Here is a 226833-nt window from a genome sequence, read left to right as displayed (position 1 = left end):
TGCCGCGGAGTCCGCGCTGGCGCAAGGCCAGCTTGCCGCGGCGCAGGCACAGGCCACGGCGTTGCAGCTGGCCGCGTTGCAGGAACGCGCGCGGCAGCTTGACCGTCATCAGCAAGCTGCGCGGTCGCTGGATACGGCGAACGCGCAGGCCGTCACCGCGGCCGCGGCTGAACAGCAAGCCCTGCGCCAGCGCGAGCAGTGCCGCGCCGCGCTGGCCGAAGCTGAAGCCGCCTGGCGCGCCGGGCAGGCCGCGCGGCTGGCCGCAAGCCTGGCGGCGGGCGATGCCTGCCCGGTCTGCGGCAGCACCGCGCACCCGGCACCGGCGCAGCACGTGGCGGCGCCGCTGTCGGACCAGGCGCTGGAGCAGGCCCGCCACGCCGCGCTCGAGGCCGAGTCCCATGTGGTGCGCTGCACCGGCCAGCACCAGGCGGCACAAGGCGCCATTGCCCAGGCGCGCGAGCGGCTGGACGAACTGGCGCAGGCGCTGGGCGAGGTCGGCGACGAGTCCGCCCGCAAGTTGAAAGCCGAGATCACGGGACTGGAAGCGGCACTGGCCGAAGGCCGGCAGGCGGCGGCAAGCCTTGCGCAACGCGAAGCCGCCATCGTCAGCTGCCGCACGGCGCTCGCAGCGGCGGAAGCCGCCAGCCGCGATGCCGTCGCCGCCGCCGATGCCGCTGCCCAGGCGCTGGCCCACTGCCGTGGCGAATGGCAGGCCAACAGTGCGCAGGTTCCCGAGGATTCACGCGACCCCGTGGCGCTGGGCGAGGCCCTGCGGCAGGCGCAGGCCATGCTCGCCGCGCTGGACCAGGCGCTGGCCGGTGCGCAGGCGGCAGAGCGCCAGGCAGCGGCGGACGCGGCCGGGGCACAGGCCGGACTGGTCTCGGCACAGCAGGCACAGGCCCAGGCGTCTAACCGCCTGGCCGAGGCCGAATCCGTGCTTGTGCAGGCGCTCGCGCAGCAAGGCTTTGCCGATGTGCAGGCCCACGCCGCCGCCTGTCTGGGCGACGATGCCATGCAAACGCTCGACGCGACGCTGCGCGCGTTCGATACCCAGCTGGCCACAGCCGCCGACCGGCGCGAACGCGCCGAGGCCGCCGCGCAAGCGCTGGACGCGCCAGACCTGGACGGCCTGCGCGCAGCGCGCGATGCGTCGGCAGCCGCGGTGGAAGCCCTGGTCCGGCAACAGGCCGAGCGCGGCCGTTCGCGCGACACGCTGCTGCAGTGCCAGCTGCGCCTGCAGCAGCTTGACGCGCAGGGGCGCGACATCGAGGCACGCTATGCGGTGCTGGGCCGGCTGGCCGAAGTCGCCAACGGCAACAACCCGCGCCGCATGACCTTCCAGCGCTTCGTGCTGGCCACGCTGCTCGATGAGGTGCTGGAAGCCGCGTCGGCGCGTTTGCTGGCGATGAGCCGCGGCCGCTATGTGCTGCAGCGCGTGCGCGAGCAGGCCGACCAGCGCAGTGCGGGCGGACTGGATATCGAAGTGTTCGACCACGATACCGGCGCGGCGCGGCCGGCCAATACGCTGTCAGGCGGCGAGGGCTTTCTCGCGTCGTTGTCGCTGGCGCTGGGGCTGGCCGACGTGGTGCAGTCGCGCGCGGGCGGCATCCAGCTCGACACGCTGTTTGTCGATGAAGGCTTTGGCACGCTCGATCCCGAGAGCCTGGACTTTGCCATCCGTACGCTGCTGGACCTGCAGCAGGCAGGGCGGCTGGTGGGGATCATCTCGCACGTCACCGAACTGCGTGAGCGCATCGACGTGCGGTTGGAGGTGCGCCCCGGGGTTGGCGGCAGCCGGGTACTGATGTCGGGCGTGGCGACACCCGCGTAGTGCGGCGAGGCTTCCCCGTCAGCCGACAAATACCTGGCGGCAACGAATCGCCATCACTTGCGCTTCAAACGCGCGGGCGGCTGCCCGCGCCAAGCGCGCACGGCGCGACAGCGGGGGCGCGCGGGATTGCACGCCGGCGCCTCCCGGGGCAGGCGCGGGGGATTGCAGTCGATCCTTGCAGGGTGTCAGTCCCCACGCCTGCTGCGTGACATGCAGGATGCGCGCAAGCGCCGCTGCATGGGGCGTGGATAAAAACGGGACGTGGACGGTGGCCATGACGGGCTCCTCGTTCTTGCTTGTTGCCAGGGCCGCCCTGCGCAGCCGGGTGGTCCGGTGGCTGCTGTGCGGGTGTTGCCTCGCCTGATTCCACAATAGCCCGCGCGGCCCCCGAGTCATATCGAGTGCGTGCCGATTGTGATGTCGGCCCCGTCCTACACACGGGGTGTGCGCGTCACCCGCGCGCGCTAATCGCACAATCTGGTTTGCCGACCGCCCGGTCGGCTTGACCGTCGCCGACGCGCAGGTGTAATCTGTTCATTCTGCGAATTCAAGTTCGTATATCGAACAACTTGGTAAGCGAACAACCGGTCCACACCCAAAGACTCACGCAGACTGCTGGACTCGTTCAAATGGGTGGCGCCCCGCGCAGCCCGCCGCGACGAAACTCCTTCCGGCAGGATTACCGGAGACAGCCTTTCATGCGCCGCGTCTTGCGGCCCGCTCCGGTAGCCTGGCGGATCTTCCGACCTGGAACGCAAGTGATCAACAAGCTATACGACTCGGTGGAAGCGGCGGTCGCCGGCATCCACGACGGCGCCACCATCCTGACCGGCGGCTTTGGCATGGCGGGCATGCCGGCAGAGCTGATCGACGCCCTCATCGCGCAAGGCGCGCGCGACCTCACCATCGTCAACAACAACGCCGGCAACGGCGACACCGGGCTGGCCGCGCTGCTCAAGACCAAGCGCGTGCGCAAGATCATCTGCTCGTTCCCGCGCCAGGCGGATTCCTACGTCTTCGATTCTCTTTACCACGCGGGCGAGATCGAGCTGGAACTGGTGCCCCAGGGCAACCTGGCCGAGCGCATCCGCGCCGCCGGTGCCGGCATCGGCGGCTTCTTCACGCGCACCGCCTACGGCACGCCGCTGGCCGAGGGCAAGGAAACGCGCATCATCGACGGCCAGGGCTATGTGTTCGAGACCCCGATCCACGCCGACTTCGCGCTGATCAAGGCCGACACCGCCGACCGCTGGGGCAACCTTACCTATCGCAAGACCGCGCGCAATTTCGGCCCGATCATGGCGATGGCCGCCAAATGCGCCATCGTGCAAGTCAGCCACGTGGTCGAGCTGGGCGAGATGGACCCCGAACACATCGTGACGCCGGGCCTCTTCGTCAAGCGCGTCGTCAAGGTCGCCTGAGCGACAGGTAACAGGAGAATCCAGATGCAACGCCTGACCCGCGATCAGATGGCCGCCCGCGTGGCCAAAGACATTCCCGACGGTGCCGTGGTCAACCTCGGCATCGGCCTGCCGACACTGGTCGGCAACCACCTGCCCGCAGACAAGGAAATCCTGCTGCACAGCGAGAACGGCCTGCTTGGCATGGGCCCCGCGCCCGCGCCCGGCGAGGAAGACGGCGACCTGATCAATGCCGGCAAGCAGCCGGTGACGGTCAAGCCGGGCGGCTCGTTCTTCCATCACGCCGATTCGTTCGCGATGATGCGTGGCGGCCACCTGGACTTCTGCGTGCTGGGTGCGTTCCAGGTCTCAGAGAAGGGCGACCTGGCCAACTGGCATACCGGCGCGCCCGGCGCCATCCCCGCCGTGGGCGGTGCGATGGACCTGGCCATCGGCGCCAAGCAGGTGTTCGTGATGATGGAGCACCAGACCAAGCAGGGCGAGAGCAAGATCGTGCCGCAGTGCACCTATCCGCTGACCGGCATCGGCTGCGTGACCCGCATCTACACTGACCTTGCGACCATCGACGTGACCGCCGACGGGCTGGTCGCGCGCGACCTGGTCGAAGGGCTGAGCTTTGAAGAGCTGCAGCGCCTGACCGGCGTGCCGCTCAAGCAGGCCGCATAACCAGCAGACCCGACACACACCAAGAGAGAGAGACACACCATGACCGAAGCCTTTATCTGCGACGCCATCCGCACCCCCATCGGCCGCTACGGCGGCAGCCTGTCCGCGGTGCGCGCGGACGACCTTGGCGCGGTGCCGCTGAAGGCGCTGATGGCCCGCAATCCGAACCTGGACTGGAAGGCCATCGATGACGTGATCTACGGCAACGCCAACCAGGCCGGCGAGGACAACCGCAACGTGGCACGCATGTCGGCGCTGCTGGCGGGCCTGCCGCAAGAGGTGCCGGGTGCAACCCTCAACCGCCTGTGCGGCTCCGGCATGGACGCCACCGGCACCGCCGCGCGCGCCATCAAGGCCGGCGAAGCCACCCTGATGATCGCCGGCGGCGTGGAAAGCATGAGCCGCGCCCCGTTCGTGATGGGCAAGGCCACCAGCGCCTTCTCGCGCGATGCGCAGATCTTCGACACCACCATCGGCTGGCGCTTTATCAACCCGGCCATGCGCGCGGCCTACGGCGTGGACTCGATGCCCGAGACCGCCGAGAACGTCGCCAGCGACTACAAGATCAGCCGCGAAGACCAGGACCTGATGGCGCTGCGCAGCCAGGAAAAGGCCTCGCGCGCGCAGGCCGACGGCACGCTGGCGCAGGAAATCACCCCGGTCACCATCGCGCAGAAGAAGGGCGACCCGATCGTGGTCGAGCGCGACGAGCACCCGCGCGCCACCAGCATGGAAGCGCTGGCCAAGCTGCGCGGCGTGGTCCGTCCTGACGGCACCGTGACCGCCGGCAATGCCTCGGGCGTGAATGACGGCGCCTGCGCGCTGCTGCTGGCCAGCGAAGCCGGCCTCAAGCAGCACGGCCTGACCCCGCGCGCCCGCATCGTCGGCATGGCCACCGCCGGTGTGGCGCCGCGCGTGATGGGCATCGGCCCGGCACCGGCGTCGCAGAAGCTGCTCAAGCAGCTCGGCATGACCATGGACCAGATCGACGTGATCGAGCTGAACGAGGCGTTCGCCGCGCAAGGCCTGGCCGTGCTGCGTGAACTGGGCGTGGCCGACGACGACAAGCGCGTCAACCCGAACGGCGGCGCGATCGCGCTGGGCCACCCGCTGGGCATGAGCGGCGCGCGCCTGGTCACCACCGCGATGTACCAGCTGCACCGCACCGGCGGCCGCTTCGCGCTGTGCACGATGTGCATCGGCGTGGGCCAGGGTATTGCGATGGTGATCGAGCGCGTTTGAGCGAGTTCGGTTGACCTCCCGCCGGTTTGCTCCCCTCTCCCGCTTGCGAGAGAGGGGCAGGGGGTGAGGGCAGGCAGTGGCGTACCGACACGCTGCACTTCGTCGACACGCCCGCCCTCACCCCAACCCTCGCCTGCAAGCGAGAGAGGGAGCCAGTCCGCAGTAGTCTTGAAAGTGAGTCAAAGATGTCCCTTCCCGTAGCCACGCTTGTCACCGGCGGCAGTTCCGGTATCGGCCGCGCCATCTGTGAAATGCTGCTGGCCGATTGCGTGACCCAGGTGGTCAATGTCGACTATGCCGAACCGGCCTGGTCGCACCCGAACCTGACCTTCTTCCAGGCCGACCTGACCGATGCCGAGGCGACCCGCGCCGTGGCCGCGCAGGTGACCTCGCGCTTCGCCGTCACGCGCCTGGTGAACAACGCCGGCGCCACGCGCCCCGGCACCGCCGACACCGCCACCGTTGCCGACCTGGACTACGTGACCGGCCTGCACCTGCAGGCCACGCTGCTGCTGACGCAGGCGTGCCTGCCCGCGATGCGTGCTGCCGGTTTTGGCCGCATCGTCAACATGGCCTCGCGCGCCGCGCTGGGCAAGGCCGAGCGCGTGGTGTACTCCGCCACCAAGGCCGGCCTGATCGGCATGACCCGCACGCTCGCGATGGAGCTGGGCGGCGACGGCGTCACCGTCAACGCCGTGGCCCCGGGCCCGATCGCCACCGAGCTGTTCCGCAAGAGCAACCCCGAAGGCGCCGAACAGACCCGGCGCATCCTGGCCAGCATCACGGTCAAGCGCATGGGCACGCCGGAAGACGTTGCGCGTGCCGCGCTGTTCTTCCTGTCGCCAGACAACGGCTTCGTCACCGGCCAGGTGCTGTACGTGTGCGGCGGCACCACGCTGGGCGTTGCGCCGGTGTAAGCAGCGCGCGTCCCAGGCATCCCGCATTCAAGCATTCAACAAGAAGAGACGTTAACCAAGCGTCACGCATGGCGGCCCGTGGCCGGGCCGCCCACCGGATGCGCGCATGTGCGCGCCATCCGTTCGGGAACGGCAATCACGCCATTCAGCACAACCTCCCGCGGTACCCAATCACCGCCGGAACGATATAGCACCGGAGCATTACCGATGAGACAAGATTCCCAGACCTCCACCACGCGCCGCCGCCTGCTTGCCGCTGGCGTGGCGCTGGCCACCACCATCGCCGGCTTTGCCGGTGCGGCCCATGCGCAGGGCGGCTACCCGACCAAGCCGATCACCATGATCGTGCCGTTCTCGGCCGGCGGCACCACCGACATCCTGGCCCGCATCGTCGGCCTGCAGCTGGGCAAGGCGCTCGGCCAGCCGGTGGTGATCGACAACCGTCCGGGCGCGGGCGGCAACATTGGCGCCTCGCTGGCGGCCAAGGCGCCGGGCGACGGCTACACGCTGTTCATGGGCACCATCGGCACGCACGCGATCAACCAGTCGCTGTACTCCAAGCTGCCGTATGACCCGGTCAAGGATTTCGCGCCGATCACGCGCGTGGCCATGGTGCCGAACCTGGTGGTGGTGAATCCCAAGGTGCCGGTCAACAACGTCAAGGAACTGATCACCTACGTCAAGGCCAACCCGGACAAGCTGTCGTACGGTTCGTCGGGCAGCGGTTCGTCGATGCACCTGTCGGGCGAGCTGTTCAACTCCATGACCGGCCTGCATATCCAGCACATCCCTTACAAGGGCAGCGCCCCGGCCGTGAACGACCTGCTGGGCAACCAGATCGGCCTGATGTTCGACAACATGCCGTCGTCGTACCCGCACGTGAAGGCCGGCAAGCTGCGCGCCATCGCCGTGACTTCGGCCAAGCGCTCGCCGGCGCTGCCCAACGTGCCGACCGTGGCCGAATCGGGTGTGCCGGGCTATGAGGCCACCTCGTGGTTTGCGCTGTACGCCACCGGCGGCACGCCGCAGCCCATCGTCGACCGCCTCAACGCCGAAGTGGTGAAGATCCTGGCCATGCCGGAAGTGAAGAAGCAGATGGCCGACCAGGGCGCCGAACCCAATCCGGAAAAGCCGGCCCAGCTGGCCGCGTTCATGAAGTCGGAAACGGCCAAGTGGGCGAAGGTGGTGAAGGCTTCGGGCGCTACGGTGGATTGATTCGCGTCCTTGCCGCGCCAAAGAAAAGCCGGTCCCTGTCGGGACCGGCTTTTTGTTTATGCGTGGGCGGGGACGGCTGCCACTCAATCGCTGCCAAGCTGCAGCTTGTTTTTCTGCCGCTTTTCGATCGCAGATTTGAGCAGCGCCGCACTGCGATAGATGCCGTGTGCGAACTTGCCATACGGCAGCGTCGCAAACAACGCCATCACCACGCCAAGGTGGACCGCCAGCAACAGCGGCATCGCCGCGGTGCCACGCCCGGCCAGCAACCCCAGCCCGGTGGCGCTGGTCAGCAGCAGCAGCGCGATGAAGCCGCGGTCCATCGGCCGCTGCCGGGCATCCCCATGCATCGGGTGCCGGCGCAGGTTCAGCCACAGCAAGCCGGCCGGGCCCACCAGCAGGCCCACGCCGCCGGCGGTGCCCAGCAGCACCGGCAGGCTCGTGACCGGATAGGGCGCATGCCGGCCCAGCAGATAGTGGTAGCCGGTCGCCACCGCCGTCGACGCAAAGCACAGCATGAAGCCGTAGAACGTGAAATGGTGGAAGCGCCGCCGCGCCAGCGTGAAGCGGTCGCTGGCCTCGTTGCAGCCATCGCCGTGGCCGCCATCGAGGTAGGTCAGTGCCAGCACGTTCCGGGTCGCCTCTGCCACGGCCGGTGCCGACGCTGTGCCGGCAGAGACATCACGCCAGAAGCGGCGCACGCCCAGGCCAAGCGCAAGCACGGCAAAGCCGAACACACTGCCGAACAATGCCGCCAGCGTGTTGTGCGGGAATACCGCGTAGAAATTGCCGCCCGCATGCGTCTGCCACAGCGCGCCGCCCAGCGTGGCGGCGAGTACCAGGAACAACGCCAGCCCGAAGGCCAGCGCCACCGACACCGTCAGCCCGTTGCGCTGGTACAGCTTGCCCAGCGGCGCGGGCCATGCATATTCGCTATAGGTTTCCAGCCGCACCTTTGCCATCGCCTGCGGCACGTTGACGCCGAAATCATGCGGCGGCGCGTACTGGCAGGCGTGGTAGCAGGCGCCGCAGTTGTGGCACAGGTTGGCCAGGTAGTTGACGTCGGCCTTGCCGAACTCCAGCCGGCGGGTCATGGCCGGGAACACCGCGCAGAAGCCTTCGCAGTAGCGGCAGGCATTGCAGATCTGCATCTGCCGGGCAACTTCGGCCTCATTGTCGGTCAGCGGCAGCACGCGGATGACGCGGGACTGCGGCGCCGGGGCGGCAGCGTCCTGCCCGGCCAGTTGCGCGGCCTCGCGCGTCAGGGCTTCAAGCTTCTGCATGGACGGCTCCCGTGTTGATGCCCGCCGCCAATGCAGCCTGCGTGCCCGCGATGCGCCCGAAGGCCGTGCCGATCGACATGCCGACACCGGCCGTGTATCCCTTGCCGAGCACGTTGCCGGCCATCATTTCTCCTGCCACGAACAGATTCCCGCTTGGCTTGCCGCCAAAGTGCACCTGGGCGCGGTCGTTGACCTTGAGCCCCAGGTAAGTGAAGGTGATGCCCGGCCGCAGCGCGTAGCCGTAGAACGGCGCCTGGTCGAGCGGCCTGGCCCAATGCGTCTTGGCCGGTGCCAGGCCTTCGGTGTGGCAGTCGTCCAGCGCGGTGTGGTCGAAGGTGCCGACGCGGCACGCCGCGTTGTAGTCCTGCACCGTGCGCGCGAACTGCGCTTCCGGCAGCCCCAGCTTGCGCGCGAGCTCAGGCAGCGTGTCGGCCTTCTCGCCGGGAAACACCGGCGGCATGAAGCGCCCGATGGCCTTGCTGTCGATGATCGAATAGCCGATCTGCCCGGGCTGCTGCGCCACCAGCCGGCCCCAGATGGCGTAGCGCTTGGGCCAGAAGTCCTCGCCTTCGTCGTAGAAGCGCACGGCGTCGCGATTGACCACGATACCCAGCGACACGCAATCGATGCGCGTGCAGATGCCGCCGTCGTACAGCGGCGCGCGCGCGTCGATGGCGACACAGTGCGATTGCGACGGATCGCCGATGGCGTCGGCGCCGGCGTCGATCATGGAACGCAGCAGCACGCCCTGGTTGAAGCGCGTGCCGCGGATCAGGAAGTTGTCGGCGGGCCATTCGCCACGTTCGTTCCGGCCCCAGGCTTCGCGCAGCCATTCGCGGTTGGATTCGAAGCCGCCCGCGGCCAGCACGCAGGCGCGCGCGGTGAAGCGCTGGCTGCCGCTGCGCGCGGCGATGAAGCGGTCGCCGTCCAGCTCGATCGCGTCCACCGGGGTTTCATAGCGGACCTGCACCCCCGTCGCTTCGGCGCTGCGGTAGTACGCGTTGACCAGCGCCTTGCCGCCACCCATGAAGAAAGCGTTGGTGCGCGCCACGTGCAGCGCACCCGACAGCGGCGGCTGGAAGCGCACGCCATGCCTGCGCATCCACGGCCGGCAGGTCGATGACGCGCGGATCACCAGCCGCGCCAGGTGTTCGTCGGTGATGCCGCCGGTGACCTTGAGCAGGTCCTGCCAGTACTCTTCCTCGGGATAGGCATCGACCAGCACGTCCTGCGGCGCGTCATGCATGCAGCGCAGGTTGCGCGTGTGCTGGGAGTTGCCGCCGCGCCAGGCGCGCGGCGCGGATTCGAGCAGCAGCACCGAGGCCCCGGCTTCGCGCGCCATCAGCGCCGCGCACAGGGCCGCGTTGCCGCCGCCAATTACCAATACGTCGACCATGGGGATTGTCTCCTTGCTGGCGCCATCTTGGCGGGCAAGGCGGGCGGGCGCCAGCAGGGGCGCGGCAAGGGGGCTTCAGCTTTCGTGAAGCCCGGCCTGGGCACAGCCGGGTCAGCGCGGGCGCAACGTGGCGCCGGGCCAGCGCCCCTCGCGCACCAGCGTGGTGGCGACGTCGGCCAGCACCACGCGCGCGGCCAGGCCCGCCGGCGACAGTTCATCGTCGGACAGGCTGACCAGCAGGTTGGGCCGCGTGGCGCCGGCGTCGGTGACCAGTATGCTGCGGTAGGGCGTGCCATGGCTGCGCGCCAGCGCCGCGCCCGGCTGGATGGTGGCGCCCAGGCCACCGCGCACGGCGTCCATCAGGATCGCCAGCCCGTCGATCTCCGCCACCACCTGGGGCTCGCGCTTCGCCTGGCGAAAGCACGCGGCGACCAGCGCGCGCAGCCCGTGCGAGCCGCTGGGCAGGATCAGCGGCAGCTTGCCAAGTGCCGCCACCGAGGTCTGCTCGCCGCGCGGCATGCCGGCCAGCCCCTCGGCGCCGATCACGAACAGGCGCTCATCGAGCAGCGGCAGCACGCTCCAGCGCTGCGCGGGCTCCTCGCTGAACAGCACCGCCAGGTCGATCTGGCGCGCGCTCAGCATCGTGCCGAGGTAGCCGGACAGGCTCTCCACCATGCGCAGCCGCACGTCGGGGTAGCGCTCGCGCATGGCCTGCATGAAGGGCAGCGCCAGCACCGCGGCGGTGCTGGGCGGCAGGCCCACGCTGACATGGCCCGACAGGCGCGCCTGCCGCGCGGCCTGCGCGGCATCGTCGATATGGCGCAGCGCCAACTGGGCCTGGCGCCAGAAGGCCAGCCCGGCATCGGTGGCAACCACGCCGGTGGAAGTGCGCTGCAGCAGCCGCGTCGACAGCTCGCTCTCCAGCCGGCTGATCTGCTGGCTCAGCGCGGACGTGACCACGCCCAGCTCCAGCGCCGCCTTGCCCATGCTGCCATGCTCGATCACGCTGACGAAGTAGCGCAGTTGCCTCAGTTCCATGTCGCGTCCCCGCTGCCGCAATTTGCCCGCATGGTAGCGGAAAACCTGCCGCAGTTCACGAATCCTGAAGACCCGTTAACGCCCGCCCGATGGCGCGCTTGCCAGCGGCTGCGTAGAGTCGCACCGGTCAGAAACCGGCGGAAGCGACACTACGCAGCCGCCATTCCATAACAACATGACTTCCCGCAAAGGAGACTGCATGACAACCGTTTCGCGCATGCGCCGCGCCGTGGTGGCCGGCCTCGCCGGTACCGCTGTACTGGGCGCGCCCGCCGCGTTCGCCGCGGACAACTGGCCGGCCAAGCCGATCACCCTGGTAGTGCCCTTCGCCAGCGGCGGCACCACTGACATCCTCGCCCGCACCATCGGCCAGAAGCTGGGCGAGGCGCTGCAGCAGCCGGTGGTGGTGGACAACCGCCCCGGCGCCGGCGGCACCCTCGGCGCGGCCAACGTGGCGCGCGCGCCGGCCGACGGCTACACCTTCCTGCTGGCCACCGTGGCCCACACCATGGCGCCGGCCATCTACAAGAGCCTTCCCTACGAGTTCACGCGCGACCTCGATCCGGTGGGCCTGGTGGCGCTGACGCCCAATGTGCTGGTGGTCAATCCTGCGATCCCGGTGAAGTCCGTGTCCGACCTGATCGCCTATATCAAGGCGCATCCCGGCAAGGTCAACTACGGCTCGGCCGGCATCGGCAGCACCGAGCACCTGTCCGGCGAGCTGTTCCGCGCGCTGACCGGCACCGACATTGCGCATGTGCCGTATAAGGGCGGCGCGCCGATGATGACCGACCTGATCGCGGGCCAGATCCAGATGGCGATCGAGACCAGCCCGTCAGCGTCGCAGCACGTGCGCAGCGGCAAGGTCCGGGCGCTGGCGGTCACCACCGCGAAGCGTTCCGCCGCCTATCCCGGCGTGCCGACGCTGGCGGAGAGCGGCGTCAGGGGCTATGAAGTCACCACATGGTTCGCGCTGATGGCGCCGCGCGGCACGCCCGCGGCGATCGAGCAGCGCGTCTCGGCGGAGCTGGGCAAGCTGCTGAAGGCGCCGGAGGTGCAGAAGCGGTTTGACGAGCAGGGCGTGACCGCTGGTGACATGACGCCAACGCAGCTTGCTGCCTTTATCCGCGCCGAAACCGACAAGTGGGGCAAGGTGGCGCGGGAATCGGGGGCGAAGGCGGAGTAACGGCCTCGCTCACAAGGGCGGCGCTGGCGTTACAGGAGGAGATCGCGCAGGAGCGGCCGCGGCAGCCGACCGGCTGCCAGAACGGGGGCTGAACACCCCTTGCCGGCAACAGTCCAATGGATGTCGCCAGCCTGAATACGGAGGATCCCAAAATGCATGACCTTTCCTTCGTTCACGCTGACGCGGCCCACGTCGAATGGCAGGTCGCGCTGGCGGACTGCCAGCGCCAGCTGGACACGCAGGATTTCCTGCGCCAGGCGAAGGCAGACAACGCGCCGCCGCTCACGCTCGGCTGGTGCTACCTGAGCGACTACTACGCGCTGGCCGCCGAGGCCATCCTTGCCGCGCTGCAGCAGAACTGGCCCGGCGTGTCCTGGGTCGGCACGGTCGGCCTGGGCGTATCCGCCAGCGGCAAGGAGTATTTCGACGAGCCGGCCATGGTGCTGATGGCGGCGCCGTTTCCGCGCGATGCGTTCCAGCTGTTTTCCGGGCGCCAGCCCTTGCCGCCGGCGTCTTCCGGCTTCGTTCCCCATACCGCGCTGGTGCATGCCGAGGGCAGTACGCCGGACGTGCAGGACCTGTTGCACGAGCTGAGCGCGCGCACGGCCACCGGTTACCTGTTCGGCGGCTTGTCGTCGGCCCGCAACCGTACCTTGCATATTGCCGATGGCGTCTTCTCCGGTGGGCTGTCGGGCGTGCTGTTCGGCCCCGGGATCGAACTGGTCTCCCGCGTCACGCAGGGCTGCCAGCCGATCGGGCCGGTGCGCGCCGTGACGCGCAGCGATCACAACCTCCTGTTCGAGCTGGACGGCAAGCCGGCCCTGGATTGCATCCTGAATGACCTGGGCGTCGAGCGCGATGCCCAGGTGGAGACCATGGCGGAGGCGCTGGCCGGAACGCTGGCCGGCCTGAATTCAGCCGCCGACGATGCCCCGGTGCTGCCCGGCAGGTTCGGCTCGGACACGCTGGTGCGCCACCTGATCGGCCTGGACGTGCAGCATCGCATGCTGGCGTTGGCCGACATGGTCGAGCCCGGCATGCGGCTGGCTTTCTGCATGCGCAATGCTGACGCGGCGCGCGCGGACCTGGTGCGCGTCGCCACCGAGATCCGCACGGAGATCGAACGCGGCGGCAGCCGCGCACGTGGCGCGCTTTACATCAGTTGCTCAGGCCGGGGCGGGCCGCATTTCGGCGCGCCGCATGCCGAGCTGCAGACCGTACGCCGCGCGCTTGGCGACCTGCCGCTGGCTGGCTTCTTTGCCGGCGGCGAGATCGCAAGGGATCACCTCTATGGCTATACGGGGGTGCTGACGGTATTCACCGGCCATTGAATCCGCGAATGACTGCATCGATGTTGCGCATCTGGCGCGCAAACCAGATGCGCAACAGGCTGTTCGACAGGACCATCGGCAGCGAATACGCAATGATCCGATACACCTTGCCGCGCTGCAGTCTGGACGCCTTTGCCGGGTCCAGCCAGTCGTCGTTGCGCACCAGCAGCAACAGCGTTTCCATGCCGATAAGGACGGGCCACAGGCAAGCCAGCCGCAGCCGGATAAAACGCGGGTGAATGGCAAGCGTGTACGCCATGGCCTCGCAAAAGTGGTCCAGCGTCTTGCGCACGAGCTCGAGCATCAAGGCCCGCGCGCGCAGCGAGGCGTCCGGCAGCAGCAGATCCTGCGGGCTCAGGCCATGCTGGTGCAGCATCGTGGCCGGAAGATAGCAGCGGCCGATGCGCAGGTCCTTGCCGCAGTCCCGCAGCACATTGGTCATCTGCAAGGCTTTGCCGAAGCGGACCCCGCGGCGCAGCATGGCGTCGGGCTTGCCGATCGCGCCAGGCGTGTGCGCGGCGGTCATGCTGGTCCAGAACTCGCCCACGCATCCGGCGACCAGGTACGTGTAACGGTCAAGCTCTTCCGGCTCGCGCAGTGCGACGATGCGGCCTGCGTTTTCATCGGGGAAGGTGCGCAGGTCAAATTCCATGCCCTCGCTCAGGGTCGATACGATCTGCAGTACCGCTTGCCGGTCGTCCGGCTCCAGCTGCGCCAGCACCGCCAGCGCAGGGCCCAGTGACTCGAGCAGGATGCGCTCGTCCGACTGTTCCTGCCGGCCAGCCACCTCGGTTGCGATGCTGTCGGCCAGCGCCATGTCTGTGGTTGCACCGTTGACCTGGTCGCGCAACGACAACAGCAGCGCCAGGCGCCGTTGTGGCGGGATCAGCGAGGTATCGGCAATCGTGTCGGCGGCACGCGCCAGCAGATAGGCCAGGCCGACCGGATCGCGCATCCGCTCGGGCAGCACGCGCAGCGTGAGATAGAACGAACGCGAGACGCCTTTGAGCAGCGGACCGAGGAGGAACGCCCGGCTGGGTTCGCGCATGGGTGGTGTCCTGTTCCCTGGGAGGTTGGCGAAAGTGACAATGCCCGGGTGGCCGTCAGGCCGGGCCAGGGCATTGTACCTTCGACGCCAGGGGCAGACTGCTGGCCCTGTTCAGGGCGAGTCCTTGCCGAGATAGCGCTCGAACCACTGCGCCGCCAGGCGAGCGACCGATTCCAGTGCGCCGGGCTCCTCGAACAAATGGGAGGCGCCGGGCACGATCACCAGCTTCTTGGTGCATGTCAGCTGGGCATAGGCCGATTCATTGCGTTCCAGGACGCTCAGGTCCAGCCCGCCGATGATCAGCATGGTGGGCGCAAGCAGTTTCGCAAGGGCGTCGGGGCCCGCCAGGTCGACCCGGCCCCCGCGCGAAACGACGGCGTGTATCGGGACAGACGACTGGCATGCGGCACGGATCGACGCGGCGCCACCAACGCTGGCGCCGAAGTAGCCGAACCGCTGTGGCACGGCTTGCTGCCGCGCCACCCAGCTGGTTGCCTGCGCCAGCCGTGTTGCCAGGAGCTCGACGTCGAAGCGGATGGCCTGCACCTGGTCTTCGTCCGGCAGCAGCAGGTCCATCAGCAGCGTTGCCATGCCGCAGCGATTGAGCTCCGCGGCCACATATCGATTGCGCGGGCTAAGCCGGGAACTGCCCGTGCCGTGCGCAAACAATACCAATGCGACCGCGCCGGGCGGCAACGTGAGTATGCCTTGCAGGTCCACGCCGCCGGCCGGGATCACAACCTCGATGGCTTCTGAATTGCTCGGCATGGCGCAGTCCTCCGACGGGTGGTGCGTAGACGTGCATCGCGTTGCAATCGCGCCCATCCAAGTCCACTATAGGGCGGGCGTGGCGGCGAGGCCAGTCGCCGTGTGCAGGTCTCCTGGCGCGCGCAATCGACATCAATCCTCTGGATCAGGAGGAAACATGAAGACCCTGTTTCTCGTCCGGCATGCCAAGTCAAGCAAAGACGATCCCTCCTTGCCCGACCGTGAGCGCCCCCTGAATGACCGTGGCCTGCAAGACGCCCCGGAAATGGGCAAGCGCCTGGCCGAGCGCAAGCTGAAGCCCGACCTGCTCCTGTCGAGTCCGGCCCTGCGTGCGCTGACGACAGCGCAACTGATTGCCGACGAGCTCGGCTATGCACGCAAGGACATCGCGCTCGATGACCAGCTGTATGCCACCAGCGCGGAGGCGTTGCTGGCCGTCGTTCGTGCGCTCGACAAGAAGCTAGATTGCGTGATGCTGTTCGGTCACAACCCCGAGTTCACCGACTTCGCGCATCGCTTGTCGGACGAGATCACCGACATGCCGACCTGCGCCGTCGCCAGATTCCGCTTCGACACTAAGGCGTGGGAGGATGTCGGCGAAATCACCCCCTCGAAAGTCACGCTGGAATCGCCAAAGAAGTAATCCGATGCCGGCTGCCGTCGGCGTGACAGTGATATATCCGGCTTGACCATACGGGGCGAAGCGATAAGAATTTGTGATCGCAGGCGAAAGCCTGCCCTCACGCTTCCCTACGCTTGGTCCCACCCATGATCCCACCCGTCAGCACCCTCCACGGCCGCCTGAAAATGCAGCACCTGCGCCTGCTGCTGGCGGTGGAGGAGCGCGGCTCCCTGCGCCAGGCCGCCGAGGCGCTGACGCTCACGCAGCCCGCGGTCAGCAAGATGCTGCAGGACATGGAAGACCTGCTCGGCGTGCCGCTGTTCGAGCGCCATGCGCGCGGGCTGCGGGCCACGCGCTTCGGGCTGGCGGCCACGCGCTATGCCCGGCTGGTGTTTGCCGACATGGGCGGGCTGCGCGATGAACTGGTGGCGCTGGAGTCCGGCAAGATCGGACGCGTGCGGGTCGGGGCGGTGATGGCGCCCACGCCGGGGCTGCTTGCCGACGTGATCCGGCAGCTCAATCGCGATCATCCGCGGCTGGAGGTGGCGGTGCACGTGGAGACCAGCGATGTGCTGATGCCGCAGCTTGAGCGCGACCAGCTCGATATCGTGCTGGGGCGCGTGCCGGATGGCTGGGACAGCAGCGGGCTGGACTTCGAGCAACTGGGCGACGAGGGTCTGGCCATCGTGGTCGGGCCGCAGCACCCGCTGGCGCGGCGCCGCAAGCTGTCGTTCGAGGAACTGACGGGCTACCCGTGGATCATGCAGCCGCGCCCCAGCCCGATGCGCGCGCTGATCGACCGCTCGTTCGAGGATGCCGGCGTGCCGGCGCCGCCGTCGACCATCGAGACCGCGGCGGTGCTGATGACCACGTCGTTGCTGGCGGACAGCGAACTGATCGCGGTGCTGCCGGAGTCGGTCGCCGCCTACTACGGCAGGCTTGGCGCGCTGGCGGTATTGCCGCTGCCCCTGCCGCGCAAGCTGGGGCCCTATGGCATCGTCACGCGGCGGGGCCGCCCGCCGACGGCATCGATGAGCCTGCTGATCGATGCGTTGCGGGCGTTGTCGAGATGAGCCTCAGCCGGGCATGCCTTGGCGCTTGCCGTCGAGGCGCCACGCGTGGCGTTGCGGGCTGTCCGGGCGCAGCGACGCGGGCAGCAGGCCGGGCGGCATGTCCTGGTAGCTGACCGGGCGCAGGAAGCGCGCGATGGCCAGGCTGCCGACCGAGGTGCTGCGGCCGTCGGACGTTGCCGGCCAGGGCCCGCCATGCACCATCGCATGCCCGACCTCCACGCCCGTGCCGAAGCCATTGACCAGGATGCGTCCCGCCAGGCGTTCCAGCGCGGGCAGGAAGGTGCGGGCGGCGTCGTGGTCGGCATCGTCGATATGGAGGGCGGCGGTCAGCTGGCCTTCCAGTGCGTCGATGACGCGCCGCATCTCGGTGAGGTCGCGGCAGCGCACGACCAGCGAGGCGGCGCCGAAGACTTCGTGGCGCAGCGCTTCGTCGGCCAGGAAGGCACCGGCGTCGGTGGCGAACAGCGCGGCCCGTCCCTGTGCAGCCGATCCCGCCGCGCCACGCGCAACGGTCTGCACTTGCGCATGGCCAGCGAGCCTATCGACGCCGGCGCAATAGGCACGATGGATGCCGGGCGTCAGCATGGTCGCAGCCGGCAGCGCCCCCAGCCGCGCAGCCGCGGCATGCAGGAAGCGCTCCAGGTCATCCCCCGCAACCGCCAGCACCAGGCCGGGGTTGGTGCAGAACTGCCCCGCGCCCAGCATCAGCGAATCCGCAAACGCCGTGCCGATGGCTTCGGCGCGATTGGCCAGTGCGTGCGGGAACAGGAGTACCGGGTTGATGCTGCTCATCTCGGCAAACACGGGGATCGGCTCGGACCGTGCCGCCGCGATCGCCATCAGCGCCATGCCGCCGGCGCGTGAGCCGGTGAAGCCGACGGCCTTGATGCGCGGGTCGGCCACCAGCCCTTGCCCGACCTCCAGCCCGGCATCGAACAGCAGCGAGAAGGTGCCTTCGGGCAGGTCCATGTCGTCGACGGCCTTGCGGATGGCGCGGCCGACCAGCTCCGATGTGCCCGGGTGCGCCGGATGCGCCTTCACGACGACCGGGCAGCCCGCGGCCAGGGCCGAGGCGGTATCGCCGCCGGCCACCGAGAATGCCAGCGGGAAGTTGCTGGCGCCGAATACTGCTACCGGCCCCAGCGCGATATGGCGCAGGCGCAGGTCGACGCGCGGCAGCGGCTTGCGTTCAGGTAGCGCGGGGTCGACGCGCAGTTCAAGGAAGTCGCCCTGGCGCAGCAGGCTTGCGAACATGCGCAACTGCCCCACGGTGCGGCCGCGCTCGCCTTCGATGCGGGCGCGCGGCAGGCCGGATTCGGTGGTGCAGCGGTCGATCAGGGTATCGCCCAGCGCCAGGATGTTGGCGGCGATGGCTTCGAGGAAATCGGCGCGCCGCTCGGGCGTGGTCTCGCGGTAGGTGTCGAATGCCTGCCATGCCAGCGCGCAGGCCTGGTCCAGCTGTGCGGGCGTGGCGCCGCCGAATGCCGGTTCGAGGGTGGCTCCGGTGGCCGCGTCGATGGCGTGGATGGTGCCGTTGCCGCCGCGTTCAGCGCGGCGGCCGATCAGGAGTTCGCCTGAGATTGTCATGCCTTGTCCTTTCGATGAGATCAGCGGGCCCAGCGCAACACCAGCGGATCCAGCCTCCGCGCAATCTTCAGCAGCCCTTCGCGGGTGGCCGGGTGCATCGGCTGCAGCGGATGGCGCACCGCGTCCGACGCGATCACGCCGCCTGCCTGCATCAGCACCTTGCTGGTGGCCAGCCAGCCTTGCCGGTTTTCATAATTGATCAGCGGCAGCCATTGCTGGTAGCGCTGCGCGGCCAGTTCGGCATCGCCGGCCTGCCAGGCATCGAGGATCTGGCGGATGCCGTCGGGGAAGCCCGCACCCGTCATCGCACCCGTAGCGCCCGCTTCCAGGTCGGCCATCAGCGTGATGGCCTCTTCGCCGTCCCAGGGGCCGACGATGGCGTCGCCGCCCAGTTCGATCAGCTCGCGCAGCTTGGCCGCGGCCTGCGGCACTTCGATCTTGAAGTACGACACATTGCCGATCTCGCGCGCCATGCGCGCCAGGAACGGTGCGCTCAGCGTGGTGCCGCTGACCGGCGCGTCCTGGATCATGATGGGGATGTCGATGGCATCCGAGACCGTGGCGAAGAATTCATAGATGCTGCGCTCGGGCACGCGGATGGTGGCGCCGTGGTAGGGCGGCATCACCATCACCATGGCCGCGCCCGCATCCTGCGCCGCGCGGCTGCGCTCGGCGCACAGGCGCGAGCTGAAATGCGTGGTGGTGACGATCACCGGCACCCGGCCGTCCACGTGTTCCAGCACGGTCTTCATCAGCACGTTGCGCTCGTCGTCGCTCAGCACGAACTGCTCGGAGAAGTTGGCCAGGATGCAGATGCCGTGCGACCCCGCATCGATCATGAAGTCGATGCAGCGGCGCTGGCCGTCGAGGTCGAGGCCGCCCTGGGCGTCGAAGATGGTGGGCGCTACCGGGAATACGCCGCGGTAGACGGTGGGGGCTGGGGTGCGGGTCATGGTCTCCTCCGGCTGCTTGTGAATTGGTTCGGGCCAATATACGAGCCGCCCCCCTGGCTGTATATTGAAACCTTTCCATCTGGTGATCGCTTTTGCGACTCACAGAACCTTCATGAAATCCACCCTCGACACCCTGACCGGCCGGTTGCGCATGAAGCAGCTGCAACTGCTGATCGCGCTGGACGAGCATTCCTCCCTGCACCAGGCCGCCGCGGCGATGGCGATGACCCAGTCGGCGGCCAGCAAGTCGCTGCAGGAGCTGGAAGGCATGCTGGAAGCGCCGCTGTTCGAGCGCTCCAGACGCGGCATGCGTCCCAATGCCTTCGGCCATTGCGTGATCCGGCACGCACGCCAGCTGGTGGCAGACCTGGGCGCCATGTGCGAGGAGGTGGCGGGCATCCGCGCCGGCAGCGGCGGGCGCGTGGCCATCGGCGTGATCATGGGCGCGGTGCCGGAGGTGCTGGTGCCGGCGCTGGCGCAGTTGCGCCAGGCGCAGCCGGAACTGGCGCTGGAGATCATCGAGGACACCAGCCTGCGCCTGCTGGGGCTGCTCGATGACGGCCACCTCGACGTGGTGATCGGCCGCTCGCTGGTCAGCGGTGAGCCGGCCCGCTACCACTACCACCCGCTGGACGATGAGCAGGTCGCGGTCGTGGTGGGGCACTCGCATCCGGCGCCGCGCGCGCGTGCGATGGGGTTTGCCGACCTCGCCGGTTATCGCTGGATCACCTACGCCGGGCATATGCCCATGCACGCGCTGCTGCAGCGCGAGCTGGACCTGGCCGGCATGAGCTTCCCCGCCAATGCGATCTCGACCTCGTCGGCCTTCGTCACGGTGGCCATGCTGCAGGGCGACCCCGGGCTGGTGTCGCTGCTGCCGACCGGCGTGGCGGCGATGTTCGTGCGCCAGAAGATGCTGCGCATCCTGCCCGTGCGGCTGCAGTCGCGGCAGCAGACTTTTGGCATCGTGACGCGGCGCGGCGGCGCCTTGTCCGCGGCGGCGCGACAGCTGGTCGCGATCCTGAAGGCATTGCCGCGCACTGCGCAGCAGGCGGCTGCCGAGGTATAACGCCAGGTGATCGCCAGTTCAAAAAACATCAGTAGTGGCCAATCACTGATGCTCCTATAGTCTGCCCATCCGCGCCGCAGAGCCGGACAGCAAAACGACGGAGACAGCAATGAAGACATGGATCGCCGGCGCACTCGCCGGCCTGGCCACGGTGGCGGCAGTCACGGGCAATGCCTGGGCGCAGGACACACGGCCGGTGCGGCTGATGGTGGGTGCCGCGCCCGGCGGCGGCACCGACGTGATGGCGCGCATCGTCTCCGACAAGCTCGCCGCGCAGCTGAAGCAGCCCGTCGTGGTCGACAACCGCCCCGGCGCGTCCAACACCATTGCCGCGGACATCACCGCCAAGGCGGCGCCGGACGGCAACACGCTGCTGATGGGCGTGGTGACTTCGCAAGCGATCGCCCCGCACCTGCTCAAGCTGCAGTTCGATCCGCTCAAGGACCTGGCGCCGGTGGCGCTGGTGTCGTCGGTGCCCAATGTGCTGGTGGTCAACAACCAGGTGCAGGCGCGCGACGTCAAGGCGCTGGTGGCGCAGATCCAGGCCAATCCGGACAAGTTCCGCTACAGCTCGTCCGGCGTCGGCAGCACCCAGCACCTGGCCGGCGCGTCCTTCGCGCGGCAGATCAAGGGCAAGCTGCTGCACGTGCCGTACAAGAGCAGCAGCAGTGCGCTGGTGGACCTGATGGGCGGGCAGGTGGACATGAGCTTCGAGACCATGCCGTCGGTCATCAGCCATATCAAGGCCGGCAAGCTGCGCGCGCTGGCGGTCACCGCGGACCAGCGCTCGGCGCTGCTGCCCAACGTGCCCACGCTGGCTGAAGCGGGCGTGCCCGGCATCCAGATGAGTGCGTGGTACGGTGTCTATGCGCCGGCCGGCACGCCGCCCGCGACGCTGCAGAAGCTGGGCAGCGCGCTGGCCACGGTGATCAAGGACCCTGACACCGTGCGCCGGCTGGCCGATGTGGGCGCGGTGCCCGGCGCGCTGACCGCGGCGCAGTTCGATGCCTTCTCGCGTGCCGAGTATGTGCGCTATGGCAAGCTGATCGCTGAACTGGGCGTCAAGCTCGACCAATAACAACCCCGGAAGTCCAATGAATTCCCGTCCAAGAATCGCCATGGTGCTGGGCGACCCCGCCGGCATCGGCCCTGAACTGATCGCCAAGCTGCTGGCCGACCCCGCGACCGCCGCGCAGGCCGAGATCCTGCTGATCGCCGACCGCGACGAATGGCGCCACGGCATGCGGATCGCAGGCGTCGACCTGGCGCTGGCCGAGACCGAAGCCCCCGCCTTTGCCGATGATGGCAAGCCGCGCCTGTACCACTGGCAGCTGCCGGAGCGCCCGGCATATGCGCGCGGCCAAGCCAGTGCCGAGGGCGGGCGCTACAGCCTGGGCACGCTGGCGCTGGCACTGCAGCTGGCGCAAGCGGGCCACGCCGACGCGATCCTGTTCGGGCCGCTGAACAAAAGCTCGCTGCACGCCGCCGGCATGGCGCACAGCGATGAGCTGCACTGGTTTGCCGAGCAGCTTCGCTACCACGGCAACTTCTGCGAGTTCAATGTTCTGGACGGGCTGTGGACCTCGCGCGTGACTTCGCACGTGGCGCTCAAGGACGTGCCGGCGATGATTACGCAGGAACGCGTGGGCGGCGCCATCGACCTGATCGACCAGGCCCTGCGCCGCACCGGCATGGCGCGCCCGCGCATCGCGGTGTGCGGCCTGAACCCGCACAACGGCGACAACGGCGCCTTCGGCCGCGAGGAGATCGACGTGATCGCCCCGGCCGTGGCCGCGGCGCGTGAACGCGGCGTGGCGGCGGACGGTCCGTTCCCGGCCGACACCATCTTCCTGAAGGTGCAGGGCGGGCCGTCGCAGCGGCAGTTCGATGCCATCGTCACCATGTACCACGACCAGGGCCAGATCGGCATCAAGCTGATGGGCTTCTCGCGCGGCGTGACGGTGCAGGGCGGGCTGCCGGTGCCGATCACCACGCCCGCGCACGGCACCGCGTTCGACATCACGCAGCAGGGCCGCGCCGATCCGGGCGCCACGCTGCAGGCATTCCAGATCGTCTGCCGCATGGGTGCGCAGCGGCGCGCCACAGCCTAGCCACCACTTTCACCACACCAAATCCAGCAAGACCGCCCCCGGCGCGGCCGGGGAGCGTTCGCGCCAACGCATCGCCATCAGGAGCTGAACATGAAGATCACCAACGTCCGCGCCCGTGTCTTTGAATGGAAGGGCAAGACCGTGCCGCCGCAGGCGCATTTCTGCACCAACGCCACCGACATCCTGTTCGAGCGCGGCGACGCCATGGGCTCGTTCCGCTTCCATGGCTGGCTGGTGGTGGAAGTGGAAACCGACACCGGCCTGGTCGGCATCGGCAACTGCGCGCTGGCGCCGCGCGTGGCCAAGGAGATCGTTGACCAGTACCTGGCACCGGTGGTGATCGGCCAGGACCCGTTCGACAACGAATACCTGTGGCAGAAGATGTACCGCCGCACCCATGCCTGGGGCCGCAAGGGCATCGGCATGGCGGCGATCTCGGCGGTCGATATCGCGCTGTGGGACCTGATGGGCAAGGCGGTTGGCAAGCCCGTGTTCAAGCTGCTGGGCGGGCGCACCAAGGAAAAGATCTGGTGCTATGCCTCCAAGCTCTACAACAATGACGACCGCGACGCTTTCCTGGCAGAAGCGCAGCGCTACCTCGACCAGGGCTTCACCGCGATGAAGATGCGCTTCGGCTACGGCCCCAAGGACGGCCCCGCCGGCATGCAGAAGAACATCGAGCAGGTGCGCCTGCTGCGCGAGCTGGTCGGCGATGGCGTCGACATCATGCTGGAGTGCTATATGGGCTGGACGCTGGAATACGCGCGCCGCATGCTGCCGCGCCTGGCCGAGTTCAACCCGCGCTGGCTGGAAGAGCCGGTGATTGCCGACGATATCGAAGGCTATGCCGAACTGAAGAAGGCGAGCCCGTTCCCGATCTCCGGCGGTGAACATGAATTCACCTCTTACGGCTTCAAGGACCTGCTCGAGCGCCGCGCGGTGGACGTGATCCAGTACGACACCAACCGCGTCGGCGGGATCACCGCGGCGCAGAAGATCAACGCCATGGCGGAGGCCTGGTCGGTGCCGGTGATCCCGCACGCGGGGCAGATGCATAACTACCACCTGACCATGGCCTCGACGGCTTCGCCGATGTCGGAGTACTTCCCCGTGCACGACGTGGAGGTGGGCAATGAGTTGTTCTACTACATCTTCAAGGGCGATCCGGCGCCGGACAACGGCTACCTGCAGCTCGACGACAACCTGCCGGGGCTGGGCCTGGAGCTGAACGAGGAGTACTTCAGCCAGTTCGACGTCATCGGCTGACGGGCCAGTTGCCGGGCTCTGCCCGGCCGGGCAGCGCGCCATGTTTCACGATGCACGCCGCCGCTTCAAGGCCGCCTTTTCTTCCACTCATAGTCCGGCGGCGGATCCGCCGCCCCGGCTCGTCCTACCGAGTTGGGATTCTCCGAGCACAGCGTGACAAAGCTCACCGGCTCGCCCGCATGCTGGCGCTGGCGCAGCGCTTCGGTAAAGTGCAGGGCTTCACGCATCGCATCGCTTGGGAATGACTGCGCGTGGGGGCTGAGCCCGCTGCCGTCGGCTTCGGACCAGTAGACCATATACATAAGGCTTCCTCTTCATTGCGGCAGGCGATTTTGCAGGATCCTGCAACCTTCGTTCCCGGCGCCGGGAGTGTTGCATGATGGCGCGGGAGGCAGGCAAGGCACGCCGGTGGCAATCCCTGCATCCACGCTTTGCAAGCCTTGGCATGCGGCGGCACAATGATCGCTTCCCGACACCTTGCCGGCGCTGCGCCGAGGCCGACCGCCGCCTATCATGCCCGATCTTGCGCTGATCTCCGCCACCGCTGCCGATGCCGACCGGCTTGCCGCCATGCACGCCGCCAGCTGGCAGCACACCTATCCCGGCATGTTGCCGGCTGCTTACTTGCGGGACCAGGCCTACTCGGAACGGCTGGCCGCCTGGCGCGCCCGCATGCACAACGGCGCCGACGGCCCCGTGGAAGTCACGCTGGCCATGGTCGACGGCGAAGCCGCTGGCTTTGCCTGCCTGCTGCCCGAGGCGGAGCCCCGCTTCGGCATCTATCTCGACAACCTCCACGTGCTGCCCGCCTTCCACGGCCAGGGCCTGGGCAAGCGCTTGCTGGCCCACTGCGCGCAGCGCGTGGCCGCGCACTGGCCCGGGCGGCCGCTGTTCCTCTATGTGCTGGAAGCCAATACGCAGGCGCGCGAGTTCTACCAGCGGCTGGGCGGCGAGGAATCCGAGGCGTTCGAGGATGATTTCCACGGTCCGGACCTGCGGGTCATGGTCCGCCGCGTGACCTGGCCGGACGTGGCGGCGCTGGTCAGGCGCCTGGGCTGACCAGGGCGGCGAGTCCGGGTCAGCCGCCGGCAAAACACTCCCACAGGAATCCCTTCCCCATGCTGCAAGCCTTTGCTCTCGTTGTGCCAAGCAAACCATGCCGGGCATTGGCCGGTGCCGCCATCGCCATGGCCGTACTGGCCGGTTGCGCCAGCGCACCCGACACGCGTTCCGCCGCCAGGGCGATAGAGGCGGCGGCCACGCCGGCCCAGGCGAAGCCGCACTGGCAGCGCGTGCACCTGGGCACGGGCGCGGGCTATGACTTCCCGGTCTACGCCAACCATCCGCTCGACCAAGACCTGTCGCGCATCCGCGAGGTGGTGTTCGTGCAGCACGGCCTGCAGCGCAACGGCGATGACTACTACGCCGCCGGTGCTGCGCTGCTCAAGGCCAGCGGACGCAATCCGGACGAGGTGCTGCTGGTCGCGCCCAACTTCCCCGGCACGCCAGACCACGGCAAGGGCTTCGACGGCATGCCGCAATGGTCGGTGCAGGGCTGGATGAGTGGCGAGAACGCGGTCAACGCGCCGTTCACGGTCAGTTCACTGCAGGTCCTCGATGACCTGATGGCCTTCGTCACCGACAAGGCGCGCTTGCCGCGGGTGGCCAGGGTGACCGTGGCCGGGCATTCGGGCGGTGCGCAGATCGTGCATCGCTATGCCGTGCTGAACAATGTCGACGAGCACATCCGCGCGCGCGGCATCGACCTGCGCTATGTGGTGGCCAACCCCTCGTCCTACCTGTACTTCACGCCGGTGCGCCCGGCTGGCGCGGACGGCCGCTCGTTTGCGCCGTACGACAAGGCGGTGTGCCCGGATTACGACAAGTACCGCTATGGCATGCAGGACATCGTGCCCTACGCAAAAGGTGCCAATGGCCAGTCGCTGTACCAGCGCTACGCCGGGCGTCAGGTGACCTACCTGGCCGGCACGGAAGACAACGACCCCAACCACCGCGTACTGGACAAGGCGTGCGGCGCTGAGGCCGAAGGTCCCACGCGCCTGCAGCGCGCCCGCGGCTACCTGCGCTATGAGCGCTACCTGGCCAGCCCCGGGCTGGTGATCCGCCACCAGGCCTATGAAGTGGTGGGCGTGGGGCACGACCAGGCACGCATGTTCGGCTCGCAATGCGGCGCCAGGGCGGTGTTCGGCATGGCGGAAACGGCCAACCCGGACGGCGCGGCCTGCCGCGCGCCGCAGCTCTGATTCCGCCGGCCAAGAAAAAACCCGCGAATTTCGCGGGTTCAAGTCCCTGCCCGCAGGAACGGGCTCGGAGGAGACAACCACAGGGAAACGGTTACGTGCCCGGTCAGCCCAGGCTGAATTTGACAACCTGTTCTTCGACGCCGACAAAGCGCACTAGCTGGCGTAGCCCGCTGGCGTATTCCTTGATATGGTGCCCGTCCGGCGTATCGGGCAGGCGGTAGTAAATGGGCGCCTTGTCGCGCATGGGCGGCAGGATGCCGAGCGGGAGTTCGACGGCGTCGGCTTCCCAGGCCACGTCGCGCTCTTCGGCAAGCAGGATTCTTCCGGTCATGGACACACTCCAGGATTGCTGCAAGGTGCGGCCGGGGGTGGGTATGCGCTCGCACTGGATTTCAATGTATGGAATGTATTGCATCCAACGCAGAAATGCCATTCAGCGTTTTTTAATTCTGTCTGCCAGGAAATTTCCAAAATGACAAATTTAACGAATGTATGGCATCTGCTGGCGACGCCGATGGCGACATCGCTGAGGGTGCTGCCCAAGGCCCGCATTGCGATACCATAGCGCCAGCCCCGCGAAGTGCGGCTGCCGGCGCGTCCCGGTTCCGGGTCTGCCGCATCCGCTTCCAACCATTTTCCATCGCCCCCCGACGGGCCACTGCCCAGACGCATGTCGACCCAGCACGCCTTGTTGATTTCCCTGATCGAAAAACCGTCGTCCGGTTATGACCTGGCACGGCGCTTTGACCGTTCCATCGGCTATTTCTGGCATGCCACGCACCAGCAGATTTATCGCGAGCTGGGACGGATGGCTGACAGTGGCTGGATTGCCGCGGATGAAACCGAGGCGGCGGAAGGCGAGGCCGGTGGCGGCGACCGCAAGAACCGCAAGAAGGTCTACCGGGTGTTGCCGGCCGGCCGTGAAGAACTGGCACGCTGGGTGCTGACCCCCGGCGCCAGCCTGGACCAGCGCGAGGAAATCCTGGTCAAGCTGCGCGCCGATGCGGTGATCGGGCCGCTTGGCCTCGGTGACGAGATGCGGCGGCTGATCGCGCTGCACCGGGCCCGGCTGGAGACTTACCTGGCCATCGAGCGGCGCGATTTCTCGGCGCCGGACATGGACCGCGCGCAACAGTTGCGCTATGCGCTGCTGCAGCGCGGCATCCGCTTCGAGCAGGACTGGGTGGCCTGGGGCGAGGAACTGCTGCCGCTGCTGTAGCCGCGCCCGCTTGGGCGGCGGCTACGGCCTGCCAGGCCAGCTGACCGGCTGCGTCAGGCCAGGTCGACGGCGCGCGTGCCGGCCTGCGTGGCCTCGCCCAAGCCCAGCCGGCGGCGTGCCAGCGCATATTCCTCGGCAAAGCGGCGCACCAGCTCGCCCGCGGGCACCACGCGCTTGATTGCGCCCACGCCCTGGCCGGCGCCCCAGATGTCCTTCCACGCCTTGACGCTGGTGGAGCCGAAATTCATCTTCGACGGATCTGATTCGGGCAGCGCGTTCGGGTCCAGGCCGGCGCGCTCGATGCTGCCGCGCAGGTAGTTGCCGTGCACGCCGGTGAACAGGTTGGAGTAGACGATGTCGTTGGCGGTGCTGTCGACGATCATCTGCTTGTAGCCGTCCTGCGCGTTGGCTTCCTGCGTGGCGATAAAGGCCGAGCCGATATAGGCCAGGTCGGCGCCGGCGGCCTGCGCGGCCAGGATGGCGTCGCCGCTGGAGATCGAGCCCGACAGCAGCAGCGGGCCGTCGAACCATTCGCGGATCTCGTGCAGCAGCGCGAACGGCGACAGCGTGCCGGCATGGCCGCCGGCCCCGGCGGCAACCGCCACCAGTCCGTCCGCACCCTTCTCGATGGCCTTGCGCGCGAAGGTGTTGTTGATCACGTCGTGCAGCACGATGCCGCCGTACGAGTGCACTGCGTCGTTGACTTCCTTGCGTGCGCCCAGCGAGGTGATCACGATCGGCACCTTGTAGCGCACGCACAGCTCCAGGTCATGTTCAAGCCGGTCGTTGGACTTGTGCACGATCTGGTTGACGGCGAACGGTGCCGACGGGCGGTCCGGGTGCCTGGCGTCGTGTTCGGCCAGCTCGGTGGTGATGCGGTCCAGCCATTCTTCCAGCTTGGGTGCCGGGCGCGCATTCAGCGCGGGGAACGAACCGACCACGCCGGCCTTGCACTGGGCGATGACCAGGTCGGGGTTGGAGATGATGAACAGCGGCGAGCAGACCACCGGCAGCGACAGCCGGTTCTGGAGTTGGGCGGGAAGGGCCATGGGTGAAGTCTCCTGGGTATTTCGGTAAAGCGAAAAAGCGGTGCTGCGAAACAGGGTTGCGTCAGGCCGCACCGGTCAGCACGTCCTTCTGGCTGGCCAGGCGCGCGCCCATGGCGGCGGCCAGCGCCTCCAGGCCCGAGCGCGGGCGCACCATGACTTCGAACTCGGCAATGCGGCCGGCGCCGTCGAAACGGATCATGTCGATGCCCTTGAGCGCCTTGCCGTCCACGGCCGCGCTGAATTCCAGCACCACGCTGTGGCCGTCCTCGCTGACAAAGCTGCGGTGATAGCGGAAGTCCTGGAACACCTGGTTCACCGTGGTCAGCACCAGCCCAATCGCGTCGCGGCCGGGATAGGGGGTGTGCGCGACCGGCGAGCGGAACACCACCTCATCGGCCACGATGGCGTCGAGCCCGGCCATCGAACCGTTGGCCAGCATCTGGTGCCAGGCTTCAAGTGAGGCCTGTGCGGCGGGAATCAGGTTGGTGGTGGTCATGTCGGTCTCCTTGGCTGGCGTCGGTGCGCGGGCATCTCGTTGAGGGGGCTGGTTACAGGTTTATATGCAACCAGTTGCATAGTGAGTGGAAAAATAGCATGCGCCGGGGCACCGTGCAAGCGATGCGGGGCCAATGGTGCCGGCGCCCCGCCGGGCAGTGACGGGTTGTCTACAATAGGCGGGATCCCAACCTCGCACGCCGGCCCCCGGCAGGAGAGTCAGTGACCACCAAGCCCTCGGCTGCCCATCCCGACCAGGCGGCCTTGTTCGATGCCGACCTGGCCGCCTGGCGTGACCATCCGGAGCGCGCGTTCGACGGCTGGCTGGCACGGCATGGCTTTCGGCACGGCACCAGCGTGGTGTACCGCGCGATGTGGGGCAAGCTGCTGCGCTGGTCGGCCGAGCGCGGGCTGCCGCCGCTGAGCTGGTCGGCGGAGCAGATCGGTGAGTTCCTGGACGCGCAGCAGCTGCACAAATCGCACCGCTATCGCTATACGCGGCTGATCGAACGGGTGTTCCATCACCTGGCGCGGCTGCGCGAGGGCATGCACAACCCGGCCAGCCAGGCGGTGCGCGCCCACCTGGCCGATGGCGAGAACGATCCCACCGCGTTCCTGCTGCCGGGCGAGCGCGACTTGCTGGTGGCGCGGATACTCGGCCCGGCCGGCATGCCGGCCGGCGACACCCTCACCGCGGCATCGCCCACCCAATGGAAGCGCGCCCGCGATGCGGCCCTGCTGGCGGTGCTGCTCGGCGGCGGCCTGAAGGTCGCCGAAGCCCGGGCGCTGCGGGTCGATGCCATCGAAGCTGGCGCACCCGGCCGGATGGCGCTGCGCATGGTCCGCGCGGACAACGGCCGGGCCTATACCGTGCCGCTGTTCAGCCTGGCCCATGCGCCGTTGCGGGCCTGGCTGGCATTGCGCGAAGCCTCCGGCACGCTTGGCGGCCTGGTGTTTCCCGCCATGCCGGCGGGCCGGCCGATGCATGCCGCCTCGGTCTACCGGCGCGTGGAGATCCTGCTGGACGAGGCCGGTGTGCTGGCCGGCCGCAGCGAACGCGCCTCGCCGCAGACGCTGCGCAATACCTGCGCCGCCATGCATTTCGAGGCCGGCACGGCGCCGGCCGAGGTGGCCCAATGCCTGGGCATGCGCGACCTGGAGTCCGGCTGGCGGCTGCGCGCCGCCTATGAGGCCTGGCAGGCGCGGGCGGGGCTGGTGGCGGAAGCGCCGGGAAGCCGGGTCTAGCCCCGCGCGCCGGGCCGGCTACCCTGGGCGCATCGGCAGATCGTGGATAATAAGCAGCTTCGCCGGCCTACGCGGCGGAAAGAGGTGCTTGCGCCACGTTTTGAATCCGCCAGGCCAAGGCCCGGCCCTGAATCGAATTCCGACACCTATTTTCCATGCCTGAAACCTTGCTCCTGACCGGTGCCACCGGCTATATCGCCTCGCATACCTGGGTTGCGCTGCTCAATGCCGGCTACCACGTGATCGGCCTGGATAATCTGTGCAACAGCAGCCCGGTGGTGCTGGAGCGGCTCGCCACCATTACCGGCAAGACCCCGCATTTTGTGCAGGGCGACGTGCGCGACCGCGCGTTGCTGGACCGGCTCTTTGCCGAGCACCGCATCAGCGGGGTGATTCATTTTGCGGCACTCAAGGCAGTGGGCGAATCGGTGAGCCAGCCGCTGGAGTATTACAGCAACAACCTGGGTGGGCTGCTGACGGTATGCGCGGCAATGGGCGCGGCCGGGGTGAAACAGCTGGTGTTCAGTTCTTCGGCCACGGTTTATGGCAATCCCCATGCGGTGCCGATCCTGGAGGATTTCCCGCTGTCGGCCACCAACCCGTATGGCCAGACCAAGCTGATGGGCGAGCAAATCCTGCGCGACCTGGAAACATCGGATCCGGACTGGCGCATTGCCTACCTGCGTTATTTCAATCCGGTCGGCGCGCATGAAAGCGGGCTGATTGGCGAGGATCCGCGCGGTATTCCGAACAACCTGATGCCGTATGTGGCGCAGGTGGCCGGCGGGCGCCGTGAAAAGCTGATGGTATTCGGCGGCGACTACCCGACGCCGGACGGCACCGGCGTGCGCGACTATATCCACGTCTGCGACCTGGCGGACGGCCACCTGGCGGCGCTGGGTTACCTGCGCGCGCAGGGCAAGAGCATGACCGTGAACCTGGGCACGGGCCGCGGCTACAGCGTGCTGGAAGTCGTGCAGGCCTACCAGCGTGCCAGCGGCAAGCCGGTGCCGCATGAGATCGTGGCGCGGCGCCCGGGCGACATCGCCTCGTGCTACGCCGATCCCGCGCTGGCCAACCAGCTGCTGGGCTGGCGCGCGCGCCATGACATCGACCGCATGTGCCAGGACTCATGGCGCTGGCAGTCGATGAATCCGCAGGGGTTTGACGCCTGACGCCCGGGCCGGTCTGCGCGGTGTTGTGCATGTGCCGCGGAGGGCCAGAAAACAAAAACGCCACGGATGAATTCCGTGGCGTTTTGCCATCTGCCGATCGCGTATTTCAGCGGATCAGGAAGTCTTCAACTGCCTTGCCCTGGGCCAGGGCCTGGGTCAGCCAGCCCGGGCGCTTGCCGCGGCCGGTCCAGGTATTGCCGGCGCTGTCGCGATAGCGTACCGGCACCTTGCGGTTGACCGCCTTCTTGCCGGCCGGCACCTTTGCGCCAAAACCCAGGTCTTCCGCGGTCAGGCCATATTGCTCGATTTTCTCGCGAATATCCGCGATCACCGTGGCTTGTTCGCGTGCCTTGATTTCCTCGGCCTGCTTCTGCAGTTCACTGATTTTCTGAACGATTTCCTGATACGTCGCCATTGGGTCCTCGGTTTCCGGTGGAGTGGAATGCGGTGGGTGTGTGCGGGGGGTGAAAATGCTGAAAACAATTATAACGGGGTCGCCGCCCGCTGCAAATCCTGCCGTCCTAATCGGATGCCGTTTTTGCGAAAATTCTTGGCACCGATAATTGTGTGAACTTTCGGTGTCGTGGTCTGTCGCCGGCATTTCCGTCGTCGTTGGTGTTGCCCCGCTGCAGTTGCGGCGGCAGTTCCGGGTTCAGGCCCGCAAATGGTGCGGCCGTGCGCAAACCGGCCCGGCAGCAGCCAGCCGCCGCCAAAATCAAATCGCCATAATCGGCCGCGGCAAATTCGGCACGGCGTTCGCGGCGATAGCGGGGCAGCCTACGTGGCGTATATCCGACATACCGGTTATGGCCGATTAATTGCACCCGCCACTGGCGCGGCGGCTCAAGTACGAGAACGCGGCGCCGTTATCCGGGCAGGGCGGATCATCTGGGCGTCGATCCTGCCGGAACGGGGCCAGGGGTGTGCCCCGCGGGTTGCCACAGTCTTCTTTCATCATGTCCTTGCACAACAATATCCAGATCAAGACCCTGCTGCGGGGCGCCATGGGAATGCTGTCGCTGCTGCTGTTGCTGGTCGGCGGTGCCGGCCTGCACGGCATTTCACAAAGCAATGATGCCCTCAGGGAGACTTATGCCAACCAGCTCGGCTCCACCGTGGCGCTCAGCGAGGCGATGCAGGCCACCACGCGCATGCGCCTGGCACTGGACCGCAACGTGATGCAGGGCGAGCAGGACGACCCCAAGGTTCACGTGGACCGCTCCAGGGTGTTCGTCGAGGCTTCGGAGGCTGCCTGGAAGCGCTACCTGAACCTGCCGCAGAATCCTGAGGAAAAGGCGCTCGCCGCGGAACTGGGCAAGCAGCGCCAGGCGTTCATGGAGCAGGGCGTGCTGCCGCTGCAGGCGGCCTCGCTGGCGGGCAACCAGGAAGAGGCCCTGCGGCTGGCGAAGAAGGTGCTGCCTGACCTGCAGCGCAGCATGTCGGGCGTGCACGAAAAGCTGCAGAAATTCCAGATGGCAGCCGGGCAGGCCAACTTCGATGCTGCGCAGGCCAGCTTTGCGCGTATCCGCACGCTGTCGATCATGCTGATCGTGCTGGGCCTGGCGGTCGCGGTGCTGTGCACGGTCACGCTGAACCGCGCCATCGTCGCGCCGGTGGAAGAAGCGCTGGCTGTGTTCGAGCGCATCGCCCGCGGCGACCTGACCTCGCGCATCGCCAGCGTCTCGAAGAACGAGATCGGCCGCATGATGCAGGCGCTGGCCGCGATGCAGGCCAGCCTGTCGGGCATCGTTGCCGACGTGCGCACCGGCGCCGATTCGATGGCATCGGCCACGCAGCAGATTTCCGCCGGCAACCTGGACCTGTCGCAGCGCACCGAGGAACAGGCCTCGTCGCTGGAGCAGACCGCCGCCAGCATGGAAGAACTGACCACGGTGGTGCGGCAGAATGCCGACAACGCGCGCCAGGCCGGCGTGCTGGCCAACGAGGCTTCGCAGATCGCGCTCAAGGGCGGCGACGTGGTGGGCCGCGTGGTCGACACCATGAACGAGATCAACGGCGCCTCGCGCAAGGTGGTCGAGATCATCAGCGTGATCGAGGGCATTGCCTTCCAGACTAATATCCTGGCGCTCAATGCGGCGGTGGAAGCCGCGCGTGCCGGCGAGCAGGGCCGCGGCTTTGCCGTGGTGGCGGGCGAGGTGCGCAGCCTGGCGCAGCGCTCGGCCTCGGCCGCCAAGGAGATCGAGGCGCTGATCGGCGAGTCGGGCCAGCGCGTGGAGAGCGGTACCCGGCTGGTGGCAGAAGCCGGCCAGACCATGGGCGAGATCGTCCAGGCCGTGCGCCGCGTGACTGACATCATGAACGAGATCGGCGCCGCGTCGCAGGAACAGACCAGCGGCATCGAGCAAGTCAACCAGGCGGTGACCCAGATGGACGAGGTGACGCAGCAAAATGCCGCGCTGGTGGAAGAGGCCGCCGCCGCAGCCGGTGCGCTGGAAGAACAGGCGCAGAAGCTCAAGAACGTGGTCTCGGTGTTCAACCTTGGCACGGGTACGGGAGTAGGGGCAGGCACGGCCGCGACGGCTGTCGCTGGCCGCACCGCACGCACCATGTCGGTGCGGCCGGCGGCAGCCGCGGCGCCGCGTGCCGTTGCTGCCCGCCCGGCCGCGGCGCTTCCGGCAAGCCGTCCGGCCGCGAGGCCCGCGCTTGCCGTTGCCGGGGCCGATGATGACTGGAGCGCGTTCTAGACCATTGTCCCCACCATTGCCCTGTTCACACGGCGACCGCAAGATGCCATGATGCGGGGTTTGCCCCGCGTCCTGACCTTCTTCGCGCATTCTCTTCATCATCGCGCAGCCTAATGATTGCCCTGAGTTCCGTCCTGTTGCTGCTGGCTGCCCTGCTGGGCGTGGCCGCCGCCCTCGGCGTTCGTGCCGGGCGTGCGGACCAGTCAGCCGGTGGCCGCTCGCTGCGCACGCTGACCTGGTCGGCGGCACTGTTGTCGCAGCTGAGCGTAAGCCTGCCTGTACTGGTGGTGATGCTGTCGGGCAGCGTGCCGGCGGCCAACGACACCGCGCAGATGGCGGCCAGCTTCGCCGCCGCCGCAGCAGCCACCGCGGCTGCCAAGCTGCTGGTGCAGTGGCTGCGCCAGGGTACGCGGCTGTGGCGTGGTGCGGCGATCATGGCGGTCGTCGCTGGCGCCGGGCTGGTGGCCGCGGCTGGCACCCACCTGGGCCGCGCCTGTAGCGCGGGCCAGGTCTCGGCGCGCAGCTGCATCGATGCCGCCGGCCTGCCGCACCCCGCCTGGCTGGCGGGCGGGCTGACCGCGCTGTGCGCGCTGATGTTCGCCGTCCACCGCGCGCAGTCGCGTGGCTTGCTGGCTGCGCACCACGAAGCCGGCCTGGCCGATGAGCTGGCGGACGAGGTGCACGGCCTGCCGCGCGGGCTCGAGCCCCGCCTGGCGCGGCGCGGCGCGCGCATTCCCGGCCGCCCCGGCCGTCTTACCGTGCGTGCCGCCGCGCGCGGGCAGGGCACGGTGGGCGAGTACAGCGTGGCAACGACGATGCCTGACCGCGTCGCCTTCGGCCGCTGGCTGGACCAGGCCATCGCGCAGGCGCGGCTGGCCGAGACCGGCTGCGCCGTGTTGCTGATCCATATTGCCGACTACCGTGAAGTCGACGAGGTCTTCGAGATCCGCGCCGACGATATCCTGGCCCAGGACGCCGGCGCGCTGGCGCAGGCCGTGCTGGAGCCGCATGACTTCCTGGCCCGGCTGGCGCGCGACGAGTTTGCCGTGGGCGTGCCGGAGCTGGTTCATCATGGCCGCGCACAGGAACTGGGCTCGCGCATGCTCGGCTCGCTGGCCGAGTTCATCGCCGCGCGCGGCTTGCAGATGCAGATCGGCGTGAACATCGGCATTGCCATCTACCCGCGCGATGCGCAGACCTCGGAGGCGCTGATGCAGGCCGCGCGCGTCAGCCTGGCCGAGGCCCGCCAGAGCGGCTCGAACCAGGTGCGCCTGTTCAACAGCGCCGCTGGCGAACGCGCGCGCCGCACTCGCGTGATCCGGCGCGACCTGTGGCTGGCGATCCAGGACGACGCACTGTCGCTGCAGTTCCAGCCCAAGTACGATGCGCGCCGGCGCGCGCTGGTGGGGGCCGAGGCGCTATGCCGCTGGCGCCATCCCGCGCTGGGCCAGGTGAGCCCGGCCGAGTTCATCACCGTGGCCGAGCAGTCGGGCCAGATCGACAAGCTCGACGACTGGGTCCTGACCAGCGTCTGCCGCCAGGTGCGCCAGTGGCGCGACGCCGGCGTGCCCACCGTGCCGGTGGCGATCAATGTCTCGGGGCTGCGCTTTGCCAGCCGCAATTTCCCGCAATACCTGCTCGAGCAGATCCACCAGCACGACATCCCGCCCTCGGCGATCACGCTGGAGATCACCGAGACCGCGGCGATGAAGGACATCGGCAAGTCGCTGGAAACGCTGGCCGAGCTGCAGTCGCTCGGCATCCAGGTGGCGCTGGACGATTTCGGCAGTGGCTATTCCAGCCTGGGCTACCTCAAGCGCCTGCGCGTGGGCACGCTCAAGATCGACCGCACCCTGATCGGCGGGCTCGACACCGATGCGCAGGGCCGCGCCATCGTCGGCTCGATGGTGGCGCTGGCGCATGAGCTGCGCATGAAGGTGGTGGCCGAAGGCGTTGAATCGGCATCGCAGCTGGAAATCCTCAATGAAATGGGGTGCGACGAGGTGCAGGGTTACCTGCTGTCGCTGCCGCTGGATGCTGCCGGTTTTGCCGATGCCTTGCGCGGGCAGGGCGGCGCCTGACCCTAAAGTTTGTCAGCAACTCGGCCGATAACCGGTCTGGCAGGCTGCCCGCGTTTGCGGCGCAGCCCTGCGCCGGCCCGTCCGTCGCCGCCGCGTTGCCCATGCTGTCCAACTTCCTGGCGGATCAACCGAGTCCCGCAAACCGGAGGCCTCCATGTCATCGCCCAGCATCCTCGTCGTCGACGATTCCCCTTCGCTACGCCGCATGATCGGCGCCTGTCTGCGTGCAGGAGGGTTTGACGTGACCGAGGCGGCCGACGGCGACCAGGCGCATGCGCTCGCAGCCGGCGCCAGCTTCGGCATGCTGGTCACCGACCAGGTCATGCCCGGCATGGATGGCCTCACGCTGATCCGCAGCCTGCGCGCCACCGAGCGCTATGCGTGCATTCCCATCCTGATGCTGACCACCGAGCAGGACGGCACCATCCGCGAGCAGGCCCGCGCCGCCGGCGCCTCGGGTTTCCTGCCCAAGCCATTCGATCCTGGCCAGCTGATGCAGGCCGTGACGGCGCTGCTGTCCACCGCGCACCCTACCTCGGAAGGGTAAGGAAGGCCGGGCGTCGCGCTTCAGTCCCCCGGATTGCTGCCGTAAACACTGGTGGGCGAAGTCATGCCCCGGTGCCAGCCAGCGGCCTTGGCCGCGGCAGCGCCAGCAAACCAGCATCAGCCAATTTGGGGGGCTAGACGATGAAGCACATCGACAAGGCAGACGGCGCGGGCGAAGAGTTCCTGGCCTTTACGCTGGGCCGGGAAGAATACGGCGTCGACATCCTGAAGGTCCAGGAGATCCGCGGCTACGAGTCGGTCACCCAGATTGCCAACGCACCGGACTACATCAAGGGCGTGATCAACCTGCGCGGCATCATCGTGCCGATCATCGACCTGCGCATCAAGTTCCGCCAGCAGAACGTCAGCTACGACCAGTACACGGTCGTCATCATCGTCGACCTCAACGACCGTACCACCGGCATCGTGGTGGATGGCGTGTCCGACGTGCTGACCCTCGCCGCCGAGCAGATCAAGCCCACGCCGCACTTCTCCGGCGAACTGGCGACCGACTACATCCGCGGGCTGGGCTCGGTCGAGCAGCGCATGCTGATCCTGGTCGACATCGAGAAGCTGCTCAACACCGAAGAACTCGCCGCGCTCGAAGCGGTGGCGTGATCCCGCGGCAGCGCCAACGTTGTCCGGCCGGCGCCCCGCCTGCCGGACCGAACCCGCCCGGGGTGCAGCAACTTGCCGCGCCCGGGCCTGCAGTACTGTCATAGATGCGAAACAACCAACCCGTTACGCAGCGCGAATACAAGCTCTCCCCATCGGACTACCTGATCTCGCGCACGGACCTCAAGGGCCGGATCACCTTTGCCAACCGCACCTTTATCGAGGCAAGCGGCTTTGCGGCCGAGGAGCTGCTCGGTGCGGCGCACAACCTGGTGCGCCATCCCGACATGCCGCCCGAAGCGTTTGCCGACCTGTGGCAGGACCTGCAGGCCGGCCGCACCTGGATGGGCGTGGTCAAGAACCGCCGCAAGAACGGCGACTTCTACTGGGTCAATGCGACCGTGACGCCCACGCGCGTCGATGGCAGCGTGGTCGGCTACACCTCGGTGCGCTCGATGGCGACGCGCGAGCAGGTGGAAGCCGCCGGCGCCGCCTACGCACGCTTCCGTGGCGGCCGCGCGGACGGGCTGGCGATCCGCCACGGCGCCGTGGTGCGCACCGGGCTGCGCGGCCTGGTGCAGGGCCTGCTGCGCCTGAACCTGAAGCGCCGCATCCTGTGGGCGCAGGCCGGCGGCATGGTGTGGTTCCTGGCCGCACTGGTTGCGGTGGAAGCCCTGGGCGGCGCAGGCGTGGCCGCGGTGCGTCCGTGGCTGTGGGGCGGCTTTGCGCTGGCGCTGGCGTCGTCGTTCGCGGCCGGCACCATGCTGCTGGCGCGCGTGCACCGTCCGGTGCGCCACATGCTGGACTTTGCGCTGCGCATGGGCGCGGGTGACCTGACCACGCGCTTCGAGCACCGCAGCGCCGACGAGATCGGCGCGCTGGCGCAGGCCATGCAGACCATGCAGCGCAGCCTGCAGTCGGTGGTGCACGAGATCCAGGAAGGCATGGCCAGTATCTCCACGGCAACGCGCCAGGTGGCCGCGGGCAACAACGACTTGTCGCAACGCACCGAGCAGCAGGCGGCGGCGCTGGAGCAGACGGCGTCGAGCATGGAAGAGCTGACCAGCACGGTGCGCCAGAACGCGGACAACGCGCGCCAGGCCAGCGGGCTGGCGGCGAACGCGTCGGAGACGGCGCTGCGCGGCGGCGAAGTGGTGGGCCGGGTGGTGCAGACCATGGACGAGATCAACGATGCGTCGAAGAAGATCGTCGACATCATCGGCGTGATCGAAGGCATCGCCTTCCAGACCAACATCCTGGCGCTGAACGCGGCGGTGGAAGCGGCGCGCGCCGGCGAGCAGGGCCGCGGCTTCGCGGTGGTGGCGGGCGAGGTGCGCGGCCTGGCGCAGCGCAGCGCCAACGCGGCCAAGGAGATCAAGGGGCTGATCGGCGATACGGTGGAGCGCGTGGACAACGGCTCGGCGCTGGTGGGCCAGGCGGGCAAGACCATGGAAGAGATCGTGCAGGCGGTCAAGCGCGTGACCGACATCATGGGCGAGATCAGCGCGGCGTCGGCCGAGCAGAGCGCGGGCATCGAGCAGGTCAACCAGGCCGTGGCGCAGATGGACGAGGGCACGCAGCAGAACGCGGCGCTGGTGGAAGAAGCCGCCGCCGCCGCGGGCTCGCTCGAAGAGCAGGCCATGCGCCTGCGCGACGCCATCGCCACCTTCCGCGTCAGCATGCAGGCCGAGGTGCGTCCGCAGCGCCTGCCGGCCCATGCGCGTGCCGAGGCGGCCCAGTCGCTGGCACAGGCCTAGTCCGAATCAAAGACGAGGCAGGCGCGGAGCACCGGCCTGCATGCGTACCAAGCGGGTGCGGCACGCCGCGCCCGAGGCTTCAGTTACAAGGGGGAGTTGCTATGCATTGGTTCAATCAATTGCGCGTCACGACCAGGCTGGTTGCCGGATTCCTGGTCGTTGCCGTGATCGGCGCCGTGATGGGGCTGCTGGGTGTGGTCAACATGGGGCGCATGGCCGACTGGACCGGCAAGATCTACCACGGCGACCTGCAGGCGCTGAAGGCCGTGCAGGACGCCAATATCAACCTGGTCTATGCCAGCCGCGCGCAGATCGGGCTGCTGTCGGCATCGACCATGGGCGAGCGGGCGGCCGAGAAGGAGCAGATCGTGAAGTCGCTCGGCGCCATGGACGAGCGCATCCGCCAGGTCGCTGGCGCTTTCGAGAAGGCCGAGGGCAAGGCACTGGTCAAGCAGTACCAGGAGCTGTCGCCGGCGTTCCGCGCGCGCATGGAGAAGTACGTCGAACTGGTCAGCAAGCAGCCGCTGGATACCTCGCAGTTTGAAAGCCAGGTGTTCTCCGAGAGCGCCGAGCTGCTCAAGGACAGCCATGCGCTGGAAGCGGTGATGTTCCAGATGGTCAAGCGCCGCGACGACCGCGCCCGCAAAAACATGGAAGAAGCGCGCAGCGTCTACGACGCGACGCGCCTGTGGATGCTGGGCCTGGTGCTGGGCGGCCTGGCGCTGTCGGTGCTGCTGGGCGTGCTGCTGGCGCGGGCGCTGTCGCGCCAGCTGGGCGGCGAGCCGGGCTATGCGGCCGCGATTGCCGCGCGCATTGCCGAAGGCGACTTCTCCGCGCCGGTGGCCACGCGCGCAGGCGACAAGGGCAGCCTGGTCTATGCGATGCAGCAGATGCAGCAGCAGCTGTCGCGCATGGTGCGCGATTTCAAGGTGTCGGCCGAATCCATCGGCAGCGCCTCGCGTGAAATCGCCGCGGGCAACAACGACCTGTCGCAGCGCACCGAGCAGCAGGCGGCGGCGCTGGAGCAGACGGCGTCGAGCATGGAAGAGCTGACCAGCACGGTGCGCCAGAACGCGGACAACGCGCGCCAGGCCAGCGGGCTGGCGGCGAATGCGTCGGAGACGGCGCTGCGCGGCGGCGAAGTGGTGGGCCGGGTGGTGCAGACCATGGACGAGATCAATGATGCATCGAAGAAGATCGTCGACATCATCGGCGTGATCGAAGGCATTGCGTTCCAGACCAATATCCTGGCGCTGAACGCGGCGGTGGAAGCGGCACGCGCCGGCGAGCAGGGCCGCGGCTTCGCGGTGGTGGCGGGCGAGGTGCGCAGCCTGGCGCAGCGCAGCGCCAACGCGGCCAAGGAGATCAAGGGGCTGATCGGCGATACGGTGGAGCGCGTGGACAACGGCTCGGCGCTGGTGGGCCAGGCGGGCAAGACCATGGAAGAGATCGTGCAGGCGGTCAAGCGCGTGACCGACATCATGGGCGAGATCAGCGCGGCGTCGGCCGAGCAGAGCGCGGGCATCGAGCAGGTCAACCAGGCCGTGGCGCAGATGGACGAGGGCACGCAGCAGAACGCGGCGCTGGTGGAAGAAGCCGCCGCTGCTGCCGGCGCGCTGGAAGAGCAGGCCAGCCGGCTGCAGGCGGCCGTGGCGACGTTCCGCCTGGCGGCCGAGGATGCCCGCGCGGGTTCGTTCGTGGCCCACTCGCTGCCTGCGGCGACGGCAGTGCCGGCCAAGGTGTCTCATGCCGCCGGCGCGGTGCGCGCCATCGCTGCCGGCAAGCGGGTCGCCAAGGCCCTGCCCGCCAGCACGAAGGCCGCGGCTGCGCCTGCGGCGGACCATGCCGCCGCAGCCGAGGCGGCTGATGCCGTCGCCGCGCAGCCGGCGCGGCTGGTGGCAGGCAGAGCCTCGCGGCCCGCGCTGGCAGCCGCCGACAACGGCGACTGGAGCGCGTTCTGATCCCCACTGGCAACGGGCCGCGCGGCGTCCCGGATGGCAAGGCTATGACGACCGAGATCAACCTGGCTCTGCCGCATGACGATGCGGCCCGGCTGCGCAAGGAATTCGAGCAGTTCGTCGGGGTCTCGACCGGCCTGGACCGCGAGTTCCTGCCGCCCGATTTCCAGGAATTCCTGCGCGCGCGGCTGCTGCAGCATGACGGCCCGCTCACCGAGCGCGCGGTCTCGCGGCTGCTGTCCGGCGGCGAATACGGCTGGGCCCGCCGCGTGTTCGACAAGCAATTGCCCAATGCGCTGGCGGCGCTGATGCGCGATGCCCAGCGCTTTGGCTTCGGGCTGGCGGTGCAGCCGGACTGGACGCCGGACCAGCGCCTGGCGCATGCGCGCGAATGGGCGGCGCAGGTGCTGTCCGAATGCGGCGCCGATGCCGCCTTCACCGAGGCGCTCGCCACGCAGGTGGCGGCTTCGGCAGAAGACGTGCGGGTGCTGGAAGAGCGCATGCGCACGCCCGCATGGCGCCTGGCCGAAAGCCTGCGCCAGCGCGCCTATGACCTGATGTACGCGCTGCAGACCGAAGACAGCGAAGCCGCTGGCCGCGCCCGCGTGGGCGAGCTGCGCGGCATGCTGGGCCTGGCCCTGGAGTACGGCTCGGTGCGGCCGGAAGAAGCCTCGCGCGTGCTGGAGCAGGTGGAGCGCATGCGCCCGGCGCTGTTCCGCGAAGCGCCCGACGATGTGTTCGCCCGGCTGGCGGCGTGGCTGCGGCGCATGTTCCGGCCATGAGCCAGCCATAGGCCTGGCGGGCGGAATCCCGCCGCAATTTTCGAACGGCTATTTCTGACAGATTGCGCGTGCTAACCGCACTCGCGCCACTCGTCAATAGAGGAATCCAGCAGGCTCCCGAAAGGGCCCGCCATGCGTTTGACCGAGATGACGTTTGCGGGACATGAGTTGATTCCGGTCAAATGTCAGGGGTGTGAACTGTTACAAAATGTGCGCGCTCATGTATGTTTCATGCGACATTTGGTTTCCCCCCCGCGTAAGTAGGGATTGGCATTGCGGGTAGATTGCCGATATAAACGTAACAGTCTCACTTACACTCTGTAACACTTGTAACGGAGTTGATTACAGTTTGACACGGGCGTAGTTCCTTAGTCGTACGTTGTACCCGCCCAGCCGCAAACAAACGATCTGGTCGCCGGGGCCCGCGAGGGCATCGGTAAGCGCCGGACAAGCGGCCACGGTGGGTTTTTGGTAGCGGGGATAAATTGGAAAGCAGTGAAGTTCTCCAGGAGATCAGGGAGGTTAACCTCGCCTATCTGCTGCTCGCGCAACGCCTGGTGCGCGAAAACCAGGTCGAAGCCATGTTCCGGCTCGGGGTCAGCAAGGAAATTGCGGATATTCTTGCCAAGCTGACTTCCGCGCAACTCGTCAAGCTGGCGGCATCCAACATGGTGCTGTGCAGGTTCCGCTTCGACGACCATGCGCTCCTGTCCACTCTCACCCACACGGCCAAGAGCCATGACATGCAGCAGATCCACGCCGCGATCCTGCTTGCACGCCAGCCTGTGGAGTCGCTCAATTGACCGCGCTCCTGCAGGCCGAGCCGACCCGGAGTTACACGGCCACCTCCGTTCCCAGCCGCAAGAGCGTGCTCCAGGATGCGAACCAGACCCAGCTTGCGATCGAGCTGATCGGCCTGGGTGCGCGCCTGCAGGTGCTTGAAGCCGAGACCACGCTGTCGCGTGACCGGCTCATCCGCCTGTACAAGGAGCTGCGCGGCGTCTCGCCCCCCAAGGGCATGCTTCCCTTCTCGACGGACTGGTTCACCACCTGGCTGCCGAATATCCACTCGTCGCTGTTCTTCTCTGCCTACCAGTTCATGGTGCAGGAGGGCGAGACCGTGGGCATTCGCGCGGTGGTGGCTGCCTACCGCCTGTACCTTGAGCATGTTTCGCTGCTCGGCGGCGAAATTGTCTTAAGTTTCACGCGTGCCTGGACGTTAGTACGGTTCTTCGAGAGCAACATGCTGCAGCTGTCCCGGTGCACGTGTTGCGGCGGGCAGTTTGTCACGCACGCGTATGAGCCGCACGTGAATTTCGTGTGCAGCCTGTGCCGTCCGCCGTCACGCGCAGGGAAAGTGAAGAAGCTCTCGAAAGACGCCGCCGCCGTGCAGACCAACGCCTGATCCTGGTCAAGGTCCGCCGGCTGGCAAGCTTGCAGCGCTGGCGGACGGACCACTCTCCGTTCGCCCGTGCCCGGGCAATTGTGCGTGACTGACGCGCGTTTTTAGACGGGGATCCGATCGTGCTAGTAGTTCTTGGCTATGTCGTCGTGGTTGTGGCGGTGCTTGGCGGTTACGCCATGACCGGCGGCCACATGGGCGCGCTATATCAACCGGCGGAATTTGTGATCATCGGGGGCGCCGCCTTCGGCGCCTTCATCGCCACCAATACAGCAAAGGCCATCAAGGCCACCGTCAAGGCCCTGCCGGGCCTGTTCAAGAGTTCCAAGTACAAGAAAGAGCTGTACCTGGACGTCATGTCGCTGCTGTACGTGCTGCTGTCCAAGGCACGGCGCGAGGGCATCCTGTTCCTGGAAAAGGAAATCGCGGACCCTGCCGCCAGCAGCGTCTTCAGCCAGTACCCGCGCATCCTGTCGGATCCGGTGGTGATGGAATTCCTCACCGACTACCTGCGCATGATGGTCAACGGCAACATGAACGCCTTCGAGATCGAGGCCCTCATGGACCACGAGATCGAGACCTTCCGCCACGAGGCCGAGATCCCCGCCCATGCGCTGTCGCGCGTCGGCGACGCGCTGCCCGCCTTCGGCATCGTTGCCGCGGTGATGGGCGTGGTGCATGCGCTGGGTTCGGCCGACCTGCCGCCGGCCGAGCTGGGCGCGCTGATCGCGCACGCCATGGTCGGCACCTTCCTCGGCATCCTGCTGGCCTATGGCTTTGTCTCGCCGCTGGCCGCGCGTATCGAGCTGCAGGTATCCGAGAACGTCAAAGTCTACGAATGCATCAAGGTGGTGCTGCTGGCCTCGCTCAACGGCTACGCGCCGCTGGTGGCGGTGGAATTCGGCCGCAAGGTGCTGTACTCCACGGTGCGGCCGTCGTTCCTTGAGCTCGACGACCACGTGCGTGAAGTCAAGAGCCTGAATTAAGGCGCGCAAGCAGCAAGGAGCACCGTCATGAGCAGCGCACACGATATGCGTCCGATCATCGTCCGCCGGGCGAAATCGCACGCCAGGCCGCACGGCAACCACAGCTGGAAGATCGCCTACGCCGACTTCATGACGGCGATGATGGCGCTGTTCCTGGTGCTGTGGCTGCTGTCCAGCGCCAACAAGAAGACGCTGGAAGGCATTGCCGAGTACTTCCGCATGCCGCTCAAGGTGGCCATCGTCGGCGGCGAGAAGAGCAGCCAGACCCCGAGCGTGATCCCGGGCGGCGGCCAGGATGCGCTGCGCAAGGACGGCGACACCATGCGCGCGCGCACCAACGAACCCAGCGACGAGCAGCGGCGCAACGAGCAGCAGGAAGCGCAGCGCCTGCGCGCGCTCAAGCAGCGGCTCGAGCAGATCATCGAGAACAACCCGGTGCTGCGCCAGTTCCGGCCGCAGCTGCTGCTGGACATCACCAGCGAGGGGCTGCGCATCCAGATCCTGGATACGCAGAACCGGCCGATGTTCCGCACCGGCAGCGCCACGGTCGAGACCTATATGCGCACCATCCTGCGCGAGATCGGGCCGGTCCTGAACGAGCTGCCCAACAAGGTCAGCCTGTCGGGCCATACCGATGCGGCCAACTATTCCAACGGCGAGCGCACCTACAGCAACTGGGAGCTGTCGGGCGACCGCGCCAACGCTTCGCGCCGCGAGCTGATCGCCGGCGGCATGCAGGAGGGCAAGGTGCTGCGCGTGCTGGGCCTGGCCGCGACCATGCCGCTGGACAAGGAAGACCTGCTGGCGCCGGTGAACCGGCGCATCAGCATCGTGGTGCTCAACCAAAAGGCCCAGGCGCGCTTCGAGGCCGAGAACGCCAGCGCCGCCGAGGTCACGGTGGCGGCGCAGGCCGGCAAGGCCGCGCAGGAGATGCAGGCGGGGCTGGCAGCGGCCTCAGCGCCTGCGCCTGCGCCCACGGGCAGCAAACCATGACGCGCGGCCGTTGCGGCAGCGCCAGTGCAGTAACCAAGTGACTCAGGACGCCATGTCTGTCGATATCGATATCACACAGTTTTACCAGACCTTCTTCGAGGAAGCGGAAGAACTGCTCGTCGAAATGGAGCAGCTGCTGCTCGGCCTGGACATTGAGTCGCCCGATCCCGAGCATCTGAACGCGATCTTCCGGGCGGCGCACTCCATCAAGGGCGGGGCTGCCACCTTCGGCTTCGCGGCGCTGACCGAGACCACCCATATTTTCGAGAACCTGCTGGACCGCACGCGCCGGCAGGAACTGGCGTTGACCAGGACCATCATCGACACCTTTCTGGAAACCAAGGACGTGTTGCAAGACCAGCTCAACGCCTACCGCAACGGCACCGAACCCGATCCGGAAACGCTGGCGCGCATCTGCGCCGTGCTGCAACAGCTGGCGCAGGAAGCCGCCGGCCATGCCGGCGCAGCTGCCCCGGCCCCGGTGCCCGCACCTGTTGCCGCAACGCCCCCCGCTGCTGCTCCTGCGGGCGGCGGGCTCAAGATCCGCCTGATCCGGGTTTCCGCCTCCGACCAGGCGCTGCTGCGCGAGGAACTGGCCAACCTGGGCGAGATCACCGGCCAGCAAGAGGTGAATGGCGAACTGGTGGTGTGGCTCAACACCCAGTGCAGCGCCGACGACATCATCGCGGTGTGCTGCTTCGTGATCGACCTGGACCAGATCGTGATCGAAGCTGAAGCCGAGGCCCCTGCTGCTGCCCCCGCGGTGGTCGAGGCCCCTGTCCCGGCGCCCGTCCCGGTCGCCACGGCCCCCGCCCCCGCAGCGGCAGCGCCCTCCGCCGCGCGCGAGAAGGCCAAGCCGCAGGCGAGCGCCGCGCACGGCGAAGGCTCGATCCGCGTGCCGACCGAGAAGGTCGACCAGATCATCAACCTGGTGGGCGAACTGGTGATCACGCAGTCGATGCTGGCGCAGACCGCCTCGGCGCTGGACCCGGTGCTGTTCGACCGCCTGTTCTCCGGCATGGGCCAGCTCGAGCGCAACGCGCGCGACCTGCAGGAAGCGGTGATGTCGATCCGCATGATGCCGATGGACTACGTGTTTTCGCGCTTCCCGCGGCTGGTGCGCGACCTCGCCAGCAAGCTCGGCAAGCAGATCGACCTGGTCACCTTCGGCAAGGCCACCGAGCTGGACAAGAGCCTGATCGAACGCATCATCGACCCGCTCACGCACCTGGTGCGCAACAGCCTGGACCATGGCATCGAAACCCCTGACAAGCGCGTGGCCGCCGGCAAGGACGCGACCGGCCAGCTGATCCTGTCCGCGCAGCACCATGGCGGCAATATCGTCATTGAAGTCAGCGACGACGGCGGCGGCCTGAACCGCGAGCGCATCCTGGCCAAGGCCATCCAGAACGGCCTGCCGGTGTCCGAGACCATCACCGACGAGGAAGTCTGGCAGCTGATCTTCGCGCCGGGCTTCTCCACCGCCGAGGTCGTCACCGACGTGTCGGGCCGCGGCGTTGGCATGGACGTGGTCAAGCGCAATATCCAGGAGATGGGCGGCCACGTCCAGATCAGCTCGCGCCCCGGCCTGGGCACCACCATCCGCATCGTGCTGCCGCTGACGCTGGCGATCCTGGACGGCATGTCGGTCAAGGTGGGCGAAGAGACCTTCATCCTGCCGCTGAACTGCGTGATGGAGTCGCTGCAGCCCAAGGCCGAGGACGTCCATACCGCGGCCAACTCGGACCGCGTCATGCACGTGCGCGGCGAATACCTGCCGCTGCTGGAAATGCACCGCGTGTTCAACGTCGCCGGCGCGCTGCAGGAACCCACGCAGGGCATCGCCGTGATCCTGCAGGCCGAAGGCAAGCGCTTTGCGCTGCTGGTGGACCAGCTGATCGGCCAGCACCAGGTGGTGCTGAAGAACCTGGAAACCAACTACCGCAAGGTGCCGTGCATTTCCGCCGCCACCATCCTTGGCGACGGCAGCGTGGCGCTGATCGTCGATGTCGGCGCGCTGCAGCGCACCGGCGTGCGCCGGCAGGAACCGGCGCTGCAGCAGTAATCGTCCAATCACAGGAGAACAAGACATCATGGCCGGCATCGGACACATCGATACCCCCGGAAGCGACGCTTCGGGCCAGGAGTTCCTGGTCTTCACGCTGGGGTCGGAGGAATACGGCATCGACATCCTCAAGGTGCAGGAGATCCGCAGCTACGAGACCGTGACACGCATCTCCAGCGCACCGGACTTCATCAAGGGCGTGACTAACCTGCGCGGCGTGATCGTGCCGATCGTCGACCTGCGCCTGAAGTTCCGCCTGGGCAACGTGCGCTACGACCACCAGACCGTGGTCATCATCCTGAACGTGGCCGGCCGCGTGGTCGGCATCGTGGTGGATGGCGTGTCGGACGTGCTGACGCTGACCGGCGAGGCGATCAAGCCCGCGCCCGAGTTCGGCGTATCGATCTCGACCGAGCACCTGACCGGCCTGGGCACCATCGACGGCCGCATGCTGGTGCTGATCGATATCGAGAAGCTGATGACCAGCCCCGAGATGGCACTGGTCGAAGCCGAATACGCCTGATTCCCGCATTACCGAAGCACAGCCCATGACGCCGTTCCGCACCGCAGCCAGCGTACCCGGGCACACCGGGTCGACTCCCGCGCCGGCCGCCCTCCTGCGGCGCGACGAAGCGCGCGACTTCCTGCTGACCGAACGCGACTTCGAGAAAATCCGCGCGCTGATCCACCGGCGCGCGGGCATCTCGCTGGGCAGCCACAAGCGCGAGATGGTTTACAGCCGGCTGGCGCGCCGGTTGCGCACGCTGCAGCTGTCGGACTTCGCCTCGTACCTGGCGCTGCTGGATGCGGATGACCGGTCGCCGGAGTGGGAATTCTTCACCAATGCGCTGACGACCAACCTGACTTCGTTCTTTCGCGAGTCGCACCACTTCCCGCTGCTGGCCGAGCATGCGAAGAAAACCGGCCGGCCCTACAGTGTCTGGTGTTCGGCCGCGTCAACCGGCGAAGAACCGTACTCGATCGCCATCACGCTGGCCGAAGCGCTGGGCGATCGCGCCGGCACGGTGCTGGCCACCGATATCGACACCCAGGTGCTGGCCAAGGCCCGCAGCGGCGTCTATTCGGCCGACCAGGTGGCGCGGCTGTCGCCGGAACGGCTCAAGCGTTTCTTCCTGAAGGGAACGGGCCCGCGCACCGGCTCGGTCAAGGTCAAGCCGGAACTGGCCGCCACCATCTCGTTCGAGCCGCTGAACCTGCTCGCGCCCGACTGGGGCATCCGCGAGCAGTTCGACGCCATCTTCTGCCGCAACGTGATGATCTACTTCGACAAGCCGACCCAGGGACGCATCCTGGAGCGCTTTGTGCCGCTGCTCAAGCCGCACGGGCTGCTGTTCGCCGGCCATTCGGAGAACTTCTCCTACGTCACGCGCGCGTTCCAGCTGCGCGGGCAGACCGTCTATGAACTGGCTTCGGATGCGGCCAGGTCGGGAAGGCCGTGATGCGCACGCCCCATCTGCCCGAAGCCCTCGCCACGCGCACCTACTTCGACCGCGAGTTCGGCAAGCAGGCCATCAAGCTGCTGCCCAACGAGTACTACGTGACCCGCGAGGACGTGGTGCTGACCACCGTGCTGGGCTCATGCGTGGCCGCTTGCATCCGCGACGAGACCGCCGGCGTGGGCGGCATGAACCACTTCATGCTGCCCGACGACGATGGCAGCGCCGATCGCATGCTGTCCGCATCGATGCGCTACGGCAGCTATGCGCTGGAAGTGCTGATCAACGAACTGCTCAAGATGGGCGCACGCCGCGAGCGGCTGGAGGCCAAGGTCTTCGGCGGCGGCGCGGTGCTGGCCAATATGACCACGCTGAATATCGGCGACCGCAATGCGGATTTCGTGCTGCGCTACCTGAAGACTGAAGAGGTCCGCGTGGCGGCGCAGGACCTGCGCGGCCCACATGCGCGGCGGGTCAGCTACTTCCCGATCGGCGGGCTGGCGCTGGTGCGCCGCCTGACGCGACAGGACGACCAGGTCTCGGTGGCGCGCGACGAGCGCGCACTGGCCCGCGCCATCGCCACCTCGGCCCGGGCGCCGGCGCAATCGCCTGAATTGTTTGCGCGGCAGTCTTTCTCGCGCCCGCTTCCCTGAAACCCTTACAAGCACGATCAATCATGACTGCCGCCAAGATCAAGGTGCTCTGCGTGGACGACTCCGCGCTGATCCGCAGCCTGATGACGGAGATCATCAACAGCCAGCCCGACATGGAAGTGGTGGGCACCGCGCCGGACCCGCTGGTCGCGCGCGACCTGATCAAGCGCCTGAACCCGGACGTGCTGACGCTGGACGTCGAAATGCCGCGCATGGATGGCCTGGACTTTCTGGAGCGGCTGATGCGGCTGCGGCCGATGCCGGTGCTGATGGTGTCGTCGCTGACCGAACGCGGCTCGGAAATCACCATGCGCGCGCTGGAGCTGGGCGCGGTGGACTTTGTCACCAAGCCCAAGCTGGGCATCCGCGACGGGTTGCTGGAATACACCGACACCATCGCCGACAAGCTGCGCGCCGCCTCGCGTGCCCGCGTGCGCGCGGCGACGCAGCCGGCCGCGGCATCCGCCACCGGCACCGCGCCCGTGCCGATGCTGCGCAGCCCGCTGCTATCGACCGAGAAGCTGATCATCCTGGGCGCCTCCACCGGCGGCACCGAGGCCATCAAGGAATTCCTGATGCCGCTGCCGCCCGACAGCCCCGCGGTGCTGATCGTCCAGCATATGCCGGCCGGCTTCACGCGTTCGTTCGCGCAGCGGCTGGACGGCCTGTGTCGCATCACGGTCAAGGAAGCCGTGCACGGCGAGCGCGTGCTGCCGGGCCATGCGTACATTGCCCCGGGCGACTCGCACCTGCTGCTGGCACGCAGCGGCGCCAACTACGTCGCGCACCTGTCGCAGGAGGCACCGGTCAACCGCCATCGCCCGTCGGTCGACGTGTTGTTCGATTCGGCCGCGCAGCACGGCGGCAAGAACGTGATCGGCGTGATCCTGACCGGCATGGGCAAGGACGGCGCGCGCGGCATGCTGCGCATGCGCGAGGCCGGCGCCTATAACCTGGCGCAGGACGAGCACACCTGCATCGTGTTTGGCATGCCGAAGGAGGCGATTGCCGCCGGCGGCGTGCATGAAATCGTGCCCTTGCCGGCGATGACCCAGCGCGTGATGGCGCGCCTGGCCACCTACGGCACGCGCGCGCAACGGGTCTGAACGGACCCGGAAACCTGAACAAGACCAGACAACAAGCTGAAACAACAAGCTGGACCGACTAGCCAATATTGCATTTACCTGGAGCCCTCAAAGTGGACAAGAGCATCAAGATCCTGGTCGTGGATGATTTCCCGACCATGCGCCGGATCATCCGCAACCTGCTCAAGGAGCTGGGATTCGTCAACGTCGAGGAAGCCGAGGACGGCGCCGCCGGCCTGGAGAAGGCCAGGGACGGCAGCTTCCAGTTCGTGATCTCGGACTGGAACATGCCCAACATGGACGGCCTGTCGATGCTGCAGGCGATCCGCGCCGACGCCAATATCGGCAAGATCCCGGTGCTGATGGTGACGGCCGAGGCCAAGAAGGAAAACATCATCGCCGCGGCCCAGGCCGGCGCCAACGGCTACGTGGTCAAGCCTTTCACGGCCGCCACGCTGGACGAGAAGATCACCAAGATCTTCGAAAAGCTCGGCGGCTGAGGCGGAGGCGCGTTTGTCATGACCCCGACCCTGAGCAACGATTCCGCCGAACAACTGATCCTGCGCATCGGCAACCTGACGCGGATGCTGCGCGACAACATGCGCGAGCTCGGCCTGGACAAGGAAATCGAGCGCGCCGCGCAGGCCATTCCGGATGCGCGCGACCGGCTCAACTACATCGCCGCGATGACCGAGCAGGCCGCCGAGCGCACGCTGAACGCGGTCGAACTGGCGCAGCCGATCCAGTCTGACATCGAACAGCAGGCCGAGACGCTGGATAAGCGCTGGGCGGGCTGGTTCGAGCAGCCGGTGGAGCTGGCCGACGCCCGCTCGTTGGTGCTCGACACCCGCGCCTTCCTGTCCGAGGTGCCGGGGCAGGCCCGCGCCACCAACAGCCACCTGCTCGACATCATGATGGCGCAGGACTTCCAGGACCTGACCGGGCAGGTGATCAAGAAGATGATGGACATGATCCGCACGCTTGAGCAGGAGCTGCTGCAAGTGCTGATCGATAACGTGCCGTCCGAGCGGCGCGTGGAAGTGCAGGCGCCATCGACGCTGATGAATGGGCCGCAGGTGAATCCGGAAGGGAAGCCGGATGTGGTGTCGGACCAGGCGCAGGTGGATGATTTGTTGGCTAGTCTGGGGTTCTGACGTTTCGGTTGGGCTTGCTCTTTAAGAGTTTGCCCATACTCGCGCTTGCTGTCTCTCTTCATACTGGGCTCGTCGCTGCGCTTGCGGCGACCGGGTTTAGCAGCCCGGAGGAAATGGCCGAACGACCGCCTACTGGCGGTATCCTTACGTTCGCCGTGCCTGCGCACGCCCCTTCTTTGGGCGGGCCCTGGCAGGGGAGCCTTCGGGCTCGCCGGCTTTCGCCTATTCCCCGGTCTGCTAACCCTGCCTTGCGCCCGCCCACCCCAATCAGTACCCGGGGAGCGGGACTGAACCTGTATGGATAGGGGGGCATTCCCATGCTTCAGTTCTTACTTGCCCATTCTGGGCGATTGGCAATCTTCAGTATCTGCACAATGCAGCAGCGCGTGCGAACCGCGTATGCGGAGGTGCGCCATGTATAGCCATAGTCATCACGGTATTACGGCGGAACACAATGGTGCCGACATGCTCGTGACCGCCCACAGCCCCGGCGAGAATCCGCTGAGCCTTGCTGTGCAACGTGCGGCGCAGCTTCATGGGCTCTTGCTTATGGCCAGCGATCATGGTTCATCGAGTCTGGATCCGGTGGATCTGGATCAGGGAACCTGGGAGAGCTTGCTTTCCCTGGCGGGCTGGCTGGCGCACGAGACGCAGGTGTTGAGTGAACTGGCCTTGCTGCATGGCCAGGCATTGCAGCCTGACTGATGTTGGGTGGGGTGCGCAGCCGTGCAATCGGCTGCCGCCCCATCCTGGGAGCATGGTCGATTTGATCTTTGGCCAGGCGCCGACGGGCGATTTGTTATCGAGGTTGGGTTCTGAGGCGCTATCCGGCCAGAACGATAACAAGTGAGCGCCATAGGAAAGATCGCTGTCGCGGACACGTTTGCTGGTGGGCGCCTGATGGGAAGACGGAGGCCGGTTATCGCCAGCCGTCCTGGCTACTCTCCCGAAAAAGGAAGTTCATCGCCGAGCTGTGGGGGGACTGAGGGTCGCAGAACGACTGCGGATTCAACCGGTCGATGCAACAGCTTGATGGAATCGTTCAGCCGGTGTATCGAAGTTTAGTGTCTTGCGCGGGCGTTCGTTGAGCCGCCTGGCGATGGCGTTGAGCTTGGCTTGCGAATAGGCTGAGAGATGGATGCCTTTCTCCAGGAGCGACCGTTTTGCCTCCGCAAGGTACTCGTCATGGCTCGCGTAGGGCGCGACTAACTGGTCGGCGCGCAGGCACCCGCCATTCTCGGCGCCAGCCAGTTTGCGCAACAAATCCGCGCTGCCTGTCTCGCATTTCACCGGAAAGACTTGTGTACCGTGAGCAAGTAGCCAGATGGTTCGGGTCACACCGTTCATGAAGTCGAAGGTCCCATCGGACGGTGCACACTCGCGCTGCCACCGTGCAGACGACGGCAACAGGGATGGTCGATCACCGAGCGCAGCTATCAAAAGCATCGGACTGTCAAAGTCTCAATCCATATTTCTCATGGACTGTCGCACGTAGGCGAGCCATGGCAATATCTCGGTCTCCACGTGATCCGTACAAATCGCTCGGCACTCGCCGTGTAGCTGGACAGCCCGCGCGCCGCCGTCAACCTGACTCCAAGGCGTCGCCAAGAACGATAGGTGAATTGCATGACCAAGCCAGTTTCTCCTGCAGCGCTAGCCCTGCGGTTGCACGACAAACGTACGTCGGTGCTGACGCTTGAACTTGAGGCGGACGAGCACGTCGATCCCGTGGTAATGAACGGTTGTTACCGGTCAGCGGGGAGCGCGTTCGAATTCGAATCACTCGAAGCCCGCAATATCCTTGTCGCCAAGGAGCGCTTTGACGCCCTCGACAAGAATTGGAACGAGATGGCTGGCCCGCTGTTTGATGCCGCACATGATCTGTGGCGCAAGGAGATTGGCCATGCCGACTATGCGTCGGGACGACTGCTCGCATTGGCCGCAGACCACGTAGACGTCGTCCTGGCAGCGGCGCGCCGAATGCGTGCAGGAATGGATGTCTTCGCTCAGCTCCATGTGCTGCAAGCAGCGCTGCCTCATCTGAACATACTGGATGTGAGTTCGCTACTCGATCTGTGCGAGGCCAAGCACGAAACGACCAAGAACGATATGGCGGGAGGGCTGTTCCATTTTGCGCTAGAGCAATGGCTTGCACAACACCCGGACACCGCGAAGGCGCTGCATGAATCGGCCGTCCTGAGTCCCATGGCGTCGCATCAATCGCTCGTGTGCAATGCCATCGTCGCGCTCTCGAAGAGTGACTTCGCCGAAGCTGTCGAAATGGCGATGGAAGATGCTAAGAGTGAGCGCCCTGAAGTGGCGGTCACAGGGATCTGGACGTTGGGTCGCCTTCTTGTCGACTCAACGGATAAGATCCTCACGGAAAAGTTGGAAGCCAGTATCGCAGGGTATCTGGGGTCCGCGGAGCTATCGATACGCCAACAGGCTGTGCATGCTGCCTGCGGGTCCATGCAAAAGAGCCGGGTGTTCGATCAGAATGTCATGGCAATGGCACAAGCAGGCGACCAGCACGCATTGTGCGGAGTTGCCGACGCCTTGTTCCGTCATTGGAAGGTCATCCGTGAGCAAGTCGACCTGAATGTCTGGCTCGCTGTCCTGGCGCTACTCGACGTCGAGTATCGCGGTGGCACGACTGCGGCCGATGGCGTGTTCTCCGATCTCCTCGAAGCCACGGGATACGAGGATGTCGTGTTGGACACGCTGCAAGCTTGGGTGGCAAGGCGGCCACCGAATTGGCGCGACACTGCCTTTGCCAAGACGTTTCCACAGACAATTTCGGCACTGCGAGGTATCCCGGCCCTCTGGAGCCGTTTCCTCACGACTTGGATATTGAGCGAATCGAAAGCACACCCGGCCGCGATCGTGGGCCTCGCTAGTGCCGTGTCCGACGAAGGTGGAACGATTCGATTCGATACCGCCGTCATCGACGAGCTGGATGCCGAGGGCTTGGTTTTCCTGGCCCGACGCATGCTGGGATTTTTCATTGACGCCAACGTCCTGCTGAGTCTGACATACTCCTTGTTCGGATCGAAGAATGCCAGTACCAGGATCTATCCTCTCGCCCGAGGGCTGATCGTTAGCGAAATCGGCTACGACTATCCGGAAACGACAGTTAAGAGCCTCGAGCACCGAATTGCCGAAACGGAAGGCGAGGGGAAGGACTTCCTGGAAAACACGTTGGCCGAGCTGAAGTCAATCATTGACGCCGAACGAGGCCTGCCTCGATTGAAGGCATTACGTCCGCCAGCCCAACTGAGTCGGTACTATGCCAGGGCTCGCGCAGAGCAAATGCGCGGCATGCTTAGCGAGGCTAGCAAAGCGTCGATCCTTCATATGATCGCCAACAAGATTACGATCAAGGCGGGTAACGGGACGTTTAGTCACAACGCCGGCGGCTACGGTGACGTCACCACCATGGGCGCGATCTCGCATTCCATCGAGTTGCCACGGAGGGAAGTGCTTGACCCGATCGGCAACGAAATTCGGATGCTGCGGTTTCGCGCAGCCACCCGGGGACAACAATGAGACTCGTACTGACCCAATTTCTTCGTACGCTCAAGGAGCGCGACGAGTTTGACCGACTGCTGCCCGATCTGTTACTGGCAATGGGATATGTGCCCCTGGCAAAGCCGCAGACCGGCGTCAGGCAATATGGTGTCGATCTTGCTGCTGTTGGAACGGGAGATGACGGGATCGAAGAATTGCTTCTGCTTGTCATCAAGCGGGGCGATATCGGCCGGCGGGACTGGGACAACGGCGAGCCTCAGTCCGTTCGCCCTTCGTTGAACGACGTATTCGACATCTACATTCCTAAGCTCATTGCGCCGGAGCACGCTCGTCTCAGGAAGCGAGTCATACTCGCGACCACCGGTGATCTCAAGCAGGAGGTCGAGATCAACTGGACTTCCTACAAGGAAAACAAGGCATCGGAAGCGGAATTTGACTTTTGGGGTGGGGATCGCGTCGCCGACCTGATCGAGCGGTACATGCTGGATCAGAATCTCTTCGCGGCGGATGATAGAACGGACCTACACAAGGCCCTCGCCCTCGTGGCCGAAAGCGATTACGATTTCCGGGATCTGTCCCGCCTATTACTACGCCAGCTTGGGCTCAGCCCTGACGGTGGTCTGAAAGGGCCAGCCGAAGAGACGCGTACGCTGATCAAGACACTACGACGCGTCCATCTCGCGTCGCAGATCTGTGCTCACTGGGTTCGATCCGAAGGGGATGTCCGTCGGGCGCTGTGGATCTGCGAGCGTGTGCTCCTTTGGTCCTGGCATCGAATCTTGATGGTCGCCGCGAGCGAGCGCGAAAAGCTATATCCGGCGTTCGCAAGCCTGTGGCAGTCCTATGTCGACGCAGCAGGCGACTATGTCGAAGTCATCCAGCCTCATGTGGCGATCCGTGACGGCATGGCGGGCTATGGTGGGGAGGGGGCCGAAATCGCGTCTGTGCTGTTCGAAAACCTCGGGTTTCTTGCAAGCGTAGGCCTCGCCGCCCTATCTGAACAGGACCCAGAGGACGCAGAGCAAAGGAAAATCGTTCTTGCGAACGTCCATGCGGTGGCAGACCTTGTCGCCACGCTGATTGCCAACAACGCTGCGCTGGGTTCGCCGAGATTGGACGGTCATGTCGTGGATATCAATCTGGCACTAGTGCTTCTGGTCATTAGCGGACGCATCGAGGTTGCCAAGAATTGGCTTGCCACGCTGATCATGCGGCTCGACTACACGTTCAGGGTGAAGCGAAAGTTTCCAATCGGCACCGATAGCCTGGAGGATCTGGTCGCATTGGACGTGGATGGCAAAGGCGATGAGGAACTGCAAGGAAGGCTGATGAGCGCCTCGTGGTGTCTCGCGACGTTTGCAACGTGGGCCGTACTGCTTGGCCTGAAGGACAGCTTCGAGGTGTTGGCAGAAGGCGCGAGCTCGCAGTACTCCAATGTTTGTGCCCAGCTATGGCACCCGACGGCAGGCTGGTCTACCAACTGGTACTTTGGAAGTGCGCTTGAGCAAGGAGATACCGAGGCACCGATCGAGATTAGTGATTTCGAGGCGATGGCAGTGCGCATGCAGGCCTTCTTGAAGATCGAGAAGTACAAATGGCAGGATGCATCGCCCAGCGCCGAACTTGGACTGTTCGGAGTGGATTTCATTGCATGCCGTCACTTCAGGATGCCTGTACCAGCGTCGTTCTGGTATCACCTCTCATATACCGGTCAGGACGCGGGAAAACAGGAGGGCATCGAGCCTGTCTGACGCGAGGCGGGGTCGCACCACTCAGAGATTCAGAGTACGGATGGAGTGCCTTATTTCGGACCGGCAGCCCCCGCAACCGCCAGCGCCAAGTTGCCGGGCGAGACTCTAGCGGGTGTCGCTCGAGTGCGTCCGCTTCCAGCCTGAAGCGGTCAGCCATTCCGCCACATCGAAAGGCGGCTTTTGGCCGACCTCTGCCCTTGGTCGGGCCTGGCAGGAACCTGCCCCCACGGCCCCAGCTTGCTGGTTACCAATCCAGTTCGCAATTTGCAAACGATTGGCCAGCAAAGGCTGGCGCCAGAGGTGACCAAATCGCTTGGCGTGTGGACACTTCTACTGTCGCAACGACGCCAGTTTGGCAGGACCTACGGCTATGCCTGGAAGACATGCACCCGATGCCAGGCCAGATATGGGCGAATGTCACGGTGCTCCCGGCTTGTCAGCCGCATATGCGGCGTGACATTGAGCTGCACGAGGTCTCCGGGGCGTAGCGACGAGCTCAGCAAGATCCGGAACTCGTTGTCGAAACTGATCAGCCCCTTGTCGAAGAGGCGATCCAGGTTGGGAATCAACAGCAAGCCATTGGCGACATCAAGCCGTTCCTTCGCGGTCTCGCAGGCCGCCCACGGTTTGATGTGGCTGGCGGCTAAGACGGTCTCGACCCGGCAACCTGTGACGGAACACCCCTTCCATCGCACGAAGAGCGAAGCACGGAAGACGTCCTGACCGATTCGCGCTTGGCGCGTCGTAGCTTGCTGTGTCTCGTCAAGCGTCGCCGGCGTAGCGATGAAAGCCTGCTGAGCGGAAAGGACTTGCATTGCCCCCGCAACATCCAGCGCAGGAGAGACGGTCACGAGCGGAAGGCTCTCCGCCTTGCCAGAGGGAATAGCGGCCGGATCTGCAACTTGTAAAGTCCTGACCTCGTTGAGAAGTTGGACGACTCGGCGCACGTGCTTCCAGTTGGTGCGGCTTTCGGTCTGCGACCATGCCAACCCGTTGCGTGAGCCGCCTGCAGTGGACTTGCGGTCGTAGACGGGCGCATTGCCTCCGAAGAGTTCCACATCCGGGGTCACAGCATTACCCAAGTGAATCGCCGACTGCAGAGTAACCACATTGTTCATGCGGTTGACGACATCCCTCAGGCTTCCACGGTCAGAAAGCATTCTGATGGGGTTGATAAGTCCGCTGTAGGGCTGATTCCCCCACCGATCCCAGACAACGACCGCCCCGCCATTGCAGGAGAGAAGAACGCCGATGCATGTCTCAATGAAGAACACGGTGCCAGGCGTGCGCTTCTGCTCGGCCACGGCCTTCGAGTCGTCAAGCGAGTAGTGCGGACCTTCGATCATCCGACCCACTGCATTGGTATTGCCGCGCCAGTCGACCCACTCATTGCGCTCTTGATGGAGGAAGTAGAGCGGAATCAGAGACGCGCGACTGATTCTTGCTGTGGCAAGGAATTGCTCTTGGGCGGCTCTAGTCGGCGGAGACATGTTGGAATTGGTGTAGCAACGGGCGGAAGATATTCTACCGAACCGAGATTACCTCCCTAGCGGACCTGCCAGGCAGGCGACTGTTCCGATAGTGCCCGATCGCCCCGGCGACCCGCCGGCTGCAAGCGCTAGCTGACCCTAAAGCGGAAATTCGGCTGTAAATTATCAATGTCGCTTTGCAAAGAAGAGGGCCGGCGCAAGGAAGCGGCAAAATGGCAGATTCCCACCGGGAAGCGATCATGGCAGATGCTGAGGCGGAATTCTCGGCGTTTTCGGGTAGCATAGCGCAACGCTCTGTGTCCCCTGCGGCAGGCGTCCATGTCGAACAAAATGGGAAAAATGAGATGGCAAGAAGCTACCGCCGCCTGAACCTTTTTATGGCAAAGCCGTTAGGCGGTGGCCAAGTGTTTGCGGATCTGCTGACTGACGCACCGGTGGACACCTATCCAATGGCAAACAACTTAGGTATCGACGGGTTCCTTTATGTGAAGCAAAGCGCGGAAAAGAGGCCTAGCTGGGGTTCTGTGCTCGACGAGGTTGCGGGCCGTGTCATACCAGATCTCGCAAATCGATCAAGTTCTGCGGTGCTGCTGCTTCGCGTGGACGGCGACATCTTCGCCTTTACCTTTGGCTACGGCCGGTATCTGATCGAGCAATCGCTGTTCGTTCAGGACTTTGGCATCCGCACAGCGCTCAACACGCTCGACGAGAAATCATTGCGCAGCGTCGACTTGCATACTCTCGAAGACCAGCCTGTTCAGAAGAAGTCTCAGGCTGCGCGCGACTCGGAGGTGGGCGTCTTCGGGATCGACATCCTACGGGATGTTCTTCGCGCTGTGACGGGCGTCCCCAAGCGGGGAGTTGGCCTTAAACAGATCGCTGGTGGAGATGCGATGTTTTCCTTTGGCGCCGAAATGGAAGCCGCGGATTTCCCCGCGTTGGCCCGCCGCATCAAAGGCTACTACGCCAATGACGACTACAAGACATCCTTCTCGTGGGTGGACAACGTCCGCAAAATTAAGGACGACACCTCAATCGATGCGCTGAACGCGCTGTTGGTTCAAGCTTTTTCCGTGCGTAGCCCGGGAATCATGGTCACGCTGCCGGAGATCGGCGCATGGGACACGATCCTAGGCTTCAGCTTTACGCGAAATAAGGACGGTGTGCGCCCCGTCATCGATTCGGCCGACTACATGGACACGATTCCTGATTTGGCGCGTCTAACCATCGAGGGCTTGAAGCGCGACCGGCTTTTTGTCCACGACGTCGATGGCGAAATTACCGAACACTCGGTGTATCGCTGCATCTACTTCGAGATCGTTGACGGCGACAAAACGAAGATCATCTTCGATGGCAAGTGGTACGAGGTTGATGCGACTTTCATTGGCCGTATTGCCGAGACATTGAACTTGGTTCAGATATCCACTCTCACATTTCCGGCAGTTGAAATGTGGGATGAAGGAGGTGGATCGAAAATTGAGTCGGAGGGCGACTACAACAGTCGAGCGGCCGTGGCGCATGGATATTTCCTGCTGGACAAAAAGCTCGTCAAGACCGACCGAGCGACATCGTCTATTGAACTCTGCGACCTCCTGACCCCTGCCAAGCAGTTGGTGCACGTAAAGCATCGCAAGGGGGGATCGGCTGGACTGAGCCATCTCTTTGCTCAGGGCGGTGTGGCTGCTGAAATAATGCTCGGCGACAAAGCGTTCCGCAAGAAGGCGCGAACGGTGCTGCGCGGTGTAGATCCAGCCGCACGTGATCTTGTGCCCTTGGACAATTTCAAAAGTGCCGACTACGAGATTGTTTTCCTGATTTTGGGCGAGGGCAGTACGACGCTCAAGCAAAATTTACCGTTTTTCAGCAAGGTCAATCTGTCGAAGGCCTTTGAAAACCTCACCCAACGAGGTTTCCGGGTTTCGATCGCTGGCGCTCCGACGACACCGCGCTTGATCCCTTGAGGAAGCGTGCATAGGCGTCAATCCCAAAAAGGCTCTACGTTGCGGGTGCTTGCGCCTCTGAGCTAATGATTTGGCCTCGCTGGCGTGTTGCGACGCGTGGCCCAAATTCTCGCGAGGATCTCTGTGACGTGTTTCGGATACTCACCGCTGAAGTACTCGAAGGCTAACGGATTAGCTGTATAGAAGTGGCAGCAGAACTCCACCCAGTTCTCCGTTTTCAGTGGGCCATTGATCTTGAAGACCTTGCTTGACCTAGCCTTGATGTGCGCAGGGTTCTTTATCGTCATGTTGAAGTCGGAATCCCGCCGCTTGAAATATTCCTCCTCCGTGAAAAGCTGGATTGCTCCGTCGAAGTGCCTAAAGCAATTAGCCGAGAGGTCAAACTCGGCGTGCAGGTAGCGGGCCGGGAAGTAGTGCTGCGCCCCGACCTCGATCCGAACGTCCTCCGTCTTCATTTCCAGTGCTTGGAACGCCTTGATGCCGTCTGCCTCGCTCCAGTTGATGTCCAGGCAGTACGCGTCAGCAAACAGGAAAGAGACATGCCGGGCTTCCAGATCCAGGGGCGGGCGCAGCTTGGTAATACCGGATTTGATGTTTCGTATGTCATCGTCGAAAGGAGCGCCATACCAGGTGTCGCCCTCGAAATAGCCGAGCCCGTCGACGTCGATCCGGACCCGGTCTTCATCGAGGGCGATGTATTTCTCGATGCCCGGGCCGTCGAACTGCCAGAATAGGTCTATGAACCTTGGCGCCCAGCTGTTGACCGGGTGCATCCTGCGCCGGTAACAGGGGTGGGCCATCAAGATGAAGTCGGGCCCGGCAAAGCATCCTTCGTAATGGCGGTTGGGAGGTAATCGGCTCGCTATCTCGTTGAACGACAGCAGTCCGTCGCGCTCGGTCTTTATTGGTCCCAGCAGCGTCCTTGCAATGCCCGGCGCCTTGGCAACGATGCCGGTGGTCTGGATGTACTCGAACGACTCCGCGCTGAGGATCACGCCCTTGGATGCGGCCAGCGCTGCGAACTTCGCAATCAGGTCAGACGCTTCCGTCAGCCGCTCGCGGGACTGTTTCTCCATGTCCGCTAAATAGCGAGTCATCATCTCGTCGTATTCTTGGTCGGCCACCACGGCATTCCGAACAGTGATGCAGTTTCGCTAATATACATGCACGATCCTTGCGGTTGCGATAAGAGGCATGCGCACGACCCTCGCGTGGAAATCCGAGTAGCTACTCCTTCGCACGCTCCTGAGTTACTAGAGTGTCCGTGACTGGCCGAACTCGGCCGACTGTCCACCGACAGCCCACAGCAGTCTCTGACCGAACTCTCTCGGACATTCATCATATCAATCTCAATCGCCCGGCCGGGTTCGCTACACCTCTTTAAGCTTACGGCCTCTGCCGGAAGTCCATGGCCGCGTGAACCGCTAAGCGACCACCTGGAACGGACGTTGGAAGGCTACGGCCCGTGGCTTGCTTCAAGGCGCTCGCCGGTCGACGGCTTCCCCACATTCCCCCTAAAGTCCCCCAACCCGCCCGCCGTTAACCCCCAACCACCCCCCATTTCCCAAACAACACCCAATTCCCCTGCCTTTTCCCAAGAATGGGAACCCCCCCACGCTTCGATAATCCCTGCTGACGAATAGCGGCCTGCCGCTTCGCACGGAGCGTGGATGTCCGAAGAAAGCGACCTCGAGAAAACCGAACCCGCCTCACCCCGGCGCCTGGAAAAGGCGCGCGAGGAGGGGCAGGTGGTGCGTTCGCGCGAGCTGGCCACGTTCATCATGCTGATCGCCGGCGTGACCGGCCTGTGGACGCTGGGCGGCCATCTGGGCCGCAGCCTGAACCAGGTGATGCAGGGGGCGCTGCGCTTCGAGCCGGCAACGGCGTTCGATACCTCGCGCATGCTGTCGCGCTTCGCCCTGATGGCGTGGGACAGCCTGCTGGCCTTCTTGCCCCTGCTGCTGTTGTTCGGCGTGGCCGCGCTGGCCGCGCCGCTGATGCTGGGCGGCTGGGTGTTCTCGACCAAGTCCTTCGCGCCGCAGTTCACGCGCTTGTCGCCGCTGGCGGGGCTGGGCCGGATGTTCTCGGCGCATTCGCTGGTGGAACTGCTCAAGGCCCTGGCCAAGTCGCTGCTGGTAGGCAGCGTGGGCGCCTGGGTGCTGTGGAAGCGCCTGCCCGAGGCCATCGCGCTGATGAATGCGCCGGTGCAGGAAGCGCTGCTGCATATGGTCGACCTGGTGATGCATTGCTGCCTGGTGGTGTCGCTGTCGCTGCTGGTGGTGGCGGCCATCGACGTGCCGTGGCAGTACTGGGAATTCTTCAAGAAGCTGCGCATGACCAAGGAAGAGGTCAAGCAGGAATTCAAGGAGAGCGAGGGCGACCCCCATATCAAGAACCGCATCCGCCAGCAGCAGCGCGCCATGGCGCGCCGCCGCATGATGACCGAGGTGCCCAAGGCCGACGTGGTGGTGACCAACCCCACCCACTTTGCCGTGGCGCTGCGCTACGAGGAAGGGCGCATGGGCGCGCCGCGCGTGGTGGCCAAAGGCACCGGCGATATTGCCGCCCGCATCCGCGCACTGGCTGCCGAGCACCGCGTGCCGCTGATGTCGGCCCCGCCGCTGGCGCGCGCGCTGCACCGCCACGTGGAGCTGGGCCAGGAAATCCCCGCCGGACTCTATACCGCCGTGGCTGAAGTGCTGGCCTGGGTCTATCAACTGAAGCACTGGCACTACTCGCAGGGCCCGCAGCCGCAGGCGCCCGCGGACCTGCCGGTGCCCGATGAACTCGCCGTACCGGAAATGCGCGAATGAACGCTCTGAGCAACCTGTTCAACCTGCCCGGCCTGCGCTCCGCCGGCCAGCTCAAGGCCATGACCGGGCCGCTGCTGATCATCATGATCCTGGGGATGATGATCCTGCCGCTGCCGGCCTTTGTGCTGGACCTGCTGTTCACCTTCAATATCGCGCTGGCGATCATGGTGCTGCTGGTCAGCATGTACACGCAGAAGCCGCTGGATTTTGCGGCATTCCCGGCGGTGCTGCTGTTCACCACGCTGCTGCGGCTGTCGCTGAACGTGGCGTCCACGCGCGTGGTGCTGCTGGAAGGGCATACCGGTCCGGATGCGGCCGGCAAGGTGGTGGAGGCCTTCGGGCACTTCCTGGTGGGCGGCAACTTTGCCGTGGGGATAGTGGTGTTCGCCATCCTGGTGGTGATCAACTTCATGGTGATCACCAAGGGCGCGGGGCGTATCGCCGAAGTCGGCGCGCGCTTCATGCTGGATTCGATGCCCGGCAAGCAGATGTCGATCGACGCCGACCTGAACGCCGGCCTGATCGACGAAGCCGCCGCCAAGAAGCGCCGCGCCGAGGTGGCGCAGGAATCGGACTTCTACGGCGCCATGGACGGTGCCAGCAAGTTCGTGCGCGGCGACGCGGTGGCGGGCCTGCTGATCATGTTCATCAATATCGCCGCCGGCATGGTGGTGGGCATGGTGCAGCACGACCTGGACTTCGGCACCGCCGTGCACAACTACACGCTGCTGACCATCGGCGACGGCCTGGTGGCGCAGATCCCGGCGCTGGTGATCTCCACTGCCGCGGGCGTGATCGTGTCGCGCGTGTCGAACGAGCAGGACGTGGGCGAGCAGCTCACCGGCCAGCTCTTTGCCAACCCGCGCGTGCTGTACCTGACCGCGGGCATCATCGGCCTGATGGGCATCATCCCGGGCATGCCGCACTTTGCCTTCCTGCTGCTGGCTGGCGTGCTGGTGTGGATGGGCCGCTACGTCGCGCGCCGCGCGGCCACGCAGGCGCAGACCAGGCAGCGCGAAGAGCGCACCCCGGCGGTGGCGCAGGAATCGACCGAAGCCAGCTGGGACGATGTCACGCTGGTCGACCCGCTCGGCATGGAAGTGGGCTACCGCCTGATCACGCTGGTGGACCGCGCGCAGGACGGCGAGCTGCTGGGCCGCATCAAGAGCATCCGCAAGAAGGTGGCGCAGGAGATCGGCTTCCTGGTGCCGGTGGTGCATATCCGCGATAACCTCGAACTCAAGCCCAACGCTTACCGCATCACGCTCAAGGGCGTGGAGATCGGCCGCGGCGAAGCCATGCCGGGCCAGTGGATGGCGATCAACCCCGGCCAGGTCAGCGGCACGCTGCCGGGCGCGGCCACGCGCGATCCGGCCTTCGGCCTGCCGGCGGTGTGGATCGATGCGGGCATCAAGGAGCAGGCCCAGTCCTTTGGCTATACGGTGGTCGATGCCAGCACCGTGGTGGCCACGCACCTGAACCACCTGATCCACATGCACGCCGCCGAGCTGCTGGGCCGCCAGGAGGTGCAGGCGCTGCTGGACCGCATCGCCAAGGACTCGCCCAAGCTGACCGAAGACCTGGTGCCGAAGACCATCTCGCTGACCGCGCTGCAGAAGATCCTGCAGAACCTGCTGGACGAAGGCGTGCCCATCCGCGACATGCGCACCATCCTGGATGTGGTGGCCGAGCACGCGCCCAAGATCAGCGACCCGAACGAGCTGACCGCGATGGTGCGTGTGGCGCTGGGCCGCGCCATCACGCAGCAGCTGTTCCCGAACAATGCCGATCTGCAGGTGATCGGCCTCGATGCCGGCCTGGAGCGCGTGCTGTCGCAGGCGCTGACCAATGGCGGCGGAATCGAGCCGGGCCTGGCCGACGCGCTGCTGCAGCAGACCCAGGGCGCGGTCACGCGCCAGGAGCAGATGGGCATGGACCCTGTGCTGCTGGTGCCGTCGCAGCTGCGCCCGCTGATGGCGCGCTTCCTGCGGCGCACCATGCCGCAGCTGAGGGTGCTGTCGCATGCCGAAGTCCCGGACAACCGCAATATCCGCATCACCGCCATGATCGGCGCGTGAGGAGTCAACGATGAGCGTAGCCAAGTTTGTCGCGGCCAACGGCCGCGAAGCCATGCGCCAGGTGCGCGAAGCCATGGGTCCGGACGCCGTGGTGCTGTCCAACCGCACCGTCGAGGGCGGCGTGGAGATCGTCGCCATGCGCGATACGGATCTGGGCAGCGTGTCCGCCACCGCGCAGGTGTATGTGCCGCCCGCACCGGTGGCCGAGCCCGCCGCTATCGGCGACCTGCGCGGCGAGCTGCAATCGATGCGCGCGATGCTGGAGCGCCAGCTGGCCGGGATCAGCCCTGCCCCAAGCGCGGTTCCAAGCGCGGCAGCGCACGGTGTGGCCGCCAGCGACCCGCTGCGCGAATCCCTGTTTGAATGGATGGTCGGCGCCGGCTTCTCCGGGCAACTGGCGCGCACGCTGCTGGCGCGGCTGCCACTGGGCTACGACCGCCCCGCGGCCATGGGCTGGATCCGCACCGAACTGGCAAGCAAGCTGCCGGTGCTGGGCGATGAGGACAGCCTGTTCGCGCAAGGCGGCGTGCTGGCACTGGTGGGTCCCACCGGCGTAGGCAAGACCACCACCACGGCCAAGCTGGCGGCGCGCTTCGTGCTGCGCCACGGCGCCGACAAGCTGGCGCTGCTGACCACCGACAGCTTCCGTATCGGCGCGCACGAGCAACTGCGCATCTACGGCGACATCCTGGGCGTGCCGGTGCATGCGGTAAAGGATGCCGCCGACCTGCGCTTCGCGCTGGCGGCGATGAAGGACAAGCACCTGGTGATCATCGACACCGTCGGCATGAGCCAGCGCGACCGCAGCCTGTCGGAACAAATCGCGATGCTGGCCGGCGTGCCGGCGCCGGTGCAGCGCGTGCTGCTGCTCAATGGTGCCAGCCACGGCGATACCCTCAATGAAGTGGTGCATGCCTACCGCCATGACGCCGCGCCCGATGGCGGCGGCATCGACGGCTGCATCATCAGCAAGCTGGACGAAGCCACCCACTTGGGCTCGGTGCTGGACGTGGTGATCCGCCACCGATTGCCTGTCTTCTATGCCTCCACCGGGCAGCGCGTGCCCGAGCACCTGGAACTGGCCAACAGCACCGCACTGGTCGAGCGCGCCTTCCTGACGCCGCGCCGGGGCTCGGTGTTTGCCGATGCCGATGCCGCGCGCCGTGCCGCCGCTGGCGCGGGGGAAGAGACAACTGTGCGCGGTGGCGCCACCGACGTGCTGCGCTCGCTGACCGACAGCGCCGACGCGCTGAGCCAGTGCGTGGCGGAACTCAATGGCGCGGGCCTGGGCCTCGACCTGGCCCGCTCGCTGTGGCAACAGCGCAGCGCCGGCGCCCCGGCCCTGCGCGCGATGTCGCAGCAGGTGCGCGAAGCGGTCTGCCGCGACGTGACCCGCCAGTGCGAGCAGTACGTGCTGGCCTGCGCCGCCACGCTGCAAGTGGCCGTGCCCGGCCGCCGCACGCCGCAGCCGATGCAGCACACGCTGTGGCTCGCCGACCGCGACGGCATGCCGCTGGCCGCCACTGTGACCCCGACCGGCCGTGCCGGCCAGCCGTTGGGCGAGGCCGAGACCGATGCCGCCAGCCTGCGCGCCGCCATGAGCGCCGCGCGCAAGGTGGTCAACCTGATCGATGCCGTGCCGACCGCCGCCACGCTGGCACGCTGGCAGCAGGCCGGCGAGCGCTGGGTGGCCGGCGCGCGCAAGACCGCGCGCGTGGTCAGCGCCGGCGCCGCCTGGAAGCTCGATGCGCTGGCCGACACGCTGACCTTCCACGCCGTGGGCGAGGACACCGTGCGCGAGCGTGAAGCCGTGCGCTGGCTGGCCAGCGCCGAAGTGCGCGTGCCGGACAGCCCGGCGCGTGGCAAGGGCACGCCCGAAGGCGGCATCGATGCCTGCCTGGTGGTGGCACGCCTGGCCGACCGCGCCACCGGCGAACTGCTGGATACCCGCTACCTGCTGTGCGATCCGGCGCTGGCGCAGGACGCCGCACAGGTAGCGCGCTGGGCCCTGTGGACCGACGCAGCCGATGCGCGCCTGCGCACGCTGCGCCACGCCGTCGACCACTTCGCCCAGGACGCCGAAAACGGCCACGCCGCCGGCGCCGCGCTGGCCGCGTTGCAGCTGGGCCTGTCCGTGCTGCGCCTGGAACACGCGCCGACCGCGGCCGCGCCCGCCTTCCTCGCGCGCCTGGCTGGCCGCACCGTGCGCCAGGGCGTGCCGGTGCCGGGCACGGTGCTCAATGAAGGCATGGGCCGCATGCTGGCATTGCTCGACGTGCTGGAAAACTATCCGGGCCGCGGCAGCGCCGTGTCCGCTGAAACGATGGAGGTGCTGCAGTGAGCGCCCTCGCCATGGACCAGGCCGAGAGCCTGCGCCGGATGCTGGCGCCGCGCACGACGCGCCGCATCGCCGTGGTCGCCAGCGAACGCGGTGCCGGCGCCACCACCGTGGCGCTGGGCTTGTCGCACGCGCTGGCCATGCAGGGCGAACGCGTGCTGCTGGTCGACGAAGACGCCGCCGCGGCGCGCGCCACGCGGCTGTCCGGCGCCAGGCCCGCCGGCACCCTGGCCGATGTCAGCGCAGGCCGACTGCCGCTGGACGCTGCGGCAGGCACCGGTCCCGGTGGCGTGCTGTCGGTGCTGCCGGCTGGCCGGCCTGTGCCGGGCAGCGCCTTGCCGGCTGCTGCTGCGAGCGGTTTCCGCAGCGTGCTGGTGGATGCCTGCGTCGATGCCGACGGCGCGCTGTCGGCGCTAGCGGGCAGCGCACACAATGTGCTGATCGTGATGCGGCCTGAGCTGGCGTCGATCACCGCCGCCTATGCCTGCATCAAGCGCCTGCACCACTTGTATGCCTGGCGCCAGTTCCACCTGATCGTCAACATGGCGGCGAGCGAGGCTACGGTGCAGGCGATCCTGCGCAACCTGGCGCGCACGGCCAGCCAGTACCTGGGCGTCGAGGCGCTGTGCGCGGGCTGGCTGCCGTCGGACCCGCTGGTGGCGCGCGGCGTGCAACTGGGGCGCTGCGTGGTCGAGGCGTTTCCGGCGGCGCCGGCCACCACCGCGCTGCGCCGCACCGCCGGCAGCATCGGCGCCTGGCCGCTGCGCGCGGACACGTCCGCCCCCGCGCCCGCAGCCGCAATGGCCTGAGCCTGCCAGCCATGCCATCCAACCGAACCAGACCCTGAGCCAGCCCCCGCCGCACGTTGCGGCGGTCCAGCAATCCAGCATTCACGAGAATTGCACCATGTACACGATCCAGGGAAAGCTCGAACAGGCCGATGTGGTCAAGGCGCATGCACAGCTGGTGCGCCGCATCGCCCTGCAACTGGCCGCCAGGCTGCCTGCCAGCGTGCAGATCGACGACCTGATCCAGGCCGGCATGATCGGCCTGCTGGATGCCGCCAAGCGTTATGAAGACACCCACGGCGCGCGCTTCGAAACCTATGCCAGCCAGCGTATCCGCGGCGCCATGCTTGACGAGGTGCGCGCCAACGACTGGCAGTCGCGCAGCCTGCGCCAGTTCACCCGGCGCATCGAGCGCACGCAGCGCGGGCTGGAGCAGAAGCTCGGGCGCGCACCGGTCGACTCCGAAGTGGCCGAGGCCATGGAGATGGCGCTGGACGAATACCAGTTGCTGCTCAATGAGGTCTATGGCTGCCAGCTGCTGCACTACGAGGATTTCGAGCGCTCCGGCGAAGAAGACTTCCTGGACCGGCACCTTGGCGGCAGCGATGACGGCAACCCGCTGACCGTGCTGATGGAAAGCGGCATGCGCGAGGCGCTGGTGCGCGCCATCGAACGCCTGCCCGAGCGCGAAAAGCTGGTGCTGTCGCTGTGCTATGACCAGGAACTGAACCTGCGCGAAATCGGCGCGGTGCTCGATGTGACCGAGTCGCGCGTGTGCCAGATCCGCGGCCAGGCGATCACGCGGCTGCGCAACCAGTTGCGCGGCTTGCTGTGATGCAGGCGCTGGGCCGCGCCGCGCGCGGCGCTTGCTGGCTGCTGGCTGCCGTATCGGCCTGCGCCTGGGCCGCCATTGAGGGCGGCACCCGCCATGCCTGGACCGGATCGGTCAACGGGCCGGCACTCCACTGCCGCGGACAGCGCGCGGTGTCGCCGCCGATCCTGCCCACCGGCGTCTTGCCGCAGTCAGAAGGGGTCATCACCTCGGTGCGCTGGCGCTACAGCTTCGCCAAGACCCCACCGCTGGAACTGCAAGCCTATCTCTGCAATGCCCAGCGCTGCGTGCTGCTGCCGCAGGCGGAAGGGAAGACCGATGCGTTCTTCGGGGATGATGCCACCAAGGGCTTTGTATTTGCGTTCCGGGTGCCGGGGCAGGGGAGCCTGGTGCCGGTGCTTCAGGGGCGGAGTAATGAGGTGGTGGTGGGGTTTCGGTAGGAGTGAATGTTCCGTTCTTTCGTCACTTCTGAATAAGTGACGAAAGAACGGAACATCTGGCGATCCCCTCAACCCGCCGCCAGACTCACCCCACCCACCCCAGCCGCCGCCTTCCCATCCTTCCCATACAACCCCGCATCCCCGCCACTATGCTGGCGCAGCGCCTGGATGGCTTCACGGGTGAAGTCGAGATGGGCGTCCACAACCGCCCCGTTGAGCGCATTGGCGTCACGCGCGGTGCGGGCCGCAAAGATCAGCCCGCGCCAGGCATCGGCCACGGCCGGGTCGACCTGGCGGCCGAGCAGCTGGCCTTCGGGGCCGGCGCGCAGGCCCAGCGCGCCCATCTGGGCTTCGCGGGCCTTGAGTTGGCGGGACAGGGCCTGGCCCAGTTCAACCTTGCGCGTTAGCAGTCCGCTCAGGGACTGGAAGTCGCCCCGCTTGAGGGCGTCGCGCTCTTCGGCGAGGAGTTGGCCGAAGGCCTGGATGCCTTCGGTTTCGCGCTGCAGGGACTGGATCAGGCTCTGGTTCATTTGGGCTATCGGGGTTCAGCCTGGCCAAGCTCGCGCAGGGTCGCGAGCAGGCCGTCGGCAATCTTGCCCGGGTCGATCCTGATCCGGCCCTCGGCGATGGCCTGGCGGATCTCTTCGACCTTGGCGGTGTCGATATCGTCGTCCGCGGGCTGCGTCAGGCGGGCGCTGATGTCGCGCACCTGGGCGGCCAGCGGGCTGACGCTCAGGCCGGCGGACGGCGCCGCGGCGCTGGCCGGCGCGGCCTGGGGCCGGGCGGCGGCGGCGTCCGCAGGGGCGTCGGCGGGCCGGGACGAGGCGGTGTGGTTGATCTTCACGGGGCGTTCCTTGCTGGTTTCCTATGGCATTACGGTCGCGCCGGCGAATTCTTTAGGGCGCTCGCCCCGATTTCGCCGCGCGGCGGTTTCGGCGGCATTTTCGCATGCCGCCCGCCACGGGTTTCCAGTCTTTTGGCCACGATCAAGGCACTTTCGGGGGGTTACTGCAGCACCACGGTGTCACCGCTGCGCACCAGCCCGTTGACCACCTGGCCGCTGCGCAGGCGCACCTGCACGGTGTTGCCGGTGGCGGCGTCGGCCAGCACCTTGCCTTCGCTGGTGATCTGGAAGGCATCGCCTTCCACGGCCACGGTGACGGTCTGGCCCTGGCGCACGGCGATGGCCTTGCGCAGCAGGTCGGCGCGTATCGGTGAGCCGGCGGCAATACGGTTGGCGGTGACCGCGCCGGCAAGCTGCGCCGGGTCGGTGATCACCGCGCGCGGCAGCGTGCCCAGGTCGCCCTGGCGGACTTCGATATCGGCCTGGCCGACCGGCTCGCCCGGGCCCAGCGCGCGCGCGGCGACGTAGTAATCGGTCAGCACCGCCACGCGCGCCTGCATGTAGCGCACCCACGGCCGCTCACCGCCGCAGCGCACGCCGACGGAGACGCGGCCCCACGGCGACGTGCCGGCGGGCAGGAACGGGTCGGGCGCAAGGCAATCCGGCGCGCGCCCACCCGAAGGCGGTGCCACCTGCACGCTGACCTTGCCCGGCAGGCCGGCGGTCTGCTGCAGCAGGAAGCGTTCCACGGCAACGCGCGCGGGGTCTTCGGCAAAGGGGCTGGCAGCGGGATTGCCTGCATGAGCGGCCTGCTGCTGCCCGTGCGCGGCCGGCGCCTGCATGGCGACGGGCATGACCTGCGCGGGCGCGGCACCGGCGGCGGCCGGGCCAAGCAGGCAGGCCGCCAGCAGGGCTTGCGCCAGGCTGCGGGCGTTGCGGCGATTCTGTTTCATCTGGACTTCCCGGCAAGGACGGCACGGCATGCACGGCATGCCTGGCGCCCGGCCCCGTGACTGGCTGCGCGCCCCGTTTACATCTGTCATCGGGGTCCCATTGTAGGCAGCCCCTCGCGCGAGGGCGGGCCGAAATGCATGGATTTCCCGTCCTTATTCATCCGATTGGCGTGACAGGTCGCCGCCTAAGATGGCAACCCTGAAGAAGGTCGTTCGCTCCGTTCATGTGAGCAGGGAGATGCCAGGATGATTGACAGACTCGACGCGGCACTACGTTTCCAGCAGGAAGCGCTGAGCCTGCGCAACCAGCGGCAGTCGGTGATTGCCTCCAACATCGCGCACGCGGACACGCCCGGCTACAAGGCGCGCGATTTTGATTTCGCCAGCACGCTGGCGCAGAGCGTCGAACGCGGCCACCGCAATGAAGGCATGTCGCTGTCCACCACCTCGGTGCGCCATCTGCCCGCGCAGGCCCCGGGGCGCGAGGAATTCGACCTGGCCTACCGCATCCCGCTGCAGTCCAGCGTCGACGGCAACACCGTGGAAATGGATGCCGAGCGCGTGGCCTTCGCCGACAACGCCGTGCACTTCGAGTCCGGCCTGACGGTGATGAATTCGAAGATCAAGACCATGCTGGCCGCGATCCAGCAATAAATCGAGCAGTAAGGGAGAGAGCGCATGCCGGCAATGAACATCTTCGACGTCGCGGGCTCGGCCATGGCCGCGCAGTCGCAGCGCATGAACGTGACCGCTTCCAACCTGGCCAATGCCGACAGCGTGGTCAGCCCCGACGGCCAGGCCTATCGCGCCAAGCAGGTCGTGTTTGGCATGGCGCCCACGCCGGGGCAGACGGACATCGGCGGCGTGCAGGTGCGAGGCGTGTCGGAAGACCCGTCGCCGCCGCGCATGGTGCACAACCCCACGCACCCCATGGCCAATGCCCAGGGCTACGTGGTGATGCCCAACGTCAATCCGGTGGAAGAGATGGTCAACATGATCTCGGCCTCGCGCTCCTACCAGGCCAATGTGGAAGTGCTCAACACCGCCAAGAACATGATGCTCAAGACGCTGACGATCGGCCAGTGACAAGCCCCGGCCTGTATCGGCAACGCCTCCACCAGCACGCAGACAACGAACCGACATGACAACCACCTCCGCGGTAGGCAGCAACACCCAGGGCATCAACGACGCCCTCAAGAGCGGCAGCGCCAGCGCGTCCGAGCTGCAGAACAACTTCCTGACCATGCTCGTCACGCAGATGAACAACCAGGACCCGCTCAATCCGATGGACAACGCGCAGCTGACCTCGCAGCTGGCGCAGATCAGCACGGTCAGCGGCATGCAGACCATGAACGCCACGCTGTCGCAGTTGCTGTCGCAGGTCAGCGCCAGCCGCGCCATGGACTCCGCGGCGCTGATCGGCCATACCGTGATGGTGCCGGGCAAGCAGGTGTCGGTGGCAGGCGGCGTGCCGGGCAAGTTCGGCCTGGACCTGCCGTCGACCGCGGATGCGGTCACCGTCGACGTGCTCGACAAGGACGGCAACGTGGTGCGCACCATCGACATGAAGGGGCAGACCGCGGGCGTGCACAACGTCGCATGGGACGGCAAGAACAACGCCGGCGCGGCCGTGGCCGACGGCGACTACACCTTCAAGGTGACCGCCACCGCCAACGGCACCTCGGTGCAGCCGGTGGCGCTGGTCTACGGCAAGGTCCAGAGCATCAGCGGCGACGCCAGCGGCGTGCTGGTGGACCTGGGCGACGGACAGACCGCGAACGTCGACGACGTGCGCCGCATTCTCTAGTACGCAGGTGCCGGCAGCGCACAGGCGCCGGCCGGCTTCAACGACAGCCTAGTCAAAAGGAAGCAATCATGGGTTTCGGTCAAGGGGTAAGCGGCCTGAACGCCGCCGCGTCCAATCTGGACGTGATTGGCAACAACATCGCCAATGCCAACACGGTTGGCTACAAGCAATCGGCAGCGCAGTTTGCCGACATCTACGCGGGCACCAAGATCGGCCTGGGCGTGCGCGTGAACTCCGTGGTCCAGTCGTTCAACCAGGGCAATATCGAGGCCTCCGGCCGCTCGCTGGATGTGGCCATCACTAACGGCAATGGTTTTTTCCGCCTGACCAGCCCGGAAGGCGCGGTCTACTACTCGCGCAATGGCCAGTTCCAGCGCCAGGAAGACGGCCGCATCACCAATATGCAGGGCCTGCAAGTGACCGGCTATCCGGCAGGCGTGGCTGGCGGCGCAGGCGTGCAGCCGCAGCCGCTGGTCATCAGCAACGCCCAGATGGAGCCCCGCGCCACCAGCAGCATCACCGCCAAGTTCCAGCTGGATTCGCGCGCTACTGTGCCGACGCAGGCCTTCGCCAGTGCGGCCGGCTCGCCGCCGACCAGCAATATGTTCAACTACAGCACGGCGATCAACGTCTATGACTCGCTGGGCAACAAGCAGCAGCTGATGGCGTACTTCGCCAAGTCGGCAGGCGCCCCGACCGTCGCTGGTGGCACCGACTGGCGGATGTACGTGACCGACGTCAACGGCAACGCGGTCGGCGGCGCACCGGTCACGCTCGCGTTCGACAACGCGGGCGCTCTGCAGTCGCCCGCGGCCGGCGCTGTCACCCTGACCCAGCCGGCCGTCAACGGCGCGCAGGCCATGGCGATGAAGCTGGACCTGACCGGCACCACCCAGTTCGGCGCCGACAACGACGTCAAGCAGCTCAGCCAGAACGGCTACACCTCGGGCAGCCTGCTGGGCTTCTCGGTCAATGGCGACGGCACCATCACCGGCAACTATTCCAACGAGCAGACCAAGCCGCTCGGCCAGATCGTGATGGCCGCATTCGGCAACGTCGAAGGCCTGAAGCCGGAAGGCGACAACGTGTGGTCGGCCACCGGTGCCTCCGGCCAGGCGCTGGTCGGCGCGGCCGGCGGCAGCATGGGCACGCTGCGCTCCAATGCGGTGGAAGCTTCCAACGTGGACCTGTCCGGCCAGCTGGTCAACCTGATCGTTGCGCAGCGCAACTACCAGGCCAATGCGCAGACCATCAAGGCGCAGGACACGGTCATGCAGACCCTGGTCAACCTGTGACCGCCACGCTGAGCTGAGCTGCCGCCATGGACCGCATGATCTACACCGCCCTGTCGGGCGCCAAGCAGATACTCGACCAGCAAGCGGCGGTATCGAACAACCTCGCCAACGTCTCCACGCCGGCCTTCCGCGCGCAGGTCAACCTGTACCGCGCGGTGCCGGTGGTGGGGCCGGAGGCGGGCACGCGCGCCTTTGCGCTGGCCTCGACCCCCGGCGCCGACATGCGCGCCGGTCCGCTGACCTACACCGGCCGCACGCTCGATGTGGCGCTGCAGGGCAATGGCTGGCTGGTGGTGCAGGCACCGGATGGCAGCGAAGCCTATACCCGCGCCGGCGCGCTGCAGGTGGCGCAGGACGGCCAGGTGCAGACCATCTCCGGCCTGCCGGTGATGGGCGACGGCGGTCCGCTGGCGGTGCCGCCGGGCTCTCAGGTAACCATCGGCACCGACGGCACCATCACCGCGCGCGGCCCCGGCGAAGCCTCTGCCGGCCTGGCGCAGGTGGGCCGGCTGCGCGTGGTCAACCCGCCCAACGACGCCATCGCGCGCGGCGATGACGGCCTGTTCCGCCTGCGCCCCGGCGCGCAGCCGCTGGAGGCCGATCCCACCGTGCGCGTGATCTCGGGCGCGCTGGAAGGCAGCAACGTCAACCCGACCGAAGCCATGGTCGAGATGATCGCCAATGCCCGCCGCTTCGAGATGCAGATGAAGATGATCCAGGGCGCCGACGGCAACGAGCAGCGCGCCAACCAGCTGCTCTCGACCAACTGACCTGAATGACTGACCGGCACGGCGCGCCGTGCCAGCACCAACGCAAGGACCACCATGATCCGCTCTCTCTGGATTGCCAAGACCGGCCTCGATGCGCAGCAGACGCAGATGGACGTGATCTCGAACAACCTGGCCAACGTGTCGACCAACGGCTTCAAGCGCGGCCGCGCGGTGTTCGAGGAACTGATGTACCAGACCATCCGCCAGCCCGGCGCGCTGTCATCGGACCAGACCACGCTGCCTTCCGGCATGCAGCTGGGCACCGGCGTGCGCCCCGTGGCTACCGAGCGCATCCACACCCAGGGCAACCCGCAGCAGACCGGCAATGCCAAGGACGTGGCCATCCTGGGCCAGGGCTTCTTCCAGGTGGCGCTGCCCGACGGCACCACCGCCTACACCCGCGACGGCTCGTTCCAGGTGGACCAGAACGGCCAGCTGGTGACCTCCAGCGGCTTCGTGATCCAGCCTGCCATCACCATCCCGGCCAACACGCTGTCGATGACCATTGCGCGCGACGGCACCGTGTCGGTGACGCAGCCGGGCTCCAGCGCCAACGTGCAGGTGGGGCAGCTGCAGCTGGCCACCTTCATGAACCCGGCCGGCCTGGAAAGCATGGGCGAGAACCTGTACGTGCAGACCGATGCCTCGGGCGCGCCCAACACCACCGTACCGGGCCTGAACGGCGCTGGCGTGGTGCAGCAGAACTACGTGGAAGCCTCCAACGTGAACGTGGTGGAAGAGCTGGTCAGCATGATCCAGACGCAGCGCGCGTATGAGATCAACAGCAAGGCCGTGCAGGCATCCGACCAGATGCTGCAGCGCCTGTCGCAACTGGGTTGACTGGTGTGAACATGGCCACCTTGCTTTCCCGCCTGGGCGCGCATGCGCTGGTTTGCCTGGCCGGCGTGGCAATGCTGGCCAGCGGCGGCTGCGCGCTGATGCCGCGCGAGCCGCTGGTGCAACTGCCCACCACCGCGCGCGCAGAGCCGCGGCCGATGGGGCCGGCCACCGGTTCGATCTTCGCGTCCTCGTATGCTGGCAACCCGCTGTTCGAGGATCGCCGTCCGCGCAATGTCGGCGACATCCTGACGATCGTCATCACCGAGAACGTCAACGCCAGCAAGAACTCGGGCACCAACGCCAGCCGCAACGGCAACACGTCGCTGGCATTCGACGCCGTGCCCAAGGCGCTGGCCGGGCTGTTCAGCAGCAGCTCGAACGCCAGCATCAATGGCGCCAACACGCTCAAGGCCAGCGGCGGCGCCAGCGCGGCCAACACCTTCAACGGCACCATCACCGTCACCGTGCTTGAGGTGCTGGCCAACGGCAACCTGGTGGTCTCCGGCGAAAAGCAGATGGCCATCAACCAGGGTGCCGAGTTCATCCGTTTCTCCGGCGTGGTCAACCCGCGCACGATCACCGGCGACAACGCCGTGCCCTCAACCCAGGTGGCCGATGCGCGCATCGAATACACCGCCAAGGGCGTGATCGACGAAGCGCAGAACATGGGCTGGCTGCAGCGCTTCTTCCTCAATGTTTCTCCGTTCTGACCGCGCCATGTCTGCTCCGATGCTCGCCCGTTTCCTGTCCCGCCTGCTGCGCCTGAGCGTGATCAGCCTGGCGCTGGGCGTGGCCTTTGGCGCCTTTGCCAGCGTCGCCAAGGCCGAGCGCCTGAAGAACCTGGCCACGTTCCAGGGCGTGCGCGAGAACCCGCTGGTGGGCTACGGCCTGGTGGTCGGCCTGGACAACACCGGCGACCAGACCATGCAGACGCCGTTCACCACGCAGAGCCTGACCAACATGCTCTCGCAGCTGGGGATCACGCTGCCGGCCGGCAAGAACATGCAGCTCAAGAACGTGGCGGCGGTGATGGTGACCGCCTCGCTGCCCGCGTTCGCGCAGCCCGGCAGCCAGCTGGACATCGTGGTGTCGTCGATGGGCAATGCCAAGAGCCTGCGTGGCGGCACGCTGCTGATGACCCCGCTCAAGGGCGCCGACGGCCAGGTCTATGCCATCGCCCAGGGCAATATGCTGGTGGGCGGCGCGGGCGCGTCAGCCAACGGCAGCAAGGTGCAGATCAATCAGCTGGCGGTGGGGCGCATCGCCAACGGCGCGATCGTCGAGCGCGCGGTGGCGCCGTTCCAGCCGGATGGCGGCGTACTCAACCTGGAACTGAAGGACACCGATTTCGGCACCGCCGAGCGCGTGGTGGAGGCCATCAACCGCTCCATGGGCGGCGGCGTTGCCGCGGCGCTGGATGGCCGCGTGGTGCAGGTGCGTGCGCCGGCCTCGGCGGCTGCGCGCGTGGGCTTCCTGGCCCGCATCGAGAATATCGACGTGACCCCGGCCAAGGCCGCGGCCAAGGTGATCCTGAACGCCCGCACCGGTTCCATCGTGATGAACCAGGCCGTGACCGTGGAAGACTGCGCGGTGGCGCATGGCAACCTGTCGGTGGTGATCAACACGCAACCGGTGATCAGCCAGCCCGCGCCGTTCAGCGGCGGCCAGACAGTGGTGGCGCCGGTGTCGCAGATCGACATGAAGCAGCAGGGCGGCTCGCTGCAGATCGTCAAGGCGGGTGCCTCGCTGGCCGCCGTGGTCAAGGGGCTGAACGCTCTGGGTGCGACTCCGGCCGACCTGCAGACCATCCTGGAGGCCATGCGCGCGGCCGGGGCGCTGCGTGCCGAGCTGGAAGTCATCTGACCATGAACACGGCACGACCCCCGCAGGCGGCGGAGCTGACGCAGCGCTTCGCGCTGGACACGCAGGGCTTCGAGGCGCTCAAGCACAGCGCGCGCGGCGGCGCCGACGCCAATACGCTGCAGGCAGTCGCCAAGCAGTTCGAGGCGGTGTTCACGCAGATGGTGCTCAAGAGCATGCGCGATGCCACGCCGCAGGATGGCCTGTTCGACAATGAGCAGAGCAAGCTCTATATGTCGATGATGGACCAGCAGCTGGCGCAGCAGATGTCGTCGCGCGGCATTGGCCTGGCCGATGTGATGGTGCGCCAGCTGGCGCGCGCCACCGGCACGCCGATGCCGGCCGGCATGAATGCCATGAGCCCGGCCGAATCAGGCAAGGCCGCGGATGCCGAGATGGCAAGGCTGCTTGACAGCCGCGGCGCGGGTGCCATGCCTGCCGACGCCGGCGAGCTGGCCGACCTGCCTGCCATCGGCACCATCGTGCCGGGGCAGAACTGGAATCCCACCGCAGGGCTGCGCCAGTATCAGCCGCAATCCTATGCGGATCGCGGCCAGGGTGACGACCGGCTTGGCAGGCTGCCGGACGACGCGCCGGCCCACGTCAGCGCCTTTGTCGCCCGCATGGCCGGACCCGCGGAAGCCGCCGCGCGCGCCAGCGGCGTGCCGGCGCGGCTGATCGTAGGGCAGGCCGCGCTGGAATCAGGCTGGGGCCAGCGCGAGATCACGCACGCCGACGGCTCCACCACCTTCAACGTCTTCGGCATCAAGGCCGGCGCCAGCTGGAAGGGGCGCGTGGCCGAGATCACCACCACGGAGTATGTCGACGGGCAGCCGCAGAAGGTGCGGGCGAAGTTCCGTGCCTATGGCTCGTATGACGAGGCCTGTGCCGACTATGCCCGCCTGCTGACCAACAACCCGCGCTATGCGGGCGTGGTCAGCGCGGCGTCCGCTGAAGAGGCGGCGCATGGCCTGCAGCGCGCGGGCTATGCCACCGATCCGGCGTACGGGCACAAGCTGGTGAAGATCATGAAGAAGGTGGCGGCCTGAGGGCAGGGGTGTTGCACTGGCGCCGGCCGTAGCTGACACCGTATGAACGCGGCTCCTCTCTCCCGCACGCGGGAGAGGGGAGCAAACCAGCCGGGATCTGGAAAGCGCCACTTCCACACCTAAAGTCCCGCCCCAACCAGCCGATAACTTCCACATCCACCACCGCCGGCCCTTGCCGCGGCAGTCCCATCAATCCGGGGTCAGAGCACAATGTCTCTCTTCAGTATTGGTCTTTCCGGCCTGAACACCGCGCAGAACGCGCTGACGACGACCGGCCACAACTTTGCCAATTCGGCGACCGAAGGCTATTCGCGCCAGAACACCATCGTGGCCTCGGCCGGCGGTCAGTACACCAGCCAGGGTTTCTATGGCTTCGGCTCCAACACCACCACGGTGATCCGCGTCTATGACGAGTTCCTGACCGGCCAGCTGCGCGGCGCCACCTCGGCCAGCGCATCGCTGGCGGCGTACTCGGACCAGATCGCCCAGATCGACAACCTGCTCGCCGACCAGAAGGGCGGCCTGGCGCCGCTGATGCAGAAGTTCTTCGCGGCGGTGCAGGCCGTGGCCGACACACCGGCCGATCCGGCAGCGCGCCAGGGAATGCTGTCGGCGGGACAGGCGCTGGTGGGGCAGGTGCGCTCGGCCAGCAACTACTTCAAGCAGCTGCAATCGGGCGTCAACGAGCAGGTCGGCACCGCCGTCACGCAGGTCAACGCATATACCAAGCAGATTGCCAACCTGAACCAGGAAATCACCCGCCTGAAGGCTGCCTCCGGCGGCCAGCCGCCCAACGACCTGCTCGACCAGCGCGACCAGGCCGTGGCCGAGCTGACCAAGCTGGTCGGCGCCAAGGTGGTGGTGCAGGACAGCGGCACCTACAACGTCTTCGTCGGCAACGGCCAGCCGCTGGTGATGGGCAATGATGCGTACGAGCTGAAGGCGGTTGCCTCGGCGGCCGATCCCAACCGCACCGTGGTGGCCTACACCCTGCCCAACGGCAACGTGTTCGAGAGCGAGCCGGGCGCGATCACCGGCGGTTCGCTGGGCGGCCTGCTGCAGTTCCGCACCGAATCCCTGGACGCGGCGCAGAGTGCCATTGGCCGGCTGTCGCTGGCGATCGGCCAGAGCTTCAATGCGCAGCACAAGCTGGGCATCGACCTGAACGGCGCCATTGGCACCGACATGTTTGAACTGGGTAGCGCGACCTCGATCCCCAACGCCAACAACACCGTGAAGACCACGGTGGCAACGGCCAGGATCGACAATGCCTCGGCCCTGACCACCAGCGACTACAAGCTGCAGTTCGACGGTACCAACTACACGCTGACGCGCCTCTCCGACAACCAGCAGGTGGTCACGCCGGTGCCCGCCGGCGGCGCCAGCTACCCGCTGCAGTTCAGCGCCGACGGCTTTACCGTCGAGATCAACGCGGCGATGGGCACCAACGATTCGTTCACGATCCAGCCCACGCGCAATGCCGCCACCGGCTTCGACATGGCGATCAGCGACCCGGCCAGGATCGCCGCGGCATCGCCGGCTCGCGCCGACGCGGCGGCATCGAACAAGGGCAACGGAACGGCCAGCCTGGGCAAGGTCGCGCCCGGCTATTCACTGCTGTCCGGCACGATCACCGCCAGGTTCGACGGAGCCAACTATGTCTTCAGCGATGCCAACGGACCACTCGCGACCCAGCCAACGCCCGTGCCCAACGGCAGCAATACCGACTACACCCTCAACGGCCTGACCTTCAGCTTCGGCGGCACGCCCGCGACGGGCGACACCTTCACGCTGAGCAGCAACGCCGGCGCGGTCAAGGACAACGGCAACATGCTGGCGCTTGCCAAGCTGCAGAACGCCAAGACCATCGGCGGCGTGTCCAGCTTCAGCGAGGGCTATGCCCAGCTGGTCAACGACGTCGGCACGCGTGCCAAGTCGGTCAAGATCGCCTCTGCCTCGCAGGACAGCATCACCACCCAGATCAAGACCGCGCAGCAATCGGTGTCCGGCGTCAACATGGACGAGGAGACCGTGTCGATGCTGCGCTTCCAGCAGCTGTACCAGGCCAACGCCCGGGTGATCCAGACGGCCGGCACGCTGTTCGACACCATCATCGGCATCGGCAGGTAAGCGGCGGCACCCACCAGCGTCAGCAGAGTCAGAAGAGGTAACCAATATGCGCGTTGCAAGCTCCACCCTGTACCAGCAAGGCCTGGCTTCGATGAACTACCAGCAGGGCTCGCTGCTGCATATCCAGCAGCAGCTCGGCACCGGCCGCAGCATCCTGACGCCGTCCGACGACCCCGTCGGCGCCACCCGCGCGCTGGGCGTGAGCCAGGCCCAGGCCGTCAACGGCCAGTACGCTACCTCACGCAAGCAGGCCAATATCGCGCTGGCCGCGGAAGAGAACGCGCTGCAGTCGGTGACCACCGTCACGCAGAACATCCAGACGCTGCTGGTGCAGGCCGGCAACGGCACCATGAGCGATGCCGACCGCGGCTCGCTGGCCACGGCGCTGGAAGGCCTGTACAACCAGCTGGTGGGTCTGGCCAACTCCGACGACGGCAACGGCCAGTACCTGTTCGGCGGCACCCGCTCCGGCAGCGCGCCGTTCACGCAGAGCAAAGGTCCGGGCACCTATATCGGCGACAACGGCCAGCAACTGCTGCAGGTCGATGTGGCGCGCCAGATGCCCGCCGGCAACACCGGGCGCGAAGTGTTCATGAGCGTGACCGGCGGCGCCGGCTATGTGGTCAAGGGCAATGCCAACAACACCGGCAGCGCCACGTTCGGCACGGTGTCGACCACGAACCCGAGCGATCCCGACTACGGGCTCTCGATGGAGGTCAAGTTTGCGACCAATGCCAGCGGCCAGATGGAGTACACCATCACCAACCTGTCGGCAGGCACGACCCCCGCGCCGGTCGTGAAGGGGCCCGTAGCCTACACGTCGCCAGCCCATATCGACGTCGCCGGCGTCAGCTTCAACGTGACCGGCGATCCCAAGGACGGCGACACCATGACCATGGCTCCCGCCAGCGAGGCCGGCACCGACATGTTCGCCAACCTGCAGACCGTGATCGACACGCTGCGCCAGCCCACGCCCGACAGCAGCGATCGGGCCCATCTCGGCAACGTCATCTCCACCGCCACGCGCCAGTTCTCCAACTCGCTCGACAACGTGCTGACCGTGCGGGCATCGGTGGGTTCGCGCATGAATGAACTGGATGCGCTGGACGACGTGGGATCCAATCGTGACCTGACGTATGCGCAGACGCTGTCGGGGCTGCAGGATCTGGATTACGCGAAGGCGATTACCGAGTACTACCAGCGGCAGACGGCGCTGCAGGGGGCGCAGCAGTCGTTCATGCAGATACAGGGGATGAATTTGTTTAAGTATCTGTAAGGCGGGTGGGGCGCGGCGCTGATGTGCCTCCTGTTGTGAGGGACGAACTTTCCAACCTTTGTTCGTCCCTCACATCGCTAAACCTGAACCGGAAGAAGTCGCACTCGTAGATCGCGTTGAGCACTGAGTGCGGTCCAGTGCGGCTGCGCAATGGCGGAAGCCCAGTTATTGCGCAAACTAATGTGCTATTAGGATGGTGGAACCTCGGCCAGTCAGGAACCACGTATGAAGTGTGCCTAAGCCTTTCGCCTCAATGGCTCCCCGCTCTTCCACAAGGAACTCTCTTCCAAGCAAGCGCCGCGTGGCATCCGTCAATTGCACGCGCCCGGCGACACCGTGGGATTCCATCCGGCTGGCAGTGTTAACCGCATCACCCCATAAATCGTAGATGAACTTCCGTTTGCCAATGACGCCGGCGACCACTGGGCCACTATTCAGTCCGATCCGCATCTGCAACCCGAAGCCCCTGCACTGCCTTAGCCCCGTGCAGTCTCGTACCGGCTGGCGGGAAGCGCCTCGCGTTCGTTCGCCGCATTCTGCAAGCGGAAGTCGAACCGGATCCGGGTGAATGGGGCGGTGATTTCGAGCGACTCGTACCCTGCAGTGCTTTTAGCCTGCTCAAGCTCCACAATGAGCCCGTCACGCGTGGCAAAGGCGAAATCGTCGTCCAGGTAGGTGTCTCCCGGAATGTTGATCTGCGTGGTCAGCGCACGCTTGCCCTCACCGGAAACGAGGAAGTGGATATGCGCGGGGCGGTTGCCGTGACGGCCCAGCAGATCGAAGAGCTCGGATACGGGGCTGTTGGGCGGAATCGCGTAACCGGGCGGCAGGAAGCTGCGGAAGCGATAGCGGCCGAGTTCGTCGGTCTCGATGCGGCGGCGCAGGTTGTAATCCGGCTGGGACGGGTCGAAGTGGGAGTAGCGACCGAATTCATTGCAGTGCCAGACGTCGACCACGGCGTACGGCACGGGTCGGCCATCGGTGCCGAGCACCTGCCCTTCCATGACGAACGGTGTGCCCTTGTCCTCGTTGCCGGCGTCCAGACGAACCTCGTTGCGGCACAGCGGGGCGCCGGGCACGTAGAGCGGGCCCTCGATGGCGCGCGACGTGCCAGAGGCGCGTGCGGCAGCCAGGTCGGCCTCATCCTCGCGGATGTCGAGCAGGCGGTCGAAGCCGAGACCGGCGGTGATGAGGCCGATCATGTCGGCCTGCCCCAGACGGGTTAGCCATTGGGCGGCGGCCCAGAATTCATCTGGCTTGACGTCGAATTCGTCGATGGTGCGGAACAGGTCGCCGACGATGCGCGCGGTGATGGCGCGCACGCGCTCGTTGCCGTCCTTGCCGATGCGGCGGCTGTTCACCAGTTCAAGCAGTTGTGCGGCATGCATTTCAGCCATGATGGAGTCTCCTTTTGTTTTGGGGTATTGATGGTTGGAAGCGGCGCAGGGCCGCCGTGCTACAGATCCAGAACGATGCGGGCCGTGCGCGAGCGCGACACGCAGGCACAGATTTGCTGGTTGGACGCCTTCTCCTTCTTGGAAAGGCAGTTGTCGCGGTGATCCGGCTCGCCCGCGATCACGGGCACCACGCACGTGCCGCAAATGCCTTCGCGGCATTCGGTGTCGATATCGCAACCAGCGGCCTGCAGGGCATCGACGAGCGAAATGCCTTCCGGGACGACAATGACCTTTCCACTCTGCGCCAGTTCGGCCTCGAAGGCTCCGGCCGGCAGACTCGCCGCCTCGGGATCCGCCTGGAAGTGCTCCAGGTGAACCGCATCCGGCCCAATGCTGCGTTCGCCCTCCTCGACGACGCGGCGCATGAAGGCCGCAGGTCCGCAGGTATAGGCGAGCGCGCCCGGCGTTGCCTTCGCCATGCAGCCGGCAAGCACTTGCCCGACCGCATCGCGCTCCTTGGCCATGTGGAACGTCACCTTGCCCTCGAACGCTTCGGACTCCAGCAGATGGACAAAGGCCGCATGCTCCCGCGAGCGCACAAAGTAGTGCAGGTGATACGGCTGGCCGAGCCGGTTCAGACGGTACGCCATGCTCAGCAGCGGCGTAATGCCGATGCCGGCGGCGAACAGCAGGTACTCGCTGGCCCCCTCCTCGAGGCTGAACAGGTTGCGCGGGGCACTGATGGTCAGTTCCGCGCCTTCCTGCACGCTCTCGTGCAGGGCGGCGGAGCCACCACGCGAGGCGTCCTCGCGCTTCACTGCGATCAGGTAGCCAGACGTATCGTCGGGCGGGCTGCACAGGGAATACTGGCGTGTGACGCCGGTCGGCCCGAGCACGTCGACGTGAGCCCCCGGCTCATACGGCGCAAGCGCCGCGCCATCACAGGGCACGAGGCGGAATGAGCGAATGCCGACTGCCTCTTCCACAACCTTTTCGACTCTGACTTTGTACATGACTACCCTTCCAGACTATCTACCTTGAACCAGATTTCGTGCGCAAATTCAGCGCATCAGAAGGCCGCCGTTCGCGTCCCAGCTGGCCCCCGTGACCGCGCCCGCGGCGTCGGCGGCCAGCAGCAGCACGATATCCGCCACATACTCTGGCGATCCGAGCCGCTGGACGGGGATCGACCGGCGAATCGCGTCGAGCCGGTCCGCTGGCACGGTTTCGTGCACGATCGGCAGGTCCAGCGGACCAGGCGAGACGCAGTTCACGGTCACCCCATGCGCAGCGAGCTCGCGCGCGAAGACTTTGGTCAGGACCGCGACACCGCCCTTTGCCGCGGCGTAGTGCGCGCCAGTGGCGGTGCCGCCGCTCTGGCCGGCGAGCGAGCCGATATTGACGATGCGGCCGAAGCCACGCTGCGCGAAATGCGCGCCGAACACCTGCGAGCCGACGAAGGTGCCGCGCAGGTTGATGGCCACCACCTGGTCGAACTCTTCAGGGCTGATATCCATCAGCGCCGACACTTTGGACTTGCCAGCGTTGTTGACCAGCACGTCGGTGCCGCCCCAGCGCGCCTGCAATGCCGCCAGGGCTGACTCGAACGCGCTCTTGTCGGTCACGTCGAGGGCAAGGCCGATGGCCGATGCGCCGGAGGGATCCAGTGAATCGGCGACGGCGCATGCCGCACGGAAGTCGAGGTCGCCAAGCGCCACCCGGTACCCGGCGGCGTGCATGCGGCGCGCGATGACTTCGCCGAGGCCGCGGGCGGCGCCGGTGATCAGGGCAACTCGTTGCATGATGCCTCCTACAGCAGGAATCCGAGAGCGTTCAGGCTGTCGGTCGAGTTGATCAGGCGCACCACCTTCTGTTCCAGGCGGATGCCTTCCTGCGTGAAGCGCAGGCGGTGTGTCAGGTCTGCCGCGAACAGCGTGTGGATCTCGCGCTTGTACGCAACCAGGACCTGCGCCGAGCTGACCTCGATGACGTCGGCCGAACGCGATACTTCGGTGAACCGCGAGACGGTGCGCACGGTGCGGGCGGCATCGACGGCCGACACAGAGTTGCCGGAGGTCAGGCGCTCGATACGCATGTCACGCATGCGCGCGTCGTCGTAGGCGTAGTTCAGCGTGGCCTCGAAGTCGGTGGTATCCGGGTCGATCGGCACCACGTAGTGGCCGGTGTCGCTCCACAGTCCGGCCCACTGGTGATAGTTCTTGCGGTCGAGCAGTTCCGCCTCGCGCCAGATGAACTCGGTGGCAAGCTGCAGCGAGGGCGAGACCATGGACAGTTCGTTCGGCTTATTCATCGCTCATCATCCTTTTCCACATGCGGTAGGCTTCGCGCATGCCGCCTTCGTCGGTGGCGTGCGAGATCTTGTCGCCGTTGTCGGCGACGACTTCGCGGTTCAGGCCGCGGTTGACCAGGATCGGCACGTCCTTGCCGGCGTACGAGCCGCGCTGCACGCGCTCCCAGGCTTCGGCGTCGTCAGGACTGCCGAAGCCGAAGGGGCCCTGGAAGTGCTCATGGATGCGCAGCCGCTCGCGGTTGGCGATCTCGGGGCCGCCGTCCATGCCCAGGGCAATGTGGCGAATCTCGGTTTCCGTCGCCGATACCGGATGCAGCACGCGGAAGAAGGCCATCGACATCGCGACGTTGGGGAACAGGTTCAGGTTGAAGCCCGCGCCATGCAGCGCACGGACAATGCGGCGCACCTGCTCGGGCGGCATCTCTTTTGAGAGCGCCTCGGTCACGTGCGCGAAGCGTTCCTGCAACGGCTCCGTGCCGTCGTCCTGGTCGAGGTCGACGTGCCCGGGCACCATCACCATCACGCTGTGGCCGTTGCCCAGCGCGTGGGTGACCGCCTTTTCGTCGGTCATGAAGGACAGCATCTCGGACGTCTCTTCATCCACCGACGACATCCACGACTTGTGGACGATCGGGAAGTGGTAGCCGTCGGTGGTGTTCTCGAGCTGGATCTTCCAGTTGCCCCGGAAGCGGAACTTGTGTTCGCCCTGGGTCTTGATGGGGTATCCCGCGCCCTGCTTCATGAACAGGTCGATCCAGCGCTTTGCTTCGCCGAGGAAGTCGCCGAGCGGTTCCACGTCCTGGTTGAAGCTGGCGAAGACCATGCCGGCGTAGCTGTCCACGCGCAGCGAGCGCAGCGGCAGTTCCGTCTTGTCCAGGATGTCCTCGTAGCCGTCGGGGTAGGGCAGGGCGCGCAGCTTGCCGTCCAGGGCGTAGGACCAGCTATGGTATGGGCAGGTGAATCCGGTGGCATTGCCTTTCGACTTCTCGCACACCGTGGCGCCGCGATGGCGGCAGCGATTCTCGAGCACGCGGATGGCGCCGGTCTTGTCGCGCACGACGATGACGGGCTGGCGGCCAATCTTCGTGGTCTTGAAGTCGCCGGGGTTGCGGATCTCGCTCTCGTGCGCGACCCAGATCCAGGTCTTGTAGAAAATGCGCTCTTGCTCGAGCTCGAACAGGCCGGGATCGTAGTACATCGAACCGTCCACGCGGTCCGCCTGCACCAGTTGCTCAGGCTTTGCCGCGAAGGTCAGCGGCTGGTAGCTATCGTGGGTATCGTGGGAACACATGCTAGTTCTCCGTGGGTTCAGTGGGAGGCACCATCGGCAGCGACCGCGCGCTCGATCCGGGTGGCGATGGCGCAGACCGTTTCGTCGTCACGCTTGCGTCCGACGATCTGGAGCCCGGCCCTGATTGGGATGCCGGGGACGCCGGGCAGCGGCACGGGCAGGGTGAGTGCGGGATGGCCGCTCAGGTTGAAGGGCCGCACCAGCGAGGTCAGGCCAAGGATCGGCGCTCCTTCGCGGACTGCGGCAAGGGTTGGGGGCAATCCGGGAAGCGTGGGCAGCACGATCGCGTCGACTTCGTCGAGCACGGCGTCGACCTGCGCCATGAATGCGTGGCGCACGACTTCGGCCTGCAACAGATCGTCGCGCCCGACCTTGCTCGCGGCGATCAGGCGTTGCTCGACATCGGCCTGCAATGCATCCGAGCCGGTCAGGTGGCCGAAGGCCGCCCAGGTCTCGGCACTGATGATCTGCATGCCGGCCTCATAAGCGGCGCTCATGCCGTCGAGTCGGACGCGCTGCGTGGAGAAGCCTGATTTGCATAGCGCACTGGCGACGGCTTCGAGAATCGCGGGGTCCGCCTGCACCTCGTCCAGCAGGCCGATGCGGAAGCACCGCCCGGCACCGTGCGCCTGCAATGGATCGAAGCCCGGCGCAATCACCGCCATCGCGGCGACGATGCCGGCGACGTCATCTGCAAAGGGTCCAACGCAATCCAGCGAGGACTCGGCCGGATGCGCGCCCCGGCGGCTGACGCGGCCAAAGGTTGGCTTCAGGCCAACGACCCCGCAACAGGCTGCGGGCATGCGGATGGATCCGCCGGTATCCGTGCCCAGCGCGATGCGCACTTCGCCGGCGGCTACCGCGGCGGCGGAGCCGCTGGAAGATCCACCCGGAATGCGATCGGGAGCCTGGGGGTTGACCGGTGTGCCGGCGAAGTCGTTGATGCCCGAGATACCGAAGGCGAGTTCGTGCATCGTGGTCTTGCCGACGATGGACCAGCCGGCATCGAGAAGCTGGGACACCACTTCCGCGTGCTCGGCAGCGGGCGGCGCATCGCGCAGCGCCCGGCTGCCCGCGGTCGTGGGGTAGCCCGCGATGTCGATGCAATCCTTGATGGCGACGGCGGGACCGGAGCCCCCCAGGCGGATGCGTGAGACGAAGGCGGTCATTGCGGCGTCTCCTTGCGCGCAAGCGCGATCTCCAGGCATGACAATCGCTCTGTCTGGAAATGCCTGATGCGGGCGGATCCATCAGTGCCAACCGCGAACTCGACGGCCAGGCGTGCCGAAACCAGTTCGGTCTCCCCGCCGGCATAGACCGATAGCTGCTGCATGATCCAGTGGCCGCGCACAAGGCCCGCTTCCGCGGCCATCGCTTCGCTGGTGAGGAAGTGCACGTTGCGCAGGAAATGCGGCGAGGGCGGAAGGTAGCTGCGCAGGAAGTTGGCGATGGCGGCCGGTCCGACGTGCCGGCCGAATCCGGTGGCGTATTCGGCGCCGACGCCTTCCCATATGGCGTCGCCGGTGAACAGGGCTTCCAGTTCGCCGTCACGCGCATCGCTCGGCGCCGGCACGTCGCACAACGACATATAGCGGGATAGCGTGCGCCGCGCCGCGTTCTGGGCTTCGAGCGCGGCAAGCCGGGTTGCCAGGAGACTCGCGGCGGCGCCGGTCTCGCCGGACTGCGCGATGCACTGCGCTTGCGTCATGGCTCAGGCCGCCTCGGCGGGGATTTCGAGCGCGCGACCCACGCGCGCCTCGATCTTGGCGTAGCGCCACAGGCTATGCTCGCCGACCGGCGTGGTGCGGAACAGGTTGCAGGCGGCGACGACGGTTGCATAGTCCACGACGTCGGCCATGATGTAGACGGTCCATGGCGACGTCGTGGAGGGGCCGACCATCAGGCGGTCATCGTCGATGGCGCCGAGGATCGTGACGCCGGGCAGTGCCGCCATGGATTTCATCATGGCGCTGAATCCCTTCCACACTTCGATGCCCTGGCCCGTCGGCAAGTCGAAGAAGTTCTGGGTGATGCCGATGCAGAAGAGGACGCGCAGGGGAGTTTGGGCAGGTTGCGACATGGGGACTCCAGGTGGTTCTATGGTGGAAGGAGGGACGATGTAGCGGGTCAGATGTACCCCGGCATGGGGGGCACGCCCAGGCACACGGCGCCGGCGGCGTCGTACAGTCCTTCGCCAAGGAACGCGTGCTGGGTCACGACCATCGCGTCGCGCAGGTAGCGCTGCAGCGGGTGCCCGTCGTAGATCGCGGCCGTGCCCGCGAGCAGGTAGGCTGCCTGCACAGCGGATGCGCCCGCGCGCGTGGCCTGCACTGCCGCAAGGCGCACCAGGCTGGTTTGTTCGGCAGAGACGGCGTCGCCCTTCAGGATCGAATCCCAGGCCGCCTCGGTGGTCTCGTAGAAGAAGCCGCGCGCTGACCGCAGCTCGGCTTCCGCCTTGGCCACGGAGATGCGCAGGTATGGGCGGTCGGCCATCTTCGGCGCGCCGGTAATGCCGGTGCGGCCGCCGGCCATCCGCGACACCTCATCCAGCGCCGCGCGGGCGACGCCAAGATTGACCACCGCCAGTACCTGCGCCGCGTAGGCGAGGGACGGGTAGCGGTAGAGCGGTTCGTCTACGGAAGGCGTGCCGCCGCGCACGAAGGTCCACGCGTCGGAGACGAATACGTCCCTGACGCGAAGATCATGACTGCCGGTGCCGCGCAGCCCGATCACTTCCCAGTTCTCGACGATCTCCACATCCTCGGGCATCAGCACGGCCGTGCGCGGCTTGCCGCCGTCGCCGACGCCGATGCCCACGCCGAGAATGTCGGCGCCCTTGCAGCCGCTCGCGAACTTCCACAGTCCATTGACGCGCCAGCCGCCATCGACCTTCTCGGCTGGCTGGATGGGAAACAGGCCACCGGCGAACGCGATGTCCGGCCCATTTGCGTAGAGGCGGGCGAGGGTGTCGCGGGGCAGCGCTGCAAGGTAGACCGCGGCCGAGCCGAAGCTCGCGACCCATCCGGCGGAGCCGTCGGCCTCGGAGATCGTCTCGATCAGCTTGAGGAATTCAGACGGCGACCTTGCATCGCCGCCGAAGCACCGCGGCGTGGCCGCGCGATAGACACCGAGCTGCTTCAGGCGGGATACCATATCCCGCGGCACGTGCCGCTTCGCGTCGAATTCGTCCCGGCGGGCGCGGACCTCGTCCAGTACGCGGGCGAGCAGGTCCGGGCGCGGCCCGGCATCGGTGGCCTGGGGCGCAGCGATGCCGGGGTGTTGGTTGCGGAGGCTTTCCGACACGGCGGAATGCAACATGGTTGTCTCCTGTGGATTGCGTGGGCCGGCTCCGGGAACCGGCTCTGACGGCGTGGACCGTTGAAACCAGTCTAGCGACGGCTCAGGGGGCCAAACAATTGGAGCGAGGCGTGCATTGCCGCACGGTTTCCCGGGGCCGGGTAAAGGAAATACCTATACGGGTCCGGGCTGTCCCGGCGGTACGCTTCGGGATGGATCTATTCACCAGCGCGGCCGTGGCCTCCGGGCGAGCTTCCGCGCGCAGGAACCACCATGTACTCATTCGGCAAAGATGACTTCTATCGCATGGTCGAGGCGCTGACCCTGCGCGTGATCCTCCATGACGCTGACACCAAGTCCATCCTCTGGGCGAACCGCGCGGCGCGCGAGACACTGGGCTTTACGCTGGAAGAGTTTCCGGCGCTTAAGGCACCCGACATGACCAGCAGCGCGGCGAAATACCGGCGCGAGGTGGGGCTCAAATGGCTGGATGACGCGGCCCGGACGGGCCAGAGCGTGATCGAATGGTGTTACCGGGCAAAGAACGGCAACGAGATCCTGTCGGAGGCCATCGCCACGCGTGTGTCGCTGGAGTCCCGTGACGTGCTGATGGTGCAGTTCCGGGACATCTCGGCGGAGGAGGCGCTCAAGCGCGAGCTGCGGCGCTCGGAAAGCCGGCTCAGGGAGTTCATGCATGACCTGGCCGAAGGCGTCGTGGTGGTGGATCGCGGCGGGTGCGTGGTGTACGTCAGCGAATCCGGGTGCCGGATCCTCGGGCGTGCCGAGGAAGCCGTGCTCGGGACGACGTTTGACACCTTCTGCGAAGTTCCCCTGATGCCTTTACTGCGCGACAACGTGCCGCCGGATGCGACCACCCGGGGCTCCTTTTCCACGCGGTACCGCGTGCGGACCGCGACGGGGGAGCTGCAGTGGCATCAGGCGGCCATGCGCTACGTAGAGATCGAGGACGATGTCAGCGGCTACCTGCTGCTGTTTCGCGACGTCACGGCGCAGGTCGAGGCCGAATCCCTGGAGCGCGAGCGGGAGCGGGAGATCGAATACCTCGCCCGCTACAACGCGATGGGGGAAATGGCGATGACGATCGCGCATGAGCTGAGCCAGCCCCTCGCGGCAACGCGCAACTTCATCGAGGGCGCGTCGATGCGCCTGGCGAAGAACCATGCCGATCCGCATCCGATCCGCTTCGGGCTCGAGGCGGCGGCCCGCCAGGTGGAGCATGCGTCGCTGATCATCAAGAGCATCCGCGAGTATGTCGTCAAGCTCGAACAGGCCGAAGTGCTGGCCAACCTGAACGACATCGTCAACGACAGCGCGTATTTCATCTCCCTCAAGTGCGAGGAAGCGGATGTGCGGCTCGAACTGGCGCTATCCACCGACCCGTTGCCGATCAGCTGCGAGAAGGTCCTGATCGGTCAGGTGATCCTCAATATCGCGTTCAACGCCATCGAGGAGATGGCGGCGCTCCCCAGCGACCGCCGCACGCTGCGCATCGAAACCTGCGCCGCCGCAGACAAGGCGATCCTCTCGGTGCACGACCAGGGGCGCGGGCTGCCGCATGCAGACAGTCAGCGGATCTTCGACGGATTCTTCTCCGGCAAGCCGGGCGGCAACGGGATCGGGCTCGCGCTCTGCAAGAGTATCGTATCGCGGCATCGCGGCGACATCTGGGCGCAGAATCGCGTGCCCTACGGCACGTCATTCGCCTTTTCCGTGCCACTGTGCGCGAGCCCTGCCGACCGCAGGCGCCGTGCCGCAGGCCGCCGCGCCAGCTAGCCCGGCGTGCCGCCCGAACCCGACGCCCAGACCTCCATCACCTCACGCACCAGCGTGGCCGTGCTCACCACGCCGAGTTTCTCGCGGATCTTGGTGCGATGGACGTCGACGGTCTTCACGCTGATGTGCAGTTCGTCCGCAATCACCTTGCTCGCCTTCCCGTCCAGCACGCGGCGCAGGATTTCCTGTTCGCGCGCGGTGAGTTTGTCCAGCTTCGCGCGGATTTTCTTGCGTTGCTCGGCGCAGTCGTGCAACTGGATCGCCCGCTTCAGTGCCCCCTGGATCTTCTCGAGCATCTGCTGCGGGTTGTAGGGCTTCTCGACGAAGTCGATCGCGCCGTGCTGCAGCGCCTTCACCGACATCGGAATATCCCCGTGCGCCGAGACAAAGATGATCGGCAGCGTTGCGCCTTGCGCGTTGAGCATTTCCTGCAGCTGGAATCCGCCGGTCTCGGGCATGCGGACGTCCAGCACCAGGCACGCAGGGCGCTCGGGATCGTAGGCGGCCAGGAAGTCCCGCGCGCCGGCAAAGCACTCGGCCTGGACCGACACCGTCTCAAGGAGCCATGCCAGGGAAGTACGGAGTTCTTTGTCATCGTCGACGATGTAGACGATAGCCGAGGAAGCAGTCATGTCGGGGGCGCTTTCGTGTATGACGTACCGCACCAACGGGTCGGCGGGTGCACATCTGAGTGGGCTGCCCGGTCGGGTGCTTGAAGTGTCAAGGGTACACCAAGCCCGCTGACTACCAGGATAAAGAAAACACGTAGATGGCCTCTCACTAGCCTGCCAATCCGGGTGGTTCGCATGAATAGCGGCCACGCCTGGCATTGCCCTACGCTTTTAGCGAAGCCGATAACGTAGGGAGGCCCCCCGATGAATGCCGTCAATCAAACAGATTTCCGCCAGGCCATGGCGCACCTGCCCGCCGGGGTCAACATCGTCACGACACAGGGCTCGGCAGGCCGGTGCGGTATCACCGCCAGCGCCGTGTGCTCGGTAACGGACTCACCGCCGACCATCCTCGTTTGCGTGAACCGGGGCAGTGCCTCGCACGCCATCTTCCAACGCAATGGCCGGCTGTGCGTCAATGTGTTGAATAGCGAACAGGAAGAGCTTGCCCGGCATTTCGCCGGTATGACGCAGGTGCCCATGGAAGACCGTTTCGCGTGGGACATCTGGGACGAAGGCGATGCCGACCAGCCGGCCCTGCGCGATGCCATTGTCAAGCTGCAAGGCAGCATCAGCGATTGCAAGGAGGTGGGTTCCCACTCGGTCATCTTCGTCACGCTCGATCGTGTCGCGGTCGGCCACCAAGGCGGGAGCCTGGTGTATTTCAACCGCGATTTTCACCGCGTGCAGCACGCGAGATAGCGCCTGCCGTTTTGTGCCGAGCGCACCGCCGGGGCACGTTCTTGCAACGCGGTTCCATCGTCGCCCTGTTGGGCGGCATCACCAACTGGCGCGGGTCTAAGGGAATTACCTATGCGCCCCGCCAGAATCCTCTATGCGAGCGCAAACGCGACCCAATATCGCACCCCCGCGGTACGTCATACGCTGCGCTGGGAATTTCATGAAAGGAGAGAGGCAATGCCAGTCGTGCAGATTTACCTGATCGAAGGCCGGTCGCAGCAGCAGAAGGAGGCGTTCATCACCGATGTCACTGACGCCGCAGTCAATGCGCTTGGCGTCGACCGCTCTTCGGTCAGGGTGATGTTCCTCGACGTGCCGAAGACCGACTACGCCATCGGCGGCCAGACCGCGAAGGCGCTTGGCCGGTAGGCCTCCAGTCACTCAAGCAAGAAACGCGACACCGGGCCGTCCGCGCATCGCACACGGCCTGACAAAGGCGTACGCCCACCACGGTTGTCGCGGCCATTATCCACAAAGGAGACAAGTCATGCGACCAGATAGCGATCTTACGATCGATGCCATGCCCGCCGCTGCCATGCCGTTGCCGGGGGAAAGATTCCGCGAAGCAGACGCCATGGCCGGCGAACGCGGAGTCCGAAGGTTCTACCGCCGGTTGCTCGCCCTCTTCGTTCCGCTGCTGGTGCCGCTGGCGGGACTCGCCGCTGAGGGACGACCCATGGAATGGGTTGTCGGCTATGCCGCTGGCGGGGGCTCCGATGTTGTCGCCCGCATGCTGGCCGAAGCGATGGGCAAGACGCTCGACCGCACCATCGTCGTCGTCAACAAGCCGGGGGCCGGCTCCAATATCGCAGCCGACTACGTCGGCAAGAGCAAGGACATCGGCAACGTCGTGATGACCGCCGATTCGGCGATGTTGGCCGCCAACCCATCGCTCTACAGCAAGCTCACCTACAGCGCGGAGAAAGACTTCGCGCCGGTCGGATCGATCGCTCGCTTTCCGCTGGTGCTGGTGGTGGCGCCGAACGTGCCGGCGACGAACCTGAAGGAGTTTCTTGCCTGGGCCAAACGCAACCCGGAGGGCATGACCTACGCCTCGCCGGGACCAGGCAGCCCGCACCATCTGGTGACCGAACTGTTCCGCCAGCAAACAGGACTGAAGCTTACGCACGTGCCGTACCGCGGCGCGGCGCCGGCGCTGCTGGACCTGATCGGCGGGCGGGTGCCGTTCATGTTCGTCGACACCTCGAGTGGGGGCGCCTACATCACGTCGGGCAAGGTCAAGCCGATCGGCGTGGCCAGTGCCTCACGGCTCAAGACGATGGGCGAGATTCCGACCTTGAGCGAGCAGGGCATGGCCGGCTTCGAGGCCTATGCGTGGCAGGCGCTGGTGGTGCCGACGGCCACGCCGCGGGAGGCAGTCACCGCCCTCAACAAAGCGTTGGTCGAGGCGCTCGGCACGACGGCCATCAAGGCGCGCCTGCAGGCACTTGGCATCGAGCCCGCGCCGAGCACGCCGGCCGAGCTCGCCACCTATGCGCGCAGCGAGCGTGAGCGGTGGGGACGCGTGATCCGTGATGCCGGAATCAAGCTGGATTGATTCGCACGCGAGCAAGGAGACCTTGGCATGAGCAGGTACGGCGACAACCGCGACGCCGTGCGTGACCGCGCGCACCGCGACGTCTACATCGACCCGGAGCTGTTCCCGCTGGAACAGGAGCACTTTTTTGCCAACACCTGGACCTACGTTGGCTATGAAAGCAAGAAACGCGACACCGGGCCGTCTGCGCATCGCACACGGCCTGACAAAGGCGTACGCCCACCACGGTTGTCGTGGCCAATCCACAAGGGAGACAAGTCATGAGACCAGGTAGCGATCCCACGATCGATGCCATGCCCGCCCCTGCCATGCCGTTGTCGGAGGAAAGATTCCGCGAAGCAGACGCCATGGCCGACGAACGCGTGGTCGGAAAGATCTACCGCCGGTTGATCGGCTTCCTGTTCGTCCTCTTCATGCTCTCATCCCTAGGCCACATCAATATCGGCTTCGCGGGACTGACGATGGGGCGCGACCTCGGCCTCTCGGCAACGGAGTTCAACCTCGCCTCGACCGTGCTCTATGGCGCCTACATTTTCTCGGGGTGCCGAGCAACATCATGCTCGGCAAGCTCGGCGCGCGTCGCTGGGTCGCGATCATCATGGTGGCGTGGGGCATTGCATCGACCGCGACGATGTTCGCCTCGGATGCCAACAGCCTTTACGTCCTGCGCATCCTGGTCGGCATCACGGAAGCGGGCTTCCTGCCCGGCGTCCTGCTGTACATGATGTTCTGGTTCCCGTCGGCGCATCGCGCACGCGCCAACGCGTTCTTCATGATCGCCATGCCTGTGACGTCGGCCCTCGGCGCCTAGCGGAGGCGCATGACGTGTCGCTGGCGAAGACGCTGTGCTCGCTGCCGGTGATGCAACTGGCCGTGGCCTATTTCCTGCTGGTCAAAGTTGGACTGGCCGAAGTTGCCGAACATGCCCGACGACGAAGTGGTCATCACGATGCGGCCATACTCCTGGGCGCGCATGATTTCCCAGACGGCCTTGGTGCAGTAGATCGAGCCCATGAGGTGCACGTCCAGCACGGCCTTGATGTCGGCGATCTCGAGCTTGCTGAATGACTTGTCGCGCAGGATGCCGGCGTTGTTGACTGGGTGTCCTGGTACAACCATCACCGGCTGCTCGGCTCCATTGGGTACGTGCCACCGGCCGAAGCCGAAGCCGAAGCCGAAGCCGAAGCCGAAGCCGAAGCCGAAGCCGAAGCAACGTATTATCGGCAACTTACCGAGCAGGCCGCCACGGCCTGACTTAAACCAACTAGCCTCCACGAAAGCCGGGGCGATTCAGGACGCTGATCGTCACGTCGTTGCTTCCCTCGTTGAAGCCGTTCGCCGTGGCGACGATGATGGAAACGGCGCCGGTGATGCTGGACGACGCCGAACTGAGCCCGGAAACCAACACGCTGGGAATGATCAGCACCTGGGTGCCGCAGATTGTCAAGAGCTGCTCTCAGGCCTGATGCGGCGCAAGCTGCTGCGTGCAATGGGTCTTGCCGACGTCAGGATTGCATATATCGGTTCAGCCGCGGTGCCCACATACCTGCTGCGCTGGTATCGCCGGCTTGGCCTGGAGTTGCTCGAGGGTTACGGGATGACGGAAAATTTCGGATACTCGCATTTCAACAGCTTGGGTAGCGCGCGCGAAGGATATGTCGGACAGTGTTCTCCCGATGTGCAGTGCCGTATTGCGCCAAACGGCGAGATCCTGGTCAAGAGTCCAGCACAGATGCTTGGGTACTACAAGGAATCCGGCCTGACGGCCGACAGCCTGACGCCAGACGGCTACTTCAAGACCGGCGACCGTGGCTACATAGACGCCCGTGCGTTCCTGCGCATTACCGGTCGCATGAATGATCCATTCAAGACGGCCAAGGGTATCTTTGTCAACCCGGCACCAATCGAAGCCAGCCTGACCAGCCATCCATGGATCGAAGCCGCCTGCGTGACCGGGGCTGGCCGCACGCAACCGTTTGCGCTGCTGATGCTGAACCAGGCGGCCCGCGAGTTCGTGGCGCGGGGAGCATGCGCAGCCGTGGCGCGGACCCTGGAACAGTTGCGCCATCGGATCAACACGCAACTGCCGGCTCATGAGAGGCTCGATATGATGGTGGTTGTCCGCAAGCGCTGGAGCGTGCAGAGCGGCGACTTGACGCCGAGCCTGAAGATCCGTCGTGCCTCCGTCGAAGACCGCCATTTGTGGCAAGTGAATTCGTTCTCGAGTTGCGGGGACACAATCATGTTTGAATAGCGAGGTATGCCAGCATGGCTTCACCCTCTTCAGGAGGGGCGCGCGCTGCAGTCAACGCTGGTGCTGGGTCTCGTTCAACGCTACAGCTCTATAAGCGTGCGGCTGTTGCCGGTATCCGTGGCCGCATGAACGGCTTACGCGAGCACGTGGAACGGGCGTTGGAAGGCTACCGACCCGGCGTCTTGCCCGGGCGTAGCTTCCGCAGAGGGCGGAAGGTCCAGCAACGCGCGCACATCCCGCTCGATCGTTGCGAGCGAAGCGGACCTGGACAGGGCGCGGGCAAACCGGCCGTCGAGGCCTGGTGGCAGACGCAGCCACATATTGTCCGAGACCAGCAGCAGGCGCCTTGGCTTCAGCACCAGGCTGGCCAGGCGCAGCAGGTGCCAGCCTTCGGCAAGATCCGGCGGCATGCCGAACACAAGCAATGCCGGAGCCGGCAGGCGCGCATTGCGTGCCGCCAGGGCGTCCGTTTCCACGAGTTCGACCCGGCCAATGCCCGGCATTTCTCCGAGCAGGCGCATGACTCCGTGCCGGTACACCGGCATGTCGTCGATCACCACGGCATGTGCCTCGCGGCTGTGCCCCAGGACTTGCTCCCAGGCGGCCGCTCCACGGTTCGTCCAGCTCATCCTTGTCTCCTCCGGTTTGCCGGCGCTAGCTTCGCGGCCAGCGCCCTGCACCAGAACCAGCAAGGGCAATGCCAACTCTGGCAAGGCCGCCTCGTGCCATCGCGCACAAGCGCGGGAGCCAGGCCCGCTGCGGGTTTCCGGGAGGTCGACGCGGACCTGCCGGCCTTTGCGGACGACTGACGGCCGCGGCGGGGTGTTACGTGTAACGTAACGTGTTACGCGACCGGCCTCGGCCGGACGCCGGAGGCTGTCGAAACCAGCGTCCCGCGCAGGGCAGGACGCCAACGACCGAAAGCTGGTGCTCAATTGCGATCGGTCTCAATTCGCCTTAATCTGTCACAGAGCCCCACCCTGGAACCGCGCGATGCAAGCACATCCCTTACGCCTTTGTCCCGGCGACGATCTGCGTGCCGCACTCGAAGACGTCGGACGACCGCCTTACGCATGAAGCCTATGCCTTGGCACACTTGATGACGGTATCGAGCGTGCGAGTGGTGATGCCCTTCCCGAACGAGCGTTCGAGCAGGCGCATGAACACCGGGCCTTTCTTCGGATCGGGCACGTAGGCGCTGAAGACCTCCGTGGCATTGGCCTTGACGATGCTTGCGCCGTCGCGCTCGATGGGCAGCTCCACGTCTGGCGGCACCGGGTTGCGGAGAAAGGTGACAACCCGCTTGGCCGAAGGCGCAAGGCTGAGCCCGGCGAAAGGGTCCGAGTCGATGAGGTCCTGGAGATAGCGGGACGGCCGGACGAAGGTGTCGAAGCTGTGGCCCAGTTCAGACTGCATCGCCTTCTCGGCGCGTCGCTCCAGGCTGGCCAGTGACGACGATCGCGCGTTGAACACGACATTGCCGCTGGAGAGCAGGGTTTTCACTTCGGAGAAGCCCGCCGCCTCGAAGCAGCGCTTGAGTTCGGGCATCCGGGCGTTCATCGGGCTGATGCCGCGAAGAAAGGCAACGTATCGGGACATGGCTATCTCGTGATTGCTGGCGAATCGCCACACAGCTTGCGGTCAACGGTAGACAGGCTGGTTCGAATGGCTGCAGACATGATGCGAGCAATGCGCTGGTGTGTCTGCCACCTTGCCATGTCCCGTGCATGAACGGCACGGAAGTTGGCGTCCCAGGCTTGCGGCAAATGCGCTGGCGTCAGCGGCGCCACTAGCGGCGAACCCGCCGTGGCGGGCGCTGGATCGCAAATCCAGGCCGCTGCGGCCGGGTTGCCCCCTCCATGCCCACATAAGAAGAAAAATAGGCATCGAGCTGATCCCGGGTAAAGACGTTTCCTTGCATTTCCTGCTGCATCCCGCGCAGCAGCGCCGGCAGTGGCTACGCCTTGATGGCCTCGCTTGCCGCCTCGTCGATCAAGGCCGCGACTTCTGGTGCCTGCGACGCCAGCGAAGCATGGCTTGCCGCCAGGGTGATGACTTTCCTGGCATTGAGCCGGGCCGCCATCTTCTGCTGGTTCTCCGGGGCGATCATCCGGTCTTCGCTTGAGACCTGGTACCAGGACGGCTTCTTCTTCCACGCCGGCGCGGTGATGGTATCGCCAAAGGTGCTGGCAAGCGGCGCCTTCTGCGTCACCGCCATCACCAGGGCTTCGTCGGGCGACAGGTCCTGGCAGAAGCTCTCGTGGAACTTGTCGGGGTTGAGCCAAAGGTAGCCATCGCTGTCGGGCACCAGGTTCGGCGCTGCGGCAGGAAGATGCTGCTGCGTGATTGCGCCGGGGCTCTCCCCCGCGTCGGGAGCGAAGGCCGCGATATAGACAAGCCCGACCACATTCGGCTGGTCACCCGCCTGGGTAATCACGGCGCCGCCGTACGAATGCCCCACCAGCAGGACAGGGCCTGCCTGCTGGGCAATCATCTTGCGGGTGCGCTCGGCATCGTCAGCCAGCGAGGTCAACGGGAGCTCCACGGCGCGCAGGGACGGATACCCCTTGCGTGCCAGCTCAATGATGACGTTGCGCCAATGCGCGGCGCCGCCCCAGAACCCGTGCACCAACACAACCGTAGGCTTGTTGCTCATGACCTGGACTCCTGTTCGTGGATGAATACGGCTCGCCGATCATGGCGGCGAGCCGTGGGTCTTCGGCGGAGCGGCCCGGCTTGAACCGATGCCACGAAGGCTCGGCCTGGCGCCCCATACGACTATAGGAACAATGGCGCAACGGGGCGAGCCATGATCGCGGGCCCTGAGGTATGCGGAATTTGCCGCGCTGGCATCGGGGCTGCGCGCCTGCGCCGAAGGAGCGCAGGGCGCATCGGCTAGCTCAGCCTGCGGCGTTCTCCTGCGCCGCGTCGTATTGACCCAGGCAGGCCATGGCATTCAGCCGTGAGCGCTGCAGCAGCGCCCGTTGCGCTTGCGCGGCGTTGGCGGCGTCGCCGCGCCAGGCCAGCAGGGGCGGCTCCTGCAAGGCGCGCCCGTAGGAGAAGGACAATCGCCAGGGCAGCGGGGCAAGCCGGTTCATGGCGTCCAGATTGACGGTGGCCTCTGTGGGCGTCTGGCCGCCGGACAGGAAGAAGATGCCCGGCACCGCCGCCGGCACCGTGCGCCTGAGCACCTGCACGGTCTGCATGGCGACCTCGGCCGGGGCCGCGTGCCCGGCCTCCTTGCCGGGCAGCACCATGCTCGGCTTCAGCAGCATGTGTTCGAGCACCACCGCATGCCGGTGCAAGGCATGAAAGACTGCGTGCAGCACGGCCTCGGTGACCTCGGCGCAACGCGCCATGGAGTGCGCGCCGTCCATCAGCACCTCGGGCTCGACGATGGGTACCACGCCTGCTTCCTGGCAGATGGCGGCATAGCGTGCCAGCGCTTCCGCATTGGCCTGGACGGCAGCCCAGCCCGGCAACTTGTCCGAAACGTTGTAGACCGCACGCCACTTGGCAAAACGCGCGCCCTGCTGGCGATAGCCGGCAAGCCGCTTGGCCAGCCCGTCGAGACCCTCGGTGATCTCGTCCCCGGGTGCCAGGGCGAGCGCGATCTTGCCCTTGTCCACCTTGATACCGGGCACGATGCCCTGGCGCGCCGCCAGTTCCGGCAGCGGCGTGCCATCGTCGGCGCGCTGACCCAATGTTTCCTCGTACAGGATCACGCCGCTGATGAACTCGCCAAGACCTGGGCTCGACAAGAGCAGGTTGCGCCACGCGCGGCGGTTTTCCTCGCTCGACTCCACGCCGATGCGTTCGAACCGCTTGGCGATGGTCGGCCCGCTCTCGTCGGCTGCCAGCAACCCTTTGCCCGCTTGTGCCAGGGCGTCCACGGTGGCTTGCAATTCGCTTTTTCTGTCCATGATCAGGCTCCGTGCAGGTGACATAGGAACAAGCATTGGCGCGAAAACGCCGTCGCGCAAGCCAGGCGGGGCGCGTAGCGCCTGCCTAAGGTGGCCGCCCGAACGCTTCGCGCAGCTTGCCCTTGGCCTTTTCCAGCGTGGCGCGGCGCGCCTTGGGCAGATGACGGCCGGCGCGATTGATGTAGAAATTGAGCATCGACATCGCCGACTGGAACGCCGTGCCCTTGCGGCGCCGGCTGCTCACGGCGGAACGCTTGAGCGAGGCGGCAATTTCCTCAGGGTTGTCCGAGGCGAAGAGGTGCGGTTCGAGGTCCAGCGCGTCGCTGTGCTCGGTTACCTGCTGCGACCAGCGCCGTGTCTTGCCGCGGCCCTTTGCCGGCTTGCGGGTGGATTTCGTGGCGGCCATTTCCGGTCCTCCCACAGCGTTATCGGGATCCGTCTAGCGTAGGCAACTTCTCGCCGTCCGTGGGGGCTCAGGCGGGACCGGTGCGTGGTGGCAAGACCGCCCGAGCGGTGTGGGATAATTGCGCTTTTGCCCAGGGCGCAGCTCAAGAGGTTGTTCGCAACGGGCGCGCAAGGGCCCTTATTCCTGTGGCCCGCTTCCTTTCTGCGATATTTCTTCAGCAATAAAAAATGCCCACATACCGTTCCAAAACCTCCACCGCCGGCCGCAACATGGCGGGGGCGCGCTCGCTCTGGCGCGCCACCGGCATGAAAGACGAAGATTTTTCCAAGCCCATCGTTGCGGTGGTCAACTCCTTCACCCAGTTCGTGCCCGGGCACGTGCACCTGAAGGACCTGGGCCAGCTGGTCGCGCGCGAGATCGAGGCCGCGGGCGGCGTGGCCAAGGAGTTCAACACCATTGCGGTCGATGACGGCATCGCCATGGGCCACGACGGCATGCTGTATTCGCTGCCCAGCCGCGAAATCATCGCGGACTCGGTGGAGTACATGGTCAACGCGCACTGCGCCGACGCCATGGTGTGCATCTCCAACTGCGACAAGATCACGCCGGGCATGCTGATGGCCGCGATGCGGCTCAACATCCCGGTGATCTTCGTCTCCGGCGGCCCGATGGAAGCCGGCAAGACGCGCCTGGCCAATCCCGTCACCAAGGCCATGGAATTCAAGAAGCTCGACCTGGTGGACGCCATGGTGATCGCCGCCGACAGCGCCTATTCCGACGCCGACGTGGCCGAGGTGGAGCGCTCCGCCTGCCCCACCTGCGGCTCGTGCTCGGGCATGTTTACCGCCAACTCCATGAACTGCCTGACCGAGGCGCTGGGCCTGTCGCTGCCCGGCAACGGCACCGTGGTGGCCACCCACGCCGACCGCGAGCAGCTGTTCAAGCGCGCCGGCAGCCGCATCGTGGAACTGGCGCGCCAGTACTACGAGCAGGAAGACGCGCGCATCCTGCCGCGTTCGGTAGGCTTCAAGGCGTTCGAGAACGCCATGACGCTTGACATTGCCATGGGCGGTTCCACCAACACCATCCTGCACCTGCTGGCGATCGCGCGCGAGGCCGACATCGACTTCAGCATGACCGACATCGACCGCCTCTCGCGCGTGGTGCCGCAGCTGTGCAAGGTGGCGCCCAACACCAACAAGTACCACATCGAAGACGTGCATCGCGCGGGCGGCATCATGGCCATCCTGGGCGAGCTGGAGCGCGCCGGCAAGCTGCACACCGACGTGCCCACGGTGCATGCCCCCACGCTCAAGGACGCGCTGGAGCAGTGGGACATCAGCCGGACCCGGGACGAAGCCGTCAGGAACTTCTACCTGGCCGGCCCGGCGGGCGTTCCCACCCAGGTGGCGTTCAGCCAGAACACGCGCTGGCCCAGCCTGGACCTGGACCGCGCCGAGGGCTGCATCCGCTCCTACGAGCACGCCTTCTCCAAGGAAGGCGGCCTGGCGGTGCTGACGGGCAATATCGCGCTCGACGGCTGCGTGGTGAAGACCGCCGGCGTGGACGAGAGCATCCTCGTGTTCGAAGGCACGGCCCACGTCACCGAATCGCAGGACGAGGCGGTGGAGAACATCCTCAACGACAAGGTCAAGGCCGGCGACGTGGTGATCGTGCGCTACGAAGGCCCCAAGGGCGGCCCCGGCATGCAGGAGATGCTCTATCCGACCAGCTACATCAAGTCCAAGGGCCTGGGCAAGGCCTGCGCGCTGCTGACCGACGGCCGCTTCTCCGGCGGCACCTCGGGTTTGTCCATCGGCCACTGCTCGCCCGAAGCGGCGGCTGGCGGCGCCATCGGCCTGGTGCGCGACGGCGACAAGATCCGCATCGACATTCCCAACCGCACCATCAACGTGCTGCTGTCCGACGAGGAACTGGCGAGCCGCCGCGAAGAGCAGAACGCCAAGGGGTGGAAGCCGGCCAAGGCGCGTCCGCGCAAGGTGTCTGCTGCGCTAAAGGCTTACGCCAAGCTGGTGATGTCGGCGGACAAGGGCGCGGTGCGGGACTTGTCGTTGCTGGATGACTGATCCTGGGGCGACCCTTTACTTCGTTTGCCGGGAAGGCCGCTCTTTGGAGCGGCTTTTTTTGGGTTCTTGTATGAACGCGCCCCGTGGCTGGCCTTCCGTCGATCCAGGAGGTCGTTTGCTGGCTACTGGGGCGAAGTGCTGACGGTCGCGGCCGAGGCGGCGGGCATTGCCGCACTGGTGATCGACGGCGGCGTACGCGATATCGCGGCACTTACCGCGCGGTGACGACGTAAGCCCGCGTGCTTAAGCGATTCATGCCGCCACGCAAAAGGAGGCTGGACGCTCCAGGCCCGAGATGCAGTCCTATGGTAAGGTTGCTGGCATGAGTTTACGGACTTCAACCAGTGACGCATGGGCCGCAGCCATGTGGTGCTGGGAGAGTGATGCAGCGTGAGTGATGCGAAGCAGGATGCGCGGCGCGCGCCGCCGACTGAGAGAGTTTCAACCAGCAGGGCTTTGCGCCTGAGCGTGCCGCCAGAGGCCAGGCCTGCGCCGGTCAACGGGAAAGACTGGCTGCGGCAGAGGAAAGAGCAATTGCAGGCTGCCCGTGCCGCTGCCAGGCAAAGGCGCGATCTGCTAAGAGCCGAAATCATGTCGGCCGTGCAAGATGTTGCCCGAGAGGAATGCACTGCCGCGCGGCTGGAGGCTGAACGCCTGAAGGCGGAAGCCAAGACCGCGCGGGCCTACGCGCGGGAGGATGCACGCGCCGCCGCCAAGTTCGAGCGCGGCCAACCAACCCGCTCGGCGTCCAAACGAAAGACGCTTGCCAATGAGAAACGCAAGCTGGTTTCTTACGCTGATCTGTTGCGGATGCGTGGGTGATCCGGTCATTCCATGGGCCTTGAAACGGACGGTTAATCCGATCCGCCTGCGGGAGCTGACTATCTGACCCTTGGTCAAGGGCCACTCCCCGCCGCGGCCAGACTGCCTGATAAAACGCGCTGCGCAACATCGCGCGATTCATGGATGGTGCGGGGGCAAACGCGATACGTGGCGTTCCATCAATTCGCCCACCCAATCGATAAACACCCTGAGCTTCACGCTGACGTGCCTGTTCGGCCGATAAACGACGTACATGGGCATGGGATCGAGGCGCCAGCTCTCCAAGACCGGCACTAGCTGGCCGCGCGCCACATATTCCCGGGCCATGTAGTGCGGTAGCCAAAGGACACCTACGCCGGCGAGACCCGCCGCGAGATAGGCATTGCCATCATCGAGCGCGGCCAGATAGCGGCCTCGGACACTGATGCTCTCGCCATCGCGTTGCATCGTAACCGGTGCGACCTTGCCGCTGCTGGCTCCCAGGAATCCGACGATGCGGTGGTGGGTGTCTTCCAGTTCGCCCGGATGCATGGGTGTGCCCGCTTGCTCGAGATAGCCGGGGGCCGCGTAGACACCGAGCCTTAGCTCGCCCACGCGGCGCGCTTGCAAGGAGGAATCGGTCAACTCCCCACCCCGCAATACGCAATCCACGTTGTCGCCAATCACGTCCACCATCCGGTCGCTGACGCCGATGTGAAGCTGGAATCGACGCTGACGCATGGCTCTACGGCTTCCAGTTTGAGATCAAGGTGATCGCCAAACTGCCTGGCCCGGTGTCCGACTAGCTGAGCGGAAGCGTTGCCACGGAAGAGGGGAGCGCCGTAGTGTAGGGGACCGGATTCGTCAGACTGCGTTTTCCGAAAGAGTTATTAGCTAATGACGTCGCCGTGCGCCCGCCCAAGAACCGGAATTAACGAGACTGCGCTGACGAGAATAGCTGGACTGCACGGCAGACGCCATTTGACGCAGATTTATTCGCTCTCCAAAGCGAAAAAAGGGGACATCGCCACCAATGCCCCTGCCACGTCAGAAGATATGTTTGATGCCGGCAACCACGCCGGTCTGGTTGACACCTGGCGCTACGGTTGAAGCGGTCGCGGCACGTCGACGTTAGATGCCAAGCCTTGCCAACCTAGTCGTCCCGGCTAAGAACGTGTGTCACCAGACGAGCGAGCGTCGCATTGAGCAACGCACGTTCCTCCTCGGTCAGGATCTCTTGCGTGTCAGCGGCGATGTCTTTGGCCGCAACGTCGACTTTGTCATAGACGGCCTCTCCAACCGGCGTCAATCTCACCTCAACCACTCGAGCGTTGGTCGGGCGCTTATTCCTCACGGCAAATCCGCGTTGCTCAAGCTGATCAACGATGCGACTCACCACCGACTGCTCGATGATCGTCTCCTTGCATATCTCCCCGATTGTCGCAACTGACACCCATCTCAAGTGCTGCATCACGCGGAACTGCTGAATGGTGATCTCGACGGGACGTAGCGCTCGCGAAAGACGGGCGTTCATTGCGTTCATCAACCTGCTGAGGTTGTAAGGCAAGTAACCCGACACGGGCTCGAGATCGGACGATTGGATGTTGGACGTTCTTCGCATAGCGGCACCGATTGTAGCACTGGGAAGGCCCCCTGAGCGTGCTCGGCCACGATTCTATGCATACACATGTCTTTGAAGACTGTGGTGCACAGCGATTTTATTAGGTGTAAACGATATGTTAAGTCTAAACAAATGTAATTGCATATGTGACGGACGTGCGGTAACTTTCCTCACCGAACAACAAGACGTCGACCCCGACAAAAGTGGTGGAGGAACTTATGAACAGAGCTTGGCCCTTGGTCCCGGCAGTTGGTGCGCTTGCGTCTGCAGTAGCGACAACTACTGCATTTGCGCAGTCGACGGTCACCGCATATGGCGTATTCGACACTGGAGTCGAGTACGTGAATCGCATTGGCAGCGCCCACGACAGTGTGGTTCGAATGCCAAGCGCGACCGGCACGGTGCCTTCACGTTGGGGACTTCGTGGCTCGGAAGACTTGGGCGGCGGCCTGAAAGCGAATTTCCAGCTCGAAGGTGGATTTGGTCCCGATACCGGTGCCTTGCTAAACGGAGGGCGGCTCTTCGGTCGCCAGGCGTGGGTAGGCGTGGCGGGGTCCTGGGGCCAAATTAGCGTGGGCCGTCAGTACACGATGAGCCTCTGGTCGACTGCAGACCCGGACGTACTGGGGCCGAACATCTACGGCACCAGCAATCTCGACGCAAACCTCGCCAATCCCCGATCGGACAACTCCGTTGCTTATCGCGGCAAATTTGGCGGCCTGACGCTCGGCGGCACATACAGCTTTGGCAGAGATACGGTCAACGCGGGTCCAAGCCTGGCCGGCCAGAACTGTGCTGGAGAGAATCCTTCAGACCATCGCGCGTGCCAGCAGTGGACCGCGATGGTGATGTACGAAGGAAGTAATTGGGGCGTCAGTGCAGCTTATGACGCGATGAGAGGCGGGCCGGGCGCATTCGCCGGCCTCTCATCAAGCGGCATGCGAGATACCAGGATGATCTTTGCGGGCTACGCCATCCTGGCCCGCGCAAAAATGGGTGCCGGACTCCTGCGCCGGGATAACGACGCAAGTCCAACTCCTCGGAGCGATCTCTGGTGGGCCGGGGTTGCCTACGACATTACCCCCGCCATCACGCTCGGGACACAACTGAGCTGGCTTGACTACCGCCATAGCGACAACCGCTCAATCCTCTTTGCTGTTCGAGGCCTGTATAGCTTTTCCAAGCGTACTTCTGTCTATGCGACGGCTGGCTATATCGATAACGGGGGAACACTCACCAACTCAGTCAGCGCCGGCGGGCCGGGCTCGACCTCCCCGGGAGGCAACCAGCTTGGGGCCATGGTCGGCGTCAAACACATTTTTTGAGTTTGTCCTGGCACTCCGATGCCGGGAAAGAGTAACCGGGCAAGCGCCCGCAGCAATAGAGGTAAAAAAATGTCAGTACGGCATGTTGAAATTTCAGGGGCAGGCTTCGCAGGTCTGACCGCAGCAGCGGCATTTGCGCAACGCGGCTGGACAGTTCGGGTGCATGAGCGAGCCTCCAGCCTCCGCACAGCCGGGGCTGGCATCTTCATCTTTGAGAATGGATTGAAGGTGCTGCAAGCTATCGGTGCGTATGAAGACGCAGTGCGCGGTGCGCACTTGACGCCGGCTCGAGAGACGCGCAACGCGGAAGGCAAACTCCTTGCCCGTCATCCATCCAGCCCCAACCAACGTGTATTCACGATCGTGAGGCAGCAACTGCTGGAAGCAGTCGCTGCCGCAGCCCGGCGCGCCGGGGCGCAAATCCTGATGGGTTCCGAAGTGGTGAGCGCAACTCCCGCGGGGGTAGTGGGGCTAAGTACGGGAGAGATGGCCAAGGCGGACCTCATCATCGCAGCAGACGGCGTGCATTCACATATTCGGGACAGCCTGGGACTTGTGCGGTCACGTGTGAAACTCGGGGATGGTGCAATTCGTGTTCTTCTTCCGAGGAACAACGATGCCACAGATGCTAAAGCGGAAATCGTCGAACACTGGTCCGGCAAGCGCCGGCTCCTGTATGTGCCTTGCAGCCAGGACTGGTTGTATCTGGCACTGACAACGCTCAACTCGGATGTTGAGGGAAACACGCTTCCGCTGAATGTCAAAGCCTGGGGCGACTCGTTCCCGCACCTACGTCCGCTCATCGATCGAATTCGCCACGAAGGGCGATGGGACGAGTTCGAAATGATCCACCTTCATCGCTGGTCGTCGGGCCGTGTGGCGGTAGTTGGCGACGCAGCACATGCCCAGGCTCCCAATCTCGGCCAGGGTGGTGGGTGCGCAATGATGAATGCGTTGGGGTTAGCCGCAGCGGTCGAGAACGAGGCTGATATCCAGATCGCGCTGCAAGAGTGGGAGGCCCGCGAACGGCCACTGACCGAACATACCCAACGCGTTTCCAAGCTCTACAGCACCGTCGGGCGCTTGCCGGACTCTCTGCGCAGCGTCGCCTTCAGCTTTGCGGGACGCTCGCGCTGGCTGGTACAGCAGCGCATGCGCACCGCAAACCACTGTCCGACGGGAGCCCTCTGATGGCGTTCGATAGATTGCCCGAGTTGCCGGCGATGCTGCATCCCGGAGCGGATGAATATGCGAAAAAGGCCCTTGCAGCGTCTCGCATTGCCGCGAACCAGATGCTGTTTGCGGGCGACCTGCCATACGGCGAAGACCCCTGGCAAAAGCTCGACATATACATTCCCCGCGATACCGACAAGACAGACAAGGGACTGCCGGTCCTATTCCTCCTTCATGGCGGTGCGTGGATGAACGGCTTCAAGGAGTGGATGGGCTTCATGGCCCCGGCGGTTGCCTCTGCACCCGCGATGCTTGTCTCCGCATCCTATCGGCTTGCACCGGCCGTTCGCATGGAAGAAATCGTGGCTGACTGCTTCCGCGCGCTGTCCTGGGTGCATAAGAACATCGCTGAATATGGCGGCGACCCGGACCGCGTCTATGTTGGCGGTCACTCCGCCGGCGGGCATCTGGCGGCAATTCTGGGCTTGCGCCCAGATCTGATGAGCGCCTACGCCATTCCATCCGATGTAGTAAAGGGATGTTTCCTGATCAGTGCGGCACTAGATCTCTCCTTCCTCACCTCGCCGTCTACCGATGCCGAAAAAAAACTCGGCGATGCGCTAGGGCCGGGGGCTTCTGTGTGGAGCCCGAAGGCATTCGTGCATAACGCCAAAACGCCCTTTTATCTGAGTTGGGGCGAAAGCGATTTCCCGCGGACGGTGACGCAGAACCAGGAGTTTGTGGCCATCCTGGAGCAGAGAGGCGTTCCCGTTTGCTGGGACCAGGTTGTCGGACATGATCATTTTTCAGTCCATCTGGCGAGTGGTGCTCCAGACAGCGCCTGGGCCAAGCGAATCGGTACATATCTAAATAGGAGGAATCCATAATGCAGCAACAGCGTCTCGACGGCATCTTTCGTCCACGTCGCCTCGGTCACGTCAATTTCATCGTTGCGAGCCTGCAGCGTTCAATCGATTTCTATCAGCAAGCCTGCGGACTGAACTTGGAGTTCACCGAGAGCGGCATCCGCGCCGGCTTCATGGGTGTAGGGCACACTCCGCATGACGTTGGCATGATCGAGCAGACCTATGAAGCCCGATATGGCCGGGACGGGCACCTGCAAATGCCCAGGGGCGTCGCGAGCAAAATCGGACTGAACCATCTCGCGTGGGAAATGGAGTCAGAAGCAGTATTGGTCGCAGCTTGGGACCGTGCTGTGGCCGAAGGGAAGTCTCAAACGCCAAGGACTGTAGATCATCAGATTGCGCGTAGCGTCTATCTCCGCGACCCTGATGGAAACATGAACGAGTTCTACGCGGATACGATCAAGGACTGGCGTGCGGTCTTGCATGGTGACATCGAACTGATTACCTCGTCCTGGATACCCGGTGCGCCAGCACCAGCTGCCGATCCTCGTTGGCACCCCAATCCCGAAACACGACGCTTTGATGGCGGGGTGATGCAACCCAGAAGGCTCTCGCACGCTGTCCTGGTTACCCAGGATCTTGGGCCAATGGTCGAGTTCTATACGTGCATCGCCGGCCTCGAGATTGTTTGCGATACACCCGACATTGTTCTGTTGCGTCCATCGGCGACCCCTTCTCCCTATCAATTGGCCCTCGTTCTTGGCGAGGAAAAGGGTCTGCACCACTTCGGCTTCGAGGTTGAAGGCAGCACGAGGTGGGAGGAAAGTGCGAAGCGCCTGGATGCCCTTGGGTACCAAGTCATTGCTCCGATCTCCGGTCCGCTAAAAACAAGTCTGTTTGCAACCGACCCTGACGGGTATCGCGTGGAGTTTTGCGTACCGAAAAGCCGAGATCTGGAGCAACTGCAAGGTGTTCGGGATCCTCTCTACCTGGTGTGATCCTCACCGCGTAGATATCGCCAGGCTGCATCCGGCCATGCGGCTGGTAATGACAATAGACGACTGAAAGGACTGCACAATGAAAGCAGCCGAATACTCGATGGCGAGGGATATCAACTATCGCCACTCTGCTCACGATTCGCAAGGCGCGATTATTGCCAGACTCGAACGCCTGCAAAAATCCTCGCTGCAGATCCGAGCGCGCTTGTTGATCGGCCTGGCTACGTTCTTCGACGGGTTCGACGCCCTTGTGATCGCAGCGACACTACCCGTTCTGATCAAGGAGTGGGCGCTGTCTCCCGCGCAAATTGGAATGCTTATCGCTGGGAGCTCGGTAGGCGCCCTGCTTGGCACGCTGGTCTTTCCCCAGATCGCAGATCGCTTCGGACGGCTCAAGGCAATCACGATCAGCACAGGGATCATTGGGCTCGGCAGTATCGCGTGTGGCCTTACTCATTCATTCGAGGTATTCCTCATAATCCGGGTGATTCAAGGTGTCGGCATTGGTGGCGAACTACCTGTAGCTGCTACCTATATCAACGAGATCGCGCGGGCACACGGTCGCGGCCGCTTTGTTCTCCTGTACGAAGTCATCTATCCGATCGGCTTGCTGATCTCGACTATCGTCGGAGCGTGGATGGTGCCCCGCGTCGGCTGGCAGTCTCTGTATTTCGTGGGAGGTCTGCCTTTGCTGCTGTGCGTCCTGATTCCCTGGCTGGTGCCCGAGTCTCCGCGCTGGCTCGCTGGGAAGAATCGCTTTGCCGAAGCTCATGTGGCGATGCAGCGTTTCGAGGCTTCCGTCCGAGGCATTCTGGATGTGCCGGAGGATGGCGCGCGCTACGACAAGTTGCTCTCGAAGATGCCGAAGCGCCGCGTGCGAGACCTGTTCGGTGCTGCCTACGTACGCCGTACCCTCGTTATTGCGCTACTGTGGGCAGCCTGCGGATTCATCCAGTCCTGCCTGACGACATGGCTACCTACCATTTATCAGACCATCTACAAGGTGCCGCTGCAAACGGCGCTGAATCTCGCGATCGGGTGTTCTGCCTTGGGCGTGATTGGCTCCATCGTGTGCGCGGTATTGGTTGACAGGGTTGGCCGGAAGCCAGTCATCATTTGGGCTTTCTTCGCCTGCGCTACCGCACTCATCCTTGCTGGCCTGATGGTCAATCAGTCAGTCTATGTCGTAGCGACGCTTTGCTCGATCGCGTTTGGTCTGCTTGCGTGCGGGTTCATCACGGTGTTCGTCTATACGCCGGAAATGTATCCGACGAGCGTTCGTGCGCTCGGATGCGGCCTTGGCGGCGTATGGTCAAAGCTTGCGGCGATTTCTGGTCCGATGGTCGTGACGCAACTCGTAGGCCTTGGTCTACTCAATATGGCCTTCTATTGCCTTGCAGCGGTAACACTTGTCACTGCGGTTACTGTTGCACTGATCGGCATCGAGACTCGGGGCAAGGTGCTGGAGGAACTGGAGGCGTAGGGCGTTACGTGGCAGGCGGCGGCACGCCAGGATGGCCACCGCCGCCGTCAGATTCTCTTAAGCCACCGGCCCGAGCCGAACATTCTGGTGCGGACGAAAGAAGTTGGCCGGGTCGTATTTGTTCTTGATCTCGACGAGCCTTTGGTAGTTCTCCCCATAGGCGGCCCGTACCCTGTCCGTCCGGCGCCTGGCTCGCAAACGCATGGTAGAACGCGCAAGGCGTGTTGCCACCTTGAACCCAAAGTCGGCTCACCACTGCATTGCTGTAGCCACCACGCCTCAGGCGACCGCACCCGGCGGCGCATGGCGTGCCAGGAAGCGGTCCAATTGGCCAGCGAACGCCTTGCTGTCCTGCTGGGCGTACGGTGCCGGCCCGCCGGTATCAACGCCTGAACTGCGGAGTTGTTCCATCACCTCGCGCATCGTCAGGCGCTCCTGGATGTTCTCACGGCTGAACCAGCTTCCTCGCGGGTCGAGCACAAAGGCGCCCTTGTCAAGGGCGGCGGCGGCAAGCACGATGTCCGCCGTGATCACAAGGTCCCCGCTGCTGACCAGCTCGACGATACGGTCATCGGCGACGTCGAAGCCCGCAGGCACTTGCAGTGACTTGATAAAGCGCGAAGGCGGCGTGCGCATGTACTGGTTGGCAACCAGCGTGACGCACACTTCGACACGTTGTGCGGCCCGGTACAGCATTTCCTTGACGACAACCGGGCAGGCGTCCGCGTCAACCAGTACTTGCATCGCGATACTTCCAATGGGGGAGGAGCGCTCATATTACTGCCTGCGCGTCCCGTTCGCTTGTTATTCGGCCAACGCCTGGTCACCTGGGCGGCGCGTCGGATGCTGCCCCACTCGACCGCCTTGGCGAACATGGCGATCGCCCTGAATTCGTTGACCGGCATGGCAATCTCCCGGCTTGGAAGCCGATTATCAAGTTTTTCTTGTAACTGATGCAAGCGGGAATGGCCTAGTTGGTTGAGACAGTGATCTTTACAGTCCCGGGTATCGGACCAATTGGACGGGAGACCACCATGCACAAGCGACAACTCGGCCGTTCTGGCCTGGAAGTTTCTGCCCTGGGCTTCGGCTGCATGGGGCTGAGTTTTGGTTACGGCCCCGGACTGGAACGTGCGGCGGCGGTCCAGATGATCCGTGACGCTTTCGAGCGCGGGGTGACCTTCTTCGATACCGCCGAAGCCTACGGTGCCCTGAACGAGGAAATGGTTGGCGAAGCCTTGCAGCCGATTCGGGATCAGGTTGTCATCGCCACCAAGTTTGGCTTCAAGGACGGCGATGCCACCAAAGGCATGGACAGCCGCCCCGAGCGCATTCGCTCCGTGGTGGAAACTTCCCTCGAGCAGGGCAATTTCGGCGACTTTACGGTCGCCCGCATTACCGACATGCCTGCCTTCGACGTGCACATCGTGCCCAGTGCCGATGCGCCGACCGGCATGGGTGAACCAGGTCTGCCACCGCTTGCGCCGGCGTTCGCGAATGCCATCGCGCGGCTGACCGGCAAGCGGCAGCGCGGCCTGCCTTTTCAGCTATAGCCATACGCGGGTATCAGCGAGCCACCGCTCGGGCTCTGAGGGTGCTGACATGCTTCTTGATTTTCGTGTTCTTCTTGCCTTGCCACTCATCTGCACAGCGGTCTTCGGCGGCAACGCTCTCTCCGCGCCGCTCGTGCTCCAGGCCCAGGGCAGCTTCGCGGTCGGCGGCACTGTCGTGCGTAGCCCGGGTATCTATGAACTGGGTAAGGCTGGTCCTGACGGACAGACGCTCCATGGTGACCATGCGCGCGTGGCTTACCAGATCCCCGTGAACCCGCGCAAGCTGCCCCTGGTGATGTGGCACGGCTTTGGCGAGTTTTCGAAGACGTGGGAGACCACCCCCGACGGTCGCGAAGGATTCCAGACCATCTTCCTGCGCCGCCGCTTTCCGGTGTATCTGCTGGACCAACCGCGCCGGGGCGGCGCGGGCCGAAGCACCGTCGCCGCGCGAATCGCCGCCGAACCGGATGAACAACGCTGGTTCAATATGTTCCGCCTGGGCGCATGGCCGGACTTTTACCGCGGCGTGCAGTTCTCGAAGGATCCGGAGGCACTGAGCCAGTTCTTCAGGCAAATGGTGCCGGATACCGGGCCGTTGGATAACCAGGTGGCGGTCGATGCCGTATCGGCGCTCTTCCACCGTATCGGCCCCGGCATCCTGGTCACGCATTCCTACAGCGGCGGGCTGGGATGGCAAGCGGTCATGCGCAACCCGGCCATCCGCGCCGTGGTGTCTTACGAACCTGGCAGCGGCTTCGTGTTTCCGGAAGGGGAGGTGCCTGCGGCAATGCCAAGCCTCACCGGACCCTTGGCCGGCGTGGCGGTGACGATGGCGCAATTCAAGTCGCTCACGCGCATTCCGATCGTGCTCTTCTACGGCGACAACATCCCGACCCGGCCTGGCGCGGACCCGGGGCTGGACAACTGGCGCGTGCGGTTGGCGATGGCAAAGCTGTGGGTCGATGCCGTCAATCGCCATGGCGGCGACGCCAGGCTGGTTCACTTGCCGGACCTCGGGGTACGCGGGAACACGCATTTTCCGTTTTCGGACTTGAACAACCTGCAGGTGGCAGATCTGATGCAGGCGTTCTTGTCGGAGAAGGGGCTCGACTAAATAGAGCAGTCAATCCAATAGCTTATAGCTGGCAATTTTCCCTGGCGCGAGCGGCATGGGTTCCTGGACGTAGGAAGTAACCGCAAGCGCCGCCGGCGCCTCTTCACGCATGCCGGCCACCCCTCATGATCGCGCTGGCTGTGTCGACCACGGCGGCCAGGGCAAGCATGGCGATGATCACCGTGCAAGCCTGGGGCAGATGGAACAGGGACAGCTCGAAATACAGCATCTGCCCAAGTCCGCCGGCGCCGACAAAGCCAAGGATTGCCGCCACGCGGATATTCGTTTCCCAGCGGTACAGGATGTAGGCCAGGAACTGGGGCCATACGCACGGCAGCGTCCCGTACATGAAGACCAGCGCGGCAGGAGTGCCCCCTTCCATCAGCGCGCGGGCGGGTGCGCGCGGCGCATTCTCCAGCGCCTCGGCGAACAGGCGCCCGAGCACGCCCGCGGTATGCAGTGCCAGGGCGAGGGTGCCGGCAAACGGTCCGAGGCCGACTGCGAGCACGGTCAGCGCAGCCCATACCAGCTCGGGGATCGAGCGCAACAGGTTCAGTAGCAAGCGCGACAACGCGCGCAGCGCATCGCCGTAGAGCCCGGAAGCCGGTAGTGCCAGGCCAAAGCCCAGCACCGCCGCACACAGCGTGCCCACCGCGGAAACCGCGAGCGTTTCGAGCATGCTGCCAGCGGTTCTGGCCAGAAAGGCGGGTGACAGCTGCGGCGGGAAGAACGTCAGCAGGAAGCGCGCCATCTCGGCTGCAGCGTCCGCGGAAAAAAGCTGGCCCAGATCGAGCGACAGATACGCGAAGCTGCCCGAAACCGCGGCGGCCACCGCGATCAGGGTGAGCAGGCAGCGCATGCAGAATTGAGCGGCCTTGACCTTGTGCGCCATGATTCAGTCGAGCAGCTTGCGCAGGTGCGCGCTGAGCGCGTCCGCCAGCAGGACCAGCAGCAGGAACACTAGCAGGATGGTCGCGGCTTCCCCGCCGTTGAGCAGTTTCATGGCCTGGTCCATCAACTGCCCAAGTCCGCCGGCGCCAACGAAGCCCATGACCACGGAAGCCCGGATGGCACATTCCCAGCGGTAGACGGTGTACGAGACCAGCTCCTGCGCGGCATGGGGAAGCAGCCCATAGAACAGTGCCGCCAGGCGCCCGCTGCCGCTGCCAAGCAGGGCATCCACGGCGCGTTTGTCGCTGGATTCGAGGATTTCCGCATAGACCTTTGCCAGCATGCCGCCATAGGTGATGGCCAGAGCGAGCACGCCCGCCGCCGCCCCCAGGCCGAGGGCACGCACGAAGACCAGTGCCCACACCAGCTCCGGCACCCCGCGCAGCAGCAGCACCAGGGCGCGCACGCCAGCGCGCACCGCCATGCGCGGCTTGCGTCCCCGGCCGGGGCCGATGCGCGACACCGACAGGCTGCCCGTCAAGGCCACGGCCAGAGGTGTTGCGATCACAAAGGCGAGCGCAATGCCAGCGGTGGCGATCGCCAGCGTTTCCAGCGTGGCGTTGACCACAAGCCCGAGGAATCCGGGCGAAACCTCGGGGGGAAGGAAGTTGCGCACGAAGGCGCCCATCACCTTGAGGTTTCCGGTGTCGAACAAGGCTGAAGGGCTGAACCGGGACAGCTGCAACAATGGCCACAGCAGAAGCAGCGCGACCACCAGGCCGCTGGCGCGCCGCAGCGCCTGGGGATCGCGCGGGTGGGCGGTCATCGGCACGCAGGCCTGGGTCGGGTATCGCCACCGATGGCGGCGCTCGCACCCGCCGCGATGCTCATCAGGGCCTGGCTGCCCTGTACCGGTGGCGATGCGCTTTCGGAGGCATAGAGTTCGCGCAGCAGCGCGTCGGTGACGCGCTCGGCCGGCAGGTCGAAGGCGATCTCGCCCGCCTTCAGGCCGACGATGCGGGGAAACCAGCGCAGCGCCAGGTCCACTGCGTGCAGGCTGGCGACCAGGGGCACGGCGCGTGTATCCGCTTCCTTGCGCAGCTCGCCCAGGGTGAGGTTGGCCAGCACCGGGTCCATCGCCGAGACCGGCTCGTCCGCCAGGATCAGATCCGGGCGCTGGTAAAGCACGCGGGCGACGCCCACGCGCTGCAGTTGGCCGCCCGAGAGCTGGTCGCAGCGGTCGAACAGGCGGTCGGCCAGCTCAAGGCGGGCGAGCTGTTCGCCGGCACCATCGATGTCTGCCGGATAGACCAGCGACAGCAAGGATTTCCAGGCGGGCCAGATGCCCAGGCGGCCGGCAAGGATGGCGGTGATCACGCGCTGGCGCGGCGGCATCGGCGGCGCCTGGTGCACCATGCCGATGCGGCAGCGCAACTGCCGCAGGCGTGCGGCGGACACCGCCCAGGGGCTTTGCTCCAGCACCTCCACACGGCCCTCGCTTGGCCGCAGCGACGTTGCCAGCAAGCGCAGCAAGGAGGTCTTGCCGGCTCCCGACGGACCGATGACGGCGATGGGCTCGCCGCGGCCGGCCGCCAGCGTGATCTGGCTGAGCGCACGCTGTCCGTTGGCGTAGCTGATGCTGGCGGCGTCCAGGCGGAAGCTCATCAGACCGGCATCACTGGATCAGGCCCGCGGCCCGGGCTGCGGCCTCGATGCCGTCGTAGTTTTCCGGCCGGGTGGGAATGTACTTGGCGGTCCGCTGCAATGCCATGATCTCCCGGTGCTCGGGATTGGCCGGGTCAAGCCGCAGGAACGCTTCGGTCAGCTTCTTGCGCAAGGCCGGATCGAGCCCGCCGCGCACGGTCCAGTTGTAGTCGTAGTAGGGCGGTGTGACAGCAAATACCCTGACCTTGGCGGGATCCACCTTGCGTTGCTCCACCAGCTTGTCCCACACCGAGGCATTGAGCACGCCGGCGTCGGCCCTGCCGGCCTGCACAAAAGCCACCGTCGCATCGTGGGCGCCCGAATAGGCGACCGTCTTGAAGTCCTTGTCCGGGTCGATGCCCGCCTGCAGCAGGAAGTGCCGTGGCATCAGGTGGCCGGAGGTAGAGGACGGCGCGCCGAAGACGAAGGTGTGGCCTTTGAGGTTGGCCAGTGACTTGATCGCGCTGTCGGCGGTGATGAACTTGCTGGTGAACGCGGCATCTTCCTGGCGCTGGACGATGGGGATGGTGGCTCCCTTCGTCCGGATCTTGCTCTGCACATAGGTAAAGCCGCCCAGCCACGCCATGTCGATCTTGCCGGTGGCCAGCGCTTCGACCACCGCAGCGTAGTCCGTGACGGGCACGAACTTCACCTTCATGCCGGTTTCCTTCTCCAGGTAGTTGCCAAGCGGCGCGAACTTGCGCTGCAGCTCGGTGGGGGACTCGTCGGGAATGGCCGAGACCTTCAGGACAGCCTGGGCACTGGCGAGGCCGGCAAAGCCCAGCAGGGTCAGCGCGGCAAGGCGCTTAAGCAACGGCAACACGGGCGGCACCTTGCGTCATTTCTCCGATCACGGCAGCGTCTGCGAAGCCTTCCCGGCTAAAGATCTCCAGGATCTCGTCCACGGCTTCCGGTGCGCACGACACCAGCAAGCCGCCGCTGGTCTGGGGATCGGTCAGCAGTGCCTGCTGGCTTGGCGTGACCGACGTGGACAGGTCCACCTCGCTGCCGTAGCTGACCCAGTTGCGCCCCGATGCGCCGGTCACCAGCCCTTCGGCGGCCATGCGCTCGACCCGCGGCAGCAGTGGAATCCGCCCCATGTCCAGCCGCGCGCCGACGCCCGCGCCACGACACAGCTCCAGCAGGTGGCCGAGCAGGCCGAAGCCGGTCACGTCGGTCAGCGCGTGGACAGCCGGCAATTCGGCCAGCAGTCGGCCGGGCGTGTTGAGTTTGGTGGTGCAGGCAATCAGTTCCTGATAGCCAGCCGCGTCGAGCTTGTCCTTCTTCACCGCGGCGGACAACACGCCCACGCCCAACGGCTTGCCGAGGATCAGCTTGTCGCCCGCCTTGGCGCCGCTGTTCTTCTTGACCCGGTTCGGGTGCACCAGACCAAGGACCACCAGCCCGTAGATCGGCTCAAGGGAATCGATGGTGTGGCCGCCCGCGACCGGGATGCCCGCCTGGGCACAGATCGATTCGCCGCCTTCGAGGATCTTGCCGATGACCTCGGGCGGCAGCTTTTCGATGGGCATGCCGACCAGCGCCAGCGCCATGATCGGGGTTCCGCCCATGGCATAGACGTCGGAGATGGCGTTGGTGGCGGCGATACGCCCGAAATCGTACGGATCGTCCACCACCGGCATGAAGAAGTCCGTGGTGGCGATCAGGGCCTGGCTCTCATTGAGCTGGTAGACCGCCGCGTCGTCGCTGGTTTCCTTGCCGACCAGCAGGGCTGCCGGAGCAGGGAAGCCGACCGAATTCCTGAGGATTTCAGAAAGCACACCGGGGGCGATCTTGCACCCACACCCGCCGCCGTGGGAAAAGGCGGTGAGCTTGATCTTTGCGTTGTCTGGCTGGTCCACTGCGGGGCTCCGAGTCATTCTGGTTTCAAGGCGTCGGCGACAAGTTTACTCACTTCCGCCCGTTCCCGCGCCGGCGCGAACAGCGGCGCGCGAAGTGCGCATTGCTGCCGCAGGCGGTCCAGGAACCCGGCATCCCGGCTGGTGCGTTCCAGCACCAGTGCCAATTGCGCGGCGTCACCCAACGGAAAATAGCCTTCGTAATCACGGCCCAGCATGCCGACGTTGCCCGGGATGCGGCTGGCCAGCACCGGCACGCTACTGGCGACGGCCTCGATGATCACGTTGGCGCCGCCTTCCATGGCGCTGGAGATCACCATGGCCTGTGCTTTCCGGATGTGCTGCAGGGTTTCGTCATGGGGCAGGTTTCCCAGCCAGACATAGCGCCGCACACCGGGCCAGGCTCGTGCTTCCAGCGCCAGGGCTTCCTGCTGATAGGCGTCATCCAGCGCGCCGCCGATGTGGATCAGGCGCACGCGCGAATCGTCGGGAAGCAGCGAGAGCGCGCGCATGGGCGTCAGCGGGTCTTTTTCCGCCCGCATGTGGCCGACCAGCACGACCTCGAAGTGATTCTGGCGGGGCGCCGCGGGCGCGCATGCCGGGGCAGACTGGTAGATCACCCGGCACCGGGCGCGATGCGCGGCCGCCAGTTCGGCCAGCCCTTCGTCCTGCAGCACCACCAGGTGGGTGGCGAGTTCGAGCGAGCGCTGGGCCGATGCATCGGTGCGGATGTCGCGGTACAGATCGGTGCCGGTCAGCACGACGATCAGCGCACGATCCGGACAAGCCTCGGCGAACCTGGCGATGGACTCGGCCGAGCGTCGGGCGTGCAGGGCGATGAGGCAGTCGGGCAGGGCGCCGCCCGGGCTGGCCGTCGACCATTCAGCGGCCAGCGTGACATCGTAGTCCCCCTGCAGGAACCGGGCCCAGCGATTGGCGGTTTGCCAGTTGCCATTGTTGGCTTTGCGCAGCGCTGGACTGATAATCGCGACGGTGGCCTTGGGAGGACGCATGACGACAGGTTCTGAGGGGGCGGCAGCAAGAAGGATAAACAAGTTCGAGCTGGATGCGGCGTTTGCCGATGCGCACCGGCGCACCTGGGCCGTGCTTGAGGAGCTGTCGCCGTCCCAATGGCAGGTTCCGTATGACGCGGGAATCAATCCGCCCTTGTGGGAGTATGCCCATATCGCCTGGTTCACGGAGCAATGGGTGCTGCGGGAGCCACGTGCCGGCCAGGACGGCTGCTGGGTGGCCAGCCTCCCGTCCATGCTGCCGGACGCCGACCGCCTCTTCGATTCCATGCGCGTCGCCCACCGGGACCGATGGCATCTTGCGCTGCCCCGGCTCTCCGAGATTCGCGACTACGCAGCCGCCGTGCTGGAGCAAGTTCGCGCCAGGCTCGCCACATCGGACGATACCGACGCGGCGCTCTATTTTTTCCGGCTCGCCTTGTTCCACGAAGACATGCATGCGGAGGCGCTGACCTATATGCGCCAGACCCTCGATTATCCGCTGCATGCCCCGCTCGGCATGCCTTCCATTGCGCCAGGCGCCGGCGCGGCAGCCGCGGGCGGCGGCACGTTCCAGATGGGGTCGCCCAGCGGGGGCGACGGCTTCGTCTTCGACAACGAGAAGTGGTCCCACCCGGTCGATATCGCCCCGTTCCGCATCGATCGCACTTGCGTCAGCAATGCCGCATATGCGGCATTCGTGGCCGCCGGCGGCTACCGCAACCATCAATGGTGGTCAGACGACGGACGCGCATGGCTGCAACAGAGCAGGCTGGCGCATCCGCTGCGCTGGCGCCGGACAGCCGGCGGCGCCCCGGGGCAATGGGCGTTGCGCTGGTTCGGGCAGTGGGTGCCGCTGCCGCTCGAGCAGCCGGTGTGTCATATCAATGCCTACGAGGCGGAAGCCTATTGCCGCTGGGCCGGCAAGCGCTTGCCCACGGAAGCCGAATGGGAGTATGCGGCAACGCATGACCTGATCCGCTGGGGTAGCGCCGTGTGGGAATGGACGGCAGATCCTTTCGTGCCCTATGCAGGGTTCTCGCCCGACCCCTACCAGGAATATTCCGTCCCCTGGTTTCACACGCATCGCTCGGTTCGCGGCGGATCGTTCGCCACCCATGCCCGCATGCAGCATCCTCGCTACCGGAACTTCTACCTGCCGCACCGCAGCGACCTCTTCGTCGGATTCCGCTGTTGCGGTTGAGGAAGGAGGGCGTCTCCATCCGCTGCAACATGCGCTCAAAGACCTCGGAAAAGCCTACAAGAACTTCTTCGAGAAGCGGGCCGACTTCCCGCGGCAAATGGTGGCGCTCATGCATCCGGAATACCTGGCCGAGCCCGATACGCAGCGGCTGCTGGCGCGCATGCTGCATGCCCTGCTGACGGCGCCGATGACGCGCGCAGGAAGCATTTTTTACAAAGGCGAGGCGCGCCTGCCGCCGGAAGCGCCCGGCGGGACTAGTGCCAGGGCCGTGGTTCAGTTCTTGCATGGCAGGCTGTGCCTGAGCCGTGACAGGAGCGCGCCATGTCCGAAGCACTTCGCTACTCGCTTTGCCGATTCTTCATCGCCTGCTGCCTGGGTATCGCAGCTTGCGGAGGGGGCGGGGGAGACGGGGGCGGTGACGGCAGCACCGGCGCGGGCACCGGCGCGCTGACGCTCTCCATCTCCGGCCTGCCATCCGGGACGTCGGCGGCCATCACGGTATTGGGGCCCGGCCAGTTCCGCCAGACCGTGACCCAGTCGACCACGCTGTCCAACCTGGCTGCTGGCAGCTATACCGTCAGTGCCGCCAGCGTGCTGACTGGCAGCACGCTCCTCAAGCCGCAGCCGCCTTCGCAGACCGTGGCGGTGACCGCGGGCGGCCGTGCTTTGGCAAGCGTGGAATACGGCTCACCGGAAACAGTGCAGTTGTCGCTGACGCAGGTTGCCGGCGGGTTATCCGAGCCCATCTTCCTGACCGCGCCCCCCGGCGATCCGCGCCTGTTCGTGGTCGAGCGGGCCGGCCGCATCCGGATCGTGCGCAACGGCGCATTGGTCGCTACGCCGTTCCTCAATATCGCCGCGCTGACGACGACCGATGGCGAGCGCGGGCTGCTGTCGATGGCGTTCGATCCCAACTATGGGACCAACGGCCGCTTCTACGTCTATTACACCGACACCAATGGGGCCATCACCATCGCCCGCTACAAGGTATCGGCCGCGAATCCGGATATCGCCGAGGCATCCGGCACCGTGCTGCTGTCGATCCCGCACGGCACCTTCTCCAACCATAATGGCGGCCAGCTCGCGTTCGGCCCGGACGGCATGCTCTATATCGGCACGGGCGACGGCGGTGGCGGTGGCGATCCGTCGGGCAACGCCCAGAACCCGGGAATGCTGCTCGGCAAGATGCTGCGCATCGACGTCAGCGGCGCATCCGGCTACGGCTTGCCTGCCGGCAATCCCTTCGTCGGCCAGTCCGGCAGCCGTGGCGAAATCTGGGCTCTCGGCCTGCGCAATCCGTGGCGGTTCACGTTCGACGCCGGCTTACTGTATATCGCCGATGTCGGCGAGGACCAGCGCGAGGAAGTCGACGTGGCGCCGGCCACCAGCGCTGGCCTGAACTACGGCTGGAACCGGACCGAGGGCACCGCCTGCGTGGGTGCGGCCACTTGCGACAAGACCGGGCTGACCATGCCGGTGTTCGAATACGGCCACGAAGCGGGCGCTTGTGCCATCGTCGGCGGCTATGTGTACCGGGGCAGTGCCAACCCGGTGCTGCATGGGCGGTACTTCTATTCCGACCTTTGCACGGGCAAGCTGCTGAGCTTCATGTATCGCGACGGGGTTGTCGCAGAACAGGTCGACTGGAACGTCACGATCCCGGGCAGTGTGTTCTCCTTTGGCGTGGATGACGCGCAGGCGCTGTACGTGCTGGCCGATCCGGGCACGTCGGCGACGAGCGGGCGGGTGTATCGGATCGATGTGTCGGGCGGCACGCCTTAACGGCGGGGCGCAGGAGCACTGCGCTTCGGGCAGGGACTCCTGGCCGTTGAACCGCCGCGGACGTGCTGCTATGGCACTTTCCTGCACGCGCCCCTCATTGCTGCACGTGCATCACAGCAAATCGGCCAACCGCTGCCGGCATAGGCTCACGAACTGCTGTGCCGCCGTCGACTGGCCTTGTGCCGGATGGAATGCCAGGATTGCGCGGAATCGAACGGGAGCGGTGAGCGGTACGCTGCGCAGCCCGAGCGCTACGTAGCTACGGGCCACCAATGGATTGGTGATCGCAAGGCCAGCACCGGCCAGGGTCAGTGAGCACTGCGTGTGGCTGTACGGTGTTGTCGCCACGAAACGCGGCTCGATGCCGGACTCGGAAAAGCACGCTTCCAGCCGGCGTTGCGCAGGATCCGAAGCGTCCAGGCCGATCAACGGAACCTCGATCAGATCCTCGATGCCGACTTTCGCGCGCGCCGCGAAAGGATGCGTCGCGGGAGCGACGCAAACCGCCTGCACTGCGTAGAACTCGGACGCGGTCAGGCCGCTGGTGTCCGCCTCGTCGCCCATGAACGCGATGTCGAGTTCGCGCTGAAGCAGGCGCTCGCGCAAGCCCCTGGAGCTGTCGACCTCCAGCTGGCAGCGAACGCGGGGGTGGTTGTGGATGAAGTCCGCCACCGATGACGGCATCACGCTGGAGGCCATGGCGTGCAAGGCGCCGACGCGCAGGACCGTATCTTCATAGGAACGCAGCTGATCAATTTTGCGCTGCACGGCGTCGAGGCCGACATAGACGCGCTCGACCTCGTCGATCAAGGACGCCGCCTCGGGCGTGGGCACCATACGCCCTTTGCTTCGGTCGAACAGCCTTAACCGCGCTGCCTGTTCAAGCTGCAGCACGATCTGTGTCACGGCGGGCTGGCTGATGTGCAGGGCTTCGGCGGCCCGGCGTGCCGATCCCAGGCGCATGACCATGCGAAACACCTCGATTTGCCGGGCGCTGATCACGATGTCGGTGGCTGTCCCCATACCCAATCCTATAAGTTTTGCTTAATTCGATAATCGGAATGCCTGCGCTGCCCGGGCGTGACATCACATAGACTCGGGTCATGACCACTTGGGCTTTTATCATGCGCGCCAGCCGCTATCCGCATCCGACCGAAGCGCTTGTCAATCCGGCGATGCATGCCCTGCAATGCATTACCTGCCACGCTCAATATCCAGTCAGCGACATGCCGGAAGGGTGCCCGAACTGCGCAAGCGCCGGCCGGCCCAGCAGTCTCGAAGTTGGCTACCAGCCCCACGCACTGGATTTTGCGCCAAGAAGCGGAAGTTATACATGGGGGCATTGGCAGCCGTACCTGGAAGGTGTGTCTTTGGGGGAGGGCGCCACGCCATGCGTACCGGTGCCAACCCTGGCGTCGTTGGCGGACGTGGCGTCCGTCTGGATCAAGAATGAAGGCGCAAATCCGACCGGCTCGCACAAGGATCGCATGTCGGCGCAGGCCGTAAGCCGGGCGCTGGATATCGGCGCGAGCGAGGTGGTGCTGGCGTCAAGCGGCAACGCCGCAGTCTCGGCCGCGGCCTATTGCGCCGCCGCGGGACTGGACTGCGAAGTCGCGACCTACCAGGCGCTTCCGTCCGTTTTCGATGCCGCGTTGCGTTACTACGGTGCGCGGCGTGTCATCTGCGACAACGGTCACGCGCGATGGGCGCATGTCCGCCGCCGCGTCAGGGAAGAGGGAGCCTTTGCGCTGACCAACTACAGCGTGCCCGCGGTGGGTAGCCCGGTATTTGGTGTGGAAGGCTACCGTGCTGTCGCACTGGAGTGGGTGGCGCAAGGATGCCGCCCCGACCATGTCATGGTGCCGACGGCGCGGGGGGATCTGTTGTGGGGCATCTATAGCGCGCTACGGGACTTGGTCGCGCTGGGGCACCTTTCGAAGCTGCCCCGCCTCTGGGCGATCGAGCCGTTCCCGCGGCTGTCGCGCGTGCTGGCGGGCGCGCCGCAGCAGTCGGACTTCCCGGGCACGACCCAGCAATTCTCCACGGCCGGCTCGACCGTGACCGCGCAGCAGGTCCACGCCGTCAGGCAATCGGGCGGCGGCGCGGTTGTCATCGACGACGCGGCAGCACGCGATGGCACCCGCGGTCTCGCTGCGGCCGGATTCTGGGTCGAGCTGTGCGCGGGCGCGGGGTTTGCCGCGACGCAAGCACTGCGCGCCGACGGGCGCATCGCCAGAACGGAAGCAGTCATGCTGATGCTGACTGCACGCGGCGATCGCGATCCGGGACAAGCTTGATTTACAGACAATTTTCGGAGCCACCCATGAACTTGCGTTCTCTGTTGACTGCCGTCACATTCGGCCTCGCGGCTCAGGTACCGTCGGCCCTGGCCGCCTACCCTGAAAAGCCGATCCGATTGATCGTGCCCTGGGCTGCCGGCGGCAGTACCGATGCGCTGGCCCGTGCGGTCGCGCAGCGAATGAGCGAATCGATGGGCCAGCCCGTGGTCGTCGACAATCGTGCCGGCGCCTCCGGCCGCATCGGCGCCGACATCCTGGCAAAGTCGGCTCCCGACGGCTACACGCTGGGCGTCATCGAGCTGGCTCATACCGTGGCGCCGTCAGTGTTCCGCCAGATGCCATACGACGTGTTGCGCGATTTCACGCCGGTTTCACTGCTCGGCGAGGCGCCGCTCATCCTGTTCGCGGACAGCACGCACTATCGCGCTGGCGACGTCCAGCGCTTCCTTGCGGACTCACGCAAGGCAGGAACGCCGCTGCAGCTTGCCACCAGCGGGAACGGCACGATCAGCCATCTGGCCGCCAAGATGCTTGAAGCACAGGCGGGCATCCCGGTCGATGCCGTACCGTACCGGGGCTCGGCGCCCGCGCTGACCGATGTGTCCGCGCAACTGGTCAAAGGCCATTTCGCCACGCTGGCAAGCGGCAGCAGCCTGCTTGGCGGTGGCAAGATCGCGGCCTTGATGGTGACGGGCCCGGTGCGCGTGCCTTCGCTTCCCGGCGCGCCGACCGCAGCCGAAGCCAGGCTGCCGGGAATGCAGGTCAGCCAATGGTGGGCCCTGGTGGCTCCCGCGCGGGCACCGTCTGCCGTCGTGAGCAGGCTTGCGGACGAAGTTCGCGCGGCATTGGCGAATCCGCAGACCAAGGCACGGCTCGACAGCCAGGGTATCGACCTCAAGGCGTCCTCGCCTGCTCAACTCGGAGACCGGCTGCGCGCAGAGACGGATCGCTGGGCGAATCTGGCTAAGCAGGCTGGCATTCAACCCGAATGACTAGACCTGGACAAGCGCCTGGATCCTGGCATGGGGAGTCTATATCGGCCCGCGTCGTGACCGCCACAACATGACGGCTGGCCCAGTTGCTGACAATGCCTGCTCTGGGAGCGGTGAAAACCCCGGCATCTTCTCGACTTCGTTCCCATCTGGATCGACGTATCCGACCGGTAATACGCCAGGCAGGTGAAATGACGGGCCATACCCGCGTTGGCTGCGGCTGAGCATGGTGCCCTTACAATGCCGATGGTTCAGATCGACTGGTAAGTGCAAACAGGTGTCATGCAAAGCAAGAGCAAAGCAACTCTCATCGGGCTCATCGCGATTCTGTTATGGAGCTCGATTGTCGGCCTGATTCGCGGTGTCAGCGAAAACCTTGGGGCAACCGGTGGGGCGGCAATGATCTATACCGTCGCCTCGGCCCTGCTCTTGCTGACAGTCGGTTTCGTCAGAATGCAGGATTTTCCCCGGCGCTATCTGGTTTGGGGAAGCATTCTGTTCGTTTCCTACGAGCTGTGTCTTTCCTTGTCCATTGGCTACGCGAACAGCAGCAGGCAAGCCATTGAGGTGGGGATGGTCAACTACTTGTGGCCGAGCTTCACCATGCTGTGTGCCATCGCATTCAACAAGCAGAAGGCCAACTTGCTGATCATTCCCGGCTTCCTGATCGCCATTCTCGGGATCTGCTGGGTGCTTGGCGGGGATCAGGGCTTGGACTTGGCCGGGATGGCGGAGAACATCCAGGACAATCCGCTCAGCTATGGGCTGGCCTTCCTTGGTGCCCTGATCTGGGCGGCATATTGCACTGTGACCAACCGGATTGCCGAAGGCAGGAATGGCATCACGCTGTTCTTCATGCTGACAGCGCTGGCCCTGTGGATCAAGTATTCCGCCACAGAGAGCGGGACGATGGAATTCAGCTATCAGGCAGTGATTTATCTTGCGTTGGCCGCCTCCGCGATGGGGTTCGGCTATGCGGCCTGGAATGTTGGCATCCTGCATGGCAATGTCACGGTCCTTGCTGGCGCTTCCTACTTCATTCCGGTGCTTTCCGCCGCCCTGGCGGCCATGCTCTTGCGTACACCCCTGTCGATCGCCTTCTGGAAGGGCGCATCCATGGTATGTGCCGGGTCGATCCTCTGTTGGCTGGCAACACGTGGGCAACGTTCCAAGGCACCTCCGTCGCCAGAATTACCGCGGTCGCGCCAACGTGTCCAGGAACCGTGAGTGCGCGTGACCGCGCTGTTTGATCAAGCAAGCAGCATCCAACTTATGATTCAGTCGGCCTGATGCCTGACTAGAAGCCAGCGACCAGGTCGTGAGCATTGGCTGGCTCGTCGATACGCAGCACCAGCTTGCTTGCCGCCTTGCCCGACTGCACCAGATCGAGCGCGCGCCCGGCCTGCTCCAGCGGCAGGCATTCGATGCGGGGCGGGCGCAGGCGCCCGCTGCCGAGCAGCGCCGCGATCTCGCGCAGCTGCGCGCCGCTGGGCATCTTGCTGAACGCCACCGCGGTGCGGACGCCGCGCTGCGTGGCTGCGGCAGGATCCGGGCCGTTGTCGCCGCTGACCAGCGTCAGGATGGCGACAAGGATGCCGCCGGGCCTGAGCAGGTCCATGCCGTTCGGCAGGGTGCCGCAGCCAACGGCGTCCAGTACCAGGTCGACGCCAGCCGGCGCCCATGCCTGCATCGCGGCAGCGATGTCGCCGCCACGGTAGTCGATTGCCAGGTCGCACCCGAGCGCCATCAGTTCGTCGCGTCGTGCCGTGCTGCAGGTGGCAGCGACGGTTGCGCCGGCCGCCTTTGCCAGTTGCACCGCAAACGTGCCGACCGCGCCGCCACCGCCATGAACCAGCACCGTCTGGCCTGGCTTGAGTCCGCCTTCGTCGAAGAGTCCGGTCCAGGCGGCCAGCGCCGGGGTCGGGACTGCCGCGGCCTCGGCAAATCCCAGGTTGTCGGGAATCGGCACCACGCAATCCTGGCTGACCGCGACGTACTCGGCATAGGAACCCCATTTGCCTGCGCCGACCGCGGTTTGCGCGAACACGCGCTGTCCCGGGACGAAGTCCTTGACGCCGCTTCCCACCGCTGCCACGACGCCGCTGGCATCGAATCCGATCACGAACGGAAAGCTATATTGCATGAAGTGGCTCAGATAGCCTTCACGGCATTTCCAGTCAGCGGGATTCACGCCGGCACAGGCCACGCGGATCAGGACTTCGCCGGCAGCGGGTTCCGGCGTCGGGAGGTCTCCAAGCCTGAGTACGTCGGGTCCGCCGGTACGGTCAATGACGACAGCGCGCATGCTCTTCTCCATGGGCTTGCTTTGCGGACAGTTCGTGGTTCAAACCGGGATGTGCCCAGGACGGGATCACTGGCGGCGGCAGCATGCCCTGACCATCAAGCGTACGGACGCTCAGTCCGTGCGCCAGCGGGAAGTGCAGGCTATGGGCGATGTGGCCGGTGCGCAGCCGGGCCGGCACGCTGCAGAGTGCAAGCGCCGTTTCCACCAGGTACTCCACTGGCTCGGTCGGATAGCCGTCCGGGATATAGCGCTCGCTGCCTGGCGTGCGGATCGCCGTGCTCGGCGCTACCGAATTGACCGCGATATTGTCGGCCTCCAGTTCTGCCGCCAGGCCCTCGGTGAACCGGTTGATGGCGGCCTTGACCGCGGCGTAGGCCGTGACCCCGCCAGCCCGGTCAAAATCCTGATACGGGCGAGCAGGCGACAGGGCGGTGACGGAGCCCAGGTTCAGGATCCATCCCGCGCCGCGCGTGCGCAGCAGCGGGATCGCTGCGCGGCTGAGCACGAAGGGGATGCGCAGGTAGTGCTCGACCGTCCGGTCGAAGATTTCCAGCGGCATCGATTCGATGCCGCTGTATTCCGCCATGCCGGCATTGTTGACCAGGATGTCGAGACCGCCCGCGGCGCTTGCCGCCTGCGCCACCAGGTCGTCGCGCTGCGCCGGGTCTTCGAGATCCGCCGCCAGCGCGATGGCACTGCCCCCTTGCCGCCGGATCTGGCTCACTGTCTCGGCCAGCGTGCCAGGCTCGTCGTCGGACTCGCCTGCGCGCCGTGCCGTGGCAACCACCAGCGCGCCCTCCGCCGCGAAGCGCTGCGCGATGGCGCGGCCGATGCCGCGGCTGGCGCCGGTCACGAGCGCAATCTTCCCTGTCAGTTTTCCGTGTGCGGTCATGGCGCGTATTCCTCTGTGCGGTTGTGGTTGGCAATCAGGCTTGTCGCGAGCGGGCAGAAGGCATGGGAGATCGCCTGGACTGTCCATTCGGGAAACTCGGGGTCGAACCATCGGTCGACATGGCCCCAATGAAAGGGGTGCATCAGGTATTCGCCCAGCAGGTCGTCCGCGCTGGCGAACTCCTGCTGCCAGACATGGGTCCAGGTGCCGGGCGACAGGGCGCGGGCAAGGCGCCAGTTGCGGATGCCGGACATGTACTCGGGCATCCGCAGCAGGTCCTGCTCAAGTGCGCGGACCTGCCGGTCCGGCGCTTTAGGCCGGACCCGGAACATCAGCGTGCGCCAGATCCCGTGGCGCAGCTGAGGGGCGCGCAGACCGCCCGAGATCGGGTGATAGGCGACGCTATCCACCTCCGCCATGCCGGCCAGCGCGGTGGCCAGGCCGGTGTCGTGACCGGGCGAGCCGGATGAAGTCGCGTCGAATTGCAGGTCGAGCGTGTAGTCGCCAGCGCCCCAGCTTCCCGCCAGGTTCCGGCCAATCGCCACATCGCGCAGGCCCGGCAGCGTTTCAATCCGCGCAAGCAGGGCTTGCTCCTGTGTGCACGTCCCGGCGCTGAAGCCGGCGTGCAATCGCACCTGTGCTGTCTCAAGCCGCATCGCTATGCTCCTTGCGCCGGGTCAGCGCAGCTGTCGCATCGGCCATCACATGGCGGCGGCGGGCTTCACACAGCGTGCCAACTGTCGACCAGAAGGCTAGGGCCGGAGCATCGATGCTTGCGCGCATGGCGTAGTAAGCCGGCGCATCCGCCACTTGCCACAGCAGCCACAGCGTATTGGGTGCATCTTCCAGCGCCACGGGCGGCGACACCCAGCGCTGCAGCAGTGCCAGGCCCCTGGCGGCGCTGCCGGGCAGGTACTGGCTTTCCAGCAGGCTCAGCACAGTGGGCAGGTGCCCGGGCGCGAGCACGATTTCATCGAGTATGTGGATCACGGTGTGTCTCGCGCGACGCAGGCGTGGCAGCAAAGCTGCGATGCCGGAGCCGGGGGTTTTTGCGGGAGGGAAGCGCGGTCATGGGTTGTCCCGTATAGCCATGGTGTTTGTGGCATGGCAACCTCCATCGCCCAGGCCGTGCGCAAGCTGCCGCGCGGGTGGAAGTGCCGGGATGATTATGGGAGGCCAGGCCGCACCGGATCCCCACCCGAACGATCAACCATCGCTACCGAAGCAATCACGACCAGCGACCATGAATGCCCACATACCGGGGAATCCCGTACCTGTTCCGCACGGCATGGTGCAGCGCCTGCTGGACGAACTGAAGCGGCAGGGCGTCGAGGTTCCACCTGCCGCCGGCGCATCCGGGCATGCGCCGCCCGCCAGGTTCACCGCGCTCTACCGCGCCGCGATCGAGCGGCTGGAAGCCCTGGTCGCCAAAGGCAACGGCCACCCCCCGATGCGCAAGCAGGAAGTGGACTTGCTGTGCCGTTGCGTCTTGAGCAGCCAGACGCTGAGGGAGGCGATCCGCTGCGCGGCCGACTTCTGCGCGATGCTGTATCCGCGCGCCGGTGCGCTCAGCCTCGGGCAAAGCGCAGGCCAGGCGGTGTTCCGCATGGATTCGCTGCGGCGTGCGAACTCCTCCGCGGCTTGCCTGGTGGATCTGACCGGTCTCTTCTTCTATATGCTGCTGTTCGGCTGGCTGGTCGGCCAGCCGCTACGCCCGACCCACGTCTACCTGGCGCATCCCCGGCGCGAGGACGCCATGCCTTTCCTGGGCTTGTTTCATGCCGCGGTGACGTCCGGGACCCAGACCTACGGATTCGAATTCGATGAGGCCTTGCTCGACCGCCCGGTCGTGCGCCAGGCCGCGGAGCTCGATGCCTTCCTGGAAGACTTTCCTTACCGGCTGATCGGTGCGCCGGTCGAGGTCGTATCACTGAGCCAGCAGGTGCACGGCATCCTGCATGCAGCGCTGGTGCATGGCGCGCGGCTGCCGACGCTGGCTGAGCTGGCCATGCGCTTTGATGTGAGCGAACCGACCCTGCGCCGCCGTCTCGCTGCCGACGGCAGCAGCTACCGGGCGCTGCGCGAACACAGCCTGCAGGAATACGCCGAACAATGCCTGTGCACGACCAACTGGCCGGTAGGAAGAATCGCGGAGCAGCTTGGCTTTGCCAGCGAGGAAGCGTTTCGCCGGGCGTTCCAGCGCTGGACCGGGCATGCGCCGACGCGCTTCAGGCGGGAAAGCAGGGGTGAGGTGGTGAACGGGAGTTGGTGAAGCGGTAATTCCAGCTGTCGGCGATAGAGAACAGGCTGCGCGCGCCCGTTACCTGCGACGCGGCAGACGCACGTCAAACGTGGTCCCTGTCTGGTCGGAGCGCGCCTCGATCGATCCCTGATGGGCCTTGGTAATCTCGCTCACTATATACAGCCCGAGTCCGAGGCCGTCCGCGTTTTTTTGCTCCTGATCCGGGCCTCTCCTCAGCGGGTCAAAAAGGCGCTGCAGCGACAGCGGGTCAATGGCGGGACCACTGTTCCTGACCTCGAGAAGGACTTCCGCGTCATGGCCGGTGACTACAACGCGGACCGGCTCGTCCGGCGCGCCGTACCTTATCGCATTGAGCACCAGATTAGAAAGCAGTTGCTGCAGGCGCGGACCGTCCCAAATACCCTGCACGTTGTCCTTCACCTCAAGATCGATGCGGCGGGCCGGATGAGCTGTACGCAACTGGTCCACGGTATCGGCAACCAAGTCAGCCAGATCGACGTCGTCAGGCGTGATGTTGATACCCAAGCCGAGTTTCGTTCGGTTGAAATCGCACAGATCATTCAGAAGAGAATTCATGCGGGAACCGCTTCGAATCAGCCGGGCTGCAGCTTCCGATACCTTCTCCCCCGCGTTCAGCGCCGCCAGATATGAGGCGGTCGTCTGGATGGACTGCAGTGGGCTGCGCATATCGTGCCCAACCATGCCGAGCAACAGGTCGCGAGCCTGCTCTACCTCCGAATGGAAAAAATCCACGGACTCCGCGACTGCCTGGTCGATAGCCTCGTTGAACCGCATTACTTCGTCCAGATCCGGGGCGGCCGGCTGACATTCGTCAATCCACAAGCGCAGCACGCTGGCGCGCAGCGCCCGGTACTCAGCGACCAGTTGATTGATGTTGAAGCCACCGCGCGCGCGCATGAGGGCGTGTGTTTGTGCAGCGGTTTCCGGCGCACCGAGTAGCCTGGGGGCCTGCCCCATTGATTTTTCGCGTTGAGCTTCCCTCGTTTGCGGGGTCAACAAATCCTTCGCCACGGCTTGCAGGATCTGCGGTGCGTGGTCACGCAGCGCGAAGGAGTCCATGCCTCTTGCGGCCGGCAGCAGGGTGGTCGCAAATTCCTCCCATGTCGCCACAATGCGCGCAGTGTCCCGCATGATGAAGTCAGCTAGCCGCATGTCTCCTCCTGAAGCAACCGAGCGAGCCCCCGGAAATGCACTCTTGGGAATTTATCTTAGGATAGTTGTCGGCGGTTCCAGTAGCGTCGGATACGGCCTTGAATGACCGATCCGGCACAAACGCCGGTTGACCGGCCATGGGGCGAAAGTGGTCTCCCGCAGGCCCCTGGCAGCCCCGTTCAGCGCCGTTGCAGGCCGCCTGACCTATGCTTCCTGACCGCACGCAGCACCAGGCCCGCAAGCACCGCGACGACCGCCAGGATGCCGACGGCGATGAGAAACGGTAAGGGCCGATCGATTGCCAGGCTTTCCCCGGCCACGACGATACCCAACGCATAGCCCGCTTCGGCGATGGCCATCGCGGCCAGGAATTTGCGGAAGGGGTAATGCATGGAGCCGAACAGATAACCGGGAATTTCCGACGGAACCGCGATACAGAACAGCAGCACCGCCCAGAACTTCATGCGCTGCGAAACGTAGTCCTGGTATTTCGCCAGCTTGTCCTCGTAACCACTGCGGGCGAGCAATGGGTAGGCCAGGCGGCCGATGCCGAAGGCGGCCACAGCGCCCAGCAGCCAGCCGCCCCAGAGCAGAACAATGGTGAGCGGCTTGCCCCACACCTCGGTGGCCGGCGGCACCAGGACCACGCTCGAGGCGAAGGCGAGCATGGCAGACACGGCCGAGAACAGGAAGAAGACCAGCGCGCCTGCCGCGGGGTGCTGTTCCATCGTCGCCCGCGCCCAATCGATGGCCTGGTCGACGAAGGCCTTGAACGGAGGCGACAGGACGACCAGGCCAATCAGCACCGCCGCGGCGCCGACTGCAAGCCAGAACCAGACGGGGCGCCGATTGACAGACAATTTGCTCACCATACGAAATTAGAACCGCGGGCCGGGCCAAAGTTTCGAGGCGACTCTTCAGCCCGGTCCGCGGCACCCCCGAATGCGATGCGTTCGGCCCCGCCTCAGTCTTCCAGCTTCAGCCCGGTCTTCTTGACGAAGCTGTGCCAGCGCTCGTATTGCTCGCGCGCATAGCGGTCTACGGTGGGACCATCGGTGGCCATGACCTCGAAGCCGGCCGCGGTCAGCTTTCGTTTGGTTTCCGGGTCCGACAATGCGGTCTGGAAATCTTCCGTCAGTTTCCTGACGACCGCAGGTGGGGTGCCTGCCGGTGCGAAGATGCCGATCCACGAGTAGGCCTCGAAGTCCGGGAACCCGGACTCGATGACGGTTGGAACATCGGGCAGGTCGGGCAGGCGGCGCGCGCCCGTCACGGCCAGCGGCTTGATCTTGTTGGCAGAGATCTGGCCGTTCAGGGCCGCATAGCTCAGCAGCGTGATACTGGACACATTGCCCAGCACTGCCTGGACCGCGGGACCGCCGCCGGCGTAGGGCACGTGCATCAACTCGACCCGAGCCTGCCGCTTCAGGTCCTCGGCCACGAGATGGTTCATCGAGCCAAGCCCGGTGGAGGCGTAGCTGTATTTGGACGGCTCACGCCGCGCAGCGTCGAGGAAGCTGCGCAGGTCCTTGCCAGGAACGGTGGGCGATGCGCCGATCACGAGCGGGAAGCGCACGGCAAACGTGACGCCAGTGAAGTCCTTGAACGTGTCATAGGGGAGCCTGGACTTCGCCACGGGGTTGATCGCATGCGTATCGAAGGCGACCAGCAGGGTATTGCCATCCGGCGCGGAGCGAGCCACGTACTGGGTGGCGACCTGGCTGGCAGCGCCGGGCCGGTTTTCGATGACCACGGGCCGCCCGGCCGCCTCCGCCAGTTTCGGCTGGATGATGCGTGCGGCAATGTCGGTGCTGCCGCCGGGCGGGAAGGTGACCACCAGCTTCAGTGGCGTGGCATTGTCAGGCCCTGCTGCTGCCGTTGTCAGCGGCAGCAGCAGGCAGGCAAGGGCCACCACGCCGGCACCAAGCGCTTTCTGGCGGCCTGGTGCCGCAAGTCGGCTAGACATAGATACCTCTCCCATCGTTGAGCTTTGGTTCGGATCAGATAAGCGTTCTGGACATGGCCTGGATGTCAGCCCATCCACTGGCTCACGGGTGCGGCGGTGTCCTGCAGTTCCTGTGAAATCACGTCGACCAGCGCCGGGCCATCATGCTCCAGCGCCGCGCGGATCGCGGCATCGAGCTGTCCCGGGTCTTCCACGCGCCAGGCCTTGATGCCGAACGCCTCGGCAACGCGCGCGTGGTCCGTGCGGCTGAAATCGACCGAGAAGTAGCGTTGCTCGTAGCCGGCCTTCTGGCTTGCCTTGATCCATCCATATACAGCGTTCGAGAACACGATCATCTTCAGCGGAATCCTGCGTCGCGTCAGCGTTTCCATCTCGCCGCAGGTAAAGCCGAAGCTGCCGTCGCCCATGACCGATACCACGGTCGCACGCGGGCGCCCAACGGCCGCGCCGATCCCGGCCGACATCGAGAAGCCAAGGGCGCCGTGGGCCCGGTTGGTGATGAAATGGCGCCCAGGCTTGCTGGCGTTGTAATACGCGGAGAAATACGGGCAGGGCGTGCCGGGGTCGGCCACCACGATGGCGTCATCCGGCAGCAGCCGGTTGAGCGCATCCACCACGCGCTCCGGCTTGATCGGCACATCGAGCGAGGCTGCCAGCGGTGCGAAGGCGGCGAGCTTGGCGGCACGCGCGGCACCGGCCAGCGCGGCGCCGTCGGCAGCGTCGGACGGGCGGTGGGCCAGGCGGTCGCTCACGGCGGTGTTGAGCGCCTTCAGGGCGAGCAGGGCATCGCCAACCATGGCGACGTCAGTGCGGTAGTTCGCGGCAATCACCATCGGATCCGCATCGAGATGCAGGATTGCGATGTCCCGCGACGGGAAGCGCCAGTGCTCGGTGGTGGTCGAGCCGGCGCGGCAACCGATGAACAGCACGGCGTCGGCCTTGGCGACAATCTCGCGCGTGGCCATGATGCCGCCATTGGCACCGACCACGCCGGCATTCAGCGGATGGGTGTCGGCCAGGCTGCCTTGCCCGCTGACGGTGGTGCAGACCGGGGCATTCAGCATGCCGGCCAGCGCTTCCAGTTCTGCGCAGGCGCCAGAGATGACCACGCCACCACCGCAGATGATGACCGGCATGCGCGCTGCGACCAGCCGCTGCGCTGCCCGTTCGATCTCGGCCGGGTCCGGCGCATAGCGCATGGCAGGGAAGCGGTCGTGGCCAGGCTGTGCCCATACGTCGGCAACATCCACCTCATGCTTCTGCACGTCGTATGGCAAACACAGGTGCGCGGATCCGGGCTTGCCGGTGGTCATGGCGCGGAAGGCGCCGCGCACCGCGCCCGGGATCTGGTCGGCACGGTCGATCGTGGTGTTCCACTTGGTGAGGGGGCGGTACAGCGCTTCCTGGTCGAGTTCGGTCAGGGGGTACTTGCCGCGCGAGCCGACCGACACGTCCGAGGTAATCCCAAGCACAGCCACTGAAGATTCATTGGCCTCGACCAGACCCGGCAGCAAGTAGGTGGCTCCGCCGCCACTGGGCCCCTCGCATACGCCAACCTTGCCGGTTACGCGGGCATAGGCGTCAGCCATGTAGCCGGCGCTGCGCTCATCGCGCGTCAGGATGTGGTCAATGCCATGGTCGAGGCGGGCCATGGCGTCATAGAAGGGCAGGCTGGTATCGCCGCACAGCCCGAAGACGTGCTTTACACCATTCAGTTGAAGCATTCGGACCATGGCTTCAGCGCCGTTCATCTTCGTCATTCCAGGAGTCTCCAAGTCAGTGTCGGGCAGGCAAGATAAGAATACACTGCAGGATACAATTAAGTATACTTAAACTTGAAGGCATGGATGCGTCACCTGGCGGCTCGGCAGCGTCGGGTATGATCGCGGCCAACGAGGAATATCTATGCAAGCAACCAACGGCATGAAGCCGCTGATTTCCGCTGTCAGGCGCAAACGGGGATCCGATGTCATCAGTCGATTGCGCGAGATGGCGATTTCCTACGAGCTCAAGCCCGGCGAACGACTCAATGAGATCGAGCTGGCGGAACGCCTCGGCGTGAGCAGGACGCCAGTGCGCGAAGCGCTGACCCGCCTTGCCACCGAGGGCTTCCTGGTGGAGTCCAGCCGCGGCTATGTGCGCCGGCCGCTCGATATCCAGGAAATGCTGGACCTATACGAAGCACGCGTAACGATCGAGCGCGATTGCCTGCGCCTGGCGTTCGAGCGGGCCTCGGCTGAGAGCATCGAGGAGCTTGCGCGATACCTCGAGCACAGCAAGTCGGTGCCCGCAAATACCCCGATCCCGCAACTGGTGGAACTGGACGAAGGCTTTCACCTGCGCATTGCCGCCATGGCGGGCAACGCCGAACTCAAGCGGATGCTGGTCAGCCTGAACGAACGCATCCGGTTTATCCGCTGGATCGACATGGAGAATATCGGGCGCGATTCCACCCAGAGCGAACACGCTGAAATCGTTCACGCCTTGCAGGCGCACGACTGGGAGAAGGGAGAAAAATGCCTGACTTCGCATATTGCCTTGCGGCGCGAGCAGATTGTCGAGGCCATTGCGAAAGGCCTCACCAGGATCTACCTGGCGGAACAGCGCTAGCGGCCAGCCAATGCCGCCCCATCGGGCAGCCTAAGCTGTCTGGGCCGGTGCGGTCAGGCTCCCGCCATCGTTTCCGCACTGACTTCCCATCCTGCGTCTATGCCACCGGGCAGCATCTGGCCGCGGTCCTCGCCAACCTCGGCATCAGTCAGCTGATTCAGCTTTTCGTTCATGGCGACCAGTAGTTCCCGTTGCTTTTCGCCTGCCGCCAGGTTGTTCATCTCGAAGGGATCGGCCTGCAGATCGTACAGCTCCACGTCGTTGAACCGGTAGAGCTCCTCCAGGGTCTTCGGCTTGTTATGCTGCCTGGGAGAAAAGTACCGTGCAAAGCTATAGCGTCCATCGTAGACCGCACGCACCGCGCCGCGCTTCATCAGGTCCGGGCGGATACCGGCCTGCTTGAGCTGGTCGGGCTTGCCACCGCCCTGCAGATGGGCAACAGCCTTGAAAAGATAATCGCCATCCAGGTAGGCCAGCATGTTGTAGCAGAACAGCGCGCCATCGCGAATGGCGTTCGCTTCGGCTGCGTCAGGCTTTGCAAGCAAGCGGGAAAAATCCTTTCCCGGTAATCCCTTGACGATGGCTGCGCGCTTGTCAGTCGCGACGCCAGTCAATGCAACCAGGGTGGGCGCGATGTCCAGATGCGAGGTGACGGCGCGACACTGCTTTCCACCTTGATAGGCGGGATGGGCAATGACCAACGGCACGTTGTTCTGCTCCCGATAGGAGACGGCGCCTTTTGCATGGAGCTGGTGGGCACCGTCCATGTCACCGTGATCCGATGTCAGGATTACGATGGTCTTGTCGGAGAGCCCTGCAGCGTCAAGCTCGGCCAACAGGGCAGCGATATTCCGGTCGACATCCCGCATGCAGTTCAGGTAATAGTTGTGCCGGCGGCGCCAGCGCGCATCTTCATTTGGAATGGCTCCGACCAGGGCGTCATGCGAGCGCAGGAAATCGCGGTGTGCCGCAGGGCGCCCAGGCGCGTCAAGTGCCTGTTTCCGGCTTGCCGGCAGCGTGAATTGCCACTGCTTGCCGTATAGCGGGTCGGCCGGGTCGCGCGCGACATGTGCGAGGCCGCGCATTGCCTGAACCTCGGTGCCGGGCGCGTCGGTGTCGTAGAACATCACGTCGTGCGGGTTGACGAGGTTGACGGCCAGGAACCATGGCCTTCCCTGCGCCGCCAGCTCACGCCCTTTTCCGCGCAGCCAGCTCACACCCATTGCAGCAATCACCCCGTCGTGCAGGTACCCACCGCTGGTGTGGGCAATAATGTCGCCGATTCCGATGTAGTCGGAAAAGCCATAGGCTTCCATTTCCTGAGTGAAGATCTTGGTTGGCGTGCCAAGCTTGTTGACGGTCTCGAATTCCTTGGTGAGGTGCCACTTGCCCTTGTACGCCGTGTAATAGCCGGCGTCACGAAGCATGTCACCGAGCGTCCGTATCTCCGTTGACATGCTGCTAATCCACGGGAAGTTCGTGTTGTCGAACATCCGGGTGTGCTGGATGTGCTGGCCCGTGTAAAGAACTGAGCGGGACGGGGTGCAAACACATGAATTTATGCGGTGATTGACAAAGGTCGTACCGCGCTTCATCAAGCGATCATGTGCAGGCAGGCCATAGCCCTTGGGCAACTCGCCAGGTCGGAAGTAGCGCTCCTGGTCAACGAGGATAAACAGGATGTTGTACGGTCCCGAAGGCAGGCTCCCAGCGGCCTGGGCCGCGTCGCTTGCCCCCGCTGGCGCATCCTTGGCATCCGCGCCTGCGCCAAGACCCAGGGCGATGGCCCCAACCCCGGTAGTCAGGAGGAAATCGCGCCGCGTCAATGTGCCGCCAGGCTTGTTGTCGTTGCTCATTGGCTTCTCCCTGCCTGTTCGCGCGGCCCATGGCGGGTGGACGCTGTGCTGCCGCAGGCCCGCCCAGGCATGCGTAAGACAGTCTAGCAAGCACATTTTCTGCCGCCAAGGCAGGGCGCGGCGCCGGCAGGAGGCGATGGTTGGCAACCACACACATTCGCAGTTTCGCGGGTCGGCCGAAAGGCGGAGAATTTCGAGGATGCGCGGCTGCGCTTCCGGCAGATGCAATATGCCCGAGCGTGGCATCCGGGATTGGTTACCAACTATATTTGACGCCCAGTCGGCCGATAAAGGCGTGATAGGACTGCGAGCCCCATTGCCAGCCGAGGTTGCTCCACCCCGTCCAGCCCTTGCGACCTTGCACGTCCAGGCCTAGCTTGACCTCATACCGATTGCTCGGGTAGAGGTCGCTCATGGTGATGCCGTTTAGCGCGATGTTGTTGTCAACCGAATCGTGCCACCAGTTCAACGTGATGTACGGCTGATAACGGTGACCCTTACCGTCGATCCACGTACGGTGCATGCGCACACCCAGCCGCGTAATGACGCCGTCCGAATCGGCACCGCCCACTTGCGTCCCGTTGGGCTCGGAGAATGTCCCCTGATATGAGCGAACGTAGATGACCTGCGCCTGCGGCTCAATCACCCAATCATGCGTAAAGCCCGGCAGCCATGCGTATCCGGTCTCCGCGGAAAGGGCTAACATCCTGGAGTTGTAACTGGCGGATGGCAGCAGCTCGCCGTTCACGTGATTGCTGAACCAGCCAAACTGGGCCCACAGGTCCGTGTACCAGCCGAGTCGCGACTTATCATTCTGAAACCAGGTGCCGTAGATTCCGACGTTCACGCCCTGCACATCGCTGTCGGCCGTGAAAGGGTTGCCCTTGGCGCGTCCGGTGCTCGAGCCCCAGTTGTAGCCGATCATGCCACCGAGGTGCGCGCGGTCGTCGCCGCGGAAGACCGACCACTGCGCAACGTCGCCGCCGAGCTGGAGCATCCACGCCGTGCTTTGGACGTCGAAGGTGCCATTGCTTGTGCGCGAGCCAATATCCTTGCCGACCAGGCGCACCCACCCCGAACCACGCTTTGCGTCGTCGTTCTCGAATGTCTGCTGTTCGGCCCACTGCGGCTCGCCCAGGCGATCATGCAGGCTGTGGACGAGGAAACCGGCGGCGAGGCGCTGGTTAGCCAGATATGCGCCGATCTCAGGGCGGAATAACGGGACAACGATATCAGGGTTCGGCGGCACGGGCGGGGGAGGCGGCTCCGGTTGCTGCTCACTGCGCAGATACCAGGCATTCGGGTTCGTGCCGTCGGCGCCGCCTCGGAAGAGCCGGTACTCGTAGACGCCTGCAACAGCGCGGCCGCTTTGCGTGAAGGAAGAAGTCCCGGTTGTGCCACCGTTCAAGACATCCACCACCAAAATCCCGTTCTGCGTCGTCAACGCACCTGGGCCACCAGCGTTGGTCACGCGAATCCCGGACGTGCCGGAGGCCGTGCCGCCGTTGATGATTAGCTTGTCCGACGCAGAGCCGTCCGTTCCAAGGAAGGTATTGATACCGAGCACGCCGCCATTGCCGGCGTAGTTCTGGGTGGTCAGGGTCTTGAAGGCGCCCGCCGCCGGCGCGGTGAACGCAACCGTCCCTGCATTGGAGACTTGCCGGGTCACCGTCGAGTTACCCGTCACGGACCATGTACTGGTCGGATCCACGTTCACGTTGGTAACGTTGAGCGCTGCGCCATTCCAATGTGAGGCTGTTTGCAGTGTGATATTCGCCGTTGCCGTGGCGTCGGCGAACGCGTCGCCGGTCAGCACACTCTGATTGCGAGCGACCACGTCAGCGACAGTCGCCTGTGGTGCGAGTGCACTGCCAATTGCCGTAAGCAAGCTGCCGCCACTGATCGTCGTGTTATCAGCCACGATGCTCGTGGGTCCTCCGGACGCGTAGATGCCTACCGCATCCGGAGCCTTCACGCTTCCACCGGTCACCATAACGCTGTTGGTCAAGGTGTTCGAAAAGTTCTGGGAAAAAATGCCGATTGTCGCGGAGCCGCTCGTCGTAACGTTACTGTTGGTCAGTGCGATGGCAGGCCCGACACCGCCGGTCACGTTTGCGCCGGTGATCAGATAGAGCCCGCCCCCACCCCCAGACACGTTTACGGTGGACCCTGTTGCGTTTACCGCACCGTTCTGATCAGCCGCTAGTCCGTAGCTGGCCGCACCTGTGCCGTTCACCATGCTGTTGGTGAGGTTGATTGTGTTGAGGCCAGAGATTGCGCGCGCGCCGGCATAGACGCCGAAGCCATTCGCGGCGTTCATGTTGATTGTCGTGTTGATCGCATCGATCCTGCTCGTGGAGAGAAGGGACGACTGGGATCCTGGCGTCGCCCTCAGCCCCGCAGGGGCGCTGGTGTTCACCGTGTTCAGGGCAGGCGTGGTAATGCCCGCAGCATTCACGAGTTGCGAAGCCGCTGACGACGTCACCGCGAAGGTGGAGGTGCCGGCGCGGTTGATCGTGATCGTTGCGTTCGAAAGGTCTACCCGCGAACTGGTGCCAGCGTTGCCAGCTCCCCCAGCACGGGGATCGCCGGAGAAGGCAACGACCCCTGTCCCCGCGTTCGCGCCGTCCACGACAAGACCACGGAACGTCGCCGTCGATCCGCCAAATGCCGCCACGCCAACGCTGCCGTTGATATAGGACTGGCCCGTTCCGGTGAGGTGAATCGTCAGTCCGTCGCCAATGGCCGCGTCAGCTTGCGGTGCCGCCTCAAGGACTATCCCCGTATTTCCCTGTCCATTGAGTGTCAACGTGGTTCCGGCAGGAAGCGAAAACGTTCCGCCGTTCTTCGCATAGACACCAACGCTTTGTGCGCCGTTGCTTATGATGGTGTTGTTCCCCTGCATGCTCAACGTGCTGCCCGTGCCGGCGGTGCCAAGCAGGATTGCGCCCAGCCGCGAGGTCGTGATCGCGGTATCGGTCAGCGAAACCCGCCCTCCGTCCTGGGCGACGGCACCGTAGCCCCCACCCGTTCCGGTTCCGGAATTATTGATAGTTAGCCCGCTTGCCGTGACGCTTGCAGCGCCCCCAAGGGCGACGACGGCCGTACCGAACGTCGATGTTGAAACGGTTACCCCTGGCAGTGCCAGGACCGCAGCAGGAGTCGTGGTCGAATTGACGAATAATCCATGGTCGCTAGTTGTCTGGATCTCGATCGGCCCCGCCGGAAAGCCCGCTGCGTTCGGGTCTAAGGTCAGTGTCCCGGCTGTCACGAGGGTGCCAGAACCAGCGCCAGATATCGTCACCTGCGTGTTCCCCACGATGGTCTGGTCGCCAGTGGATCCATTGTTGCTTACAGTTGCGGTGATCGTACCCGGGCCAACGGTTTGTGCCCACGTTGTCGCTTCACTCAAGGCAGTAAGCACACACACGAAAAGGCTGCGTGCCGCGCGTGGGCTCCGGCTACGCTGCATAGGAGTCCTCGATGGCGATTGCGGGGTGCCAGAGCAGGGGAATGAAGGGATGGATGTAGACCCAGCTCATTGGCTCGTGACTGGAATGGGCAGAGCCACATCCGGGCGCGCCAGCGACTTGGCGAACGCAGATTCCGCGTTGAGATAATCGTGTATCACTTTGCGCAAGATCTCGGCGGTGTCGCCGAGTAATGCAGCATTCCCGTCCTTGTTGACGTAGTGAACAGTCGCGAATCCACGCTGAGTGTCGTACAGCGCGACGATCAGGTGCCCAGAGTTCTCCGGGTCGGTCATCCGCCCCAGTATATATGGGCGATCATCGATCCGCAGCGGTAGCATTGCTGAAGCTGTCGTCGGTGGTGGCACGTCACCATGCGTCTGTCCGTTAGGGAGCTTATCTTTGACCCAGTCAGGGACTACTTCATTGCCATGGCGCAGGCTCAGGGAAAGCGCGTGGCGAAACGCTGGAGTTGTCGCGTAGACCTCGTCGAACAGCGGGCACTGAGAGGCTTCGCTGCACTGAATTGCCGTGTATGCGCCCCGGGGTGGGATCTGATTTTTGTCAGCCTGCTCGGCAGCAAGCAAAGGACTGACTAGCAGCAATGCCATGCACAAGGTGCCAATGCTTCCATGTAATGGCTCGAGCAGCATGTCGATGGTACTTGCCGGTTGGGTTAATCGATGTCCGCGGTGTTATTAAACAGTGCACCGCCAAAATCTTCGACTGTGAACCATTAAAACAGAAAGCAGGAGCGAAGCGTATTTAGTATTGTGATAAGCCGCAGTTAGAAGTTTCGACCCGCCACACCCCACCTGTCGCGCACGGCAGGACGTTACATTGAATGTGGTTGTTTTTTTGCTGCCGCGAATCAGGGAAAACTCAATATTGTCGTGGCGCATCCGTCAAGTGCGCTGCTTGACTGGGTTTGCCGGTTCACGACATATCCTCGATGGGATCTCGTTGCGAGCGAATCTCCTCGGGGCTCAGGACGATATAGCCCAGCGACTTCAGCAACTGCACCGCCTCCAGCTCTGCGTCCAGGTACACCGGCCGTTCCGGGCGGCGCGGGCGCGGCGCGGGGGGCAGCCACGCGGCGCTGGCTTGCACGGCGGGCGCTGCCTGGCCGTCAGACCATCGCGCGGTCAGGATGCGGCAATGCTCCAGGTTCGGCTTCCAGGCAACGTCCACGGCGGCATTGAACCTGGCGGTGCAAAGCCGCAAGCGCTTCAGCGCCTTCAGCCAGTTGATGAAGGCATCGCGCTCCGGTGGCTGGTAGCCCTTCAGCAAGGTAGCCAGGCTGTCCTGCGCAGTGGCGCTGTCGGCCGCCTGGTCGTCTTCGAGCAGGGCAAGCTCAAGCGCCACGTGCTGGCGGCCGTCCTGGTCATAGATTGCGCAGTCGGCGTCCAGCACGCCTTCGCGCAGCAGCTCGCACAGCAGTACCCAAGCCCTTGGATTCTTGTCGAACCGGCCTTCGAGGGTCGGGTCGATCTGGCTGAGGATCTCCGGGATGGTGCGCGCCTCGCCTGACTGGATGGCCAGGGCGAATGCCATCGCGTTGTCGGACGGCCTGGCACCGCTTGCCAGCATCTGCAATGACGTTTCCCAGAGTTCGCGGATTTCTGCCGCGGTATCCACGGCATGCATCCATGCATAGTCCTCCAGCGCCGCGCACAGCCTGCGCGCGGGCCTGGCCAGCTGGCCGGCCAGCGTCCTGATAAAACCCGTGCAATTTGCGCAGCGGCATTCCAGGCGGCCCGCATGCAGGAAACCGGCGTACAGCCGTTCCTGGTGTCCGCAGTGTGTGCATTCGAGTGAAAAGCCGCCTTGCCGTGCCGGCCGCTGCGAGGCCAGCAGCCCGTCGACCTGATAGTGCGCCAGTCCGTCGCAGCACGGGCAGATCCATTGCAGCTTGTGTGCGCCGTCCCGAGGCCGCGCGGCCCGGTCGAACTGGCGCTCGATGGCGCTGCGCGGAATCCCCTGCGCGCGCCCGACCACGTCTGCGCTGTAGCGCCAATAGCAATACGAGTGGGCGGCAGCGGCCACCTCCGGAGAGAGGCGCTGCAGATCCGGCAGCAGGCGGGGGCTGCGCCGGATCTCGTCGGCCATCGCATCGATCAGCGCTGGCCCGTCCGACATCACCGCCTCAAGGGCGGCGCGGCTCTGTTCCAGGAAATCGGGCACGAAGACCCGGCGGATGTAGTCCTCGTTCTCGAGCCAGAACAAGTGGCCGGGGAGGGCTTCCAGTACATCAACCCCTTCCCTGACTTCCGACATGCCGGCGCAGGCGAGAAACGTGAACGGCTTACTGAACAGGAAGGCGTCTGTCATGTTGTCGTCAACGGAGAATCTCGCCCACGAGCTGGCAATATGCCTCGTGTGCGATGGTTCACCACCCCGTGACTCGGCCAAGCAAGCGCACGGAAAGCGCAATCCTGATGGCGCTTTCCGTTCCGGGGACTTCCCCCTTCTTGTTTTCAGATCCGTCGGACCTGTGCGGATTTTGCATCTGCCGCATTGGACAGCATAGGCGAACCTGACGGCTCGTTACAGAGGAATTCCTTTACTTGACGTCCTCGTCCTACGGCCAGGGAGACCCGCCGGGGCGCTGTTGCCATCCTGATTCAATTGCTTTAGGGCCCGCCTGGCCTTGTCCTCGCAATCTTCACCCTCCCTGTTGCCGTTGATCTCGTCGATCAGTGCGACGAGGCGGTGCTTGCTCTGCGCCAGACGCTGCTCCAGCAGCTCGATCTCATCGACCTTGCGCCGCAGGGCCTGGAGCAATTGGTCATGCGGCCACTTCTCCAGGTCCGGAGGCAGGAATGGCTCGAATCTCTTCCAGAGAGAAGCCCGAGCCTTGCGCACACATGAGGATCTCCAGCCTGGTCAACGTTTCCGGCGCGTATTCGCGATAGCCGTTGGCTTGCCGCTGCGCGCCGGCTCGAGCAGGCCGCTCGCCTCATAAAACCGGATGCGTGAGGCGGAAACGCCACTCAATCGAGCCAGTTCCGCATTCTCCGGGGGCTTGATCTTAAAGTCGACTTTAAGCTTAAAGTCGGGCTCTGGTCACCTGGAAGAACAAGACGCTGGGCTCGCGCCGATTTGTATTCGGGTCCTTCGGCACACGGCTGGCCAGCCTGATGCTTCTGTTCGAGGAGGTGACCTTTGAACGTGTAGACGTCCGTCTGGCCAGCTACCTCCTGCAAGCTGGGGATGGGGAACTGAATGCGACCCACCAGATGATAGCTACCGAGTTGGGATCGGCACGAGAAGTCATCAGTCGCCACCTCAAGGAGTTCGAGCGACGGGGATGGCTGGAAATGCAGCGGGGCAGAATCCGCGTGCGGAATCGCCACGTACTGGAACAACTGGCGCGCCGATTGTGACCAAGTCACAGACATGCAGGGCGATCTGGCCCACGATCTATGTGTTTGCATAGATACAGGAGCAAAAGATGTCGTTCTGCAAAAACCTGAGTGGAGTGGATCGGACAATTCGGATTGTCGCTGGCATAGCGTTGTTGATGCTGGTCTTCTTTGGGCCAAAGGTGCCTTGGGGCTGGATCGGGCTGGTCCCTCTCATCACTGGCCTCGTCGGCTTTTGCCCGGTCTACACAATCTTTGGGAGGCGCAGCAAGTAGGGGGTCGACCAACGCTGGTCATGCCTGGTGAGCGGTACGTCGGGGAGGAATGCCAGCCAACGGGTTCCCCGATTGTGATGCCACCTTGCGCACCGCCTACGCTTGCAACGCTACCGTCGACCAGACGGGTGCACCAGTCACTGCACTTGCAGGGGACCATCACTATCCGGAAGGGACAATCCTGGGTCGAGGCTGCATGTCAATCGGAATCCGTGGCAGAATACGTAGCATGTCCCGCGCATACGCTCCCGCATTGCTGATTATTCGCGCCATCCGGTTTTTCGGTGGGTAGCGCGCGACTGGCCAGAGTGCAAAACCCGCCCCGGTGGCGGGTTTTTTGTTGCCCGCTTCAGTGGCTCTCATTCAGGAGGAACCCATTGATGTCAGCGCACGAACTCACCCAGATCATCAAGGCCGCCGACGCTGCGATCACGGCAGAGGATTTTGATACGCTAATGGCAATCTATGCCGACGACGCGATGCTCGTTGTCAAGCCGGGCATGATTGCAAGGGGCAAGGAGCAGATTCGCCGTGCATTCGTCGCGATCGCCGAGCACTTCAATCACAGCATGACTGTCAGTCAGGGCGAGACGGTCGTGCTGGAGAATGGTGATACGGCTCTTGTGATTATGGAGACCGTACTCAACTCACTCGATGCAGCGGGTGCTGCCGTCGCAACGACCAGACGTGCGACGTACGTTTTCCGGAAGGGGCCAGAGGACAATTGGCTCTGCGCGATTGACAATTCATACGGGACCGATTTGCTTGATGCGGAATTGCCGTCGGTGAACTGAGTCGAGGGCCGGCCGGCTGGCGTTTGATCGACTGCTGCTGGCTGGAAAGTGACCTCTGTTTGCCGCGAGCCGGGCGTCGCTTCCCGACCCATCTCCGCCGTTGCGAGTACCGGAAGACGAATGGCCGCTTCCGAAGTACAACCGACATCGCCCCCTTATCGTGATCAGCAGGTCTTCGGACGAAGCGAACGTACACCGGACTGCAAAATGTTCGATACCCTATGGCAGTCGCGACACTGCGGATTTTCGTTCCTTCACCCGAATCCGCGTAGCTCTTTTCCGACCAGGCACTATCATGTGGCCATCTTAATGATGACGTGGAGCCAGAAATCAAATCAGGAAAATCTATCCCGCCATCTGCTCTGGATCGGCTGGGCAACGTTGACTTCCATACTCTATTTGCGCTTGCAGCCCTGTTACGGGGGCGAAGCGTATCGCGCGCGGCGGCCCAGATGGAAGTCTCACAGCCGGCTATGAGTCGAACCCTCGACCGTCTGCGCATCGTATTCCAGGATGCCCTGCTGGTGCGTGAGGGAAACCATATGCTGCTGACTGCGCGTGGCAAGGAGTTGCTGCCGATCGTGGAAAAACTGCTGGAAACGACGGCTCAGTTGGCCAGCGTCAATGCGCCTTTTGATGCCGCCACCCACGTGCGACATTTCTCACTGGCCTGCAATGAGCATATCCAGCTCTCGCTTGCCCCTTCCTTGCTGACCGCGCTGCGCACCGCCGCCCCTTCCATCACGGCGCAATTCAGTCCATTGCATCGGAGCGGCGCAGTCGATGCGTTGGCAAGCGGCGAACTCGATCTCTGCATTGGCTCGGCCATCCCCTCCGCGCCCGGAATTCACACTTCGCTGCTTTACTCCGAGGCGTTCGTTTGTGTAATGCGAAAGCCGCGCCACACCGGAGGAAAGGTGCGGATCAGCCTGAAGGACTTCTGCGCTCTGCCGCACCTGGATGTCTCGCCAACCGGTCTGACCCTGCTGGGTGAACTGATCAACCGAACTATCCGCAAGCAAGGCGGCTCACGGCAAGTGGTGTACACCATTTCCAGCTTCATGGCGGCGCCGCAGATCGTCAGCGAGACCGACATGATCTGCGCCATCCCTGCCAGGACGGCCAGGCGGCTGGCGTTGCCCGACAACGTCGTCGTGGCCGAGCTTGCTTTTGAGGCGCCTGCCACGGATGTTTCCATGTTCTGGCACAACCTCACCCACCGCGATGCAGCCTGCGATTGGCTGCGAGCCGAGATCAGGCGCGCACTCCCCGCCCGATAATGGCCACCTGGTCATACCAGTAGTGGTATGACTGATATAGACCCACCGCGATTGGTGTCATGTCTATGGTTGCCTATTCTGCAGCCATGCGGGCCAGACAGAGCTCGCCCTCGATAAGTTAGCGTGGAGACAAGATGAACAGACGCACCTCCCTGCGCCTTGCCGCAGCGGCCTCGCTGCTCTCGCTGGCATTGCCTTTCAGCGCTGGCGCATACCCTCACAAGCCAATCCGCCTAGTAGTGTCCTTCCCGCCCGGCAGCGGCGCCGATACCACCGCGCGCTATGTCGCACAGAAGCTCGGTGAGCGGCTGGGTAAGCCGGTGGTGGTGGAGAACCGGCCCGGTGCCAACAGCTTCATTGCCGCCCAGGCCGTGGCCGGTGCTGACCCCGACGGCCACACGATCTTCCTGGCCAGCAATTCGCCGATGGCGACCAATGTTGCCATCTTCAAGCGTTTGCCCTACGACCCCGTGAAGGACTTCGCACCGGTGGCTCGGCTGACGCGTGGCGTGATGGCGGTGGTGGTGCCGGCCTCTTCGGATGCGAAAACTATCGGTGAGTTGGCAGAGCGCAGCCGGGCCCAGCCTGGCACGCTCAACTACGGCGCCGGTGCGGCCTCGTACCAGATTGCTACCGAACTCTTCCTTCACCTTGCGGGTGGCCGCGCTACGCCCGTGCCTTACAAGGGTGTGGCGCCAGCTTTGTCAGACCTTGCCGGTGGCCAACTCGATTTTGCCTTTGCCGACCTCGGCGCCGTTGTTCCCTTCCTGCAGTCCGGCAAGGTTCGCATGCTGGCCGTGAGCGCCGACCGGCGCGTCGATGCCTTCCCCAAGGTGCCGACGCTGCAGGAGTCGGGCTTCCGAGATTACTACATGATCAACTGGACTGCGGCCTTCGTGCCGGCTCGTACGCCGGCGCCCATCGTCAATCTCCTTGGCGAGCATCTGCAGGCCATCTACCGCTTGCCCGAAGGCGCGGCAAAGGTGCGGCAATCCTATGGCGAGCCGTTTCTCGGCGATGCCAGTGAGCTGAAGCGCTTCCAGCTTGAAGAAATCAGCCGCTGGGAGCAGGCAGCCCGGCAGGCCGGAATGCAGAAACAATGAGAGCCCTATCATGACGACGAACTCGACCACGAGCGTGACCGACCACCTTCCGGCTCGTCAGCTTCCCCTTGCCGGCCTGACCGTGCTTGACCTGGGCCAGATCTACCAGGGTCCCTATTGCGGCTTCCTTCTGGCGATGGCCGGTGCCGACGTGATCAAGATCGAACCACCACATGGCGAGCCGGTGCGCTCCCGCCGCGAGTCGCTGCTGCCGCTGGCCATGCTCAACTCCAACAAGCGCGGCATCACGCTGAACTTCAAAACCGAGCAAGGCTGCAGGGTCTTTCGTGACCTGGTGGCCAAGGCGGACGTAGTGCTGGAGAACTTCTTGCCGGGCGTGATGGAGCGCCTCGGCCTCGGCGCCGAAGCGCTGCTGGAGATCAATCCTCGCTTGATCTACGCGTCTGCCTCGGGCTACGGCACCAGCGGACCGAATCGCGATCATCTTGCCATGGATCTGACCATTCAGGCCATGAGCGGGGCGATGCACGTGACCGGCTATCCCGACTGTGCCCCGGTCAAGGCAGGGCCGGCCATCAGCGATTTCCTGGGTGGTATCCATCTCTATGGTGCCATCGTCACAGCCTTGCTGGAGCGCGAACGGACCGGCCGCGGACGAATTGCCGAAATCGCCATGCAGGACGCGATGTATCCCACGCTGGCCTCAAATCTGACGCTGTACTACGAGGACCCGAAGCGCAATCCGCGCACCGGGAACAAGCACGGGGCGCTCGCCATGGCGCCTTACAACAGCTATTTGGCAAAGGACGGCTACATCGCCATCATCTGTGTCACCGAAGGCCATTGGCCGGCGCTGTGCGAAGCGATGGGTCACCCCGAACTGGGCAAGCATGAACGCTACGCGACGCACACCTCGCGTTGCGAGGTGATGAGCGAAGTGGACGAATTGGTCACATCCTGGACGTCGAACCTGACCCGAGCCGAGATCATGGCGGCGAGCCAGGCTTATCGCTTTCCCTGCGCGCCAGTACGCACGCTCGATGAGGTGGTACACGACCGCCATATGCACGAGCGCGGCATGCTGAGCTATGTTGATCATCCCGAGTTGGGCGAGGTGGTACTGCCCAACAGCCCTCTGCGCTTTCATCAGTCTGCGCCGCTGGTGCTAAAGCCCAACCCGGGCCTGGGCGAGCACAACAACGCGGTGCTGAGCGAGCTGCTCGGCCTGTCGGCCGCCGCGATCGACACCCTGCGCCAGCAAGGCGCGTTCTGAAGTGAAAACCGGCCGTCTGCCAATGGAGACTTCCAGTCATGTCTGATTTCGTCCAGACTGTCCGTGAGGATGGCATTGCCATCCTCACGCTGAATCGCCCCCAGACCCGCAATGCCATTGCAGACGACGCCAGCATCCAGGCGATCGTCACGGCACTTGCGGAGATCTCCGCCGATACGACCCTGCGCGCGGCCATGCTGACCGGCGCCGGGCCCGCGTTCTGCGCCGGCGGCAGCCTGCAATCGCTGGGTCAGCTCGCAGCGGGTGAGCCGATCGTCAACGAACAGCGCTACCGCACTGGCATCCAGCGCATTCCGCGTGCCTTCCAGCAAATCGACATACCGGTGATCGCCGCGGTCAACGGCCCCGCCATTGGTGCCGGACTGGACGTCGCCTGCATGTGCGACATCCGCATTGCCTCGACCCGCGCTACCTTTGCCGAGAGTTTCGTCAAGCTTGGCCTGGTAGCGGGCGACGGCGGCGCCTGGTTGCTGGCACGAATCCTGCCGCTGGCGCGCGCGTATGAAATGGCGCTCACCGGCAACGCCATCGATGCGCAGCAGGCAATGGAATGGGGTCTCGTGTCGCGCCTGGCCGAGCCTGAAGCACTGATGGAGACTGCGCTGACGCTTGCGCGTGCGATCGCTGCGAACCCGGGGCACGCAGTCAGGATGACAAAACGCCTGGTGGAGGCGTCCCTGCTCAACACGCTCGACGCCGTGCTCGACCTCTCCGCCAGCATGCAGGCGCTGGCGCATACGACCGAAGCGCACCGCCAGGCACTGCGCTTGCTGACGGAACGCGTGGGGAGCAAATCATGAGCGTGGCCAGCCCGAGCCCCACCGAGAGCATACGCTGCGAAGTGGCGGACCAGATTGCCGTCATCACCCTCAACCGGCCGGACCAGCTCAACGCCTGGAACGCCGAAATGGAAGCGGGACTGCGCGCAGCGCTCGAGCGCTGCCGGGACGACCGCGAGGTCCGTGTGATCGTGCTGACGGGGGCCGGCAAGGCCTTCTGTGCCGGCGCCGATCTGTCGGCGGCGCGCGCGCGGCTAACAGCGTCCGGCCCGCAATGCGCCGTTGGCACGGCGGCTCCCATGCCTGACGATGCCACCGCCAGGAAAGACTTTGACCAGCGCTACAGCTATCTGCTGGCCATCGGCAAGCCCATCATCTGCGCCCTGAACGGCGCCGCAGCCGGGGTTGGCCTTGTGCTCGCACTCTATTGCGATATCCGCTACGCCAGTCACGACGCGCGACTGGTGCCGGCGTTCGTGCGGCGTGGGCTGGCCGCCGAGCACGGCATTGCCTGGATCCTGCCCAGGCTGATCGGCTTGTCACGTGCGCTCGAGTGGCTAATGTGCGGCAGGTCAATGACCGCTCAGGAGGCCGATCAGGCCGGTCTGGTTTCCGCGGTGCTCGAAGCCGATGGATTCCTGCCGGCGGTGCTCGAACGTGCCGCTACTTTGGCGACGCTATGCTCGCCCAGCGCAATGGCGGCGGCCAAGCGGCAATCGTACCTCGCGCTTGGCCAGACGCTAGGTGAAAGCGTGGCGCTGGCTGAGCGCGAGATCGCGGCTTCATTGCAGGGCAGCGACTTCCGTGAGGGGGTGGCGGCCTTCCTCGACAAACGACAGCCTTCGTTCCTCGGACTGGGGCGCTGAGCGGCTTGCCTGCGCGTGCGCAGCTAGCATAAGCCTGAACGTCCGGTACGGGATGCGGAGCGGGCATTGAGCTGCCTGGACGCAAGCGTTGGCCGATGTCCGAAACTGGCCGCAAGCGACCGCTCGCCGGCCGTGATGTCATCAAACTTCAGTCTGCTCCGCCATCTCAAGCGCGTCGTCGACCTCGATGCCAAGATATCTGACAGTGCTCTCGATCTTAGTGTGTCCAAGCAGCAACTGTACTGCGCGCAGGCGTGAAGTCGGCTTGGGAAAAGGTGGTCAGATGAACGGAGTCCTCGTATCCGAATCCAGGCAGCAACGCTGTCACGGGTCTGCTCGGTGATCTCAAACTGCACCGGTCGATGGGTCTTTTGCTGAGTGACTGTGGCTCGGGCGGCCACGTGCCCGCCGTGGCATATGTCTTGGACCAGCAATCGAGTCAGATCGCAAGCTCGGAGCTTGCTGTCGATGGCCAAGTTGAACAGCGTAAGCTCGCGCGCCTTCGAGGACATTTGGAGCCTGGTGCGGATCGCCCAGATTTCCTTGAGCTTCAAGGGCGGCTTCTGACCCGTAAGCTTCCCTTTGTTCCAAGGAACGTGAGGCGCGGCGGGGGAGTTTCGCGTATCCATGACGATCTCCTTTCAGGTGAAGGGAGATTCAGTTTGCGCCTGCTGTAACGGTCGCTGTCCGACCCTCTTCTGCCGTCTAGCCCCGCGCGGCCCCAACGGCGGCTTCCAACGCGAAACGGACATTTGTTACGTCCTTGCGCACGAGCGAATTCCGTAGGTGCATCAGGCCCATAGTGCTCCAGTACCATCGCCATAAACTCGAGGCATGGCCAGCTCGCGAACCAGCGCTGCTGCCATAACGCTGATCAGTTCGTCGGTAGCTAGCACTGGCATTGATGCTACACATGCTACACATCCAGCGATGCAATCGCGATAAGGGCGGGGCAATCCAGTATCTCGATATGCGAATAGGCGATCGTGATGATCTTCTCGCTCTCGAAATCTTTTAGCTCCCGGTTCAGCCGCTGTCGCGACACGCCCACCAATGCGGCCAGTTCGTCCTGGGAGAGCTTGAGTGAGAGCGTGACTACGTCCCCCCGCGGGAGGCCGTAAGCAGGAAGCAGCGAGACCAGCGATCGCGCCACCCGGACCCGTATCGGGGCCAGCGCGTTGGCAGCGGCTCCGTCATAAAGAGCGCGAGAGCGCCAGCAGAAGAGGCGCAGCAATGCCTGGGCCAGTGCGGCGTCTGTAAGGAGCGCATCCATGAAGGCCTGTTTGGCAATGTGCAATACGACCGAATCACTATGCGCGCGCGTGTCGTGAATGGAGTGCTGTCCATCCAGCACGGGGATGACGCCTTGAATTTGCCCAGGCTCCATATAGCGGATCACAAAGCGTTTGCCTGAACCCGTAAAAACGCCGACCTCAAGGCAACCACTTAGCAGCACAATTAGCGAATCCACCGGCTGACCTCGGGTAGTGAGGATTTCTCCGGTGGCATATTGCTTGATCTTCCCCGTCTCAACGAAACGGCTGCGCGTCTGCTTCGCGCACCCTTGCAGCGCCGCGGAGCGCTCGAGTACGGAGTTGGCGAGTGCCTGATACGCCGTAAGTCCAGTTTTTGTCTTCAAGGTGACAGATTGTTGCAGCGCGGCATCGCCAGAATGCGCACATGGGGAAAGCGTCGAGGGGTCAAGGCTGGCGAGTGAACATCTTAGCATCGCAACATCAGGCTTTGCGGCGGTAGCCGTGGCAGCCGCCGCACCGCTCTGCGCCCTTTCGTGCGCCACTTCCCCGGCTTAAGAGCGTGTCATGCGAACCAGGTGGTGGACGCTGCAATGGCGCAGGCCGCCGGCTAGCAGCACGCCCTGTGTGAATCGATAACAAAAATGAAGGGGGAGCAAACAATGGCACGAAAACATGGTGTGGCCTGCATCTTGATCGTCGCGGCGGGCGCATCGGAGGCAACCACTACGCAATTGTTCGGTGTCGCCGACCTGGCCGTGGAATATGCCCACGGGTCGACCGGTAGTGTTGTGCGCATGCGCGATGGCGAGCAGGCCGCATCGCGTTTCGGGATCAGGGTGATCGAAGACCTCGGGGGCGGAACCCGGGCCACGGCCCTGATGGAAGCCGGCGTCAGCATGGACACCGGCATGGAAGCCTTTGGCAGCGGCACGCTGTTCGGCCGGCAGGCCTATGTCGGCCTGGGGTCGGATACCTGGGGCGAAGTGAGGCTTGGCCGCCAGTACACGCCGTCCTTCTATGCGCTGGTGCGCGTGGACCCGTTCGCATTGAACGCCGCCGTATCGCCTTTCGGCCTGCTCAACAGCGTCGCCTCGCAGGGAACCGGGCAGGTCGCCTTCGGCGCGCGCTTCAACAATGCGGTGCAGTATTTTTCACCCAAGTTCGGCAGATTCGCTTTCGGCGCCGCCGTGGCGCCGGGCGAGGTGCCCGGCTCGCCCCGCAGTGGCCTGAACTTCGGCGCGAATCTCACCTATGAGTCGAAATCGGTCTATGGCTTCTACGCCTATCAAGGCATGCACAACCCGCAGACGCCGACGCCAACCGAAACCAGGCTGACCTCCATCCATCTTGCGGGCGCCGCCGTCCGTACCGGCCCCGTCGAATGGGGAGTGGCCGCTGGCTATACCAGCAGCACCTTTGTCAATACGAAGCCGGCGCGGCATCTCGGCCTGACTGCAAACTGGGACGTCACCAAGAGCGATGTCCTGAAGGCGGCAGTCGTCAAGCGCTTCGTCAAGGGAGGCAATCAGCCTTTCGCCCTGGCACTGGGCTGGGACCATGCGATGAGCAAGCGGACGGCTGTCTATGTGCGCGGGCTCTACTTCCATAACAGCCCGCGCGGCAGCATCTCGCTGAACCAGATCCCGATCGACGCCAACAGCGGCGATTCCGGCAAGTCCGTCAGCGTCGGCATCCGCCATCGCTTCTGAATTGACGCAGGCAAGGCACTGGTCCTGGCGGGGGCATCCCGTGCGCGGCCTGTCAGAACCGTGCCGTGCCAGAAACCGGATTTTGTCTCCAGGTTGACAGATTGTTGCAGTGCGCCAGGCCTAGTATCGAGATGTCGGCATTGGGTAGTTCGCCTGGCGCGGCACAGCAAGAGACTGGATAGCGGATGAACAGAATGAGCATGAACGAGACAGATACTTATGACTTTATCGTCGTCGGCGCCGGCTCCGCCGGTGCCGCGGCGGCGGTAAGGCTGGCGCAGGCGGGCAAGCACCAGGTCCTGCTGCTCGAGGCGGGCCCGCCGGACACCAGCTTCTGGAGCCGCATCCCGATTGGCATCGTCAATCTCCTGGGGCGGGGCATTTATATCCGTGACTTCTTCACCGAGTCGGACGCGCAACTGAACGGCCGCAAGATCTACTGGCCGCGCGGCTGGGTGGTGGGCGGCAGTTCCACGGTCAACGGCATGATGTGGGTGCATGGCACCCCTCGCGAATATGACCGATGGGCGGAGGATGGCTGCCCTGGCTGGGGCTGGAACGATCTGGCGCCCTGGTTCCGCAAGATCGAAAGCTATGCCAAGGGGGATCCGGCGCATCGCGGGCGGGGAGGCCCGGTCGGCGTCACGGAATTCCAGCCGGTCGATGAAGGACCGGATGCCTTCCTCGATGCGTTGCAGGCTTCGGGGGTAGGCAAGCGGGTCGCTGACTACAATGCCGGCGGGATCGGCGGCAGCTACATCCAGTTCAACACGCGCAACGGCATGCGCTCCAACATGCGCGAGGCCTACCTGGACCCGAACAAGGGGCTGGATAACCTGACCATCATGACGGGCGTGCTGGCCAGCCGGGTCCTGATTCAGGGAAAGCGGGCCTGCGGCGTGGTGGCCCGCGGGGGGGAGCGCGAGCTGACGCTGCGTGCGCGCCGCGAAGTGATCGTGAGCGGCGGCGCCTTCAATTCCGCCCAGCTGCTCGAACTGTCTGGCATCGGCCGGCGCGATGCCTTGAGCGCGGCGGGCATTGCGCTGCTGCACGAGTTGCCGATGGTGGGGGAAAACCTCTCAGAGCACGTCTACAGCCCGATGGCCTACCGGTGCAAGCCGGGCATCAGCTGGAACCGGCAGCTTGCCAGCGGGGTTGGCAGATTCAAGGACGGCGTGCGCTGGTTCTTCCGCCGTGACGGACGCCTGACGTCGGCCACCATCACCGCGCATGGCTTCGTGCCGCGCGAGGCCGGCGGCAAGGATGCCGAGATCAAGCTCCAGATCCAGCAGGCCAGTTCCTCGGGCAATCGCGGCAAAACTCGGACACGGCTGGATCCCTTCGACGGCGTGACCCTGGCATCGTTCCAGATCTGCCCCTATTCGCGCGGGTCCTCGCACATCGTCAGCGCCGATCCCGCTGCGTCCCCGCGGATGGTGTCCAACCATTTCACCGACCCGCGCGATATCGAGGCCTGCCTGGTTGCCTTGCGCAAGTCGCGCCAGGTGGCCGCGGCCGCGCCGCTGGCGCGCTGGCTGACCGAGGAGCTGCGTCCGGGACCGTTTGTCTCTTCCGACGAAGCCCTGGTGGACTATATGCGCGCGACCGGCGCCACGGCCTACCACCCGGTCGGCACCTGCCGCATCGGGACCGATGCCGCGCAGTCCGTGGTCGACCCCAGGCTGCGCGTGCATGGGATCACCGGGCTTCGGGTCGCTGACTGCAGCGTGATGCCATCCATCGCAGCAACCAACACGAACGCGATCGCCATCGTCATCGGTGAACGCGTGGCCGACTTCGTGCTGGCCGAGCATACCTGAAGCGTGCGTCCGCGCAGGCGCGCGGGACCAAGACAGACACGCCAAACCATGGGTGGCCGCACCCCGGCGGTGCCGTCCACCCTTCCTGGAGACATCTCATGACCGATCTTTTCCGCCGTAAGCTCCTGCAGGGAGGTGGCGCAATCCTGGCATTGGGCGCCGTGGGCCGGTCCGCCTTCGCGCAGACGCCATGGCCATCCACCACCAAGCTGGTCGTGCCCTTCCAGGCCGGTGGCGGTGCCGACAACAGTGTGCGGATGATGGAGGGCATGCTCGGCAAGGCGCTGGGCACGACCATCGTGGTCGAGAACAAGCCAGGTGCGTCCGGCCTGATCGCCGCCAAGTCCGTCATCAACGCGCCGCCCGACGGCAGCGTCATCCTGTTGATGAGCAACCTGATGGTCACCCAACAGGCCATCACTGGCCGCTACGACCTGCTCAAAGACCTCAAGCCGGTGACGAAGACCACTGTGACGCCGCATGTGCTGGTCGTGCGCGGCAACTCGCCCTACAAGACCCAGGCAGACCTGATCGCTGCGATCCAGTCCGCACCGGGCAAGCTGAGTTACGCCAGCGGGGGCATCGGTTCGAACACGCACCTGATGTACGAGATTCTCAGTGATCGGGTGCCGGGCGGGCTCAAGGCGCTGCATGTGCCATTCAAGTCCGGCGCTGAGGGCGCGGTCGCGCTGTTGTCCGGCGAAGTGGACTTTTCCTTCCAGCATCCGGGCGCCGTGCTCGCCTACCTGAAGAAGGGCACCTTGCGCGCCTTGTCCATTACGGCCAACAAGCGCCCGGCGCAGTTTCCCGACGTGCCCACCGTGGCGCAAGCAGGGGTGCCCGGCTACAACTATGTGCCGTGGGGCGGGTACGCCTTGCCGGGCAAGGCCAGGCCGGAGCTGGTCGAGCGGCTGTTCACGGCGGTCAAGGCCGTCGCGAGTAAGCCCGAGTATGTGGCGTATCTGGGAAGCGTGGGTGCGAGCGTGGAGATCAGTGAGTCTGCGGCGGCGTTCGCCGAGCAACTGCGCACGGAAATCCAGACGGAACAGGCTCTGGTGAAACGCCTGGGCCTGAAGACATAGGCAAGCCAGCCCATGGCATCCACCGCTAGTCGCGCTGATGAACGGATCGCCACGAAGCTTGCGATCACGCCACAATGACAAGAGGTCTCATGACAACCAGTAATTTTGAACCGCAGTACCAACCGGCATTCCAGGGCAAGATGGGGAAGACGCTGGCAGACTCAATGCCGCACTGGTCCCCCCCCGTGCGCGCAAAAGCTGGCAGCCCCAACGTTGTCATGATCCTGCTCGACGACCTCGGGTTCTCCGACCTGGGCTGCTTTGGCGGAGAGATCGAGACGCCAAACGTCGACGCCCTGGCGGCCGGGGGGCTGCGATTCACCAACTATACAACCGTCCCCATGTGCACGCCTGCGCGCGCGGCGCTGCTCACGGGCAAGAATCCGCACAGCGTGGGATGCGGCTGGCTCTCACACCATGATCCGGGCTACCCGGGCTATAAGGGTGAGATGTCCCTGGATGCGCCCACCATGGCGGAGATCTTGAGGAGCACCGGCTACAGCACCATGGCGGTCGGCAAGTGGCACAACACCTATGACCGGAACAACTTTCCCGGCGGCGATACCAGCTCGTGGCCATTGCAGCGAGGCTTTGACCGCTTCTACGGCTTTATGTCGGCCGAGACCAGCTACTTCCAGCCGGACAATATGCTGGACGGCAACCAGTTTGCCGGCGTGGAATCTTATCCGGACGACTACTTTGCGCCAGATGACTACACCCGGCGCGCGATCGGCTGGATGGCTGAGCACCGATCCTGTTCGCCGGACAAGCCGTTCTTTCTCTACCTGGCTTTCCAGACGCCCCATGGCCCCTTGCAGGCAAAGCCAGGGGACCTGAAGAAGTACCTGGGCCGCTACGATGCCGGGTGGGATGCACTGCGCATGGCGCGCTACCAGCGGCAGCGCGCGGAAGCCGTGATCGAGCCCAACGCCGCCTACCCTGAACGCAATCCGGGCGTGGCCGCGTGGGCGGACCTGCCGCCCGAGGACCGGGCGTTGTACGCACGGTACATGGAAGTCTATGCTGCGCTGGTCGACAACGCAGACCAGAACATTGGCAAGGTCCTGGACTTCCTGCGCAGGACTGGCCAGCTTGACAACACCATTGTCATGGTGACTTCGGACAACGGCGCCAACTCCGTCGGAGGCCCGACCGGCGCCATGAACCTTCAGGCACGCCGGGCAGGGCTGCCGGACAATCCGGAGGTCAACAGGCAACTGCTGGAAGCCGGCCGCGTGGGGAGTAAAGAGACATATGTCGTCTATCCGTCCGGCTGGACACAGGTCAGCAATACGCCTTACCGGCTCTACAAGCGCACCCCAATGGCGGGCGGCATTCGCGTGCCGTTCGTAGTGCATTGGCCTAGCGGCATTGCCAGGGAGGAGCGGGGCGCTATCCGCCGGCAATGGATTCACGTGACTGACGTGTTGCCGACGGTGATGGACCTGGCCCAGACGGCGCTGCCGCCGGTGTTTAATGGCTTCCGCACCCGTGACCTGGACGGCAAGAGCTTTACTGCCAGCCTGCGCAGCGGCACGGCGCCGTCGCAGCGCAGCCGCCAGTACTACGAACTGCAGGCCAACCGGGGATATATCTCTGGCGACTGGAAGATCGTCTCCTTGCAGGTGCCGGCGCAGCGCCTCGATCTGGACAACTGGATGCTGTTCAATATCGCCGACGACCCGACCGAGATCCATGACCTCGCGGACCAGCATCCGGAGATATTGGATCGCATGGTGGCGGAGTTCGAAAGCGAAGCGACCGCGAACTACGTCTATCCGCTCGACAACCGCGATGAGCGGCGCCTGGTTTCCCTGCCTCCATATGAACTCGATCACGTCCGGTTGCCGCGAGACTTCCATCGGGAGGGCCAGGCCATTCCGGGCGCGGTGATCTCTCCCCTGATTGGCGATCGGTGCTTTGTCCTGCGGGCATCGTTTGACTGGAACACGGGGGACGAGGGCGTCATCCTTTCCATCGGCGACCGCTTCTCCGGAATGGTGCTCTACGTGGAGCAGGACGCGCTGCATTTCACGTACCAGTGGTGGTTCAGCCCGCGGACCCTGCCGCCCATCCGGCTCAAGCCGGGAAAACAGGAGTTCGAGCTCGATTTCAAGGCGACCGGCGGACGCCGGGGGGAAGCGGCTGTCACACTCAATGGCGCGCTGCACGTTGAGCGTGCCGAGTTGTCGCCGACGATGCTCCGCGCGACCAATGGCCTGAGCGTCGGCATGAGCAGGCGACTGTCTGTCAGCGAGTGCCATGAAGGCAAGGGCGCACTGCGATACACCGGGCAGATCGATCGAGTGCGGATCGAGCCGGGCGAACTGGCCAGCGACAGTCCGATCGTATCGAGCGAAGCGCTGATACAAGCCAGGATGCGCGATGCCGGGTTGAAGGGCAGCGCTGTCTGAGCGGTTCGGACGTTCGGCCAGAGGAAGGCGCAACCCGCCGGACACGCGCCACTTTGCACACTAAGGAGAAGACGATGAATGCACAAACCATGACTGCAGTTCGAACACCCAATCCCCCCGGTGGCCCCAGCGCCAGCGCAATGCTCGGCGCCCTGCGCGCTGCTAAGGTAACGCACGCCGTCACCGTGCCGGACTTCGTGCAGTTCGCACTCCACGAGAGGTTGCTCGCTGCTGATAGTGGTATCCGGCAGGTAGCCGCCTGTAGCGAGGATCAGGCACTGACGATGGCTACCGGACTGTACGTTGGCGGTGCGAAGCCGGTGGTCATGGTGCAGAACCAGGGATTCTACAAGTGCCTAAACACGCTGCGCGCAACCTGCATCGACGCCGGCGTGCCCATGGTGTTTCTTGTTGGCCAGTTCGGGCGCGAACTGGAGAACATCGGGCAACCTGCACGAGATTCCAAGCGCAGCATGGTGCGTCTGATGGAACCATTGCTGGATGCCATCGGCGTTCGGTACTGGAATATCGAAGATGAGACTGACGTCGCCCACTGCGCGGAAGCCTTTGCGCACGCGGCGGCCTGTGAGGGACCGGCGGTGCTGCTGATCGGTCGTCACGTAACCTGGAATTGAGGAGACGAAAACGATGCAAATTCAGCAAGCCTGTGCCGCCATCGCTGCGGCCCGCAACCAAGCATGCCCTGACGCACTGCTCGTATCGACGATGTCAGCCCAGTTTGCCTTCGACGCGCTGGGTGTGGCTGAGCGCCGGATCGACTCGGTCCCCTTGATGGGCGGGGCGGCTGGCCTTGGCCTGGGATTGGCGATGGCCAGGCCCGACCTTCCGGTGATCGTGGTCGATGGCGACGCCAGTCTGCTGATGGAACTGGGTGGCCTGGTCACCGTGGCTCACAACCGGCCTCAACGCTTCCTGCATATCGTGCTTCACAACAGCGTGCAGTTCAATGGCCTGGTCAATCTTGCGACCGCAGGCACAGAGCCGACGTGCGATTTCGCGGCGATGGCCAGGGCTGCCGGCTATGACGATGCGCGCACGATCGATAACCTGGACGCATTGACTGCCGCACTCCCGGAATTGCTTGCGCAGGACGGCGCCACGTTTGTCGACCTGGTGGTCGATGCAGACCCACGGCGCATCGGGCCTGACACGCCGCAGCCACTATTGCCTGAACTGCAGTTCGTGCGCATGCGCAACGCCGTACGGACCCTGCGCGCGGCGCTCAATACCTAGAAGCAGCGGCAGCTGCCGACTGATCCCTTACCCACTTCACAAGACGCCGGGACCTCGGTCCCGGCAGGCAAGGCAGATGAAGGTGGGCCCGTAACTGCGCTGTTCTCAACGTCACCAAAAGTATCACTATGCAAGCTGCCACCACAATGGAGCGGCCGTTCACCAGCATGTCCGCGCTGATTCGGGAACATGCGTTGAAGGGGGGCGATCGCACCGCACTCATTCATCGCTGCCGGAAAATCAGTTACCGGGAACTGGATGCGATGGTGGATCAGGTCGCGTCCACCTTGCAACGCGATGGGGTCCGTTCGGGGGAAGCTGTCGCCATCTGCGCAGCTTCGTCCGTCGAATATGCCGCCGTCTTTCTCGGCGCCTTGCGGGCTGGCGCAGTCGTTGCGCCGCTGGCGCCGTCTTCGACTGCAGCAAACCTGGCTGGGATGGTGGCCGACGCCAATGCCGGCATCCTGTTTGCCGATGCCGTCGTGGCTGCGATGCTGGAAGGCGTTGCCGCAGAACTCGGCAATGTGAGGCTGGCCAGGCTGGATACGCAGGCTTTCGTGGACTGGCTCGGCCCCGCCGGAAAGCCCCCGGCTGATGTGCCAGTCACGGCCCAGCAGCCCTTCAACATCATTTACTCTTCAGGGACGACCGGCACCCCCAAGGGCGTCGTGCAATCGCACGGGATGCGGTGGAACCATGTGTGCCGAAGCGCGCTCACCGGTTACGGTCAGGATTCGGTGACACTGCTTTCGACGCCCCTGTACTCCAATACGACACTGGTCAGCTTCATCCCGACCCTGGCGCTGGGTGGCACCGTCATCCTGATGGACAAGTTCGATGTCATTGACTACCTCGAACTTGCCCAGCAATACCGCGTGACAAACACCATGCTGGTGCCGGTCCAGTATCGGCGGTTGCTGGCCCATCCGGAATTCGAGCGCTACGACTTGTCGAGCTTCCGCACCAAGTTTTGCACTAGCGCGCCTTTCTCTGCCGAACTCAAGGCCGACGTGCTAAGGCGCTGGCCCGGCGGGCTGGTCGAACTGTATGGCATGACGGAAGGGGGCGGCACGTGCATGCTCGCCGCGCATGCGTTTCCTGACAAGCTGCATACCGTGGGGCAGCCAGCGCCCGGCTCTGACATTCGTGTCATCGATGAGCACGGAAACGAACTCCCATCTGGTGCGGTTGGAGAGATTGTGGGCAAATCCGCGGGAATGATGTCTGCCTACCAAAATCAGCCAGAGAAGACCGCCGAGGCTGAATGGTACAGCCCCCAGGGTGAGCGCTTTATCCGCACTGGTGATATGGGACGCTTCGATGAGGACGGCTTCCTTGTGCTTGTCGATCGCAAGAAGGACATGATCATTTCCGGTGGCTTCAATATCTTTCCCAGTGATCTTGAAGCGGAGCTCATTCTGCATCCCGCGGTAGCGGATGTCGCGGTGGTAGGCGTCCCCTCGGAAAGATGGGGGGAGACTCCCGTGGCATTTGTGGTGGTTCGGCCAGGCCAGGCGCCTACAAGTGAGGCGTTGCTCCTGTGGGTCAACGACCGGCTGGGCAAGATGCAGCGGCTTGCAGCGGTGCATCTCACCGCCGAGTTGCCTCGCAGCGCAATTGGCAAAGTACTCAAGCGCGAGCTGTTGCACGGATTCAGATCCGGAAATGGCGAATCCCGTGATACCGCTGGCTGAATTCTGGCAACCGATTGCGCTGCACACGGTTCGATGCCTGGCACCGTTTCACGGGCGCCAGAATCCGTACGCCGCCTTCTGATCAAGTTTGCGTGGCAATGCAAGGAAGGTCGGCCTTACTGACGCCGTTTCAATGGAGGCCAATTCCATGACGAGCTTTACCCGCCGCGACATCCTGAAATGCGCCGCCTGCATGCTGGCGATCCCCGCAACGAAAGTCCTGGCGGCAGGCGCCTTCCCATCACGGCCTATCACCGTCATCGTTCCGCTGCCAGCCGGTGGCGCCGCGGATGTCCTGGTTCGGAAACTCTGCGTTTCGCTACAGAAGCGCCTCGGCCAGTCGGTTGTGGTGGACAACAAGCCGGGCGGGATTTATCAGATTGCCATGCAGACGATAGCGAGAGCTCCTGCGGACGGCTACACCCTGATCGCCCTGAATTCGGGCATGGTGGCAGCGCAAGCGTCGCTGCGTCGCTACGACCTGCTCAAGCAACTGGCGCCCATCGGCCGAACCAGCATGACCCCTGGGGCATTTGCCATACCTCCCAACAGCGCCTATCGGACCTTGAAGGAGCTGATCGAGTATGCCCGCGCGAACCCCGGGAAGGTGAACTACGCTACGCCCGGGCCCGGAACGCTGGAGCACCTGGCAAGCGTCAAGTTCGCAAGGCATTTCAACCTGGACGTGGTACCCGTACCTTTCAAGGGTGGGCCCGACATGCTGACCGCTCTTTCCCGCGGCGACGTGCAGTTCGCCATCAGTGCGGTGCCCGTCGTTGCCAGCTTTGCACAGAAGAAGCTGGTTCGCGTGCTCGCCGTTACCGATGAGAAGCGCACGGCGGCGCTGCCCGATACGCCCACGCTGGCCGAGTTGGGCATCCAGGGACTGAATCTCGTTTTCTGGGGCGCCCTCGCTGCACCAAAGGGGACGCCCGCGCATGTCATTGAAGCGCTCTCTGCCGTGGTCAGCGCTGTCCTGAGAGAGCCTGATCTGCGGGAAAGCTTTGCTGCGGCTGGAAGCGAGGTCAGACCATCAACGGCTGCTGAAGTGGATAATGGGATCGTTGCGGACCTTGCGTGGATGACGTCGGCCGCCAAGTCAGCCAATCTGGTCGTGGCTGACTGAGCTTTTCAATCGATGCCTTCACTTCCCGGTGCGTCGCTGTTGCCCGCTACAGCCGCTAATCGTCTCGCCAGTTTCCTGATGCCATGGCACCGCGGCATCAGTTCCGAATCGCTGCGTGCCGACCTGATGGCCGGTCTGCTTGGTGCCGTGCTGGTCCTGCCGCAAGGGGTTGCCTTTGCCACACTGGCCGGCATGCCGCCGCAGTACGGCATCTATACGGCGGTGGTCCCATGCATCGTCGCGGCCTTGTTTGGATCGAGCCGGCATGTGATGTCGGGCCCGACCAATGCCAACTCCCTGGCCTTGTTCGCCATGTTGAGCCCGCTCGCCATCGCTGGCAGCGCCGAGTACATCAGTCTGGTGCTGGCGGTGACCATTCTGGTTGGCGTGCTGCAACTGGCGGTCGGCGCGCTGCGGCTGGGGTCCCTTGCCAACTTCATCTCTCCATCGGTGCTGCTGGGGTTCACCTGCGGTGCCGCCACCCTGATCGCGTTGTATGCGCTCAAGGACCTGTTCGGATTGCCGGTGCCCACCGGCACCAATGCGTTTGGCGTGGTGCGCTTCCTGTTCGAGAACATGTCCAGCGTCCATTGGGGTGCCTCCGCGGTCGGCGCTGTCACGCTGGTAGTCACGCTGGTGGTCAAGCGCGTTTCACGCCGGCTGCCCTTCACTCTGCTCGGCCTGCTGGCCGGCTATGGCTTCGCCTTGGTGCTGAACGCCACGGACCTGGGCGGCCATGTGAATGTGATTGGCCAGATCCCCTCGGCGATCCCACGCTTTCATTTACCGAGTACTCCTTGGCAAATCATTCCCGCCCTGCCGGGCGTGGTTGCCGCGCTGACCATCGTCGCGCTCGGCCAGTCGATTTCCATCGCCAAGGCAGTAGCGCTGCGTTCCGGTCAGCACGTGGATGCCAACCGCGAATTCATCGGACAGGGCCTGTCCAACATTGCCGGTGGCCTGTTCTCCTCCTATGTCTCCTGCGGTTCGCTTAACCGCTCCATGCCCAACTTCGAGGCCGGTGCGCAGACGCCGCTGGCCAGTGTGTTTTCCTCCCTGCTACTGGTGGCGCTGGTGAGCGTCAGCGCGCCGCTGCTGGCGCAGATTCCGCTCGCGGCCATTGCTGCTACGCTGATCCTGGTGGCATGGGGATTGTTCGATTTCGCCCGACTCAGGCGCATCGCACGCCTGAGCCGAACCGAGTTCGCTATCGCGCTCGGCACCTTCGCGGCCACGCTGGTGATCCGCCTGGAGATGGCCGTGCTGCTCGGAGCTACGCTCTCGCTGGTGGCCTATCTGTACCGCACCTCGCGACCCGCCGTGCGCAGCCTGGTGCCGGATGCGGACGACCCCGACCGCCGCTTCACCCCGCTGGACGAACTGCCGCGGCTCCGGCTCGAATGTCCGCAGCTGAAGCTACTGCGCATGGAAGGCGCGATCTTCTTCGGCGCAGTGCAGTATGTGGCCGACTGCCTGCATCGGCTGCGCACGGTCAGTCCTGGCCAGACCCATTTGCTGGTCATGACGAAGAGCATGAACTTCATCGACCTGGCAGGCGCGGAGATGTGGGAAAGCGAGCTGACCGAGCGCCGCGCCGCGGGCGGCGATCTGTACTTCCACCGCCCGCGCGCGCAGGTGCAGCGGACCTGGGAACAGACCGGCTTTCGCGCCAAGCTGGGCGATAACCATGTCTTCCCGACCAAGCGCCAGGCCCTGCACGCCGTCATCGCGCGGCTCGACCCTGACATCTGCGCGGGGTGCGGCGTGCGCATCTTTGAGGAATGCGCGAACCGGCCCATCAGAAGAGGAATCAGCTGAACGCGAATGCTTTTCCCGATCGAATTGCCGCCGTGGCCATGTGAGCAGGCGAGATCATGCTTCGCTTCGAATACGAGGCACTCGGACATATCGCACAGCAGATTAGAGTCCACCTGTAATGCGCACCTACAATGGCGTTTTCCAAGGCACAACCGCCGCTCGAATGTTGGAGTGAAGCGAAAGGCGAGCGTCCGGAGATGGCCGAACCCGGAAGTCCATCGGTCGCCGACCTCCGCCGCGGCGTCGAACTTCCGCTCCCGACCCATATCGGACTTCGCTTTCAAAAACGACCAACGGCAGCTTTTGAGATTCAAGCGGTCATCGAGGTAGGAGTCGTCGCCGGCACCTTATCGGGCATGCCTGCCGTTGAATGCAACAGAACCAGCAACAACATGATCAGGCCTGCGCTCTTTAATCAGGTGCCTGCCTCGGAGAAAGGCCCGATGCGAGCATTGGCTGGCATCGGGCAAGAAGGCCGGTGGGCACTACCCCACCGGACGGTAGGCGGCAGAGAGGTCAGAAGTTGTGGTTGATGCCAACGTTGAAGGCAGAGTTTCCGGCGAGTGGGTTGCCGACGTCATTGGCATTCCATACGCGGTAGAAGCCGGACTTGGCCGTGTTCGCCGCGCGGTTCCAGATGTGAGCGTAGGACGTATAGAGCCTGGTCCGCTTGGAGAGGCTATGTACGTAGCCGATTGCAAACTGATGGGCATCGTTGTTGGCGTCGGTCCGATCGTTCTTGTAGATGTATGACGTCACGACCCGCCCGGCGCCGACTGGAATCGAAGCCCCCACCAACACGTCTTCCGATTTGAAGTTGGGCGTGCCCGGTACGATGGCGCCCCGGTTGATCACGTAGTTGAAGTAGCCCGTCGCGAGCCCGAAGTCGTACTTGGCACCGAAGAACACTTCCCGTGCATTCCTGCCAGGGCCGTTGGCGTCATGGGCGTCCGCGTATGCAACACGCCCCTGGAAGTTCCCCCCCGAGTAACCGAGTGCCGCGCCAAACTGGCTGTTGGTGGCCGCGCTGCCGGGCACTTCGCCAAAGCTATAGGAGAGTTCGCCATCGAGGCCGCCGAGTGTGCCCGGCAGGTTGTATTTAAGGGCGTTGTCGACGCGGTTGCTGCCGCCTCGACCGCCGGCTGAAATCAGGTTTGCAGACGTGCCGGCCAAGCCAGTCACAAACGGATCGAACTCCACTTGTGCCAGCGCCAGCGTTGTGTATTGCCGCCCCATCGTGATGCGGCCCGGCAATGCGTCGAGTCCGACGTAGGCCTGCCTGCCGAACAGTAGGCCGCCCTGACCTGATGTGCCAGTATCCATCAGGATGCCGGCTTCCAGCGTAAAGAACGCTGCCGTGCCCCCGCCTAATTCCTCGCGTCCGCGCATGCCAACGCGCGAGCCTGACATCATGCCGCTCGTGACCTTTGTTACCGAACCAGCTGCCGCGCCGTTTTCGTGTACCAGCCCGACGTCCGCTACGCCATACAGATTCACGCTGGACGACTGCGCCGCGGCATAGATCGAGTGCCCACCTGCGCCGAATGCCACCGCCGCGCCGAGCACGCATCTTGCCAACATCGCCCGCTTCATTCCCATGTCGGTTTTCATTCTAAATTTTTTAAAATATGCAAATATTTATGGAATATCTAAATTTGAGCGTGGCGCGCACGAGGGCGCCAATCAGCTGGTGGACTGTGAGCCTGCTCCTGGTTGGGATCCCGTCGGGTGCGGCGCAGATCTACAGCGTTGCCGCGAAGTGCCGCGTGGTCTCTAGTAGCGAATAGGTGGCCTTGAAGCCGATTTCTCGGCGAGCGGCACTGACGTCGGACGGCGCCGGTCGTGCATACGGAAATCCGGCAAAGCCGCCCTCGGGCAGCCTGAGCTCGGTGGTCTGCAGCGCCGGATAACATTGGCGCACGACATCGATGAACGCTTCAACCGAGAACCATTCGCCGGTAGCGATGTTGTACACGCGTTGGCGCGGCGCCGGTGCGGTCAGTGCAGCGATGTTGGCGATAGCGCAGTCCCGGGCATCGATAAATTCCTCACAGCCGTTCCACAACAGGATCGAGTCGTCCAGCCTTGCAGACACTCCGGTGCGTCCGGCTTCGAGCAGCGTGGCCAGTAACCGGCCCGGCACACTGGTGACCGCGTCCCGTCCCGCGCCGAGCACAGCGCCGTAGCGCAGCACGACCGCATCGACGTCATAGAGCGAGGCGTAGGCGAGCGCGAGATGCTCGCCAGCCAGCTTGGTGGCCGCATAGATACTGCCAGGCCGTTCGCTGAGGACCCGCAACGGGAAATCCTCGGCGATCGGTGTGGCAGGCAGGGACGGGAAGGCTGAGTACATGACGGTGGTCGAGCTGGCAATCACGACACGCGAGAGCTTACGCTGGCGTGCCAGCTCAAGAACGTTTGCCGTTCCCATCGTATTGACCCGGATGCCGGCGAGTGGATCCTTGCGAATGGCAGTGGAAAGCAAGGCCGCCGTATGGACGATAGCGGTGACCCCATGCTCGTCCACCAGGCGGGACAATGCGTCGTAGTCGGTCACATCGCACAATGCCAGCGGCAGCGCGCCCAGTTCAGCGGAATCGGGCCGCCTCACGTCGGCGAGCAGCACAGATTCTCCCCGGGCCAGCAACTGTGCGGCGGTCAGACGGCCGATCAGGCCGGCGCCGGTGACTAATATCGTCATGGCAGCTCCTCAGTCGGCCTGAATGCCGAATTCCTTGACGATCCGGCCATAGCGCTCGTAGTCAGCAGCGATCAGCTTGCCAAGGGAGGCTGGGTCGCTGCCCTGCGGCGTCACGGCAACCGTTGCCATCCTGGCGACGACGTCCGGCATCTTCAGGATGTCGTTGAAGTGCTTGTTCAGCGTCAGAACCAGTTCCGGGGACATGCCCTTCGGACCCACCACGGCCTGCCAGGCACCAACCTCGACATCCTTGTAGCCAAGCTCGGCCAGGGACGGCACGTTCGGCGCGAATGGCGAACGCTTCTTATCCGCGACGGCCAGCGGAATCAGCTTGCCCGACGGGAAGTACTGGGACACCGGCCCAAGCGTGGAGTACATCATCGGCACCTGCCCGCCCAGCAAGTCGACCACCGCGGGGGCGCTGCCGCGGTAGGGGATCTGGGTGAGCTTGATGCCGGCCGATTTGTTGAACAGTTCCGCCAGTATGTGCATTGGCGACCCGTTGCCCGGACTGCCATAGGTTTTCAGCGTACCGGCTTTAGCATGCGTGACGAAGTCTTCCATCCGGGTGACACCGGCGGCCTTATTGACCACAACGAACAGCGATTGCGTGCCAAGTAGCGTGATCGGCGTCAGATCCTTGCGCGGGTCGTAGGAGGCGCCCGTGCCGGGCCGCAGCACGTGCGGAGAGATTGAGATTGTGTTCGGGGCGAACAGCAGCGTATAGCCATCCGGCGCAGCCTTTGCCACGTAAGCCGTGCCAATGGTTCCGCCGGCGCCGGTGCGGTTCTCCACCACGACGGGCTGCCCAAGCCGCGCAGTCAGCTTCTCGGCAAAGAGGCGTGCCAGCACATCAGTATCGCCGCCGGCTGGATAGGCCACGAGAAGCGTGACCGGCTTGGTTGGATAGCTGCCCTGCGCAGTGGCTCCGCCCGCCGCAAGTAGGGTGGTAATCGCTGCCAGGCCAACCAATGCCCGGCGTCTCGCGGATTTCTTCATGTGATCCAACTCCTCTAGGTGCATTGCGGCCCGCCGGGCCTCACAGCAATTCCGGCGCTTACCGCACCATGTTCATATATGAAACAACGTTTCAATGAAAACCCGTAGAAATTATAAATTTAGATTTATTGAATAAAAGATGGCGTTTACCCTGCGTAGGCAAAGGGTGCGGAAATGGCTCTTTTCCGGCTGCACACGGGCGAAATTCAGGCCCGAATTGGTAATCCTACCGATCGGCGGCACCCGCTCTGGTCTCCGGATAGTGCAAAATTTCGTTGTTGGAGGTAAATTTATGAAATTGCAGGTGTCCTATAGATACCGGCCAGCCCTTGCCGCTCATCCATCCAACAACAAATCATGCGGACTTCCGATTTGCCGCGCAGGCTGCAGCACGCAGAGCCGGCGCCAACCCAGACCATTTCCGAGAAGGCGTATCAACTGCTGCGCGCAGACATCATTGCGGGCAGCCTGCCCCCTGGAGAAAAGCTTCGCCTGCAGGCATTGCAGGAACGCTACGAACTCGGCGTGAGCCCGATCCGCGAGGCCCTAATGCTCCTCTGCGGCGAAGGACTAGTCAGCAATGAGGGACAAAGGGGCTTCAGCGTGACCAAGCTCTCCAGGAGTGATCTGCTCGATCTGATGCATGCGCGCACCTCGATCGAACTGCTCCTGCTGGCCGATGCCATTGAGCATGGCGACGATGACTGGGGCGCGAACATCATGGCCGCCTATTACAAGCTGACCAGAGCGCGGCTGCCGACCGATGCATCGGACACGGTCGCAGTGGAACTGTGGGAAACGGCTCACCGGCGCTTTCACCTCGCGCTGGTTGCAGCGGCTACGTCGAAGTGGCTACTGCGCATCGACGAACAACTGGTCGACCATTCTGAGCGGTATCGTCGAATTCGCCTTGCCTACCCGCGCTCGAGCAAGGAACTGGCCGACGACGTGTTGAAGGAACACCTGGACCTCATGGAGGCGGTGCTCGCGCGCGACACGGAGAAGGCCTCCGCGCTGCTGCGGCACCACCTGATGCGCACGGCCGAAGTCCTCAGCAAGCGCTTTGCCGACTAGCCCTAATTTCAGGGCTTGTCGGGCAGCGCGACGTAGGCCACGATTTCGATGCGCATGCCTGGCACTACCAATGCCTTGGCGATCACCGTCGAACGATTTGGATAAGGCGGGGCAAAGAACTCTCTATAGACCGCATCGACTACCGGCACGTCAACGGCTTCCAGCAGGGTGATCAGCACCTGCACCACATCGTTCAGGTCCGCGCCCGCTGCTTCGGTCGCTAACTTCAGGTTCTCAAACGTCAGGCGCGCCTGCCGGGCGATATCGCCGGTATCCACCGACCCGTCCGGACGGACTGGACCGTGCGCCGTGAACAGCAGACCTGCGGCCTGGGTCGCCCAGGAAAATGGCTGTGCCGGGGCGGGCAAGCCAGTCTCAATGACCTGCTTCACTGTGAGGTCTCCTTGACGAGTTGCGCGAGCCGCGCATACCAAGGGTGGGAAGGGTCGGAAAGCGCAGTATGTGTGCGGAAATGATCCTCGCCCGCGAGCATGTAGCAATCAACGGGTGCCGGCTGCATCCTCAGCATGGCGTACATGGCGAGATTGGAGCGGATCACCCGCTCGCTGTCATGTTCGCCGTAGCTGAGCACCATCGGAACGGTATTGCCAGCAGACCACGTCAGCGGACTCATTGCCGCATCCAGCTCCTGCGAATCGAGCAATGCGGTGTACACCCGCTCCTCAAGACTCCCGGGCGCCGGGTTCGGGTGGTGCAGGTTCATGATGCCACTGATGGGCAGGCAACCGCGAATGGCCTGCTGGTCAACGCCCATCGCGCGCAGTTGTGGCTTTCGCATCGCCGCCATTGCCGCAATACCGCCGCCCGCCGAATGGCCTGAAAGATACACTTGAGAGGGAGAGCCGCCCCAAGTGGCAATGCTCTTCTGCACCGTGGCCAGGAGCAGCACCGCGTCGTCAAACGCTGCGGGCAAGCTGTGGGCCGGCGCCAGCCGATACGTGGGCGCCACCAAGACCATGCCAAGGCTTATCACCATAGGCGCAAGGAACGAGACGTATTCCTTGTAGCCGTTCGTCCAGCCACCACCATGCCAGAAGATCAGGACAGGCGCGTCGCGGAACCCTCTTGCCGTGAACACATCGAACCGCTGCTGCTGGTCGGTACCGTAGGTGAGGTCGCGCAAAGCGACGACGCTTTCCGGTAGGTGTTTCGCCCAGTCAAGGACAGTACATTCATACGCCCCTGCGGCCGCGGTGGGCAGCGGTGGCTGAGAGGACTCTGGTTCACTCACGAACTGGTCTGACGTTTTCACTTTGCATCCAAATCAAGTGCGTGCCACCGGCATATGTCGCTCCCTGGCATATTTGCAAAATGTACATCAACAATGATCTTGTTTGCAAGATCATAATTTATAAATTATTTTGCACGATGTGTGTGCCGGTGCAGAGGAGTCGGGGTTGTCACATGGACCTACACTGCAACGTATGCGCAGCCATTTGTGTGCTTCGAGCCTTCGATCGGCCGTTCGAGTGTCTCAGCACAAGCGCAACCGAACGGCTCCTCATGGCCGGAATGGGCCTTCCGACCGGTACCTGACAGTCGGCGCGTCCCGACCCTGAAGAGACATACGTGGTTTTCGATAGTTGCCCTTCAGGGCCCGAGACTGCAACGCACGCTCAATGAGAGACAGCCGACAGACCAGATCTGAGAGGCAGGTATCTGAGCTAACGCGGACGATTGGTCTGCGTAAGTGTCGACTATCACCACTATGTCGTCATCGGCGAGAAGACGTTTATCACGTCGGTCATGCGCGCTGATTATTTCACCGTGGCTGTTCGCACAGATCCCCGCAGCAAGCCGGCATGCATATCGACGCCAGTCTGCTGGCCACCATGGCTGCATTGCAGAACAACTCGATGACCGATGCAGGTGGCGTCGCCGGAACGTAGGCTACATGAGGCCGCATCACGCCCACTCCCTCTCCACGCGCTGCATCATGGCCTCGCACGCAGTGCACGCATTCGCAACCAGACGCTCGATGATCCTTCCAGCCGGTTCGATCGCATCGGCGAATCCGCCGGCCGGCCCGAGCGAGACGATGCCGGCGTCGGGTTCTCCGCCCAGGTACACGCGCTCCTGGGTGCGCGACGACAGGATGAGGTCGCCAAATGCCGCGTGCGTGCGGGCGCCCTCGGCTTCGAGGCGTTGCACCTCGCGCGCGGCGGCGTTGTCGAGCACGCGCCAGGTATCGTTCAGGCTGCGCAGGATGGCAATCGAGCAATGCTCGTCAGCCGCGGCGATGCGCTCCTTGAGCGCGCGGTGGGTGGCGATTTCTGTGGCGACCATGAAGCGGCTGCCCATCACCACGCCATCGGCACCAAGCGCCAGCGCGGCGGCGATCTGACGGCCGCTGCCGATGCCGCCGCCGATGGCGAGCGGGATCTCCACGCGTTCCAGCGCGAACGCGCCATTGACGAAGGCGGACAACTCGTTGGCGCCAGGATGTCCGCCTTCCTCAAGCCCCACCAGCGCGATGGCATCCACGCCAAGCCGCTGTGCCGTCAGCGCGTGGCGCACGCTCGGGCACTTGTGGATCAGCAGGCCACCTCCGGCATGAATTGGCGCCACCAGTCGCTCGGGAGACATGCCCGCGCTCTCGAATACGCGCACGCCTTCTTCCAGTGCGACGTCGATCCACGCCGCGGCCAGCCGGTTGCGGTCCTCGCGGGCCGACAGCGTGACGTTGACGCCGAAGTGTCGGCCCCGGGTCAGGGTGCGGCAGCGGCGCAGATCGGCGCGAAAGGCGTCGAGGTTCGGGAACGAACGCGCGGTGATGAACCCCATCGCGCCTGCGTTGACCACGGCCGCCACCACATCGGACGTGCCGAGGAGTTGCATGCCGCCGAGCAGGATCGGATAGCGGATATCCAGCAGCGCGGCCAACCGCGTCCGGAAAATGCCTTCGGCCGCGTGGCCGGATGCTGCCGAACTCATGTGTTCTCCTCCATCGGATGTCTGGATGCGGCGCGTCAGAGCTGCGTCAGAGCATCACGTAGCCGCCGCTCACGCCGAGACTCTGGCCGGTGATGAAGGCCGCGCGATCCGATGCCAGGAATGTCACGACGCCGGAAATATCTTCCGGCCGTGACAGCCTCCCCAGCCCGCGTGCGATTGGATAGGCGCCAAGCATCTTCTTGAGACGGTCGTCGGTTTCGGGAGTGGCCGACGGATGCAGCGGGCCGTTGGCGATGCCTTCGTGCGAGACCGCGCCCAGTGCGATGGTGTTGACGTTGATGCGATCACGGCCGTGCTCCTGCGCGATCGCCTTGGCGAATCCCAGCATGGCGGCCTTGGCGCCGGAGTAGACTGCCAGGCGCGCCTCGCCGACACGTCCGGCTTCGGACATGATGTTGACGATCTTGCCGCCGCCCTTGCGCTGCATGCCGGGCAGGGCGCTGTGGCAGCAGTTCATCACGCCATAGACGTTCAGGTCGACGACTTCCTTCCAGTCTTCCACCGGCATTTCCATGAACGTCGGGGGCATGCCGCCCTTGGTGCGACGCGCCACGGTCACGCCGGCGTTGTTCACCAGGATGTCGACATCGCCGAAGCGCTCACGTGCCAGCGCGAACATGCGTTCCACCTGCTCGGCGTCGCCAATGTCGGCCTGCACGGCCAACGCCTGGCCGCCTGCCGCTTCGATTTCCTTTTGCACCGCCTGCGCGCGCTCCAGGAAGTAGTCGTTGATCACGACGCTGACACCTTCGCCGGCGAGCTCCAGGCAGATGCGCCGACCCACGCCTTGTCCACCGCCAGTCACCAGGGCCACTTTGCCTTGCAGATGCAGTTCCATTCCGTTCTCCTCCAGTTTTCGATGTTCCGATGTTTCGATGTCGTTCGCGTGCGGCTTAGCGCCCGACGAAGCGGGGTTCACGCTTCTCGACGAATGCGCGCATCCCTTCCTTCCTGTCCTCGCTGTCCATCACCATGGCCGCGCCGTAGCACTCGAACTGCAGGCCAAGGTCGACCGAGCCTTGCATGCCAAGGTTGACCGACCGCTTGGCGAAGCGCACGGCCAGCGGCGGTTGCGTGGCGATACGCCTGGCCATCGTCAGTGCCTCGTCCATCAGCTTGTCATCGTCGATCACGCGGTTCACCAGGCGGATGTCCTTCGCTGCGTCGGCGCTGATCAGTTCGCTGGTGAAGATCAGTTCCTTGGCCACGGCCTGGCCGACCACGCGCGGCAGGCGCTGCGTGCCGCCAGCGGCGGGTATGACGCCGAGCTTGATCTCGGGCAGGCCGAATCGCGCCGATCGCGCCGCCAGCCGGATGTCGGCGCACAGGGCCAGTTCCAGGCCGCCTCCGAGTGCCACGCCGTTGATGGCGGCAATCACGGGCTTTTCAAATTCCTCGATGCCGCGGAACAACTCATGCGTCCGCTGCTGCGTGACGTAGTAATCGGCGGGATGCGCCGTGCCGCCCGCGCGCTCCTTGATGTCCGCGCCGGCGCAGAACGCCTTGTCGCCGGTGCCGGTCAGCACCACGCAGCGAACGCTGGTGTCGTCCCGCGCCACCTCGAAGAACGCCTTGGCGAGATCCGGCTTCATGGAGCCGCCGAGTGTGTTCATGCGCTCGGGGCGGTTCAGCCGGATGATGGCCACGCCCTCGACCACTTCGTACAACAGGGTTTCAAACTGCATCGATGTCTCCTTGCCTGGAATGATGTTCGCGCCGATGTTTGCGTGAGGGTTCGCCAGTCGCACGTGCGGCCGGCCACCCCGCGGGGGCAGTCAGTGCGATGCCGCCAGGACGTGGGCGAAGGCCACCGAGCCGAGCCCGATCATGTGAGCCAGCCCCAGGCGCGCGCCCGCGTGTTGCCGTCCGTGTGCCTCGCCGCGAATCTGGCGCGTGATCTCGGCGATCTGCCCGATACCGGTCGGTCCGGTCGGATGACCCATGCCTAGCAGGCCGCCCGATGCATTGACCGCGCATTGGCCGCCGATGGCCGAAGCGCCGCGTTCGAGCCACGCCGCCCCTTCTCCAGGCGCGCATAGGTCCATGGCTTCCGTGTAGACCAGCTCCTCGATCGAGAAGGCCTCGTGCAGTTCCACCAGGTTCAGGTCGCGCGGGCCGATGCCGGCCTGCTCATACGCCAGCGCGGTGGACTTGCGCACCATGTCGACGGCTGCCGACGAATCGCCGTGCTCAAGCTCCTCGCTGTTCGCCACCGATGCCAGCACGCGCACGGCGCGGCGCTTGTCCAGGCCGAGACGCCTGATCGCCGCCTCCGACACCACGATCACGGCAGCGGCGCCGTCGCCACGCGGGCAGCACTGCTGCACCGTCAGGTCGCCCACCACCTTTGGCGAGGCCATGACCTGCTCGAGTGTGCGGGGTTTGCGGAACTGTGCATACGGGTTGAGCGCCGCATTGCCGTGGTTCTTGACCGCGACGCGTGCCATCGCTTCGGGCTTCAGGCCGTGCTGGCGCAGGTATTCATGCGCCATCAGCGCGAACTTCACCGGCGGCATGGTCGCGGTCGGCGCAAGGTGCGGCAGGCCGTCCTTGTCGGCGGCCTTGCGGCCATCGCCGAACTTGTCCACCCCCATCGCCACCACCACGTCCGAGATGCCGCTCGCCACCTCCAGGCACGCCTGGCGGAACGCCGAGCAGCCCGATGCCGAGGCGCTTTCCACCTGCGTCACGGCGAGGCCGGTGGAGCCCAGGTGGCGGAACATGACGCGCCCGGTTGCCATGCCGATCGCCGACGTGCCTACGTACGCGCTCTGCACCTCTGGCCAGGCAATGCCGGCGTCCGCCAGCGCCTCGCGCAGCGCGCGCAGGCCGAGGCTGACATAAGGGGTATCCGACGCGAACTGGTACGGATGCAGTCCGATGCCGATGACGTAGACGGGGGTTTGCTGAAGCAGGCGGTTCATCGTTGCACCTCCTGGCTTGCGGGCGCGAAGCGCAGCGGATAACGGTCGCCGCACGGGGCGTCGGCGCGGATCACGCCTTGCACCGTCATGCCCGGAGCCAGTTCCGATTCGCTGACCACGTCGAGCAGCACTTCTTCGCGTATGCCTTCCGCGAACTCGACCTCGCCGACAACGAATGGCGGCGGCATGTCGCGCACCAGCGGCGCATGCACGGTCACGTAGTTGCGCAGCGTGCCCCGCGCGGGCATCTGTTCCACCGTGCCGCGCTCGGGTTCGGCGCCGCAGTACTGGCAACCATAGGCGGAAGCGGGGTAGGTGGGCTTGCCGCATGCGCCGCAGCGCAGTACGGCCAGGAATGGCGCCCCTTGTGTTTCAGGCGAGCGGGATTCCGCAGTCTGCATCGTGTCTCCTCTTCAGTATCTGTTTGCCCATCGGGCGCGCGGGTGCTTGCACGTCGGCGCGACGTCGCGGGTGCCATCGGCCGATCTTTATCTTGCATAACTACGATAGGTCGGATTAGTATCCAGTATATCGTAGTAATACCCCATGTCAAACACGGGAGAACGTACGAAATCTCGTAGACTGTGCGCTTTGGGCGGATGCCGCCCTGTCATCACGAGAATTTCGGAGAACCCATGCCAAGCTTTGTTCCTGCCGCCGCGCGCAGTCTTGCCGTTTTCGAGGTGTTCTCGCGCGAAAAGCGCGAGCTCTCCAACTCGGAACTTGCGCGCCTGCTCGACCTGCCGGAGAGCAGCTGCTCGGACCTGCTGCATACGCTGACCGAGACGGGGTATCTGATGCGTACCGCGCGCACGCGCCGCTTCTATCCCACCACGCGGCTCCATTCGATCTGCGAAGCCATTGCCGGCAACGATCCGCTGGCGGCCGTGGCGGCCGAGGCCACCGAGTTCCTCACTGGCAAGACCGGCGAGACCTCGTTGTGCGGCCGGCTCGACGGCGCTCACGTGCGGGTGACCGGCTTCCAGGAAAGCCGCTACGAATTGCGTTACGTGCTGCGCGTCGGCAAGCGCCTGGCCTTGCATGCCACGGCGCTCGGCAAGGCGCTGCTGGCGGTACTGCCGCCGGAAGACGCGGCGCGGCAGTTACGCCTGCGCGCGCTGCCCAAGCTGGGTCCAAAGACGGAAATCAATCCGGTCGTGCTGGAAAAGCAGATCGCCAAAGTGCGTGAGCGCGGCTGGGCGTGGGTCGAGGACGAGGGCGGAGAAGGGGTGACCGCCATCGCGGTGGCCGGGCTGATCGGCGACGAACCGTTGGCGATCTCGCTGGCGGGCCCCACCGAACGATTCAATCGCCGCAAGGACGAGTACCTGGAGGTGATCGAGGCTGCGCGGGAGCTGGTTTTTCCCGCCGCCCAGAAGGATTAGGCCGGCACATGGGACCGTTCCTGTGTCCGGCTTTGTATCGGCGGTGCCTGGCACGCAATGCCGCCGGTGCCGCATGCATTTCTCAACCGGGCTTTTACAGGAGATACCCATGTTTTTCGAAGCAACTCCCGAGCAGCGGCTGCTGCGCGACAACATTCGCCGATTCATGCAGGCGGAGGTGGCACCGCTGATCAGCCGGCATGATCAGGAGAAGACCTTTCCCTTCGAGATCCTGAAGGGGTTGTCGCAGTTCGGCTACATCGGCGGGCGCCTGTCCGAAGAACAGGGCGGGATGGGGCTGGACCAGCTCACCTGGGCGATGATGATGGAGGAGGCCGGCTACGCCTGGCTTTCGCTGCGTACCATCCTGAACATTACCAACGGCCCGATCGCCAAGCTTGCTGCCGTCGGCACGCCGGATCAGAAGGCCCGCTTCCTCGAACCCTTGCTGGCCTGTGAGCGCAAGGTGTTTACCGCGATCAGCGAGCCGGGTACCGGTTCCAACATCGCGCAGATCCAGGCGCGTGCCGACCTGGACGGAGACCACTACGTGCTCAATGGCCGCAAGCTCTGGATTACCAACGGCGCGTTTGCCGACTTCGGCATCGTGGTGGCCCGTACCTACAGCGACAACTGCGAAGGCCAGTTGTCGACGTTCCTGGTCGAGCGCGAAGTCAGTCCTTACGAGGTGCGCCGCGTCGACACCATGGTGCTGCGCAGTACCGGCACCGCCGAGCTCGGCTTCGACAATATTCGCGTGCCGCGCGAGAACCTGCTGGGCGAGGAGGGCGGCGCGCTCAAGCGCATGCTGCAGGGCCTGGACGGAGCGCGCGTCAATATCGCGATGGGCGCCGTGGGCGCGGCGCAGTCCGCGCTCGACCTCGCCACTGACTACGCCAGGACGCGTACGCAGTTCGGCCGTCCCATCGGCAGTTTCCAGCTCGTGCAGAAGATGATCGTGGATATGACGATCCGGGTGGAAGCGGCCCGTGCGCTCGGGTATCGCGCCGCCATGGCGCTCGACCGCGGTGAGGACACGCGTGTCTCCGCGTCGATTGCCAAGTTGTATGCGACCGAGGCCGCGCACGAGGTGGCCAGCATGGCCCTGCAGGTGCACGGCGGTCTGGGCTACGCCACCGACTACCCGATCGAACGCATCTTCCGCGATACGCGTGGCGGCACCATTCCAGAAGGCACCACCGAAGTGCAGACACTGATCGTCGGCCGCGAGATTCTGGGCATGTCGGCCATCGCCTGAGCGGCAACAGCCGCGCCGGGCCTCCAGGCCCTTTCCGCCCGGCGTATCGCCGGGCTCCGCAGACTTCCGCATCGAGAGAAAAAACATGGAGACATACCAAGACCTGTCCCGGCTCGTCAGCCCGCGTTCCATCGCCCTGGTCGGGGCCAGTGACCGCAGTGGCAGCATTGGCGCCCGCGCGCTCGAGAACCTGCTGGACCATTCGGATTTTCTGGGCGATGTGTACCTGATCAACGCGACCAAGCCGGAAGTGGCCGGGCGCAAGGCCTGGCCCGACGTGGCGTCGCTGCCGGCCGTGCCCGACACCGCTCTGGTGGCGGTGCCCGCCGAGCATGTGCTTGCGGTACTGGAACAGTGCGGCGAGAAAGGGGTGCGCTTCGCGATCATCCTGACTTCGGGCTTTGGCGAGGCCGGTGAGGAGGGCAAGGCCGCCGAGCAGACCATGAAGGAGATCGTGGCGCGCACGGGCATGCGCATCTACGGACCGAACTGCCCGGGCCTGACCAATATCACGGAGCGGCTCGGCTTCACGTTCTCGCCGTCCTTCCGGCACGATCTTCGCGGCGGGCCGGTGGGGCTGGCCACGCAAGGGGGCGGCCTTGGCCGCAATGTGCTGCAGGCGATGGATCGCGGCATCGGCGTGGCGCTGTGGAGTTCCAGCGGCAACGAGGTCGACCTGCAGGTGAGCGACTTCATCCACTACATGGCCGATGCGCCCGATATCAAGGTCATCGCCACGCTGCTCGAAGGGGTCAATGACGGCCGCAAGTTCGTCGCGGCCGTGCAGCATGCGGCGCGCAAGGGCAAGCCGGTGGTGGTGCTTAAGGTGGGGCGTTCCGAATACGGGCGCAAGGCAGCGCAGTCGCACACGGCTTCGATTACCGGCTCGGCGGAGGTCAACAGCGCCGTGTTCGCCCAGCTTGGCGTGGTCGAGGTCGATGACATCGACGAACTGATCGACACCGCCTGGCTGTTTGCGCGCGGCATGCCGCGCCAGGGCGGTGCCCTTGCGATCTACTCGGGGTCGGGCGGCACCGCGGCGTTGTGCGCCGACATGGTCGGAAATTCCGGACTGAAGCTGGCCGAGTTCGCGCCGCAGACCCTCGCTGTGCTGCGCGAAGCGCTGCCATCGTACGCGGCCATCGACAACCCCATCGACACCACCACCGCGGTGATGGCTGACCCGGAGCTGGCACGGACTTGTCTGCAGGCGGTTTGCCAAGACCCGAACGTGTCACTGGTGCTGCTGCCGCAGGCGCTCGAGTACGGGGCCATCACCAAGCTGGCCGCCGACATCACGGCACAGGTGCAGGAAGAGAGCCCGGTGCCGATGCTGCCGATCTGGATGAGCGAGCGCCAGGGCGATGCCTACAAGGTGTTTGCCGATGCGGGCCTGGCGCCCGTGCGCAGCATCAGCAAGGCCGTCAAGGCGGTGCAGCGCTGGATGGCCTATGCGGACTGGCGGGCCCGCGCCGATATCGACTTCGAGCCGCTGCTGCAGGCCGCCGCGCGGCCACGCGCCGAGGTGCCCACGCGGGCCCTGTCCGAGCCCGAGGGCAAGGCGATGCTGCGCGCAGCCGGCATCGCCGTTCCCGCGTCCCGTGTGGCGGCCACGCTGGAGCAGGCGCGCGTATTGGCGCGCGAGATGGGTTACCCGCTGGTGGCCAAGGTGGTGAGCGCGCAGATCCAGCACAAGTCGGATGTTGGGGGCGTGGTGGTCGGTATCCACGACGAAGCCGGGCTCGAGGCGGCCTGGCAAGATATTCACGCATCGGTCACGCGCAACGTGCCTGACGCGCGCATCGACGGTCTGCTGCTCGAACATATGGCCGCGCCGGGCGGTCTGGAGATACTCATCGGTGTTTCGCGTGACCCGGTGTTTGGGCACATCCTGACCTTCGGCCTCGGCGGGATCTACGTGGAGGTTTTCAAGGACGTATCGCGCCGCATGCTGCCGCTGTCGGCCACAGAGGCCGAGGGGATGATCCGCGAGGTGCGCTGTTTCCCGTTGCTGGATGGCGCGCGCGGAAAGCCGAGGCACGACATCGCGGCACTGACGGCGCTGCTGGTGAAGGTGTCGGACTTCGTCGTCGCGCATGCCGACCGGCTGGTGGAGATGGATCTGAATCCGGTTTGGGTCGGCGTCGCGGGGGAGGGGGCGCTGCCACTCGATGCGGTGATCGTGATGGAGCAAGAGGAGGATGGGAAATGAGCGCGGCCCGTGCGACCAGTGCCCCGCCGCTCGCGGGCGTGCGCGTTGTCGACTTGACCGAACTGCTTCCCGGCCCGTTCCTGACGCAGTCCCTCGTCGACATGGGCGCCGAAGTGGTGAAGATCGAACGTCCCCCGCACGGCGACAATGCCCGGCGCATGGCGCCGGGGCTGTTCGATGCGATCAATCGTGGCAAACGCAGCCTGTTCTGCGACCTGAAGAGCGATAGTGGCCTGGCCGAGGTGAGGGAGCAGATCGCGCAGGCGGACATCGTGATCGAATCCTATCGCCCAGGCGTGATGCGCCGGCTCGGGCTGGACTACGACAACCTCCGCGAGCCGTTCCCACGGCTGATCTATCTGTCGCTGACCGGGTTTGGCCAGGACGGCCGGCATGCGCTGCTGCCAGGTCACGACATCAACTACCTGGCAGCAGCGGGCGCGTTATCACTGGCTGGCGCGCCCGGTGGTCCTCCAGAGCACCAGGCCATGCTGCCGATCGCGGATCTGGCCGGCGCATCCACGGCGCTATCCGCGCTGCTGGCCGCGCTCTACCAGCGCACGGTGAGCGGACGCGGTCAGTATCTGGATGCGGCGCTCGCCGACAGCGTTCTGCATTGGATGGCGCCGCGGCTGGGGCTGTTTCGCCAGAAGGCCGCGACCACGTCCGATGCGCAGCGTGCGATGCTGGGCGGCAAGCCGGCCTATGGCGTGTTCCGCTGCAGGGATGGCCGCTACCTGACCATCGCCGCGCTGGAGGAGCATTTCTGGCGCGGCCTGAATGCTTCGCTGGGTCTGTTCGCCGCCGACGATGCATGTTGCGCGACCCACGCCGCGCGTACCGCGCATGCCGAAGCGATCAATGCGCGTCTGGCGGAATGTGTGGTCGAGTATGACGCCGATGCGCTGATGGCGCGTCTGGCCGACGCGGACCTGCCGGTGTTCCCGGTGCTGGATGCTGCGGAGGCCGTTGTGCAAGCCCGAGCCAGATCGGGGGCGCGGATCACGGAGACGGAAAACGGGCCGTTGCCCGGGTTCCCCGTGACGCTGGAGGGTATGGCCTGAAGCATCGCGGGGCGCCGGCCTTGGCCGCGCCCCGCATGGATGGCCCGTTGGTCAGTCCAGCTTGGCGCCGGACTTCTTGACCACATCCCCCCACTTCACGATCTCGGCCTGGATGAAGCTGCCGAACTTGGCTTCGGACAGGCCGTACATCGGCATACTGCCGTATGGCTCGATCGACTTGCGTACCTCGGGGTCGCGCAGCGCTTCCTCCGTCGCCTTCGCAATCAGCGCCACGGTCTGTGGCGGCGTGCCGGCCGGCACCAGGATGCCGGACCAGCTACTGGCCTGCGCCATGGCGTAACCTGATTGCGCAATGGTGGGCACGGTCGGCAGCAGCGCCAGACGCTCTTTGCCGGTCGTGGCAAGCGCGCTCAGCTTTCCGCTCTGGATATGAGGTATCACGATGCTCGGATAGTCGAACATCACGTCCACCACGCCGCCCAGCAGATCGTTGATCGCCGGCGAACTGCCCTTGTACGGAACGTGGGTTAGCTTCACGCCGGCGCTGGTCTGGAACAACTCGGCGCTCAAATGCGTGCCGGTACCCGCGCCCGCCGATCCGAAGTTGACCTTGCCCGGATGCTGCTTGGCGTATTCCACCAGTTCCTTGACCGTCTTGTAGGGGCGCGAGGCGTTGACCACCATGATCGTGGATGTTTCCGAGATCGCGTGGACTGGGGCGAAATCCTTCAACGGGTCGTAGCGCACCTTGCCGTACAGCGCCAGGTTGGCCGCCATTGTGCCCTGCGTGCCATAGATCCATGTGTAGCCATCGGCCGGCGCGCGCGCCGCGACTTCCGTGCCGACCATGCCGCCAGCCCCGGGGCGGTTTTCCACCACCACCGATTGTTTCAGGGTTTCCGACATCTTCTTGGCGATGGTGCGCGATGCCGTGTCGGTGATGCCACCCGGGGTGAACGGCACGATCCAGGTAATTGGCCGACTAGGGAATTTTTCCTGCGCGAATGAGAGTGCTGGCGCCAGTGCCAACGCTGCCAGCAGCGATCGCCGCCAGCATCGGAAACTTCTGTTCATCGCTGTCTCCTTTGATATTTTCTTCGAAATATCGAAGTACTATACAGCTAATCGCAGGAAAGAAAAATAGGAAATCCAGGAGCTCGACAGGAGACCGTACGGGTGGACGTCATTGGGGAACCTTCCGGCTTCAGGTGTCGATTCAGGCTGAACGCGAGGTCGAACAGCCGCTGCCAATGGCGGTGCCATCGGCATTGATATGGGCGTAGCGCGGCTTGGCTTGCCGCGCTCTCGGACGGGACGTTATGCCCCGCTCAACAGCTTCAAGCGGCATGAAACAGCCTTGCGCTAGGCGCACCAGGCGATGAGCCACAAGTGAAGTGCAGCAACAACTGTAAAAAGGAGAAAGCTTGCAACTGGGCCGGCCAACGCGACGCGGAATCACAGTTTGCAAGCAGCGGCGGCGGTCATCAGAACCGTTCCTTGCACAAGGTCTTCAGCGTGCGCACAAAGGTCGCCATGGTGGGCGAGTCACCCGCACCCTGGCGCCGGTAAAGCGCCACCGGCGGCAGCGGCCACTCCAGGTCGCAGGGCACGCTGGCCACGTGCGCGCGGGTGGAGAGATCGTGCGCCACGTCGGCGGGCACGATGGCCACCATCGACGGGTTGCGCTCGATCATGCGGCCGACGATCTTGAGCGAATGGGTTTCGATGGCCGGCACCGGTGGCTCTTCGCCCACGTGCAGGAACAGGTCCAGCACCGAGGCGCCCAGCGCCGTGCCCGCGGGCGGCAGGACCCAGTCCATGGTGGCGAGCTCGTGCCAGTCCAGCGCGCGCTTGCCCAGATGCCTGGCAGTCTTGAGGTGGCACACCAGCGCGGGGCGCTGGCGGAACAGGATGTCGCAGCGCAGGTCACGCACCTGTGCCGCGCCGCGCGCGCGTGCCACCACGCCTTCGAGCCTGTGCTCGCGAAGCAGCGCCAGCAGGCGGTCGCTGCTGGCTTCCTCCACCGAGAACACGAACGGCCCGACCTGCTCGCGCGTGTGCGAGAGCGTGTCGCACAGCAACTGGCCGGACAGGTAGTGGATCACGCCGATGCTGAGCCGCTCGGTGAAGCCCAGGCGGGCTGCGGCCATGTCGTTGGCCCAGTCCTGCAGGTCGACCAGCAGGCGCGAAGCGCGCGAGATCGCGATGCGCCCCACCGGCGTGGGCGTGACGCCACCGCGTTGCCGCGTGAACAGGGCCGTGCCCATCATGGATTCGACCTCGGCCAGCATCTGCGTCAGGTAGGGCTGGGTCACCCCCCATTCCTGCGCCACGCGGGAGAGCGAGCCGTACTCGTTCAGCGCGACCAGCAGGTTGAGCTGGCGCGCCTTCAGGCGCGAGCGCATGCGGCCCAGCGTTTCAAGGGCCAGGGCGGTGAGTCGGTCGGGCATAAGTATTTACTTATCCTGGTATCAAGATATCTGCCAATACGTTTATGCCAGATCACTACAGTAGTGTCTAGACATCCGTCACTCACACACCACGGGAGCCCCCTAGATGCCTGTCATCGATGTTCACACCCACATCTTCACAAAGCCCTGGCTGGAGCTGCTCAAGCGCAAGGGCGGGCTCTACAACATCCAGCAGCGCCCCGACGGCCAGCACGAGGTATTCCGTGGCGACACGCCCGTGGTCATCCCACAGAAAGGACACTTCGACTACGACCTGCGCATCCAGCACATGGACGCGGCCGGCATCGACATCTCTGTCATGTCGCTGACTTGCCCCAATGTGTTCTGGGGCGACGAGGAAACCAGCTGCGAAGCGGCCCGCGAATCCAACGATTCGCTGGCGCAGGCGCAGGCCGATCACCCGAGCCGGCTGCGCTGGTTCACCTCGCTGCCGTGGGAATACCCGCAGCGCGCGCTCGACGAGCTCAAGCGCACCTGCGACAACGGTGCGAGCGGCGTCATGGTGCTGGCCAACATCGCCGGCCGCAGCCTGACCGACCCGGCCTTCGCGCCCATCTGGGCCGAAATCGACCGCCGCGCGCTGCCGGTGCTGGTGCACCCCACCGACCCGCCGGGCGCCGACCTGATGGACATGACCAAGTTCGACCTGAGCTGGTCCGTGGGCTTCATGTTCGACACCACGCTCGCCATCACGCGCATGATCTTCGAGGGCTTCTTCGACCAATACCCCAACCTCAAGATCATCGCCTCGCATGCGGGTGGTGCGTTGCCCTACCTGGCCGGCCGTTTCGGGAAGGGCCACGAGGTCGAGATCCCCCAGCGGCGCAAGATGCAGCGCACGCCCATCGACTACCTGCGCCACATCCACTACGACTGCATCTCGTACAGCCCGGCTTCGCTGGAGTTCCTGATCTCGGTCGTCGGGGCCGACCGGGTGATGTTCGGCACCGACTGGCCGCACCAGGTTCACGACACGCGCGGGTCCTTCGCCAATACGGAGCGGCTGTCCGCCGCGCAGCGCGACGCCGTGCGTTCGGGCAATGCCATGCGAGTATTCGGTTTCTGATCGACTTCGGCTGACCAAGGAGACTCTCAGCATGATGAAGCGACGCGTTTTCAATCGGGTGGCTGCAACCTTGGCGCTGGCCGCCGCGCTGCCTATGGGCGCCCTTGCCCAGGACAAGCCCCCCCTCAAGCTGCTGGTCGGCTTCGCGCCCGGCGGCTCGGTCGATGTCGTGGCGCGGCTGCTGGCCGAGCGCCTGCGCCTGCCGCTCGGCCAGCAGGTGATCGTCGAGAATAAGCCCGGAGCTGGCGGTCGCCTGGTGCTTGGGGAAGCAAAGCGCGCGCCGGCCGACGGCAACACGCTGGTCATTTCGCCCAGCGGCGCGTTGGTGATCTCGCCATGGCTCTACCACCTCAACTATGACCCGGTGAAGGACTTCACGCCCATCGCGCGCGTGGTGACCTTCGACTTCGCGGTGACGGCGGGTCCGGCGGCGCCGGCCGGCGACATCCGCGCGGTGCTGAACTGGCTCAAGGCCAACCCGGCCCGCGCCAACTACGGTACTTCGGGCGCAGGCACCGTGCCGCACTTTGCGGGCGTGCTGCTGTCGCAGGCCTCAGGCGTGCCGCTCACGCACGTTGCCTACAAGGGCGGCGCGCCAGCAGTGTCCGATCTGCTGGGCGGACAGATTCCCATCATGGTGGACACGATATCGGAGACCATCGAGCATCACCGCGCGGGCCGCCTGCGCATCCTCGCGGTCACGGGTAACGCGCGATCGCCGGCGCTGCCCGACGTGCCAACGCTCAAGGAGTCCGGCATCGACGCCACAGCTGAGGCCTTCGTCGGCCTGTTCGCCCCCGCAGGCCTGCCGGCCGACAAGGTCAAGCGCCTGTCCGACGCGATCGCCGAAGTGCTCAAGGCGCCCGATCTCCAGGCGCGCATCCGCGAGATCGGCCTGAATGCAAACTACGCCGGCCCGCAGCAACTCGGCGAGACCCAGGTCGCCGAGCTCAGGCGCTGGGAACGGCCCATCAAGGCCTCGGGCTACAAGGCCGAATGATGTTGCCGCCGTGCAGCATGCAGGGGCTGGCCGTGCTCGTGGGCCGGCCGGTCCCGCACAGGCGGGTCAATCGTTTCCTTCAGTCCGAGTCGAGCCGGCGACTGGAACGTAAAGCGCAACAGGGCTGACCGCCAGGTGATTGGCATATCCACCGCTATCAGTGCGATGCATGATGGCCTGTCGGCCGGCGCATGACCTGAATTTCCGGCCCAGTACGGGATTCGCAGGAACTTGCTACATTGCTGACTGCTGGCGAAAACAGCCCCCCGCTGCTGCCGCGCTCACCGCAAACCGACAGACCAAGGAGACATCGAATGCGCACCGCACTTCAACTTCGTTCGCAAATCAAGAGCAGTGGTGAACTCGAGCTGTCGCTAGCCAGCATCGACACGCCGAACCCTGGCCCGGATGAAGTGCTCATCCGCATTGAAGCCTCTCCCCTCAACCCGTCCGATCTCGGACTGCTGTTCGGTGCGGCCGACATGAGCACGGCCAAGGCCAGCGGCACGGCCGAGCGCCCCATCGTCACCGCGCGCGTTCCGGAAGGCGCGATGCGCAGCATGGCGGGCCGCCTGGATGCGTCCATGCCGGTTGGCAATGAGGGCGCGGGCGTGGTCGTCGATGCAGGCTCGTCCCCCGCGGCGCAAGCCTTGATGGGCAAGACCGTGGCTGCCATCGGCGGCGCGATGTACTCGCAGTACCGCTGCATTCCCGCGGACCAGTGCCTGGTCCTGCCCGAAGGCGCCACGCCTGCTGACGGCGCGTCGTCATTCGTCAACCCGCTCACCGCACTGGGCATGGTCGAGACCATGCGGCTTGAAGGACATAGCGCCCTGGTGCACACCGCCGCGGCCTCCAACCTGGGCCAGATGCTCAATCAGATCTGTCTCAAGGATGGCATCAAGCTGGTGAACATCGTGCGCAAGCAAGAGCAGGCGGACCTGCTCAAGGCACAAGGTGCGGTCCACGTCTGCAACGCCGCGTCGCCGACGTTCATGCAGGACCTCACCGAGGCACTCGTCGCCACTGGCGCAACGATCGCCTTCGACGCCACGGGCGGCGGCAAGCTCGGCGGCCAGATCCTCACCTGCATGGAAGCGGCCTTGAACAAGACGGCCCGCGAATACAGCCGCTATGGCTCGACCACCCACAAGCAGGTCTATCTCTACGGCGGCCTGGACACAAGCCCGACCGAGTTCAACCGCAACTTCGGCATGGCGTGGGGCATGGGCGGCTGGCTGCTGTTCCCGTTCCTGCAGAAGATCGGGCGCGAGCGGGCCAACGCGCTGAAGCAACGCGTGATGGCGGAGCTGAAGACCACCTTTGCCAGCCACTACTCGAAAGAGATCTCGCTGGCCGAGGTGCTGGACCTGGACGTGATTGCCGTCTACAACAAGCGCGCGACGGGTGAGAAGTACCTGATCAACCCGAACAAGGGCCTGGCCGGATAAATCACCGTGGGGCGCCTTGCGCGCCCACCGTGTCAAGAATCATCCGCTGCGCCACAGCCGGCGGCGCGGCGCTGCCGGCCGGCAATGGGTGGGCGCTTTCCAGTTCCGCGGCGGTGTGGCAGCTCATCCAGGTGCTGCCCTGGCAGTCATCGCGCACCAGCACGCGCAGGGGCAAGTCCAGCACAACGCTGGGTGCGGCGAGCATCAATGGTGTTCCCCGCTTGGCGTTGTCATAGATCAGCACCTGCGTCGCCGGCATTGCCAGCCCGGCGTTGCGTGCAGGCTATGATTTCGCGGGCGCGACGGACGCGCCCTCGATTCCGTGACGCCTGAGAGCGTCCGAAACGAAGCAGGAGGCCTTCATCTGCTCGACGAACCGCCGTAGCAATTCCACGGCTTCAGCGCTGCGGGCTATGGGGAGGCCCATGGCTTGCTGTATGACCATAAACCGGCCCGGCAACAACCTCAGGCCCGCAGTGCGCTTGGCATCTGCTTCCAATTGCTGTCGCACCCCTGCAGCCACGTCCGCGCTTTGCTCCAGGAATGTTTGCACAACGGCAGGGGACGTCGGGGCGCGCACGATGTGTGCATGTTGCAGCGTACGAGTGAGATAAAGATCGTAGGCGCTCCCTTTTCCTACCACGACACGGCGTCCGGCGAGGTCGACCTCTTCGTTGGCCTTGACGGTGGATTCCTCCTTCACCAAATACGCGCCTTCGATCAGCACGTAGGGTTCGGAGAATGCGATGCCGGCCCCCCGGACCGGGTCGACGGCAAAGAATCCGAAGTCCGCCTGTTCGGCCGTGACGGCCTCGACCGACTTCCCCGCTGAGTCAAATACGACAAGCTCAAGCGGAACGCCCAAGCAACTGGCAAGCTCACGGGCGAGGTCTACTGAAACGCCGAATGGATTGCCGCCGGCATCGAGGTTTGCCAGGATAGGGTTGCCTACGTTGATGGATGCGCGAAGGATTCCCGTCGGCGCAAGCTCCGCTGCAAGCCTTGCATATTGACTTGTCATGATGCTTCCGGCGTGTGCCATTTCAGTTCGTCTTTGCGTTGGCATGTCGATCCAGTAGCGCCTTCACCGCTGGATCCATGAGAATGCCCTTTTCGCGCTGACGCGCCAGCTTGTCGAGTTCGATCTCTCCGGGAACAATAACAGGCTTGCCAGGCTCCGCGGGTGCGCTACCGTGGAGGATCGCCGCAAAGTCTTGCATGCGGGCAGCCAGCCATTGGGCCGATCCCAGTCGCCGGGTATCAACCAGGATAAAGAAATGGCCCAGGTTCTGGGGCTGGTCGGGTGCATCGACCCACGACTTGACGTGAGTCAGGTACGCCGCATCCGACAGCAGTCCTGCGAAAAGATCGACCATCAGTGCCAGCCCATAGCCCTTGTGCCCGCCAATCGGCAGCAGGAAGCCATCGAGGGCAGCCTTGGGATCGGTGGTCCGTCGTCCTTGCGCGTCGGTGGCCCATGAATCCGGGATGGATTGTCCTGCCTTGAGCGCATTGCGAATCTTGGCGCGTGCGGCCACGCTCATGGCCATGTCCAGCAGGAAGTGGCGGCCGTCATGCCCCGGTACGCCGAAACCCAGCGGGCTGTTGCCCAGGCGTGCGTCGCTTCCACCCCATGGCGCGATGGTCGTCGTGGCGTTGCTGCCAATCATGCTGGCGAATCCTGCTTCCGCCGCAATGTAGCTGTACGGTGAAACTGGCCCGAAATGATTGCTGCCCCGGACGAAGGCCATGCCGATGCCGAATTCTTCGGCGACTTCCATGGCGGCGCGCAGCGCCTTCATGCCAGCGAGCGGGCCGACTGCGTTGCCACCATCGACCTTCACCAGCGCCGGCGCGGCGCGCTCAACTGTAATGGTGGGGCGTGCCGAGATACCGCCGGACTGGAGCCGTTCGCCATAGGATTCAATGCGAGACAGTCCATGGGTGCTGAGCCCGAAGAGGTCTGCAAGTACCAGGATGTCAATGACATCGATGGCGTCCCCTTCGGTCAGGCCCAGGCCCTGGAACGCGCGCACTCCGAGCTGGCGGAGTTCGGCTTCGGATACAGTGATTCGATCTTGTTGCATGCTGGATATTCTCGGAAGACTTAGTTTGCCTGGATTCCCGCGCTGCGGATGACGGTGCCCCAGCGTTGTTGCTCGGAACGAATGAATGACGCAAATTCGGCGCTGCCCGCGCCGACAGGCGTGCTTGCGTCCTCGGCAAGTCGTTGTCGCACCAGCGGGGTGGCCAGGGCCTTGACAGCCTCGGCATGCAGGCGGCTGACCACCGGCGTGGGCGTGCGCGCTGGCGCCATCAGCCCAAACCATTGCGAGCTTTCAAATCCCGGGTAGCCTTCCTCGGCAATGGTGGGAACGTTGGGAATCGGCGCGAGGCGCTGTGACGATCCAACGGCGAGTATGCGCAGCTTGCCCGCCCTGGCGTGTTGCAGGATCCCCGCCAGGCCCGCCGATGCGGCGTCGATGTTTCCGGCGAGCAAGTCGGAAATCTGGGCGCCGGTGCCCTTATATGGCACGTGCACAAGATCGATATGCGCAGTCTGCTTGAGCATCTCGAAAGCAACGTTGCCAGCGCTTCCGTTGCCCGCCGATCCGTAGGTCATGGCACCAGGCTTCGCCTTGGCCTGGGCGATGAATGCCTTGATGGAATCGCTATGGACGGTAGGCCCCACCGCGAACACCATCGGCACTTTCGCCAGCAAAGTCACCGGCGTGAAGTCCTTCAGAGGATCGTAGGGAAGCTTGCGCATCATGGCGGGATTGACGGCAAGCGTGCCAACGTGGCCGAGAACCAGTGTGTATCCGTCAGGCGCTGCGCGTGCGGTCTCCTGCATGGCGATGACACCCTGGCCGCCGCCCTTGTTGTCCACCACGATCTGTTGGCCCAGATTCTTCGACATCTCTGCCGCGATGACGCGGGCAATGGCGTCCGAGCTTCCGCCGGGCCCATACGGGACAATCAGCCGGATCGGCCTGGCGGGTGTCCAGGTCTGCGCCTGTGCGGGAATCAGTGCAGTGGCTAGCGGGATCGCGAGGGCGGCTACGGCGTTACGGCGCGACATGCGCCGTAACGGCTCTTGTACTTTGTTGGGCATTGTGTCTCCTGCTTGGTCAGGACAGTGTTTCGTTCCATCCATAGGGCGAATGATCATGCTGACCGGATTCCAGTGTAAAGTGCAAAGATCACAAGTATTCTTGCGTAAGACACATGAATTTCGATTTGGCGGACGTGCGAGCGTTCCTGGCAGTAGCCGATCTGGGCAGCTTCAAGGCGGCATCCGATGCGATGTTCCTGTCGCAGTCGGCACTGTCGCGTCGCGTCGATAAGCTGGAAGAAGCGCTTGGCGTCGCGCTGTTCACGCGGACCACCCGGAAAGTCGAATTGACTACCCTGGGCCGCATGTTTGTGCACAAGGCGCGAAACGTCATCAACGAGCTGGAAGAGGCCATGCTCGGCATCCAGACCGTTGCCGATCGGCTGTCGGGCGAGGTGACGCTTGCATGCGTACCGTCTGCGGTCGGGCATTTCCTGCCCTCTGTCGTGGGGCCGTATCACGAGCGCTATCCGGGGATACGGATCCGCATCATTGACGAGTCTTCCGGGGATGTCCTTCTCGCGGTCACGCGCGGCGATGCGGATTTCGGCCTGACCTATATCGGGACGCAGGAGCCTGACATCGATTTCTGCCCCTTGATTGAAGAGGCGTTCGTTGTCGCCTGTCGCAAGGGGCATCCGCTGGCGACGCGAAGAAGCGTCAAATGGAAAGACCTTGAAGGCTGTGACTACATTACGCTCGCGCAGGGCAGCGGCAACCGCTTCCTGATCGACCAGGCCCTTGCGCGGCTGCCGGTAAGACCGCGATGGTACTGCGAGGTAAATCATGTTCCCGCCTTGGTAAGCCTGGTCCAGGCCGACCTGGGAATCGGTGTTGTGCCTCGAATGGCTTTGCCGCCGAAGTCCAGCAGTGGTCTGCTTGCGATCCCGCTGACTGACCCAGTGATAACTCGAACGTTGGGATTGATCTCGCGACGAGGACGCCCGTTGGCGCCGGCCGCTCAGTTTCTCTTTGACATGCTTATCCGACGAGGAACAGCGAAACCCTAGGCGCGTGGCACGAAGTTGCTGCCGTGTCAGTGACCACCGGTGTCAGAGCACCCATGGTCACTCGGGAAGGAAGCGATGATCGACTGAGAATGGCCGACCCCAGGCTGTAGCATCGCGAAGGCCCTCAGTATGTTGACCGAACGGCAACAATTGCTCCTGCGTCAGTACGGGGGCATGCAGAAATATCCGGAACGCATCCCACGTCATGCGTGGCATGCAGATTCACTGACGCGCCGAATCACGCGTGATTGACCCGATCGCATCAGGCGGGCCGGAAGCCGGGAAGCTGCCGGCCCGCTTCATATTTCGACGCTGGGTAGGCCTCAGGCGGCCCGGTGAACCTCCGCCGCCACCCCGGCCAGCATGAGATCGAGGTTCTGCACTGCCGCCCCCGAAGCACCCTTGCCGAGGTTGTCGAACACCGCCGCCAACAGCACCTGCCCGTGCTCGCGGTTGGCGAACACGCCCAGGCGCAGGTCGTTGGTGCCGTTCAGTGCCTGCGGGTCGAGGTGAGTGGTGGCGGCCGATTCGGCTAGCGGCATCACCTCGACATGGCGGGCGCCGGCGTAGTGGTCGAGCAGGCAGGCGTGCAGCCTGCCGACGTCCGTGCCCGATGCCAGCAGGTCCAACTCCAGCGCCACCGTCAGTACGATACCTTGCCGGAAGGCGCCGTAGGCCGGCACGAAGGCGGGACGACGTGCCAGGCCCGCGTGCTGCTGGATTTCAGGCGTGTGCTTGTGCGCCAGGTCCAGGCCATAGACCTGGAAGGGCAGGGCCCGGGTGGCCTGCGGTCCCTCGTAGGTATCGACGGCGGTGCGGCCGCCACCCGAATAGCCCGACACCGCGTGGATGGCGATGGGGTAGTCGTGCGGCAGCAGGCCGGCCTCCGCCAAGGGGCGCAACAGGCCGATCGCCCCGGTGGGATAGCAGCCCGGGTTGCTGACGCGCAGCGCGCCCGCGATGCGCTGCGCCTGGCCGGCAGTCATCTCGGGAAAGCCGTAGGTCCAGCCGGGCTGCGTGCGGTGTGCCGAGCTGGCATCGATCACACGCACCGCAGGGTTGACGATGGACGCCACCGCCTCGCGTGCGGCGGAGTCCGGCAGGCACAGGATGGCGATGTCGCAGCCGTTGATGGCGTCGGCGCGGGCGCGCGCATCCTTGCGCTGGCCGGCGGGCAGTGTCAACAGGCGCAGATCGTCGCGTCCGCGCAGGCGTTCGTGGATCTGCAGGCCGGTGGTGCCCTGGTCGCCGTCGATGAAAACAAGAGGGTAGCGCATGGGATGGATCCTTGGCAGTGGCGTGAAAGTGGCGGCCCCGGCCGGTTCAGCATCAGCTCTGCGTTGGTGCGGCCGGTACAGGAAGCGCCATCTTGCGCCACCGGATAGAATCGAAGAAGTTGAATTTCATGACGATGAAATTCACGTTTCCTGAACGATATTCCTCGTCAGCAGATACGCCCTTAACCGGAATGCCGCCCCATGCGCGAGATCAGCCTGGACCGCCTGCGTACCCTCGTCGCCATCGCCGATCTGGGTTCCTTCGCCGAAGCCGCGCGCGCGTTGCACCTGGCTCCGCCCACCGTCAGCCTTCACATTGCCGAGCTGGAAGCCCGTGTCGGTGCGCAACTGCTGACGCGCAGGCGCGGCGAGGTGCGTCCGTCGTCCATTGGCGAGACCCTGGTCGATCGCGCCCGTCGCCTGCTGGCCGATGCCGACCTTGCGCTGGACGACGTGCAGCGTCAGGTGCAGGGGTTGACCGGCCGCGTGCGCCTCGGCGCCTCGACCGGGGCCATCGCCCACCTGCTGCCGCAGGCGCTGGCCGTGCTGGCGGAGCGGCATCCCGACATCGACGTGCAGGTGGCCGTGCTTACCTCGGAGGAGACGCTGGCGCGGCTGGCCGCCGGCACGCTGGAGATCGGTCTGGTGGCACTGCCACAGGCGCGCGTGGCGGGGCTGACCATCCGCCCTTGGCGGCGCGATCCGGTACGGGCTTTCCTGCCAGCGAGCTGGCCCTGCCCGGCGCGCATCACGCCGGCCTGGCTGGCAACGCGCCCGCTGATCCTCAATGACGGCACCACGCGCCTGTCGCGCCTGACCGCCGAGTGGTTCGCCAGCGGTGGCCACAGGCCGGCACCGCGGATTCAGCTCAACTACAACGACGCCATCAAGAGCCTGGTGGCGGCCGGCTATGGTGCGGCCCTGCTGCCACACGAGGTCACCACGCCGGCGCCGGATGCGCGCATAGTGATGCGGCCGCTGCGGCCGGCGTTGTGGCGGCGACTGGGGTTGGCGCACAGCGGGGAGCGGGTAGAACGCGCCACGGAATACGTACTGGAGGCCCTGTGGGCGCTGCGGGCGGGGTAGTGCCGTTGGCCACACGTCGGCCGGCGGCTGTGCGCGGCGCCGCCACGCGTTGATCGCGTCCTCGATTGCATTGATGGAGACATTTGCCGCGCCTGTCTGCATGTTGCGGTCATGGGCCCCTCACTGGTGAGCGCCCCAGGATCAGCGCCCATGGGGCTGCTAGCGACGGGCGGCATAAGCGCCGTGCTGTTTCGGACTAGAATCCTCTGAGGAGGTGTCAGTCATGTCAGCTATCAAGCGCATCGATCCGGGCCATTCCGCCCATCAGGCCGCGCCGCACAGGACCCCCCGCTACCCTGCGGAGCACGTCACGCTGACGGCTGGCTCCAGGAAGAGGCTACGCCCCAGTGTGCCGCATCGAAAGGTCGGGCGCGGCAAGGTCGGTGTCGGCGGCAAGTAGGGACCTGCAGCGGCTGGTCGGCTTCGCGCCCGGCGGCTCGGTCGATGGGCCGGCCGGTCCCGTACAGGCACTCGATCACTTCTTCACGATCGAAGTACGCGCCGGCGCGTGACGTTCAGTTCGTTGCCATAGTCTGTGTCGGCATCAGCGATCACCGGTACCACTACCGACTGCGCGATGACGCGTGAACAAGCTGGGCGCGGGGCAGATCACGCACGATGTGTCGTCGGCGCCGGAGGGTTAGCGTCATTCTTGAACTCGCGTGCACCCTCATCGCACGCCGGCGCGGAGCAGAGTTTGCAGCGACTTGAGCGCTATTGGGTTCGCAGGCTTGTGTTTACAGCGCGAGCGTCTACCGTGAAAGGCGATCCCACAGGAAAGGAGACAGCAATGAAAAAGCTAGCTTTCCTCGCCGCCCTTTCGCTAACCGCCGTTGCGGCGTGGGCGCAGGGCGGTCGCTACGGTTCGCCTCCAACACCGGGGACTGACACTGGCAGGCGCGCGGAGCCAACTGTGCAGGCCGCCAGCGGAGCTTCCGGCGAGAGTGCCAAGAAAGACAAGAGCGAAGCGCACGGCAAGGTTGACCGCAGTAAGGGGCGTGCCGGCGGCCAAGGCGCTTCCGCCGCGGCAACGCGTGGCCATCCTGCATCGGCGCCCGAGAGCCAGCCCTGAGCTGGCCACCGCGAGTTCTTGTTCCCCAATAGGGATTGCACAACCCTTGACTGGGTGATCGCTTGCGCCTGCCCGCGGGCAGGCGATGCTAAGTATCGTGCCCGGTCAGATCGCGGATGCGGGGGTAGACGTCGGTGCACCAGCGAGGCCCGCAGAACAGATCATAGTGGCCGCACTGGCGGGCCGTGAGGTGCCGCTTGTCGCATGCGGCGATGCCTCGGCACAGATCGTGCGCGGCCTGCGTCTGGCCCCGGCCGGAAATCTCATCCTGTTCGCCCTCGATGGTCAGCAGTGCGGTGGTACGGATGTCCTGTGGCCGCACTGCCTCGCCCCGCACCTGCCAGCTGCCGCGCGCCAACTGAAATTCCTGGAACACGAGCTGGATGGTGTCCAGGTAAAACTCGGCCGCCATGTCGAGCACCGCGTGGTAGGCATCGCAGGCACGCCGGTGCTCCTTGGCACGCACGGGGTCGCAGCGAACGAGATCCAGGCAATAGTCCCAATAAGCCTCCCCCAGACGTTCTGGCTGTGCCGCCGCCAAGCCGGCAAGTTGCAGAAAGCTTGGGCACACCTTGCGTCCGGCACCCGGGTAGGGCTGCGGTACCGCATAGATCAGGTTACGCTGAAACCACGCGAGAGAGTGGCGCGCGGCCAGACGTCCGAGTGCAGTCGGGCTGCGGCGTGCATCGACCGGGCCGCCCACCAGGATGAGGCTCCTGGGTGTCGGCTCACCCGCGCTCGCCAACAGCGAAACCGCAGCCAGCGCTGGCACGGTGGCCTGACAGATGGCCAGCACGTGTAGCGGTTCCGCCCTGATCCGACGGATAAATGCCTGCAGGTGGGCCACCTGGTCATCGAGATGGAACGGTCCTTCGGCCACCGGCACGCGACGCGCATCGTTCCAATCCGTCACATACACGACATGCTCGGGCAGCAAGGCCTGCACGACTTCACGCAGCATGACGGCATGATGGCCCGCCAGCGGCGCACAGACCAGCACCGCTGGCATCGGTGCGGTGCAAGGGTCAAGCGCGCCCATGTCGGGTGCGAAGCGCAGCAGCCGGCAAAACGGCCCTTCCACGATGACCTGCTCAGCCACCGCGATGACGCGGCCGTCGCGCCGGATGGCGGTGATGCCAAACGACGGCTTCTCGCAGGTCCTGCCGAGCCGGTAGAGCATCTCATAGCCGGCAGCAAAGCCCGATGCGCCCGGGACATATGCGAAGGGGCTGGCCGGATCGATGAACGCATTTGCTGCGCTCGCCGCCCATGCGGTGAATGGCGCGAGCAGCGCGCGCTGATACTCGACGAGCTGGTACAGCATGAAGACTCCCGTAGGAACGCGCACACGATTCGGCTGGCAATGACATCCGCGCTGTGTCGCTCACGGCGATGGGCATGCTGCCGGGGTCGATGTGCCTCTCCATGGCAACAGGTGTCACCGCGGGGGGGAACGTGCAGTCATAAACACGGGCCAGAATTTCACTATATGTCGGACAGGCCTTGCTGCAACGCCAAACATCAAGCGCCGCGCCGCTGGCGGGGCCCGCTTGCTTGCGACCCCATACCGGTCTTCCGCATCCTGTTACGTGAACGGCCGGAATTCGATGGTTCACCGCCGATCCGGTAGGACGTGACCAGCCATCCCACCGCCGCCATCACACCGGACGCAACGCCTCAAGCATGATGTCAGCCAGGCGCTGCGATACCTCGGACGCGGGTCCCGGCGCGCGCAGGAGCATCAGGGGCATCTTGCCGAGCGGCGGCAATCCTTCGGCAGCCCCAAGTTGCCGCAGCGATGCCGGCAAGCCGTAGGGCGTGCGGACCACCAACCCAAGTCCGGCTGCCGCGGCGGCCCACAGGCCACCAAGGTTGGGGCTGGTGAACGAGACGCGCCAGGGGATTCCGGCGCGGTCCAATGCCGCCGTGGCGGCATCGTGGAAATGGCAGGGCCGGTCGAACGCCGCCAGCGGTATCGGCTGGCCGGGCTCGATGTGCCACGGCAGCGCAGCCGGTCCGACCCAGCACATCGGCGGTTCGCCGACCACGGCGATATCGGCGCCGGGCTCTCTTGCCGTCCGAGCGCCATCCGCGCCGCCCCAGACCAGCGCGAGATCCAGCGTCCGCGCCTGGATGCGGGCGAACAAATCGTGATTGCGCGCCACCATGGCTTCGACCCGGACCTTCGGATGCGCTCGCGCAAACCGCCCCAACACCTCCGGCAGCATTGCCTCGCCGAACTCTTCCTGCAGTCCCAATCGCACGCCGCCGGACAGGTCCACCCCTTTCACGGCCGCGGCAGCTTCGTCGTTCAGGGCAACGATTCTGCGCGCGTAGCCAAGCAGCAGACTCCCCGTCTCGGTAAGTTCCAGGGTCCGGCCGGCCTTGCGAAACAGCGGCGTGCCTGCCATGTCCTCGAGCTTGTGAATCTGCGCACTGACGGCCGAAGTGGAGCGCCCGACCTGCTCCGCAGCGCGCGCGAAGCTGCCCAGGTCGATGCCGGCGATCAAGCTGCGCAGCGCGGCAATATCAAGATTCGACGTCATGGCAATCGTGCGGAAAAACGAAACAATTGGTCCCAAACTTTCTGATTTTCAAGACGAATATTGGTTGCAATACTGACGCCCTGTCAACAGCCTTATCGGAGGGCCGTCGTGGCCGAGTCCGTCTGTTTTGCCCGCCCTGGTGGCAATTCCCTCGCGGCTTCCGCTGCTTCGCATCGCTGGAAAGTGTTGGGCGTCGGCGTTGCCGCGAACGCCAGCTTCATCGCTGCCGCCAACGGGTTGCCCGCCACCGCGGTGTGGCTGCGCAGCGCCTATCAGATCGACAACGGGGGGCTTGGCCTGCTGCTTGGTGCGTTGGGCATCGGCGCCGCGTTGTCCGAACTGCCGTGGGGCGCAGCGGCCGACCGGTGGGGCGACCGTCGCGTCCTGCTGTACGGGCTCGGCGCCACCGCTCTCATACTGGCGGTGATGGCACTGTTCCTGGCCCCAAGGCCGGATCGCGTGCCGCCGTTGCCGGTGGCGATGGCCTGCATGGCGCTGCTGGGACTGGCGGGCGGCAGCGTCAACGGGGCCAGCGGGCGGGCGGTGATGCGATGGTTCGCCGACGGCGAGCGCGGCCTGGCGATGAGTATCCGCCAGACCGCGGTGCCCCTCGGCGGCGGGCTAGGGGCGCTCGTGTTGCCGTGGCTGGCCTTTGCCATGGGCTTTCGCTGGGTGTACGCAGTCCTGGCCGCGTTCTGCCTTGCCTCTGCCTGGCTGACCTGGCGATGGCTGCACGAACCCGCGCATCTCGATGCCCCCGCGTCGGCACGGCGCCATGCGCACGACAATGCCAGCCCGTTGCGCAGCCTGCGGGTCTGGCGCATTGCGGTGGCCATCGGTATCCTGTGCGCGCCCCAGTTCGCGGTCTTGAGCTTCGCCTCGGTGTTCCTGCACGATGCGGCCCATGTGGGTGTGTCGGGCATCGCCGCCACCCTTTGCGCTGTGCAGCTCGGCGCGATGGCGATGCGGATCTGGAGCGGCCGCCGTACCGATCGGCGTGGCAACCGCCGTGCATGGCTGCGCCAATGCACGCTGATCGCCGCGCTGATGTTCGTGCCGCTGGCCCTCTGCGCGGCGGTCGGGCAGGGTGTTCCGGCGACGCTGACCATGGCCGCGGTCGTGCTGGCTGGCATCGCGGTTTCGGCCTGGCATGGGGTTGCCTACACCGAACTGGCGACGCAGGCGGGCGCGGAGCGGGCGGGTACGGCCCTCGGACTGGCCAATACGCTGGTCTTCGCCGCGTACTTCGCTGCCCCTGTGGCGATCCCGCCACTGCTCGATCGCGGCGGCTGGGCCGGCGTCTGGCTCCTGGCCGGGGCCTGCGCGGCGACGGCGTGGCCGCTTTTTCCCCGGGCTGGCGATGGTCCCGGCAACTGACCGACGTTTCCGGTCACTGCTTCGACCGGCGAGCAGCTTCCCATTAATAGGCATGCGCAGGGTTCTGAAAAGGAGAACCACTGCGACGGGATTTCGGAACTCGCCGTATCAGGTCACGAGGCGCTCAATGGCGACTTTCGCGCTGAATCCTGTAAAGCTCACGCCTGGGTCCCACCATTTCAGGCGATGACCTTCTACACTGCGGCAGGCTGCTCGCGCAGGCGACGGGCTTCGTCGCGCAGGAACTGCTGGTAATCGTCCAGATCGCCGTCGAAGGGCTCGACGCCGCCCTTGGTGACCAGCCAGAACTCATCGCATACGGCGCGCAGCAGGGCCCGGTCGTGACTGACCAGCATCACTGTGCCTTCGAATTCGTTGAGCGCCATGCCTAGCGCTTCGCGGGTGGCCAGGTCGAGGTGGTTGGTAGGCTCGTCGAGCAGCAGCAGGTTGGGACGCTGCCACACGATCATGCACAACACGAGCCGCGCCTTCTCGCCGCCGCTCATCGTGCTAACCGCCTGATGGACCATGTCGCCACTGAAGTTGAAGGTGCCGAGGAAGGTGCGAAGGGATTGTTCGGTGCCACTCTGGCCGGGAGCGCGCATGTGCGCCGGCGTGTCCTTGGCAAGGCGGATCATGTGTTCCATCGGCGTGTCGAGCGGGCGCAGCACGTCGAGTTCCTGCTGTGCGAAGTAGCCGATATTCAGGCCTTTGCCTTCGCTGATTTCGCCGGCAATCGGTGCCAGCGCGTGCGCCACCGTCTTCACCAGCGTGGACTTTCCTTGGCCGTTGGCACCGAGAATGCCGATGCGCTGCCCGGCCAGCACGGAACGGTTGATGCCCCGCACGATGATCGTGGGCGGCGTGCCCGGCAGTGCGCCGGTCGGCGCCGGGTAGCCGAAGCTCGCGTCCAGCATCGACAACAGCGGGTTCGGGACGTTGAGCGGCTCCTTGAACTCGAAGTTGAACTCTGCGTCGGCAAGTACCGGTGCGATCTTCTCCATGCGTTCGAGCGCCTTGACCCGGCTCTGCGCCTGCTTCGCCTTCGAGGCCTTGGCCTTGAAACGGTCGATGAACTTCTGCAGGTGGGCGATCTTGTCCGCCTGCCTGGCCAGCGCGGCCTGCTGCAATACGAGTTGCTCAGCGCGCATGTCTTCGAATTTGCTGTAGTTGCCGCCATAACGCACGAGCTTGGCGTTGTCGACGTGCACCGTCACCTGCGTCACCGCGTCGAGGAATTCGCGGTCGTGGCTGATCACTACCAGGGTTCCCTGATAGCGCTTGAGCCAGGCTTCCAGCCAGACCAGCGCGTCGAGGTCGAGGTGATTGGTCGGCTCGTCGAGCAGCAGCAGGTCGGACGGGCACATGAGCGCGCGCGCCAGTTGCAGTCGCATGCGCCAGCCGCCGGAGAAACTGTTGACCGGCTGACCAAGCTGCGCAGCACTGAAGCCAAGGCCGAGGATCAGCGCCTGGGCACGTGCGGGGGCATCGTGTGCACCGGCGTCGTGCAGGGCCATGTAGGCGTGCGCCATGCGCATGCCGTCGTCGCTGACCTCGGCGGCGGCTACTTCGGCCTGCGCGGCCAACAGCACGGTATCACCCTCGACTACGAAGTCGGTCGCGCTCTGCCCGGTCTCCGGCATCTCCTGCGCGACCTGGCCCATCTTCCATGCAGCGGGTATCGAGAACTCACCGCTGTCTTCGTGTAGCGTCCCGTTGAGAAGGCCGAAGAAGGATGACTTGCCGGCGCCATTGCGGCCGACAAGACCAATCTTTTCGCCGGGGTTGAAGGTGACGGACGCGCGGTCGAGTACGACATTGACGCCGCGACGCAGCGTGACATTACGGACGGAAATCATAGGGAGCTACTTCAGAGAGGATTCGCATGATAGCCGACCGGATGTGCAGCGCTGTAGTCTGATGCGTTGACGTTTGCGCTCATGGCTGAGATCCATCCTGTAGCGGGGGCATGGCCGCGGCGGAAGGTTTCCCCCGCGGAGGAGGCGATCATGCGATCAGCGCGTTGGCGACGATCGCTGCCGCCGCTACGCTGGACGTGCTGATGGCCAGCCAGCATCCCAGCAGGAGGGCGCCGTTGGCCACGCTTCGACCTGGAATCATCTTGTGTGCTCCGAGGGATGGGGGACTTCCAGCTTGGCGTTCGGCATACTGCTCTCTCCGATGAAATTTATTCAATGATTTTGAGTTCTCGTTGGGCGGCGCTTTGTTCGCTGTGTTGCATTGACGTGCCGTCTATGTGACGAACTATGTCGTATGAAAGTGCGGAGATAGCCAGCCAGAGTTGTAAACATTATTCAAAAAATTTGATTAATTCAGGACATGTAAGACCCTGGCTCCGGTGGGCGTTTGATGCCTGAAGCCGGCGCGCGTGGCGGCTCCGACAACTTGGAGGAGATTGAAAATGACCGCTGGCGGCGCGGCACCAGGCGAACCAATCAAGCCCGGTCGAGTTAGCATTCAGTACCTTGATCTTCGTCCGCCCTCCGACTTTCTCCCGACGCTACTCAGGCGCCATCTGCGGGTCGCGCGGCCCCATGGCGATGCCGTAAGATCCCGAGGGAGCCGGACACACCGGATCCTGGCGCCAACGAAACTCGACCTTCCCTTCCCGCGGGCCGCCACCACGCCGAGCACCTTTCTGACCTAGTCCAATGTGGAAGTTTCGACATGACCAGACTCTTCGCCGCAAGAGCAGCCTGCCTTGGCGAGTTGGGGGGGCAGGGAGAGAGCGGCACGCCCGCGGCAGGGCCTGCCACGCTCTGATGCTGCTTCTGCTTGCGGGACTCAGTGCCTGTGGGTCGCTTTCTCACAATGCTCCGCGCAATCTGCCTCAGGCCGCGGCTGGCAGCGCATCCGCGGCCATGCGCGAACCCACCGACGTCGCCGGCCCGACAACCGTCGCCATGTCGTTCTCTGGCGGTGGCACGCGAGCCGCAGCTTTCGCCTTCGGCGCGCTGCAGGGGCTCGACGCCATGAGAGGTCCCGGGGACGCGTCCCTGCTCGACGACGTCTCATTTATCAGCAGCGTGTCCGGAGGCTCCATCACCGCGGCGTACTACGGTCTGCACGGCAAGGCCAGCCTGGCGACCTTTCGATCCGTGCTCTTGAAGGACGGAGAGGCGGGGCTTCGCTTCAGTCTCCTGAATCCGGTCAACCTCGCGCGCCTCTTCGCGGGAGGCCTCAACAATCGGGAAGATCTCCAGACATGGCTCGATGAAGACGTGTTCAAGGGCGCGACGTTCGCCGACATGTTCCGCCGCGGCAAGCCGCTCGTCTGGATCAATGCCACGAACGTCTACTACCGGGTCGCGTTCCCGTTCAGCCAGCTGGCATTCGATGCGCTATGCAGTGATCTCGCGAGCTTTCCCGTTTCCGAGGCCGTCGCCGCATCCATGGCGGTCCCGCTCTTCTTCGCACCGATCGTCCTTCAAAAATATCCCGAGGCTTGCAGTACACCGCTGCCGAACCTTGACCACGCCCAGAGGCCCGGGCAATCGCTGCTGCTTGGCGCTTTGGCAACCGCCGTTCGCGGTCACCGGGACACTTCGAAGGGAAAGTACATCAAGCTGGTAGACGGCGGGGTGACCGACAACTACGGCCTGGCCACCATTTTGCAATCGCGCCTGCTGCTGGGCACGGCTTACGGTCCCATGAGCGAGAACGACGCGATCAATGTGCGGCGGCTACTCTTCATCGTTGTTGACGCCGGTCAGGGCCCGCGCGGCGATTGGAACCAAAGCCCGGGTGGCCCGTCCGGAATCGAAGTCGCAAGTGCGGCCATCGACGCGGGAATGGCGACCAGCGTTCGCATGACCTATGACGCCTTCGTTCCCATGATGCAGCGGTGGCGCGACGATCTCGTGGCGTACCGGTGTGGGCTGCCGCATTTCCGGCAGCAGGAGATCGCTGCACGCCGCCCAGGCTGGCGGTGCAATGAAGTCGAATTCTTCGTCACGCGGATCTCGTTTGAGGCCCTCGACAAGGAGCGAGCTGCAAGCCTGAACGATCTGCCGACCAGACTTCGACTGCCCGAGAAGGACGTCGATCGCCTGATCGAAGCGGGAAGGGATGCCATCCTTGGCAACCCGGTGATCCGCGAGTTCGAGCGCGAATCGACCGAGGCGCGATAGTACCGCGGCACGCGGCGTGGGTGAGGCCGCGTTCTTGCTGCTCGGCCGCGGCGCTCTGGCGCAGGCATGTGTCCGGCATGGCGAGAATGCCCGATACTCCGTTCACGCCAGCCGTCCTCCGTGCACCGGCGCACCGCCCACCGACATGTCGGCGCACAGGATCGTCCCGGTGGTCGACTCGGTCATGAATAGCGTGGTGCCCTCGGTGCCGCCAAAGCACAGATTGGTCAGCGATGTGCCATCCGGGCTACGAATCACCTCCACAGGCTCGGCGCGATGATTGAGCACCCAGACATAACCAAGTCCGGGATTCGCCACCAGCAGATGGCCATCCGATCTCATTGCCAGACCGTCGGGGCCGCTCGGGCCGTAAGAGGTAAAGAACTGCCCGACCTTGCTGACCGAACCGTCGGCCTGCAACGGCACGCGCCATACGCTGTTGCCGCGGGTCATCGCGACGAACAGCACCTTCTCGTCGGGCGCGAGGACGACACCGTTCGGGCTCGGTGCGTTGTCCAGCAGGACGTCCAGCTTGCCGTCGGGCGTCAGCCGATAGACGCGGCCCGTCGGATCGTGCAAGCCGGTCTGGCCCTGGTCGGTGAAGTAGAGATTGCCCTGCGAATCGAAGGTCAGGTCGTTGACGCCCCGGAAGCGTTCCGAATTCCTGCGCTCGAGAAACGGGGTGACGGTTCCCGACTTTGCATCCAGACGCACCAGGCCGTTGCGATAGTCGGTGATCAGGAAATCACCGCGGGCCAGGCGCTTCATGCCATTCGGTTCACCGTCGTACTCGGCAACCAGCTCCCAGTCGCCCTGCATCGAAACACGGAAAATGCGGCCGTAGGGGATGTCCGTCACCCAGAGATGGCCATCGGCCCAGACCGGCCCCTCCAGGAATGAGTCGATCGTCGCCCCGCCGCGATTGGCATGCGCCCACGCGTTGTCTGGGTCGTGCCGACGGAACGGCTCCGGAAGCCGGGTGAGCACCTGTGCATCGCGTACGGCCGGTTGCTGAAGTAGGAACATCGCCGCTCCTGGTTATTGCTTCTCAATATGCGCCTTTTGCGCAACCGTTGCCCATTGCGCGGTTTCGCGCTGGATCAGCTGCGCGAACGCGGGGCTGTCCAGGTTGCCCGGCTGCGACCCCATCTGCGCAAGGAAGGTCTTCATGTCGGGCGCCTGGAGCGCCTTCTGGATTTCCGTTTGCAGGCGCGTAATGACATCGTTCGGCGTGCCCTTCGGCGCGGCAAGGCCTGACCAGTTGAATAGGCTGAAGCTGGGTACACCAGCCTCAGCGAATGTAGGGACGCTCGGGAACACATCCACCCTGGTCTTGCCACTGATGCCCAGCAGGCGCATCTGATTACCCTTGACCGGCGCCAGCGCGGTCGGGGTCGACACGACCAGCAGATCCACGCTACCGGACAGCAGCCCGACCATGGCCTCGCCAGCCCCCTTGTACGGCACATGCATCAGCTTGATACCTGCGGCCTGTTGGAACGCCTCGGCAGAAAAATGCGGCGAACTACCGGGGCCGCCGGTGCCAAATGTCACCTCTCCGGGATGCGCCTTGGCATAGCTGACCAGCGAAGCCAGGTCCTTGAAGCGCGAATCGGCCTTGACGCCAAGCACCACCGGCGAAAATGCGAACGGCGCGATAGGGACCAGAGCGGTCTGATGGTCCCAGTTCAGCTTCTTGAAGACATAGGGGAGGGTAGTGTAGGAGTTGTCGTTCGCCAGAAGCGTGTAGCCATCGGCGGGTGCGTTCACGACCTGGGACGTGCCGATCGTGCCGGACGCGCCCGGCTTGTTCTCCACGACGAAGCTCTGCCCCGTCTGCACGGAGAGCTTCTGCGCAACCTTGCGCGTCACGACGTCGACGGCGCCGCCGGGAGGGTTCGGCACGATGATGCGGACCGGTTTGTCCGGGTACGCCGCCACAGCGGACAGGCTGACAAGCAGCGTCGTTGCTGCCACCAGGCAGCCAATGGTTCGATAAAACACCTTTGTCTCCTTGTGCTGCGGGCGAGACCTGACTGTCCGTCGGCTCCTCCCGCGACACTTCTGTTCTAGTTGATGATGCAGCCGTGCGTCGGTCAGGCCGGCGTAGCCACGCCTTGCAGCACCGCCAGGACGTTCTTTGCCGCCCCAACGCCCATGTTCACGTACGCCGCGTTGCTGACGCCGCCGATGTGCGGCGACAGGATCAGGTTGGGAATGTCGCGGAACGGATGCGGCACGGGCATCGGTTCCACGGCAAAGCTGTCCAGTCCAGCCGCATACAGTTTGCCGCTCTGCAGCGCTTCGGCCAATGCAGGCTCGTCGATGAGTCCGCCTCGCGCCGTATTGACCAGGATCGCGCCGTCCTTGAACGTCTCCAGCGTTTCGCGGTTCAACATGCCACGGTTCTCTTCCGTCAACGGGCAGTGCAGCGACACCACGTCCGATTCCCTGAACAACCGAGGCAGGTCGACAAGCGTTACGCCTTCCGGGACTGTCGCCGCATAAGGATCGAAAGCGGTGACATGCATGCCCATCGCCAAACCAACCACGGCGGCGCGGCGGCCGATCTCTCCGAGCCCCACGATACCGAGCGTGCAACCGTTCAGTTCGACGGCCTTGTAAGTCGCCTTGTCCCAATGACCCTGGCGCATGCGATCGTTGAGATGTGGAACCGCTTTGGCGCACGCAAGGATCAGCGCCCACGCATGTTCAGCCACGGCGGCGGCATTGGCCCCGGCCGCGGCGGCCACCTTGATGCCGCGCGCCTGCGCAGCGGCTTTATCGATGGTGTCAGTTCCGGTGCCGTGTTTCGAAATCACTTTCAAGGCTGGTGCTGCGTCCATGACTTCAGCGGTCAAGCTGCCGTAGCGCACGATAATGCCGACCGGGTTGTGCTCCTTTGCCAGGGCTGCAATATCGGCGGTCTGGGGCGTTTTCCCCGCGAATACGATTTCATAGTCGCCCAGCAGCGCGAGGGCTTCCGGCGCGAGGTCGGCACCCGTGACGATAATGACTTGCTTGTTCGTCACAGTGCTTCTCCCTGCTTCAGGACGCCCGCCGTCACCAGCGATGCCAGCAGCCAGGGCGCGGTGGTATTGCCTTCCCTGATCTGGGCGATGCGCTTGGCTTCCGCCTCTTCCTTCTTTGCCGCCGCATCGAGCAAGGCTTCGATCTTCTCGCGCTCCACCACGACCAGGCCATCGGCGTCGCCGCAGATGTAGTCGCCAGGGTTCACCGTGACGCCACCAACAGAAATGGGGTGTCCAATGCGCCCGCCAACTTCCTTGGTGGGGCCGTTAGGGTTCGTACCCACCGAAAAGACCGGGAACTGCATTTCGTCGAGCTCGAGGCTGTCGCGGACCGCGCCGTCGATGACGACACCGGCAAGGCCGCGCTGGCGAGCGGCATGCATCATGATCGTTCCCATCAGCGCAGAGGTCTGGTCCCCTTTGCCGTCGACGACCAGAACATCGCCCGGCTGCGCCAGCGCCAGTGCTGCGTGGATCATCAGATTGTCACCGGGGCGAACCTCGACAGTGAAGGCGGGCCCGGCGACTTTCATGGTCGGGCGCAAGGCCCTGATCCGGCCATGCAAAGCGCCGCGGCGTCCGCCGACATCGGAGAGGATCGCCGGTTGGAACCTGGCAGCGCGCGCCACGATCTCGGCGGGCACGCGCTCAAACGATTTGATGATGTTGGGCAAGGTCATGATGGACTCCGGCAATATGAAATGGACAGGTAGATAAGGGCGTCAATCCAGCTTCGTGCCGGAGGTCTTGATGACCGATGCCCAGCGTCCGATGTCCTGCTTGATCAGCGCGCTGAACGCCTCAGGCGTGCCGGCCAGCACCGATGCGCCTTGTTCATTCAGCTTCTTGGCGAGCTCCGGGGATTTGAGCGCCTTGTTGAACTCGGTATTGAGGCGCACCACGATCTCCTTCGGTGTCGCGGCAGGCGCGACGAAGCCGAACCAGGTCGCGGTATCAAAGCCGGGATAGCCCAGCTCGGCGACTGTCGGCACCTGGGGCAGGTCTGGCAAACGCTTCGGCGACGTCACCGCGAGCGGCCGCAGCCTGTTGTTCTTGATATGCCCGAGCAACGTTGGCACGGATGCCATGTAGAGATCGACCTGGCCGCCCATCAGGTCGTTGACCGCCTGCGCTGCGCCCTTGTACGGCACATGGGTGAACTTCACCTTCGCGGTACCCTGAAGCAGCTCGCCGCCTAGGTGCGCCACCGTGCCGTTGCCCGGCGACGCGAAATTGATCGCTCCGGGCTTTGCCTTGGCAGCCTGAAGCGCGTCCTTCATCGTCTTGTAGGGCGAGTTGGCATGCGTCACCAGGACGAGCGGCGCGGAGGCGACCAGACTGATAGGCGCCAGATCCTTCAATGGGTCATACGGCAGCCGTTCATACAGCGAGGGATTGATTGCAAGGTTGCTGGTCTGCCCCATGACGATGGTGTAGCCATCGGCCGGCGCCTTGGCTGCCGCGTCCACCCCGAGGTTGCCACCGGACCCTGGCTTGTTCTCCACCACAAAGACCCAGCCGGTCGACTTGGCCACCGTATTGGTGACTTCTCGCGCGATGATGTCCGTGCCGCCGCCGGCGGGAAAAGGCACGATGACCCGGATGGGCTTGGTGGGGTACTGCGGCGCGGCCTGGGTAGTGGCGGACGCCAGAACCAGACCTGCGGCAAGCACGAATATGCAGCGACGGGAAATTGCCTTCATGACTGTCTCCGAATCTCGGTTTCGTTGTGAATCGGATTGTGGTCGACCGTTTCACGGCATACAATGCCGTTTCATACCGTGCACCTCGTTTCATTCTATGAATGCGAATAGTGATCCAAAGGGCGCCTCAAAAGGCGACGATGGCGCCGGGGGCGTCATAGCGGTCACCCGCGCCCTGCGCGTGCTCGAGGCGTTCGGGGTAAACGACCCCCAGCTCTCACTTGCCGAACTGAGCCGGCGGACCGGCATCCACAAGACCACCGTGCTGCGGCTGGCGCGCACGCTGGCGGCGGACAACTACCTGGTGCAGAAGGAAGACGGCAGCTGGCGGCTCGGCCGCGCAGCAGGGTGGCTGGGCGCGTGCTATCAGGCAACCTTCAACGTTCAGGAAGTGGTGGAGCCAGTCCTGCGGGAGCTGACGATCAAGACCGGCGAAAGCGCTTCGTTCTACGTCCGGGAGGGACAACAGCGAACCTGCCTGGTCCGGGTCGAAGGACCGCAGGCCATCCGGCATCACGTCAGGATCGGGGCGGCCCTGCCGCTGGACAGCGGCTCGCCAGGCCGCGTCATTCTGGCGTTCTCGGGAGAGCCGGGCGAGCTTTATGAAATGATCCGCCGCCGTGGATTTCATCTGTCGCTCGGCGAGCGCGAGGCCGAAGTCTCCAGCGTGTCGGCACCGGTTTTCGGATTGCACTGGCGGCTGCTAGGCTCCATGTGCATTTCGGGACCGACCGCCCGGCTAGGCGAAGAGCGTTTGCTGGAGCTGGCGCAGACAGTCGTCGATGCCGCAAACAAACTTTCGTATGCCATGGCGGGAAGCCAACGGCCTGCGATGCCAATTGAAAGGCCGTCGACCTGGCACCCTTGATACTGCAGATGTGGGGCAAAGAGAGCCGATGGCAATCGTAGATGACCTCTGTCAGTCGCGAGCCGGTGGTCGCTTTTCGACCCTACACTGTCGTTGCGCGTGTCATCACCATGGACCGGAATTGGCCGGCAAGCGGTCATTCTGCGAAATGCACCCTCGATACTTCCACTCCGCCTATGGGGCGCGGCGATAAGGCACGATTACGCGCCATGGCAGGCATCGTAACCCCGCGAACCCTATCGGATTTTCCGGGCGAAGGAGCGTCTGATCGGCTACGCCCATTGAGGGAATATGATTATCCCTGAGAGCGCACGGTTGGATTTGCACTGATGGGCCGCTGAAACCGCCAGGTGAACATCAAGCGGAAACCACCATGCGATCAACCATCGCCTCGCACAGGTGCATCAGCTTTTGCGTATCCAGAGTCTTGGTCTTCGCGGTAGCGTTGATGGAAAAGACCTGTGCGATGCCACGCATGCTGGCGACGATGAAAGTGGCCAGGCTGTCCAGGTCGGACTCGATGAAGCGGGTGCCCCGGGACTGTTCTGCCTCCAGGCACTCGCGCACGAAGGCGATCGTGGCATCGTTCATGCTCGCGACGTCTGCGGCGAACTCCTGATCCTGAAAGATGGCTTCCGACAACAGCGCCGAGAACACCTGGGTGTTGGAGTCCGGCTTGCTGAGGCTGCCGAAGTGCGCGCGTATGAAGCTGCGCAGGCGCTCGAGGCCGACCGTGTGCCCTTCCGCCTGCTGGAAACGCTTGGCGAAATCGGTGCGCAACTCGGTCAGCACGGCCAGTTGCAGGGCCTGCTTGTTGCCGTACAGGTGAACGACGAGACCTTTGCTGACGCCCGCGGTCTCGGCCACCTCGGCAATCGTCATACCGCCTACACCCTTGGCGCGCATGACCGTCATGGCGGCATTGATCAAGGCCAGCTCCGACGTGGCGCGCCGCTCCTCCTGGGTGCGACGGGTTCGTCGGGCGGTATGGGGTGTCATGGCAGTCATAGTTAAGCAAATTCAGGCGTTTTGTGAACGGAGCAGATTCTCCAGATTATCGGGCGTGAGAGCCAGAGTGCTCAGGATTTCGCGCGTGTGGGTGCCGACGGGCGCGATGTCCCGCATCTCCGGCGGCGTGGCCGAGAACCGCGGCGCGGGGGCGGCCTGCAGCACGCCGCCACGCGTGACATAGCTCTGCCGCGCTGCCATGTGGGGGTGGCAGGCGGCCTCGTGCGGCGCCAGCACGGGCGCCCAGCAGGCGTCACTGCCACCCAGGCAAGCCTCCCATTCGGCGCGTGTACGCGAGCGCATGAGTGCGGCCATGGCTTGCCTGAGTTCGGGCCACAGGCCGGGGTCGTTCTGGCCGCGGACAAAGCGCGCGTCGCCGTCCAGCCCCAGGCGCGCGAGCAACTCGGCATAGAACTTGGGTTCGAGCGGCGCAAAGTTGATCCAGCCGCCATCCTGGCACTGGTAGCTTTGCGCCGCCCAGTGCGAACTGTCAAAAGCCTGCGTGCCGCGTTCGAAGCCGCCGCCGCGCCGCTGGATGGCGCCCAGCATCAGGTTCAGCATGTGGGCCGCGCCATCGACGATGGCGGCATCGACGACCTGCCCTTGCCCCGTGCTGCGCGCATGCTGCAGCGCGGCCAGCAGCCCTACCGCCAGATACAGCGCGCCGCCGGCCACATCGCCGAGTACGGTGGACGGCGCCATCGGCGGTTCACCGGCCGGCCCGGCAAACCACAGGGCGCCGCTGAGGGCGGTGTAGTTGCTGTCATGGCCGGCGCGCGGCGCCCACGGCCCTTGCTGGCCCCAGCCTGTCATGCGGCCGTACACCAGAGCAGGCCGCCGCTGCAGGCACACCTCCGGCCCCAGGCCCAGGCGCTCCATCACACCCGGGCGCATGCCTTCGATCAGCAGGTCGGCGCCCTCGCACAGGCGCAGCACGGCCTCCACGGCGGCAGGGTCCTTGAGGTTCAGCACCACCGATTGCTTGCCGCGGCTGGTGATGGCATGAGGCCGTTCCGGCGCGGCCAGGCGCTCCGGCGGCTCGACGGCAATGACGGTCGCCCCCAGGTCCGCCAGCAGCATGCCGCAGAACGGACCGGGTCCGATGCCGCTGATTTCGATCACTTTGACGCCTGCGAGTGGGCCCAAGCTGCTGCTCCTTGTTGAGGTGGATGGGTGGAAATGCAGGACCTGCGGAAAACCCTATTTGCTAAATCATACAAACTTACCGACCATATGGTAAGTAAGTTGAGGAAAAAACATGAAGACAGACGAGACAACTTCCCGGATAGAAAAGCCCAGCCTCTGTGGTTGGGACGCCCATCAGACTCCTTTTCTCAAAGGAGTCCGCTGCACAGCGTGCAATGAAGTGGCGTTCCCACCGCAGCACTATGGCTGTGAGTGCTGCGGCAGCGCCGAACTGGCCGATATCGAACTGGCCGCGCAAGGGGGGGTGCTCGGCAGCAGCCAGGTCCACATCCATGCCCAGCCGGAGCCTGCAGTGCCATTCACGGTGGCCGAGGTCCGGCTCGACGCCGGCCCGGTGGTGCGCGCCCTGCTGGACGTGGGGCACGAGGCGGGCGACTGGCACGGCCGGCGCGTCCATGGCGTGCTGCGTCAGCGCGGGCAAGACCCCGCGGTTCTGGAATTCCGATTCGGGGTGACGGCATGAAGCGAACACTGAAGGACCTGCGGCCGGTCTACGTCGTAGGCATAGGCTGGCATCGCTACCAGGAGCCGTCGGATACGTCGTACGTGACGCTGGGCCTGACCGCCGCGCGCCAGGCGCTGGCCGACGCGGGCGTGTCCATCGCCGGCGTGGACACCGCCTATGTTGCCCGGGCGCTGCTGGGCATGGCCTGCGGGCGGCCCATCCTGCGCCACCTTGGGGCGACGGGGCTGCCTATCGCCCATGTCGAAAACGCCTCGGCGTCCGGTTCGACGGCGTTCCGCAATGCCTGCATCGAAGTGGCCAGCGGCCTTGCCGATACCGCGCTGGTGCTGGGCGTGGACAAGCGCGCGCCGGTGGTACGCGGCGAGACGCAGGCTGGCATCGAGCAACTGGCCAGCGAGTACATCGCGCCGTTCACACACTTTGCGCTGCTGGCAGACAAGTACGTGCATCGCTCCGGGGCCGACATGCGCGACATCGCGCTGGCCGCGGTGAAGAACCACAACAACGGCGCGCTCAACCCGAACGCCCAGCGCCAGAAGCCGCGCACGCTCGAGGAGGTACTGGGAGGGCGCAAGGTGTCTGGCGAGCTCACGGTGCTGCAATGCACGCCGGTCGGCGAGGGCGCGGCGGCCGTGGTGCTGATGTCCGAAGATGCAATCAAGGCGCACGGCATCGATCCCGGCCGCGCGGTGCGGGTGCTGTCGTCGGCCGCCCGGAGCCAGGCTGTTTACAAGGACGCTACAGCGTTCGACGAACTGCTCACGCAGGCCACCTGCCAGCAGGCGCTGAAGGAGGCCGGCGTAGCGCCCACGGCAGTTGATGTGGTCGAGCTGCACGACGCCTTCGCGATCGAGGAAGTGCTTTACCTCGAGGCCATGGGCCTGTGCAAGCCGGGCCAGGCCATACCGGCCTTGAAGGCGGGCGAGTTCCACATCGGCGGGAGGGTCGCAGTGAGCCCATCGGGCGGGCTCATTGCCATGGGGCATCCGATCGGTCCGACTGGCGTGGGTCAGATCGCCGAAATCACGCTGCAACTCCGCGGCGAGGCCGGGCAGCGGCAGCAGCCCCGGGCGCGCACGGGGCTGGCGCACATGGTAGGCGTGGGCGCCGTCTGCTACGCGCACGTGCTGGGCATCTGAACCGCGAATTTCAAACAGGAGACATGCACATGATCGACTACATGGTCGAATTCGACGAGGACACGCGTGCCATTGTGGACCTTACACGCAAGCTGGTGCACAAGCACCAGATGCCACTGGAGGCCAGGAAGCTGCAGGGCGGCGAAATTACCCCGCAGGATCTGCTGCCCGGTACCAGGGCCGCCAAGGAAGTGGGCCTGTGGGGCCTGACGCTGCCCGAGACGCTGGGCGGCGCCAGACTGACGGTAACGCAGCAACTGGCGGTCATCGAGGAGAACTACCAATGCCTGGTGCCCCTGCGTTTCGGCGGGCAGGTGCCGCCCTTCCTTTTCAACGCCACGGGCTTGCAGAAGGAGCGCTACCTCGATCCCTGCCTGGACGACCGGCTGCGGTACGCGTTCGCACAGACCGAGCCTTCGGGCGGGGCCGATCCCGGCAATGCGATCCAGACCAAAGCCGTTAAACGGGGCGACAAGTGGGTGATCAACGGCACCAAGGTCTTCATCTCCAGCGTCGGCCCCGCCGAGGTGATCTTCGTCGTGGCCGTGACCGATCAGGAAAAGCGCCAGCACGGCGGCATCTCCATGTTCGCGGTGGACAAGTCCAACCCTGGCCTGAACGTGTCGCGCGACATCCAGACGCTGGACGGCATGATCACCAACGAGCTGATCTTCGACAACTGCGAAGTGCCCGAGGACGCAATGATCGGCGCCAGCGGCGAAGGCTTTCGCAACGCCCAGATCATCTTGTCGCAGGCCCGCTTCGGCGTGGGCGCGCGCGCCCTGGGCATCGCCATGCGTACGCTGGAAATGATGACCGACTACGCCAAGCAGCGCGTGACCTTCGGCTCGGCCCTGTCGCAGAAGCAGGCGGTGCAGGCCATGGTCGTGGATTCGTGGATCGACATCAACCAGTGCCGCCTGATGATGTACGCCGCCGCCAGGAAGGCCGATGCCGGCCACGATACGCGCGTCGAGGCCAGCCTGATCAAGATGCAGGCTACCGAGGTGGTCGGCCGCGTGCTCGACCGTGGTGTCCAGATCTTCGGCGCGGCCGGGGTGTCGCTGGATAACCCCATTGCGCACTGGTATCGCTCGCAGCGTCCTGCCCGCATCTATGAAGGCCCGACCGAGGTGCACAAGTACCACGTGCTGGCCCGCCACCTGTTTCGCTGAAGGATGGACACCCCGATGACAACCGCACCAAACTTGCCTGAACACTGGGCGCAGGTCCAGCCCGACAGGCCCGCCGTGGTCGCCGCAGACCAGACCCTGACCTGGCGCGAGCTCAACACGCTGGCCGACAACATCGCCAACCAGCTCGCCCGGCGCGGCGTCGGCGCCGGCGACATCGTGGCGCTGCGCATGCAGACCACGTCGCAATGGGTGGCCTTGATGCTGGCGCTGTCCAAGCTCAAGGCCCGGCTGCTGGGCATCAACTGGCGCCTGGTCGCCGACGAGGTCGCCTATGTGCTGGAGAATGCCGGCGCCAGCATGCTGATCCTGGATGACGAGCAGCCGCAGGCGTTCATGGACAAGATCTCCGTGCTGCCGCCGGATGCCATGATTCCGGTGTCCACGACCGGCGCAGCAAGCCAATGGAACGTGCTGACCCAGCCCGGCGGAGCGCCGCTCGCCATGGACGAACTGTGCGAGCAGATCATCTACACCTCGGGTACCACGGGCAGGCCCAAGGGTGTGGCGCGCCATCTGCGGCCCGAGCCGGGCAATGAGCGCCTGAACCGCTACCTCGAAGCCCAGGGCGGGGCGTACAAGCGATACCAGGCGGCCGACGTGGTGCTGGTGTCCATGCCGCTGCATCACGGCTCAGGCCCTTCGCAGGTGCGCGCGGCGATGGCGCACGGCTCCATGCTGGTCCTGCAGAACCGCTTCGATGCCGCGCATTGGTTCGACCTCGCCGAGAAGCACGGCGTCACGCACTGGACTGGCGTGCCTACCATGTACAAGCGGCTCAAGAGCTACCAGGAGACCTCGGGCCGCCAGGTGCCGCGCCTCAAGAGCATGGGCATTGGCGCCGCGCCGGTACCCATGGCGATCAAGCAGTGGGTCCACGAGCAGTTCGGGCCGGTGCTGCATGAGGGCTACGGCTCCACCGAGACCGGCATGGTCGCCGGCATGAAGGCAGAAGACCACTTCCGAAAACCCGGCTCCAGCGGCCTGCCCTATGACGGCGTGGAAGTGGAGATCCGCGACGAGGAAGGCAAGCCCTGCGCTTGCGGCACCGTCGGCGAGATCTGGGTCAATACCCCGGCCGTGATCAGGAACTATCTCAACGCGCCGCCGCTGGATGAAGACACGCTCGATGCGCGCGGTTTCTTCCGCACGGGCGACATGGGCAAACTCGATGCGGACGGCTATCTCTACATCACCGACCGCGCCAAGGACATGATTATCTCGGGCGGGGTCAACATCTATCCCGCGGAAATCGAGGCGGCGTTCTACCAGCACCCCGGCTTGCTCGACATCGCGGTGGTCGGCCTGCCTGACGAAGAATTCGGCGAGAAGGTGGTGGCCTACTACGAATCCAGGAACGGCCGGCCCATTGCCGGCGATGAACTGGCCGCGCTGGGGCAAGCGCAGCTGGCATCGTACAAGCGGCCGCGTTATTTCGTGCATGTCGCCGAACTGCCGCGCAATGCCGTCGGCAAGATCCTGAAGCGCGAGCTTCGCCAACCTCATTGGAACAACCAGGAGCGCAACGTATGACTTTGAACCTGACCGACCTCAACGGAAAGATCGCGGCCGTCACCGGTGCCGGCCAGGGTGTGGGCCGCGAGGTGGCCCTGCACTTCGCCAGGAGCGGCGCCGGGGCCGTCATCGTCAACGACTTCTATGCCGAGCGGGCCCAGGCAGTGGTAGAGGAAATCAGGGCACTGGGCGCGAAGGCCGTGGCCGCCGTATGCGACGTGACCGACCAGGCGCAGGTCAAGGCTGTGTTCGCGCAGGCCACGGACGAGGCCGGCGGCAGCATCGACATCCTGGTCAATAACGCCGGCAATTCGGGCGTCAACCCCGATCCCGAAGCGCGCAAGCATTTTTGGGAAGTCGGCGAGGCAGCCTGGGACAGCTTCATCCGCGTCAATTTCTACGGTGTCATCAACTGCACGGCGGCGGTGGTGCCTGGCATGATCGAAAAGAACGCCGGCCGGATCATCACCATCATCTCCGACGCCGGCCGTGTGGGCGAACCCAACCTGGAAATCTATTCCGGCGCCAAGGCCGGGGCCGCCGGCTTCATGCGCGGCGCGGCCAGAGCGCTGGGGCGCTACAACATCACCGCCAATTGCGTCGCCATCTCCGCCACGGCAACGCCGGCGATCGCGGCGCGCCTGGAGGCCGATCCCGACAGGAAAAAGAAGATGCTTTCGAACTACGTGATCCGCCGCGTGGGGCAGCCTGAGGACGTGGCCAACATGGTGTTGTTCCTGGCATCGGGATCGAGCTCGTGGATCACGGGCCAGACCTATCCGGTCAACGGCGGGTTCTCGTTCAACCTGTGAGGAGTGCACCATGACCACCGAGCAAGCTGCAATGCTGGAGAAGAAGGACGGGGTGGCTGTCATCACCCTGAACCGGCCCGAAGTCAAGAATTGCTGCAACAACGCGATGGCGATCGCGCTGCAGGACATCATGGACGATATTGACGAGGACAAGAACTGCTTCGTTGCCGTCATCCATGGTGCCGGCGGCAATTTCTCTACCGGCGCCGACCTGAAGGAAGCGGCCAGCGGTGTCAAGCGCACCAGACTGCGCCGCGGGGGCTTCGGCTGCTTCGTGCATCCGCTGCGCAAGCCGCTGATCGCCGCCGTCGAGGGCTATGCGGTGGGTGGCGGCTTCGAGCTGTGCCTGACCTGCGACATGGTGGTGGCCGCCGCCAACGCCAAGTTCGGCCTGCCCGAGGTCCGGCACAACCTGGTCGCGGTCGGCGGCGGGCTGTTCCGCCTGCCCAAGAAGATTCCCTACAACATCGCGTTCGAGATGGCCCTGACCGGCAAGATCTACGACGCCGATTTCCTGCGGCCCTATGGCATCCTGAACCGGGTGGTCGAGCCGGGCGCGACCCTGGAAAACGCCATGGCACTGGCCCGCTCGCTGCTGGTGAACGGCCCGACGGCGCTGGCCGCGTCCAAGCGCATCATGTCCAAGGCCTTCGAATGGCAGGAACTGGAAGCCTGGGAAAACCAGATGCCGATTGCGCAGGTCGCGCTCAACTCAAAGGACCGGGTGGAAGGGCTCAACGCCTTCGCGGCCAAGCGCGCGCCGGTCTGGTCCGGCGAGTAGCGCCAGAAAGCCGGGAATAAGGAGGAGACAACTATGCAAAGACGAAGCTTTCTGCTGGGCTCCGCAGCGGCGGCCACGGCATGGGCAGCGCATTCGCCACTGCTTGCGCAGGACAAGACCCCGATCAGCATCATCATGCCGTTGGGCGGCGGCACAGGCGCCGACACCAGCACGCGTATCCTTGCCGATGTGCTGTCCCGCGAACTGCAGCGCACGGTGATCGTCGAGAACAAGCCAGGCGCCGACACCATGATCGCCACGCAATACGTGCTGAACGGACCGGCCGACGGAACGCGCGTACTGATGCTCTCGCCCAGCAACATGGTGATTGTTCCGCTGGTCAACAAGAGCCTGCGCTTCAATCCCGAAACCCAACTGCAGCCCGTCATCACCTCGGTGCGCGGCGGTGCCGCCCTGGTCGTGAAGGCGGGCAGGCACAAGTCGCTGGCCGAGTTCGTCGCCTACGCCAAAGCCAACCCGGGCAAGGCATCGCTGGCCACCTACAGCGGGCATTACTACAAGCTGCTGGCGCTGATGATCCAGCGCGACCTCGGCATCCAGCTCAACAACGTACAATACAAGGCCCCGGCGCCCGCGCTCAACGACGTGGTCGGCGGCAATGTCGACGCAATGATCATCGACGCCGGCGCCGCGCGCGAATTCTTCCGCGCCGGCAAGATCCACCTGCTGGCCTTGACGCACGAGCGCAGACCGCCAGCCTTCCAGGATGTGCCAACCTTCAGCGAGCTCGGCTATGCCGATTCGACGGCTTACGTCTGGATCGGCTACGGGGTCAAGGCCGGTACGCCACCCGAGATGGTGCAGCGCCTGTACAAGGGATTCTCGGCCGCGCTCAAGTCCAAGGAGTATCTGGCCTACGTGGAGCAATCCAGCGCCGGCTCCGAGACAGTAGATCTGGACCCCGAGAAGACCAGGCTCTATGCGCAGGAGGAGCGCAAGCGCTTTGCCCGTCTGATCGAAAAGACCGGCTATACAAACTAATGGGACTAACAGATTGACATGGCTTGGGCCACCGCATGATGTGCGGATGCCCAAGCATCTGATGGAGAGGATTGCATGAGCTTGCCTTCATCGCTGGCATCGCGCCTGCGCCTGCCGCTGATTGCCGCGCCAATGCTGCGTGTGTCCGGCCCGGACCTGGTGGCCGCCGCATGCCGCAGCGGCGTCATCGGTGCGTTTCCCACGGTCAACGCCCGCGGTGCCGAGCAGTTGGACGCCTGGCTTGCCCAGATCAAGGCCCGGTGCGCCGAGGCGCCCGGCCCGGTCGCGCCGGTCTGCCCCAACATCATCATGCGGCGCCAGGCCACGCTGGATGAGGACCTGCGGGTCCTTGTCCGCCACCGGGTGGAAATGGTCATCGCCAGCGTAGGCTCGCCCGAAGCCGTTATCCAGCCGCTGCACGATATCGGCTGCCTGGTGTTCGCCGACGTGGCATCGATCCGCCATGCCGAGAAGGCGCTGGCGGCGGGTGCCGATGGTCTGATCCTGCTCACGGCCGGGGCCGGCGGGCAGACCGGCTGGGCCAACCCCTTTGCCTTCGTACGTGCCGTACGCCGGATGTTCGACGGCCCCATCGTGCTGTCGGGCGGCATGTCCGACGGTGCCGCGCTGTGGGCGGCCCGCACGCTGGGCTGCGATCTGGGCATGATGGGCACGCGCTTCATCGCCACGCCGGAAAGCCTGGGCGCCGACCACTACAAGGCCATGCTGGTGGACAGCCGGCTCGACGACGTGTTGCTGACCCAGGCCTTCACGGGACTGGATACCAACATGCTGCGACCCTCCATCGTGGCGGCGGGGCTGGACCCGCAGACCCTGCAGGGCAAGGTGTCTCCCGAGCGTGCCCGCGAACTCTTCAGCGAGCATGGCCGGGAGGCGCACGGCCCTAAGCGCTGGGTCGACATCTGGAGCGCCGGGCACAGCGTTTCGGGGGTGGATGGGGTGCTTCCCGTGGATGAACTGGTTGATGTGCTGGCTGGGGAGTACGCACGCGCGCGAGCGGAGACGGCGCGGCTGATGCAGCATTGACGAGGGCTTCAGCTTGGCAGTATACGGACGGCATTCCAGCTTGCAGCTCCCCCGAGCTGCCGTGCTAGCGGTCCATACCGCCAGCACGGCTTTCAGCAGCGCATGCCGGTCAATGCCCTTGCTCGATATTGAGGATTTTCCCCAAGCCCAGAAAATAGTTCGCAAAGGCAAGCACGCTAGCCGTCACGGCTATATAGACGACTGACAGCGCGGCCAGCGTCGGATCGGCAAACTCCCGGACATAGTTGTACATGGAAACGGGCAGTGTCTGCGTGTCTTGCGTTGTGACGAAAAGCGATGCGGTGAATTCACTGAACGACATGATCGCTGCAAACAACCAGCCGCCAAACAGCCCCGGCGCGAGCAGCGGAATCGTAATCGTGAAAAGCACCTTCAGCGGCGACGCACCGAGGCTTGCTGCCGCCTGTTCCAGCTTTGCGTCCAGGTTTTCCATCGAAACATAGACGCTCTTCAGCACGAACGGCAGCACCAGCATCACGTGACACAGGATGACGACGTCATATGAGCGGTGTATGGAGGCCTGTGACACCAGGATGAGCAGGCCCAGCCCCAGCGTGAAGTGCGGCACCACGAGCGGAGAATGCAGGATGGCCAGCAGCGTCTGCTTGCCGGGGAATTCCAGCCGTTTGACGGCAATCGACAGGCAGGTCCCGATCACCAGCGCAATGAACGAGGACCATCCGGTGATGACGAGGCTGGCACGGAATCCATCCTGGAAATCCGGATAACTGAAGACGCGTGCAAACCATGTCAGCGAATAGGATTCAGGCGGGAAAGTGATGATCGCCTTTTCGTTGAAGGCGGCGATGGTCACCACCACCACCGGCAGCAGCACGAATGCAAGCAGGATGGCGACGAGCAGCGGGCCCGCGACACGCAGCGGCAAAGGCAGAGCGCTTTTGATTCTCATTTTAGTGGCCTCCAACGGCTTTCAGCCGCTTGGTGAACAGCCCCAGGGAAAAGAGCGCTGCGGCCGTGAGCAGCAAGCCCATCACACTCAGGCTGGCCGCCAGCGGGAAGTTCATGGAAGCAAAGCCAAGCTGGTACACCAGCGTCGAGACCGTCGGCACGCGGCCTCCGCCAATCATCTGAGGCGTCGCAAAGGCGCTGAAGGTCCAGGCGAACGCAGTTGTGATGCCAGCCAGGATACCCGGCATCGAAAGCGGAAGCGTGACCGTGAGGAAGGTCCTGACCGGGCCGGCACCCAGGCTCTGGGCGGCTTTTTCGTAGTCGCGGTCGATATGCGAAATTGCCGTGGCTAGCATCAGGACCACGACGGGAATCGTTACGTGCACCAGCGCGACCAGCACGCCCAGGTGTGTGAACATGAGTTCCAGTGGCCAGTCGATCAGGCCGAGCTTTCGCAGCGTGCCATTGATGAAGCCATTGCTGCCCAGGACGGCAATCCAGGAGTAGGTCCGGACGATTTCCCCCAGAAACAGGGGCGTGATGGACACCACGAGAATGAAGGACTTGAGCGCCCGGCTCCTGACGCGCACCAGGGCATAGGCCAGCGGGTACGCAACCAGCAGCGAAAACACGGTCGTCTCCACGCTCAGCCACAAGGTGTTGGAGAACGCGTCGAGATAAATCGACTTGGTCAGGTCGCTGAAGTTGGCGAACGTGAATCCGCCGACATCCAGGGAGCCGGGCACATACGCCCGGAAGCTGAACTGCAGGACCGCAATCAACGATACTGCGATGCACAGCGCGACAAGTACTGCCGGGGAGACCAACCAGGCTCGTGAATCGGGGCGCATTCTTAAACCTTATTCCAGATGCTCAATCGGCGAGGGAGGATCGGCGCGGTGCATTGCCGCGGCGACCCTCCCTCCATACTCTTACTGTCGGGTTCAGTTCATGACGTTTTCAGTGAACCACTTGCGCCATTCCGCAGTCTTCTCGGCGCGCAGCTTGTGGTCCACGAGGATGGCCTTGTCCCACTGCTCCTTCGTTGTGAACACGCCGGGCAGCTTGGCGTCTTCAGGCGAAACCTTGGCGTCGTCGACGACGGGGCTGGCCTTCTTCAAGGCCACGATCTTCGACTGGACTTCCGGGGACAAGGCGATGTTCATGAACTTGTAAGCCAGATCGGCCTTGGTGGAGCCCTTCGTGATGGCCATGGTATCGATGCCGAGCACCGCGCCTTCCTTGGGTGTGACCAACTTGACGGGAACGCCCTGGCTGATCATGTGATAGGCGTTGATCGACAGGATGACCTGCACGGGCGTTTCGCCGGTGGCGATCAACTGCTGCGCATTGGCGTCATTGGTATAGAACGCCTTGAAGTTGGGCTTGAGCGCCTTGAGCTTGTCCTGCCCCTTTTCCCAGCTTTGCGCATCGCCACCCGACAGCATGGCCGAAACCGCGACCACATGGCTCGGATCGAAGTCGGGCACGCCGATCTTGCCTTTCAGGGCCGGGCTCCACAGGTCGTTCCAGCTCTCGAACTTGACGCTGGGCGGCACCAGGTCGGCGCGATAACCGATGGTGTAGACATAGGCCCAGCTGCCGATGTGATACGGGCTGATCCTGGCGCGCTCGACCAGATGCTTGTAATTCGGAATCTTGCTCGTATCCAGCTTTTCAAACAGATTGCCGTTGGCGTAGAGCCAGCCGACGTGGGAAGTCGTGAAGGTAACGTCGCTCTCGGGCTTGGAGGCAAGCTTCGCCTTGTTCAGGCGGTCGATGGTGCCGCCCGTGATGTACTTGACCGGCACCCCGGTTTGCCGCGTGAATTCCTTGCCGATGCTTTCATCGATGAGGTCGCGGAAACTGCCGCCCCAGGTGCTCACCACCAAGGCTTCCTGGGCCCATGCCGCGGTACTGCCAAGCGTGGCGGAGAGCGCGCAAAGTGCCAAAAGCTTGCGAATCGTCATTTACTAACCCCCAATCGAAAAGATAAACATCTGATAGAACTGGAAATACGCTGGAACGTGCCACCGGGCAATGCAATCACAAGAAGAGATGCGTTGCTGACGCAATCACGTTGACGCAATGACTTCGAATTACGGAGCCTATGATGTGAAAGTCGTACCAGGCGGCCAAGTCGGCTTTTTCGTAGGGGTGCCTCACATTTCCCGATGGGGTTGTGGATGGTTCCGCCGTCTGGAGCAGGTTAGCGGCCGTGTGAGGTTCGGTGGTATTCGGAAATTCCTAAACGGCCGACAGGAAAATACAAATGGCGCCGCCAGCGGCTGCACATGACCATGCAGTCGGGTGCATCGCCCCCAATCTCCCGCCACCTGCCGAATCGATCCGAATCGACCATGAAGCATACCCGCATCCGCACCTTCAACACCAAAGTCACCTACCCGGAACAGAACCTGGACAACGACCTTTGCCAGGCCGTTGTCGCGCGCGGCCGTACCGTTTTTCTGCGAGGGCAGATCGGCCAGAACCTCGACACCTCGGAGAGCGTGTGCATCGGGGACGTCGCCGGACAGGCGGAGCAGGCCATGGCCAATATCGCGATGCTGCTCAAGGAAGCCGGCGGCGAGCTCGAGGACATCTGCAAGATCACGATCTACATCATCGACCCGCGCTACCGCGAGGCGGTCTATCGCGTCGTGGGCCGCTGGCTGAAGGGTGTCTTCCCGGTCTCGACCGGCATCGTCGTATCGGCTCTGGCCCGCCCCGAGTGGCTGGTAGAGATCGACGCCACCGCTGTCATCCCCGACTGAGCTGCCATGACCTTCTCCATCATTGCACGGTGCCCCGCCACCGGCCAGTTCGGCGCCGCCGTGGCGTCCTCGTCACCGGCGGTTGCCTCGCGCTGCATCCGCGGCCGCAAAGGGGTCGGCGCCGCCGCGAGCCAGAACATTACCGACCCGGATCTGGGGCCCCTCGCGCTGGACCTGATGGCCAGCGGCCTGACGCCGGAACGCGCCCTCGCGGAGTTGCAGAAGCGCCCCCATATCGAGTATCGCCAGCTCATGGCCATCGACGCGCACAACCCGCCAGTGGTATTCACCGGTGCCAAGGCGCTGGGCACCCTGGCAAGCGTGGTCGGCAGCCATGCCGCATGCGCGGGCAACATGCTGGCGACGCGTGACGTGCCCCAGGCCATGCTGTCGGCCTTCGAGCAGACCGAAGGCGCGCTCGCGGAACGGCTGATGCAGGCCATGCTCGCCGGCCAGGCCGCCGGCGGCGAGGAGGGTCCGGTGCACTCGGCAGGCCTGCTGGTGTACGATGCCCAAAACTGGCCTGTCGTGGATCTGCGCCTGGACTGGGTAGAAAACGATCCGGTCGAGGCCCTCCATGCCGCCTGGGAGGTTTATGCGCCGCAGCTGAAGGACTATGTCAAGCGGGCGCTCGATCCCCGTGCGGCGCCCAGCTTTGGCGTTCCCGGAAACCTGTGACCAGTCCGACGCATCGAATGAAGCGTGACAGCGCCGGCCAGGCAGCCGGCACTCGAAAGGGCAAACCTTCTCCAGTACACTGGACCGTTCCCCTTTTCCTGATCTCGACATGCTCAATCGCATTTCCCTGCGCCAGATGGAGTATTTCGTCGCAACGGCGAAGCATGGCAGCATCGCCGCTGCGTCGACGCAAATCCATATCTCCTCTCCCTCGATCTCCGCAGCGATCGCCCATATCGAGGCCGAACTGGGCGTGCAGCTGTTCGTGCGCCATTCTTCCAAGGGCATTGGCCTGACCACCATCGGCAAGCTGGTCCTGCATCACTGCGAAGACATGCTCGGACGGTCGTCCCGACTCTATGAAATCGCCTCCGATTCGAGCGACGTCATCCAGGGCACCTTGCGGGTGGGAAGCTTCCAGTCGCTCACGGCAATGATTGCGCCCGAGGTTATCTTCGGCTTTTCGCGCGCCTTCAATAAGATCGAGCTGCAGATGGTCGAAGGCGATCAGGAAGTCTTGATGAACAAGCTCCATGCGCTTGAGATCGACGTGGCGATCACCTACGACCTGCACCTTGAGGACGACATCCAGTTCGAGAGCCTGGCGACAATGCCGCCCTATGTGCTGGTGAGCGAGGTCCATCCGCTGGCGCAGCAGAAAGTCGTCTCCTTCGAAGAGCTGGCGCCCGAACCCTACGTCCTGCTCGATATGCCGATGAGCCGGGACTATTTCACCTCCCTGTTTGAAAAGGCCGGCGTGACGCCGAACATCGCGGCGCGTTCGCAGTCCACGGAAGTGGTCCGGTCCATGGTCGCCAACGGCATTGGCTACGCACTCTTCAATGTGCGCCCCAAATCCGATCAGTCGCTCGATGGAAAGCGCATGGTGCGGGTCCGCCTTGCCGGTACCCATCGGCCCATGCTGCTCGGCCTGGCGACTTACAAGCCGATGAAACAGTCAAGATTGACGAGAATCTTCATGGAACGCTGCCGCGCTTATATCTCCGACCAATACATCCCCGGAATGAGCGCTCCAAGTTTCTTCGATCCCCATATCGCAGCGCCGCTGAAATCGGCGTCCTGAAGCGCCAGCCGCATCGGCCATGCCGTGTTTTGGCAA

General features: G+C 64.9%; 212 protein-coding genes and 10 pseudogenes (1 of these 222 only partly in view). 129 read left to right on the top strand and 93 right to left on the bottom strand.

Features of this window, described 5'->3' with window-relative positions; translation table 11 throughout:
- Positions 1–1831 carry the 3' portion of an AAA family ATPase gene (locus tag AC3WVS_RS08225; RefSeq protein ID WP_492318179.1) on the top strand. It extends 1232 nt beyond the left edge of the window, so 1831 of the gene's 3063 nt are visible here — the last part of the coding sequence; its start codon lies beyond the left edge, outside the window; the stop codon is at positions 1829–1831.
- An 18-nt stretch (positions 1832–1849) separates the two neighbouring features.
- Here the strand turns inward: AC3WVS_RS08225 and AC3WVS_RS08220 are convergent, their stop codons facing one another.
- Complete coding sequence (locus AC3WVS_RS08220) at positions 1850–2107, bottom strand: hypothetical protein (protein WP_492318178.1); 258 nt, start codon at positions 2105–2107, stop codon at positions 1850–1852.
- 482 nt (positions 2108–2589) lie between these two features.
- Here AC3WVS_RS08220 and AC3WVS_RS08215 point away from each other — a divergent pair, with 482 nt between their 5' ends.
- From AC3WVS_RS08215 to AC3WVS_RS08195, 5 genes are all read left to right on the top strand, one after another.
- Positions 2590–3252: a 3-oxoacid CoA-transferase subunit A gene (locus AC3WVS_RS08215; protein ID WP_492318177.1), complete on the top strand. Its 663-nt coding sequence runs from the start codon at positions 2590–2592 to the stop codon at positions 3250–3252.
- 24 nt (positions 3253–3276) lie between these two features.
- Positions 3277–3918: a 3-oxoacid CoA-transferase subunit B gene (locus AC3WVS_RS08210; RefSeq protein WP_492318176.1), complete on the top strand. Its 642-nt coding sequence runs from the start codon at positions 3277–3279 to the stop codon at positions 3916–3918.
- A 39-nt stretch (positions 3919–3957) separates the two neighbouring features.
- Entirely contained in the window at positions 3958–5160 is a 1203-nt protein-coding gene (gene pcaF, locus AC3WVS_RS08205; protein ID WP_492318175.1) for a 3-oxoadipyl-CoA thiolase, read from the top strand.
- Between the two features lie 185 nt (positions 5161–5345).
- On the top strand, positions 5346–6077 hold the full coding sequence (locus AC3WVS_RS08200) for an SDR family NAD(P)-dependent oxidoreductase (RefSeq protein ID WP_492318174.1): 732 nt from the start codon (positions 5346–5348) through the stop codon (positions 6075–6077).
- Between the two features lie 207 nt (positions 6078–6284).
- Positions 6285–7292, top strand: a complete 1008-nt coding sequence (locus AC3WVS_RS08195; RefSeq protein WP_010809834.1) for a Bug family tripartite tricarboxylate transporter substrate binding protein — start codon at positions 6285–6287, stop codon at positions 7290–7292.
- Positions 7293–7375: 83 nt separating this feature from the next.
- On the opposite strand, the gene tcuB is transcribed toward AC3WVS_RS08195, so the two are convergent.
- The 3 genes from tcuB to AC3WVS_RS08180 all read right to left on the bottom strand — a co-directional run bounded on the left by tcuB (position 7376) and on the right by AC3WVS_RS08180 (position 11009).
- Positions 7376–8575, bottom strand: coding sequence for a tricarballylate utilization 4Fe-4S protein TcuB (gene tcuB / locus AC3WVS_RS08190; RefSeq protein ID WP_492318173.1), 1200 nt, complete (start codon positions 8573–8575; stop codon positions 7376–7378).
- Entirely contained in the window at positions 8562–9971 is a 1410-nt protein-coding gene (gene tcuA, locus AC3WVS_RS08185) for an FAD-dependent tricarballylate dehydrogenase TcuA (protein WP_492318172.1), read from the bottom strand. Before tcuA ends, tcuB begins: the two co-directional genes overlap by 14 nt.
- Before the next feature lie 111 nt (positions 9972–10082).
- Positions 10083–11009, bottom strand: a complete 927-nt coding sequence (locus tag AC3WVS_RS08180; protein ID WP_492318171.1) for a LysR family transcriptional regulator — start codon at positions 11007–11009, stop codon at positions 10083–10085.
- 199 nt (positions 11010–11208) lie between these two features.
- Here AC3WVS_RS08180 and AC3WVS_RS08175 point away from each other — a divergent pair, with 199 nt between their 5' ends.
- Together AC3WVS_RS08175 and AC3WVS_RS08170 are read left to right on the top strand one after the other, a co-directional pair.
- Positions 11209–12195, top strand: a complete 987-nt coding sequence (locus tag AC3WVS_RS08175; protein WP_035815884.1) for a Bug family tripartite tricarboxylate transporter substrate binding protein — start codon at positions 11209–11211, stop codon at positions 12193–12195.
- Positions 12196–12347: 152 nt separating this feature from the next.
- Positions 12348–13526 (top strand): FIST signal transduction protein, encoded by a 1179-nt coding sequence (locus tag AC3WVS_RS08170; protein WP_492318170.1) that lies wholly within the window; start codon positions 12348–12350, stop codon positions 13524–13526.
- On the opposite strand, the gene AC3WVS_RS08165 is transcribed toward AC3WVS_RS08170, so the two are convergent.
- Both AC3WVS_RS08165 and AC3WVS_RS08160 read right to left on the bottom strand, forming a co-directional pair.
- Positions 13513–14574 (bottom strand): phytoene/squalene synthase family protein, encoded by a 1062-nt coding sequence (locus AC3WVS_RS08165; RefSeq protein ID WP_492318169.1) that lies wholly within the window; start codon positions 14572–14574, stop codon positions 13513–13515. The two genes, AC3WVS_RS08170 and AC3WVS_RS08165, sit on opposite strands and share 14 nt — an antisense overlap.
- A 111-nt stretch (positions 14575–14685) precedes the next feature.
- Positions 14686–15342, bottom strand: a complete 657-nt coding sequence (locus AC3WVS_RS08160; RefSeq protein ID WP_492318168.1) for a dienelactone hydrolase family protein — start codon at positions 15340–15342, stop codon at positions 14686–14688.
- A 157-nt stretch (positions 15343–15499) separates the two neighbouring features.
- Here AC3WVS_RS08160 and AC3WVS_RS08155 point away from each other — a divergent pair, with 157 nt between their 5' ends.
- Together AC3WVS_RS08155 and AC3WVS_RS08150 are read left to right on the top strand one after the other, a co-directional pair.
- Positions 15500–15985: a SixA phosphatase family protein gene (locus AC3WVS_RS08155; RefSeq protein WP_492318167.1), complete on the top strand. Its 486-nt coding sequence runs from the start codon at positions 15500–15502 to the stop codon at positions 15983–15985.
- 125 nt (positions 15986–16110) lie between these two features.
- A complete protein-coding gene (locus AC3WVS_RS08150) occupies positions 16111–17037 on the top strand; it encodes a LysR family transcriptional regulator (protein WP_492318166.1) in 927 nt (308 codons plus the stop codon).
- A gap of 3 nt (positions 17038–17040) precedes the next feature.
- Here AC3WVS_RS08150 and AC3WVS_RS08145 read toward each other — a convergent pair whose 3' ends face one another.
- Both AC3WVS_RS08145 and AC3WVS_RS08140 read right to left on the bottom strand, forming a co-directional pair.
- Positions 17041–18624 carry an aldehyde dehydrogenase (NADP(+)) gene (locus AC3WVS_RS08145; RefSeq protein WP_492318165.1) on the bottom strand — a complete coding sequence of 528 codons (1584 nt, stop codon included), beginning with the start codon at positions 18622–18624 and terminating at the stop codon, positions 17041–17043.
- 20 nt (positions 18625–18644) lie between these two features.
- Positions 18645–19577 carry a dihydrodipicolinate synthase family protein gene (locus tag AC3WVS_RS08140; protein WP_492318164.1) on the bottom strand — a complete coding sequence of 311 codons (933 nt, stop codon included), beginning with the start codon at positions 19575–19577 and terminating at the stop codon, positions 18645–18647.
- Between the two features lie 112 nt (positions 19578–19689).
- Between AC3WVS_RS08140 and AC3WVS_RS08135 the strand changes: the two genes are divergently transcribed.
- From AC3WVS_RS08135 to AC3WVS_RS08120, 4 genes are all read left to right on the top strand, one after another.
- A complete protein-coding gene (locus tag AC3WVS_RS08135) occupies positions 19690–20646 on the top strand; it encodes a LysR substrate-binding domain-containing protein (protein ID WP_492318163.1) in 957 nt (318 codons plus the stop codon).
- A 109-nt stretch (positions 20647–20755) separates the two neighbouring features.
- Positions 20756–21724 (top strand): Bug family tripartite tricarboxylate transporter substrate binding protein, encoded by a 969-nt coding sequence (locus tag AC3WVS_RS08130; protein ID WP_035815870.1) that lies wholly within the window; start codon positions 20756–20758, stop codon positions 21722–21724.
- Between the two features lie 16 nt (positions 21725–21740).
- Positions 21741–22757, top strand: a complete 1017-nt coding sequence (locus AC3WVS_RS08125; protein ID WP_492318162.1) for a 4-hydroxythreonine-4-phosphate dehydrogenase PdxA — start codon at positions 21741–21743, stop codon at positions 22755–22757.
- A 90-nt stretch (positions 22758–22847) separates the two neighbouring features.
- Positions 22848–24023 carry an L-rhamnonate dehydratase gene (locus AC3WVS_RS08120; RefSeq protein ID WP_492318161.1) on the top strand — a complete coding sequence of 392 codons (1176 nt, stop codon included), beginning with the start codon at positions 22848–22850 and terminating at the stop codon, positions 24021–24023.
- 65 nt (positions 24024–24088) lie between these two features.
- Here AC3WVS_RS08120 and AC3WVS_RS08115 read toward each other — a convergent pair whose 3' ends face one another.
- Positions 24089–24325: a hypothetical protein gene (locus AC3WVS_RS08115; RefSeq protein ID WP_492318160.1), complete on the bottom strand. Its 237-nt coding sequence runs from the start codon at positions 24323–24325 to the stop codon at positions 24089–24091.
- Positions 24326–24536: 211 nt separating this feature from the next.
- Between AC3WVS_RS08115 and AC3WVS_RS08110 the strand changes: the two genes are divergently transcribed.
- Both AC3WVS_RS08110 and AC3WVS_RS08105 read left to right on the top strand, forming a co-directional pair.
- Positions 24537–25082 (top strand): GNAT family N-acetyltransferase, encoded by a 546-nt coding sequence (locus tag AC3WVS_RS08110; RefSeq protein ID WP_492318159.1) that lies wholly within the window; start codon positions 24537–24539, stop codon positions 25080–25082.
- 59 nt (positions 25083–25141) lie between these two features.
- Positions 25142–26287, top strand: a complete 1146-nt coding sequence (locus tag AC3WVS_RS08105) for a hypothetical protein (protein WP_492318158.1) — start codon at positions 25142–25144, stop codon at positions 26285–26287.
- 103 nt (positions 26288–26390) lie between these two features.
- Here AC3WVS_RS08105 and AC3WVS_RS08100 read toward each other — a convergent pair whose 3' ends face one another.
- The gene (locus AC3WVS_RS08100; protein ID WP_492318157.1) at positions 26391–26618 is read right to left on the bottom strand and encodes a hypothetical protein; all 228 of its coding nucleotides are present in this window, start codon (positions 26616–26618) and stop codon (positions 26391–26393) included.
- A 339-nt stretch (positions 26619–26957) separates the two neighbouring features.
- Here AC3WVS_RS08100 and AC3WVS_RS08095 point away from each other — a divergent pair, with 339 nt between their 5' ends.
- A complete protein-coding gene (locus tag AC3WVS_RS08095; protein ID WP_492318156.1) occupies positions 26958–27506 on the top strand; it encodes a PadR family transcriptional regulator in 549 nt (182 codons plus the stop codon).
- Positions 27507–27559: 53 nt separating this feature from the next.
- Here the strand turns inward: AC3WVS_RS08095 and AC3WVS_RS08090 are convergent, their stop codons facing one another.
- On the bottom strand, positions 27560–28555 hold the full coding sequence (locus AC3WVS_RS08090) for an NAD(P)H-dependent flavin oxidoreductase (RefSeq protein ID WP_492318155.1): 996 nt from the start codon (positions 28553–28555) through the stop codon (positions 27560–27562).
- A 61-nt stretch (positions 28556–28616) separates the two neighbouring features.
- Positions 28617–29051, bottom strand: a complete 435-nt coding sequence (locus tag AC3WVS_RS08085; protein WP_492318154.1) for a nuclear transport factor 2 family protein — start codon at positions 29049–29051, stop codon at positions 28617–28619.
- Positions 29052–29272: 221 nt separating this feature from the next.
- On the opposite strand from AC3WVS_RS08085, the gene AC3WVS_RS08080 reads away from it, so the two are divergent.
- Together AC3WVS_RS08080 and galE are read left to right on the top strand one after the other, a co-directional pair.
- Positions 29273–30295 (top strand): tyrosine-type recombinase/integrase, encoded by a 1023-nt coding sequence (locus tag AC3WVS_RS08080; RefSeq protein ID WP_492318153.1) that lies wholly within the window; start codon positions 29273–29275, stop codon positions 30293–30295.
- 155 nt (positions 30296–30450) lie between these two features.
- Complete coding sequence (gene galE, locus AC3WVS_RS08075) at positions 30451–31470, top strand: UDP-glucose 4-epimerase GalE (protein WP_492318152.1); 1020 nt, start codon at positions 30451–30453, stop codon at positions 31468–31470.
- Between the two features lie 106 nt (positions 31471–31576).
- On the opposite strand, the gene AC3WVS_RS08070 is transcribed toward galE, so the two are convergent.
- Entirely contained in the window at positions 31577–31885 is a 309-nt protein-coding gene (locus AC3WVS_RS08070; RefSeq protein ID WP_010809859.1) for an H-NS histone family protein, read from the bottom strand.
- A gap of 541 nt (positions 31886–32426) precedes the next feature.
- Here AC3WVS_RS08070 and AC3WVS_RS08065 point away from each other — a divergent pair.
- The 19 genes from AC3WVS_RS08065 (at position 32427) to AC3WVS_RS07975 (ending at position 52414) form a co-directional block, all read left to right on the top strand.
- Positions 32427–34175: a methyl-accepting chemotaxis protein gene (locus tag AC3WVS_RS08065; RefSeq protein ID WP_492318151.1), complete on the top strand. Its 1749-nt coding sequence runs from the start codon at positions 32427–32429 to the stop codon at positions 34173–34175.
- 113 nt (positions 34176–34288) lie between these two features.
- Positions 34289–36256: a putative bifunctional diguanylate cyclase/phosphodiesterase gene (locus AC3WVS_RS08060; protein WP_492318150.1), complete on the top strand. Its 1968-nt coding sequence runs from the start codon at positions 34289–34291 to the stop codon at positions 36254–36256.
- 154 nt (positions 36257–36410) lie between these two features.
- Positions 36411–36803 (top strand): response regulator, encoded by a 393-nt coding sequence (locus AC3WVS_RS08055; protein WP_492318149.1) that lies wholly within the window; start codon positions 36411–36413, stop codon positions 36801–36803.
- A gap of 140 nt (positions 36804–36943) precedes the next feature.
- Positions 36944–37420, top strand: coding sequence for a chemotaxis protein CheW (locus AC3WVS_RS08050; RefSeq protein ID WP_018311878.1), 477 nt, complete (start codon positions 36944–36946; stop codon positions 37418–37420).
- A 104-nt stretch (positions 37421–37524) separates the two neighbouring features.
- Positions 37525–39174 (top strand): methyl-accepting chemotaxis protein, encoded by a 1650-nt coding sequence (locus AC3WVS_RS08045; protein ID WP_492318148.1) that lies wholly within the window; start codon positions 37525–37527, stop codon positions 39172–39174.
- 101 nt (positions 39175–39275) lie between these two features.
- Positions 39276–41135, top strand: a complete 1860-nt coding sequence (locus AC3WVS_RS08040; protein ID WP_492318147.1) for a methyl-accepting chemotaxis protein — start codon at positions 39276–39278, stop codon at positions 41133–41135.
- A gap of 44 nt (positions 41136–41179) precedes the next feature.
- Positions 41180–41914, top strand: coding sequence for a DUF4088 domain-containing protein (locus AC3WVS_RS08035; RefSeq protein ID WP_492318146.1), 735 nt, complete (start codon positions 41180–41182; stop codon positions 41912–41914).
- A gap of 485 nt (positions 41915–42399) precedes the next feature.
- Positions 42400–42717: a flagellar transcriptional regulator FlhD gene (flhD, locus tag AC3WVS_RS08030; protein ID WP_010812713.1), complete on the top strand. Its 318-nt coding sequence runs from the start codon at positions 42400–42402 to the stop codon at positions 42715–42717.
- The gene (flhC, locus tag AC3WVS_RS08025) at positions 42714–43319 is read left to right on the top strand and encodes a flagellar transcriptional regulator FlhC (protein WP_492318145.1); all 606 of its coding nucleotides are present in this window, start codon (positions 42714–42716) and stop codon (positions 43317–43319) included. The genes flhD and flhC overlap by 4 nt, the downstream gene beginning before the upstream one ends.
- Positions 43320–43438: 119 nt before the next feature.
- Entirely contained in the window at positions 43439–44302 is an 864-nt protein-coding gene (gene motA / locus AC3WVS_RS08020; protein WP_492318144.1) for a flagellar motor stator protein MotA, read from the top strand.
- Positions 44303–44329: 27 nt separating this feature from the next.
- Complete coding sequence (gene motB, locus AC3WVS_RS08015; RefSeq protein ID WP_492318143.1) at positions 44330–45295, top strand: flagellar motor protein MotB; 966 nt, start codon at positions 44330–44332, stop codon at positions 45293–45295.
- 52 nt (positions 45296–45347) lie between these two features.
- Complete coding sequence (gene cheA, locus AC3WVS_RS08010) at positions 45348–47360, top strand: chemotaxis protein CheA (RefSeq protein ID WP_492318142.1); 2013 nt, start codon at positions 45348–45350, stop codon at positions 47358–47360.
- 28 nt (positions 47361–47388) lie between these two features.
- Entirely contained in the window at positions 47389–47883 is a 495-nt protein-coding gene (locus AC3WVS_RS08005) for a chemotaxis protein CheW (protein ID WP_092316101.1), read from the top strand.
- Between the two features lie 25 nt (positions 47884–47908).
- Entirely contained in the window at positions 47909–48820 is a 912-nt protein-coding gene (locus tag AC3WVS_RS08000; protein ID WP_492318141.1) for a CheR family methyltransferase, read from the top strand.
- Entirely contained in the window at positions 48820–49470 is a 651-nt protein-coding gene (cheD, locus tag AC3WVS_RS07995; RefSeq protein ID WP_492318140.1) for a chemoreceptor glutamine deamidase CheD, read from the top strand. Before AC3WVS_RS08000 ends, cheD begins: the two co-directional genes overlap by 1 nt.
- Before the next feature lie 23 nt (positions 49471–49493).
- Complete coding sequence (locus AC3WVS_RS07990) at positions 49494–50576, top strand: protein-glutamate methylesterase/protein-glutamine glutaminase (protein WP_492318139.1); 1083 nt, start codon at positions 49494–49496, stop codon at positions 50574–50576.
- A 92-nt stretch (positions 50577–50668) separates the two neighbouring features.
- A complete protein-coding gene (cheY, locus tag AC3WVS_RS07985; RefSeq protein ID WP_116318867.1) occupies positions 50669–51055 on the top strand; it encodes a chemotaxis response regulator CheY in 387 nt (128 codons plus the stop codon).
- An 18-nt stretch (positions 51056–51073) separates the two neighbouring features.
- Positions 51074–51709: a protein phosphatase CheZ gene (gene cheZ, locus AC3WVS_RS07980; RefSeq protein ID WP_492318138.1), complete on the top strand. Its 636-nt coding sequence runs from the start codon at positions 51074–51076 to the stop codon at positions 51707–51709.
- Between the two features lie 414 nt (positions 51710–52123).
- Positions 52124–52414, top strand: coding sequence for a hypothetical protein (locus AC3WVS_RS07975; protein ID WP_492318137.1), 291 nt, complete (start codon positions 52124–52126; stop codon positions 52412–52414).
- Between the two features lie 303 nt (positions 52415–52717).
- Here AC3WVS_RS07975 and AC3WVS_RS07970 read toward each other — a convergent pair.
- Both AC3WVS_RS07970 and AC3WVS_RS07965 read right to left on the bottom strand, forming a co-directional pair.
- Positions 52718–52855, bottom strand: a pseudogene (locus tag AC3WVS_RS07970) (IS30 family transposase); the annotation flags it as partial.
- A 108-nt stretch (positions 52856–52963) separates the two neighbouring features.
- Positions 52964–53155: pseudogene (locus tag AC3WVS_RS07965) on the bottom strand (plasmid fertility inhibition factor family protein); the annotation flags it as partial.
- A gap of 180 nt (positions 53156–53335) precedes the next feature.
- Here AC3WVS_RS07965 and AC3WVS_RS07960 point away from each other — a divergent pair.
- On the top strand, positions 53336–55255 hold the full coding sequence (locus tag AC3WVS_RS07960; protein WP_492318136.1) for a hypothetical protein: 1920 nt from the start codon (positions 53336–53338) through the stop codon (positions 55253–55255).
- Positions 55252–56988: a hypothetical protein gene (locus AC3WVS_RS07955; RefSeq protein ID WP_492318135.1), complete on the top strand. Its 1737-nt coding sequence runs from the start codon at positions 55252–55254 to the stop codon at positions 56986–56988. Before AC3WVS_RS07960 ends, AC3WVS_RS07955 begins: the two co-directional genes overlap by 4 nt.
- 368 nt (positions 56989–57356) lie before the next feature.
- Here AC3WVS_RS07955 and AC3WVS_RS07950 read toward each other — a convergent pair whose 3' ends face one another.
- Positions 57357–58478 carry an HNH endonuclease gene (locus tag AC3WVS_RS07950; protein WP_492318134.1) on the bottom strand — a complete coding sequence of 374 codons (1122 nt, stop codon included), beginning with the start codon at positions 58476–58478 and terminating at the stop codon, positions 57357–57359.
- Positions 58479–58690: 212 nt separating this feature from the next.
- Between AC3WVS_RS07950 and AC3WVS_RS07945 the strand changes: the two genes are divergently transcribed.
- Complete coding sequence (locus tag AC3WVS_RS07945; RefSeq protein ID WP_492318133.1) at positions 58691–60439, top strand: TIGR04141 family sporadically distributed protein; 1749 nt, start codon at positions 58691–58693, stop codon at positions 60437–60439.
- Between the two features lie 62 nt (positions 60440–60501).
- Here the strand turns inward: AC3WVS_RS07945 and AC3WVS_RS07940 are convergent, their stop codons facing one another.
- Positions 60502–61563, bottom strand: a complete 1062-nt coding sequence (locus tag AC3WVS_RS07940; RefSeq protein ID WP_492318132.1) for a hypothetical protein — start codon at positions 61561–61563, stop codon at positions 60502–60504.
- A gap of 546 nt (positions 61564–62109) precedes the next feature.
- Here AC3WVS_RS07940 and flhB point away from each other — a divergent pair.
- From flhB to AC3WVS_RS07910, 6 genes are all read left to right on the top strand, one after another.
- Positions 62110–63252 carry a flagellar biosynthesis protein FlhB gene (flhB, locus tag AC3WVS_RS07935; RefSeq protein ID WP_492318131.1) on the top strand — a complete coding sequence of 381 codons (1143 nt, stop codon included), beginning with the start codon at positions 62110–62112 and terminating at the stop codon, positions 63250–63252.
- Complete coding sequence (flhA, locus tag AC3WVS_RS07930; protein ID WP_492318130.1) at positions 63249–65330, top strand: flagellar biosynthesis protein FlhA; 2082 nt, start codon at positions 63249–63251, stop codon at positions 65328–65330. The genes flhB and flhA overlap by 4 nt, the downstream gene beginning before the upstream one ends.
- A 10-nt stretch (positions 65331–65340) precedes the next feature.
- Positions 65341–67671, top strand: a complete 2331-nt coding sequence (gene flhF, locus AC3WVS_RS07925) for a flagellar biosynthesis GTPase FlhF (protein WP_492318129.1) — start codon at positions 65341–65343, stop codon at positions 67669–67671.
- An 11-nt stretch (positions 67672–67682) separates the two neighbouring features.
- Positions 67683–68477, top strand: coding sequence for a MinD/ParA family ATP-binding protein (locus tag AC3WVS_RS07920; RefSeq protein WP_492318217.1), 795 nt, complete (start codon positions 67683–67685; stop codon positions 68475–68477).
- 97 nt (positions 68478–68574) lie between these two features.
- Entirely contained in the window at positions 68575–69291 is a 717-nt protein-coding gene (locus AC3WVS_RS07915; RefSeq protein WP_492318128.1) for an RNA polymerase sigma factor FliA, read from the top strand.
- Positions 69291–69728 carry a flagellar protein FlhE gene (locus AC3WVS_RS07910; protein WP_492318127.1) on the top strand — a complete coding sequence of 146 codons (438 nt, stop codon included), beginning with the start codon at positions 69291–69293 and terminating at the stop codon, positions 69726–69728. The genes AC3WVS_RS07915 and AC3WVS_RS07910 overlap by 1 nt, the downstream gene beginning before the upstream one ends.
- 68 nt (positions 69729–69796) lie before the next feature.
- Here the strand turns inward: AC3WVS_RS07910 and AC3WVS_RS07905 are convergent, their stop codons facing one another.
- The 3 genes from AC3WVS_RS07905 to flgA all read right to left on the bottom strand — a co-directional run bounded on the left by AC3WVS_RS07905 (position 69797) and on the right by flgA (position 71525).
- Positions 69797–70258 (bottom strand): flagellar protein FlgN, encoded by a 462-nt coding sequence (locus tag AC3WVS_RS07905; RefSeq protein ID WP_492318126.1) that lies wholly within the window; start codon positions 70256–70258, stop codon positions 69797–69799.
- Between the two features lie 5 nt (positions 70259–70263).
- Positions 70264–70572, bottom strand: a complete 309-nt coding sequence (flgM, locus tag AC3WVS_RS07900) for a flagellar biosynthesis anti-sigma factor FlgM (RefSeq protein ID WP_492318125.1) — start codon at positions 70570–70572, stop codon at positions 70264–70266.
- A 161-nt stretch (positions 70573–70733) separates the two neighbouring features.
- Positions 70734–71525, bottom strand: a complete 792-nt coding sequence (flgA, locus tag AC3WVS_RS07895) for a flagellar basal body P-ring formation chaperone FlgA (protein WP_492318124.1) — start codon at positions 71523–71525, stop codon at positions 70734–70736.
- A gap of 246 nt (positions 71526–71771) precedes the next feature.
- Here flgA and flgB point away from each other — a divergent pair, with 246 nt between their 5' ends.
- The 11 genes from flgB to flgL all read left to right on the top strand — a co-directional run bounded on the left by flgB (position 71772) and on the right by flgL (position 82552).
- On the top strand, positions 71772–72179 hold the full coding sequence (flgB, locus tag AC3WVS_RS07890) for a flagellar basal body rod protein FlgB (protein WP_492318123.1): 408 nt from the start codon (positions 71772–71774) through the stop codon (positions 72177–72179).
- Positions 72180–72203: 24 nt separating this feature from the next.
- Positions 72204–72611 carry a flagellar basal body rod protein FlgC gene (flgC, locus tag AC3WVS_RS07885; RefSeq protein WP_010812667.1) on the top strand — a complete coding sequence of 136 codons (408 nt, stop codon included), beginning with the start codon at positions 72204–72206 and terminating at the stop codon, positions 72609–72611.
- A gap of 55 nt (positions 72612–72666) precedes the next feature.
- Positions 72667–73332, top strand: a complete 666-nt coding sequence (flgD, locus tag AC3WVS_RS07880; RefSeq protein ID WP_010812666.1) for a flagellar hook assembly protein FlgD — start codon at positions 72667–72669, stop codon at positions 73330–73332.
- A 68-nt stretch (positions 73333–73400) separates the two neighbouring features.
- On the top strand, positions 73401–74627 hold the full coding sequence (gene flgE, locus AC3WVS_RS07875; RefSeq protein ID WP_492318122.1) for a flagellar hook protein FlgE: 1227 nt from the start codon (positions 73401–73403) through the stop codon (positions 74625–74627).
- A 26-nt stretch (positions 74628–74653) separates the two neighbouring features.
- Positions 74654–75397 (top strand): flagellar basal body rod protein FlgF, encoded by a 744-nt coding sequence (locus AC3WVS_RS07870; RefSeq protein ID WP_492318121.1) that lies wholly within the window; start codon positions 74654–74656, stop codon positions 75395–75397.
- Between the two features lie 54 nt (positions 75398–75451).
- Positions 75452–76237 (top strand): flagellar basal-body rod protein FlgG, encoded by a 786-nt coding sequence (gene flgG, locus AC3WVS_RS07865; protein WP_010812663.1) that lies wholly within the window; start codon positions 75452–75454, stop codon positions 76235–76237.
- Positions 76238–76248: 11 nt separating this feature from the next.
- A complete protein-coding gene (flgH, locus tag AC3WVS_RS07860; RefSeq protein ID WP_492318120.1) occupies positions 76249–76947 on the top strand; it encodes a flagellar basal body L-ring protein FlgH in 699 nt (232 codons plus the stop codon).
- Positions 76931–78100 (top strand): flagellar basal body P-ring protein FlgI, encoded by a 1170-nt coding sequence (locus AC3WVS_RS07855; protein WP_410054210.1) that lies wholly within the window; start codon positions 76931–76933, stop codon positions 78098–78100. The genes flgH and AC3WVS_RS07855 overlap by 17 nt, the downstream gene beginning before the upstream one ends.
- A gap of 2 nt (positions 78101–78102) precedes the next feature.
- Positions 78103–79146 carry a flagellar assembly peptidoglycan hydrolase FlgJ gene (flgJ, locus tag AC3WVS_RS07850; protein WP_492318119.1) on the top strand — a complete coding sequence of 348 codons (1044 nt, stop codon included), beginning with the start codon at positions 78103–78105 and terminating at the stop codon, positions 79144–79146.
- A 210-nt stretch (positions 79147–79356) separates the two neighbouring features.
- The gene (flgK, locus tag AC3WVS_RS07845) at positions 79357–81276 is read left to right on the top strand and encodes a flagellar hook-associated protein FlgK (protein ID WP_492318118.1); all 1920 of its coding nucleotides are present in this window, start codon (positions 79357–79359) and stop codon (positions 81274–81276) included.
- 46 nt (positions 81277–81322) lie between these two features.
- Entirely contained in the window at positions 81323–82552 is a 1230-nt protein-coding gene (gene flgL / locus AC3WVS_RS07840) for a flagellar hook-associated protein FlgL (protein ID WP_492318117.1), read from the top strand.
- A gap of 177 nt (positions 82553–82729) precedes the next feature.
- Here flgL and AC3WVS_RS07835 read toward each other — a convergent pair.
- From AC3WVS_RS07835 to AC3WVS_RS07790, 10 genes and pseudogenes are all read right to left on the bottom strand, one after another.
- Positions 82730–83017 (bottom strand): annotated as a pseudogene (locus AC3WVS_RS07835) (adenylate/guanylate cyclase domain-containing protein); the annotation flags it as partial.
- Positions 83018–83028: 11 nt separating this feature from the next.
- Entirely contained in the window at positions 83029–83949 is a 921-nt protein-coding gene (locus AC3WVS_RS07830; RefSeq protein ID WP_492318116.1) for a dioxygenase family protein, read from the bottom strand.
- 59 nt (positions 83950–84008) lie between these two features.
- Positions 84009–84962, bottom strand: coding sequence for a PDR/VanB family oxidoreductase (locus AC3WVS_RS07825; protein WP_492318115.1), 954 nt, complete (start codon positions 84960–84962; stop codon positions 84009–84011).
- A 48-nt stretch (positions 84963–85010) separates the two neighbouring features.
- Positions 85011–85754 carry an SDR family NAD(P)-dependent oxidoreductase gene (locus AC3WVS_RS07820; RefSeq protein ID WP_492318216.1) on the bottom strand — a complete coding sequence of 248 codons (744 nt, stop codon included), beginning with the start codon at positions 85752–85754 and terminating at the stop codon, positions 85011–85013.
- 5 nt (positions 85755–85759) lie between these two features.
- A complete protein-coding gene (locus AC3WVS_RS07815; RefSeq protein ID WP_492318114.1) occupies positions 85760–86260 on the bottom strand; it encodes an aromatic-ring-hydroxylating dioxygenase subunit beta in 501 nt (166 codons plus the stop codon).
- Positions 86253–87551: an aromatic ring-hydroxylating oxygenase subunit alpha gene (locus AC3WVS_RS07810; protein WP_492318113.1), complete on the bottom strand. Its 1299-nt coding sequence runs from the start codon at positions 87549–87551 to the stop codon at positions 86253–86255. Before AC3WVS_RS07810 ends, AC3WVS_RS07815 begins: the two co-directional genes overlap by 8 nt.
- 17 nt (positions 87552–87568) lie before the next feature.
- Positions 87569–88720, bottom strand: a complete 1152-nt coding sequence (locus AC3WVS_RS07805) for an amidase (RefSeq protein WP_492318112.1) — start codon at positions 88718–88720, stop codon at positions 87569–87571.
- Positions 88717–89259: a nuclear transport factor 2 family protein gene (locus tag AC3WVS_RS07800; RefSeq protein WP_492318111.1), complete on the bottom strand. Its 543-nt coding sequence runs from the start codon at positions 89257–89259 to the stop codon at positions 88717–88719. The genes AC3WVS_RS07805 and AC3WVS_RS07800 overlap by 4 nt, the downstream gene beginning before the upstream one ends.
- A gap of 3 nt (positions 89260–89262) precedes the next feature.
- Positions 89263–89631, bottom strand: a complete 369-nt coding sequence (locus AC3WVS_RS07795; protein ID WP_209762072.1) for a hypothetical protein — start codon at positions 89629–89631, stop codon at positions 89263–89265.
- 47 nt (positions 89632–89678) lie between these two features.
- Complete coding sequence (locus AC3WVS_RS07790; protein WP_492318110.1) at positions 89679–90869, bottom strand: acyl-CoA dehydrogenase family protein; 1191 nt, start codon at positions 90867–90869, stop codon at positions 89679–89681.
- Positions 90870–91121: 252 nt separating this feature from the next.
- Between AC3WVS_RS07790 and AC3WVS_RS07785 the strand changes: the two genes are divergently transcribed.
- Positions 91122–92642 carry a sensor histidine kinase gene (locus tag AC3WVS_RS07785; protein WP_492318109.1) on the top strand — a complete coding sequence of 507 codons (1521 nt, stop codon included), beginning with the start codon at positions 91122–91124 and terminating at the stop codon, positions 92640–92642.
- Here the strand turns inward: AC3WVS_RS07785 and AC3WVS_RS07780 are convergent.
- Positions 92639–93274 carry a response regulator transcription factor gene (locus AC3WVS_RS07780; protein WP_492318108.1) on the bottom strand — a complete coding sequence of 212 codons (636 nt, stop codon included), beginning with the start codon at positions 93272–93274 and terminating at the stop codon, positions 92639–92641. The genes AC3WVS_RS07785 and AC3WVS_RS07780 overlap by 4 nt on opposite strands.
- 243 nt (positions 93275–93517) lie before the next feature.
- Here AC3WVS_RS07780 and hpaC point away from each other — a divergent pair, with 243 nt between their 5' ends.
- From hpaC to AC3WVS_RS07755, 5 genes are all read left to right on the top strand, one after another.
- On the top strand, positions 93518–94015 hold the full coding sequence (gene hpaC, locus AC3WVS_RS07775; protein ID WP_492318107.1) for a 4-hydroxyphenylacetate 3-monooxygenase, reductase component: 498 nt from the start codon (positions 93518–93520) through the stop codon (positions 94013–94015).
- Between the two features lie 111 nt (positions 94016–94126).
- On the top strand, positions 94127–94423 hold the full coding sequence (locus tag AC3WVS_RS07770) for a tautomerase family protein (RefSeq protein WP_492318106.1): 297 nt from the start codon (positions 94127–94129) through the stop codon (positions 94421–94423).
- A 205-nt stretch (positions 94424–94628) separates the two neighbouring features.
- Positions 94629–95612, top strand: coding sequence for a Bug family tripartite tricarboxylate transporter substrate binding protein (locus AC3WVS_RS07765; protein WP_492318215.1), 984 nt, complete (start codon positions 94629–94631; stop codon positions 95610–95612).
- 27 nt (positions 95613–95639) lie between these two features.
- On the top strand, positions 95640–95876 hold the full coding sequence (locus tag AC3WVS_RS07760; RefSeq protein WP_492318105.1) for a hypothetical protein: 237 nt from the start codon (positions 95640–95642) through the stop codon (positions 95874–95876).
- A 292-nt stretch (positions 95877–96168) separates the two neighbouring features.
- Positions 96169–96423, top strand: coding sequence for an MFS transporter (locus AC3WVS_RS07755; RefSeq protein WP_492318104.1), 255 nt, complete (start codon positions 96169–96171; stop codon positions 96421–96423).
- Positions 96424–96506: 83 nt separating this feature from the next.
- Here AC3WVS_RS07755 and AC3WVS_RS07750 read toward each other — a convergent pair.
- Positions 96507–96710 (bottom strand): annotated as a pseudogene (locus AC3WVS_RS07750) (SDR family NAD(P)-dependent oxidoreductase); the annotation flags it as partial.
- On the opposite strand from AC3WVS_RS07750, the pseudogene AC3WVS_RS07745 reads away from it, so the two are divergent.
- The 3 genes and pseudogenes from AC3WVS_RS07745 to AC3WVS_RS07735 all read left to right on the top strand — a co-directional run.
- A pseudogene (locus AC3WVS_RS07745) lies at positions 96687–96866 on the top strand (hypothetical protein); the annotation flags it as partial. The pseudogenes AC3WVS_RS07750 and AC3WVS_RS07745 sit on opposite strands and share 24 nt — an antisense overlap.
- 71 nt (positions 96867–96937) lie before the next feature.
- The gene (locus AC3WVS_RS07740; protein WP_492318103.1) at positions 96938–97078 is read left to right on the top strand and encodes a hypothetical protein; all 141 of its coding nucleotides are present in this window, start codon (positions 96938–96940) and stop codon (positions 97076–97078) included.
- Positions 97078–97866 carry an AMP-binding protein gene (locus AC3WVS_RS07735; protein WP_492318102.1) on the top strand — a complete coding sequence of 263 codons (789 nt, stop codon included), beginning with the start codon at positions 97078–97080 and terminating at the stop codon, positions 97864–97866. The genes AC3WVS_RS07740 and AC3WVS_RS07735 overlap by 1 nt, the downstream gene beginning before the upstream one ends.
- Before the next feature lie 134 nt (positions 97867–98000).
- Here AC3WVS_RS07735 and AC3WVS_RS07730 read toward each other — a convergent pair whose 3' ends face one another.
- The 5 genes from AC3WVS_RS07730 to AC3WVS_RS07710 all read right to left on the bottom strand — a co-directional run bounded on the left by AC3WVS_RS07730 (position 98001) and on the right by AC3WVS_RS07710 (position 102195).
- Entirely contained in the window at positions 98001–98579 is a 579-nt protein-coding gene (locus AC3WVS_RS07730) for a DNA-binding response regulator (protein ID WP_492318101.1), read from the bottom strand.
- A 367-nt stretch (positions 98580–98946) separates the two neighbouring features.
- A complete protein-coding gene (locus AC3WVS_RS07725; protein WP_492318100.1) occupies positions 98947–99465 on the bottom strand; it encodes a DUF1697 domain-containing protein in 519 nt (172 codons plus the stop codon).
- 358 nt (positions 99466–99823) lie between these two features.
- On the bottom strand, positions 99824–100522 hold the full coding sequence (locus AC3WVS_RS07720) for an alpha/beta hydrolase (RefSeq protein WP_492318099.1): 699 nt from the start codon (positions 100520–100522) through the stop codon (positions 99824–99826).
- Positions 100523–100766: 244 nt separating this feature from the next.
- Positions 100767–101789, bottom strand: coding sequence for a class I fructose-bisphosphate aldolase (locus AC3WVS_RS07715; protein ID WP_492318098.1), 1023 nt, complete (start codon positions 101787–101789; stop codon positions 100767–100769).
- A gap of 85 nt (positions 101790–101874) precedes the next feature.
- Complete coding sequence (locus tag AC3WVS_RS07710; RefSeq protein ID WP_492318097.1) at positions 101875–102195, bottom strand: DUF3175 domain-containing protein; 321 nt, start codon at positions 102193–102195, stop codon at positions 101875–101877.
- A 227-nt stretch (positions 102196–102422) separates the two neighbouring features.
- Here AC3WVS_RS07710 and ilvD point away from each other — a divergent pair, with 227 nt between their 5' ends.
- From ilvD to AC3WVS_RS07695, 3 genes are all read left to right on the top strand, one after another.
- On the top strand, positions 102423–104282 hold the full coding sequence (gene ilvD / locus AC3WVS_RS07705; protein WP_492318096.1) for a dihydroxy-acid dehydratase: 1860 nt from the start codon (positions 102423–102425) through the stop codon (positions 104280–104282).
- A gap of 66 nt (positions 104283–104348) precedes the next feature.
- Positions 104349–104507 carry an RraA family protein gene (locus AC3WVS_RS07700; RefSeq protein ID WP_492318095.1) on the top strand — a complete coding sequence of 53 codons (159 nt, stop codon included), beginning with the start codon at positions 104349–104351 and terminating at the stop codon, positions 104505–104507.
- A 165-nt stretch (positions 104508–104672) separates the two neighbouring features.
- Complete coding sequence (locus AC3WVS_RS07695; RefSeq protein WP_492318094.1) at positions 104673–105104, top strand: hypothetical protein; 432 nt, start codon at positions 104673–104675, stop codon at positions 105102–105104.
- A gap of 138 nt (positions 105105–105242) precedes the next feature.
- On the opposite strand, the pseudogene AC3WVS_RS07690 reads toward AC3WVS_RS07695, so the two are convergent.
- Positions 105243–105806, bottom strand: a pseudogene (locus AC3WVS_RS07690) (LysR substrate-binding domain-containing protein); the annotation flags it as partial.
- A 258-nt stretch (positions 105807–106064) separates the two neighbouring features.
- Here AC3WVS_RS07690 and AC3WVS_RS07685 point away from each other — a divergent pair.
- A complete protein-coding gene (locus AC3WVS_RS07685) occupies positions 106065–106193 on the top strand; it encodes a hypothetical protein (RefSeq protein ID WP_492318093.1) in 129 nt (42 codons plus the stop codon).
- Between the two features lie 43 nt (positions 106194–106236).
- Here the strand turns inward: AC3WVS_RS07685 and AC3WVS_RS07680 are convergent, their stop codons facing one another.
- Entirely contained in the window at positions 106237–106626 is a 390-nt protein-coding gene (locus tag AC3WVS_RS07680; RefSeq protein ID WP_492318092.1) for a MarR family winged helix-turn-helix transcriptional regulator, read from the bottom strand.
- Between the two features lie 296 nt (positions 106627–106922).
- On the opposite strand from AC3WVS_RS07680, the gene AC3WVS_RS07675 reads away from it, so the two are divergent.
- The 5 genes from AC3WVS_RS07675 (at position 106923) to AC3WVS_RS07655 (ending at position 112549) form a co-directional block, all read left to right on the top strand.
- Positions 106923–108029 (top strand): porin, encoded by a 1107-nt coding sequence (locus tag AC3WVS_RS07675; protein WP_492318091.1) that lies wholly within the window; start codon positions 106923–106925, stop codon positions 108027–108029.
- 69 nt (positions 108030–108098) lie between these two features.
- The gene (locus AC3WVS_RS07670) at positions 108099–109220 is read left to right on the top strand and encodes an FAD-dependent oxidoreductase (protein ID WP_492318090.1); all 1122 of its coding nucleotides are present in this window, start codon (positions 108099–108101) and stop codon (positions 109218–109220) included.
- A complete protein-coding gene (locus AC3WVS_RS07665; protein WP_492318089.1) occupies positions 109220–110089 on the top strand; it encodes an alpha/beta hydrolase in 870 nt (289 codons plus the stop codon). The genes AC3WVS_RS07670 and AC3WVS_RS07665 overlap by 1 nt, the downstream gene beginning before the upstream one ends.
- Positions 110089–111066, top strand: a complete 978-nt coding sequence (locus AC3WVS_RS07660) for a VOC family protein (protein WP_492318088.1) — start codon at positions 110089–110091, stop codon at positions 111064–111066. The genes AC3WVS_RS07665 and AC3WVS_RS07660 overlap by 1 nt, the downstream gene beginning before the upstream one ends.
- Before the next feature lie 79 nt (positions 111067–111145).
- Entirely contained in the window at positions 111146–112549 is a 1404-nt protein-coding gene (locus AC3WVS_RS07655; RefSeq protein ID WP_492318087.1) for an MFS transporter, read from the top strand.
- Positions 112550–112606: 57 nt separating this feature from the next.
- Here AC3WVS_RS07655 and AC3WVS_RS07650 read toward each other — a convergent pair whose 3' ends face one another.
- On the bottom strand, positions 112607–112753 hold the full coding sequence (locus AC3WVS_RS07650; RefSeq protein ID WP_492318086.1) for a BBE domain-containing protein: 147 nt from the start codon (positions 112751–112753) through the stop codon (positions 112607–112609).
- Between the two features lie 75 nt (positions 112754–112828).
- Complete coding sequence (locus AC3WVS_RS07645) at positions 112829–113293, bottom strand: YaiI/YqxD family protein (protein ID WP_492318085.1); 465 nt, start codon at positions 113291–113293, stop codon at positions 112829–112831.
- Positions 113294–113583: 290 nt separating this feature from the next.
- Between AC3WVS_RS07645 and AC3WVS_RS07640 the strand changes: the two are divergent.
- The 3 genes and pseudogenes from AC3WVS_RS07640 to AC3WVS_RS07630 all read left to right on the top strand — a co-directional run.
- Positions 113584–113913: pseudogene (locus tag AC3WVS_RS07640) on the top strand (aldo/keto reductase); the annotation flags it as partial.
- Positions 113905–114102 (top strand): annotated as a pseudogene (locus AC3WVS_RS07635) (hypothetical protein); the annotation flags it as partial. The pseudogenes AC3WVS_RS07640 and AC3WVS_RS07635, both read left to right, overlap by 9 nt.
- A 49-nt stretch (positions 114103–114151) precedes the next feature.
- On the top strand, positions 114152–115216 hold the full coding sequence (locus tag AC3WVS_RS07630) for an alpha/beta hydrolase (RefSeq protein ID WP_492318084.1): 1065 nt from the start codon (positions 114152–114154) through the stop codon (positions 115214–115216).
- A gap of 103 nt (positions 115217–115319) precedes the next feature.
- Here the strand turns inward: AC3WVS_RS07630 and phnE are convergent, their stop codons facing one another.
- From phnE to senB, 6 genes are read right to left on the bottom strand one after another with little or no spacing between them, the layout of a single operon-like run.
- Positions 115320–116108: a phosphonate ABC transporter, permease protein PhnE gene (gene phnE, locus AC3WVS_RS07625; protein WP_492318083.1), complete on the bottom strand. Its 789-nt coding sequence runs from the start codon at positions 116106–116108 to the stop codon at positions 115320–115322.
- A gap of 3 nt (positions 116109–116111) precedes the next feature.
- Positions 116112–116933 carry a PhnE/PtxC family ABC transporter permease gene (locus AC3WVS_RS07620; protein ID WP_492318082.1) on the bottom strand — a complete coding sequence of 274 codons (822 nt, stop codon included), beginning with the start codon at positions 116931–116933 and terminating at the stop codon, positions 116112–116114.
- Positions 116930–117772 carry a phosphonate ABC transporter ATP-binding protein gene (locus AC3WVS_RS07615; RefSeq protein ID WP_492318081.1) on the bottom strand — a complete coding sequence of 281 codons (843 nt, stop codon included), beginning with the start codon at positions 117770–117772 and terminating at the stop codon, positions 116930–116932. Before AC3WVS_RS07615 ends, AC3WVS_RS07620 begins: the two co-directional genes overlap by 4 nt.
- Before the next feature lie 10 nt (positions 117773–117782).
- Positions 117783–118634: a putative selenate ABC transporter substrate-binding protein gene (locus tag AC3WVS_RS07610; RefSeq protein ID WP_492318080.1), complete on the bottom strand. Its 852-nt coding sequence runs from the start codon at positions 118632–118634 to the stop codon at positions 117783–117785.
- The gene (gene selD, locus AC3WVS_RS07605) at positions 118618–119691 is read right to left on the bottom strand and encodes a selenide, water dikinase SelD (protein WP_492318079.1); all 1074 of its coding nucleotides are present in this window, start codon (positions 119689–119691) and stop codon (positions 118618–118620) included. The genes AC3WVS_RS07610 and selD overlap by 17 nt, the downstream gene beginning before the upstream one ends.
- Positions 119688–120683 (bottom strand): selenoneine biosynthesis selenosugar synthase SenB, encoded by a 996-nt coding sequence (senB, locus tag AC3WVS_RS07600; RefSeq protein WP_492318078.1) that lies wholly within the window; start codon positions 120681–120683, stop codon positions 119688–119690. Before senB ends, selD begins: the two co-directional genes overlap by 4 nt.
- Here senB and senA point away from each other — a divergent pair.
- Together senA and AC3WVS_RS07590 are read left to right on the top strand one after the other, a co-directional pair.
- Positions 120670–121884, top strand: a complete 1215-nt coding sequence (senA, locus tag AC3WVS_RS07595) for a selenoneine synthase SenA (RefSeq protein WP_492318077.1) — start codon at positions 120670–120672, stop codon at positions 121882–121884. The two genes, senB and senA, sit on opposite strands and share 14 nt — an antisense overlap.
- 321 nt (positions 121885–122205) lie before the next feature.
- Entirely contained in the window at positions 122206–123666 is a 1461-nt protein-coding gene (locus AC3WVS_RS07590) for a PQQ-dependent sugar dehydrogenase (protein ID WP_492318076.1), read from the top strand.
- Positions 123667–123777: 111 nt separating this feature from the next.
- On the opposite strand, the gene AC3WVS_RS07585 is transcribed toward AC3WVS_RS07590, so the two are convergent.
- A complete protein-coding gene (locus AC3WVS_RS07585; protein WP_492318075.1) occupies positions 123778–124689 on the bottom strand; it encodes a LysR family transcriptional regulator in 912 nt (303 codons plus the stop codon).
- Positions 124690–125066: 377 nt separating this feature from the next.
- On the opposite strand from AC3WVS_RS07585, the gene AC3WVS_RS07580 reads away from it, so the two are divergent.
- The 3 genes from AC3WVS_RS07580 to yddG all read left to right on the top strand — a co-directional run bounded on the left by AC3WVS_RS07580 (position 125067) and on the right by yddG (position 128185).
- Entirely contained in the window at positions 125067–125963 is an 897-nt protein-coding gene (locus AC3WVS_RS07580; RefSeq protein WP_492318074.1) for a pyridoxal-phosphate dependent enzyme, read from the top strand.
- 26 nt (positions 125964–125989) lie between these two features.
- The gene (locus AC3WVS_RS07575; protein ID WP_492318073.1) at positions 125990–126958 is read left to right on the top strand and encodes a tripartite tricarboxylate transporter substrate binding protein; all 969 of its coding nucleotides are present in this window, start codon (positions 125990–125992) and stop codon (positions 126956–126958) included.
- Between the two features lie 282 nt (positions 126959–127240).
- On the top strand, positions 127241–128185 hold the full coding sequence (gene yddG / locus AC3WVS_RS07570; protein ID WP_492318072.1) for an aromatic amino acid DMT transporter YddG: 945 nt from the start codon (positions 127241–127243) through the stop codon (positions 128183–128185).
- Positions 128186–128255: 70 nt separating this feature from the next.
- Here the strand turns inward: yddG and AC3WVS_RS07565 are convergent, their stop codons facing one another.
- The 4 genes from AC3WVS_RS07565 to AC3WVS_RS07550 are packed head-to-tail and all read right to left on the bottom strand — an operon-like array spanning position 128256 to position 131145.
- Positions 128256–129263 (bottom strand): NADP-dependent oxidoreductase, encoded by a 1008-nt coding sequence (locus AC3WVS_RS07565; RefSeq protein WP_492318071.1) that lies wholly within the window; start codon positions 129261–129263, stop codon positions 128256–128258.
- On the bottom strand, positions 129244–130155 hold the full coding sequence (locus AC3WVS_RS07560) for an SDR family NAD(P)-dependent oxidoreductase (RefSeq protein WP_492318070.1): 912 nt from the start codon (positions 130153–130155) through the stop codon (positions 129244–129246). The genes AC3WVS_RS07565 and AC3WVS_RS07560 overlap by 20 nt, the downstream gene beginning before the upstream one ends.
- Positions 130152–130811: a Dabb family protein gene (locus AC3WVS_RS07555; protein ID WP_492318069.1), complete on the bottom strand. Its 660-nt coding sequence runs from the start codon at positions 130809–130811 to the stop codon at positions 130152–130154. The genes AC3WVS_RS07560 and AC3WVS_RS07555 overlap by 4 nt, the downstream gene beginning before the upstream one ends.
- A complete protein-coding gene (locus AC3WVS_RS07550; RefSeq protein ID WP_492318068.1) occupies positions 130801–131145 on the bottom strand; it encodes a hypothetical protein in 345 nt (114 codons plus the stop codon). Before AC3WVS_RS07550 ends, AC3WVS_RS07555 begins: the two co-directional genes overlap by 11 nt.
- 298 nt (positions 131146–131443) lie before the next feature.
- Here AC3WVS_RS07550 and AC3WVS_RS07545 point away from each other — a divergent pair, with 298 nt between their 5' ends.
- On the top strand, positions 131444–132427 hold the full coding sequence (locus tag AC3WVS_RS07545; RefSeq protein ID WP_492318214.1) for an AraC family transcriptional regulator: 984 nt from the start codon (positions 131444–131446) through the stop codon (positions 132425–132427).
- A gap of 48 nt (positions 132428–132475) precedes the next feature.
- On the opposite strand, the gene AC3WVS_RS07540 is transcribed toward AC3WVS_RS07545, so the two are convergent.
- The 4 genes from AC3WVS_RS07540 to AC3WVS_RS07525 all read right to left on the bottom strand — a co-directional run bounded on the left by AC3WVS_RS07540 (position 132476) and on the right by AC3WVS_RS07525 (position 137317).
- Entirely contained in the window at positions 132476–133591 is a 1116-nt protein-coding gene (locus AC3WVS_RS07540; protein WP_492318067.1) for a sensor histidine kinase, read from the bottom strand.
- 179 nt (positions 133592–133770) lie between these two features.
- Complete coding sequence (locus AC3WVS_RS07535) at positions 133771–134463, bottom strand: TVP38/TMEM64 family protein (RefSeq protein ID WP_492318066.1); 693 nt, start codon at positions 134461–134463, stop codon at positions 133771–133773.
- 92 nt (positions 134464–134555) lie between these two features.
- Positions 134556–135557: a tripartite tricarboxylate transporter substrate binding protein gene (locus AC3WVS_RS07530; protein ID WP_492318065.1), complete on the bottom strand. Its 1002-nt coding sequence runs from the start codon at positions 135555–135557 to the stop codon at positions 134556–134558.
- A 65-nt stretch (positions 135558–135622) separates the two neighbouring features.
- Positions 135623–137317 (bottom strand): thiamine pyrophosphate-binding protein, encoded by a 1695-nt coding sequence (locus tag AC3WVS_RS07525; RefSeq protein WP_492318064.1) that lies wholly within the window; start codon positions 137315–137317, stop codon positions 135623–135625.
- Positions 137318–137462: 145 nt separating this feature from the next.
- Between AC3WVS_RS07525 and AC3WVS_RS07520 the strand changes: the two genes are divergently transcribed.
- Complete coding sequence (locus AC3WVS_RS07520; RefSeq protein ID WP_010812617.1) at positions 137463–138167, top strand: GntR family transcriptional regulator; 705 nt, start codon at positions 137463–137465, stop codon at positions 138165–138167.
- Positions 138168–138220: 53 nt separating this feature from the next.
- On the opposite strand, the gene AC3WVS_RS07515 is transcribed toward AC3WVS_RS07520, so the two are convergent.
- From AC3WVS_RS07515 to AC3WVS_RS07495, 5 genes and pseudogenes are all read right to left on the bottom strand, one after another.
- Positions 138221–140023, bottom strand: a complete 1803-nt coding sequence (locus AC3WVS_RS07515) for a sulfatase family protein (protein WP_492318063.1) — start codon at positions 140021–140023, stop codon at positions 138221–138223.
- Positions 140024–140279: 256 nt separating this feature from the next.
- Positions 140280–143342: an autotransporter family protein gene (locus tag AC3WVS_RS07510; RefSeq protein WP_492318062.1), complete on the bottom strand. Its 3063-nt coding sequence runs from the start codon at positions 143340–143342 to the stop codon at positions 140280–140282.
- Between the two features lie 219 nt (positions 143343–143561).
- Positions 143562–144146: a hypothetical protein gene (locus AC3WVS_RS07505; RefSeq protein ID WP_492318061.1), complete on the bottom strand. Its 585-nt coding sequence runs from the start codon at positions 144144–144146 to the stop codon at positions 143562–143564.
- Between the two features lie 283 nt (positions 144147–144429).
- Positions 144430–145824, bottom strand: a complete 1395-nt coding sequence (locus AC3WVS_RS07500; protein ID WP_492318060.1) for a hypothetical protein — start codon at positions 145822–145824, stop codon at positions 144430–144432.
- A 216-nt stretch (positions 145825–146040) separates the two neighbouring features.
- Positions 146041–146523: pseudogene (locus tag AC3WVS_RS07495) on the bottom strand (MerR family transcriptional regulator).
- A 110-nt stretch (positions 146524–146633) separates the two neighbouring features.
- On the opposite strand from AC3WVS_RS07495, the gene AC3WVS_RS07490 reads away from it, so the two are divergent.
- The 8 genes from AC3WVS_RS07490 to AC3WVS_RS07455 all read left to right on the top strand — a co-directional run bounded on the left by AC3WVS_RS07490 (position 146634) and on the right by AC3WVS_RS07455 (position 153210).
- On the top strand, positions 146634–146879 hold the full coding sequence (locus AC3WVS_RS07490) for a Crp/Fnr family transcriptional regulator (RefSeq protein ID WP_492318059.1): 246 nt from the start codon (positions 146634–146636) through the stop codon (positions 146877–146879).
- 68 nt (positions 146880–146947) lie between these two features.
- Entirely contained in the window at positions 146948–147133 is a 186-nt protein-coding gene (locus AC3WVS_RS07485; protein WP_492318058.1) for a YgaP family membrane protein, read from the top strand.
- A 380-nt stretch (positions 147134–147513) separates the two neighbouring features.
- Positions 147514–147927 (top strand): YybH family protein, encoded by a 414-nt coding sequence (locus AC3WVS_RS07480; RefSeq protein WP_492318057.1) that lies wholly within the window; start codon positions 147514–147516, stop codon positions 147925–147927.
- Between the two features lie 317 nt (positions 147928–148244).
- A complete protein-coding gene (locus tag AC3WVS_RS07475; RefSeq protein ID WP_492318056.1) occupies positions 148245–149207 on the top strand; it encodes a LysR family transcriptional regulator in 963 nt (320 codons plus the stop codon).
- Between the two features lie 134 nt (positions 149208–149341).
- A complete protein-coding gene (locus tag AC3WVS_RS07470) occupies positions 149342–150310 on the top strand; it encodes a Bug family tripartite tricarboxylate transporter substrate binding protein (protein WP_492318055.1) in 969 nt (322 codons plus the stop codon).
- 10 nt (positions 150311–150320) lie between these two features.
- A complete protein-coding gene (locus tag AC3WVS_RS07465) occupies positions 150321–151544 on the top strand; it encodes a CaiB/BaiF CoA transferase family protein (protein WP_492318054.1) in 1224 nt (407 codons plus the stop codon).
- Between the two features lie 38 nt (positions 151545–151582).
- Complete coding sequence (locus tag AC3WVS_RS07460) at positions 151583–152365, top strand: enoyl-CoA hydratase-related protein (RefSeq protein WP_492318053.1); 783 nt, start codon at positions 151583–151585, stop codon at positions 152363–152365.
- A complete protein-coding gene (locus tag AC3WVS_RS07455) occupies positions 152362–153210 on the top strand; it encodes an enoyl-CoA hydratase-related protein (RefSeq protein WP_492318052.1) in 849 nt (282 codons plus the stop codon). Before AC3WVS_RS07460 ends, AC3WVS_RS07455 begins: the two co-directional genes overlap by 4 nt.
- Before the next feature lie 141 nt (positions 153211–153351).
- Here the strand turns inward: AC3WVS_RS07455 and AC3WVS_RS07450 are convergent.
- Together AC3WVS_RS07450 and AC3WVS_RS07445 are read right to left on the bottom strand one after the other, a co-directional pair.
- A pseudogene (locus tag AC3WVS_RS07450) lies at positions 153352–153839 on the bottom strand (site-specific integrase).
- Between the two features lie 287 nt (positions 153840–154126).
- Complete coding sequence (locus AC3WVS_RS07445; protein WP_492318051.1) at positions 154127–154849, bottom strand: Crp/Fnr family transcriptional regulator; 723 nt, start codon at positions 154847–154849, stop codon at positions 154127–154129.
- 258 nt (positions 154850–155107) lie between these two features.
- Between AC3WVS_RS07445 and AC3WVS_RS07440 the strand changes: the two genes are divergently transcribed.
- From AC3WVS_RS07440 to AC3WVS_RS07395, 10 genes are all read left to right on the top strand, one after another.
- A complete protein-coding gene (locus AC3WVS_RS07440) occupies positions 155108–156175 on the top strand; it encodes a porin (protein ID WP_492318050.1) in 1068 nt (355 codons plus the stop codon).
- A gap of 200 nt (positions 156176–156375) precedes the next feature.
- Positions 156376–157995 carry a GMC family oxidoreductase gene (locus AC3WVS_RS07435; RefSeq protein WP_492318049.1) on the top strand — a complete coding sequence of 540 codons (1620 nt, stop codon included), beginning with the start codon at positions 156376–156378 and terminating at the stop codon, positions 157993–157995.
- A gap of 98 nt (positions 157996–158093) precedes the next feature.
- A complete protein-coding gene (locus tag AC3WVS_RS07430) occupies positions 158094–159077 on the top strand; it encodes a Bug family tripartite tricarboxylate transporter substrate binding protein (RefSeq protein ID WP_492318048.1) in 984 nt (327 codons plus the stop codon).
- 89 nt (positions 159078–159166) lie between these two features.
- Positions 159167–161491: an arylsulfatase gene (locus AC3WVS_RS07425; RefSeq protein ID WP_492318047.1), complete on the top strand. Its 2325-nt coding sequence runs from the start codon at positions 159167–159169 to the stop codon at positions 161489–161491.
- A gap of 74 nt (positions 161492–161565) precedes the next feature.
- Positions 161566–162126: a thiamine pyrophosphate-binding protein gene (locus AC3WVS_RS07420; protein ID WP_492318046.1), complete on the top strand. Its 561-nt coding sequence runs from the start codon at positions 161566–161568 to the stop codon at positions 162124–162126.
- Positions 162127–162139: 13 nt separating this feature from the next.
- Positions 162140–162745 (top strand): thiamine pyrophosphate-dependent enzyme, encoded by a 606-nt coding sequence (locus AC3WVS_RS07415; protein WP_492318045.1) that lies wholly within the window; start codon positions 162140–162142, stop codon positions 162743–162745.
- Positions 162746–162873: 128 nt separating this feature from the next.
- On the top strand, positions 162874–164439 hold the full coding sequence (locus AC3WVS_RS07410) for a class I adenylate-forming enzyme family protein (protein ID WP_492318044.1): 1566 nt from the start codon (positions 162874–162876) through the stop codon (positions 164437–164439).
- A 148-nt stretch (positions 164440–164587) separates the two neighbouring features.
- Positions 164588–165565, top strand: a complete 978-nt coding sequence (locus tag AC3WVS_RS07405; RefSeq protein ID WP_492318043.1) for a Bug family tripartite tricarboxylate transporter substrate binding protein — start codon at positions 164588–164590, stop codon at positions 165563–165565.
- Positions 165566–165643: 78 nt separating this feature from the next.
- A complete protein-coding gene (locus tag AC3WVS_RS07400) occupies positions 165644–167383 on the top strand; it encodes a SulP family inorganic anion transporter (RefSeq protein WP_492318042.1) in 1740 nt (579 codons plus the stop codon).
- Positions 167384–167514: 131 nt separating this feature from the next.
- Positions 167515–167916 (top strand): hypothetical protein, encoded by a 402-nt coding sequence (locus AC3WVS_RS07395; RefSeq protein ID WP_492318041.1) that lies wholly within the window; start codon positions 167515–167517, stop codon positions 167914–167916.
- Here the strand turns inward: AC3WVS_RS07395 and AC3WVS_RS07390 are convergent.
- The 3 genes from AC3WVS_RS07390 to AC3WVS_RS07380 all read right to left on the bottom strand — a co-directional run bounded on the left by AC3WVS_RS07390 (position 167900) and on the right by AC3WVS_RS07380 (position 171083).
- Positions 167900–168994, bottom strand: a complete 1095-nt coding sequence (locus tag AC3WVS_RS07390; protein ID WP_492318040.1) for a porin — start codon at positions 168992–168994, stop codon at positions 167900–167902. The genes AC3WVS_RS07395 and AC3WVS_RS07390 overlap by 17 nt on opposite strands.
- A gap of 130 nt (positions 168995–169124) precedes the next feature.
- Positions 169125–170084 carry an NAD-dependent epimerase/dehydratase family protein gene (locus AC3WVS_RS07385; protein ID WP_492318039.1) on the bottom strand — a complete coding sequence of 320 codons (960 nt, stop codon included), beginning with the start codon at positions 170082–170084 and terminating at the stop codon, positions 169125–169127.
- A gap of 9 nt (positions 170085–170093) precedes the next feature.
- Positions 170094–171083 carry a Bug family tripartite tricarboxylate transporter substrate binding protein gene (locus AC3WVS_RS07380; protein ID WP_492318038.1) on the bottom strand — a complete coding sequence of 330 codons (990 nt, stop codon included), beginning with the start codon at positions 171081–171083 and terminating at the stop codon, positions 170094–170096.
- Positions 171084–171440: 357 nt separating this feature from the next.
- On the opposite strand from AC3WVS_RS07380, the gene AC3WVS_RS07375 reads away from it, so the two are divergent.
- The gene (locus tag AC3WVS_RS07375; RefSeq protein ID WP_492318037.1) at positions 171441–172157 is read left to right on the top strand and encodes an FCD domain-containing protein; all 717 of its coding nucleotides are present in this window, start codon (positions 171441–171443) and stop codon (positions 172155–172157) included.
- 8 nt (positions 172158–172165) lie between these two features.
- Here the strand turns inward: AC3WVS_RS07375 and AC3WVS_RS07370 are convergent, their stop codons facing one another.
- The 7 genes from AC3WVS_RS07370 to AC3WVS_RS07340 form a co-directional block, all read right to left on the bottom strand.
- Entirely contained in the window at positions 172166–172549 is a 384-nt protein-coding gene (locus AC3WVS_RS07370; protein WP_492318036.1) for a RidA family protein, read from the bottom strand.
- Positions 172546–173301 carry an alpha/beta hydrolase gene (locus AC3WVS_RS07365; protein WP_492318035.1) on the bottom strand — a complete coding sequence of 252 codons (756 nt, stop codon included), beginning with the start codon at positions 173299–173301 and terminating at the stop codon, positions 172546–172548. The genes AC3WVS_RS07370 and AC3WVS_RS07365 overlap by 4 nt, the downstream gene beginning before the upstream one ends.
- Positions 173302–174083: 782 nt before the next feature.
- On the bottom strand, positions 174084–175112 hold the full coding sequence (locus AC3WVS_RS07360; RefSeq protein ID WP_492318034.1) for an NAD(P)H-dependent flavin oxidoreductase: 1029 nt from the start codon (positions 175110–175112) through the stop codon (positions 174084–174086).
- A gap of 46 nt (positions 175113–175158) precedes the next feature.
- Positions 175159–175971 (bottom strand): SDR family NAD(P)-dependent oxidoreductase, encoded by an 813-nt coding sequence (locus tag AC3WVS_RS07355; protein WP_492318033.1) that lies wholly within the window; start codon positions 175969–175971, stop codon positions 175159–175161.
- A 55-nt stretch (positions 175972–176026) separates the two neighbouring features.
- The gene (locus AC3WVS_RS07350) at positions 176027–176818 is read right to left on the bottom strand and encodes an enoyl-CoA hydratase/isomerase family protein (protein WP_492318032.1); all 792 of its coding nucleotides are present in this window, start codon (positions 176816–176818) and stop codon (positions 176027–176029) included.
- Between the two features lie 90 nt (positions 176819–176908).
- Entirely contained in the window at positions 176909–178057 is a 1149-nt protein-coding gene (locus AC3WVS_RS07345) for a thiolase family protein (protein WP_492318031.1), read from the bottom strand.
- Complete coding sequence (locus tag AC3WVS_RS07340) at positions 178054–178458, bottom strand: Zn-ribbon domain-containing OB-fold protein (RefSeq protein ID WP_492318030.1); 405 nt, start codon at positions 178456–178458, stop codon at positions 178054–178056. Before AC3WVS_RS07340 ends, AC3WVS_RS07345 begins: the two co-directional genes overlap by 4 nt.
- A gap of 234 nt (positions 178459–178692) precedes the next feature.
- Here AC3WVS_RS07340 and AC3WVS_RS07335 point away from each other — a divergent pair, with 234 nt between their 5' ends.
- The 4 genes from AC3WVS_RS07335 (at position 178693) to AC3WVS_RS07320 (ending at position 183976) form a co-directional block, all read left to right on the top strand.
- Entirely contained in the window at positions 178693–179442 is a 750-nt protein-coding gene (locus AC3WVS_RS07335) for an IclR family transcriptional regulator (RefSeq protein ID WP_492318029.1), read from the top strand.
- A gap of 109 nt (positions 179443–179551) precedes the next feature.
- Complete coding sequence (locus AC3WVS_RS07330; protein ID WP_492318028.1) at positions 179552–180700, top strand: acyl-CoA dehydrogenase family protein; 1149 nt, start codon at positions 179552–179554, stop codon at positions 180698–180700.
- 85 nt (positions 180701–180785) lie between these two features.
- On the top strand, positions 180786–182912 hold the full coding sequence (locus AC3WVS_RS07325; RefSeq protein WP_492318027.1) for an acetate--CoA ligase family protein: 2127 nt from the start codon (positions 180786–180788) through the stop codon (positions 182910–182912).
- Positions 182909–183976: a CaiB/BaiF CoA transferase family protein gene (locus AC3WVS_RS07320; RefSeq protein WP_492318026.1), complete on the top strand. Its 1068-nt coding sequence runs from the start codon at positions 182909–182911 to the stop codon at positions 183974–183976. The genes AC3WVS_RS07325 and AC3WVS_RS07320 overlap by 4 nt, the downstream gene beginning before the upstream one ends.
- A gap of 51 nt (positions 183977–184027) precedes the next feature.
- On the opposite strand, the gene AC3WVS_RS07315 is transcribed toward AC3WVS_RS07320, so the two are convergent.
- Positions 184028–185011 (bottom strand): Bug family tripartite tricarboxylate transporter substrate binding protein, encoded by a 984-nt coding sequence (locus AC3WVS_RS07315; protein ID WP_492318025.1) that lies wholly within the window; start codon positions 185009–185011, stop codon positions 184028–184030.
- A gap of 410 nt (positions 185012–185421) precedes the next feature.
- The gene (locus AC3WVS_RS07310) at positions 185422–186387 is read right to left on the bottom strand and encodes a LysR family transcriptional regulator (RefSeq protein ID WP_492318024.1); all 966 of its coding nucleotides are present in this window, start codon (positions 186385–186387) and stop codon (positions 185422–185424) included.
- Between the two features lie 106 nt (positions 186388–186493).
- On the opposite strand from AC3WVS_RS07310, the gene AC3WVS_RS07305 reads away from it, so the two are divergent.
- The 3 genes from AC3WVS_RS07305 to AC3WVS_RS07295 all read left to right on the top strand — a co-directional run bounded on the left by AC3WVS_RS07305 (position 186494) and on the right by AC3WVS_RS07295 (position 189925).
- Positions 186494–187474 carry an amidohydrolase family protein gene (locus AC3WVS_RS07305; protein WP_010812600.1) on the top strand — a complete coding sequence of 327 codons (981 nt, stop codon included), beginning with the start codon at positions 186494–186496 and terminating at the stop codon, positions 187472–187474.
- A gap of 31 nt (positions 187475–187505) precedes the next feature.
- Positions 187506–188474: a Bug family tripartite tricarboxylate transporter substrate binding protein gene (locus AC3WVS_RS07300; RefSeq protein ID WP_492318023.1), complete on the top strand. Its 969-nt coding sequence runs from the start codon at positions 187506–187508 to the stop codon at positions 188472–188474.
- Between the two features lie 314 nt (positions 188475–188788).
- Positions 188789–189925: a zinc-binding dehydrogenase gene (locus tag AC3WVS_RS07295; RefSeq protein WP_492318022.1), complete on the top strand. Its 1137-nt coding sequence runs from the start codon at positions 188789–188791 to the stop codon at positions 189923–189925.
- 1 nt (position 189926) lies between these two features.
- Here the strand turns inward: AC3WVS_RS07295 and AC3WVS_RS07290 are convergent, their stop codons facing one another.
- From AC3WVS_RS07290 to AC3WVS_RS07275, 4 genes are read right to left on the bottom strand one after another with little or no spacing between them, the layout of a single operon-like run.
- The gene (locus AC3WVS_RS07290) at positions 189927–190190 is read right to left on the bottom strand and encodes a DUF302 domain-containing protein (RefSeq protein ID WP_492318213.1); all 264 of its coding nucleotides are present in this window, start codon (positions 190188–190190) and stop codon (positions 189927–189929) included.
- A gap of 18 nt (positions 190191–190208) precedes the next feature.
- Positions 190209–190946: an ABC transporter substrate-binding protein gene (locus AC3WVS_RS07285; RefSeq protein ID WP_492318021.1), complete on the bottom strand. Its 738-nt coding sequence runs from the start codon at positions 190944–190946 to the stop codon at positions 190209–190211.
- Positions 190947–190968: 22 nt separating this feature from the next.
- On the bottom strand, positions 190969–192012 hold the full coding sequence (locus tag AC3WVS_RS07280; RefSeq protein WP_492318020.1) for an Ldh family oxidoreductase: 1044 nt from the start codon (positions 192010–192012) through the stop codon (positions 190969–190971).
- 20 nt (positions 192013–192032) lie between these two features.
- Entirely contained in the window at positions 192033–193040 is a 1008-nt protein-coding gene (locus AC3WVS_RS07275; RefSeq protein WP_492318019.1) for a Bug family tripartite tricarboxylate transporter substrate binding protein, read from the bottom strand.
- Between the two features lie 113 nt (positions 193041–193153).
- Here AC3WVS_RS07275 and AC3WVS_RS07270 point away from each other — a divergent pair, with 113 nt between their 5' ends.
- Positions 193154–194050 carry a LysR family transcriptional regulator gene (locus tag AC3WVS_RS07270; protein ID WP_492318018.1) on the top strand — a complete coding sequence of 299 codons (897 nt, stop codon included), beginning with the start codon at positions 193154–193156 and terminating at the stop codon, positions 194048–194050.
- A gap of 323 nt (positions 194051–194373) precedes the next feature.
- Here AC3WVS_RS07270 and argC read toward each other — a convergent pair whose 3' ends face one another.
- Positions 194374–195327: an N-acetyl-gamma-glutamyl-phosphate reductase gene (gene argC, locus AC3WVS_RS07265; RefSeq protein WP_492318017.1), complete on the bottom strand. Its 954-nt coding sequence runs from the start codon at positions 195325–195327 to the stop codon at positions 194374–194376.
- Positions 195328–195528: 201 nt separating this feature from the next.
- On the opposite strand from argC, the gene AC3WVS_RS07260 reads away from it, so the two are divergent.
- Both AC3WVS_RS07260 and AC3WVS_RS07255 read left to right on the top strand, forming a co-directional pair.
- Positions 195529–196413, top strand: coding sequence for a LysR family transcriptional regulator (locus AC3WVS_RS07260; RefSeq protein WP_492318016.1), 885 nt, complete (start codon positions 195529–195531; stop codon positions 196411–196413).
- Between the two features lie 383 nt (positions 196414–196796).
- Positions 196797–196925, top strand: coding sequence for a hypothetical protein (locus AC3WVS_RS07255; RefSeq protein ID WP_492318015.1), 129 nt, complete (start codon positions 196797–196799; stop codon positions 196923–196925).
- A gap of 648 nt (positions 196926–197573) precedes the next feature.
- On the opposite strand, the gene phaZ is transcribed toward AC3WVS_RS07255, so the two are convergent.
- Positions 197574–198809, bottom strand: coding sequence for a polyhydroxyalkanoate depolymerase (gene phaZ, locus AC3WVS_RS07250; protein ID WP_492318014.1), 1236 nt, complete (start codon positions 198807–198809; stop codon positions 197574–197576).
- A gap of 334 nt (positions 198810–199143) precedes the next feature.
- Positions 199144–200031, bottom strand: a complete 888-nt coding sequence (locus tag AC3WVS_RS07245; protein WP_492318013.1) for a LysR substrate-binding domain-containing protein — start codon at positions 200029–200031, stop codon at positions 199144–199146.
- A 108-nt stretch (positions 200032–200139) separates the two neighbouring features.
- Between AC3WVS_RS07245 and AC3WVS_RS07240 the strand changes: the two genes are divergently transcribed.
- The gene (locus tag AC3WVS_RS07240) at positions 200140–201408 is read left to right on the top strand and encodes an MFS transporter (RefSeq protein WP_492318012.1); all 1269 of its coding nucleotides are present in this window, start codon (positions 200140–200142) and stop codon (positions 201406–201408) included.
- 194 nt (positions 201409–201602) lie between these two features.
- Here AC3WVS_RS07240 and AC3WVS_RS07235 read toward each other — a convergent pair whose 3' ends face one another.
- Positions 201603–203267, bottom strand: coding sequence for an ABC-F family ATP-binding cassette domain-containing protein (locus tag AC3WVS_RS07235; protein ID WP_492318011.1), 1665 nt, complete (start codon positions 203265–203267; stop codon positions 201603–201605).
- A 1023-nt stretch (positions 203268–204290) separates the two neighbouring features.
- Here AC3WVS_RS07235 and AC3WVS_RS07230 point away from each other — a divergent pair.
- The gene (locus AC3WVS_RS07230; protein ID WP_492318010.1) at positions 204291–205559 is read left to right on the top strand and encodes a patatin-like phospholipase family protein; all 1269 of its coding nucleotides are present in this window, start codon (positions 204291–204293) and stop codon (positions 205557–205559) included.
- Positions 205560–205661: 102 nt separating this feature from the next.
- Here AC3WVS_RS07230 and AC3WVS_RS07225 read toward each other — a convergent pair whose 3' ends face one another.
- From AC3WVS_RS07225 to AC3WVS_RS07205, 5 genes are all read right to left on the bottom strand, one after another.
- Complete coding sequence (locus AC3WVS_RS07225; RefSeq protein ID WP_492318009.1) at positions 205662–206585, bottom strand: SMP-30/gluconolactonase/LRE family protein; 924 nt, start codon at positions 206583–206585, stop codon at positions 205662–205664.
- A 12-nt stretch (positions 206586–206597) separates the two neighbouring features.
- Positions 206598–207563 carry a Bug family tripartite tricarboxylate transporter substrate binding protein gene (locus AC3WVS_RS07220; protein WP_492318008.1) on the bottom strand — a complete coding sequence of 322 codons (966 nt, stop codon included), beginning with the start codon at positions 207561–207563 and terminating at the stop codon, positions 206598–206600.
- Positions 207564–207655: 92 nt separating this feature from the next.
- Entirely contained in the window at positions 207656–208591 is a 936-nt protein-coding gene (locus AC3WVS_RS07215) for a hydroxyacid dehydrogenase (RefSeq protein ID WP_492318007.1), read from the bottom strand.
- A complete protein-coding gene (locus AC3WVS_RS07210; RefSeq protein ID WP_010812580.1) occupies positions 208588–209271 on the bottom strand; it encodes an RraA family protein in 684 nt (227 codons plus the stop codon). The genes AC3WVS_RS07215 and AC3WVS_RS07210 overlap by 4 nt, the downstream gene beginning before the upstream one ends.
- Positions 209272–209313: 42 nt before the next feature.
- Positions 209314–210294 (bottom strand): Bug family tripartite tricarboxylate transporter substrate binding protein, encoded by a 981-nt coding sequence (locus tag AC3WVS_RS07205; protein ID WP_492318006.1) that lies wholly within the window; start codon positions 210292–210294, stop codon positions 209314–209316.
- A 97-nt stretch (positions 210295–210391) separates the two neighbouring features.
- Here AC3WVS_RS07205 and AC3WVS_RS07200 point away from each other — a divergent pair, with 97 nt between their 5' ends.
- Entirely contained in the window at positions 210392–211162 is a 771-nt protein-coding gene (locus tag AC3WVS_RS07200; protein ID WP_492318005.1) for an IclR family transcriptional regulator, read from the top strand.
- A 357-nt stretch (positions 211163–211519) separates the two neighbouring features.
- Here the strand turns inward: AC3WVS_RS07200 and AC3WVS_RS07195 are convergent, their stop codons facing one another.
- Positions 211520–212161 carry a TetR/AcrR family transcriptional regulator gene (locus AC3WVS_RS07195; RefSeq protein WP_492318004.1) on the bottom strand — a complete coding sequence of 214 codons (642 nt, stop codon included), beginning with the start codon at positions 212159–212161 and terminating at the stop codon, positions 211520–211522.
- 21 nt (positions 212162–212182) lie between these two features.
- Positions 212183–213316 carry a CaiB/BaiF CoA transferase family protein gene (locus AC3WVS_RS07190; RefSeq protein ID WP_492318003.1) on the bottom strand — a complete coding sequence of 378 codons (1134 nt, stop codon included), beginning with the start codon at positions 213314–213316 and terminating at the stop codon, positions 212183–212185.
- Positions 213317–213428: 112 nt separating this feature from the next.
- On the opposite strand from AC3WVS_RS07190, the gene AC3WVS_RS07185 reads away from it, so the two are divergent.
- The 8 genes from AC3WVS_RS07185 (at position 213429) to AC3WVS_RS07150 (ending at position 221331) form a co-directional block, all read left to right on the top strand.
- Entirely contained in the window at positions 213429–213839 is a 411-nt protein-coding gene (locus AC3WVS_RS07185; RefSeq protein WP_492318002.1) for a Zn-ribbon domain-containing OB-fold protein, read from the top strand.
- Positions 213836–214981 (top strand): thiolase family protein, encoded by a 1146-nt coding sequence (locus AC3WVS_RS07180; RefSeq protein ID WP_492318001.1) that lies wholly within the window; start codon positions 213836–213838, stop codon positions 214979–214981. The genes AC3WVS_RS07185 and AC3WVS_RS07180 overlap by 4 nt, the downstream gene beginning before the upstream one ends.
- A 29-nt stretch (positions 214982–215010) precedes the next feature.
- Positions 215011–216156, top strand: a complete 1146-nt coding sequence (locus tag AC3WVS_RS07175) for an acyl-CoA dehydrogenase family protein (protein WP_492318000.1) — start codon at positions 215011–215013, stop codon at positions 216154–216156.
- A 15-nt stretch (positions 216157–216171) separates the two neighbouring features.
- Positions 216172–217707: a class I adenylate-forming enzyme family protein gene (locus AC3WVS_RS07170; RefSeq protein ID WP_492317999.1), complete on the top strand. Its 1536-nt coding sequence runs from the start codon at positions 216172–216174 to the stop codon at positions 217705–217707.
- On the top strand, positions 217704–218501 hold the full coding sequence (locus tag AC3WVS_RS07165; RefSeq protein WP_492317998.1) for an SDR family NAD(P)-dependent oxidoreductase: 798 nt from the start codon (positions 217704–217706) through the stop codon (positions 218499–218501). Before AC3WVS_RS07170 ends, AC3WVS_RS07165 begins: the two co-directional genes overlap by 4 nt.
- Before the next feature lie 10 nt (positions 218502–218511).
- Complete coding sequence (locus AC3WVS_RS07160; protein ID WP_492317997.1) at positions 218512–219282, top strand: crotonase/enoyl-CoA hydratase family protein; 771 nt, start codon at positions 218512–218514, stop codon at positions 219280–219282.
- A 33-nt stretch (positions 219283–219315) separates the two neighbouring features.
- Positions 219316–220284, top strand: coding sequence for a Bug family tripartite tricarboxylate transporter substrate binding protein (locus AC3WVS_RS07155; RefSeq protein ID WP_492317996.1), 969 nt, complete (start codon positions 219316–219318; stop codon positions 220282–220284).
- A gap of 75 nt (positions 220285–220359) precedes the next feature.
- Positions 220360–221331 carry an NAD(P)H-dependent flavin oxidoreductase gene (locus tag AC3WVS_RS07150; RefSeq protein ID WP_492317995.1) on the top strand — a complete coding sequence of 324 codons (972 nt, stop codon included), beginning with the start codon at positions 220360–220362 and terminating at the stop codon, positions 221329–221331.
- A 109-nt stretch (positions 221332–221440) separates the two neighbouring features.
- On the opposite strand, the gene AC3WVS_RS07145 is transcribed toward AC3WVS_RS07150, so the two are convergent.
- The 3 genes from AC3WVS_RS07145 to AC3WVS_RS07135 form a co-directional block, all read right to left on the bottom strand.
- A complete protein-coding gene (locus AC3WVS_RS07145; RefSeq protein WP_492317994.1) occupies positions 221441–222262 on the bottom strand; it encodes an ABC transporter permease in 822 nt (273 codons plus the stop codon).
- 1 nt (position 222263) lies between these two features.
- Positions 222264–223112 (bottom strand): ABC transporter permease, encoded by an 849-nt coding sequence (locus AC3WVS_RS07140; protein ID WP_026163914.1) that lies wholly within the window; start codon positions 223110–223112, stop codon positions 222264–222266.
- Between the two features lie 93 nt (positions 223113–223205).
- Entirely contained in the window at positions 223206–224231 is a 1026-nt protein-coding gene (locus AC3WVS_RS07135; RefSeq protein ID WP_354681836.1) for an ABC transporter substrate-binding protein, read from the bottom strand.
- Between the two features lie 390 nt (positions 224232–224621).
- Here AC3WVS_RS07135 and AC3WVS_RS07130 point away from each other — a divergent pair, with 390 nt between their 5' ends.
- From AC3WVS_RS07130 to AC3WVS_RS07120, 3 genes are all read left to right on the top strand, one after another.
- Positions 224622–225035, top strand: coding sequence for a RidA family protein (locus AC3WVS_RS07130; protein WP_010812548.1), 414 nt, complete (start codon positions 224622–224624; stop codon positions 225033–225035).
- Positions 225036–225041: 6 nt separating this feature from the next.
- Complete coding sequence (locus AC3WVS_RS07125; protein ID WP_492317993.1) at positions 225042–225713, top strand: DUF1028 domain-containing protein; 672 nt, start codon at positions 225042–225044, stop codon at positions 225711–225713.
- Positions 225714–225822: 109 nt separating this feature from the next.
- Positions 225823–226797 (top strand): LysR family transcriptional regulator, encoded by a 975-nt coding sequence (locus tag AC3WVS_RS07120; RefSeq protein WP_354681834.1) that lies wholly within the window; start codon positions 225823–225825, stop codon positions 226795–226797.
- The last annotated feature ends 36 nt before the right edge of the window (positions 226798–226833 follow it).

The sequence above is a fragment of the Cupriavidus sp. CPT47-8839-RL05A genome (assembly GCF_058792255.1).
This window is presented reverse-complemented; position numbering and strand designations above follow the sequence as displayed.

Coding starts and splice junctions, on each gene's coding strand:
- AC3WVS_RS08220 (WP_492318178.1), bottom strand. CDS start 2,107: ATGGCCACCGTCCACGTCCCGTTTTTATCCACGCCCCATGCAGCGGCG.
- AC3WVS_RS08210 (WP_492318176.1), top strand. CDS start 3,277: ATGCAACGCCTGACCCGCGATCAGATGGCCGCCCGCGTGGCCAAAGAC.
- pcaF (WP_492318175.1), top strand. CDS start 3,958: ATGACCGAAGCCTTTATCTGCGACGCCATCCGCACCCCCATCGGCCGC.
- AC3WVS_RS08200 (WP_492318174.1), top strand. CDS start 5,346: ATGTCCCTTCCCGTAGCCACGCTTGTCACCGGCGGCAGTTCCGGTATC.
- AC3WVS_RS08195 (WP_010809834.1), top strand. CDS start 6,285: ATGAGACAAGATTCCCAGACCTCCACCACGCGCCGCCGCCTGCTTGCC.
- tcuB (WP_492318173.1), bottom strand. CDS start 8,575: ATGCAGAAGCTTGAAGCCCTGACGCGCGAGGCCGCGCAACTGGCCGGG.
- tcuA (WP_492318172.1), bottom strand. CDS start 9,971: ATGGTCGACGTATTGGTAATTGGCGGCGGCAACGCGGCCCTGTGCGCG.
- AC3WVS_RS08180 (WP_492318171.1), bottom strand. CDS start 11,009: ATGGAACTGAGGCAACTGCGCTACTTCGTCAGCGTGATCGAGCATGGC.
- AC3WVS_RS08175 (WP_035815884.1), top strand. CDS start 11,209: ATGACAACCGTTTCGCGCATGCGCCGCGCCGTGGTGGCCGGCCTCGCC.
- AC3WVS_RS08170 (WP_492318170.1), top strand. CDS start 12,348: ATGCATGACCTTTCCTTCGTTCACGCTGACGCGGCCCACGTCGAATGG.
- AC3WVS_RS08165 (WP_492318169.1), bottom strand. CDS start 14,574: ATGCGCGAACCCAGCCGGGCGTTCCTCCTCGGTCCGCTGCTCAAAGGC.
- AC3WVS_RS08160 (WP_492318168.1), bottom strand. CDS start 15,342: ATGCCGAGCAATTCAGAAGCCATCGAGGTTGTGATCCCGGCCGGCGGC.
- AC3WVS_RS08155 (WP_492318167.1), top strand. CDS start 15,500: ATGAAGACCCTGTTTCTCGTCCGGCATGCCAAGTCAAGCAAAGACGAT.
- AC3WVS_RS08150 (WP_492318166.1), top strand. CDS start 16,111: ATGATCCCACCCGTCAGCACCCTCCACGGCCGCCTGAAAATGCAGCAC.
- AC3WVS_RS08145 (WP_492318165.1), bottom strand. CDS start 18,624: ATGACAATCTCAGGCGAACTCCTGATCGGCCGCCGCGCTGAACGCGGC.
- AC3WVS_RS08140 (WP_492318164.1), bottom strand. CDS start 19,577: ATGACCCGCACCCCAGCCCCCACCGTCTACCGCGGCGTATTCCCGGTA.
- AC3WVS_RS08135 (WP_492318163.1), top strand. CDS start 19,690: ATGAAATCCACCCTCGACACCCTGACCGGCCGGTTGCGCATGAAGCAG.
- AC3WVS_RS08130 (WP_035815870.1), top strand. CDS start 20,756: ATGAAGACATGGATCGCCGGCGCACTCGCCGGCCTGGCCACGGTGGCG.
- AC3WVS_RS08125 (WP_492318162.1), top strand. CDS start 21,741: ATGAATTCCCGTCCAAGAATCGCCATGGTGCTGGGCGACCCCGCCGGC.
- AC3WVS_RS08120 (WP_492318161.1), top strand. CDS start 22,848: ATGAAGATCACCAACGTCCGCGCCCGTGTCTTTGAATGGAAGGGCAAG.
- AC3WVS_RS08115 (WP_492318160.1), bottom strand. CDS start 24,325: ATGTATATGGTCTACTGGTCCGAAGCCGACGGCAGCGGGCTCAGCCCC.
- AC3WVS_RS08110 (WP_492318159.1), top strand. CDS start 24,537: ATGCCCGATCTTGCGCTGATCTCCGCCACCGCTGCCGATGCCGACCGG.
- AC3WVS_RS08105 (WP_492318158.1), top strand. CDS start 25,142: ATGCTGCAAGCCTTTGCTCTCGTTGTGCCAAGCAAACCATGCCGGGCA.
- AC3WVS_RS08100 (WP_492318157.1), bottom strand. CDS start 26,618: ATGACCGGAAGAATCCTGCTTGCCGAAGAGCGCGACGTGGCCTGGGAA.
- AC3WVS_RS08095 (WP_492318156.1), top strand. CDS start 26,958: ATGTCGACCCAGCACGCCTTGTTGATTTCCCTGATCGAAAAACCGTCG.
- AC3WVS_RS08090 (WP_492318155.1), bottom strand. CDS start 28,555: ATGGCCCTTCCCGCCCAACTCCAGAACCGGCTGTCGCTGCCGGTGGTC.
- AC3WVS_RS08085 (WP_492318154.1), bottom strand. CDS start 29,051: ATGACCACCACCAACCTGATTCCCGCCGCACAGGCCTCACTTGAAGCC.
- galE (WP_492318152.1), top strand. CDS start 30,451: ATGCCTGAAACCTTGCTCCTGACCGGTGCCACCGGCTATATCGCCTCG.
- AC3WVS_RS08070 (WP_010809859.1), bottom strand. CDS start 31,885: ATGGCGACGTATCAGGAAATCGTTCAGAAAATCAGTGAACTGCAGAAG.
- AC3WVS_RS08065 (WP_492318151.1), top strand. CDS start 32,427: ATGTCCTTGCACAACAATATCCAGATCAAGACCCTGCTGCGGGGCGCC.
- AC3WVS_RS08060 (WP_492318150.1), top strand. CDS start 34,289: ATGATTGCCCTGAGTTCCGTCCTGTTGCTGCTGGCTGCCCTGCTGGGC.
- AC3WVS_RS08055 (WP_492318149.1), top strand. CDS start 36,411: ATGTCATCGCCCAGCATCCTCGTCGTCGACGATTCCCCTTCGCTACGC.
- AC3WVS_RS08050 (WP_018311878.1), top strand. CDS start 36,944: ATGAAGCACATCGACAAGGCAGACGGCGCGGGCGAAGAGTTCCTGGCC.
- AC3WVS_RS08045 (WP_492318148.1), top strand. CDS start 37,525: ATGCGAAACAACCAACCCGTTACGCAGCGCGAATACAAGCTCTCCCCA.
- AC3WVS_RS08040 (WP_492318147.1), top strand. CDS start 39,276: ATGCATTGGTTCAATCAATTGCGCGTCACGACCAGGCTGGTTGCCGGA.
- AC3WVS_RS08035 (WP_492318146.1), top strand. CDS start 41,180: ATGACGACCGAGATCAACCTGGCTCTGCCGCATGACGATGCGGCCCGG.
- motB (WP_492318143.1), top strand. CDS start 44,330: ATGAGCAGCGCACACGATATGCGTCCGATCATCGTCCGCCGGGCGAAA.
- cheA (WP_492318142.1), top strand. CDS start 45,348: ATGTCTGTCGATATCGATATCACACAGTTTTACCAGACCTTCTTCGAG.
- AC3WVS_RS08005 (WP_092316101.1), top strand. CDS start 47,389: ATGGCCGGCATCGGACACATCGATACCCCCGGAAGCGACGCTTCGGGC.
- AC3WVS_RS08000 (WP_492318141.1), top strand. CDS start 47,909: ATGACGCCGTTCCGCACCGCAGCCAGCGTACCCGGGCACACCGGGTCG.
- cheD (WP_492318140.1), top strand. CDS start 48,820: ATGCGCACGCCCCATCTGCCCGAAGCCCTCGCCACGCGCACCTACTTC.
- AC3WVS_RS07990 (WP_492318139.1), top strand. CDS start 49,494: ATGACTGCCGCCAAGATCAAGGTGCTCTGCGTGGACGACTCCGCGCTG.
- cheZ (WP_492318138.1), top strand. CDS start 51,074: ATGACCCCGACCCTGAGCAACGATTCCGCCGAACAACTGATCCTGCGC.
- AC3WVS_RS07975 (WP_492318137.1), top strand. CDS start 52,124: ATGTATAGCCATAGTCATCACGGTATTACGGCGGAACACAATGGTGCC.
- AC3WVS_RS07960 (WP_492318136.1), top strand. CDS start 53,336: ATGACCAAGCCAGTTTCTCCTGCAGCGCTAGCCCTGCGGTTGCACGAC.
- AC3WVS_RS07955 (WP_492318135.1), top strand. CDS start 55,252: ATGAGACTCGTACTGACCCAATTTCTTCGTACGCTCAAGGAGCGCGAC.
- AC3WVS_RS07950 (WP_492318134.1), bottom strand. CDS start 58,478: ATGTCTCCGCCGACTAGAGCCGCCCAAGAGCAATTCCTTGCCACAGCA.
- AC3WVS_RS07945 (WP_492318133.1), top strand. CDS start 58,691: ATGGCAGATTCCCACCGGGAAGCGATCATGGCAGATGCTGAGGCGGAA.
- flhB (WP_492318131.1), top strand. CDS start 62,110: ATGTCCGAAGAAAGCGACCTCGAGAAAACCGAACCCGCCTCACCCCGG.
- flhA (WP_492318130.1), top strand. CDS start 63,249: ATGAACGCTCTGAGCAACCTGTTCAACCTGCCCGGCCTGCGCTCCGCC.
- flhF (WP_492318129.1), top strand. CDS start 65,341: ATGAGCGTAGCCAAGTTTGTCGCGGCCAACGGCCGCGAAGCCATGCGC.
- AC3WVS_RS07920 (WP_492318217.1), top strand. CDS start 67,683: ATGGACCAGGCCGAGAGCCTGCGCCGGATGCTGGCGCCGCGCACGACG.
- AC3WVS_RS07915 (WP_492318128.1), top strand. CDS start 68,575: ATGTACACGATCCAGGGAAAGCTCGAACAGGCCGATGTGGTCAAGGCG.
- AC3WVS_RS07910 (WP_492318127.1), top strand. CDS start 69,291: ATGCAGGCGCTGGGCCGCGCCGCGCGCGGCGCTTGCTGGCTGCTGGCT.
- AC3WVS_RS07905 (WP_492318126.1), bottom strand. CDS start 70,258: ATGAACCAGAGCCTGATCCAGTCCCTGCAGCGCGAAACCGAAGGCATC.
- flgA (WP_492318124.1), bottom strand. CDS start 71,525: ATGAAACAGAATCGCCGCAACGCCCGCAGCCTGGCGCAAGCCCTGCTG.
- flgB (WP_492318123.1), top strand. CDS start 71,772: ATGATTGACAGACTCGACGCGGCACTACGTTTCCAGCAGGAAGCGCTG.
- flgC (WP_010812667.1), top strand. CDS start 72,204: ATGCCGGCAATGAACATCTTCGACGTCGCGGGCTCGGCCATGGCCGCG.
- flgD (WP_010812666.1), top strand. CDS start 72,667: ATGACAACCACCTCCGCGGTAGGCAGCAACACCCAGGGCATCAACGAC.
- flgE (WP_492318122.1), top strand. CDS start 73,401: ATGGGTTTCGGTCAAGGGGTAAGCGGCCTGAACGCCGCCGCGTCCAAT.
- AC3WVS_RS07870 (WP_492318121.1), top strand. CDS start 74,654: ATGGACCGCATGATCTACACCGCCCTGTCGGGCGCCAAGCAGATACTC.
- flgG (WP_010812663.1), top strand. CDS start 75,452: ATGATCCGCTCTCTCTGGATTGCCAAGACCGGCCTCGATGCGCAGCAG.
- flgH (WP_492318120.1), top strand. CDS start 76,249: ATGGCCACCTTGCTTTCCCGCCTGGGCGCGCATGCGCTGGTTTGCCTG.
- AC3WVS_RS07855 (WP_410054210.1), top strand. CDS start 76,931: ATGTTTCTCCGTTCTGACCGCGCCATGTCTGCTCCGATGCTCGCCCGT.
- flgJ (WP_492318119.1), top strand. CDS start 78,103: ATGAACACGGCACGACCCCCGCAGGCGGCGGAGCTGACGCAGCGCTTC.
- flgK (WP_492318118.1), top strand. CDS start 79,357: ATGTCTCTCTTCAGTATTGGTCTTTCCGGCCTGAACACCGCGCAGAAC.
- flgL (WP_492318117.1), top strand. CDS start 81,323: ATGCGCGTTGCAAGCTCCACCCTGTACCAGCAAGGCCTGGCTTCGATG.
- AC3WVS_RS07830 (WP_492318116.1), bottom strand. CDS start 83,949: ATGGCTGAAATGCATGCCGCACAACTGCTTGAACTGGTGAACAGCCGC.
- AC3WVS_RS07825 (WP_492318115.1), bottom strand. CDS start 84,962: ATGTACAAAGTCAGAGTCGAAAAGGTTGTGGAAGAGGCAGTCGGCATT.
- AC3WVS_RS07815 (WP_492318114.1), bottom strand. CDS start 86,260: ATGAATAAGCCGAACGAACTGTCCATGGTCTCGCCCTCGCTGCAGCTT.
- AC3WVS_RS07810 (WP_492318113.1), bottom strand. CDS start 87,551: ATGTGTTCCCACGATACCCACGATAGCTACCAGCCGCTGACCTTCGCG.
- AC3WVS_RS07805 (WP_492318112.1), bottom strand. CDS start 88,720: ATGACCGCCTTCGTCTCACGCATCCGCCTGGGGGGCTCCGGTCCCGCC.
- AC3WVS_RS07800 (WP_492318111.1), bottom strand. CDS start 89,259: ATGACGCAAGCGCAGTGCATCGCGCAGTCCGGCGAGACCGGCGCCGCC.
- AC3WVS_RS07795 (WP_209762072.1), bottom strand. CDS start 89,631: ATGTCGCAACCTGCCCAAACTCCCCTGCGCGTCCTCTTCTGCATCGGC.
- AC3WVS_RS07790 (WP_492318110.1), bottom strand. CDS start 90,869: ATGTTGCATTCCGCCGTGTCGGAAAGCCTCCGCAACCAACACCCCGGC.
- AC3WVS_RS07785 (WP_492318109.1), top strand. CDS start 91,122: ATGTACTCATTCGGCAAAGATGACTTCTATCGCATGGTCGAGGCGCTG.
- AC3WVS_RS07780 (WP_492318108.1), bottom strand. CDS start 93,274: ATGACTGCTTCCTCGGCTATCGTCTACATCGTCGACGATGACAAAGAA.
- hpaC (WP_492318107.1), top strand. CDS start 93,518: ATGAATGCCGTCAATCAAACAGATTTCCGCCAGGCCATGGCGCACCTG.
- AC3WVS_RS07770 (WP_492318106.1), top strand. CDS start 94,127: ATGCGCCCCGCCAGAATCCTCTATGCGAGCGCAAACGCGACCCAATAT.
- AC3WVS_RS07765 (WP_492318215.1), top strand. CDS start 94,629: ATGGCCGGCGAACGCGGAGTCCGAAGGTTCTACCGCCGGTTGCTCGCC.
- AC3WVS_RS07760 (WP_492318105.1), top strand. CDS start 95,640: ATGAGCAGGTACGGCGACAACCGCGACGCCGTGCGTGACCGCGCGCAC.
- AC3WVS_RS07755 (WP_492318104.1), top strand. CDS start 96,169: ATGCTCGGCAAGCTCGGCGCGCGTCGCTGGGTCGCGATCATCATGGTG.
- AC3WVS_RS07735 (WP_492318102.1), top strand. CDS start 97,078: ATGCGGCGCAAGCTGCTGCGTGCAATGGGTCTTGCCGACGTCAGGATT.
- AC3WVS_RS07725 (WP_492318100.1), bottom strand. CDS start 99,465: ATGTCCCGATACGTTGCCTTTCTTCGCGGCATCAGCCCGATGAACGCC.
- AC3WVS_RS07720 (WP_492318099.1), bottom strand. CDS start 100,522: ATGAGCAACAAGCCTACGGTTGTGTTGGTGCACGGGTTCTGGGGCGGC.
- AC3WVS_RS07715 (WP_492318098.1), bottom strand. CDS start 101,789: ATGGACAGAAAAAGCGAATTGCAAGCCACCGTGGACGCCCTGGCACAA.
- AC3WVS_RS07710 (WP_492318097.1), bottom strand. CDS start 102,195: ATGGCCGCCACGAAATCCACCCGCAAGCCGGCAAAGGGCCGCGGCAAG.
- ilvD (WP_492318096.1), top strand. CDS start 102,423: ATGCCCACATACCGTTCCAAAACCTCCACCGCCGGCCGCAACATGGCG.
- AC3WVS_RS07680 (WP_492318092.1), bottom strand. CDS start 106,626: ATGAACGCAATGAACGCCCGTCTTTCGCGAGCGCTACGTCCCGTCGAG.
- AC3WVS_RS07675 (WP_492318091.1), top strand. CDS start 106,923: ATGAACAGAGCTTGGCCCTTGGTCCCGGCAGTTGGTGCGCTTGCGTCT.
- AC3WVS_RS07670 (WP_492318090.1), top strand. CDS start 108,099: ATGTCAGTACGGCATGTTGAAATTTCAGGGGCAGGCTTCGCAGGTCTG.
- AC3WVS_RS07665 (WP_492318089.1), top strand. CDS start 109,220: ATGGCGTTCGATAGATTGCCCGAGTTGCCGGCGATGCTGCATCCCGGA.
- AC3WVS_RS07660 (WP_492318088.1), top strand. CDS start 110,089: ATGCAGCAACAGCGTCTCGACGGCATCTTTCGTCCACGTCGCCTCGGT.
- AC3WVS_RS07655 (WP_492318087.1), top strand. CDS start 111,146: ATGAAAGCAGCCGAATACTCGATGGCGAGGGATATCAACTATCGCCAC.
- AC3WVS_RS07650 (WP_492318086.1), bottom strand. CDS start 112,753: ATGCGTTTGCGAGCCAGGCGCCGGACGGACAGGGTACGGGCCGCCTAT.
- AC3WVS_RS07645 (WP_492318085.1), bottom strand. CDS start 113,293: ATGCAAGTACTGGTTGACGCGGACGCCTGCCCGGTTGTCGTCAAGGAA.
- AC3WVS_RS07630 (WP_492318084.1), top strand. CDS start 114,152: ATGCTTCTTGATTTTCGTGTTCTTCTTGCCTTGCCACTCATCTGCACA.
- phnE (WP_492318083.1), bottom strand. CDS start 116,108: ATGGCGCACAAGGTCAAGGCCGCTCAATTCTGCATGCGCTGCCTGCTC.
- AC3WVS_RS07620 (WP_492318082.1), bottom strand. CDS start 116,933: ATGACCGCCCACCCGCGCGATCCCCAGGCGCTGCGGCGCGCCAGCGGC.
- AC3WVS_RS07615 (WP_492318081.1), bottom strand. CDS start 117,772: ATGAGCTTCCGCCTGGACGCCGCCAGCATCAGCTACGCCAACGGACAG.
- selD (WP_492318079.1), bottom strand. CDS start 119,691: ATGACTCGGAGCCCCGCAGTGGACCAGCCAGACAACGCAAAGATCAAG.
- senB (WP_492318078.1), bottom strand. CDS start 120,683: ATGCGTCCTCCCAAGGCCACCGTCGCGATTATCAGTCCAGCGCTGCGC.
- AC3WVS_RS07590 (WP_492318076.1), top strand. CDS start 122,206: ATGTCCGAAGCACTTCGCTACTCGCTTTGCCGATTCTTCATCGCCTGC.
- AC3WVS_RS07585 (WP_492318075.1), bottom strand. CDS start 124,689: ATGGGGACAGCCACCGACATCGTGATCAGCGCCCGGCAAATCGAGGTG.
- AC3WVS_RS07575 (WP_492318073.1), top strand. CDS start 125,990: ATGAACTTGCGTTCTCTGTTGACTGCCGTCACATTCGGCCTCGCGGCT.
- yddG (WP_492318072.1), top strand. CDS start 127,241: ATGCAAAGCAAGAGCAAAGCAACTCTCATCGGGCTCATCGCGATTCTG.
- AC3WVS_RS07565 (WP_492318071.1), bottom strand. CDS start 129,263: ATGCGCGCTGTCGTCATTGACCGTACCGGCGGACCCGACGTACTCAGG.
- AC3WVS_RS07560 (WP_492318070.1), bottom strand. CDS start 130,155: ATGACCGCACACGGAAAACTGACAGGGAAGATTGCGCTCGTGACCGGC.
- AC3WVS_RS07555 (WP_492318069.1), bottom strand. CDS start 130,811: ATGCGGCTTGAGACAGCACAGGTGCGATTGCACGCCGGCTTCAGCGCC.
- AC3WVS_RS07545 (WP_492318214.1), top strand. CDS start 131,444: ATGGTGCAGCGCCTGCTGGACGAACTGAAGCGGCAGGGCGTCGAGGTT.
- AC3WVS_RS07540 (WP_492318067.1), bottom strand. CDS start 133,591: ATGCGGCTAGCTGACTTCATCATGCGGGACACTGCGCGCATTGTGGCG.
- AC3WVS_RS07535 (WP_492318066.1), bottom strand. CDS start 134,463: ATGGTGAGCAAATTGTCTGTCAATCGGCGCCCCGTCTGGTTCTGGCTT.
- AC3WVS_RS07530 (WP_492318065.1), bottom strand. CDS start 135,557: ATGTCTAGCCGACTTGCGGCACCAGGCCGCCAGAAAGCGCTTGGTGCC.
- AC3WVS_RS07525 (WP_492318064.1), bottom strand. CDS start 137,317: ATGACGAAGATGAACGGCGCTGAAGCCATGGTCCGAATGCTTCAACTG.
- AC3WVS_RS07520 (WP_010812617.1), top strand. CDS start 137,463: ATGCAAGCAACCAACGGCATGAAGCCGCTGATTTCCGCTGTCAGGCGC.
- AC3WVS_RS07515 (WP_492318063.1), bottom strand. CDS start 140,023: ATGAGCAACGACAACAAGCCTGGCGGCACATTGACGCGGCGCGATTTC.
- AC3WVS_RS07505 (WP_492318061.1), bottom strand. CDS start 144,146: ATGCTGCTCGAGCCATTACATGGAAGCATTGGCACCTTGTGCATGGCA.
- AC3WVS_RS07500 (WP_492318060.1), bottom strand. CDS start 145,824: ATGACAGACGCCTTCCTGTTCAGTAAGCCGTTCACGTTTCTCGCCTGC.
- AC3WVS_RS07490 (WP_492318059.1), top strand. CDS start 146,634: ATGCTTCTGTTCGAGGAGGTGACCTTTGAACGTGTAGACGTCCGTCTG.
- AC3WVS_RS07485 (WP_492318058.1), top strand. CDS start 146,948: ATGTCGTTCTGCAAAAACCTGAGTGGAGTGGATCGGACAATTCGGATT.
- AC3WVS_RS07480 (WP_492318057.1), top strand. CDS start 147,514: ATGTCAGCGCACGAACTCACCCAGATCATCAAGGCCGCCGACGCTGCG.
- AC3WVS_RS07470 (WP_492318055.1), top strand. CDS start 149,342: ATGAACAGACGCACCTCCCTGCGCCTTGCCGCAGCGGCCTCGCTGCTC.
- AC3WVS_RS07465 (WP_492318054.1), top strand. CDS start 150,321: ATGACGACGAACTCGACCACGAGCGTGACCGACCACCTTCCGGCTCGT.
- AC3WVS_RS07460 (WP_492318053.1), top strand. CDS start 151,583: ATGTCTGATTTCGTCCAGACTGTCCGTGAGGATGGCATTGCCATCCTC.
- AC3WVS_RS07455 (WP_492318052.1), top strand. CDS start 152,362: ATGAGCGTGGCCAGCCCGAGCCCCACCGAGAGCATACGCTGCGAAGTG.
- AC3WVS_RS07440 (WP_492318050.1), top strand. CDS start 155,108: ATGAAGGGGGAGCAAACAATGGCACGAAAACATGGTGTGGCCTGCATC.
- AC3WVS_RS07435 (WP_492318049.1), top strand. CDS start 156,376: ATGAACGAGACAGATACTTATGACTTTATCGTCGTCGGCGCCGGCTCC.
- AC3WVS_RS07430 (WP_492318048.1), top strand. CDS start 158,094: ATGACCGATCTTTTCCGCCGTAAGCTCCTGCAGGGAGGTGGCGCAATC.
- AC3WVS_RS07425 (WP_492318047.1), top strand. CDS start 159,167: ATGACAACCAGTAATTTTGAACCGCAGTACCAACCGGCATTCCAGGGC.
- AC3WVS_RS07420 (WP_492318046.1), top strand. CDS start 161,566: ATGAATGCACAAACCATGACTGCAGTTCGAACACCCAATCCCCCCGGT.
- AC3WVS_RS07415 (WP_492318045.1), top strand. CDS start 162,140: ATGCAAATTCAGCAAGCCTGTGCCGCCATCGCTGCGGCCCGCAACCAA.
- AC3WVS_RS07410 (WP_492318044.1), top strand. CDS start 162,874: ATGCAAGCTGCCACCACAATGGAGCGGCCGTTCACCAGCATGTCCGCG.
- AC3WVS_RS07405 (WP_492318043.1), top strand. CDS start 164,588: ATGACGAGCTTTACCCGCCGCGACATCCTGAAATGCGCCGCCTGCATG.
- AC3WVS_RS07400 (WP_492318042.1), top strand. CDS start 165,644: ATGCCATGGCACCGCGGCATCAGTTCCGAATCGCTGCGTGCCGACCTG.
- AC3WVS_RS07395 (WP_492318041.1), top strand. CDS start 167,515: ATGGCGTTTTCCAAGGCACAACCGCCGCTCGAATGTTGGAGTGAAGCG.
- AC3WVS_RS07390 (WP_492318040.1), bottom strand. CDS start 168,994: ATGAAAACCGACATGGGAATGAAGCGGGCGATGTTGGCAAGATGCGTG.
- AC3WVS_RS07385 (WP_492318039.1), bottom strand. CDS start 170,084: ATGACGATATTAGTCACCGGCGCCGGCCTGATCGGCCGTCTGACCGCC.
- AC3WVS_RS07380 (WP_492318038.1), bottom strand. CDS start 171,083: ATGAAGAAATCCGCGAGACGCCGGGCATTGGTTGGCCTGGCAGCGATT.
- AC3WVS_RS07375 (WP_492318037.1), top strand. CDS start 171,441: ATGCGGACTTCCGATTTGCCGCGCAGGCTGCAGCACGCAGAGCCGGCG.
- AC3WVS_RS07360 (WP_492318034.1), bottom strand. CDS start 175,112: ATGAGTTCGGCAGCATCCGGCCACGCGGCCGAAGGCATTTTCCGGACG.
- AC3WVS_RS07355 (WP_492318033.1), bottom strand. CDS start 175,971: ATGGAACTGCATCTGCAAGGCAAAGTGGCCCTGGTGACTGGCGGTGGA.
- AC3WVS_RS07350 (WP_492318032.1), bottom strand. CDS start 176,818: ATGCAGTTTGAAACCCTGTTGTACGAAGTGGTCGAGGGCGTGGCCATC.
- AC3WVS_RS07345 (WP_492318031.1), bottom strand. CDS start 178,057: ATGAACCGCCTGCTTCAGCAAACCCCCGTCTACGTCATCGGCATCGGA.
- AC3WVS_RS07340 (WP_492318030.1), bottom strand. CDS start 178,458: ATGCAGACTGCGGAATCCCGCTCGCCTGAAACACAAGGGGCGCCATTC.
- AC3WVS_RS07335 (WP_492318029.1), top strand. CDS start 178,693: ATGCCAAGCTTTGTTCCTGCCGCCGCGCGCAGTCTTGCCGTTTTCGAG.
- AC3WVS_RS07330 (WP_492318028.1), top strand. CDS start 179,552: ATGTTTTTCGAAGCAACTCCCGAGCAGCGGCTGCTGCGCGACAACATT.
- AC3WVS_RS07325 (WP_492318027.1), top strand. CDS start 180,786: ATGGAGACATACCAAGACCTGTCCCGGCTCGTCAGCCCGCGTTCCATC.
- AC3WVS_RS07320 (WP_492318026.1), top strand. CDS start 182,909: ATGAGCGCGGCCCGTGCGACCAGTGCCCCGCCGCTCGCGGGCGTGCGC.
- AC3WVS_RS07315 (WP_492318025.1), bottom strand. CDS start 185,011: ATGAACAGAAGTTTCCGATGCTGGCGGCGATCGCTGCTGGCAGCGTTG.
- AC3WVS_RS07310 (WP_492318024.1), bottom strand. CDS start 186,387: ATGCCCGACCGACTCACCGCCCTGGCCCTTGAAACGCTGGGCCGCATG.
- AC3WVS_RS07305 (WP_010812600.1), top strand. CDS start 186,494: ATGCCTGTCATCGATGTTCACACCCACATCTTCACAAAGCCCTGGCTG.
- AC3WVS_RS07300 (WP_492318023.1), top strand. CDS start 187,506: ATGATGAAGCGACGCGTTTTCAATCGGGTGGCTGCAACCTTGGCGCTG.
- AC3WVS_RS07295 (WP_492318022.1), top strand. CDS start 188,789: ATGCGCACCGCACTTCAACTTCGTTCGCAAATCAAGAGCAGTGGTGAA.
- AC3WVS_RS07285 (WP_492318021.1), bottom strand. CDS start 190,946: ATGACAAGTCAATATGCAAGGCTTGCAGCGGAGCTTGCGCCGACGGGA.
- AC3WVS_RS07280 (WP_492318020.1), bottom strand. CDS start 192,012: ATGCAACAAGATCGAATCACTGTATCCGAAGCCGAACTCCGCCAGCTC.
- AC3WVS_RS07275 (WP_492318019.1), bottom strand. CDS start 193,040: ATGCCCAACAAAGTACAAGAGCCGTTACGGCGCATGTCGCGCCGTAAC.
- AC3WVS_RS07270 (WP_492318018.1), top strand. CDS start 193,154: ATGAATTTCGATTTGGCGGACGTGCGAGCGTTCCTGGCAGTAGCCGAT.
- argC (WP_492318017.1), bottom strand. CDS start 195,327: ATGCGCTACCCTCTTGTTTTCATCGACGGCGACCAGGGCACCACCGGC.
- AC3WVS_RS07260 (WP_492318016.1), top strand. CDS start 195,529: ATGCGCGAGATCAGCCTGGACCGCCTGCGTACCCTCGTCGCCATCGCC.
- phaZ (WP_492318014.1), bottom strand. CDS start 198,809: ATGCTGTACCAGCTCGTCGAGTATCAGCGCGCGCTGCTCGCGCCATTC.
- AC3WVS_RS07245 (WP_492318013.1), bottom strand. CDS start 200,031: ATGACGTCGAATCTTGATATTGCCGCGCTGCGCAGCTTGATCGCCGGC.
- AC3WVS_RS07235 (WP_492318011.1), bottom strand. CDS start 203,267: ATGATTTCCGTCCGTAATGTCACGCTGCGTCGCGGCGTCAATGTCGTA.
- AC3WVS_RS07230 (WP_492318010.1), top strand. CDS start 204,291: ATGCGCGAACCCACCGACGTCGCCGGCCCGACAACCGTCGCCATGTCG.
- AC3WVS_RS07225 (WP_492318009.1), bottom strand. CDS start 206,585: ATGTTCCTACTTCAGCAACCGGCCGTACGCGATGCACAGGTGCTCACC.
- AC3WVS_RS07210 (WP_010812580.1), bottom strand. CDS start 209,271: ATGACCTTGCCCAACATCATCAAATCGTTTGAGCGCGTGCCCGCCGAG.
- AC3WVS_RS07205 (WP_492318006.1), bottom strand. CDS start 210,294: ATGAAGGCAATTTCCCGTCGCTGCATATTCGTGCTTGCCGCAGGTCTG.
- AC3WVS_RS07200 (WP_492318005.1), top strand. CDS start 210,392: ATGAATGCGAATAGTGATCCAAAGGGCGCCTCAAAAGGCGACGATGGC.
- AC3WVS_RS07195 (WP_492318004.1), bottom strand. CDS start 212,161: ATGACACCCCATACCGCCCGACGAACCCGTCGCACCCAGGAGGAGCGG.
- AC3WVS_RS07185 (WP_492318002.1), top strand. CDS start 213,429: ATGAAGACAGACGAGACAACTTCCCGGATAGAAAAGCCCAGCCTCTGT.
- AC3WVS_RS07180 (WP_492318001.1), top strand. CDS start 213,836: ATGAAGCGAACACTGAAGGACCTGCGGCCGGTCTACGTCGTAGGCATA.
- AC3WVS_RS07175 (WP_492318000.1), top strand. CDS start 215,011: ATGATCGACTACATGGTCGAATTCGACGAGGACACGCGTGCCATTGTG.
- AC3WVS_RS07170 (WP_492317999.1), top strand. CDS start 216,172: ATGACAACCGCACCAAACTTGCCTGAACACTGGGCGCAGGTCCAGCCC.
- AC3WVS_RS07165 (WP_492317998.1), top strand. CDS start 217,704: ATGACTTTGAACCTGACCGACCTCAACGGAAAGATCGCGGCCGTCACC.
- AC3WVS_RS07160 (WP_492317997.1), top strand. CDS start 218,512: ATGACCACCGAGCAAGCTGCAATGCTGGAGAAGAAGGACGGGGTGGCT.
- AC3WVS_RS07155 (WP_492317996.1), top strand. CDS start 219,316: ATGCAAAGACGAAGCTTTCTGCTGGGCTCCGCAGCGGCGGCCACGGCA.
- AC3WVS_RS07150 (WP_492317995.1), top strand. CDS start 220,360: ATGAGCTTGCCTTCATCGCTGGCATCGCGCCTGCGCCTGCCGCTGATT.
- AC3WVS_RS07145 (WP_492317994.1), bottom strand. CDS start 222,262: ATGAGAATCAAAAGCGCTCTGCCTTTGCCGCTGCGTGTCGCGGGCCCG.
- AC3WVS_RS07140 (WP_026163914.1), bottom strand. CDS start 223,112: ATGCGCCCCGATTCACGAGCCTGGTTGGTCTCCCCGGCAGTACTTGTC.
- AC3WVS_RS07135 (WP_354681836.1), bottom strand. CDS start 224,231: ATGACGATTCGCAAGCTTTTGGCACTTTGCGCGCTCTCCGCCACGCTT.
- AC3WVS_RS07130 (WP_010812548.1), top strand. CDS start 224,622: ATGAAGCATACCCGCATCCGCACCTTCAACACCAAAGTCACCTACCCG.
- AC3WVS_RS07125 (WP_492317993.1), top strand. CDS start 225,042: ATGACCTTCTCCATCATTGCACGGTGCCCCGCCACCGGCCAGTTCGGC.
- AC3WVS_RS07120 (WP_354681834.1), top strand. CDS start 225,823: ATGCTCAATCGCATTTCCCTGCGCCAGATGGAGTATTTCGTCGCAACG.